The organism is Thermochromatium tepidum ATCC 43061 (genome assembly GCF_009664085.1).
Taxonomy (GTDB): Bacteria; Pseudomonadota; Gammaproteobacteria; order Chromatiales; family Chromatiaceae; genus Thermochromatium; species Thermochromatium tepidum.
In genome coordinates, this window is sequence record NZ_CP039268.1 from 1387087 (window position 1) to 1617772 (window position 230686).

Annotated in this window: 194 protein-coding genes, 10 tRNA genes and 2 pseudogenes (2 of these 206 running past the window's edge); 68 read left to right on the plus strand and 138 right to left on the minus strand. The window is 63.3% G+C overall.

The window, feature by feature from the left end; genetic code table 11:
- Both E6P07_RS06370 and icd read left to right on the plus strand, forming a co-directional pair.
- Positions 1–1179, plus strand: partial view of an AmpG family muropeptide MFS transporter gene (locus tag E6P07_RS06370; protein ID WP_153974838.1) — the 3' portion only. It extends 396 nt beyond the left edge of the window; only the last 1179 of its 1575 coding nucleotides appear in the window; the start codon falls outside the window, past its left edge; it ends in the stop codon at positions 1177–1179.
- A gap of 38 nt (positions 1180–1217) precedes the next feature.
- Positions 1218–2474: an NADP-dependent isocitrate dehydrogenase gene (gene icd / locus E6P07_RS06375; RefSeq protein ID WP_153974839.1), complete on the plus strand. Its 1257-nt coding sequence runs from the start codon at positions 1218–1220 to the stop codon at positions 2472–2474.
- 186 nt (positions 2475–2660) lie between these two features.
- On the opposite strand, the gene E6P07_RS06380 is transcribed toward icd, so the two are convergent.
- Positions 2661–2867: a cold-shock protein gene (locus tag E6P07_RS06380; RefSeq protein WP_153974840.1), complete on the minus strand. Its 207-nt coding sequence runs from the start codon at positions 2865–2867 to the stop codon at positions 2661–2663.
- A gap of 259 nt (positions 2868–3126) precedes the next feature.
- Here E6P07_RS06380 and clpS point away from each other — a divergent pair, with 259 nt between their 5' ends.
- Positions 3127–3450, plus strand: coding sequence for an ATP-dependent Clp protease adapter ClpS (clpS, locus tag E6P07_RS06385; RefSeq protein ID WP_153974841.1), 324 nt, complete (start codon positions 3127–3129; stop codon positions 3448–3450).
- A gap of 61 nt (positions 3451–3511) precedes the next feature.
- Positions 3512–5782: an ATP-dependent Clp protease ATP-binding subunit ClpA gene (gene clpA, locus E6P07_RS06390; protein WP_153974842.1), complete on the plus strand. Its 2271-nt coding sequence runs from the start codon at positions 3512–3514 to the stop codon at positions 5780–5782.
- Between the two features lie 40 nt (positions 5783–5822).
- Here the strand turns inward: clpA and E6P07_RS06395 are convergent, their stop codons facing one another.
- Entirely contained in the window at positions 5823–7487 is a 1665-nt protein-coding gene (locus E6P07_RS06395) for a hypothetical protein (protein ID WP_246172959.1), read from the minus strand.
- Positions 7488–7624: 137 nt separating this feature from the next.
- Positions 7625–9460, minus strand: a complete 1836-nt coding sequence (locus tag E6P07_RS06400) for a PhoX family protein (RefSeq protein WP_153974844.1) — start codon at positions 9458–9460, stop codon at positions 7625–7627.
- Between the two features lie 201 nt (positions 9461–9661).
- Between E6P07_RS06400 and E6P07_RS06405 the strand changes: the two genes are divergently transcribed.
- Both E6P07_RS06405 and E6P07_RS06410 read left to right on the plus strand, forming a co-directional pair.
- Complete coding sequence (locus E6P07_RS06405) at positions 9662–9841, plus strand: hypothetical protein (RefSeq protein ID WP_425505151.1); 180 nt, start codon at positions 9662–9664, stop codon at positions 9839–9841.
- A gap of 12 nt (positions 9842–9853) precedes the next feature.
- Entirely contained in the window at positions 9854–10486 is a 633-nt protein-coding gene (locus tag E6P07_RS06410; RefSeq protein ID WP_153974845.1) for an SCO family protein, read from the plus strand.
- A 146-nt stretch (positions 10487–10632) separates the two neighbouring features.
- Here E6P07_RS06410 and proB read toward each other — a convergent pair whose 3' ends face one another.
- From proB to rplU, 4 genes are all read right to left on the minus strand, one after another.
- Entirely contained in the window at positions 10633–11757 is a 1125-nt protein-coding gene (gene proB / locus E6P07_RS06415; protein WP_153974846.1) for a glutamate 5-kinase, read from the minus strand.
- Positions 11758–11797: 40 nt separating this feature from the next.
- The gene (gene cgtA / locus E6P07_RS06420) at positions 11798–12907 is read right to left on the minus strand and encodes an Obg family GTPase CgtA (protein ID WP_153974847.1); all 1110 of its coding nucleotides are present in this window, start codon (positions 12905–12907) and stop codon (positions 11798–11800) included.
- A gap of 395 nt (positions 12908–13302) precedes the next feature.
- Entirely contained in the window at positions 13303–13560 is a 258-nt protein-coding gene (gene rpmA, locus E6P07_RS06425) for a 50S ribosomal protein L27 (protein WP_153974848.1), read from the minus strand.
- A gap of 13 nt (positions 13561–13573) precedes the next feature.
- Positions 13574–13888, minus strand: coding sequence for a 50S ribosomal protein L21 (rplU, locus tag E6P07_RS06430; protein ID WP_153974849.1), 315 nt, complete (start codon positions 13886–13888; stop codon positions 13574–13576).
- Positions 13889–14148: 260 nt separating this feature from the next.
- On the opposite strand from rplU, the gene E6P07_RS06435 reads away from it, so the two are divergent.
- From E6P07_RS06435 to E6P07_RS06450, 4 genes are all read left to right on the plus strand, one after another.
- A complete protein-coding gene (locus E6P07_RS06435) occupies positions 14149–15117 on the plus strand; it encodes a polyprenyl synthetase family protein (RefSeq protein WP_153974850.1) in 969 nt (322 codons plus the stop codon).
- 16 nt (positions 15118–15133) lie between these two features.
- A tRNA-Pro gene (locus E6P07_RS06440) sits at positions 15134–15210 on the plus strand.
- 100 nt (positions 15211–15310) lie between these two features.
- Complete coding sequence (locus E6P07_RS06445) at positions 15311–16399, plus strand: FAD:protein FMN transferase (protein WP_153974851.1); 1089 nt, start codon at positions 15311–15313, stop codon at positions 16397–16399.
- A 180-nt stretch (positions 16400–16579) separates the two neighbouring features.
- Entirely contained in the window at positions 16580–18619 is a 2040-nt protein-coding gene (locus tag E6P07_RS06450; protein ID WP_153974852.1) for a sodium-translocating pyrophosphatase, read from the plus strand.
- A gap of 167 nt (positions 18620–18786) precedes the next feature.
- On the opposite strand, the gene E6P07_RS06455 is transcribed toward E6P07_RS06450, so the two are convergent.
- Together E6P07_RS06455 and E6P07_RS06460 are read right to left on the minus strand one after the other, a co-directional pair.
- A tRNA-Asn gene (locus tag E6P07_RS06455) sits at positions 18787–18862 on the minus strand.
- Between the two features lie 41 nt (positions 18863–18903).
- Entirely contained in the window at positions 18904–20094 is a 1191-nt protein-coding gene (locus E6P07_RS06460; protein WP_153976162.1) for a pyridoxal phosphate-dependent aminotransferase, read from the minus strand.
- A gap of 121 nt (positions 20095–20215) precedes the next feature.
- Here E6P07_RS06460 and uvrB point away from each other — a divergent pair, with 121 nt between their 5' ends.
- Positions 20216–22234 carry an excinuclease ABC subunit UvrB gene (gene uvrB, locus E6P07_RS06465; protein ID WP_153974853.1) on the plus strand — a complete coding sequence of 673 codons (2019 nt, stop codon included), beginning with the start codon at positions 20216–20218 and terminating at the stop codon, positions 22232–22234.
- Entirely contained in the window at positions 22231–22989 is a 759-nt protein-coding gene (locus E6P07_RS06470; RefSeq protein WP_153974854.1) for a glutaminyl-peptide cyclotransferase, read from the plus strand. The genes uvrB and E6P07_RS06470 overlap by 4 nt, the downstream gene beginning before the upstream one ends.
- A 95-nt stretch (positions 22990–23084) precedes the next feature.
- Here E6P07_RS06470 and E6P07_RS06475 read toward each other — a convergent pair whose 3' ends face one another.
- From E6P07_RS06475 to E6P07_RS06510, 8 genes are all read right to left on the minus strand, one after another.
- Complete coding sequence (locus E6P07_RS06475) at positions 23085–23444, minus strand: sulfur globule family protein (RefSeq protein ID WP_153974855.1); 360 nt, start codon at positions 23442–23444, stop codon at positions 23085–23087.
- Between the two features lie 215 nt (positions 23445–23659).
- Positions 23660–24376, minus strand: a complete 717-nt coding sequence (locus E6P07_RS06480; RefSeq protein ID WP_246172960.1) for a uracil-DNA glycosylase — start codon at positions 24374–24376, stop codon at positions 23660–23662.
- Positions 24369–25919: a 2-isopropylmalate synthase gene (locus E6P07_RS06485; RefSeq protein WP_153974857.1), complete on the minus strand. Its 1551-nt coding sequence runs from the start codon at positions 25917–25919 to the stop codon at positions 24369–24371. Before E6P07_RS06485 ends, E6P07_RS06480 begins: the two co-directional genes overlap by 8 nt.
- Positions 25920–26774: 855 nt before the next feature.
- On the minus strand, positions 26775–27569 hold the full coding sequence (gene kdsB, locus E6P07_RS06490; protein WP_153974858.1) for a 3-deoxy-manno-octulosonate cytidylyltransferase: 795 nt from the start codon (positions 27567–27569) through the stop codon (positions 26775–26777).
- Complete coding sequence (gene lpxK, locus E6P07_RS06495; protein WP_246172962.1) at positions 27570–28574, minus strand: tetraacyldisaccharide 4'-kinase; 1005 nt, start codon at positions 28572–28574, stop codon at positions 27570–27572.
- On the minus strand, positions 28571–30331 hold the full coding sequence (msbA, locus tag E6P07_RS06500) for a lipid A export permease/ATP-binding protein MsbA (RefSeq protein ID WP_153974859.1): 1761 nt from the start codon (positions 30329–30331) through the stop codon (positions 28571–28573). The genes lpxK and msbA overlap by 4 nt, the downstream gene beginning before the upstream one ends.
- Complete coding sequence (locus E6P07_RS06505) at positions 30328–30756, minus strand: ExbD/TolR family protein (RefSeq protein ID WP_153974860.1); 429 nt, start codon at positions 30754–30756, stop codon at positions 30328–30330. The genes msbA and E6P07_RS06505 overlap by 4 nt, the downstream gene beginning before the upstream one ends.
- The gene (locus E6P07_RS06510; RefSeq protein WP_211363172.1) at positions 30753–31370 is read right to left on the minus strand and encodes a MotA/TolQ/ExbB proton channel family protein; all 618 of its coding nucleotides are present in this window, start codon (positions 31368–31370) and stop codon (positions 30753–30755) included. Before E6P07_RS06510 ends, E6P07_RS06505 begins: the two co-directional genes overlap by 4 nt.
- 177 nt (positions 31371–31547) lie before the next feature.
- On the opposite strand from E6P07_RS06510, the gene E6P07_RS06515 reads away from it, so the two are divergent.
- On the plus strand, positions 31548–33020 hold the full coding sequence (locus E6P07_RS06515) for a 2Fe-2S iron-sulfur cluster-binding protein (RefSeq protein ID WP_153974861.1): 1473 nt from the start codon (positions 31548–31550) through the stop codon (positions 33018–33020).
- Positions 33021–33359: 339 nt separating this feature from the next.
- Here E6P07_RS06515 and E6P07_RS06520 read toward each other — a convergent pair whose 3' ends face one another.
- Together E6P07_RS06520 and folB are read right to left on the minus strand one after the other, a co-directional pair.
- Positions 33360–34505, minus strand: coding sequence for a class I SAM-dependent methyltransferase (locus tag E6P07_RS06520; protein WP_153974862.1), 1146 nt, complete (start codon positions 34503–34505; stop codon positions 33360–33362).
- Positions 34502–34867 (minus strand): dihydroneopterin aldolase, encoded by a 366-nt coding sequence (gene folB, locus E6P07_RS06525; RefSeq protein ID WP_153974863.1) that lies wholly within the window; start codon positions 34865–34867, stop codon positions 34502–34504. The genes E6P07_RS06520 and folB overlap by 4 nt, the downstream gene beginning before the upstream one ends.
- Positions 34868–34914: 47 nt before the next feature.
- Between folB and plsY the strand changes: the two genes are divergently transcribed.
- Positions 34915–35517, plus strand: coding sequence for a glycerol-3-phosphate 1-O-acyltransferase PlsY (gene plsY / locus E6P07_RS06530; protein ID WP_153974864.1), 603 nt, complete (start codon positions 34915–34917; stop codon positions 35515–35517).
- Between the two features lie 156 nt (positions 35518–35673).
- Positions 35674–36888, plus strand: coding sequence for a sensor histidine kinase (locus E6P07_RS06535; protein ID WP_153974865.1), 1215 nt, complete (start codon positions 35674–35676; stop codon positions 36886–36888).
- On the opposite strand, the gene tsaD is transcribed toward E6P07_RS06535, so the two are convergent.
- Positions 36885–37931, minus strand: a complete 1047-nt coding sequence (gene tsaD / locus E6P07_RS06540; protein WP_153974866.1) for a tRNA (adenosine(37)-N6)-threonylcarbamoyltransferase complex transferase subunit TsaD — start codon at positions 37929–37931, stop codon at positions 36885–36887. The genes E6P07_RS06535 and tsaD overlap by 4 nt on opposite strands.
- 157 nt (positions 37932–38088) lie before the next feature.
- On the opposite strand from tsaD, the gene rpsU reads away from it, so the two are divergent.
- The 5 genes from rpsU (at position 38089) to E6P07_RS06565 (ending at position 42781) form a co-directional block, all read left to right on the plus strand.
- The gene (gene rpsU / locus E6P07_RS06545; protein ID WP_153974867.1) at positions 38089–38304 is read left to right on the plus strand and encodes a 30S ribosomal protein S21; all 216 of its coding nucleotides are present in this window, start codon (positions 38089–38091) and stop codon (positions 38302–38304) included.
- A 97-nt stretch (positions 38305–38401) separates the two neighbouring features.
- A complete protein-coding gene (locus tag E6P07_RS06550) occupies positions 38402–38845 on the plus strand; it encodes a GatB/YqeY domain-containing protein (protein WP_153976165.1) in 444 nt (147 codons plus the stop codon).
- A 21-nt stretch (positions 38846–38866) separates the two neighbouring features.
- Positions 38867–40600 (plus strand): DNA primase, encoded by a 1734-nt coding sequence (gene dnaG / locus E6P07_RS06555; RefSeq protein ID WP_153974868.1) that lies wholly within the window; start codon positions 38867–38869, stop codon positions 40598–40600.
- A 187-nt stretch (positions 40601–40787) separates the two neighbouring features.
- Positions 40788–42659 (plus strand): RNA polymerase sigma factor RpoD, encoded by a 1872-nt coding sequence (gene rpoD / locus E6P07_RS06560; RefSeq protein WP_153974869.1) that lies wholly within the window; start codon positions 40788–40790, stop codon positions 42657–42659.
- A 46-nt stretch (positions 42660–42705) separates the two neighbouring features.
- Positions 42706–42781 (plus strand) — tRNA-Ile (locus tag E6P07_RS06565).
- A gap of 122 nt (positions 42782–42903) precedes the next feature.
- On the opposite strand, the gene E6P07_RS06570 is transcribed toward E6P07_RS06565, so the two are convergent.
- The 4 genes from E6P07_RS06570 to rnr form a co-directional block, all read right to left on the minus strand.
- A tRNA-Val gene (locus tag E6P07_RS06570) sits at positions 42904–42978 on the minus strand.
- 61 nt (positions 42979–43039) lie between these two features.
- Positions 43040–46933 (minus strand): phosphoribosylformylglycinamidine synthase, encoded by a 3894-nt coding sequence (gene purL, locus E6P07_RS06575; protein WP_153974870.1) that lies wholly within the window; start codon positions 46931–46933, stop codon positions 43040–43042.
- Between the two features lie 13 nt (positions 46934–46946).
- Positions 46947–47720, minus strand: a complete 774-nt coding sequence (rlmB, locus tag E6P07_RS06580) for a 23S rRNA (guanosine(2251)-2'-O)-methyltransferase RlmB (protein WP_153974871.1) — start codon at positions 47718–47720, stop codon at positions 46947–46949.
- On the minus strand, positions 47713–50070 hold the full coding sequence (gene rnr, locus E6P07_RS06585) for a ribonuclease R (protein WP_153974872.1): 2358 nt from the start codon (positions 50068–50070) through the stop codon (positions 47713–47715). The genes rlmB and rnr overlap by 8 nt, the downstream gene beginning before the upstream one ends.
- A gap of 117 nt (positions 50071–50187) precedes the next feature.
- On the opposite strand from rnr, the gene E6P07_RS06590 reads away from it, so the two are divergent.
- From E6P07_RS06590 to thiO, 4 genes are all read left to right on the plus strand, one after another.
- Positions 50188–50274: transfer RNA gene (locus E6P07_RS06590), tRNA-Leu, on the plus strand.
- 331 nt (positions 50275–50605) lie between these two features.
- A complete protein-coding gene (gene purB / locus E6P07_RS06595) occupies positions 50606–51973 on the plus strand; it encodes an adenylosuccinate lyase (protein WP_153974873.1) in 1368 nt (455 codons plus the stop codon).
- Between the two features lie 222 nt (positions 51974–52195).
- Positions 52196–53161: a 4-hydroxy-3-methylbut-2-enyl diphosphate reductase gene (gene ispH, locus E6P07_RS06600; RefSeq protein ID WP_153974874.1), complete on the plus strand. Its 966-nt coding sequence runs from the start codon at positions 52196–52198 to the stop codon at positions 53159–53161.
- A gap of 26 nt (positions 53162–53187) precedes the next feature.
- The gene (gene thiO / locus E6P07_RS06605) at positions 53188–54273 is read left to right on the plus strand and encodes a glycine oxidase ThiO (RefSeq protein WP_153974875.1); all 1086 of its coding nucleotides are present in this window, start codon (positions 53188–53190) and stop codon (positions 54271–54273) included.
- 37 nt (positions 54274–54310) lie between these two features.
- On the opposite strand, the gene folC is transcribed toward thiO, so the two are convergent.
- The 20 genes from folC to E6P07_RS06705 form a co-directional block, all read right to left on the minus strand.
- Complete coding sequence (folC, locus tag E6P07_RS06610; RefSeq protein WP_153974876.1) at positions 54311–55591, minus strand: bifunctional tetrahydrofolate synthase/dihydrofolate synthase; 1281 nt, start codon at positions 55589–55591, stop codon at positions 54311–54313.
- A gap of 20 nt (positions 55592–55611) precedes the next feature.
- Positions 55612–56505 (minus strand): acetyl-CoA carboxylase, carboxyltransferase subunit beta, encoded by an 894-nt coding sequence (gene accD, locus E6P07_RS06615; RefSeq protein ID WP_153976166.1) that lies wholly within the window; start codon positions 56503–56505, stop codon positions 55612–55614.
- Between the two features lie 105 nt (positions 56506–56610).
- Positions 56611–57420 carry a tryptophan synthase subunit alpha gene (trpA, locus tag E6P07_RS06620; protein WP_153974877.1) on the minus strand — a complete coding sequence of 270 codons (810 nt, stop codon included), beginning with the start codon at positions 57418–57420 and terminating at the stop codon, positions 56611–56613.
- Positions 57417–58646 (minus strand): tryptophan synthase subunit beta, encoded by a 1230-nt coding sequence (gene trpB / locus E6P07_RS06625; protein ID WP_246172992.1) that lies wholly within the window; start codon positions 58644–58646, stop codon positions 57417–57419. Before trpB ends, trpA begins: the two co-directional genes overlap by 4 nt.
- Positions 58621–59280, minus strand: coding sequence for a phosphoribosylanthranilate isomerase (locus tag E6P07_RS06630; RefSeq protein ID WP_153974879.1), 660 nt, complete (start codon positions 59278–59280; stop codon positions 58621–58623). Before E6P07_RS06630 ends, trpB begins: the two co-directional genes overlap by 26 nt.
- A gap of 11 nt (positions 59281–59291) precedes the next feature.
- Positions 59292–60095: a tRNA pseudouridine(38-40) synthase TruA gene (gene truA, locus E6P07_RS06635; RefSeq protein ID WP_153974880.1), complete on the minus strand. Its 804-nt coding sequence runs from the start codon at positions 60093–60095 to the stop codon at positions 59292–59294.
- Between the two features lie 61 nt (positions 60096–60156).
- Positions 60157–63033 (minus strand): FimV/HubP family polar landmark protein, encoded by a 2877-nt coding sequence (locus tag E6P07_RS06640; RefSeq protein WP_153974881.1) that lies wholly within the window; start codon positions 63031–63033, stop codon positions 60157–60159.
- A 63-nt stretch (positions 63034–63096) separates the two neighbouring features.
- Entirely contained in the window at positions 63097–64212 is a 1116-nt protein-coding gene (asd, locus tag E6P07_RS06645) for an aspartate-semialdehyde dehydrogenase (RefSeq protein WP_153974882.1), read from the minus strand.
- A 224-nt stretch (positions 64213–64436) separates the two neighbouring features.
- Entirely contained in the window at positions 64437–65516 is a 1080-nt protein-coding gene (gene leuB, locus E6P07_RS06650) for a 3-isopropylmalate dehydrogenase (protein WP_153974883.1), read from the minus strand.
- Positions 65513–66433 (minus strand): DNA adenine methylase, encoded by a 921-nt coding sequence (locus E6P07_RS06655; protein WP_211363174.1) that lies wholly within the window; start codon positions 66431–66433, stop codon positions 65513–65515. Before E6P07_RS06655 ends, leuB begins: the two co-directional genes overlap by 4 nt.
- Before the next feature lie 31 nt (positions 66434–66464).
- Positions 66465–67112, minus strand: coding sequence for a 3-isopropylmalate dehydratase small subunit (gene leuD / locus E6P07_RS06660; RefSeq protein ID WP_153974885.1), 648 nt, complete (start codon positions 67110–67112; stop codon positions 66465–66467).
- Positions 67112–68515 carry a 3-isopropylmalate dehydratase large subunit gene (gene leuC / locus E6P07_RS06665; RefSeq protein WP_153974886.1) on the minus strand — a complete coding sequence of 468 codons (1404 nt, stop codon included), beginning with the start codon at positions 68513–68515 and terminating at the stop codon, positions 67112–67114. Before leuC ends, leuD begins: the two co-directional genes overlap by 1 nt.
- A gap of 56 nt (positions 68516–68571) precedes the next feature.
- The gene (locus E6P07_RS06670) at positions 68572–69051 is read right to left on the minus strand and encodes a glycosyl-4,4'-diaponeurosporenoate acyltransferase CrtO family protein (protein WP_153974887.1); all 480 of its coding nucleotides are present in this window, start codon (positions 69049–69051) and stop codon (positions 68572–68574) included.
- A 492-nt stretch (positions 69052–69543) separates the two neighbouring features.
- Positions 69544–70206, minus strand: coding sequence for a hypothetical protein (locus E6P07_RS06675; RefSeq protein WP_153974888.1), 663 nt, complete (start codon positions 70204–70206; stop codon positions 69544–69546).
- Positions 70207–70323: 117 nt separating this feature from the next.
- Complete coding sequence (gene serS, locus E6P07_RS06680; RefSeq protein WP_153974889.1) at positions 70324–71598, minus strand: serine--tRNA ligase; 1275 nt, start codon at positions 71596–71598, stop codon at positions 70324–70326.
- A 44-nt stretch (positions 71599–71642) separates the two neighbouring features.
- Positions 71643–72254 (minus strand): class I SAM-dependent methyltransferase, encoded by a 612-nt coding sequence (locus E6P07_RS06685; RefSeq protein ID WP_153974890.1) that lies wholly within the window; start codon positions 72252–72254, stop codon positions 71643–71645.
- Positions 72255–72291: 37 nt separating this feature from the next.
- Complete coding sequence (locus E6P07_RS06690) at positions 72292–72960, minus strand: endonuclease III domain-containing protein (protein WP_153974891.1); 669 nt, start codon at positions 72958–72960, stop codon at positions 72292–72294.
- A gap of 26 nt (positions 72961–72986) precedes the next feature.
- Complete coding sequence (locus tag E6P07_RS06695) at positions 72987–74219, minus strand: glucose-1-phosphate adenylyltransferase family protein (protein WP_153974892.1); 1233 nt, start codon at positions 74217–74219, stop codon at positions 72987–72989.
- Between the two features lie 144 nt (positions 74220–74363).
- Positions 74364–75803, minus strand: coding sequence for a bifunctional D-glycero-beta-D-manno-heptose-7-phosphate kinase/D-glycero-beta-D-manno-heptose 1-phosphate adenylyltransferase HldE (hldE, locus tag E6P07_RS06700; RefSeq protein ID WP_153974893.1), 1440 nt, complete (start codon positions 75801–75803; stop codon positions 74364–74366).
- A gap of 38 nt (positions 75804–75841) precedes the next feature.
- Entirely contained in the window at positions 75842–76597 is a 756-nt protein-coding gene (locus E6P07_RS06705) for a polysaccharide deacetylase family protein (RefSeq protein WP_246172994.1), read from the minus strand.
- Positions 76598–76699: 102 nt separating this feature from the next.
- Here E6P07_RS06705 and mnmA point away from each other — a divergent pair, with 102 nt between their 5' ends.
- The 8 genes from mnmA to E6P07_RS06745 all read left to right on the plus strand — a co-directional run bounded on the left by mnmA (position 76700) and on the right by E6P07_RS06745 (position 85272).
- Positions 76700–77812, plus strand: coding sequence for a tRNA 2-thiouridine(34) synthase MnmA (gene mnmA / locus E6P07_RS06710; RefSeq protein WP_246172964.1), 1113 nt, complete (start codon positions 76700–76702; stop codon positions 77810–77812).
- A 63-nt stretch (positions 77813–77875) separates the two neighbouring features.
- A complete protein-coding gene (hflD, locus tag E6P07_RS06715) occupies positions 77876–78499 on the plus strand; it encodes a high frequency lysogenization protein HflD (RefSeq protein WP_153974896.1) in 624 nt (207 codons plus the stop codon).
- A 174-nt stretch (positions 78500–78673) separates the two neighbouring features.
- Entirely contained in the window at positions 78674–81337 is a 2664-nt protein-coding gene (gene acnA / locus E6P07_RS06720; protein ID WP_153974897.1) for an aconitate hydratase AcnA, read from the plus strand.
- A gap of 139 nt (positions 81338–81476) precedes the next feature.
- On the plus strand, positions 81477–81800 hold the full coding sequence (locus tag E6P07_RS06725; protein WP_153974898.1) for a thiamine-binding protein: 324 nt from the start codon (positions 81477–81479) through the stop codon (positions 81798–81800).
- Positions 81797–82633: a metallophosphoesterase family protein gene (locus tag E6P07_RS06730; protein ID WP_153974899.1), complete on the plus strand. Its 837-nt coding sequence runs from the start codon at positions 81797–81799 to the stop codon at positions 82631–82633. The genes E6P07_RS06725 and E6P07_RS06730 overlap by 4 nt, the downstream gene beginning before the upstream one ends.
- Before the next feature lie 38 nt (positions 82634–82671).
- A complete protein-coding gene (gene hslO / locus E6P07_RS06735) occupies positions 82672–83544 on the plus strand; it encodes an Hsp33 family molecular chaperone HslO (RefSeq protein ID WP_153974900.1) in 873 nt (290 codons plus the stop codon).
- 42 nt (positions 83545–83586) lie between these two features.
- Complete coding sequence (locus E6P07_RS06740) at positions 83587–84834, plus strand: NupC/NupG family nucleoside CNT transporter (RefSeq protein WP_211363175.1); 1248 nt, start codon at positions 83587–83589, stop codon at positions 84832–84834.
- A 99-nt stretch (positions 84835–84933) separates the two neighbouring features.
- Entirely contained in the window at positions 84934–85272 is a 339-nt protein-coding gene (locus tag E6P07_RS06745; RefSeq protein ID WP_153976167.1) for a TusE/DsrC/DsvC family sulfur relay protein, read from the plus strand.
- 81 nt (positions 85273–85353) lie between these two features.
- On the opposite strand, the gene E6P07_RS06750 is transcribed toward E6P07_RS06745, so the two are convergent.
- Positions 85354–87105, minus strand: a complete 1752-nt coding sequence (locus tag E6P07_RS06750; protein ID WP_153974902.1) for a SufS family cysteine desulfurase — start codon at positions 87103–87105, stop codon at positions 85354–85356.
- Positions 87106–87427: 322 nt separating this feature from the next.
- On the opposite strand from E6P07_RS06750, the gene E6P07_RS06755 reads away from it, so the two are divergent.
- From E6P07_RS06755 to E6P07_RS06770, 4 genes are read left to right on the plus strand one after another with little or no spacing between them, the layout of a single operon-like run.
- The gene (locus E6P07_RS06755) at positions 87428–88531 is read left to right on the plus strand and encodes a polyamine ABC transporter substrate-binding protein (protein ID WP_153974903.1); all 1104 of its coding nucleotides are present in this window, start codon (positions 87428–87430) and stop codon (positions 88529–88531) included.
- Positions 88532–88546: 15 nt separating this feature from the next.
- A complete protein-coding gene (locus E6P07_RS06760; RefSeq protein ID WP_153974904.1) occupies positions 88547–89683 on the plus strand; it encodes an ABC transporter ATP-binding protein in 1137 nt (378 codons plus the stop codon).
- A gap of 10 nt (positions 89684–89693) precedes the next feature.
- Positions 89694–90605, plus strand: a complete 912-nt coding sequence (locus tag E6P07_RS06765) for an ABC transporter permease subunit (RefSeq protein WP_153974905.1) — start codon at positions 89694–89696, stop codon at positions 90603–90605.
- A complete protein-coding gene (locus E6P07_RS06770) occupies positions 90602–91393 on the plus strand; it encodes an ABC transporter permease subunit (protein ID WP_153974906.1) in 792 nt (263 codons plus the stop codon). Before E6P07_RS06765 ends, E6P07_RS06770 begins: the two co-directional genes overlap by 4 nt.
- A 19-nt stretch (positions 91394–91412) precedes the next feature.
- On the opposite strand, the gene E6P07_RS06775 is transcribed toward E6P07_RS06770, so the two are convergent.
- The 3 genes from E6P07_RS06775 to lptF all read right to left on the minus strand — a co-directional run bounded on the left by E6P07_RS06775 (position 91413) and on the right by lptF (position 95362).
- On the minus strand, positions 91413–92660 hold the full coding sequence (locus tag E6P07_RS06775) for an O-succinylhomoserine sulfhydrylase (protein ID WP_246172966.1): 1248 nt from the start codon (positions 92658–92660) through the stop codon (positions 91413–91415).
- Positions 92638–94152 carry an amidophosphoribosyltransferase gene (gene purF, locus E6P07_RS06780; protein WP_153974908.1) on the minus strand — a complete coding sequence of 505 codons (1515 nt, stop codon included), beginning with the start codon at positions 94150–94152 and terminating at the stop codon, positions 92638–92640. Before purF ends, E6P07_RS06775 begins: the two co-directional genes overlap by 23 nt.
- Before the next feature lie 85 nt (positions 94153–94237).
- Positions 94238–95362, minus strand: coding sequence for an LPS export ABC transporter permease LptF (gene lptF / locus E6P07_RS06785; protein WP_153974909.1), 1125 nt, complete (start codon positions 95360–95362; stop codon positions 94238–94240).
- Positions 95363–95640: 278 nt separating this feature from the next.
- Between lptF and E6P07_RS06790 the strand changes: the two genes are divergently transcribed.
- Positions 95641–96015 carry an EF-hand domain-containing protein gene (locus E6P07_RS06790; protein ID WP_153974910.1) on the plus strand — a complete coding sequence of 125 codons (375 nt, stop codon included), beginning with the start codon at positions 95641–95643 and terminating at the stop codon, positions 96013–96015.
- A 31-nt stretch (positions 96016–96046) separates the two neighbouring features.
- Here the strand turns inward: E6P07_RS06790 and E6P07_RS06795 are convergent, their stop codons facing one another.
- On the minus strand, positions 96047–96709 hold the full coding sequence (locus E6P07_RS06795) for an alpha/beta hydrolase family protein (RefSeq protein WP_246172771.1): 663 nt from the start codon (positions 96707–96709) through the stop codon (positions 96047–96049).
- Positions 96710–97236: 527 nt separating this feature from the next.
- Between E6P07_RS06795 and E6P07_RS06800 the strand changes: the two genes are divergently transcribed.
- The 7 genes from E6P07_RS06800 (at position 97237) to E6P07_RS06830 (ending at position 109288) form a co-directional block, all read left to right on the plus strand.
- A complete protein-coding gene (locus E6P07_RS06800) occupies positions 97237–98148 on the plus strand; it encodes an alpha/beta fold hydrolase (protein WP_153974912.1) in 912 nt (303 codons plus the stop codon).
- A 152-nt stretch (positions 98149–98300) separates the two neighbouring features.
- On the plus strand, positions 98301–99683 hold the full coding sequence (locus E6P07_RS06805; RefSeq protein WP_153974913.1) for an isochorismate synthase: 1383 nt from the start codon (positions 98301–98303) through the stop codon (positions 99681–99683).
- On the plus strand, positions 99680–101425 hold the full coding sequence (gene menD / locus E6P07_RS06810; protein WP_153974914.1) for a 2-succinyl-5-enolpyruvyl-6-hydroxy-3-cyclohexene-1-carboxylic-acid synthase: 1746 nt from the start codon (positions 99680–99682) through the stop codon (positions 101423–101425). The genes E6P07_RS06805 and menD overlap by 4 nt, the downstream gene beginning before the upstream one ends.
- 105 nt (positions 101426–101530) lie before the next feature.
- Entirely contained in the window at positions 101531–102391 is an 861-nt protein-coding gene (menB, locus tag E6P07_RS06815; protein ID WP_153974915.1) for a 1,4-dihydroxy-2-naphthoyl-CoA synthase, read from the plus strand.
- A gap of 5 nt (positions 102392–102396) precedes the next feature.
- Positions 102397–103317: a 1,4-dihydroxy-2-naphthoate octaprenyltransferase gene (gene menA / locus E6P07_RS06820; RefSeq protein WP_153974916.1), complete on the plus strand. Its 921-nt coding sequence runs from the start codon at positions 102397–102399 to the stop codon at positions 103315–103317.
- On the plus strand, positions 103314–104378 hold the full coding sequence (gene menC, locus E6P07_RS06825) for an o-succinylbenzoate synthase (protein ID WP_153974917.1): 1065 nt from the start codon (positions 103314–103316) through the stop codon (positions 104376–104378). The genes menA and menC overlap by 4 nt, the downstream gene beginning before the upstream one ends.
- A gap of 281 nt (positions 104379–104659) precedes the next feature.
- On the plus strand, positions 104660–109288 hold the full coding sequence (locus E6P07_RS06830; RefSeq protein ID WP_246172774.1) for a PAS domain S-box protein: 4629 nt from the start codon (positions 104660–104662) through the stop codon (positions 109286–109288).
- A 67-nt stretch (positions 109289–109355) separates the two neighbouring features.
- Here the strand turns inward: E6P07_RS06830 and E6P07_RS06835 are convergent, their stop codons facing one another.
- The 5 genes from E6P07_RS06835 to yoaA all read right to left on the minus strand — a co-directional run bounded on the left by E6P07_RS06835 (position 109356) and on the right by yoaA (position 120036).
- On the minus strand, positions 109356–109898 hold the full coding sequence (locus E6P07_RS06835; protein ID WP_153974918.1) for a hypothetical protein: 543 nt from the start codon (positions 109896–109898) through the stop codon (positions 109356–109358).
- 21 nt (positions 109899–109919) lie between these two features.
- On the minus strand, positions 109920–113285 hold the full coding sequence (locus E6P07_RS06840; RefSeq protein WP_153974919.1) for a GH36-type glycosyl hydrolase domain-containing protein: 3366 nt from the start codon (positions 113283–113285) through the stop codon (positions 109920–109922).
- Between the two features lie 18 nt (positions 113286–113303).
- The gene (locus E6P07_RS06845; protein WP_153974920.1) at positions 113304–116393 is read right to left on the minus strand and encodes a discoidin domain-containing protein; all 3090 of its coding nucleotides are present in this window, start codon (positions 116391–116393) and stop codon (positions 113304–113306) included.
- A gap of 665 nt (positions 116394–117058) precedes the next feature.
- Complete coding sequence (locus tag E6P07_RS06850; protein WP_153974921.1) at positions 117059–118102, minus strand: HDOD domain-containing protein; 1044 nt, start codon at positions 118100–118102, stop codon at positions 117059–117061.
- On the minus strand, positions 118099–120036 hold the full coding sequence (yoaA, locus tag E6P07_RS06855) for a DNA repair helicase YoaA (RefSeq protein WP_153974922.1): 1938 nt from the start codon (positions 120034–120036) through the stop codon (positions 118099–118101). Before yoaA ends, E6P07_RS06850 begins: the two co-directional genes overlap by 4 nt.
- A 188-nt stretch (positions 120037–120224) precedes the next feature.
- Between yoaA and cysC the strand changes: the two genes are divergently transcribed.
- The 5 genes from cysC (at position 120225) to E6P07_RS06875 (ending at position 123391) form a co-directional block, all read left to right on the plus strand.
- Positions 120225–120905 carry an adenylyl-sulfate kinase gene (gene cysC / locus E6P07_RS06860; RefSeq protein WP_153974923.1) on the plus strand — a complete coding sequence of 227 codons (681 nt, stop codon included), beginning with the start codon at positions 120225–120227 and terminating at the stop codon, positions 120903–120905.
- Between the two features lie 6 nt (positions 120906–120911).
- Entirely contained in the window at positions 120912–121427 is a 516-nt protein-coding gene (locus tag E6P07_RS06865; protein ID WP_153974924.1) for a metallophosphoesterase family protein, read from the plus strand.
- 131 nt (positions 121428–121558) lie between these two features.
- Positions 121559–121717, plus strand: coding sequence for a hypothetical protein (locus E6P07_RS13640; protein WP_170286791.1), 159 nt, complete (start codon positions 121559–121561; stop codon positions 121715–121717).
- Between the two features lie 73 nt (positions 121718–121790).
- Entirely contained in the window at positions 121791–122108 is a 318-nt protein-coding gene (locus E6P07_RS06870; RefSeq protein ID WP_153974925.1) for a hypothetical protein, read from the plus strand.
- Between the two features lie 317 nt (positions 122109–122425).
- Positions 122426–123391, plus strand: a complete 966-nt coding sequence (locus tag E6P07_RS06875; protein WP_153974926.1) for an L-threonylcarbamoyladenylate synthase — start codon at positions 122426–122428, stop codon at positions 123389–123391.
- 204 nt (positions 123392–123595) lie between these two features.
- Here E6P07_RS06875 and E6P07_RS06880 read toward each other — a convergent pair whose 3' ends face one another.
- The 10 genes from E6P07_RS06880 to E6P07_RS06925 all read right to left on the minus strand — a co-directional run bounded on the left by E6P07_RS06880 (position 123596) and on the right by E6P07_RS06925 (position 134474).
- Positions 123596–124105 carry an FKBP-type peptidyl-prolyl cis-trans isomerase gene (locus tag E6P07_RS06880; protein WP_153974927.1) on the minus strand — a complete coding sequence of 170 codons (510 nt, stop codon included), beginning with the start codon at positions 124103–124105 and terminating at the stop codon, positions 123596–123598.
- 14 nt (positions 124106–124119) lie between these two features.
- A complete protein-coding gene (locus tag E6P07_RS06885) occupies positions 124120–124470 on the minus strand; it encodes a hypothetical protein (protein WP_153974928.1) in 351 nt (116 codons plus the stop codon).
- A gap of 304 nt (positions 124471–124774) precedes the next feature.
- The gene (gene aprA, locus E6P07_RS06890; protein WP_153974929.1) at positions 124775–126637 is read right to left on the minus strand and encodes an adenylyl-sulfate reductase subunit alpha; all 1863 of its coding nucleotides are present in this window, start codon (positions 126635–126637) and stop codon (positions 124775–124777) included.
- Positions 126637–127119: an adenylyl-sulfate reductase subunit beta gene (gene aprB / locus E6P07_RS06895; RefSeq protein WP_153974930.1), complete on the minus strand. Its 483-nt coding sequence runs from the start codon at positions 127117–127119 to the stop codon at positions 126637–126639. The genes aprA and aprB overlap by 1 nt, the downstream gene beginning before the upstream one ends.
- 44 nt (positions 127120–127163) lie before the next feature.
- Positions 127164–127991 carry an adenylyl-sulfate reductase gene (locus E6P07_RS06900; RefSeq protein ID WP_153974931.1) on the minus strand — a complete coding sequence of 276 codons (828 nt, stop codon included), beginning with the start codon at positions 127989–127991 and terminating at the stop codon, positions 127164–127166.
- 27 nt (positions 127992–128018) lie between these two features.
- Positions 128019–129206, minus strand: coding sequence for a sulfate adenylyltransferase (gene sat / locus E6P07_RS06905; protein WP_153974932.1), 1188 nt, complete (start codon positions 129204–129206; stop codon positions 128019–128021).
- A gap of 161 nt (positions 129207–129367) precedes the next feature.
- Positions 129368–130195 carry a tetratricopeptide repeat protein gene (locus E6P07_RS06910; protein WP_153974933.1) on the minus strand — a complete coding sequence of 276 codons (828 nt, stop codon included), beginning with the start codon at positions 130193–130195 and terminating at the stop codon, positions 129368–129370.
- Positions 130196–130229: 34 nt separating this feature from the next.
- A complete protein-coding gene (gene mrcB / locus E6P07_RS06915; protein WP_153974934.1) occupies positions 130230–132644 on the minus strand; it encodes a penicillin-binding protein 1B in 2415 nt (804 codons plus the stop codon).
- 115 nt (positions 132645–132759) lie between these two features.
- Positions 132760–133548, minus strand: coding sequence for an ABC transporter permease (locus tag E6P07_RS06920; RefSeq protein WP_211363081.1), 789 nt, complete (start codon positions 133546–133548; stop codon positions 132760–132762).
- A complete protein-coding gene (locus E6P07_RS06925) occupies positions 133545–134474 on the minus strand; it encodes an ABC transporter ATP-binding protein (RefSeq protein ID WP_153974935.1) in 930 nt (309 codons plus the stop codon). The genes E6P07_RS06920 and E6P07_RS06925 overlap by 4 nt, the downstream gene beginning before the upstream one ends.
- 439 nt (positions 134475–134913) lie before the next feature.
- On the opposite strand from E6P07_RS06925, the gene E6P07_RS06930 reads away from it, so the two are divergent.
- Positions 134914–135726 (plus strand): RMD1 family protein, encoded by an 813-nt coding sequence (locus E6P07_RS06930; protein ID WP_153974936.1) that lies wholly within the window; start codon positions 134914–134916, stop codon positions 135724–135726.
- 88 nt (positions 135727–135814) lie between these two features.
- On the opposite strand, the gene E6P07_RS06935 is transcribed toward E6P07_RS06930, so the two are convergent.
- Both E6P07_RS06935 and E6P07_RS06940 read right to left on the minus strand, forming a co-directional pair.
- Positions 135815–136384 carry a hypothetical protein gene (locus tag E6P07_RS06935; RefSeq protein ID WP_153974937.1) on the minus strand — a complete coding sequence of 190 codons (570 nt, stop codon included), beginning with the start codon at positions 136382–136384 and terminating at the stop codon, positions 135815–135817.
- Between the two features lie 76 nt (positions 136385–136460).
- Entirely contained in the window at positions 136461–137495 is a 1035-nt protein-coding gene (locus E6P07_RS06940) for an OmpA family protein (protein WP_246172776.1), read from the minus strand.
- A 283-nt stretch (positions 137496–137778) separates the two neighbouring features.
- Here E6P07_RS06940 and mutS point away from each other — a divergent pair, with 283 nt between their 5' ends.
- The 4 genes from mutS to E6P07_RS06960 all read left to right on the plus strand — a co-directional run bounded on the left by mutS (position 137779) and on the right by E6P07_RS06960 (position 143920).
- A complete protein-coding gene (mutS, locus tag E6P07_RS06945; RefSeq protein WP_153974938.1) occupies positions 137779–140388 on the plus strand; it encodes a DNA mismatch repair protein MutS in 2610 nt (869 codons plus the stop codon).
- A 393-nt stretch (positions 140389–140781) separates the two neighbouring features.
- Complete coding sequence (locus tag E6P07_RS06950; protein ID WP_153974939.1) at positions 140782–142833, plus strand: ribonucleoside triphosphate reductase; 2052 nt, start codon at positions 140782–140784, stop codon at positions 142831–142833.
- A 118-nt stretch (positions 142834–142951) separates the two neighbouring features.
- A complete protein-coding gene (gene nrdD, locus E6P07_RS06955) occupies positions 142952–143140 on the plus strand; it encodes an anaerobic ribonucleoside-triphosphate reductase (protein WP_153974940.1) in 189 nt (62 codons plus the stop codon).
- 42 nt (positions 143141–143182) lie between these two features.
- Positions 143183–143920 carry an anaerobic ribonucleoside-triphosphate reductase activating protein gene (locus E6P07_RS06960; RefSeq protein WP_153974941.1) on the plus strand — a complete coding sequence of 246 codons (738 nt, stop codon included), beginning with the start codon at positions 143183–143185 and terminating at the stop codon, positions 143918–143920.
- 10 nt (positions 143921–143930) lie between these two features.
- Here the strand turns inward: E6P07_RS06960 and E6P07_RS06965 are convergent, their stop codons facing one another.
- From E6P07_RS06965 to E6P07_RS06980, 4 genes and pseudogenes are all read right to left on the minus strand, one after another.
- On the minus strand, positions 143931–144497 hold the full coding sequence (locus tag E6P07_RS06965; protein ID WP_153976171.1) for a HyaD/HybD family hydrogenase maturation endopeptidase: 567 nt from the start codon (positions 144495–144497) through the stop codon (positions 143931–143933).
- Positions 144498–144601: 104 nt separating this feature from the next.
- Positions 144602–145294 (minus strand): Ni/Fe-hydrogenase, b-type cytochrome subunit, encoded by a 693-nt coding sequence (gene cybH / locus E6P07_RS06970; protein WP_153974942.1) that lies wholly within the window; start codon positions 145292–145294, stop codon positions 144602–144604.
- A gap of 16 nt (positions 145295–145310) precedes the next feature.
- A complete protein-coding gene (locus E6P07_RS06975; protein ID WP_153974943.1) occupies positions 145311–147101 on the minus strand; it encodes a nickel-dependent hydrogenase large subunit in 1791 nt (596 codons plus the stop codon).
- Positions 147098–148195, minus strand: a pseudogene (locus tag E6P07_RS06980) (hydrogenase small subunit). Before E6P07_RS06980 ends, E6P07_RS06975 begins: the two are co-directional and overlap by 4 nt.
- A gap of 303 nt (positions 148196–148498) precedes the next feature.
- On the opposite strand from E6P07_RS06980, the gene E6P07_RS06985 reads away from it, so the two are divergent.
- From E6P07_RS06985 to E6P07_RS07000, 4 genes are all read left to right on the plus strand, one after another.
- Positions 148499–149437 (plus strand): AEC family transporter, encoded by a 939-nt coding sequence (locus tag E6P07_RS06985; protein WP_153974944.1) that lies wholly within the window; start codon positions 148499–148501, stop codon positions 149435–149437.
- Between the two features lie 151 nt (positions 149438–149588).
- Positions 149589–150626 (plus strand): TerC/Alx family metal homeostasis membrane protein, encoded by a 1038-nt coding sequence (locus E6P07_RS06990; protein WP_153974945.1) that lies wholly within the window; start codon positions 149589–149591, stop codon positions 150624–150626.
- A 116-nt stretch (positions 150627–150742) separates the two neighbouring features.
- On the plus strand, positions 150743–151225 hold the full coding sequence (locus tag E6P07_RS06995) for a Crp/Fnr family transcriptional regulator (RefSeq protein WP_153974946.1): 483 nt from the start codon (positions 150743–150745) through the stop codon (positions 151223–151225).
- 384 nt (positions 151226–151609) lie between these two features.
- Positions 151610–152701, plus strand: a complete 1092-nt coding sequence (locus E6P07_RS07000; RefSeq protein WP_153974947.1) for a TRAP transporter substrate-binding protein — start codon at positions 151610–151612, stop codon at positions 152699–152701.
- Between the two features lie 63 nt (positions 152702–152764).
- Here E6P07_RS07000 and E6P07_RS07005 read toward each other — a convergent pair whose 3' ends face one another.
- Genes E6P07_RS07005 through E6P07_RS07015 form a run of 3 tightly spaced genes read right to left on the minus strand, consistent with a single transcriptional unit; the run spans position 152765 to position 158810 of the window.
- Complete coding sequence (locus E6P07_RS07005) at positions 152765–154213, minus strand: ATP-binding response regulator (RefSeq protein WP_153974948.1); 1449 nt, start codon at positions 154211–154213, stop codon at positions 152765–152767.
- Positions 154210–155865 carry a sensor histidine kinase gene (locus tag E6P07_RS07010; RefSeq protein ID WP_153974949.1) on the minus strand — a complete coding sequence of 552 codons (1656 nt, stop codon included), beginning with the start codon at positions 155863–155865 and terminating at the stop codon, positions 154210–154212. Before E6P07_RS07010 ends, E6P07_RS07005 begins: the two co-directional genes overlap by 4 nt.
- On the minus strand, positions 155862–158810 hold the full coding sequence (locus E6P07_RS07015) for a chemotaxis protein CheB (protein ID WP_153974950.1): 2949 nt from the start codon (positions 158808–158810) through the stop codon (positions 155862–155864). The genes E6P07_RS07010 and E6P07_RS07015 overlap by 4 nt, the downstream gene beginning before the upstream one ends.
- Before the next feature lie 197 nt (positions 158811–159007).
- On the opposite strand from E6P07_RS07015, the gene E6P07_RS07020 reads away from it, so the two are divergent.
- On the plus strand, positions 159008–161545 hold the full coding sequence (locus E6P07_RS07020) for a hybrid sensor histidine kinase/response regulator (protein WP_153974951.1): 2538 nt from the start codon (positions 159008–159010) through the stop codon (positions 161543–161545).
- A gap of 15 nt (positions 161546–161560) precedes the next feature.
- Here E6P07_RS07020 and E6P07_RS07025 read toward each other — a convergent pair whose 3' ends face one another.
- The 8 genes from E6P07_RS07025 to E6P07_RS07065 form a co-directional block, all read right to left on the minus strand.
- Positions 161561–162343 carry an alpha/beta fold hydrolase gene (locus tag E6P07_RS07025; protein ID WP_153974952.1) on the minus strand — a complete coding sequence of 261 codons (783 nt, stop codon included), beginning with the start codon at positions 162341–162343 and terminating at the stop codon, positions 161561–161563.
- A 66-nt stretch (positions 162344–162409) separates the two neighbouring features.
- Entirely contained in the window at positions 162410–163285 is an 876-nt protein-coding gene (locus tag E6P07_RS07030) for a TauD/TfdA family dioxygenase (protein WP_153974953.1), read from the minus strand.
- 130 nt (positions 163286–163415) lie between these two features.
- A complete protein-coding gene (locus tag E6P07_RS07035; RefSeq protein WP_153974954.1) occupies positions 163416–166727 on the minus strand; it encodes a Swt1 family HEPN domain-containing protein in 3312 nt (1103 codons plus the stop codon).
- Between the two features lies 1 nt (position 166728).
- Positions 166729–167127: a HEPN domain-containing protein gene (locus tag E6P07_RS07040; RefSeq protein ID WP_211363082.1), complete on the minus strand. Its 399-nt coding sequence runs from the start codon at positions 167125–167127 to the stop codon at positions 166729–166731.
- Positions 167111–167422, minus strand: a complete 312-nt coding sequence (locus tag E6P07_RS07045; RefSeq protein ID WP_153974955.1) for a nucleotidyltransferase domain-containing protein — start codon at positions 167420–167422, stop codon at positions 167111–167113. The genes E6P07_RS07040 and E6P07_RS07045 overlap by 17 nt, the downstream gene beginning before the upstream one ends.
- Positions 167423–167433: 11 nt before the next feature.
- Entirely contained in the window at positions 167434–170799 is a 3366-nt protein-coding gene (locus tag E6P07_RS13910; RefSeq protein WP_246172779.1) for a DUF1156 domain-containing protein, read from the minus strand.
- The gene (locus E6P07_RS14015; RefSeq protein ID WP_281346812.1) at positions 170796–170924 is read right to left on the minus strand and encodes a hypothetical protein; all 129 of its coding nucleotides are present in this window, start codon (positions 170922–170924) and stop codon (positions 170796–170798) included. Before E6P07_RS14015 ends, E6P07_RS13910 begins: the two co-directional genes overlap by 4 nt.
- Positions 170925–170984: 60 nt before the next feature.
- On the minus strand, positions 170985–174569 hold the full coding sequence (locus E6P07_RS07065) for a helicase-related protein (RefSeq protein WP_153974956.1): 3585 nt from the start codon (positions 174567–174569) through the stop codon (positions 170985–170987).
- A 165-nt stretch (positions 174570–174734) separates the two neighbouring features.
- On the opposite strand from E6P07_RS07065, the pseudogene E6P07_RS07070 reads away from it, so the two are divergent.
- Positions 174735–175328: pseudogene (locus E6P07_RS07070) on the plus strand (IS5 family transposase); the annotation flags it as partial.
- Positions 175329–175527: 199 nt separating this feature from the next.
- Here E6P07_RS07070 and E6P07_RS07075 read toward each other — a convergent pair.
- The 5 genes from E6P07_RS07075 to ubiK form a co-directional block, all read right to left on the minus strand.
- A complete protein-coding gene (locus tag E6P07_RS07075) occupies positions 175528–175869 on the minus strand; it encodes a VanZ family protein (RefSeq protein WP_153974957.1) in 342 nt (113 codons plus the stop codon).
- Positions 175870–175920: 51 nt separating this feature from the next.
- A complete protein-coding gene (locus tag E6P07_RS07080; RefSeq protein WP_153974958.1) occupies positions 175921–176976 on the minus strand; it encodes a PilT/PilU family type 4a pilus ATPase in 1056 nt (351 codons plus the stop codon).
- Between the two features lie 22 nt (positions 176977–176998).
- Positions 176999–178234 carry a PilT/PilU family type 4a pilus ATPase gene (locus tag E6P07_RS07085; protein WP_153974959.1) on the minus strand — a complete coding sequence of 412 codons (1236 nt, stop codon included), beginning with the start codon at positions 178232–178234 and terminating at the stop codon, positions 176999–177001.
- A gap of 122 nt (positions 178235–178356) precedes the next feature.
- Positions 178357–179874: a YifB family Mg chelatase-like AAA ATPase gene (locus tag E6P07_RS07090; protein WP_153974960.1), complete on the minus strand. Its 1518-nt coding sequence runs from the start codon at positions 179872–179874 to the stop codon at positions 178357–178359.
- 14 nt (positions 179875–179888) lie between these two features.
- Entirely contained in the window at positions 179889–180155 is a 267-nt protein-coding gene (gene ubiK / locus E6P07_RS07095; RefSeq protein ID WP_153974961.1) for a ubiquinone biosynthesis accessory factor UbiK, read from the minus strand.
- A 458-nt stretch (positions 180156–180613) separates the two neighbouring features.
- On the opposite strand from ubiK, the gene E6P07_RS07100 reads away from it, so the two are divergent.
- The 4 genes from E6P07_RS07100 (at position 180614) to E6P07_RS07115 (ending at position 184338) form a co-directional block, all read left to right on the plus strand.
- Positions 180614–181345: a TorF family putative porin gene (locus tag E6P07_RS07100; protein ID WP_153974962.1), complete on the plus strand. Its 732-nt coding sequence runs from the start codon at positions 180614–180616 to the stop codon at positions 181343–181345.
- Between the two features lie 65 nt (positions 181346–181410).
- Positions 181411–181749: a P-II family nitrogen regulator gene (gene glnK / locus E6P07_RS07105; RefSeq protein WP_153974963.1), complete on the plus strand. Its 339-nt coding sequence runs from the start codon at positions 181411–181413 to the stop codon at positions 181747–181749.
- 25 nt (positions 181750–181774) lie between these two features.
- Positions 181775–183127: an ammonium transporter gene (locus E6P07_RS07110; RefSeq protein WP_153974964.1), complete on the plus strand. Its 1353-nt coding sequence runs from the start codon at positions 181775–181777 to the stop codon at positions 183125–183127.
- Positions 183128–183384: 257 nt separating this feature from the next.
- Entirely contained in the window at positions 183385–184338 is a 954-nt protein-coding gene (locus tag E6P07_RS07115) for an HD-GYP domain-containing protein (protein ID WP_153974965.1), read from the plus strand.
- A 33-nt stretch (positions 184339–184371) separates the two neighbouring features.
- On the opposite strand, the gene E6P07_RS07120 is transcribed toward E6P07_RS07115, so the two are convergent.
- Positions 184372–185193 carry a UDP-2,3-diacylglucosamine diphosphatase gene (locus E6P07_RS07120; RefSeq protein ID WP_153974966.1) on the minus strand — a complete coding sequence of 274 codons (822 nt, stop codon included), beginning with the start codon at positions 185191–185193 and terminating at the stop codon, positions 184372–184374.
- Between the two features lie 168 nt (positions 185194–185361).
- On the opposite strand from E6P07_RS07120, the gene E6P07_RS07125 reads away from it, so the two are divergent.
- The gene (locus tag E6P07_RS07125) at positions 185362–186582 is read left to right on the plus strand and encodes an argininosuccinate synthase (protein ID WP_153974967.1); all 1221 of its coding nucleotides are present in this window, start codon (positions 185362–185364) and stop codon (positions 186580–186582) included.
- Positions 186583–186834: 252 nt separating this feature from the next.
- On the opposite strand, the gene E6P07_RS07130 is transcribed toward E6P07_RS07125, so the two are convergent.
- On the minus strand, positions 186835–187284 hold the full coding sequence (locus tag E6P07_RS07130; protein ID WP_153974968.1) for a gamma-butyrobetaine hydroxylase family protein: 450 nt from the start codon (positions 187282–187284) through the stop codon (positions 186835–186837).
- Between the two features lie 306 nt (positions 187285–187590).
- Positions 187591–187664: transfer RNA gene (locus E6P07_RS07135), tRNA-Cys, on the minus strand.
- Between the two features lie 100 nt (positions 187665–187764).
- Here E6P07_RS07135 and E6P07_RS07140 point away from each other — a divergent pair.
- Positions 187765–189129: a DEAD/DEAH box helicase gene (locus E6P07_RS07140; protein ID WP_153974969.1), complete on the plus strand. Its 1365-nt coding sequence runs from the start codon at positions 187765–187767 to the stop codon at positions 189127–189129.
- Between the two features lie 41 nt (positions 189130–189170).
- On the opposite strand, the gene E6P07_RS07145 is transcribed toward E6P07_RS07140, so the two are convergent.
- The 46 genes from E6P07_RS07145 to E6P07_RS07370 all read right to left on the minus strand — a co-directional run bounded on the left by E6P07_RS07145 (position 189171) and on the right by E6P07_RS07370 (position 222900).
- Entirely contained in the window at positions 189171–189917 is a 747-nt protein-coding gene (locus E6P07_RS07145; RefSeq protein ID WP_153974970.1) for an SAM hydrolase/SAM-dependent halogenase family protein, read from the minus strand.
- Positions 189918–190055: 138 nt separating this feature from the next.
- Positions 190056–190448 (minus strand): 50S ribosomal protein L17, encoded by a 393-nt coding sequence (gene rplQ / locus E6P07_RS07150; protein ID WP_153974971.1) that lies wholly within the window; start codon positions 190446–190448, stop codon positions 190056–190058.
- 81 nt (positions 190449–190529) lie between these two features.
- Positions 190530–191540: a DNA-directed RNA polymerase subunit alpha gene (locus E6P07_RS07155; protein WP_153974972.1), complete on the minus strand. Its 1011-nt coding sequence runs from the start codon at positions 191538–191540 to the stop codon at positions 190530–190532.
- A gap of 23 nt (positions 191541–191563) precedes the next feature.
- Entirely contained in the window at positions 191564–192184 is a 621-nt protein-coding gene (gene rpsD / locus E6P07_RS07160; RefSeq protein WP_153974973.1) for a 30S ribosomal protein S4, read from the minus strand.
- 27 nt (positions 192185–192211) lie between these two features.
- Positions 192212–192601, minus strand: coding sequence for a 30S ribosomal protein S11 (gene rpsK, locus E6P07_RS07165; protein ID WP_153974974.1), 390 nt, complete (start codon positions 192599–192601; stop codon positions 192212–192214).
- Positions 192602–192641: 40 nt separating this feature from the next.
- The gene (rpsM, locus tag E6P07_RS07170; RefSeq protein WP_153974975.1) at positions 192642–192998 is read right to left on the minus strand and encodes a 30S ribosomal protein S13; all 357 of its coding nucleotides are present in this window, start codon (positions 192996–192998) and stop codon (positions 192642–192644) included.
- Positions 192999–193083: 85 nt separating this feature from the next.
- The gene (gene rpmJ, locus E6P07_RS07175; protein WP_012971531.1) at positions 193084–193197 is read right to left on the minus strand and encodes a 50S ribosomal protein L36; all 114 of its coding nucleotides are present in this window, start codon (positions 193195–193197) and stop codon (positions 193084–193086) included.
- A 122-nt stretch (positions 193198–193319) separates the two neighbouring features.
- Positions 193320–194672, minus strand: coding sequence for a preprotein translocase subunit SecY (secY, locus tag E6P07_RS07180; protein WP_153974976.1), 1353 nt, complete (start codon positions 194670–194672; stop codon positions 193320–193322).
- Between the two features lie 18 nt (positions 194673–194690).
- Positions 194691–195125 carry a 50S ribosomal protein L15 gene (gene rplO / locus E6P07_RS07185; RefSeq protein ID WP_153974977.1) on the minus strand — a complete coding sequence of 145 codons (435 nt, stop codon included), beginning with the start codon at positions 195123–195125 and terminating at the stop codon, positions 194691–194693.
- A 1-nt stretch (position 195126) separates the two neighbouring features.
- Positions 195127–195318, minus strand: a complete 192-nt coding sequence (rpmD, locus tag E6P07_RS07190; RefSeq protein ID WP_153974978.1) for a 50S ribosomal protein L30 — start codon at positions 195316–195318, stop codon at positions 195127–195129.
- A 3-nt stretch (positions 195319–195321) separates the two neighbouring features.
- Positions 195322–195828, minus strand: a complete 507-nt coding sequence (rpsE, locus tag E6P07_RS07195) for a 30S ribosomal protein S5 (protein ID WP_153974979.1) — start codon at positions 195826–195828, stop codon at positions 195322–195324.
- Positions 195829–195840: 12 nt separating this feature from the next.
- The gene (gene rplR, locus E6P07_RS07200) at positions 195841–196203 is read right to left on the minus strand and encodes a 50S ribosomal protein L18 (protein WP_153974980.1); all 363 of its coding nucleotides are present in this window, start codon (positions 196201–196203) and stop codon (positions 195841–195843) included.
- Positions 196204–196215: 12 nt separating this feature from the next.
- A complete protein-coding gene (gene rplF / locus E6P07_RS07205) occupies positions 196216–196749 on the minus strand; it encodes a 50S ribosomal protein L6 (RefSeq protein WP_153974981.1) in 534 nt (177 codons plus the stop codon).
- A gap of 12 nt (positions 196750–196761) precedes the next feature.
- A complete protein-coding gene (rpsH, locus tag E6P07_RS07210) occupies positions 196762–197157 on the minus strand; it encodes a 30S ribosomal protein S8 (RefSeq protein ID WP_153974982.1) in 396 nt (131 codons plus the stop codon).
- Positions 197158–197297: 140 nt separating this feature from the next.
- Positions 197298–197603: a 30S ribosomal protein S14 gene (rpsN, locus tag E6P07_RS07215; protein WP_153974983.1), complete on the minus strand. Its 306-nt coding sequence runs from the start codon at positions 197601–197603 to the stop codon at positions 197298–197300.
- A gap of 9 nt (positions 197604–197612) precedes the next feature.
- Positions 197613–198152, minus strand: coding sequence for a 50S ribosomal protein L5 (gene rplE, locus E6P07_RS07220; RefSeq protein ID WP_153974984.1), 540 nt, complete (start codon positions 198150–198152; stop codon positions 197613–197615).
- A 14-nt stretch (positions 198153–198166) separates the two neighbouring features.
- Positions 198167–198484, minus strand: a complete 318-nt coding sequence (gene rplX, locus E6P07_RS07225; RefSeq protein ID WP_153974985.1) for a 50S ribosomal protein L24 — start codon at positions 198482–198484, stop codon at positions 198167–198169.
- Between the two features lie 13 nt (positions 198485–198497).
- A complete protein-coding gene (rplN, locus tag E6P07_RS07230; RefSeq protein ID WP_153974986.1) occupies positions 198498–198866 on the minus strand; it encodes a 50S ribosomal protein L14 in 369 nt (122 codons plus the stop codon).
- Positions 198867–198984: 118 nt separating this feature from the next.
- Entirely contained in the window at positions 198985–199251 is a 267-nt protein-coding gene (gene rpsQ / locus E6P07_RS07235; protein ID WP_153974987.1) for a 30S ribosomal protein S17, read from the minus strand.
- Complete coding sequence (gene rpmC / locus E6P07_RS07240; RefSeq protein ID WP_153974988.1) at positions 199248–199448, minus strand: 50S ribosomal protein L29; 201 nt, start codon at positions 199446–199448, stop codon at positions 199248–199250. The genes rpsQ and rpmC overlap by 4 nt, the downstream gene beginning before the upstream one ends.
- Complete coding sequence (rplP, locus tag E6P07_RS07245; RefSeq protein ID WP_153974989.1) at positions 199448–199861, minus strand: 50S ribosomal protein L16; 414 nt, start codon at positions 199859–199861, stop codon at positions 199448–199450. The genes rpmC and rplP overlap by 1 nt, the downstream gene beginning before the upstream one ends.
- A 3-nt stretch (positions 199862–199864) precedes the next feature.
- Complete coding sequence (gene rpsC / locus E6P07_RS07250) at positions 199865–200542, minus strand: 30S ribosomal protein S3 (RefSeq protein ID WP_153974990.1); 678 nt, start codon at positions 200540–200542, stop codon at positions 199865–199867.
- Positions 200543–200559: 17 nt separating this feature from the next.
- A complete protein-coding gene (gene rplV, locus E6P07_RS07255) occupies positions 200560–200892 on the minus strand; it encodes a 50S ribosomal protein L22 (protein WP_153974991.1) in 333 nt (110 codons plus the stop codon).
- A gap of 12 nt (positions 200893–200904) precedes the next feature.
- Positions 200905–201183: a 30S ribosomal protein S19 gene (gene rpsS / locus E6P07_RS07260; RefSeq protein WP_153974992.1), complete on the minus strand. Its 279-nt coding sequence runs from the start codon at positions 201181–201183 to the stop codon at positions 200905–200907.
- Positions 201184–201203: 20 nt separating this feature from the next.
- Positions 201204–202034 (minus strand): 50S ribosomal protein L2, encoded by an 831-nt coding sequence (gene rplB / locus E6P07_RS07265; protein WP_153974993.1) that lies wholly within the window; start codon positions 202032–202034, stop codon positions 201204–201206.
- 32 nt (positions 202035–202066) lie between these two features.
- Positions 202067–202363 (minus strand): 50S ribosomal protein L23, encoded by a 297-nt coding sequence (rplW, locus tag E6P07_RS07270; RefSeq protein WP_153974994.1) that lies wholly within the window; start codon positions 202361–202363, stop codon positions 202067–202069.
- On the minus strand, positions 202360–202971 hold the full coding sequence (gene rplD, locus E6P07_RS07275) for a 50S ribosomal protein L4 (RefSeq protein WP_153974995.1): 612 nt from the start codon (positions 202969–202971) through the stop codon (positions 202360–202362). The genes rplW and rplD overlap by 4 nt, the downstream gene beginning before the upstream one ends.
- Positions 202972–202977: 6 nt before the next feature.
- Positions 202978–203628: a 50S ribosomal protein L3 gene (rplC, locus tag E6P07_RS07280; protein WP_153974996.1), complete on the minus strand. Its 651-nt coding sequence runs from the start codon at positions 203626–203628 to the stop codon at positions 202978–202980.
- Positions 203629–203638: 10 nt separating this feature from the next.
- The gene (rpsJ, locus tag E6P07_RS07285; RefSeq protein WP_153974997.1) at positions 203639–203950 is read right to left on the minus strand and encodes a 30S ribosomal protein S10; all 312 of its coding nucleotides are present in this window, start codon (positions 203948–203950) and stop codon (positions 203639–203641) included.
- A gap of 4 nt (positions 203951–203954) precedes the next feature.
- Positions 203955–205145: an elongation factor Tu gene (tuf, locus tag E6P07_RS07290; RefSeq protein ID WP_153974998.1), complete on the minus strand. Its 1191-nt coding sequence runs from the start codon at positions 205143–205145 to the stop codon at positions 203955–203957.
- Between the two features lie 25 nt (positions 205146–205170).
- Positions 205171–207267, minus strand: a complete 2097-nt coding sequence (fusA, locus tag E6P07_RS07295; protein WP_153974999.1) for an elongation factor G — start codon at positions 207265–207267, stop codon at positions 205171–205173.
- A gap of 59 nt (positions 207268–207326) precedes the next feature.
- Positions 207327–207797, minus strand: coding sequence for a 30S ribosomal protein S7 (gene rpsG / locus E6P07_RS07300; protein WP_153975000.1), 471 nt, complete (start codon positions 207795–207797; stop codon positions 207327–207329).
- A gap of 54 nt (positions 207798–207851) precedes the next feature.
- Complete coding sequence (gene rpsL, locus E6P07_RS07305) at positions 207852–208226, minus strand: 30S ribosomal protein S12 (protein ID WP_153975001.1); 375 nt, start codon at positions 208224–208226, stop codon at positions 207852–207854.
- A 265-nt stretch (positions 208227–208491) separates the two neighbouring features.
- Positions 208492–213033 carry a DNA-directed RNA polymerase subunit beta' gene (rpoC, locus tag E6P07_RS07310; protein WP_153975002.1) on the minus strand — a complete coding sequence of 1514 codons (4542 nt, stop codon included), beginning with the start codon at positions 213031–213033 and terminating at the stop codon, positions 208492–208494.
- A gap of 109 nt (positions 213034–213142) precedes the next feature.
- On the minus strand, positions 213143–217327 hold the full coding sequence (gene rpoB, locus E6P07_RS07315) for a DNA-directed RNA polymerase subunit beta (RefSeq protein WP_153975003.1): 4185 nt from the start codon (positions 217325–217327) through the stop codon (positions 213143–213145).
- Between the two features lie 207 nt (positions 217328–217534).
- Complete coding sequence (rplL, locus tag E6P07_RS07320; protein ID WP_153975004.1) at positions 217535–217915, minus strand: 50S ribosomal protein L7/L12; 381 nt, start codon at positions 217913–217915, stop codon at positions 217535–217537.
- A gap of 55 nt (positions 217916–217970) precedes the next feature.
- Positions 217971–218498: a 50S ribosomal protein L10 gene (gene rplJ / locus E6P07_RS07325; RefSeq protein WP_153975005.1), complete on the minus strand. Its 528-nt coding sequence runs from the start codon at positions 218496–218498 to the stop codon at positions 217971–217973.
- A gap of 281 nt (positions 218499–218779) precedes the next feature.
- Complete coding sequence (rplA, locus tag E6P07_RS07330) at positions 218780–219475, minus strand: 50S ribosomal protein L1 (RefSeq protein WP_153975006.1); 696 nt, start codon at positions 219473–219475, stop codon at positions 218780–218782.
- Position 219476: 1 nt separating this feature from the next.
- The gene (rplK, locus tag E6P07_RS07335) at positions 219477–219911 is read right to left on the minus strand and encodes a 50S ribosomal protein L11 (RefSeq protein ID WP_153975007.1); all 435 of its coding nucleotides are present in this window, start codon (positions 219909–219911) and stop codon (positions 219477–219479) included.
- 139 nt (positions 219912–220050) lie between these two features.
- The gene (gene nusG, locus E6P07_RS07340) at positions 220051–220584 is read right to left on the minus strand and encodes a transcription termination/antitermination protein NusG (RefSeq protein WP_153975008.1); all 534 of its coding nucleotides are present in this window, start codon (positions 220582–220584) and stop codon (positions 220051–220053) included.
- A gap of 2 nt (positions 220585–220586) precedes the next feature.
- Complete coding sequence (secE, locus tag E6P07_RS07345; RefSeq protein WP_153975009.1) at positions 220587–220964, minus strand: preprotein translocase subunit SecE; 378 nt, start codon at positions 220962–220964, stop codon at positions 220587–220589.
- 206 nt (positions 220965–221170) lie between these two features.
- Positions 221171–221246: transfer RNA gene (locus E6P07_RS07350), tRNA-Trp, on the minus strand.
- 64 nt (positions 221247–221310) lie between these two features.
- Positions 221311–222501 (minus strand): elongation factor Tu, encoded by a 1191-nt coding sequence (tuf, locus tag E6P07_RS07355; protein ID WP_153974998.1) that lies wholly within the window; start codon positions 222499–222501, stop codon positions 221311–221313.
- 72 nt (positions 222502–222573) lie between these two features.
- Positions 222574–222649, minus strand: a tRNA-Thr gene (locus E6P07_RS07360).
- Between the two features lie 30 nt (positions 222650–222679).
- Positions 222680–222753, minus strand: a tRNA-Gly gene (locus E6P07_RS07365).
- A gap of 62 nt (positions 222754–222815) precedes the next feature.
- Positions 222816–222900: transfer RNA gene (locus E6P07_RS07370), tRNA-Tyr, on the minus strand.
- A gap of 215 nt (positions 222901–223115) precedes the next feature.
- Here E6P07_RS07370 and E6P07_RS07375 point away from each other — a divergent pair.
- Positions 223116–224453 (plus strand): UDP-glucose dehydrogenase family protein, encoded by a 1338-nt coding sequence (locus E6P07_RS07375; RefSeq protein WP_153975010.1) that lies wholly within the window; start codon positions 223116–223118, stop codon positions 224451–224453.
- Positions 224454–224498: 45 nt separating this feature from the next.
- Here the strand turns inward: E6P07_RS07375 and E6P07_RS07380 are convergent, their stop codons facing one another.
- Both E6P07_RS07380 and typA read right to left on the minus strand, forming a co-directional pair.
- Positions 224499–225980, minus strand: a complete 1482-nt coding sequence (locus E6P07_RS07380) for an OmpP1/FadL family transporter (protein WP_153975011.1) — start codon at positions 225978–225980, stop codon at positions 224499–224501.
- Positions 225981–226258: 278 nt separating this feature from the next.
- Positions 226259–228070 carry a translational GTPase TypA gene (typA, locus tag E6P07_RS07385; RefSeq protein ID WP_153975012.1) on the minus strand — a complete coding sequence of 604 codons (1812 nt, stop codon included), beginning with the start codon at positions 228068–228070 and terminating at the stop codon, positions 226259–226261.
- Between the two features lie 654 nt (positions 228071–228724).
- Here typA and E6P07_RS07390 point away from each other — a divergent pair.
- Positions 228725–229681, plus strand: coding sequence for an AAA family ATPase (locus E6P07_RS07390; RefSeq protein ID WP_153975013.1), 957 nt, complete (start codon positions 228725–228727; stop codon positions 229679–229681).
- Between the two features lie 116 nt (positions 229682–229797).
- Here the strand turns inward: E6P07_RS07390 and cysG are convergent, their stop codons facing one another.
- Positions 229798–230686, minus strand: partial view of a siroheme synthase CysG gene (gene cysG / locus E6P07_RS07395; RefSeq protein ID WP_153975014.1) — the 3' portion only. 533 nt of this gene lie beyond the right edge of the window; only the last 889 of its 1422 coding nucleotides appear in the window; the start codon falls outside the window, past its right edge; the stop codon is at positions 229798–229800.

A 230686-nucleotide genomic window follows, 5' to 3' on the forward strand; every position in this document is an offset into this window, starting at 1 on the left:
CTGCTTGGCTTCTCCTCGGCGACCCAGGACATCGTGATCGATGCCTATCGTATCGAGTCTGCCCCGCCCCGGCTCCAGGCGCTGTTGTCCTCGACCTATATCGCCGGTTACCGCATCGCCATGGTGGCCTCTGGGGCAGGCGCCTTGTTTTTGGCCTCGACCTTCGGGTCGGAGCCTGGACATTACAGCTACAGCGCCTGGAGCACGACCTATCTGATCATGGCCGGCGCGATGCTGATCGGGGTACTCACCACCCTCACCACCTCTGAGCCTGAGAGCGAGCGTCCCCAGAGGCTCGCCCATGCGGTACCGGACTCGCTGCGCCTAGTGTTGGTGTTTGCCGGTATGGCCTGCGCCTTCGGCGGCGGGTTTTTCGTGAGCGGTCCAGTGCTCGCTGATCTCAAACACTGGCTCGCCGCCGGTGTACTCGGGACCTTCCTGCTGGAGGCCCTGCACCTCGGCCTGGCCTTGGTGGGTGCGGCAGGCGTCGGCTGGCTGCTGGTCCGGTTGGGTGCGATCGACCCGGCTCTGGCGCGTCGCGTCTGGATCGAGCCGGTGCTCGATTTCTTCAGTCGCTATGGGCTCAGGACAGCGCTGCTGCTGCTGGCGCTCATCGGTCTATACCGAATCTCGGACATCGTGCTTGGGGTCATCGCCAATGTCTTCTATCAGGATCTGGGCTTCACCAAGCCGCAGATCGCTACCGCGGTCAAGACCTTCGGGGTCGTGGTCGGCATCGCTGGCGGAGTGCTCGGTGGATTACTGGCGAACCGCTATGGGGTGCCGAGGATCCTGATGCTGGGCGCCGTCTTGTCGGCTGGGACCAACCTGATCTTCGTGTCCCTGGCCCAGGTCGGGGCGGACCTGGTCCTGCTCTATCTCGCCGTGGGTTCGGACAACCTGGCGGCTGGATTGGCCAGCGCGGCCTTCGTCGCCTTCATGTCGAGCCTGACCAATGTCTCCTTCACCGCCGTGCAGTACGCCATCTTCAGCTCGCTCATGACGCTCTTGCCCAAGGTGCTCGGCGGCTATTCGGGTAGCATCGTCGATGGCATCGGCTATCCGGGCTTCTTTGTCTTCACTACCCTGATCGGGATCCCAGTGATTGCGCTGGTCTGGATCGCCGGACGGCGGCTTGAGCTCGCGAGGGGCGCGATGCGCGATGCCAGATCCGGGTGATACCATAGCGAGTTTGCTAGCCAGAGAGGATAGACCCGATGTCTTACGAGAAGATCCAGGTTCCAACGCGCGGCGACAAGATCCAAGTCGATACCGATCACGTACTCAGGGTGCCAGAGCGTCCGATCATCCCATTCATCGAAGGGGATGGCATCGGGATCGACATCACACCCGTGATGCGCACCGTGGTCGATGCCGCCGTCGCCAAGGCCTATGGTGGCTCCCGCCAGATCCAGTGGATGGAGGTCTATGCCGGCGAGAAAGCGACCCGTGTCTATGGAGAGGGGGTGTGGCTCCCTGAAGAGACACTGCGCGCGGTCGAGGAGTTCGTGGTCTCGATCAAGGGCCCCTTGACCACGCCAGTCGGCGGCGGCATTCGCTCGCTCAACGTCAGCCTGCGCCAAGAACTCGATCTCTATGTCTGTCTGCGTCCAGTCCGCTATTTCAAGGGGACGCCGAGCCCGCTGAAGGCGCCCGAGCACACGGATATGGTGATTTTCCGCGAGAACTCGGAAGACATCTATGCCGGCATCGAGTGGCCGGCGGGCTCGAGCGAGGCCCAGCGGGTCATCGCCTTCCTACAAAACGAGCTGGGCGTGACCAAGATCCGGTTTCCGGCGACCTCGGGGATCGGCATCAAGCCGGTCTCGCGCGAAGGCAGCGAACGCCTGGTGCGCAAGGCCATCCAGTATGCCATCGACCAGGATCGCAGCTCGGTAACCCTGGTCCACAAGGGCAACATCATGAAGTTCACCGAGGGGGCCTTCAAGCAATGGGGCTATGAACTGGCCCAGCGCGAATTCGGTGCGGTCGAGATCGACGGCGGTCCCTGGTGTGCGTTCAAAAACCCCAGGACCGGGCGCGAGATCGTCGTCAAGGACGTGATCGCCGATGCCTTCCTCCAGCAGATCCTGTTGCGTCCAAAGGACTACGACGTGATCGCCACCCCTAACCTAAACGGCGACTATATCTCGGATGCGCTGGCGGCGCAGGTCGGCGGGATCGGCATGGCACCGGGCGCGAATCTGTCGGACTCGGTCGCCCTGTTCGAGGCCACCCATGGCACCGCGCCCAAGTATGCGGGCAAGGATCAGGTCAACCCAAGCTCGCTCATCCTCTCGGCCGAGATGATGCTGCGCCATCTCGGCTGGACTGAGGCGGCGGATCTCATCATCAAGGGGGTGGAAGGGGCGATCGCCGCCAAGACCGTGACCTATGACCTGTATCGTCTGATGGAGGGCGCGACCAAGCTCAGCTGCTCTGAGTTTGGCCACGCGGTTATCGGCAAGATGTGAGGCGGCGGTTTCTTAGAGGGATTTTGCCGAGATTTCAAACATTCAAAGGGACAGGATGAACAGGATTTCGCAGGAAGAACATGATTTAAGTCATTGTTTTTTAACATGTTAATCTTAAAAATGCTGTAAATCCTGTCCATTTGGGGATTTTTTGCGGGGCAGATCGTTATTTTAGAGAATGGCTTCTTACATGATGCGATGCACGTTGGCCGCGTGCAGTCCCTTCGGCCCCTCGCTCAGCTCGAACTCGACCTTCTGGCCCTCACGCAGGGTTTTGTAGCCCTCCATGTCGATCGCCGAGAAATGGACGAAGACATCCTCCTTAAGTCCATCCGGTTGGACGAATCCATAGCCCTTTGCGTTGTTGAACCATTTGACGACGCCGGTAATCATCTTATTCTCCTCTCTGGACTCCACACTTTAGGGTAATGGTTGGATCTCTGGCCGCCTCGGAGCGGCTTTTCGTTAGTGGATGGGCACGAGGCTGAAGCTGTACCCGCTCGGGTGGCCCTCTCGCACCCTGGGCAGACCGACCCGTCGGCGCTTGAATCCGACGAACGGCGCCCTGATTCGGTAGTATAGTGACTTGATTTCCATGGTCAAATGTGCATTGTTTTCTCCATCCATCAGCAGATCGATCCACCAAAGACCCATGACTCACCATCATCCAGGCGAGGAGCGTGAAGCGGACCTGAGCGTGCAAGAGGCCCGTCCCAAATTGCGCCGACCGCCTTTATATAAAGTTCTGTTGCTGAACGATGACTACACCCCGATGGATTTCGTGGTGTTGGTTCTGGAGACCTTTTTTGGTATGAACCGGGAAAAGGCGACCCAGGTCATGCTGCATGTGCACACACGGGGCGTTGGAGTCTGCGGAATCTTTACCAAAGACATCGCCGAAACCAAGGTGGCGCAGGTCAACGACTATGCGCGCGGTAATCAGCATCCGCTGCTATGCACCATGGAAGAGGCCTGAACCGCCGCCTCCACGACTGAACAGATCGCTTTATCGTTGAACCAACCCTTGGTAGAGGCCGATGCTAAGCAAAGAACTTGAATTCGCGCTAAACCGGGCCTTCAAGGAGGCACGGGCCAAGCACCACGAATACATGACCGTAGAGCACATGCTGCTGTTACTGCTCGACAACCCGAGCGCCGCCAAGGTGTTGCGGGCCTGCGGCGCGGATTCGGAGCGGTTGCGCCGCGAAATCTCGGCCTTCATCGACGAGACCACGCCCCGCATCCCGCCCAACGAGGACCGCGATACCCAGCCGACGCTTGGCTTCCAACGCGTGCTCCAGCGCGCCGTCTTCCATGTCCAGTCCGCGGGCAAGAAGGAAGTGACAGGTGCCAATGTGCTGGTGGCACTGTTCAGCGAGCAAGACTCCCAGGCCGTTTATCTACTCAATCAGCAGGATGTGACCCGACTCGACGTGGTCAACTACATCTCCCATGGCATCTCCAAGGTACCGGGCGAAAACCGGAATGAGGATGCCCATAGCGGCGGCGCCGAGCACGAAGATGCGCGTAGCGAGGAGAAGGACGGCACCAGCCCACTCGAAAGCTTTACCACCAACCTCAACGAGCTGGCGCGCCAGGGCCGGATCGATCCGCTGATCGGGCGTGGACCAGAGCTCGAGCGCACCATCCAGATCCTGTGCCGGCGCCGCAAGAACAACCCGTTGTTCGTCGGCGAGGCCGGCGTGGGCAAGACGGCGATCGCCGAGGGCTTGGCCAAAAAGATCGTCGATGGCGAGGTCCCCGAGGTCCTGAAGGGTGCCGTGATCTATGCCCTGGATCTCGGCGGTCTGGTGGCCGGAACCAAGTATCGCGGCGACTTCGAGAAACGGCTCAAGTCGGTGCTTGCCCAGCTCAAGCGTCAGCCGCACGCCATCCTCTTTATCGACGAGATCCATACCATCATCGGTGCCGGCTCGGCCTCGGGTGGGGTGATGGATGCCTCCAACCTGATCAAGCCGATGCTGGCCTCGGGCGATCTACGCTGTATCGGCTCGACCACTTATCAGGAATATCGCGGCATCTTCGAGAAGGATCGCGCCCTAGCGCGGCGTTTCCAGAAGATCGATATCGATGAACCCTCGGTCGAGGAGACCATCGAGATCCTCAAGGGTCTGAAATCGCGCTTTGAGGAACATCATCAGGTCAGCTACACCCAGCCGGCGTTGCGCGCGGCGGCCGAACTCTCGGCGCGTCACATCAACGACCGCCATCTGCCCGACAAGGCGATCGACGTCATCGACGAGGCCGGCGCCCATGTGCAGCTCATGCACCCAGCCAAACGTAAGAAGCGTATCGATGTCGCTGACGTTGAGGCGATCGTGGCCAAGATCGCGCGGATCCCCCCCAAGCGGGTGTCGGCCTCGGATGCCGAGTCGCTCAAGAATCTCGACCGCGATCTCAAGATGGTGGTCTATGGCCAGGATGCGGCCATCGACGCCTTGACCTCGGCGATCCGTATGAACCGCTCAGGGCTCGGTCACCAAGAGAAACCGATCGGCTCCTTCTTGTTCGCCGGGCCTACCGGTGTCGGCAAGACCGAGGTCACGCGCCAGCTCGCGCGCATCCTGGGCATGGAGCTGCTGCGCTTCGACATGTCGGAGTATATGGAGCGGCACACGGTCTCGCGCCTGATCGGCGCCCCACCCGGCTATGTCGGCTTCGATCAGGGCGGGCTCTTGACCGAGCAGATCAACAAGCATCCGCATGCGGTGCTCCTGCTCGACGAGATCGAGAAGGCGCATCCCGATGTTTTCAACCTGCTCCTACAGGTGATGGATCACGGCACCCTGACCGACAACAACGGACGCAAGGCCGATTTCCGCAACGTGGTGCTGGTGATGACGACCAATGCCGGCGCCGAGGAGACCTCGCGCCGTTCGATCGGATTCACCGAACAGGATCACTCGACCGACGGCCTGGAGGCGCTCAAGCGCTATTTCACGCCCGAGTTCCGTAACCGACTAGATGCCATCGTGCAATTCGCGCCATTGAGTGAGGAGACCATCCTCCATGTGGTCGACAAGTTCATCTTCGAGCTGGAGCAGCAACTCGAAGAGAAGAAGGTCAGTCTGACCGTCGATCAAGAGGCGCGCCGCTGGCTGGCCGACACCGGCTATGACCCCAAGATGGGGGCGCGACCCATGGCGCGGGTCATCCAGCAGCATATCAAGAAGCCTCTAGCCAATGAGCTGCTGTTCGGCGAGCTGGTGAGCGGCGGCTCGGTGCGGGTCTTCATCCGGGACGGGCAGGTCGCCTTCGAGATCAATGGCGAGGTGCGCGCACTTTGAGCCGCCTTGCATGCGCAAGGATCCAGGAGGCGCCCTGGGGTCAGTAGCCTAGCAGCGGCTCCTCGACCCCAGTCGGGGTATTCTGATCGACCCAGGGATGGACGTTGAAGCCGGCCGTCTCGATCATGGCATCCCGGCCCTCGATGAAGCTCTGTTCCTGGACGATCACCCGATAGGCCTTGTTGAGCTGCATGGCGCGCCCGGGCGAGGCATAGAGCAGGACGCTGATGTCTTCACGCAACCGTTCGAGCATCTCGGGCCTGAGCTCGCCGTTGGCGTTGAAGAAACGCTCGCGCACCTCGCGGTTCTGGCGGAACTCGTCGCCCGCGCCATTGGCCGCGAGATAGAAGGCATATTCCGGCTCACCATCGCGCCGCTGCGGCTCGGGCAGACCCTTAAGTCCCCTCTGGCTCCAGTGATGCCAGCCGCGCTGGAAGCCGTCGGCCCCAAGGCGGCGCGGAAAGGCGAAGCTCGAATCCGTGGTCGCACCCAGCCCGCCGTGGCAGCCGACACAGAAGGCCAGTTCCTCATAGCTCTGCGGGCGCAACTGCCCCTCGGCATCCTCGATCAGTCCCGAATAGACCCAGCCCTGGTCATTGCTGACCCCAGACTCGATGTTGCCCCGAAAGACCCGTACCCGATCGGGGAAGTCGTGCCTCTCCTTGAACTCGGCGGCCTGGCGGCTGTCGAGTTCGGCATAGCTCATCCAATAACGTTTCTTGGCATGGCGCACCTCTTTCATGCGCGCGGCAAGCTGGTTGTCGCCTGAGTCATCGACATCGATATAGCGCACCGTATGCAGGAACTCGGTGCCCTCCGGATAGAGCCCGGCGGCCAGATGAACCCGCCCGGCGCGTTGTTCCGCAAGCGCCTGGCCGACGTACCACATCTGGCGTCCCTCGCGTGGCGCCCAGTCGTAGCGCACCCACTCGGCAGTGCCGAGGCGGCCATTGCGATCGAGATCGACCCCACCGAGCCTGATCTCGTCCACCGGCTCGATCGGGATGTCGCGCCGGCGGATCAGGGACTCGATGATGGCCAGATTGGTCTTGTAGACAGTGCGGTCGAATTCACCGGCCAGATTGCGTCGGAAAGGCTCGTCCAATCGGATCAGCACATCATCGGTCGAACCATTGGTCGGCCAGAAGGTGCCGACAAAGGGGTAATAGCCGAAGGCACGCCAGCCGGTCGGCCGACCCTCCGGATCGAGATCGAAGCCCTCGTCGTCGAAGCGGAAATAGGCATCTGGGATATAACCGTCCCAGCGGCCGTTGTCATCGTAGTCCCAGTCTTTCGGTAGTTCGGCCAGGCGCTGGGCGGGGATGATGCGGCCCTCGGCATCCAGATAGTTGCTCTGACGGATGTAGGCGCGCATCTCATCATCGCTGATCGCGGCCATCGCCGCACGCCGATCCTTGTAGAGATTCTTCCAGGGATTCTCTTCGGCCGGCGCCGGAAAGCTGAAGGTCAGTTGCAGGTCCTGGTCGTTGAGATAGTTGGGTGGCTGCGATTGGGTGTGACAGGCATAACAGGGATTGTGGACCCGACCCTGGCCGTCGATCGTCTTGGTGTAGCACTGGGAGACGATGTGGGGCGTTTCGTTCTTGAGGATCCGCTCATCGAGCCCGGCGCTCGGGGCGGAATCGGCCCAGGACAGACCGAGCAGGATGGACAGCATGGCGGGAAAGCAGGAGGGACATGACATGGCAGAGGTACCGATTGACGCGAACGGCCTTCATCCATCGAGGCAGAGGGCGAAAGCCCCCCTCCTCGCCTCGGACCGGCACGCGACCGATCCGAGGCGACCTGGGGAAGCCCCCCGACTTCAAATGCGAGCGGAGCTCACTTGTTCATGGCCGGGAAGACGAAGTAACCGGTGTAGCCCATGAGCTGCCCGGGTTCTTCGAGCTTGTCGGAATCCGACTCGCCATAGGGATGCTGGACGACCGACATCAGGTAGGCAAAGCCATTGATGTTGGGATAGAAGTAGGGTGAGGTGGTCTCAGAACCATAGGGTGTGGTCTGGATCCGGGTGAGCTGGCCTGAGGTCAGGTTGTACGCCCAGATCATGTCATTCTGATGGCCGGCCCCCGTGTCCTCGCCAATGAGGAGGGTATCATAGCCCGGCATATAGGTGATGTTGTCCGGGTTGGCAATGCCATTGAGATCGCACTTGTTGACCCCGTCATAGTCGGGCGACTCGGCACTGGCGCCATAATCCATGGTCAGCGGTTTGCCAGCGACGACCTGGAACATGTCCACGGCGGTGAAGTTCCCATCCAAGTGCAGCCCATAGACCGCGCCGCAGACATTGGCCTGACTCAGCCGGATGTGGTTTGGGCCACCGAGGTCATACTTGTCATAGGTTCCTTGGGCTCGACCGGCGCGGCTGTAGTCGAGCATGCCGCGATCGACCTCGGACATCGCCAGATAGAGTCGATTGCGATCCGGGTCATAGGTGATGCCCTCCATCTTGCGGAACTCGGTTGTGCCGCCCTGCATCGCCGCCCAACGGCGTGTCTCCAGGCGCGAGGCGATGTTTTCATCCATCCAGTTGATGTTGCCGTCCTGGTTGATGTCACGCAGCCTGAGACACTGATGACTACCGTCGTCATGCCCGGCGTTGATCGAGGTAAAGCCCTCAGGACAGCTCGGCTTGGCACCCTTGACCGCCGCGACCGGTTTGGCCTCGTCGAAGATGTCGGCGAAGCGATAGCGCTCGATCCAATCGCGGACCTCGTCGTTCGTGGTCCAACCGAGATAGACCCAGTTGAGCTTGGCCAGACCGGAACCTCGCGCATCCTTTTGATTCCACTGGGCGACCCAGAGCGCGCCCGCGCTCAGATCGCCTGGCCGGCTGGCGACGAAGCGGTAGAGACCGACGTTGGTCCCATCATCGGACAGATAGACGGTCTTGCCATCGGGCATCACATAACCGAGCTCGAGCGCGATGCGGCCCATGGCATAGTGCTTCTCGACCCGGACCGAGTCGAAGTTGTCGACTCGGACCTCGATCGGCCAGCCATAGTTATAGGGGTTCATCACCGCCCCAGCCTCCGCCGGCGTGGCATCAAAATAGGCCGCCATGGCGGCGTTGTAGTCGCTGATGGTGCCATCGCGCCACTGCTTGGCGTCCGGCTCATATTCTTCTGAACCCAGATGAGTGCCCCAGGGGGTGACGCTGCCGGCACAATGGACCCAGCCGCCCTTCAGAGACGAGAAATCGAGCGGGCGGGTGCGCAGCGCGGTCAGGTGTCCGTTGTTCGGATCCTGGGCAAGCTCGGTCAGATACATAGCACCCGGGCGCGACTCGAAGTGCGAGACCATGTAGAGCTTTCCATCGCTACCGTGCAGCAGCGAGGAGAAATCGTTGTCGTTGGAGATATAGGGCGAGCCGTCTTCGGCGAACAGCGGCTGGCCGTGGATGTCATAGAGCTGACCGAAACGGAATCCGTTCGGATCCAAGGCGCCGGTCTGGCCGGAACGCAGGATGAGGTTGTAGCCGAGATTGACCGTCACCCCATCGACGACCGCCTGGGGCGAGGTCAGGATCGCGCGCTTCTCGGCGTCCGTATGTGGGATCGGTGCCTCGCTAAAACTGATGGTGCCGGCAAAAGCCGATGCACCGCATCCAAACGCTAGAATCGTCGCTACCGTCTGTTTAACTAAAGACTCCATGTTGTGCTCCACGGGTTCGGAGTTGGGAAGGCTTGGACCTTATGAGCGCCAAAAGCATAGAGAGGTTTGATGACGCTTGGATGTCCATTGCGTGACGAATCCATGAGTCACCGGTCTAGACCCTTGGATCGAGCCTCCCATAAAGACCCACCAATCACTGTATGCCCCTTGATCAGTCGAAAATTCTTTGGGAGACCCTCCATGCCCATTGGCCACTTTAATCCTCCCGCTCGCACGCTCAAGGGGTCGGGGCCTGCCGATGTCCATCGGCGTGTGCGTTCTGCCCTGGCCTGCCCGACCATCGGTCATCTCGATCCGGCCTTTGTCGGAGGGATGGACGAGGTGGCGGCGGCGCGCGACTTGCCCGATCGTTCGGCTTGAGGGCTGCGCGGCGTGTTCGTGCGCAATCGCCATCATTTCGGCGTACGTCTGGTCTTGGCGATCGGGGCGATGGCGCTCTTCGTCCTTGGCTATCAGTGGGGCAATCAGTACAGATTCGGCTCCACCGCGCCCCCCGAGATCCGGGGCGTCCTGATCCAGCCGCCGGGCGAGATCCCGGAGTTCGGCCTGCGCGACCCATTCGGGCGGTCGGTCGGACGCGCGGATCTGGTCGGCAGCTGGACCCTGCTGGCGTTTGGGGATCTCGCCGAGGCCACGGGGCAGCGTGCCGCGCAACGCCTGATCGAGACCCGCAACCGGCTCTCTGATCGACCCGAGCTGATCGAGAGGCTCCAGTTGATACTGGTCCAGACCAGCGAGCGGTTGGAGCTGGCACGCGACTTCGCCCGTCTCTCGCCAGTGTTACGACCGCTTGCCGGGCCGCCCGAGTCGATCGCGCCACTGCATGAAGGACTGGGGTTGGTAAGCGGGGTTGGACCCATGCTGTTCGTGATCGGTCCCGACGCGCGGCTACGCGCCATCCTGCCCGAGACCGAGAGCGGCGCCGCCATGGCCGAAGATGTCAAGGCGTTGATGGCGAGTGATCGGATCAGCGTTTCAGCATCTCCATCACTACCGCGGCCATGAGCTTGGACTTTGCGAGGCTGAGTTTGACCGGCGCTGGGGTCGAGCGCGGTTTGGCGGCTGGCGGGTGTTGACTTCAGGTGCTGAGTGGTGGGATGAGCAGCTGGGTTGGTCTTCGGCAGAGCACGTCCAGGATTTATGTCCGTCGGTCAGGTCAAGACCAGATTGTCGCGATGGATCAGTTCCTCGTCGTCGAGATAGCCGAGGATCTGTTCAAAATGGGCCGAGGGATGACCAAGGATGCGCTTGGCCTCGTCGGCGTCATAGTTGACCAGTCCGCGCGCGATTTCGCGCCCGGCCTCGTCGATACAGATCACGACCTCGCCACGGTTGAAGCGCCCCTGTACCGCCTTCACGCCCACCGCCAACAGACTGGTGCCCTTCTCGCGCAGCGCCCGTACAGCGCCCTCGTCCAGTACCAGCCGACCACGTGCCTGGAGATGACCGGCCAGCCACTGCTTGCGTGCTGCCTGTGCCTCTTGGTCGGGGATCAGCAGCGTGCCGACAGATTCACCTGCACCGATACGGTTCAAGACCTGCTCGCTTCGCCCAGGCGCGATGATGGTCGGCGTCCCCGAGCGCGCCGCTAGACGGGCGGCGCGTACCTTGGTGACCATGCCGCCGGTGCCGAGCCCGGTGACGCTGCCGCCGGCGACCTGATCGAGCAGCGGATCACTGACCCAGGTCTCTGAGATCAGCTTGGCGTTGGGATTGTGGCGCGGATCCTGGTCGAAAAGCCCGTCCTGATCGGTGAGCAGGATCAGTAGATCGGCCTCGATCAGATTGGCGACCAGTGCGGCCAGGGTGTCGTTGTCGCCGAAGCGCAGTTCGTCGGTCGCGACTGTGTCGTTTTCGTTGATGACCGGGATCACACCGAGCTTGAGCAGCGTGCGCAATGTGCTCCGGGCATTGAGATAGCGCGAGCGATTGGATAGATCATCGCGCGTCAGCAGGACCTGGGCGGTGTGGAGCCCGCGTGCCTGAAAGCAATCCTCATAGGCCCGCACCAGACCCATCTGACCGATGGCCGCGGCCGCTTGCAGCTCGTGCAGGGCCTTGGGCCGCTGGCGCCAACCCAAGCGGGCCATCCCCTCGGCCACGGCGCCGGAGGAGACCAGCACGATCTCGTGGCCGGCCTGGCGGCGTGTGCTCATCTGCTCGACCCAGGGGGCCAGCCTGGCGCGTTCCAGGCCCTGGCCGTCGCGCGTCAGAAGCGCGCTGCCGATCTTGACCACCCAACGCCGCGTCTCTGGAATCCTGTCTCGCGAGATCATGCTGCACCGCGTTCAGCCTTTGAAGTTGTCATATTGGGTTTCAGTCCAGCGGATGCCAGTCGCCGATTGCCGCGGTGTCGAATCCGTCCCATTCGGACAGCTCCAGCGCTGACTGGAGTGAGGTGGGCTCAGACCCCGTCTTGAGTGCCTCCAGGCGATGCATCAGATCTTTGACGAGCGTCTCGGTCCCGGCACCGGTGAGCGCCGAGACGCTATAAACCGGACCACGCCAATCGAGCCGTGCGACGATCTCAGCGCGTCGCGCTTCATGGTCTTCCGGTTCGAGAAGATCCATCTTGTTGAGCACCAGCCAGCGTTCTTTGTCTAGCAACCCGGCACCGAAGGCCGCCAGCTCGGCCTCAATCTTGCGCACCTGATCGACTGGATCCTGGCGCGCATCGAGCGGGGCGACATCGACCAGGTGCAGCAGCAGGCGCGTGCGTGACAGATGCTTCAGGAAGTGAAGCCCCAGCCCTGCCCCTTCGGCCGCCCCCTCGATCACACCTGGGATATCGGCGATCACGAAACTGCGCCGCGCCCCGACCCGCACCACACCCAGATTCGGATAGAGCGTGGTGAAGGGATAGTCGGCGACCTTGGGTCGAGCACTGGAGACCTGGCGGATCAACGACGACTTACCCGCATTCGGGAAACCGAGCAACCCTACATCGGCCAGCAGGATCAGCTCGAGAAACAGATCACGCCGCTCGCCCGGTGTACCTGGCTTAGACTGACGCGGCGCCCGGTTGGTACTCGATTTGTAACGTGCATTACCGATGCCGTGAAAACCGCCCTGCGCCACCAGCAGCCGCTGCCCAGGCTCGAGCAGTTCGCCGATCAGCTCCCTGGTCGCCCGATCGAAGACGCGGGTACCGACCGGAACCGGAACCAGCAGATCTCGCCCACTGCGTCCGGTCATGTGTCTGCCCTTGCCGTTTTCACCGCGCTCGGCGCGATGCCTGCGCAGATAGCGAAAATCGACCAGGGTGTTGATGTTGTTGTCGGCGATCAGATAGACGCTGCCGCCGTCGCCGCCATCACCGCCGTCCGGCCCCCCCTTGGGGAGGTACTTCTCACGGCGAAAGCTCACACAGCCGTCCCCACCATCGCCGGCCTCGACCCAAATCACGGCCTCGTCGACGAATTTCATAGACCCTCCGCAAGGAAACCCGCGACTTGAGCCGCGGGAGGAATTGCGGGCGCGCGAAGTGCGCCATGTGGTGTATAATGCACCGCAAGTGTGGTCTCCGGGCGCACGCAGACTGCAACGCCAGTCGAAACCTGGCCCGGATTGGCAGTGGAGCCCCGCTGCCAAGGGCGGCTGTAAACACGCCCAATGTTGGGGATGCGGTCAACCATGTTTGCTGCGTCTTACAATAAAGCCTTCGACTTCAGTCGAGGGTTGTTTACCGTGTTGATCTCGAAAAAGAAAAAGCCTCGCCCATGGGACGAGGCTTCGCAAGCGGCGCGCACAGCCCGATCGAGACAGGCCGCAAGGGCCCTTAAAGGGCTGTTGCGGCAGGCCGCGCACCGATGCGAGTGCGCTCAGGCGTTCTCAACGATGACGAACTTGCGGTTCTTCGGACCCTTGGTCACGAATTTCACCACACCGTCGGTTAGCGCAAACAGGGTATGATCCCTACCGCAACCGACATTGACGCCGTTGTGGAAGCGGGTGCCGCGCTGACGCACGATGATGCCGCCTGCACGGATCCGTTGGCCGCCGAAGACCTTGACGCCCAGTCGCTTGGATTCGGAATCGCGGCCGTTGCGCGAACTGCCGCCTGCCTTTTTGTGTGCCATGGATGCTGACTCCTCAGCCGGCGTTGATACCGGTGATCTTGACCGCCGTAAACCACTGACGATGGCCTTGGCGCTTCATATAATGCTTGCGACGACGGAACTTGATAATCCTGACCTTTTTGGCGCGACCGTGCGACTCGACGGTCGCCGTCACCTTGACGCCGGCCAGATAGGGCTTGCCGACCTTGACATCCTCGCCATCGGCCACCATCAAGACCTGTTCGAAATCGATACTGTCGCCGGCCTCGGCGGTCAGTTTTTCGATCTTGACCGTGTCACCTTCGGAAACCCGGTATTGTTTGCCACCGGTTTGAATGACCGCGTACATCTTTTGAAGATCCCCAGCTGTTCGGATAGGGCCGACCCTAGACGTCGGAACCAAAGTGCCCAATCTAATCAAAAAATTCCCCTTTGGTCAACGCCGGAATCGGATCATGGTCTGCAACTGTCTAAATGTCGGCCGGCCATCGACCGGAGTCGCCAAATTGCGTACCCTTCACCAAGCTGACGGGTGGGATGCCTGGCTTGACAGTCCTTCATCCGCGCCCCTAGCATCCGCCGCCATTCCACGATAGATCCTAGACACGCATGGACCTTTCCAGGATTCGACAACCCGTCGCCGAGGACGCCAAGGCCGTCGACGCCTTGATCCTGCGTCGACTCCAATCCGACGTGGTGCTGATCAATCAGATCGGGCATTACATCGTCAACAGCGGCGGCAAGCGGCTGCGTCCGCTCTCGGTGCTACTCGCCGCACGCGCCTGCGGCTATACCGGTGAGCGCCATATCGATCTCGCAGCCATCGTGGAGTTCATCCACACCTCGACCCTGCTGCACGACGACGTGGTCGACGGCTCACAACTGCGGCGTAATCGCGAGACCGCCAACGTGGTCTGGGGCAACGACGCCAGCGTCCTGGTCGGCGATTTCCTCTACTCGCGCTCGTTCGAGATGATGGTCGAGGTTGGCAGCATGCGGGTGATGGAAGTGCTGGCGCACGCGACCAACCGCATCGCCGAGGGTGAGGTCTTGCAATTGCTCAACGAACGCGATCCGGACACGGACGAGGCGCGCTACATGGAGGTCATCCGCCGCAAGACCGCAACCCTGTTCGAGGCCGGCACCCGGCTCGGTGCCGTGCTTGCCGAGTCGCCGCCCGAGATCGAGGACGCCATCGGCGAATACGGACTCTGTCTCGGCATCGCCTTCCAGCTTGTAGACGACGCGCTCGACTACAGCCTTGACAATGCCGAGCTGGGCAAGAACGTCGGCGACGACCTCGATGAGGGCAAGCCGACCCTGCCGATCATCCGCGCCATGCAGGTTGGGGCTCCCGAGCAGCGCGCCCTGCTGCGCGAGGCCATCGTGCATGGTGGACGCGATCGCATCGAGTCCGTCACGGCGGCGATTGCGTCCACCGACGCAATCGACTACACTATTCAGCTTGCACAGTCATACGCGGCACGGGCCAAGCAGGCACTCAAACCCCTAACGGCCTCGCCCGCGTGCGACGCACTCATCATGCTGGCGGATTTTGCCGTCGCACGCACGTATTGATGGCGTCAATCATCCACGGGGTGTAGCTCAGCTTGGTAGAGCGCTGTCTTCGGGAGGCAGAAGTCGCAGGTTCAAATCCTGTCACCCCGACCAAATTTCCTAAAGATACAATCAACCGGCCTTGGCCGGTTTTTTTATTTGTGTCTTCGTCAATAACGCCTTCCATCGTATCTCGGTCGTCGAGGAGAGCCTGATGCGCTTTCATCATCCACCCCGTCGGAACCCCGACCCAGGGCTTGGGCTTGCCGCCCAGGCGGCATTGGGCATCATCTGGCTGGTCGCCCTGAGCGGTTGTGCCGAACGCGCTGATCCCATGATCGATCTATCCGGCCCGACCATGGGTACCTATTACTCGGTCAAGATTGCCCGCCCACCAGTCGGGTTGAGTGCCGAGACCCTGGAGCCTGAGTTGACCCGAATACTCGCTGAAGTCAGCGCCGAGATCTCAACCTATGATCCGAACTCAGAACTGTCACGCCTCAACGCCAATCCCAGCACCGACTGGATCCCGGTCTCCGAGCATCTGCTTACCGTCATGGCCGAGGGTCAACGCCTCGCGGATCTGACCAATGGGGTCTATGACGTGACCATCGGTCCGCTAGTCAATCTCTGGGGCTTCGGTCCCGAGCCTCGCTCCGACCACCTGCCTACCGAGGCTGAGATCCAGGCCGCGCGCGAACGGATCGGCTATCAAAAGCTCGAGCTGCGCGATGCGCCGCCTGCCGTGCGCAAGGCACGCGGCGATCTCTACATCGACCTCTCCTCACTCGGCGAGGGCTATGGCGTTGACCGAATCGCCGAGTGGCTGGAGTCGCGCGGCGTCACGGATTACATGGTCGCCATCGCCGGCACAATCCGCGCCAAGGGATTTAACGCCAAGGGCCAACCCTGGGCCATCGCCATTGAACAACCCCTGCCCGAACGCCGTGCCGTGCATCGTGTCATCGCGGTTTCGGACCGCGCGATCTCGACCTCGGGCGACTATCGCAACTTCTTCGAGAAGGACGGTAAGCGCTACTCGCACGAAATCGACCCCATGACCGGCACCCCGGTCGATCGCCAACTCGGCTCGGTCACCGTGATCGGCGATGTCGGAATGATCGTGGATGGCCTGGCCACAGCGCTCATGGTTCTGGGTGAGAAACGCGGCCCGGCGCTGGCCGAGATCCAGGGAATCGCGGCCTATTTCATCCTGCGCGAGGGCGAGACGTTCCGGGGGATCGCGTCGAGCGCGTTCCAGACCTATCTGGACGCCGCCGCTGCAACGCCTACCGAGCATTGACAAAATAAAGACGAGCCTAGACACCGCCCGAGCGGAACAGGGCAAATTCTTTGTGTTAAAGTTCCGTGCCGTTTTTTGGCGGCATATCGGTTCGTCCGCTGCCTTATTTCAGACGTTGCGATTGCCGCCACCCTTGATCGGCCCACTCCAACGCTATAACCCATAAACGGGGGGATACGTATGTCGACAGACTTTGTTCTTTGGCTCGCCATCGGCTCTGGGGGCCTGGCCATCGCCTTCGGCCTTGCGGTCGTGGCCTGGATCACATCCCAGTCCGCCGGTTCCGAACGGATGCAGGAAATCGCCGCTGCCGTCCAGACCGGCGCGCGCGCCTATCTCAATCGTCAGTACACCACCATCGGTCTAGTAGGAGCAGGACTCTTCATCGTGCTCTGGCTGCTCCTTGGTCTGGCTACGGCGGGTGGGTTCGCCATCGGTGCCATCCTCTCGGGCCTGGCCGGCTATATCGGCATGAACGTATCGGTGCGCGCCAATGTCCGGACCGCCCAAGCCGCCACCAATGGCCTCGAATCGGCCTTGGCCATCGCCTTCCGTGGCGGTGCCGTGACAGGGATGCTGGTAGTTGGTCTAGGGCTACTGGGTGTCGCCGGCTACTTCCTATATCTGGGCGCCGATGAGTCTGCGCTGCATGCCCTGGTGGGACTGGCATTCGGCGGTTCCTTGATCTCTATCTTCGCCCGCCTCGGCGGCGGTATCTTTACCAAGGGTGCGGACGTCGGCGCCGACCTAGTCGGCAAGGTCGAGGCCGGCATCCCGGAGGACGATCCACGCAACCCGGCAGTGATCGCCGATAACGTCGGCGACAACGTCGGCGACTGCGCCGGCATGGCCGCCGACCTATTCGAGACCTATGCGGTCACCATCATCGCGACCATGGTCTTGGGGGGACTGATGTTCAAGGGGGCCGATGGCAGCCTGGCCATGAACTATGTCACCTATCCCCTGGCACTGGGTGCCGCCTCCATCATCGCCTCACTGATCGGGGCCTTCTTCGTCAAGGCCAACGAGGGCGGCAAGATCATGCATGCACTCTATCGCGGTATGGCGGTCGCCGGGGGGCTGGCCTTCATCTTCTTCGCCATCATCACCGCCCTGGTCATGGGCTGGTCGCAGTTCCTGCCGCTGTTATTCTGCGCCCTGATCGGCCTGGGTCTGACGGCCGCGCTCATGTTCATCACCGAGTACTACACGGCGACCGAATACCCGCCGGTCCAGTCGGTGGCCGCCGCCTCGCAGACAGGACATGCCACCAACATCATCGCTGGCCTTGCGGTCTCGATGAAGTCCACCGCCCTGCCGGTGCTTGCGGTCTGTACCGCCATCTGGGCCGCGTATCTGGCCGCCGGACTCTATGGCATCGCCATCGCTGCCACCGCCATGCTGTCGATGGCCGGGATGGTGGTCGCACTCGACGCCTATGGTCCGATCACTGACAACGCCGGCGGCATCGCCGAGATGTCGGGCCTGCCCAGCGAGGTGCGCAAGATCACCGATGCACTGGATGCGGTCGGCAACACCACCAAGGCCGTGACCAAGGGCTATGCTATCGGTTCAGCGGGTCTGGCGGCCCTGGTACTCTTCGCCGACTACACCCATAACCTGGAGGTCGCCGGCAAGATCCAGCAGTTCGCGCTCGCGGATCCGGCGGTCATCATCGGACTCTTCATCGGCGGTCTGGTACCCTATCTGTTCGGCGCCATGGCGATGGAGGCGGTCGGGCGCGCCGCAGGTTCAGTGGTCATCGAGGTGCGTCGCCAGTTCAGCGAGATCAAGGGCCTCATGGAGGGTACGGCCAAGCCGGACTATTCGCGCGCCGTGGATCTGCTGACCCGGGCGGCGATCAAGGAGATGGTCGTGCCCTCGCTCTTGCCGATCCTGGTACCGATCGCCGTCGCTATCGGTATCAACATCCTGATGGGCGATGGCGCCGGGATCCGCGCGCTCGGTGGGATGCTGATCGGGACCATCGTCACCGGTCTGTTCGTCGCCATCTCGATGTGCACCGGCGGCGGGGCCTGGGACAACGCCAAGAAGTACATCGAAGAGGGCAACTTTGGCGGCAAGGGCTCTGAGCCCCACAAGGCCGCAGTCACGGGCGACACCGTCGGCGACCCTTACAAGGACACCGCCGGCCCGGCCATCAACCCGCTGATCAAGATCATCAACATCGTGGCGCTGCTCCTGGTGCCCCTGCTCTGATCGCAACCCAGCCCCTGTAAAACGAGGCGCGGCCTGGGCCGCGCCCCGACCTTGGGCCTCTAGTGTGGCTTTGGAGGCAAGTATCCGGAAATGCACCGGATCGAGTGATTTTGAGGCATAAAAAATCCCCGCATCTTTTGGATACGGGGATTTTCAATGCTTATGTTTGGCTCCCTGGGACGGGCTCGAACCGCCGACCTAGTGATTAACAGTCACCCGCTCTACCGACTGAGCTACCAGGGAATGGTATGAGCTCTTTATAGTGCGGTACATACCGACCGGCGTCAAGCGTTTTTTACCGCCTGCTCGATTCGATCCAGCGCCCGCTCCAGGACCTCGCGGCTGGTGGCGATCGACAGCCGCAGATATCCACCCAACCCGAACGCCGAACCGGGCACCACAGCAACGCCCGCCTTCTCGATCAGAAACTCGGCGAGTTCCAGATCGTTGTGAACCCCCTCCAGACGCTCGATCAACGCTTGCACCTTCGGGAACACATAGAAAGTTCCATCGGTCGGCAGACACTCGATGCCCGGGATCCTGTTGAGCCGATCGACCACCAAGTCATGCCGTTCCATGAACGCCTTGACCATCATCCCGATACAGTCCTGCGGGCCTTCCAGCGCAGCCTGGGCCGCCACCTGGGAGATCGAGGTCGGGTTGGAGGTGCTCTGCGACTGGACCTTGGACATCGCCTTGATGATGGGCGCCGGTCCGCCTGCATAGCCGATCCGCCAGCCCGTCATCGCATAGGCCTTGGATACGCCGTTGAGTACCAGGGTCCGCGGCACCAGATCCGGGCAGGCATTGAGGATGTTGACGAAGGGCGCCGAACTCCAACGGATATGCTCATACATGTCGTCGGTCGCGATGATCACCTTTGGGAAATCACGCAACACCTCACCCAGCGCCTCCAGCTCTTCACGGCTATACATCATCCCGGTCGGATTGGATGGGCTATTGATGACCACCAGCCGGGTCTTGTCGTTCATCGACCCCTTGAGCTGGGCCGGTGTGATCTTGAACGACTGCGCCGCACCCGCCTGGATGAACACAGGCGCGCCACCAGCCAGCAACACCATGTCTGGATAAGACACCCAATAGGGTGCCGGGATCACGACCTCGTCACCCGGATCGAGCAGTGCCTGGGCTAGATTGAAGAAACTCTGCTTGCCGCCACAGGAGACCAGGATCTGCTCCGGTGTGTAGTCCAAACCATTCTCGCGCTTGAATTTGGCGACGATGGCACGCTTGAGCTCTGGCGTACCATCGACGGCGGTGTATTTGGTAAAACCGGACTCGATGGCGTGGACGGCTGCGGCCTTGATGTGCTCGGGGGTATCAAAGTCCGGCTCCCCGACCCCGAGCCCGATCACATCGCGACCCTCGGCACGCAGTGCGGCGGCGCGGGCAGTGATGGCAAGGGTCGGAGAGGGTTTGACGGATTGGACACGGGCAGCGAGCTTGATGGTCATGGAGCAGAATACCTGGATGGCGCTGATGGCTGGATTCGTGATTGAGGACTCACAATAATAACGAATCCCAGGCTGTCCGACACGCGAATCGAGCGCCGCACCCGCCCCGAGGTTTCCCGGCATGTCCAATCCGTCCAGTCTCGCCTTCGAACTCGTCAGTCCCTTTGCCCCGGCCGGCGATCAGCCCGAAGCCATCCGCCGTCTGATCGAGGGCCTAAACGACGGCGAGGCTGGTCTAACACTGCTCGGCGTGACCGGTTCGGGCAAGACCTTCACCATCGCCAATGTCATCGCCCAGGTGCAGCGCCCGGCGCTCATCCTCGCGCCCAACAAGACGCTCGCCGCCCAGCTCTATGGCGAGATGCGCGAGTTCTTCCCGCGCAACGCGGTGGAGTATTTCGTCTCCTATTACGACTACTACCAGCCCGAGGCCTATGTCCCGGCGACCGACACCTATATCGAGAAGGACGCGTCGATCAACGAGCATATCGAGCAGATGCGCCTGTCGGCGACCAAGGCGCTGCTCGAGCGGCGCGACGTCATCATTGTCGCCACCGTTTCCTCTATCTATGGTCTGGGCGATCCCGAGGCCTATCTGAAGATGGTGTTGATCCTCAAGCGCGGCGAGCGCATCGACCAGCGCGCCATCCTGCGCCGACTCGCCGAGCTGCAATACACCCGCAACGAGATCGAACTGGCGCGCGGCACCTATCGCGTGCGCGGCGATGTGATCGACATCCACCCGGCCGAGTCCGACAATGAGGCGCTGCGGATCACCCTGTTCGATGACGAGATCGAGACTTTGTCGCTGTTCGATCCCCTGACCGGCGAGGCACGGCGTCAGGTCTCGCGCTACACCGTGTTTCCCAAGACACACTATGCCACGCCACGCGAGACCATCCTCAAGGCCGTCGATCTCATCAAGTCGGAACTCAAGGAACGGCTTGAGTGGTTGCGCGCCAACGGCAAGCTGGTCGAGGCCCAGCGGCTCGAGCAACGCACCCTGTTCGATCTGGAGATGATGCTGGAGGTCGGCTACTGCCAGGGGATCGAGAACTACAGCCGCTATCTCTCTGGGCGCCAGCCGGGCGAGCCGCCACCGACCCTCTATGACTATCTGCCGCCCGATGCGATCCTGATCATCGATGAGAGCCATGTCACCGTACCCCAGCTCGGCGGCATGTATCGGGGCGATCGCTCGCGCAAGGAGACCCTGGTCGAATATGGCTTTCGTCTGCCCTCGGCGCTCGACAACCGTCCGCTCCGCTTCGAGGAGTTCCGGGCACGTCAACCGCAGACCATCTATGTCTCGGCGACCCCGCGCGCCTTTGAGATCGAGCACTCGGGTGCGGTGATTGAACAGCTGGTGCGCCCGACTGGTCTGGTCGATCCTGAACTCGAGGTGCGCCCGGCGTCGACTCAGGTCGAGGATCTGCTGTCCGAGATCGGTCCGCGCCTGGCCGTCGGTGAACGGGTGCTGGTGACGACGCTCACCAAGCGCATGGCCGAAGATCTCACTCAGTATCTCGACGCGCACGGCGTCCGGGTCCGCTATCTGCACTCAGACATCGACACCGTCGAGCGGGTCGAGATCATCCGCGATCTACGACTCGGGGTCTTCGATGTGCTGGTCGGGATCAATCTGCTGCGCGAAGGTCTGGACATGCCCGAGGTGTCTTTGGTCGCGATCCTGGATGCCGACAAGGAGGGCTTTCTGCGTTCGACCGATTCGCTGATCCAGACCATCGGGCGGGCGGCGCGCAATGCCAACGGCAAGGCGATCCTCTATGCCGACCGCGTCACCGAGTCGATGCGACGCGCCATCGTGGAGAGCGAGCGCCGCCGCGCCAAGCAGATCGGGGCGAATAGGGCCCGGGGCATCACGCCCCAGACCATCCGCAAGGCGGTCGCCGATATCCTGGAGGCCCATACCCCTGGCGCGCCGCTGCCGGCGCGTGAATATGCCAAGGTCGCCGAGCAGATGGCCGAATATGGTCGCCTCACGCCCCAACAGTTGGCCAAGCGCATCAAGGCGCTGGAGAAACAGATGTACCAGCACGCCAAGGATCTGGAGTTCGAGCAGGCCGCCGCCATCCGCGACCAGATCCGCGCCTTGCAGAGACAGGGGTTGGCGGCATGAAGCCTAGACCCAGTCTGGCCGTAGCGATGATGCTGGGATGGGGTCTCTGTCTGGCAGAACCACCCGTCGTACTCGGTTATCGGGTGGTGGCGAGCTATCCGCATGACCCGACGGCCTTCACTCAGGGCTTGGTCTTCAGCGATGGCTGGCTCTATGAGAGCACCGGCCAGTATGGTCGCTCGGCCCTACGGCGAATCGATCTCGACACCGGGCGCATAGAGCAGGAGTTCCGGCTCGCCGACGATCTCTTTGGCGAGGGGCTTAGTGTCTGGCAAGGGCGCCTGGTTCAGCTCACCTGGCGCGAGCGGTTGGGGATCGTCTATGACGCCCGGACCTTCGAGCGACTGGAGACCTTCAGCTACCAGGGTGAGGGCTGGGGTCTGACCCAAGATGGTCGCCACTGGATCATGAGCGACGGCACGGACGAGCTGCGCTTTCTCGATCCCGAGACCCGGCAGGTCATACGCCGGCTGAAGGTCAGGCTCGGTGCGCGTCCAGTGTATCGGCTCAACGAGCTCGAATACATCGAGGCCAGACTCTGGTCCAACGTCTGGGGCAGCGATCATCTGGTGCAGATCGCACCCGAGACCGGACAGGTGACCGCCACACTCGACCTGAGCAGGCTCTATCCACCCGATGAGCGATCAAGCCCAGAAGCGGTCCTAAACGGCATCGCCTATGACCCAAGCACCGGGCACCTGTTCGTCACTGGCAAATACTGGCCCCGACTCTACGAGATCCTCATCAAGGAATGAGCTCCTGAAATCGGGATAAGAGTGCGCCCGTGCCGGGCGTACAGAAAAAGGCCAGGCATTATGCCTGGCCTTTTTCATCGAGCTTGGTGTCGGGCTTACTTGGACTCGGACTGAGCCGGAGCCGCCGGAGCAACGGGTGCACCGTAGGGAGCGGCATAAGGGAAGGCGTAAGGATAGCCGGCGCCATAGTAGGGATAGCCGCCCCAACCATAGGGATAGCCCCACCAGGGACCATAGTAGTCATAGTAACGGTTCCAACCGCGACCGTAACCACGACCGCCGCCGCTCATGCTCAGGTTGAAGTCGCCGTAACCATCACCGAAGAAGTCATCCATCCAATCACCCCAGCTATTACCCCAGCCCGGTCCGCCCCAGCGCGGACCCCACCAGGCAGAGGCAGTAGCGGAAACGCCCAACAGGGCGGCGACGGCAGCAGCAGTAGCAAGCTTTTTCATCTGTTATCTCCGATCATTTTGTCGTTGGCAGCAAGCGTGGCCAGAACTGCATCGACCACGGGTAAAGTCTATATTAGAAAATGATTAAATAAGAAATTTTATTTAACGATCGAATTGATAAAAATCATAGATGATGATGATCGAAATGTCTAGCCTGGTTCTGGCTGGTCTTGTTTGAAGACTGGCCAAGCCAGTCAAGACACGCCCGTCGCCGCTCAGCAAGGCCACAGCCACCGCCGGACCTCTGTTAGATCGTCCCAGACCCTGGCCTTTTGCTCGGGTGAGCGCAGCAGATAGGCCGGGTGATAGGTCACGCGCACCGGGATGTGCGTCGGACCATGCTCGAACCAGCGACCACGCAGTCGACCGACCGGGGTGTCGGTCTTGAGCAGATACTGGGCTGAGACCCGCCCTACGGAGAGGATGACCCTGGGTTCGATCAATGCCACCTGACGCTGCAAATAGGCTTGACAGGCCAGCACCTCGTCCGGCCTGGGATCGCGATTGCCGGGCGGACGGCACTTGAGCACATTGGCGATATAGACCTGCTCGCGGCTGAAGCCGATCGCCGCCAGCATCCTGTTTAGTAGTTGCCCCGCCCGCCCAACGAAGGGTTCGCCCTGGCTGTCCTCATCTGCCCCTGGCGCCTCACCGATGACCATCAGATCCGCGTGCCGATCGCCGACACCAAAGACGGTCTTGGTGCGTGTCTCCCAGAGTCGGCAGGCATGACAGTCACGCACGGCGGCCTCGAGGGCGTCCCAGTCCATACGCTCGATCGGGTCCACCGTCTCGGTGTGCGCGATCAAAACCGGTTTGGCTTCGATCGCCTTAGGGCTGGCGAACGAGGGCGCACGACGTTCCCAGAGGCTCACGCCCATGGCCTCCAAATAGGCGCGGCGACGCCATTCCTCCAGTGGTCGCTTAGACATCGGACGCCTGCGGATGGGCGCGCTTCGCCGGATGGAGGATCTTGTTGCAGGCGTTGATATAGGCCTTGGCCGAGGCGACCAGGATGTCGGTATCCGCGCCCTGGCCATTGACGATGCGACCGCCCTTTTCTAGCCGCACCGTGACCTCGCCCTGGGCATCGGTCCCGCTGGTGATGGCGTTGACCGAGTAGAGCTTGAGCGTCGAACCGCTCTGGACGATCCCCTCGATCGCCTTGAAGGTCGCATCGACCGGGCCACTGCCGGCGGACGTACCCGAACGTTCCTCGCCATCGAGCGCGAGCACCAGGGATGCGCTCGGGGTCTCGCCCGTTTCGGAACAGACGCGCATCGAGATCAGCTTGACGCGCTCGTTGGCCGTCTCTAGCGTGGCCTCGGTCACCAGGGCCTGGAGATCCTCGTCAAAGATCTCGTGCTTCTTGTCGGCCAGCTCCTTGAAGCGGGCGAAGGCGGCGTTCAGCTCTTCCTCGGAACTCAGCACCACGCCCAGCTCCTGCAGACGCGCGCGGAAGGCATTGCGGCCCGAGTGTTTGCCGAGCACCATACGGTTCTCGCTCCAACCCACGTCCTGGGCGCGCATGATTTCATAGGTTTCGCGATGCTTGAGGACACCATCCTGATGGATGCCGGACTCATGTGCGAAGGCATTGGCGCCGACCACGGCCTTGTTTGGCTGGACCGCGAATCCGGTGATGCCAGAGACCAGGCGCGAGCAGTTCATGATTTGGGTGGTGTCGAGCCGGGTGTCGCAGTCGAACAGATCCCGACGGGTACGGACTGCCATCACGATCTCTTCCAGCGCCGCGTTGCCGGCACGCTCACCCAGCCCGTTGATGGTGCACTCGACCTGGCGCGCCCCGTTGCGCACGGCAGCGAGCGAATTGGCCGTCGCCAGCCCCAGATCGTTGTGACAGTGGACCGAGAAGATCGCCTTGTCGGCATTCGGGATCCGCGCACGCAGGGTGGCGATCAACGCGCCGAATTGATCCGGGATGTTGTAGCCAACGGTGTCGGGGATATTGACCGTGCGCGCGCCGGCGTCGATCACCGCCTCCAGCACCCGGCACAGGAAGTCGATCTCGGAGCGTCCCGCATCCTCGGGCGAGAACTCGACGTCGTCGATCAGGTTGCGCGCGCGCTTGACGGCGTAGACGGCCCGTTCCAGTACCTGATCCGGGGTCATCCGCAGTTTCTTCTCCATGTGGATGGGCGAGGTGGCGATGAAGGTATGGATGCGTCCGGCATTGGCGTGTCTGAGCGCCTCGCCAGCACGATCGATGTCGGCGTCGAGCGCCCGCGCCAGGCCGCAGACCCGGCTATCCTTGATCGTCTCGGCTACGGCCTTGACCGCCTCGAAGTCGCCCGGACTGGCGATCGGGAAGCCAGCCTCGATGACATCGACCCTGAGCTTTTCGAGCGCCTTGGCGATGCGTACCTTCTCGTCGCGCGTCATCGAGGCGCCTGGGCTCTGTTCGCCGTCGCGCAGCGTGGTATCGAAGATGATTAGATGGTCTTTGGCGCTCATGATGGGGTCTCTGTGATCCGTGATCAGCGTTGGTGTGAATCTGTGGGTTATTCTGGCGATCGGCAAGTGCCGGTGCTTGAGTTCGGCCCGGTTTGCTGCTAATCCTGCCGCATTCGCCGCCGGGGGCCAACTCCAATGACGCCCGATTGGCATGATCGCGCACGGCTCCGCTTCGACACGCCCATCGTCCTGATCGGATCGTATCGAGGAACCGCGGGTGGTCTCGGTGCGTTTCGCCGACAGCATAAGCGAAGGCCGGCGCGCCTGGGCGCAGGGACGGACGGTACCTGCGCATGAACCGGTAAGATCCATCGCGGGCTTGATCAACCGCACTGCCAAACTGTTGACCTGGTGCGCGACACGCCTCGGCCTTCAGGCCGTTGAAGGATCGCACGGGCACCGTAGGCGTCCCTTGGACGATCGATGTGGTGTCTGCTGCTGTTCGATATACTGGCGCACGATGGAGATCGGCGCACCACCACAGGATGAGGCGAAGGAAGACGGCGACCCGCATATTTACCTATGCAACGTATCCAAGCCTTACAAATACGAGTGATGCCGAACGGCGACCAGCCACCTGCCCGCGCGCAGCGCGCGGGCAGGTGGGCAGGCGCAGTCCTGCCGCCAGCAGTAGGAACCCACCGAAGCGACCCATCCGGGCTCGATGCCGGGATGAGCGCCGCAGGAATCCCCCGGCTTTAGGCGGGGGAGGATGTCAACCAGACCCTTTGATCTTTGGAGTGCTGAGCGAGAGGGCCTCCGGGCCGCCTGGAGGCACTCCAGCCAGCTGGGATCGGTTGAGGCGGCGATGTCTCTGGAGGTTCAGACCCGGCTCTCGGTCTCGCGTCCGCTGTTCTATCCGAGCGACGGCACGGGCGATGCCCGTCCGGACGACAGAAACTCTGTCACACGCCCCAGGTCGTCGGCTGTATCCACACCAGGTCCGGGCGTCTCGACGGCCAGCCCGACATGGATGGGTGCGCCATGCCAGAGTGCACGCAATTGTTCGAGCGACTCGGCGATCTCCAGCGGTGAGGGCGCAAGCCTGACAAACTGGTCGAGAAAGGCGGCCCGATAGGCATAGAGTCCGATGTGACGCAGAAAATCGACCGAGCTGGGTAGGCGAGCCTTGTTGCCAAGGAACTTGTCGCGATGCCAGGGGATGGGGGCGCGCGAAAAATAGAGCGCGAATCCAGCCATGTCGGTGATGACCTTGACCACATGGGGATCGAAGAGCATGGCGATGTCCTCGATCGGATGGGCGAGCGTGGCCATGCCGATCTCGGCGCGCGCGACCAGATTGGACGCGACCTGATCGATGAGCGCCGCCGGCATACAGGGTTCGTCGCCCTGGAGGTTGACGACAATGGTGTCGTCGCTCCAGCCGCGCCGTTCGATCACCTCGGCGATCCGGTCCGAGCCGCTGCGATGGCTCGATGCCGTCATCTCGACGGCGATGCCGAGCCTGGCGCAGACCTCGCGGATGCGTTGATCGTCGGTGGCAACCACCACCTCACCGGCGCCGCTGGCCTGGGCGCACTCGACGACACGCTGGATCATGGGTTTGCCGCCGATGTCGAGCAGCGGCTTGCCCGGCAAGCGGGTCGAGCCGTAGCGGGCGGGGATGACGACCTTGAATGCGCTGTCCATTTAGCGACTCGCTCTGAGTTGATGGATTTTGCAGAGAAGGTGCGACTCGAAATCCGGGTCCAGGATTGCCGTGACCGGCAGATACCAGTGATCGGACCCAGCAAAGTCCGCACACTTGACGGCGTCCTTCTCGGTCATGACGACGGGCAGTCCGCGCCAGCGGTCGGCGTCGGCCGCACAGTAGCGATGATGATCCGGGTAGGGGTAGCGCTCGACCACCAAACCTGCCGCCTCCAGGTGTCTGAAGAAGGGCTCGGGATGACCGATCCCGGCGATGGCGCGCACCCGGTGTCCGCTCAGATCCGACAGCCGAAGGTGTCGGCTCGGATCACGCAGATTCACCAATTCACCCGGGCACAGGCGCATCCGATGACCTGGTCCTGCGCCGCCCTTGTAGAGTACCAGATCCACGCTGTTTAATCGCTCGGGCGGCTCGCGTAACGGACCGGCCGGAAGACAGTGGCCGTTGCCGAGGCCGCGCGTGCCATCGATCAGGACGATCTCGAGGTCGCGCGCCAGGCGGTAGTGCTGGAGACCGTCATCGCTGACTAGGATGTCGCAGTCGCTGAGGTCGATGGCGAGAAGGCCGGCCGCGACTCGATCCGGTCCCGCGACCACGACACAACCCGAGCGGCGCGAGAGCAGGACCGGCTCGTCGCCGACGCGGTCTGGATCGGAGTCGGGCGTGACGTGTTGCGGCCAGTGTTTGGCGCGCCCGCCATAACCGCGCGTAATGATCGCCGGCGTCCAGCCCTGATCGCGTAACAGTTCGACCAGACGCAACACCAAGGGTGTCTTTCCAGTCCCGCCGACCGTGAGATTGCCGACCACGACTACAGGCACGGGGAGCCGCTCACTAGCCAGCCAGCCCTTGAGGTAGGCATGGCGCCGGACACGGATGATGGCGTTATAAACCCAGGACAACGGCAACAGGAGCCGGGCGAGCGGATGGCGGCGGCCATACCAGATCGCTGTAGTGTTCAGCGTGATCCCTGTCTTCCTCAAGAATGCCGTCCTACAGTCCCCTGCAGCCGCGCATAATAGCCACCAAGCGCGAGCAGCTCCGAGTGACGCCCCTGTTCGACGATCCGACCATCCTGTACCACGAGGATGCGATCGGCACGCTCGATGGTTGAGAGTCGGTGGGCGATGATGAGGGTTGTGCGGCGCGCCATCAGTGTCTCCAAGGCGGCCTGAATATGGCGCTCGGACTCGGTATCCAGCGCCGAGGTCGCCTCGTCCAGGAGCAGGATCGGCGCATCCTTGAGTAGGGCGCGCGCGATGGCCAGACGTTGGCGCTGACCGCCCGAGAGCAGCACGCCCCTATCACCGATCAGGGTATCGAACCCCTGGGGCAGCGCCTGGATGAATTCGAGCGCATGGGCACCGGCCGCGACCCGCTCCAGTTCCTCGCGGCTCGGCGGCTCGGCACACCCATAGGCGATGTTGTTGGCGATCGAGTCGTTGAAGAGCACCACATCCTGACTCACCACCGCGATCTGTGCCCGCAGACTGGCTAGGGTCAGGTCGCGGATCGGGATACCGTCGAGCCGGATCTCACCTGCCGTCGGGTCGTAGAACCGCGGCAAGAGGTTGACGAGCGTGCTCTTGCCGCTCCCCGAGCGCCCGACCAGGGCCACCTTCTCGCCGGGCTCGATGACCAGATCCACCCCCTGCAGCGCCAGCGCCTTGTCCGCGGCATAACGATGACTGACACCGCGATATTCGATCCGACCGCGGGCGCGGTCCAGACTCCGGGTGCCGGTATCGGATTCCGGCTCGACGTCGATCAATTCAAACAGGCTCGCGGCGGCGATGATGCCGCGCTGCAACTGACCATTGACCGCCGTCAGGCGTTTGACCGGCGGCAGTAACAGCCCCATGGCGACCACAAACGACATGAAGGTACCGACCGAGATGTTCTCCTTCAGCCCCTGCATGGTCGAGAGATAGACCACCACCGCGATCGCCGCCGCTGAGATCAACTGGACCAGCGGCACGCTCGCCGCCTCGGTGGCGATCAGCTTCATTTGCAAGGAGCGCGTCTTCTCGTTGATGGCGTGGAAGCGCCGCGATTCGCGCGCCTGACCGCCGAACGCCTTGATCAGCCGCTGACCGTCGATCACTTCTTGAACGACATGGGTCAGATCGGCAACCCGATCCTGGATACGCCGGCTGTGACGCCGGAGGCGCTTGGTGGCGTATTTGACCGCGCCGGCCATCGCCGGGCCGATAACCAGGAAGATCAGCGACAACCCGGCATTCAGATAGAGCATGTAGGCCATGAGCCCAAGTACGGTGAAGCCGTCGCGCACCAGGGTCGTGACCGCCGAGGTGGCGGCATTGGCCACGTTCTCGACGTTGTAGGTGAGCTTGGCCAGGATGTGTCCCGAACCCTGGGTGTCATAGAACCGCGTCGGGGCGCGCAGCAGATGTTCGAACATCTCCTGACGCAGATCGGCCACCACTCGCCGCCCGACCCAGCTCAGGAAATAGGTGTTGACGAATCCCGCGATGCCGCGCACCACAAACAGCCCCACCAACAGCCAGGGCATGAGACGCACGACCTCGATGTCGCGCTGGACGAAGCTGCCGTCGATCAGCGGCTTCATCATAGCGGCGAACAGCGGCTCAGTGGCGGCGAAGACCAACATGCCGGCGATCGACAGCGCGAAGATACGCCAATAGGGACGGACATAGCCGAGCAGTCGCCGGTAGACGACGCGCGCCTCGTCCGCGGAAAGCACGGCGTCCTGACTCATGGCGCGGCGCCATCCGAGCGGGTCGCGGCAAAGGCGATGCGGCTCAAACCGGCCTGACTCGCGGCATCCATGGCGGTCACCACCGCCTGATACGGCGTGGCGGCATCGGCCTGGATCAAGACCGGGATGCGGCTATCCTGACCACGGCGCTCGGTGAGGAGAGACACCAGGGTCGCGACTCGGGTGTCGGCGACCTCGCGATCATCGACAAAGAAGCGCCCGGCCCGATCGATGACGATCCGGATCATGGCCGGTTCCTGGGCCGGGATGTCCTCCCCCTGGGCCCGCGGCAACTGCACGCGCAGACGCGCCTCGTCTTTGAAGGAGGTCGAGACCATGAAGAAGATCAGCAGCAGGAAGACGACATCGATCAGCGGGGCCAGATTGATGTCGACCGGTGGACGGCGACGCGGGCGCAGATTCATCGCAATGCCTCGCGCTCGCCCTTGAGCACCTCGACCAGGCGCAGGGCCTGCTCCTCCATGTCGAGTGCGAGCCGATCGACCTTGCTCTCGAAGAAGCGATGGAACATGAGCGACGGGATGGCCACCGAGAGTCCGGCCGCCGTGGTGATGAGTGCCTTGGAGATGCCGCCGGCCAAAACGGCGGCATTGCCCACACCCGCCTCTGTGATGACCTTGAAGATGTCGATCATGCCTAACACGGTACCGAGCAGGCCCAGCAAGGGCGTAATGGCGGCGATGGTGCCGAGCGTGTTCAGGAAGCGTTCGAGCTGGGCCACCACCTGGCGACCGACATCGTTGATCGCCTCCTTCATCACCTCGTGCGAGTGATGACGATTGGCCAGACCGGCCGCCAGCAGACGCCCGAGCGGCGAGCCGTCGCGGATCTGGGCGATGGTGATCTCATCGAGCCGCTGCTCCTGGTGCAGGCGCCAGATCCGTTCCACCAGTCGGTCCGGCATGATGCGCGAGCGGCGCAGGGTCCAGGCACGCTCGATCACGATCGCGGTAGCTAGCACTGAACAGGCCAGGATCGGCAACATCAACCAGCCTCCGGCATACATGAGTTCAACCAAGGGCAGATCCTCCAGAGGTCTCGACTAGGGCCGACGATCGAACATCAGCGGTGTATCGCGGCCAAGCCTGAGGGATGATACCCGAAGCCGTTTGTCATGGATGACTCCGAGCCTTTGAAAATCGGCGCCCGATGACCAATCTAGGCGTCACATGCTTACACGCGAATCAAACCGAACATGGACTATCTGAGCCTTTCACGCGCCGCGCGACTCGCGGGCGTCACCCGTGCCGAACTCCAGGCCCGCATCCGGCGCGGCGAGATCCCAACCTTCGAGGGCGCGGTCGCCGTCAACGATCTCTTGCGCGCCTATCCGAGCGTCAGCCTCGCCAACGACGAGGCCCTGGAGCGCACCACCCGCATTAAGGCGCTCGCCCATCCCAGGCTCTATGGCGGTGACGACACCACATTGCCCGATCCCGAGGTACTGGTCTCCAGACTCCAGGGGCTGAGCGCCAGTCTCGCCGAGCGCGTTGCACGGCTGGAGTCGGCCATGGCGCTGCTGGATCAGATCGGCGAGCAGGTCGAAGAACTCTGCCGCCTGCCGCGCGATCAGCTCGAGGAATCCCTGCTCGCGCTGCGCGACTGGCTACGCGGGGAGCGCGCGCGGCTGGCCGCCGAGTCCAACCCGGACCAGCGTGCCCAGCTCATCGTCAAAGATGCCTTTTTGCGACTCATGGCCGCCAACGTCAAACTCATCCCCAGCGGGCACGATTTCTTTGTCGAGGGCAACGAGTCCATTCTCGAGGCCTCGGTGCGGGCGGGTCTGACGCTCAACTACGGTTGCTCCAGCGGTAACTGCGGTAGCTGCAAGGCGCGCGTGGTCAGCGGCGAGACCTGGCGTCTGCGCGAGCACGACTATGTGATTAGCGAACGCGAGAAGGCCATGGGCTATATCCTGACCTGCTCGCATACGGCCGTGACCGACCTCGTGCTGGAGGCCGCCGAGGCCAATCGGGTCGAGGATCTGCCCTATCAGGAGATCCGCGCCAGCCTGCGCAAACTGGAACGGCTCGGGTCGGACCTGGTCGCGCTCGGGATCCAGACCCCGCGAACCCAGACGCTGCGTTTCATGGCAGGGCAGCGGGCGATCCTGACCCTAGAGAGCGGTGAGTCGCGCGAGCTGTCGATCGCCAGTTGCCCCTGCAATGGGCGCTCTCTGTGGTTCTATGTGCGGCGTCAGGAAGATGCCTTTTCGCAGGCGGTGTTCGGCGGTCTGCGCCCGGGGCAGATGGTTACAGTCAGCGGACCGCGCGGAGACTTCGTGCTGCGCGACGAGGCGTCGGAACCGGCGATCTTCATCGCACATGGCGACGGCATCGCACCGATCAAGAGCCTGATCGAGCATGCGGTCTCGATCGATCACATCGAGTGGTTCCAGCTCTATTGGGATACCTCCTATCCGGAGGCCCATCATCAGGCCCAGTGGGGACGGGCGCTGCGGGATGCGTTGGACAACTTTAGTTTCACACCACTGGTGAGTGGGCATGTGGAGGATCTGATCGCCTTGATTCAGGCCGATGTGTCTGAGCCGACCGTGGCACGTTTCTATGTCGCTGGCCCAGCCGAGCCGGTGCGGTCGACGCGCGCGGCACTCCTGGCCCTGGGTATTGAGGCCGATCGGATCGCGACCGAGGAGACGGCCACCTGATGGCACGGCCTTTGGACCGCACTTGGCCTGAACTGCTCTGGAGGCAGGGGCAGCCTGCCCCATAAGCCACCCAAGCATCCAATTCTTTAATCAAGGTGGCCCATCAAGACCATCGGGCCAGAAGGCTGCAACACGCTGCGAGCGGTCCGTGAACGATAGAACGCTTTCAAGCCCTGGCCCTGTCAAGGTGGAGCTCGTCGAAAGCGGGTCGGCGGGTCTGTAGGAGCGCCTTCAGGCGCGATCCACATCTGCCAAGATCGCGGCTAAAGCCGCTCCTACAGACGGTGTTCCATAGACGATTCTCGACGACAGCCGGTTGGTCGGTCTTGGGCAGCGCCCCTACAAACGCGCGCTTAGGTCGCGCACGATAAAACCGCTCCAGGGTCCATCGACGCCCTTGGCGAGTCCGAGCACCTTGAAGCGCTCGCCCATGGCTGTCGGCAGGAGCAGTTGCTTGGCGCCGAGCGCGAGGTCGAGTGCGGCCTCCGGCGCGGATGTCTGCATCAAGCGATCGATGCCGCAGCCGATCAGGAAATGCGCCTGGGTGGTGAAACCGGCCGGATCGAATCCGGCCGCGATGCCCGCCTCAGCCGCCGCCGTGAAATCGACATGGGCGGTGATGTCCTGGAGTCCAAGGTGAACATAGGGGTTGGAGTGGGCCCGATGACGATGGTGACAGCGCAGTGTGCCCATACAACGCTCCGGTTGATAATACTCGGCGCGCGGATAGCCGTAGTCGATCAACAGGGCCAGTCCGCGTTCCAAGGCGATCGACAGGGTCGCAAGCCAAGGGGCCAGGCGCAGATTGATCTCGGACGTGTAGCCGGGCGCATCGGCCAGTCCCGCCGCGTGCAGGGAGGAAACTGCCTCGACCAGCCCCGGCGAGATGGGCGGGACGGCGACCTCGACGAGCCGGCCATCGCCTTCCGACACGCCGATCTCCAGGATCTCGCCGTCCATGCCGAGGCGAAAGCGATGCACCGGCATGGCATCGAGTACCTCGTTGGCGATCACGACCCCAGTGAAACGCTCGGGCAGGGCCGTCAGCCAGTCGCAGCGGGCAAGCAGGTGCGGGGCAGCCGCCTGGATGCTGGACACTTGGCGGTCTTGAAGATCCGGGCTGGGTTCGAGGATCCGATAGCACTCGGGCAGTCGCCCCAGCGACTCCAGTTCCATCAGGATCTGCACGGCCAGCGCCCCGCTTCCGGCGCCAAACTCCAGGATCTCGCCGCCGCCGAGCCGTTCCAGGACCTCAGCGCACTGGACGGCCAGACAACACCCGAACAGGGGCGAGCACTCGGGTGCGGTGACGAAATCACCGCCCGGTCCGAACTTGGCTGCCCCGGCGACGTAGTAGCCGAGTCCGGGCGCATACAGGGCCAGTTCCATGAAGCGGTCGAAGGGAAGCACACCGTTGCGCGCCCGGATCTCAGCGCGGATCTGGTCTTCGAGCCGACGGCTGATCTCAGTTGCAGGGTCTTTCATGTGGACGAACGCACCCCGCGCTCGATGACCACCCCGACATCGACCCCCTCCCCCACCGCGCCCGGCTTGTTGAGACTGAGGCGCAGCCAGGGGATACCGAACTCACGCATCAAGAGCGCCGCACATTGCTCGGCCAGGGTCTCGACCAGTTCATGCCGATTGTGTCTGACCACCTCGGTCAGACGCCGGGCGACGGCTTCGTAGTCAAGCGCATCGGCGATACGGTCGCTGGCCGCCGCGCGCGCCACGTCGCTCGCCATCTCTAGATCCAGGATCAGCGGGCGCGTGGTCTGTTTTTCCCAATCGTGGATACCGATTCGGGTGTCGAGGCGCAGACCGCGAATGAAGACGATGTCAGTCATGGTACAGTTTTTGGCCTCGTGTCCGATTCCAAACTCAGATTCTATCCATGATCATAGCCACACTCCTCATCTTCGCCGCCTATCTACTCGGCTCGATCTCCAGCGCCATCATCGTCTGCCGTCTGATGGGACTGCCGGACCCGCGCACCCAGGGCTCGAACAATCCGGGCGCCACCAACGTCCTGCGCATCGGCGGCAAGAAGGCCGCCGCCATCACGCTCCTTGGCGACAGTCTCAAGGGATTGCTCCCCATGCTCGTCGGTCATGCCCTGGGCGCCGACCCCAGCGTGCTTGCCGGGATCGGACTGGCCGCCTTCATCGGCCATCTCTACCCGGTGTTCTTCGGCTTCAAGGGCGGCAAGGGTGTGGCCACGGCGCTCGGCGTGCAGTTCGGGCTCTACTGGCCGATCGGGCTCTGTGTCGCGGCTGTGTGGCTATTCGTGGCCAGGGTGCTCAAGATCTCATCGCTCTCGGGGCTGATCTCGATGGCGTTGGCGCCGCTCTTCGTCTGGCTGTTCTGGGACGAGAAGACACTGATCGGGATGCAGCTCATCATCACCGGTCTGCTGATCTGGCGTCATCGCAGCAATATCCGTAATCTGCTCGACGGCACCGAGGGTCGGATCAGCGCCAAGGCCCCCTCGGACTGAGGCGGCCAACGCATCCCGTAGGATCGGCTTTAGCCGCGATCTTGGCAGATGTGGATTGCGCCTGAAGGCGCCCTACCCCACCAAAGCGACCTTTGACTTTGAGGGGAGGTGCGGTTCGGACATTGGCCAGATTTTCTCGGACATTGATGAGCGGCCATGAACGATTCGGTCCCGAAGTCGGCCCCAGACGCGATCCACCCACACGATGGACTGGATCAACTGGTGGTCAGCAGTCATCTCCATCGCTCGGTGCTCGACGCCTTGCCGGCACAGATCGCCGTGCTCGATCAGGAGGCCCGGTTGCTCGCGGTCAACCGCGCCTGGCGTGCCTTTTCGGCTGAACAGGGCCGCGACGATCACGTCTGGAAAGACAGCGATCCCCGAACGCTCGCTGCCTGCCGCTGGTCGGGCGAGCAACCGGATGCGATCGCGCTCACGGCGGCCCGCGGCATTGAGGATGTCATCCAAGGCCGCCGCCTCTGTTTTAGTATCGAGTATCCCTGTCACACGGCGCAGCGCCAGTGCTGGCTGCTGATGCGCGCCTTCCCCTTGCAGGGCGAGCAAGAAGGCGCCGTCGTTACCTATCTGGACATCACCGAGCGCCGGCTGGCCGAGGAGGAGGCGCGGCGCGCGCGCGACGCCCTGGCCCGGGTGGCACGGCTCGATGCCGTCGGCGTACTGGCCTCCTCGCTCGTCCATGAACTGCTCCAGCCGCTGAGCGCGGCCGGTTTCTATTGTAGCGCCGCCGGTCAGCTCGCCAAGGGACCGTCCGCCGACCCAAGGCGTCTGCTGGAGGTCATTCGGTGCATCGACGATCAGGTCCATCGCGCGGGTGACATCATGGAACGTCTGCGCGCCTTTCTGCGTGGACTCAAGGTCCATCGGGTGCGGGTGCCGGTCGACCAGGTGCTCAAGCGCGCCCTGGATCTGGTGCGCTGGTTTGCCAACGACCGTCAGGTAAGACTGGAGCTGATCGCACCTGGAGAACTGCCCGAGATCGAGGGCGATCCGGTGCAGATCGAGCAGGTGTTGGTCAATCTGATCTGCAACGCGGTGCAGGCGATCGACATGAGCGGATGCGTCCAGCGCGAGGTGCGTATCGAAGTCGTGCCCGGTCTGGGTGAAATCGAATTCATCGTGCGCGACACCGGACCTGGCCTGCCGCCTGGGCGACAGGCCGCCATCTTTGACATCTTCGAATCGAACACTGAGGCAGGGCTAGGGTTGGGTCTGGCGATCAGTCGCGCGATTGCCGAGGACCACGGCGGACGGCTCTGGGCCGAACCAGCACCGACTGAGGGCGCAGTCTTCCATTTCACCCTCCCCACGGCCTGGGACGAGGACTCCAATGACTCAAACCCACCGGTCTAGGGCGCAGCACCCCTGCCCACGATCGGCGCTAATTCCTCCATCGGCCAGCGCGCACGCGGCTTGAAAGCGAGCGGCTCGGTCTGGCCAGCCAGCAATCGCTGACAGCCCGCAAAGGCGATCATGGCCCCGTTGTCGGTGCAGAACGCCGGGCGCGGATAGTAGGTCTGGCCACCCTCAGCGGCGATGGCCTGATTCATGCGTTCACGCAGACGGCGGTTGGCGCTTACACCGCCGACGAGGACGAGCCGCTCTCGCCCGGTCTCGCGCAGGGCACGCCGGCACTTGATCACCAGGGTGTCGACTACCGCCTCCTCGAAGGCGCGTGCGATGTCGGCGCGGGTCTGCTCGGGGTCAGCAGCCTGGGGCAGCTCCGTCTGCAGGGCGTTTAACGTAAAGGTCTTGAGCCCACTGAAGCTAAACTCCAACCCCGGACGGTCGGTCATGGGTCGGGGGAAACGGAAGCGCTCAGGATCGCCATGCTCAGCCAGCCGCGCCAGCTCGGGTCCGCCCGGATAGGGGAGGCCGAGGATCTTGGCCGTCTTGTCGAACGCCTCGCCCGCCGCGTCGTCAACCGACTCGCCCAGGATGCGATAATGCCCGATACCAAGCACATCGACCAACTGGGTGTGTCCGCCCGAGACTAAGAGCGCCACGAAGGGGAACGCGGGCGCTGGTTCTTCCAGGAGCGGCGCCAGCAGATGCCCCTCCAGGTGATGCACCCCGATCGCAGGGACCTTCCAGGCCCAGGCCAGCGCACGCCCGAGCGCCGAACCGACCAGCAGCGCCCCGATCAGACCCGGACCGGCGGTGTAGGCCACGCCGTCGATGTGCGTGCGTCTGAGTCCGGACTCGTCGAGCACCTGACGGATCAGCGGCAGGGTCTTGCGGATATGGTCGCGCGAGGCCAGCTCCGGCACCACGCCGCCGTATTCGGCATGGATCTCGACCTGGCTGTAGACGGCCTGCGCTAGCAGTCCGCGCCCGTGTTCGTACACGGCAATCCCAGTCTCGTCGCACGAGGTCTCGATTCCCAACACTCGCATCGTCATTTAAGCCCCGCAAGGCGCCTGAAGTCCAAAAAATCCGAAGAATCTTTGCATCATAGCCTTTGCGCGGACGATCGACCATGCGCTAGAATCTGGGATCTTTTTACCTCGACCTTATCCATCAACCGGAAACAGACTTTAAGGAATTTCTGCTATGCCCAGCGTTCGCGTCAAAGAAAACGAGCCATTTGAGGTTGCCATGCGGCGTTTCAAGCGTTCCTGCGAGAAGGCAGGGGTGCTTGCCGAGGTCCGTCGGCGTGAGTTCTACGAGAAGCCGACCTCCGAGCGCAAGCGCAAGAAGGCCGCCGCCATCAAACGTCATCAGAAGAAACTCCAGCGCGAAGCCCGTCGTTGGGAACGACCGTACTGAGTCCGGCGTGCCCAGTGAGTGGTCGATATGTTTCGTGGCCTAGTCATTCCCTTTAGACCTTTCAAGATCGAACCCCGCGAAGTACTGACCCATGGGTATGCTCAAGTCGCGCATTCAGGATGACATGAAGACCGCCATGAAGGCGGGAGACAAGCCCAGGCTCGGCGTGATCCGGCTGATACTGGCCGCCATCAAGCAACGCGAGGTCGACGAGCGCATCGAACTCGACGACACCCAGACGCTGGCCGTGCTCGACAAGATGGTCAAGCAGCGGCGCGACTCGATTGGCCAGTACGAGCGTGCCGGGCGCGAGGATCTGGCTGAGGTCGAGCGCTTCGAGATCGGGGTCATCCAGGGCTACCTACCCGCCGCGCTGACTGAGGCCGAGATCGCCGCCCTGGTCGAGGAGGCCGTCGCCGCCTCCGGTGCTGCCACCCTGAGCGACATGGGCAAGGTGATGAACCTGCTGCGTCCCCGGGTTCAGGGCCGCGCCGACATGGGCGCCGTCAGCGCCCTCGTCAAGCAGCGCCTCGGAGGCTAGACCGCGCCGCGCGTGCCTTGCATGGCCGGACGTATCCCGCCCGAATTCATCGATCAGCTGCTCGCGCGAACCGATATCGTCGAACTCATCGGCTCGCGCCTCCAGTTACGCAAGGCCGGGCGCGAATTTCAGGCCCGCTGTCCCTTCCACGACGAAAAGACCCCATCCTTCAGCGTCAGTCCCGACAAGCAGTTCTACCACTGCTTCGGCTGCGGCGCGCACGGCACCGCCATCGGCTTTCTGATGGCGTACGACCATCTCTCCTTCCGCGAGGCAGTGGAGGAACTGGCCGAACGTGCCGGATTGGAGATCCCAAGCGACGGCACTCCGATGCAGAGTGCGCCGGATCATGGGCCGCTCTATCGGCTGATGGAGGACGTGGCACTCTATTACCGCCGCCAACTGCGCGAACATCCTCAAGCCCAGGATGCCCTTGAGTATCTCAAGGGACGCGGTCTGACCGGCGAGATCGCGGCACGCTTTGGTCTCGGTTATGCACCGGCGCATGGCAATCCTGTGCTCACCCAGTTCGGGCAAGACGCCGCAGCGCGTGTCAGACTCCAGACCGTCGGCCTGATCTCCGAGCAAGACGGACGACCCTACGACAAGTTCCGCAACCGCGTGATGTTCCCGATCCGCGACCGGCGCGGGCGTGTCATCGGCTTTGGTGGGCGTGTGCTCGGCAACGGCAAGCCCAAATATCTCAACTCACCCGAGACGCCGATCTTCCACAAGGGTCACGAGCTCTACGGACTGTATGAGGCCCAGCGCGCCAATCGCACATTTGACACCCTGATCGTGGTCGAGGGCTATCTCGACGTCGTCGCCCTGGCGCAGTTCGGGATCACCAATGCCGTAGCTACGCTCGGCACCGCGACTACGCCCGAGCATCTCAAGCAGTTGTTCAAGTGCGCGCCGGACATCGTCTTTTGCTTTGACGGCGACCAAGCCGGACGCGCGGGGGCGTGGAAGGCGCTGGAGACCGCCCTCCCCCAAGCGACCGGACATCAGGCGATCCGCTTTCTGTTCCTGCCCGAGGGCGATGATCCGGATACCCTGGTGCGTCGTGAAGGGGCCGAAGGCTTTCGATCACGCCTAAAGCAGGCCCAACCCTTGTCCGATTTTCTCTTCGAGCATCTGCGCGAATCCATGGACACCACCACACTGGACGGACGCGCGCGCTTCGCCAGCCGGATCCAACCCCACATCGAACGTCTGCCCAATGGGCTCTATCGTGACCTACTGATCAAACGACTCGCCGATTTTACCGGCGTGCCAACGCTCAAGTCGGCTGCTGAGCACCGCCCTCGGCCCAGGGCGCGGCCTGCCAAGCCCGCGCGCCCAAGTCTGGTCGCCCAGGCCATTGCACTGCTCCTCGACCGCCCCGACCTGGCACCCCAGGCGTTGACGATCAGTGACGACTGGCGCCGCTCGACCCAGCGCGGCGTCGACATCCTGATCCGACTGCTCGATCGGCTCAGTCAGGCACCTGAGCTCACCAAAGCCCAACTCCTGGAAGGCTGGCGCGAGCATCCCTATTTTGGCGCTCTACAACGCTTGAGCGTGCATCCCTTTTTGCAAGACATCGGTGCCGAGGGTGCCGCTGCCGAGCTGACAGGCGCCATCGAACGGCTGAGCAATGAGGTGCGCGAGCACGAATGGCGCCAATTGCTCAACAAACGCAGTCCGAGCGAATGGACACCAGAGGAGCGCGCCCGACTCGCCCGGAGCCTCAAAAAACGGGCGCCTGACTAGCTTTTTTAGCGAGATCGTCTATCTATTCTTTGGTCAGCCTCCAAGAAGCGGATGGGGTCCACCCGACCATCTTGCACAAGACCCACCGAGGCCGGCTATCCTCCTCTCTACATAAGAGAGAATATCGTGCTAGAATGCATGGTTTTCCTTTGAGCCGACTTTGGCAGTATCCAGATCAAGGTACCTCATGGATCAAGAACAGCAGCAGTCTCAACTGAAACAACTGATCGCCAAGGGCAAGGAACAAGGTTATCTGACCTACACCGAGGTCAATGACCATCTCCCCCCCGGCATCGTTGAGACTGAACAAATCGAAGACATCATCAGGATGATTAACGACATGGGCATCCTGGTCCAGGAAACCGCCCCGGATGTCGTCGATCACACCCTGAGCGACAGTGCCGTTTCCGACGATGAGGCCGCCGAGGCCGCCGCCGCCGCGCTGGCCAGCGTTGACAGCGAGTTCGGACGCACCACAGATCCGGTGCGCATGTACATGCGCGAGATGGGCACGGTGGAGCTTCTGACCCGCGAAGGCGAGCTCCAGATCGCCAAGCGCATCGAGGATGGACTCAATCAAGTGCTCGATGCCCTCTCTGTCTATCCGCGCTCGATCGAGAAGCTCATCGAGATCTTCGACCGCGTCGATCGCGAAGAGACTCGTCTGACCGATGTCATCTCCGGCTTCAACGACGAGCCCATCGAACCGGCAGACCCAGCCGCAACCAACATTCAGTCCAGCGTCTTGGCCGAGACCGAGACCGACAAGACCGATCTAGAGATCGAGGCCGCCGATATCGACGGCGACGATGACGACGATGGCGCCACCGTCGAGGTCGACACCGGTCCCGACCCAGAGGACGCCGCGCGCCGTGCCAACCTGCTCCGCGAGCGCTATCAGACCCTGAAAGCCGCGCTTGAGGCCTATGGTCGTGACGATGAGCGTTCGCGGGCTGCGATGCAGGCCGTCTCCGAGGTTTTCCTCCAGTTTAAACTGGTCACGCCCGTCTTCCAGGAGCTGGCCGAGATCCTGCGCGCCACCATCGAGCGCATCCGGACCCAAGAACGCGCCATCATGAACCTGTGCGTCGAGCAGGCGGGCATGGATCGCACCGAGTTCATCGAGACCTTCCCCAGCAACGAGACCAATCCAGAGTGGATCGACCGCCTGATCGCCAGCGGGCGGCCGTTCAGCGCGCGTCTCAAGGAACTGGCGCCCGATATCCAGCGGGCCCAGCGCCGACTTCAGGAGATCGAACGCGAGAACATCCTCACCATCAGCGAGATCAAGGACGTCAACCGCAAGATGTCGATCGGTGAGGCCAAGGCCAGACGCGCCAAGAAGGAGATGGTCGAGGCCAATCTGCGGCTTGTCATCTCCATTGCCAAGAAATACACCAATCGCGGGCTGCAATTCCTGGACCTGATCCAGGAAGGCAACATCGGTCTGATGAAGGCGGTCGACAAGTTCGAATACCGGCGCGGCTACAAGTTCTCGACCTATGCCACCTGGTGGATCCGCCAGGCCATCACCCGCTCGATCGCCGATCAGGCGCGCACCATCCGCATCCCGGTGCACATGATCGAGACGATCAACAAGCTCAACCGCATCTCGCGCCAGATGATCCAGGAGATGGGCCGCGAGGCCACGCCGGAAGAGCTGGCTGCCCGGATGGACATGCCCGAGGACAAGGTGCGCAAGGTGCTGAAGATCGCCAAAGAGCCGATCTCGATGGAGACCCCGATCGGCGACGACGAGGATTCGCATCTGGGCGACTTCATCGAGGACTCGGGCGTGATCTCGCCGCTCGACTCGGCGACCGCCGAGGGCTTGCGCGAGGCGACGCAGAATATGCTCGCGAGCCTTACCGCGCGCGAGGCCAAGGTGCTGCGGATGCGCTTCGGCATCGACATGAACACCGATCACACACTGGAGGAGGTCGGCAAGCAGTTCGATGTCACCCGCGAACGCATCCGTCAGATCGAGGCCAAGGCGCTGCGCAAGCTGCGTCATCCGACGCGATCAGAGAAGCTGCGCAGCTTCCTCGACAACGATTGATCGGACTTGGCGCCAGGGAAGGCGCAACAATCTGTTACTGGTCTTGGGGCCGTTAGCACAGCGGTGAGTGCGGGGGACTCATAATCCCTTGGTCGTAGGTTCGAATCCTACACGGCCCACCAAAAAACAACGGCTTAGATGGTCTCCCGTCTAAGCCGTGTTCTTTGGTGCGCCCGGTGGGGGCGCAGTCTTGGAAGGTGTCGGCCTGGCGACCAGGCTAGGGCGCTAACCGCTTGACCTGAAATGGTGGGCGCAGGTGGGATCGAACCACCGACCCCTGCCGTGTGAAAGCAGTGCTCTCCCGCTGAGCTATGCGCCCAAATGAGGGTCGGATGATAGCCGGATCAGCAGGGCCTGGCAAGCCCCGCCGTGCCCCCCAATCAGCCAACCCAGACCCGGGCATTCCGGAACAGCCGCATCCAGGGACCGTCCTGTCCCCAATCGTCCGGGTGCCAGGAGTGTTGGACCGTCCGAAAGACGCGTTCGGGATGCGGCATCAGGATGGTGACCCGCCCATCGGTGGTGGTCAGTCCAGCGATGCCGTTGGGCGAGCCGTTGGGATTGGCCGGATAGCGTTCGGCGACCCGTCCGTCGTTCTCGACATAGCGCACCACTACCCAGGGTTCGGCCGTTGCCAGATGGTCTGGGTCGCGGAACTCTGCCCGACCCTCGCCATGGGCCACAGCGATCGGCATCCGCGACCCGGCCATACCGGTCAGCAGGACCGATGGGGTCGGTTCAACCCGGACCATCAGGGTGCGCGCCTCGAACTGTTCTGAGCGGTTACGCACGAAACGCGGCCAGTGATCCGCCCCCGGGATCAGCTCGCGCAGATTGGAGAGCATCTGACAGCCGTTGCAGACCCCGAACGCAAAGGTGTCAGTCCGCGCGAAGAAGGCCTGGAACTGATCACGGGCGCGGCTGTTGAACAGGATGGTCTTGGCCCAGCCCTCGCCCGCACCCAGGACGTCGCCATAGGAAAAGCCACCACAGGCCACTAGCCCGCAGAAGTTAGCCAGGTCCACCCGTCCGGCGATGATATCGGACAGATGGACATCGACACAGGCGAAGCCGGCGGCATGGAAGGCGGCGGCCATCTCGATCTGACCATTGACCCCCTGCTCGCGCAGGATAGCGAGCGGCGGACGCACCCCCCGCTCGATATAGGGCATGGCGATGTCATCCTCGGGATCGAAGGTCAGGACCGCATTCAGACCTGGATCGGGCTCTGAGATCCGGGCGAAGGCCTCGGCCGCGCACTCGGGATCGTCGCGCTGCGACTGGATGCGATAGCTGGTTTCCGACCACAGCCGTTGGAGCTCGGCGCGCCCGGCCTGAAACAGGGTGTGACAACGATGACAGATACGGATCTGATCGCTGTCGTCGAGCAGCCCGATCACCGGGCTGAACTCGGCCAGACCCTGATACTCGAGGATCTGGAGCACGTCGTCGGTATCGGTATGGCGGACCTGGATGACCGCGCCAAGCTCCTCGTTGAACAGGGCAGCGAATGGATCCGGACCGAGCGCGGCTAGATCGATATCCACTCCACAGCGCCCGGCGAAGGCCATCTCGCACAGGGTCGCGAGCAGTCCACCATCCGAGCGATCATGATAGGCGAGGATCAGGCCCTCGGCACGCAATTCCTGAAGCGCGGAGAAGAAGCGCTTGAGCAGCTCAGGGTCATCGAGGTCCGGCGGTTCGCTGCCGAGTTGGTTGTAGACCTGGGCCAGGGCCGACCCGCCCAGCCGATTCCGACCGCAACCAAGATCGATCAGGATCAGATCCGTGTCACCCTGGTCGGCGCGCAGCTGAGGGGTCAGGGTGTTGCGCACGTCGGCGACCGGGGCGAAGGCCGAAACGATCAAGGACAAGGGCGCCGCCATCTCGCGTCGCTCGCCCTCGGGCGTGGTCCAGACCGTCTTCATGCTTAGCGAATCTTTACCGACCGGGATGGCGATCCCAAGCGCGGGGCAGAGCTCGAGTGCAACGGCACGCACGGTGTCGTACAGCCGCGCGTCCTCGCCCGGGTGCCCGGCGGCGGCCATCCAGTTGGCCGAGAGCTTGATGTCGCCCAGTTGCTCGATGTCGGCGGCGAGGATGTTGGTGATCGCCTCGGCGACCGCCATCCGTCCCGAGGCCGGGGCATCGAGCAGCGCCAGCGGGGTGCGCTCGCCGATGGCCATGGCCTCGCCGGTATAGCCGCGAAAATCGCTCAGGGTTAGGGCGCAGTCGGCGACTGGGACCTGCCAGGGGCCGACCATCTGATCGCGTGCAACCAAGCCGGTGATGCTGCGATCACCGATGGTGATGAGGAAGCCCTTGTCGGCGACCGTCGGCAGACGCAGTACGCGCCTGATGGCCTCGCCCAGTTCGAGGCCGCGGGTATCGAAGGGTGCCCGGGGTGACGACAGACGCTCGACCATGCGACGCAGCCGCGGCGGCTTACCCAAGAGCAGCGCGAGCGGCAGGTCGATCGGACGCTCAGCGCGCGCGGCATCTTCGAGCACTAGATGTTCGGCCTCAGTCGCCGTGCCGACCACGGCATAGGGGCAGCGCTCGCGCGCACAGATCGCCTTGAATTCGTCCAACCGCTCGGCGGCGACCGCCAGCACATAGCGTTCCTGCGACTCGTTGCACCAGAGTTCCATCGGCGACAGCGAGGGATCGGCGCTCGGGATCGCGGCCAGATCGAAGCGTCCGCCACGTCCGCCGTCGTGCACCAGCTCGGGCAGGGCATTGGACAGTCCGCCCGCGCCGACATCGTGGATGAACAGGATCGGGTTGTCCTCGCCGCGCGCCCAGCAGCGGTCGATGACCTCCTGACAGCGTCGCTGCATCTCGGGGTTGGCGCGCTGCACCGAGGCGAAATCCAGATCTTCGTCCGAGGCACCCGAGGCCAGGCTGGAGGCCGCACCGCCGCCGAGACCGATCAGCATCGCCGGTCCACCGAGCACGACCAGGGGTGTGCCTGCCGGGAAGGGAGGCTTCTCGACATGCTCATCGCGGATGTTGCCCAGACCGCCGGCGAGCATGATCGGTTTGTGATAGCCACGCAGTTCTTGACTCCCGTCCGGGCCTGGGATCGCCTGCTCGTAGGTGCGGAAGTAGCCGCACAGATTGGGCCTTCCAAATTCGTTGTTGAAGGACGCTGCACCGATCGGGCCCTCGAGCATGATCTCGAGCGCCGAGGCGATGCGCCCCGGCCTCCCGTAATCGACCTCCCAGGGTTGCTCGAAGCCGGGGAGGCGCAGGTTAGACACCGAGAATCCGCACAGACCGGCCTTGGGCTTGGCCCCGCGACCGGTCGCCGCCTCGTCGCGGATCTCACCGCCGGCACCCGTGGCCGCACCCGGATCCGGGGCGATGGCGGTCGGGTGATTGTGGGTCTCGACCTTCATCAGGAGATGGATGGGCTCCTCAGATTCGCCATAGACGCCGGTCTCGGGACAGGGGATGAGGCGCCGCCCCTCCCAACCCTGGATCACCGCGGCATTGTCCTGGTAGGCCGAGAGCACACCTGCGGGCGAGCGCTCGGTGGTATGGCGGATCATGGCAAACAGCGAATGGGTCTGCGGCTCGCCGTCGATCACCCAGTCGGCATTGAAGATCTTGTGCCGACAGTGCTCGGAATTGGCCTGGGCAAACATCATCAGCTCGACATCGGTCGGATTGCGTCCGAGTGCGCTGAAGTTCGCGACCAGATAGTCGATCTCGTCGCCGGAGAGGGCCAGACCCAGTTCGCGATCGGCTGACTCGAGCGCGGCACGTCCGCCGCCGAGGATATCGATCCGGTTGAGCGGACGCGGCTCGGCGGCGGCAAAGAGTTGGCTGGCTGCATCCAGGTCGAAGCAGACCACCTGGGTCATGCGGTCGTAGAGCAGGGGCAGCGCAGCCTCAAGCACCTGGTCTGCAAGCTCGGTCGATGCGCCGGTCAGGTAATAGACGATGCCGCGCTCCAGGCGGAGGATCGCCTGCAGACCGCAGTTATGGGCGATATCGGTCGCCTTGGACGACCAGGGCGAGATGGTCCCTGGTCGCGGCATCACCAGCACCAAGCGCCCCCTAGGCGCCTGGACCGGCAGGCTCGGACCATAGCGCAATAGCGACTCCAGGATCGCGCGCGCCTTGGCATCGAGTTCAGCCCTCAGCTGAGCGAAATGCACATGCTCGGCATAGGGTTGGATGGAGACGCCGGTCAGACGGCTCAGCCGGTCGGCGAGTCGCTTGAGACGGAGTTCAGAGAAGGCGGGCGCGCCACGGAGGACAAGCATCGGCGGTTGCTCTTTAGCTGAAGTGATGTGGATCGGAAAACGGCAAGCTCCGTCGCTGACGTAGGGCCTCATAGAGACAAACTCCGGCGGCGACCGAGACGTTCAGGCTCTCGACCTGGCCGCACATCGGCAGACGCACCAGACGATCACAGCGTTCGCGGGTCAGACGGCGCAGTCCACGGCCCTCGGCCCCCATCACCAGGCCCAGGGGGCCAGTCAGATCAGCGCGGTAGAGCTCGTCGCTCGCCTCACCCGCCGTGCCGATCAACCAGATCCCGCGCTCCTTGAGCCTCTCCATGACCCGCGCCAGATTTGTGACCTGGACATAGGGCAGGGTCGCGGCAGCACCGCTTGCGACCTTGCACACCACGGGGGTCAGCCCGACGGCGTTGTCCTTGGGGGCGATGACGGCCTGGACGCCAGCCGCCTCGGCGGTGCGCAGACAGGCGCCGAGATTGTGCGGATCCTGGATCTCGTCCAAGAGTAGCAGGAATGGTGGCACCTCGAGTCGATCGAGCAATGCCATTAGGTCGGACTCGCTGCGCGCGGTCGGCACCCGGACCCAGGCCAGCACGCCCTGATGCTTGATCCCGGCGGCAGCGCGTTCCAACTCCGCGCGCTCGACCTGACGCACCCGGATACCGGTCGCGCGCACCAACTCGGCCAGTTCATTCAGACGCCTGTCGCGTCGCGTCCGCTCCAGCCAGACCTCCTCGACCCCCTCGATACCGAACTTCAGGGCGGCACGGACGCTATGAATCCCCCCGACAGGCGCGCGCTCAGTCATCGTGCTTCAAGGCGTTGGACGAACGCTTGCGCTTGGAGCGCGAACGCGACCGCTTGGATCTAGGCGGGGCGGACTGGCCTGTCTTGCCGGACTGAGCGGAGGCTTCCGCCGCCGGACGCGCGCCTGCTGATCCAGCCTTGCGACTGCGTCTGGTCTTGGCCATCGGCTCGGCGAGCACGAAATCGATCTTGCGTTCATCCAGATCGACGGCGGCCACCCGCACCCACAGCCGATCGCCAAGACGATAGACCATGCCAGTGCGCTCACCATGCAGATAGTGACCAATGGGGTTAAAGTGATAGAAGTCGTTGTCGAGCGCCGTGATGTGCACCAACCCATCGACATGGACCTCGTCGAGTTCGACGAAGAGGCCGAAGGAATTGACGCTGGTGATGGTGCCCTCGAAGGTCTCGCCGAGTTTGTCCTGCATGAACTCGCACTTGAGCCAGTCTTCAGCGTCGCGTGTGGCCTCGTCGGCGCGGCGCTCGGTGCCCGAGCACCACTCGGCGATTTGTTGCAGCTCGGTCTTGGTGTAGTCGAGATCCGCGGCTGTGCCGCCGGCGCTCAGGTGCTTGATGAGTCGATGCACGACCAGATCCGGATAGCGCCGGATCGGTGAGGTGAAGTGCGTATAGGCGTCGAAGGCCAGACCGAAGTGACCGACATTATCGGTGCTGTACATGGCCTGCTGCAGCGAGCGCAGCAGCACGGTCTGGATCAGATGCCGATCGGGACGCCCCTTGACCTGCTCCAGCAGTGCGGCATAGTCCGCCGCTGTCGGCCTCTCGCCACCCGGGAGCTTCAGCGCCAGCTGCGCCAGGAATTCGCGCAGGTCATTGAGTTTCTCTTGGCTTGGCAGGTCATGGATGCGATAGATGGCCGGCAGCCGCTTGCGCTGGAACAGGCGCGCGGCGGCGACATTGGCCGCCAGCATGCACTCCTCGATCAGCCGATGGGCATCGTTGCGCACCAGCGGCACCACGGATTCGATCCGACCCTGGGCATTGAACAGGAACTTGGTTTCAGTGGTGTCGAAGTCGATCGCCCCACGCGCGGCGCGCGCCGCACGGAGTGCCTGATAGAGCTGATAGAGCTCATGCAGATGCGGCAGGAGATCGGCGTAGCGCGCGCATAGCTCGCCATCGCCGTCGATCAGCATGGCCGCGACCTCATCATAGGTCAGTCGCGCCCGCGAACGCATGACCGCCTCGAAGAAACGGGTTCGTGTGACCTGGCCCTCAAGGTTCACATAGAGCTCGGCCGTCATGCACAGTCGATCGACATGCGGGTTGAGCGAACAGAGCCCATTCGAGAGCACCTCGGGCAACATCGGGATGACGCGGTCGGGGAAATAGACCGAGTTGCCGCGTGAAAACGCCTCGCGGTCGAGCGCGGTGCCGGGGCGCACATAGCTGGAGACATCGGCGATACAGACCAGGAGCTTCCAGCCCTTGGGTTTGCGCTCGCAATAGACGGCATCGTCGAAGTCGCGCGCATCGGCACCATCGATCGTCACCAGGGGCAAGCGACGCAGATCCACCCGCCCGGCCTTGGCCGCCTCAGGCACCTCTTCGGTCAGACCCGCGATCTCAGCCAGGACCGCCTCTGGCCACTCGACCGGCAGGTTATGGGTGCGGATGGCGATGTCGGTCTCCATGCCTGGAGCCAGATGATCACCCAGTACCTCGCGGATGCGTCCGATCGGCGGGGTCCGTGAGGTCGGCTGATCCGTGATCTCGGCCACCACGATCTGCCCCTGCTCGGCACCGGCGAGCCGATCGCTGGGGATGACGATGTCGTGGATGAGCCGCTTGTGATCCGGGACCACGAAGCCGACACCGCTTTCTTTATAGAGTCGTCCCACCACACTGTGGGTATTGCGCTCCAGGATCTCGACCACCGCCCCCTCGAGTCGTCCGCGCCGGTCGCGTCCGGTCACCCGCACCACTACGCGATCGCCGTGGAAGAGCGCGCGCATCTCCTTGGGATAGAGATAGAGATCGTCCCCGCCCTCGTCGGGTCGTACAAAGCCGAAGCCATCGGGATGACCGATGACGCGCCCGGCGATCAGGTCGCGGCTGTTGACCTGACAGAAGGCGTGATTGCGATTGCGGACTAGCTGGCCGTCACGGACCATGGCCGCGAGACGACGTTCGAGTGCGATCAGGTCCTGTTCATCGGAGAGGGCAAGCGCAGAGGCGATCTCATCGAACGCAAGCGGCGCGCCGTGGTTGGCCAGGGTCTCGAGGATGAACTCCCGGCTCGGGATGGGGTTGGCATACTTGCGCGCCTCGCGTTGGCGATGGGGGTCGGCGCCCTTGGCGGGTGTGGCTGGTCGGCGTCTGGTCACTATGAAAGCGTCGTGGCGGATAAAGTCACTAGTGTACCCTTGACAGGGTCATTCTGTCTCAACTATTATCCACGTCTCCACTGGGGGCACGGGCGAAGGCCGACGCAAACAGTGACTGCCGAGGTGGCGGAATTGGTAGACGCGCATGGTTCAGGTCCATGTGGGCGAAAGTTCGTGGAGGTTCGAGTCCTCTCCTCGGCACCAATCCTTCTGCCTTCACCCATCACGGGTGATTCCAAAAAGGCGCCGCATCTTAAGGATGCGGCGCCTTTTTTATGGTGCACCAGTCCCGGCGCGCTAGGGCTCGCCTAGGCGCCTGTCGATGAAGGCAGAAGATTCATGGAAGGTGGATGCCCGCGCCAAACAGGGCAAAGCCCCGGTGGTGCTGAGGTGGACGCAACGACCCCCGTGTGTTCAATGAACTGCCGGATGCGAAACCGCATGCCCGGTGGTGTGAGAGGGCGGCGGTGACCCCGTCACCTACTCCATTGCCCGTCTTCATTCAGGGTCCTCGATTGGAACATAGACTATGTCGATGCCGCTTTCCACGCTCACCGCGATCTCACCTGTAGATGGCCGCTACGCGGCCCGCACCGCAGAGCTACGCGCGATCTTCAGCGAGTACGGACTCATCCAGCATCGGGTCCTGGTCGAGCTGCGCTGGCTCCAGGCGCTCGCCGCCCATCCGGGGATCCCTGAGGTGCCGCCCTTCTCCGACTCGGCCAACAGGTGGCTCGATCAGATCCTTGCCGAATTCGGTCTCACCGACGCCGAGCGGATCAAGGAGATCGAACGCACCACCAATCACGACGTCAAGGCGGTCGAGTATTTCATCAAGGAGCGCATCGCTGGAAACGCTGAACTGAGCGCCGTCGCCGAGTTCGTCCATTTTGCCTGTACCTCGGAGGACATCAACAACCTCGCCTACGGCCTGATGGTGCGGGCCGCGCGCGAGCGGGTGTTGCTGCCCCAGATGGACGCCCTGATCGAGGCGATCCGCGCCCTCGCGCATCGCTATGCCGATCAGCCGATGCTGTCGCGCACCCATGGTCAGTCGGCGACCCCGACCACACTCGGCAAGGAACTGGCCAATGTGGTCCATCGTCTGCGCGCGCAGCGCGCCCAGGTGGCCGAGGTCGCCTTGCTCGGCAAGATCAATGGCGCGGTCGGCAACTACAACGCGCATCGAGTCGCCTATCCCGAGGTCGATTGGCCCGCTTTGGCCCAGTCATTCGTCGAATCCCTGGGGCTGAACTGGAACCCCTACACCACCCAGATCGAGCCGCACGACTATCTGGCCGAACTCTGTGATGGACTTGCCCGCTTCAACACCATCTTGATCGATCTCTGTCGCGATCTTTGGGGCTATATCTCGCTCGGTTATTTCAGACAACGCACCATTGCCGGCGAGGTCGGCTCCTCGACCATGCCGCACAAGGTCAATCCGATCGACTTTGAAAACGCCGAGGGTAACCTGGGTCTGGCGAATGCCCTCTTCGGATATTTCTCGTCCAAACTGCCGATCTCGCGTTGGCAGCGCGATCTCACCGACTCGACAGTGCTGCGCAATCTGGGTGTGGGCCTGGCGCATCTTAGCATCGCGTTCCAGTCGATCCAGAAGGGCTTGGGCAAGCTGGAGGCCGACCCCGAGCGTCTGACCGCCGATCTCGACGCCAACTGGGAAGTGCTGGCCGAGCCGATCCAGACCGTCATGCGTCGCCACGGCGTCGAGCAGCCCTACGAACGGCTCAAGGAACTGACGCGCGGGCGTCGCATCAGCGCCGAAGCCCTGACCGCCTTCGTCGACACCCTGGAAATCCCGGACTCAGCCAAGGCCGAACTCAAGGCCCTGACGCCTGCAAGCTACATCGGCGAAGCCGCCGCACTCGCACGCGCCATCTAAGCCCGACATCTCAGCGCGCGCGGACGTCACGGCTTAGTGGACCGGCGTCAGGGGCATCGACCGCATTGCGGTCCTCGAGCCTCTAGGGATGTATCCACGGCGTCCCCCCGATGCCGGTCACTATTCAAGCCGCCTACCCCCGGCAGGAACCCAGCCAAGGCTCACAAAACCCTACTTTGGCTCTCTGTTTCAATCCGACAGCACCGCCTATCCTTGACGACCATGACCTCGAACCAACACGCACTCTCCATCGAACTGGCCAACCCACGCGGCTTCTGCGCCGGTGTCGACCGTGCCATCGCCATCGTCGAGCGCGTCCTCGAACGCTATGGCGCGCCCATCTATGTCCGCCACGAAGTCGTCCACAACCGTTTTGTCGTCGACGGACTGCGCGAACGCGGCGCCATCTTCATCGAGGAACTCGACGAGGTGCCGGACAACGCGACCCTGATCTTCAGCGCCCACGGCGTGCCCCAGGGCGTGCGTCAGGCGGCTGAGGCCCGCGGTCTGCGGGTGTTCGACGCCACCTGCCCGCTCGTCACCAAGGTCCATCTGGAGGTCGCGCGCCACTGTAAGAACGGGGTGAGTGTCATCCTCATCGGTCATCGCGGTCATCCCGAGGTCGAGGGCACGCTCGGCCAGTTCGTCGAGTCCATCGACGGCGCCGCCATGCATCTGGTCGAGAAGGCCGCCGATGTCGAATCACTGGTCGTCGCCGATCCAGAACGGCTGGCCTATGTCACCCAGACCACACTGTCGATAGACGACAGCCGCGAGATCATCGCCGCCCTCCAGGCCCGCTTCCCGGCGATCCAGGGTCCGAAGAAGAGCGATATCTGCTACGCCACCCAGAATCGCCAGGACGCCGTCCGTGACCTGGCCCAGCGCTGCGACCTGATGTTGGTGGTCGGCTCACCGAACAGTTCCAACTCCAACCGGCTACGCGAGCTGGCCGAGAGACAGGGCTGTAGCGCCTATCTGATCGATGGACCCGAAGACATCCAGCGTGACTGGCTGGACGGTCGCGCGCGCATCGGCGTCACGGCCGGCGCCTCCGCCCCTGAGATCCTGGTCGAGCGCGTGATCGCCCAACTCAAGGAGTGGGGGGCCGGCGAGGTCATTGAGCAGGATGGCATCCGCGAGCAGGTCGTCTTTGCCCTGCCGCGCGAACTGGCGCAAGACTCCTAACGAACCCGAGCGATGGAGGAAACCTGATGCGGGATGTTTTGGTCATCGGTGGCGGTATCATCGGTCTGCTGACTGCGCGCGAGCTACAACTGTCGGGTGCCAAGGTCACGCTGATCGAGATGGGCGAGACCGGGCGCGAGTCATCCTGGGCGAGCGGCGGCATCCTCTCACCACTCTATCCCTGGCGCGCCCCCGAGCCGATCACGTCGCTCGCACGTTGGAGTCAGGACCTCTATCCCGTGTTGACCGCGCAGCTCCTGGAGTCGACCGGGATCGACCCCGAGTTTACGGTCAGCGGACTGCTGGTCCTGGATGATGAGGATCTCGACCAGGCGCTCGACTGGGGCGTGCGCCATGGTCAGCCGATTGAAGTCATCCAGGATCCGCCCCCACACGTGATCGAACCCGAGTTGGGTCCGCATTTGGCGCGCGCCCTGCACCTGCCCGGCATCGCTCAGCTACGCCCACCCCGATTGTCGAAAGCGATCCGGCGCGCACTCGAAAGGCGCATCGATCTGCGCGAGCGCGAGGAGGTGATTGAACTACTGATCGACGGCGATCGCGTGCGGGGCGTGCGCACACCCAAGGGTCGGGTCGAGGCCGGGGATGTCGTCATCTGCGCTGGCGCCTGGACCGCCAAGCTGCTCGAACAACTCGGCGCGCCGCCCACCATCCAGCCAGTCCGGGGTCAGATGCTGTTGTTCCACGCCAAGCCAGGTCAGATCCATCACATCACCCTCTACGCCGGTCGCTATGCCATCCCGCGTCGCGATGGGCGCGTGCTGTTCGGTAGCACGCTCGAACACACTGGATTCGTCAAGCGCACCACGGCCGAGGACAAGGAGGCACTCTACCACGAGGCCATCGAACTCTTCCCCGTGCTCCGGCGCACGCCGATCGAGGATCACTGGGCGGGGCTGCGCCCCGGTTCGCCACGCGGGATCCCCTATATCGGTGCCTATCCAGGGATCGAGGGGTTGTATTTCAATGCCGGTCACTTCCGCAACGGCCTGGTCATGGGGCCGGCCTCGGCACGGCTGATGGTCGATCTGATACTCGACCGCGAGCCGATCCTCGACCCGGCGCCCTATGCCCTGAACGCCCCTCGCTGAATAGCGACTGAAGCCGGCAGTCCCATCGAATATCCAACTATGCTGGGCAGGCGGGATGGCGAAGCGCCTGCCCGACTGTCGTGAACGACCCGAGGATGAGCAGCGCATCACCGGGCATGGATTCGGCCAGCGCGGCTCCGATCGCGTCGGCGACAGACCCGAAGGCGCCGCGCCTGTGAGCACCGATCAGCCCATCCAGGCGTTCGCTCAACGTTCTGACCGGCAGGGCGCGCGCATCCTCGCTCTGAGCCAGATACCAGTCGTTCACGAGGTCGCGCAGCGGCGCGACGAGTCGCTCGGGGCTCTTGTCGGCCAACACCGCAAGCACCGCGCGCAGGCGTCCAGGACAGGCGAAGGCGCGCAGATTGGCGGCCAGGGCGGTGGCTGCCTCGCCATTGTGGGCCACGTCCAGGATCCAGGTGATGTCGCCCGACATGACCTGGAAGCGTCCGGGCAGACGCACCCGTTGCAGACCGGCGCGGATGGCATTGACCGGAACCGGGAGCTGTTCGCGCAGTGCCTGCAAAGCCGCAATGGCGGCTGTGGCATTGTCGAGCTGGAACGGACCGCGCAGCGCCGGGACGGGGAGCGCCAGCCGCTGTCCATCGGGACCGGTCCAGACCCAGCCCTCGGCGGTCGGTGCATGATCGAGCTCACGCCCGAGCTGGAGCGGGAGTGCCCCGATACGGGTCGCCTCGGCACGCAGTGTCTCGGGGGCGTCGCGCTGACCGATGATCGCCGGACGTCCGGCACGGAAGATCCCGGCCTTCTCGCGCGCGATCGACTCCAGGTCCTCGCCCAGCCAGTCGGTATGGTCCAGCCCGATGCTGGTCACGACGGAGACCTCGGCGTCGATCAGATTGACCGCATCCAGCCGCCCGCCGAGCCCGACCTCCAGCACGACGAGATCGGGACGGGCGCGGGCGAAGCGGTCGAGCGCCGCCAGCGTACCGAACTCGAAATAGGTCAGCGAAATCTCTCCACGCGCCCGGTCGATGCGCGCGAAGGACTCGCACAGTGCCTCATCCGCAACCGGCACGCCGTCAAGCCGTACCCGCTCGTTGTAGCGGCACAGATGCGGCGAGGTATAGACCCCACAGTGATAGCCGGCGGCGAGCGCCATCGCCTCGATCATGGCCACCGTCGAGCCCTTGCCATTGGTGCCGCCGACCGTGATCACCGGACAGGGCAGCCGCCCGCCCTCTGGGGCCAGCCGCGCCCACACCGCGCCGACCCGCTCCAGCCCAAGATCCATCCGGCGCGGATGCAGGTTCGACTGCCAGACCAGCCAGTCGTCGAGCGTCGTGAAACGCACCATACCCGTTGTCGCGTCTGCGCTCAGACCGGCACCACGGTCCGGCAGTAACGCGGACGGTGCATGAGCAAGGCCAGTAGATCGGCCAGCCGCTCCCGCAGGTCGCGTCGGTCGATGATCATGTCGAGCGCCCCCTTCTCCAGCAGGAACTCGCTGCGCTGAAAGCCTTCGGGCAACTGCTCGCGCACCGTCTGCTCGATGACGCGCGGTCCGGCGAAGCCGATCAGGGCATTGGGTTCGGCGATATTGAGATCGCCCAGCATCGCCAGACTGGCCGAGACCCCACCCATGGTCGGATCCGTCATCACCGAGATGAAGGGCAGACCGCGCTCGCGCATCCGCGCCAGGGCCGCGCTGGTCTTGGCCATCTGCATCAGCGAGAACAGACTCTCCTGCATCCGCGCCCCGCCGCTCGCCGAGAAGCAGACATAGGGCGAGCCCTGCTGGAGCGCCGCCGCCACACCGCGCACGAAGCGCTCACCGACCACCGACCCCATGGACCCGCCCATGAACCTGAACTCGAAGGCCGCCGCCACGATGGGCATCTCCTTGAGCCGGCCGCGCATCACGATCAGCGCCTCCTTCTCGGAGGATTCCTTCTGGGCTGCCGCGAGACGGTCCTTGTATTTTTTGAGATCCTTGAACTTGAGAGGATCGAGCGACTCGAGATTCGCGCCGATCTCCTCGCGACCCTCGGGATCGAGAAAGGCCTCCAGGCGTCGGCGTGCGCCGATCCGATTGTGATGGCCACACTTGGGACAGACCTCGAGATTGCGCTCGAGCTCGGCACGATAGAGGATGGCACCACAGCCCGGGCACTTGACCCAGACACCCTCGGGTACGGCGCGCTTGGTGCTGGAATCGATGCGGATGCGGTCTGGGATGAGCTTCTCGAACCAGCTCTTGCCCTTGTCCATCGCCTGTTTCATGGTGGCGGTGGCCTGGGCCTGAACCTTCAGTTTGGTGGATTCTTGCATCGTCGTTGGTGTGCTCTGGACCTAGGTTACAGTGTGGGTTGACGATCAGCGCACCCCGTCGATCGCCGTGCGCAACTCGGTGAGGAAGGTCGCTACCGTCTCGGCGATGCGCTCGGGCGTCGCGGCGAGCGCCTCGATCCGCGCGACGATGGCACTGCCAACGATCACGGCGTCGGCGACCTTGGCCAGGCGCGCCGCCGTCTGCGCGTCCTTGACCCCAAAACCGACGCCGACAGGAATCTCGATCGCCGATCGGATGCGCGAAAGATGCTCGGCGACATCCGCCGTGTCGAGATTGGCCGCGCCGGTCACGCCCTTGAGCGAGACGTAATAGACGAAGCCCGAGGCCAGGGCGCCAATCCGCCGGATCCGCTCCTCGGTCGAGGTCGGCGCCAGCAGATAGACCAGATCCAGCCCCTGCGCCCTCAGCGTCTTGACCAGATCAGACCCTTCTTCCGGCGGCACGTCGACGATCAGAACGCCATCGACACCAGCGGCTTGCGCCCGCTCGGCAAAGGCGGCATAGCCCAGGCGCTCGATCGGATTGAGATAGCCCATGAGCACCACGGGCGTTTCGCTGTCGCGCTCGCGGAAGGTGCGCACCATCTCCAGCACCTCGGCCAGCCGCACGCCCTGGGCCAGCGCGCGTTCGGTCGCGCGTTGGATCACCGGGCCATCGGCCATCGGGTCCGAGAAGGGCACGCCCAGTTCGAGGATGTCGGCCCCGGCCGCGACCATGGACTGCATCAGCGGTACCGTGAGCGCCGGCTCCGGATCGCCGGCGGTGACAAAGGGGATGAGCGCGGTGCGACCCTGCGCCTTCAGTTGGGCAAAACGCTGTGCGATGCGACTCATAGGACCAAGCCCTCGTGACGCGCGACCGTGTGCATGTCCTTGTCTCCGCGACCGGAGAGATTGACCAGGATGCTCTGATCGGGACGCAGGCTGGACGCGAGCCTGTGGGCATAGGCGAGCGCATGGCTCGATTCGAGCGCCGGGATGATGCCCTCGGTGCGCGTGAGATGATGGAAGGCCGAAAGCGCCTCCTCGTCGGTGACGGCGACATACTGGGCGCGCCCGCTGTCCTTGAGCCACGCATGTTCGGGGCCGACGCCCGGATAGTCGAGCCCGGCCGAGATCGAGTGAGTCTCGAGGATCTGGCCGTCGTCGTCTTCCATCAGATAGGTGCGATTGCCATGCAACACACCCGGACGCCCGGCGGTGAGGGGCGCGGCGTGATGGCCGGTCTCGATGCCCTCCCCGCCCGCTTCGACCCCGTAGATCGCCACATCCGTGTCCGCGATGAAGGGATAGAATAGACCGATGGCGTTCGAGCCACCGCCGACACAGGCCACCAGTGCATCCGGCAGGCGCCCGGTGCGTTCCAGCATCTGGGCGCGCGCCTCGCGCCCGATCACGGTCTGGAAGTCGCGCACCATCATCGGATAGGGATGTGGCCCGGCGACCGTGCCGATGATGTAGAAGGTATCATCGACATTGGTCACCCAGTCGCGCATGGCCTCGTTCAGCGCATCCTTGAGGGTGCGTGAGCCTGAGGTTACGGGCACGACCTTCGCGCCCAGGAGGCGCATCCGATAGACATTGGCCTCCTGGCGTGCGACATCGACCTCGCCCATATAGACCACGCACTCCAGCCCCAGACGCGCAGCGACCGTGGCGGTCGCCACACCATGCTGACCAGCGCCGGTCTCGGCGATGAGACGGGTCTTGCCCATGCGCCGGGCGAGCAGCGCCTGACCGATGGTGTTGTTGACCTTGTGCGCGCCCGTATGATTGAGATCTTCGCGCTTGAGATAGATCTGGGCCCCACCCAACTCGCGGCTCCAGCGCGCGGCATGATAGAGCGGCGATGGCCGACCGACATAGTCGCGCAGATCCGCATCCAGCTCGGCCTGGAAGGCGGGATCGGTCTTGCAGCGTTCATAGGCCAGTCGCAGCTCTTCGAGCGGATGCATCAGTGTCTCGGGGACGAACCGCCCGCCATAGGGGCCGAAGTGTCCGGTTGCATCCGGCAGGTCATATACATCCAGGCGTTCAGCCTGGCTGATTGCGACGTCGATCACCATCTCTTACCCCTTGCATGAAAGCGAAAATAAGGTCTGGATCCTTGATGCCCTTGGCGGTTTCGACCCCACCGCTGACATCGACTCCATAGGGTCGCACCTGTTCGATGGCCTCGGCGACATTGGCCGGGGTCAATCCACCGGCCAGCAGGATCTCGGAAGCGAGGTCGGGCGGGATACGCGCCCAGTCGAAACACTGGCCGGTGCCACCGGCGCGTCCGGGCTCATAGGCGTCGAGCAACAGACCATCGGCACCGCTGAAGCGTTCGCGCTCGGCGGCCAGGTTGATTTCTGGGCGCATCCGGATCGCCTTGATCCAACGCCGTCCGAAGGCCGAACAAAACCCAGGTGACTCGTCGCCGTGGAATTGGAGCAGATCCAAAGGCACCTGCTCCAGGGTCGCCGCGATGGCCTCGGGTCTGGCATCGACGAACAGCCCGACGGCGGTGACAAACGGCGGTAGCGCCCGGCACAACTGAGCGGCCTGCTCGGGTGTGACCGCGCGCGGACTGGCGGGATGAAAGACGAAGCCGACCGCATCGGCCCCGGCCGCCACGACAGCGGCGATATCCGAGACCCGCGTCAGGCCGCAGATCTTGACCCGTGTTCGCTGAATGTCACCTCGTCTCATACGATCCCGACTCAAACGTCCCGCAAACGCTGGAGCGGATCGGTGCAGTCGCACTGGGGCAGACCGAACTCGGCTGGATAGTCGGCCCGAACGAAATAGAGCCCCTGCGGCGGCGCGGTGACGCCACCGAGTCGCCGGTCGCGGAGCTCCAACAGTTCGCGCGTCCAGTCCACCGGGGCCTCGCCGCGTCCGATGGCCATCAGCACCCCAGCGATGTTACGCACCATGTGATGCAGAAAGCCGTTGGCACCGATCGCCAGGGTGATCAGTCCATCGCGCTCGCTGAGATCCAGATAGAACACACGCCGGATCGGACTCTTGGCCTGACAGGACAGGGCACGGAAGCTCGAAAAGTCATGCTCGCCGACCAGAGCGATGGCAGCGGCGCGCATCCGTTCCAGATCCAGCGCTTCATGCACCCAGACGGCACGATCGCGCTGGAGCGGCGAACGGGTGCGCCGTGCCAAGATCTGATAACGGTAGTGCCTAGCCTGGGCGCTGAAGCGCGCATGAAAACGACCATCGACCGGATGCGCCCAACGCACGCCGATATCGGGTGGCAGATTGGCATTGGTCCCAAGTACCCAGGACCGCTCACTGCGCCTAGCCGTGGTCTCGAAATGCACCACCTGTTCGAGCGCATGGACACCGGCGTCGGTGCGCCCGGCACAGTGAAGCCTCACTGGGTGATCGGCAACCCGCGAAATGGCGGCCTCCAGTTCGGACTGTATGGTCCGCGCCCCAGGTTGCGTCTGCCAGCCGTGGAAGTGGGTGCCGTCATACTCGACACCCAGGGCGATGCGACCAGGTCTCAAGAGGCTGTTACTCGCGCGCGCCGCGAATCGAGCGATCGAACCAAAGCCGCAGACGGGCGATTCATGACCCCAGACGCTCCAGCAAGGCGCGGGCCTCCTTGCGCTGTTCTTCGCGTCCCTCGGCCAGGACCTCCTCCAGGATCTCGCGCGCTGCGTCCTTGTCGTCCATCTCCACATAGGCGCGGGCCAGGTCGAGCTTGGTGGCGGTCTCGTCCCAGATGCCAGAGTCGATCTGCCATTGCGAGGACAACAGATCCGAGGGAACACTATCTTGTTCAGGGGACAGCCCCGAATCCAACTCGGAAGACAGCGCCGCCACATCCAAGGGCTCCAGGGTTTCACCAGCCTTGTCAGACGGTTTGGCGACGAGAATGGGCGGCTCAGATGACCTCTGAGGTTCGCTGCCACGGTCCTGACCCTTGAGATCCAGCCTCAAGTCATCTTGACGGTCGTCGAGTGAAGGCAGGTCCCGACCCAGGGTATCGGCGGCTGGCGCAGGTGTCTCGCCAAGGGCCCCCAGATCGAGATCCAGCCCATCGGGCAAGGGTAGGATCGAATCTATCTCCAACTGGATGGCTTGCTCGATCTCTTCAGCGGACGGAGGTGTAGGCCCGGAATCGAGTTCTAGCCTCAGCGAATCATCCGATGACCGCGACCCGGCATCCCCTAACACGAGCGGTTCGGAACTGCCCAGATCAAGCCGAAGGTCGTCATCTGAGTCGGATTTGGTCTTGCTTCGGGATTCCGGCTCAGGCATGGATTGGGATGCCGCGGCGGCGGCACCAGCGGCCGCCAGCGACGCCGGCGTGGTGGAGGGGCTGGCGGGGGCCAACGGTACGTTCGGCGCGATTTCACTCAGTCTGCGCTGGATCCGTTCCCACTGAGCTGGATCCGCGGTGTCTCCACCCGACGCCCGGATCTCATCGAGCAGATTGCGTAATGCCCCGACATTGCCCGAGGCAGCAAAGGCCTCAGCCAGCTTGTATTTGATGTCGAGCCGTTGCGGATAGCGCTTGAGCTCCTTGTCGAGCAGTGCCTGCGCCTCAGTGTAGCGACCATAGGCGATATAGATGTCGGCCTCGGAGAGTACATCGGCCTCGTCGGTCTCGGCGTCGAAACCCGTAAGATCCGATATCGGCTGTTCCTTGGTCTCCTCGCGATCCTTGGCGGCGGGCGTCGAGATGGGCTGGTCGGACGGATGGGAGGCAGGCGCGGTCTTGCTGAGCGAGACGGTCTCGGGCGATGCGTGAGTTCCCTCCGACGCAGACGCGGTGTCGTAGAGATCGAGCACGAGCCCCGAATCGAGCGCGTCCTCGGACGCGCTGCTCGCCTGCTGCTGTCGGCGACGGGCCATCAATAGCGAGAAGAGCAAGATGCCGAGCGCCGTTACACCGGCAAGTCCGGCCAGCGGCAGGAGCAACGAATGCCAGGTCGAGCTGGGCGCTGGCTTGGGCTCAATGAACGGCTCAGGTTCATTCGGTCGAGCGACTGGCGCTGGATTGGACGTCGATGCGCTTGACTCTGGCGCGACCTGGGACTCGGAGTCGGTCGGTATTGGCACCGGAACCAGACCGATCGTCGTTTCCGACTCCGCCGATTCGGGTGCGGGTTCGAGATCGAGTGTAGGCTCCGGGATGTGTTCAGATGCTAGACCGGGTTCAGGTTCGCGCGTCGCCGATGCGTCCTCGGTCGGAGGCGATCCCAGATCGGATGACCCAGTCTCAGCTGAGACTGGTTCGAGCGTCTCAGACGTCTCTTGCACCGGAAGTTCCGTCTCTTGCACCAGGGGTTCCGGCAGTCCCACGGGTGGCTTGGGCGTCTCGATCGGTTCCAGACCAAGCCCGGATTCGGGCTTGGCATCGGACAAGGTCGACTCAACCGACTGTGCTCGAGCGAGTTCGGCATTGCGCACCTGTAGCAGAGACTGGAGTGCGGCCAGTTGGGACTCCAGTTCTTGGATGCGATTGCGCAGTTCGAGCGTCTCCTGGCGCGCACTCTCGCTGGTTTCGATGGCGAGCAGGACATCCTGGGACTGTGTCCCGGCTCCAACCGCGGCAGTCGGTGCCCTCGGGGCCATCGTGCCTGAGGTTCCAGGTGTTGCGCCCACAAGACGCAAGCGTGCAAGCGTCTCGGGGGTGACGTCGGTGATCGGCGCACGCCGAGCGGAATGCCCGCGCAGGGCGGCCTGGAATTCGCGTCTGGCCTCTTCGGCGCTCAGCGCGAAGAGCTCGGCGCGGGAAGGGATGACCAGGGTCTTGCCGGCGATCAGACGATTGATGTTGCCCCGAATGAAGGCATCCTGGTTGGAGCGATAGAGCGCCATCGCGGTCTGGGCGTCGGTCGCGCCGGCTGGGGCATACCGGCGAGCCAAGGACCAAAGCCCCTCGCCGTTACCCACCGGACCTATGTAGAGCGGAAAACCCTCACCCGGGGCCGGGATATAGCCACCAGGGCCGCTCGCCACCGGCGGCAGGCCAGGCTCAGACCCGCTGGCCGCCGTTGCGGCGCGGGCTGGCCGGACATTGGGCGCGCGGCGCTCGGTCAGGAGCGGTGGATCGAGCAGGACGGTGTATTGCTTGACCAGGCGTCCCTGCGGCCACACGGCCTGGACCAGGAAATCTAGGTAGGGTTCGCGTACCGGCTCCTGACTAAAGACGCGCACCCGCACACGGCCATCGGGCGTGGCCTCGGGCGTGAAGCGCAGCTGAGTCAGAAAGTGATAGCGCTCGATCCCAGCCTTCTCGAAGGCCTCAGGTGAGGCGATGGAGACGCGCAGTGCGTCGATTTCATCTGGTTTGACATCACCGACATCAATCTCGCCTAGGAATGGCTGATTGAGCGCAGAGTCGGTGCGCAGGGCGCCCAACTCCAACGCAAGGGCCGGATGGCCGGTCAGGGCCGCGGCGATGGCGGACGCCAACATCAGCTTGCGAGTCATCCCCCCCCCTCGTGCTCCAGGCAGCGAAAGACATCCACACGAACCGCGCCCGCCCTTTCAAGATCAGCGATCCAGTAGGATCGTCAGCATGCGTCGCAAGGGTTCGGCTGCACCCCAGAGCAACTGATCGCCGACGGTGAAGGCGGACAGGTAGCGGCTCCCCAGATTCATCGTTCTCAAGCGCCCGACCGGAACCAGGAGCGAACCGGCCACGGTGGCAGGCGACAGATTATGGATCGTGGCCGTCCGCTCGTTTGGCACCACGCGCACCCAGTCGTTGGCGCTCACGATCAGGGACTCGATCTCGTCCAGGGCGACATCGCGGTTGAGCTTGATAGTCAGCCCCTGGCTGTGACAGCGCATGGCGCAGATACGTACACAGATTCCATCGATTGGGATCTGTTGGTCGGTCCGGCCAAGGATTTTATTCGTCTCGGCCTGTCCTTTCCACTCCTCCCGACTCTGGCCATTCTCAAGTTGGGTATCGATCCAGGGGATGAGACTGGCTGCAAGCGGGGCGCCAAGGCTCGCGGTGGGGAATGAACGATCACGGAGCGTCTCAGTCACGCGCCGGTCGACGTCGAGGATCGCTGCAGCCGGATCGGACAGGAGTGAGGCGACCGAGCCGTGCAGCGCGCCCATCTGCACGAGCAGCTCGCGCATGGCCTGGGCGCCGGCGCCCGAGGCGGCCTGGTAGGTCATGGCGCTGACCCACTCGACCAGACCCGCGCGAAACAGCCCGCCGATGGCCATCAGCATCAGGCTCACGGTGCAGTTGCCGCCGATGAAGTCGCGCTTGCCGGCGTCCAGGGCGGCATCGATCACTGGACGGTTGACCGGGTCGAGGATGATGGTCGCGTCTGGCTCCATGCGCAGTGCCGAGGCGGCATCGATCCAGTAGCCGTCCCAGCCGCTGGCGCGCAGACGCGGATGGATCGCCTTGGTGTAGTCACCGCCCTGGCAGGTGATGATGACATCCATCGCGCGCAGGGCCTCCAGCGAGTTGGCATCGAGCAGAGGCGAAGCGCCATAGCCGACGTCCGGTCCGGGCTGACCGACCTGCGAGGTACTGAAAAAGACCGGCTCTGGGATGCGCGCAAAGTCGTTCTCGGCGCGCATCCGCTCCATCAGGACCGAGCCCACCATACCGCGCCAGCCGACGAAACCAACCCGCTTCATCTTGATGCCTCACCAAACTTCAAAGCGTTATTCGAACTGTATTCGTTGTGCACGACGCATGACCCTGGGACGCGGACCGGGTGAGGCTGGCAGGGGACGCCATGAATCCATCCCTGGAGGCTTGACGACGGACTCTATGCCGTCGATACCCCCGCCCGCCGCCACCCGGTCCGCTCTTGGCCATCATCGAGCGATGACGTGCGCTGGGCCTCTTGGCCGACCGTTCAGGCCGACAGCGCTGCCACCACCGCGTCACCCATCTCGGCGGTGCCGACCCGACGCATGCCTTCGGACAGGATATCCGCGGTGCGCAGGCCCTGGTCGAGCACCTTGGAGACGGCGGTCTCGATGCGCTCGGCGACCTCGGGTGCGCCGAGCGAGTGGCGCAGCATCAGGGCCACCGAGAGGATGGTGGCGAGCGGATTGGCGATACCGCGCCCGGCGATGTCAGGGGCTGAACCGTGGATCGGTTCGTACATGCCCTGACCCTGTGCGTTGAGCGAGGCCGAGGGCAGCATGCCGATCGAACCGGTGAGCATGGCGGCGCAGTCGGAGAGGATGTCGCCAAAGAGATTACCGGTCACGATGACATCGAATTGCTTGGGCGCACGCACCAGCTGCATGGCGGCGTTGTCGACGTACATGTGGCTGAGTTGGAGCCCGGGATAGTCAGCGGCGGTCTTGGTCGCGACCTCGCGCCAGAGTTCGGTGCATTCGAGTACATTGGCCTTGTCGACCGAACACACCTTCTTGCCGCGCTGCATGGCGATGTCGAAGGCGACGCGACAGATACGCTCGATCTCGGACTCGGTATAGACCATGGTGTTGAGACCGCGACGCTCACCGGAGGGCAGGGTCTCGACGCCGCGCGGCTGGCCGAAATAGATGTCGCCCGTGAGCTCACGCACGATCAGGAGGTCAAGCCCCGAGACGATCTCGGGCTTGAGGGTAGAGGCGGCGATCAGCTGCGGATAGAGCACGGCCGGGCGCAGGTTGGCAAACAGCCCCAGACCGGAACGCAGGCCCAGCAGACCCTTCTCGGGGCGCTTGGAGATGGGGAGCGGCTCCCACTTTGGGCCGCCGACTGCGCCGAGCAGCACGGCATCCGACGCCTTGGCGGCGGTGAGCGTCTCCTCGGGCAGCGGATCGCCATAGGCGTCATAGGCCGCGCCGCCGACCAGCGCCTCTTCGAGCGTCACGTCGATGGCACCCTCGGCTTGCAGTGCCTTCAGCACCTTCACCGCCTCGGCGACGATCTCGGGACCGATGCCGTCACCGGCGAGAACCAGAATCTTCTTGCTCAATGGTTGTTCTCCAATGCGTGCGAGAGCGCGCGTGGCGCCAGGCCATAACGCGCAGGCTGATCAGCAATGGATCGGATGTCGACCATCCAATCCAGGTTGCGCCCAATGACGAGTTCTGTCATGGGCGCGTGATGGGTATTTTTCATCGGAATCGGCTTGGCGACGAAACCGTATTGCCGCGCCAGTGCCTTGACCTCTTCCGCATGATCATAGGTCATGATGAACTCGCCCTTGAGTTGGGCGCATCGCTCGAATAGGGCCTGATGATCCAATTCGAAATGCCGATACAAACGCTGGCCGGCTCTTTTGCCGCCTGCCGTATAGGGCGGATCGATGAAAAAGACGACGTTCGGATCATCGCGATAGCGTTCGAGTACAGCCAATCCGTCACCCTGCTCGAAACGCAAGCGCGACCGGATCTGATCGATGTCGCGCAGACGTTTGGCCAGTGTGGTCGGATACCAGCGCGATCCGATGCCTTTTCCCGATTCACCGCGTTTGATGAATCTGGAGCCGGGCGCCAGGATGCCGCCATGCAATGTTCGATTGCGGAGAATCGTCCTGAAGGCACGTTCACGGGTGCTCGTCGGATCCTGAGCCAGAGTGTCGGTGACGTTTTTCAGCGACATCTCGAACGCCAGAATCCGCTCCGCCAGCCAGTCAGCTTCGCCGTCCTGGATCGACTGCCAGACCGCCGCGACATCCTCGTCCAGTTCGACCATCAGCACCCTGTCGGCAAGCTGCTCGAAGGCCACCGTCAGCGACACGATCCAGCCGCCCGTGAAGGGCTCGACCAGCAGCGCCGGACGGCGTGGCTGATGACGCAACCAGTCGCGCAAAGGTGGCACGAACCACGTCTTGCCGCCCAGATACCGGAACGGACTGCGCTGCGGAACGGAGGCGACGTTGACGATCACTGGTGGCGGCTGATCGATCTGCGCTCTAGTGCTAGTGACCGATCACAAACAGCCAGGGCGCCTCAAGACGGCGGCGTTCTTCGTAGGCGCGGATGGTGTCGGCCTCCTTGAGGGTCAGACCGATGTCGTCCAGCCCCTCGATCAGGCGCTGCTTGCTGCCGGCGTCGATCTCGAAGGCAATGACCTGGCCGTCGCTTAAGGTCAGAGTCTGGGCCGGGAGATCCACGGCGATGCGCAGCGGTTCGACCCCGGTCGCCTTGACGAATAGATCGTCGATCACGGTGGCAGGCAGCCGGATCGGCAGCAGCCCGTTCTTGAAGCAATTATTGAAAAAGATGTCAGCGAAGCTCGGCGCCAGGATGACGCGGATGCCGAAGTCGGTCAGCGCCCAGGGGGCGTGCTCGCGCGAAGACCCGCAGCCGAAGTTTTCGCGCGTAAGCAGGATCTCAGCTTGGGCGAAACGCGGGTCGTTGAGCACGAACTCGGGGTTGCGCGGACGTCGAGTACAGTCCATGCCCGGCTCGCCGTGATCGAGATAGCGCCACGCGTCGAACAGATAGGGGCCGAATCCGGTCCGCTTGATGCTCTTGAGGAACTGCTTGGGGATGATGGCGTCGGTGTCGACATTGGCCCGATCGAGCGGGGCGACGACGCCGGTAAAGTTGACGAATGGCTGCATCAAAGCGTCCTCACATCGACGAAGTGACCGGTCACGGCAGCGGCGGCGGCCATCGCCGGACTGACCAAATGGGTCCGCCCGCCCGGGCCCTGGCGACCCTCAAAGTTGCGGTTGGAGGTCGAGGCGCAGCGCTCACCCGGCTCTAGCCGATCGGCGTTCATCGCCAGACACATGGAACAGCCCGGCTCGCGCCACTCGAAACCAGCGGAGACGAAGATCCGATCCAGCCCCTCGGCCTCGGCCTGTTCCTTGACCAGACCCGAGCCGGGGACGACCAGCGCCTGTTTGATCGAGGCGGCGACCTTGCGCCCCTTGACGACCTCGGCCGCGGCGCGCAGGTCCTCGATGCGCGAGTTGGTGCAGGAGCCGATGAAGACCTTATCCAGACGGATCGCGCTGATCGGTGTGCCAGCGGTTAGGCCCATGTACTCGAGGGCACGCCGCATCCCAGCGGCCCGGACCGGATCGGGTTCAGCGTCTGGATCCGGCACCTGCTCGTCGATCGCGACCACCATCTCAGGTGAGGTGCCCCAGGTGACTTGGGGTTTGATGCTGGCGGCGTCGAGATGGAGCACGCGATCGAACGCGGCGCCCGGATCACTGACCAGGGTGCGCCAGTGGGCCGCAGCGCGCTCGAAGAGCTCACCCTGGGGGGCGAACGGACGCCCGCGCAGATAGTCGATGGTCTTCTCGTCGACACCGATCAGACCCGCGCGCGCACCGGCCTCGATCGCCATGTTGCAGACCGTCATGCGGCCTTCCATCGACAGGTCGCGGATGGCCTCGCCGCCAAACTCGATCACATAGCCGGTCCCACCGGCGGTACCGATCTGGCCGATGATGGCGAGGATGAGGTCCTTGGCAGTGACGCCTGCACCGAGTCGGCCTTCGACCTGGATCAGCATCGACTTGGACTTGCGCTGGATCAGGGTCTGGGTAGCCAGGACGTGCTCGACCTCGGAGGTACCGATCCCAAAGGCCAGGGCCCCGAAGGCGCCGTGGGTGGCGGTGTGCGAATCACCGCAGACGATGGTGGTTCCCGGCAGGGTGAAGCCCTGTTCGGGACCCATGACATGGACGATCCCTTGGCGACTGTCATCCATCCCCAGTTCGGTGATCCCGAATTCCCGACAGTTGGCATCGAGCGTTTCGACCTGGAGCCGCGAGATCGGATCGGCGATGCCAGAGGCGCGATCCGTGGTGGGGACATTGTGATCCGGGACGGCCAGGTTGGCACTCGGGCGCCAAGGACGCCGCCCGGCCAGACGCAGCCCTTCGAACGCCTGGGGTGAGGTGACCTCGTGGATCAGCTGGCGATCGATGTAGAGCAATGCCGTACCCGTCTCATCGACACGGACGACATGGGAATCCCAGAGTTTGTCGTAGAGGATCTTGGCGACCATGACCTGATCTTGAGCTCAAAGTAAATAGGCTAGGTTAGCGATAGTGTTTGGCAAACTCAAGCCAATGGTGTAGACCGGGTGATGAGGCGGCGCAGACGGGCGCGGTTGTAGCGCTGCACCAGGATGAAGGGCAGGTTGACCAGACCGCCATAGACGACCATGAACAGGCCCATCCACGCGGGCGTCCAGAGAAAAAAGGTCAACGCCAGCGCCCAGGTCAGCCAGTGTCCGAACTCGGCGCGGCTGGTCTCGCGTGCGAAGCGGTCGAGATACTCGGGATCCACTGAGGCAAGCCGACGCTTGGGGAAACCATCGCGCAGCAGTCCCCCGGCCTCGGGCAGACGATCCTTCCAGGCCCGGATTCCCAATCGCTCATAACAGCGTCCAGACTCTTCCCAGCCATAGCTGGCGCCGATGATCGGCCAGCGGGTCAGCCAGTCCAAGGGGAGGCGCTGCGCGATATAGCCCGCGATCAGGTGAAAACTGGCCCAGAGCGCGGCGCACAGTGCAATGACGCCCAGGATATCTAGATTCATGCGCTCAGGCCCGCGCCACCTCAGCGCGTAGTCGCGACAGTAGAGGCGCTGGACAGCCCTCAAACTCGGTAACGAGTCGTTGGGAAACCTCGCGGGCAAGGAACAACAGATAGCTCCGGCGCGGCGCGGGATTAAACGAAACGCAACAACTCGTTCTATTTAAGCAAGTCATCGAACACCGCTGGCGTCCCAGAAACCCTATCCTCCTGGCTGATGACTTTAGAAAACCATTCAGGAGAAGGCACTAATACATTAGTGAGGTCACGTGGCTCGAACTTATTCAAGTTGTTTCCATATTTCCGCACTTCTCTTGACAGGATCCGCTGACCAGCAGGCAAACAGAAGTACAGAAAAAGATGATCGATGAATCATGCCCCTAAAGGATTGGGATAAAAACAGTGAAAATGGGAGACCAGTCGGCTCAACGGTCGCAATCCGTTCAAAGTCATTGGCACGGCGTTTATAGTCTGAACGGTTATAGAGGATTTTGGTTTATAACCCTGCGCGCAAGGCTTCTGTCAGCCGTAACAATTCTTTCGCCTCCCGTTCCCAGGTTTCCGTTCTATTGAGCGAAAGCCTTTCGATCAAAATGACCGAATCCATCACTCTTAGGATCAGGTTCCCACACGACTGGAGTAGATCGAGAAACCCTTCCTTAAAGGAAGGCAGCGGGTCGCCGCGCTTGACATAGAGCTCGCAGCCTCTGCCAGCTTGACCTGCCCCCGACTCGATCCTTTGTAGCGCAGAGGAGGAAAGGGATAGAGCGAAACTCTTTCGGATGAGATTACCACCTGCCCCCTGGAGCCCTGGGAGGCAAAGCATGACCCAGATTCCGGTGTCATCCGTTTTGTTTTGGATGAGCGCCGCGACGAGATGGTTGTTAGCGCCATCCGAATCGGCCAGCCAACAGATGATGCAACCGTCCTTTGGTCTTTTGTAGGTCTGCTCGATGAAGGCCGTAGTGCCTGTCAGACGGTAGGCGTCTTTGATCGCTTTGAGGATGGGATCTGCCGAATCAAGGAGTGTGAATCCCTGGGATGTCATGACTGTATTGAGCGGAAGCGCAATCGCTGGATTCGGCGTTCTCTTCGAAAACAGCGCGATCAAGACGAAAACGAGAAGAGCGACCAGCATACCGATGATCCCTTCAATCATGGATATCCCCCTGATCTACTGTGAGTCAAACCCACTGCGCTCGGTTTAGGCCGTATTGCTGAATTTACCCAAGATCGCTCGTCTCGATTCCGGCTGGCCTCGAGCCGGCATCGCCACTCAAGCCAACAGCTCGCTTCCGCCCATATAGGGCCGCAGGACCTCAGGGATGATCACACTCCCATCGGCCTGCTGATAATTCTCCAGCACCGCGACCAGGGTGCGCCCGACCGCCAGCCCCGAGCCGTTGAGCGTATGTACCAGCTCCGGTTTGCCGGTCTCTGGATTACGCCAGCGGGCCTGGAGCCTGCGCGCCTGGAAATCCCCAAAATGACTGCACGAGGAGATCTCGCGATAGGCGCCCTGCCCCGGCAGCCAGACCTCCAGGTCATAGGTCTTGCAGGCCGAGAACCCGAGGTCGCCCGTACAGAGGGTCACGACCCGATAGGCCAACCCCAGCCGCTGCAGGATCGACTCGGCATGGCCGGTCAGCTCCTCTAGCGCCCGCGCGCCGTCCGCGGGCGGCACGATCTGCACCAGCTCGACCTTCTCGAACTGATGCTGACGGATCATGCCGCGCGTGTCCTTGCCGTAAGAACCGGCCTCGCTGCGGAAGCACGGGGTATGCGCGACCCATTTGCACGGCAGGCTGTCGGCCGGGAGGATCAGATCGCGCACCAGATTGGTCACGGGCACCTCGGCGGTCGGGATCAGATAGAGGTCGCGCTCGCCCGCCACCCTAAACAGATCGGTCTCGAACTTGGGCAATTGACCGGTGCCGCGCAGGCTCTCGGCATTGACCAGATAGGGCACATAGACCTCGGTATAGCCGTGTTCTCGGGTGTGGACATCCAGCATGAACTGGATCAGCGCCCGCTGCAGCCGCGCCAAGGGGCCGGAGAGGGTGACGAAGCGCGCGCCCGCCACCTTGGCCGCGCGATCGAAGTCCATCCAGCCGTGGCGCGCCCCGAGATCGACGTGATCTCGCGGCTCGAAATCGAACTGCGGCGGCGCCCCCCAACGCCGTTCCTCGCGGTTATCGGAGGCGTCGCGCCCCTCGGGGACATCGGCGGCAGGCAGATTGGGCAGGCCCAGACTGAGGTCGGTCAGCTCGTCTTGGATTGCGCTCAGGCGCGACTCGGCGGCCTTGAGCCGCTCACCCAGATCGGCGACCTCGGCCAGGAGCGGCGCGAGGTCTTGGCCCTCGGCCTTGGCGCGCCCGATCGACTTGGAGCAGGTGTTGCGCGTGTTCTGGAGCTCCTGGACTTGGATCTGGAGCGTCTTGCGCTCGGACTCCAGGGATTGAATCCGCGCGGTGTCGAGCACCAGACCGCGCCGGGCCAGTTGCTCGGCGACCTGGTCGAGTCCGGTGCGCAACAAACGTGGGTCTAGCATCGATGGTTCCTTTGGCGTGGATGTGAAAGATACGGAGGTGGCGGCTATCCGGGTGCAGGCACGCCGAACGGAATCTTCCAGAACGCGGCGCTGAAGTCGCCGGCCAGATAGCCTTCCTGGATCTGATGTTCGACCCCCAGCTCCTGGGCCAGGCGCCGGATCTCACGTGGCTGATAGAGGTTATAGATCGGCGAGGTGTCCCAGCCCTTGAGCAGGTTGAAGACGAAGCCGTGACGGCTCGCCTCCAGACAGCGCTCGATGAAGCGCCGGGTCTCGGCGCGGGTGAAGGTGTTCATGGCCCCGCTACAGAGATAGACATCGGCCTCAGGCAGCGCGCTCTCCTCATCGAGGATGTCGAGGACATGGATCTCGCCGCCGGTGCGCCGGCGCGCGGCCTCGACCATGGGGACCATGACATCGATTCCGATATAGTGACGCGGCCGGTCGCCAGTGCGTTCCAGATACACGAGCAGATCGCCGAAGCCGCAGCCGGCGTCGACCAGGGTCAACCGTGACAGATCCGGCGGCAGAAAGGAGCGCAGCACCCGAAAACGGACCTCCTGGGTCTCGGTCGAATTCCACTGCACGCCCTGGGCCGTCTCGCCGTGGCTCATGAGCGCGCTACCGTAGAAGGTCTGGGTGTCGACTCTGGGCATGTCAGCCACCTTACTGGGACGCGATCTTCGGAAAGGTTCAAGCGTCGGATGCCAGGGCCTGACGACAGGGCAAGGTGCGGCTCAGGACGCAGTCCGAACAGCGCGGCCGACTCCGACAGACCTGCTTGGCATGTTCGACGAGGAGCGCATGGTACTCCTTGTAGCGCGGCACGTCAGGTCCGAGCGCGCGCTCGAAGGCGGCGCGGATCGTTTCGTAGCCTTCATCGCCGCGCAGCAGCCCCAGCCGGGAGAAGATCCGGCGCGTATAGGCATCGACCACGAACACCGGGCGTTCGAAGGCATAGAGCAGGATATCGTCGGCCGTCTCGGGGCCGATGCCCTTGACCGCGAGCAACCGCGCGCGCAGCGTCTCGGTGTCGAGCGCGTTCAGCCCATCCCAGCCGCCCGCGGCGCGATAGAAGGTACAGAAGGCGATCAGACGGCGCGCCTTGACATTAAAGTAGCCGGACGGTCGTATCGTCTCGGCCAGTTCGATCGGATCCAGCGCGAGGATGGCCTCGGCCTCCAGGCGGCAGTGCGCCCTGAGACGCGTGATGGCGCGCTCGACGTTCGACCAGGCGGTGTTTTGGGTCAGCACCGCCCCGATCATGACCTCGAATGGGGTCTCGGCGGGCCACCAGTGTCGAGGGCCGTGACAGACCAACAAGTGGTCATGGATGGCGCGTACCCGTTTTGGCTCAAACATGCACTTCTTCGCGGGTGTCGAAGGCCTCACCAAGACGCCAATCCACTCGATGATCCGTCCTCACCGGTGACCACGACAATGCCCTCGGGCGAGACCTCGAAGCGTTCGCGATCACGCCGGGGATCGAAGCCGATCCGATCGCCGGGTGCAATCTTGACGTCTTTCTCGACGATACAGTGGCGCAGATGGGCGCCGGCGCCGACACTTACCCCCTGAAACAGAATGGACGCCTCGATGATGGCCCCGTCCTCGACCCGCACCTGGGGAAACAGGATCGAGTGATTGACCCCGCCGCCGCTGATGACGGTGCCAGCCGCCAGCATCGAGTTGACGAAAACGCCCTCGGTACCGCTCTGCGGACCTGGAACTGTACGCGCCGGCGGATACTGGCCCTGATAGGTATGGATGATCCAATCGGGTTGATAGAGATCGAGCGGCGGGTCGGCGCGCAGGAGCGCCATGTTGGCCTGATAGTAGGCGTCGACCGAAGCCAGATCGCACCAGTAGCGGTCCGGCGTCACCCGACCGCGCGTCTGACCGAAGCGATAGGCGCGCACCGGATGCTTAGCAAGCCGAGGTGCGATGAGGTCGAGCGCCAGGTCAGTGTCGGGCGAGATGCCGCGTTCGTACTCGGCCAGGGCCTCGAGCAAGAGGGACTTGTCGAACAGATAGACCCCCATGGTCTCTAGCCGTTCGCCCTCGGCGTTCCCTACACCGTCCGAAGGCGGCAGGAATGCACGGATCCGCTCGTCGGCCTCAAGCACGACCCCAGCCTGACGTCCGGTGCCCGGAGCCGACACGGTGCGCGTAGCGACCGTGATCGCCGCGCCTGTCTCGCGATGGGCGCGCACCAGTTCGGCATAGTCCATGCGGTAGATAGCGTCACCATGTAGGATCAGCACCTGACGGGCGCGATTGCGCTCGATGAGATAGCGGTTCTGGCGAATGGCGTCGCAGGGTCCGCCGTACCAGTCCTGCCCTTCGCGCATCTGGGGCGGAACCGGGGTGATGAATTCGCCGAGCTCGGGATTGAAGATCGACCAGCCGTCGCGCAGATGTTTGTGGAGCGAGTGGCTCTTGTACTGCGTCAGCACCAGGACCTGACGCAGACCCGAATGCAGACAGTTGGCAAGCACGAAGTCGATGATACGGTATTTGCCGCCGAATGGGACGGCAGCCTTGGTGCGCTGGCGGGTCAGGGCCTCGAGCCCAAGCCCGCGTTCCTGGGCCAGGATGAGAGTCAGGGTGTCGGAGGGCATGATGACAGAGCGAATTGGTCACGGTGAATGAGAAGGCGGTCGACACAGGGTCGGATACCTGGTCGATGCCCGCAATAGTGCATCGTCCCCGGTGGACTCAAAACCGCGCGCGGTCGATCTGGATAGGCCGGCGTAGGTGGGCAGTCAGGCCCCATCGCTTCTGCGCCCTCCGATGGCGTCGATGATGCGGCTCGTCGAGCGTCCAGGCACCAAGTCGAGCACCCGCACCTCGCCGCCGCGCGCCAGCACCGCCTCGGCGCCCGCGATCTGCCCGGGCCGATAGTCGCCACCCTTGACCAGCACGTCTGGCCCAACGGCACGGATCAGTGCCTCGGGCGTGTCTTCACTGAACGGACAGACCCAGTCGACCGAGGCCAGTCCAGCCAAGACCGCCATGCGCTGCTCGACGCCATTGATCGGACGACCCTCACCTTTGAGCCGACGTACCGAGTCGTCATCGTTGACAGCGACGATGAGTCGGTCTCCCAAGCGCTTGGCCTGCTGGAGATAGGCGACGTGCCCATCGTGCAGGATATCGAAGCAGCCGTTGGTCATGACCAGGCGCTCGCCGGCAGCGCGCGCTGCCCTGGCCGCCGCGATCAGGGCCGCGCGATCCAGAATCGCGCCCCGCTCGCCCCCGCGATACGCGCGCATAAGCTCGGACGCGCTGACCCCAGCGGTCCCCAGCTTGCCAACCACCAGACCGGCGGCACAATTGGCCAGGGCACAGGCCGTGGTCAGGTCGGTCCCGGCCGCCAGCGCGCCGGCCAGGGTCGCGATCACGGTATCGCCCGCCCCCGTGACATCGAAGACCTCGCGCGCCCGGGTCGGCAGGTGCAGGGCCGGGGCACCTGCGCGCACTAGCCGCATCCCCTGCTCGCCAAGTGTCACCAGCAGTGCCTCCAGTCCCAGCTCGGCGCGCAGACGCTCGGCGCGTTCGATGAGCACGGCGTCATCTGGGCACTGGTCGACGACCTCTTCCAGCTCGGCACGGTTCGGGGTTAGCAGGGTCGCGCCCCGGTAGCGGCTGAAATCGCGGCCCTTGGGATCGATCAGGACCGGCTTGCCCTTGGCGCGGGCCATCCGGATGAGCCGTTGTGGATCGGCGAGCGTGCCCTTGGCATAGTCCGAGAGCACCAGGAGATCGACCTCGGCCAGCGCAGGCGCAACCAGTCCCGGCAGCGGATCCGGACCCTGCGGTGCCAGCGAGCGTTCGAAATCCAGCCGGATGAGCTGCTGATGGTGACTGAGCACGCGCAGCTTGGTGATGGTTGGCACCCCGGCGCGGCGCTCGAAACGGGTGACGATCCCCTGTTCGCTCAGACGCCTGTGGAGGATCTCCGCGGCCTCGTCGTCGCCGGTCACGCCGGCCAGGGTCACACGCGCACCGAGCATGGCCAGATTGAGCGCGACATTGGCGGCGCCGCCGGGTCGATCCTCGATGCCCTCGACCTGGACCACGGGCACCGGCGCCTCGGGTGAGATCCGGCGTGTAACCCCTGTCCAGTAGCGGTCGAGCATCAGGTCGCCGGCCACCAGCACGCGGGCGCGCGCGAAATCGGGGAAGGTCGATGGAGTGATCACGATCAAGGCCGGGCGGCGGAAAGGGTCAGATGGGCAGTCTAGCTAGAAGCGGGCGCTTTGGCCAGACGTCGGCGCCACTCGACCAGCTCGGGTTTGGGCGCGTGCTTGATGGCGAGCTTCCACCAATAGCCGAGCAGGTTGTCGCCAAAGGAGATCGCCTTGCGCGGCAGCACCAATGGGTGATCCTCCGGACCAGCCGCACCACGCAGACAGGTCGTTGCGCTCACATAGCCGGCCTCCTCGGCCAGCTGCACCGTCGTGCGGTCGAAGCTGCCGAAGGGATAGCAGAGATGCCGGACGGGTGCGCCCAGGATGTCTTCGAGTGCGCTGCGGCTGTCGACGAGCTGACGACGCTGGGCCTCGGGATCGAGCGTGGCGAGCCTGAGATGATCGACGCTGTGCGAGCCGATCGCGATGAGTCCGGTCGCGTGCAGGGCGCGCAGACGTGCGGCAGTCATCAGGGTCGGGATCGGACGCCCCGGATCCTTGGCAAACCAGTCGGCGCGCTGTCCGAGCCAGGCACTGATGGCATAGACGGTCGCCGGAAAGCCATGCCGCTCCAGCACAGGCCAGGCATACTCGGCGAAGTTGTCATAGGCATCATCGAAGGTCAGGATCACAGCACGCACCGGCAGCGGACGTTCGCCGCGCAGACCGGCCAGGCCCTCATCGAGGCTCAACACCCGATAGCCGAGATGGGCGAGCAAGGCCATCTGAGCAGCGAAGCGCCGATGATCGCAATAGTTGGCACGATGGGTGCGCATCGGCGCAAACACACCGACCTGGTGATACATCAAAATCGAAAGCCGTGCAGACTGCGTATTCAAGCGCATCTCCGTTATAACCGATCGACCGAAGCCGTCTTCAATCTCAATCATCGCCTCAGCATGGTGCCGATGTCTCCCAACACCCAGCTCGCCTCTACCAAGCGCGTCATCGTCGGTCTCTCCGGCGGTGTCGATTCGGCCATCGCGGCGCATCGACTGCTCGAGCAGGGCTATGAGGTCGAGGCGCTGTTCATGAAAAACTGGGAGGAGGACGACGCCGAGGGCCGCTGCGCCGCCGCCGCGGACCTGGCCGATGCGCGCGCTGTGGCCGAGCAGCTCGGGATCCGGCTGCATACGGTCAACTTCTCGTCCGAGTACTGGGATCGGGTCTTTGAGTATTTTTTGCGCGAGTACCGGGCCCTGCGCACGCCCAACCCGGATGTGCTCTGCAACGCTGAGATCAAGTTCAGCGTCTTTCTCGACTATGCGCTCGGTCTGGGCGCCGCGGCGATCGCGACCGGGCACTATGCTCGGATCAGCGCCGAGGCGACCGGCTATCACCTGCATCGCGCGGTCGATGAGGACAAGGATCAGACCTATTTCCTGCATCGGCTGGATCAGGGACAACTCGCACGCGCACTGTTTCCGCTCGCCGATCTCACCAAGGACGAGGTCCGCGCCCTGGCCCACCGACTTGGGCTGGCCAATGCCGCCAAGAAGGACAGCACCGGCATCTGCTTCATCGGTGAGCGAAGGTTCAGCGACTTTCTTGCGCGCTATCTGCCGCGCGAACCTGGTCCGATCGAAACGCCCGAGGGCCTGCGACTCGGTGAGCATCGCGGGCTGGCCTATTACACGATCGGCCAGCGTCAGGGGTTGGGGATCGGCGGGGTCAGTCAGGGGCGCGCGGCGCCCTGGTATGTGGCCGTCAAGGACAGCGCCAACAACCGGCTGATCGTGGTCCAGGACAGCCGACATCCGCTCTTGATGTCGAGTGGACTGGAGGCGCTCCAGCCCCATTGGATCAGCGGTCGGGCGCCCGAGGCGCCCTTTCGCTGTCTGGCGCGCCTGCGTCATCGTCAGCCGTTGCAGGCCTGTGAGCTGGTCGCGATCGGGCCAAAGGGGTGTCAAGTGCGCTTCGACGAACCACAGCGCGCGGTGACGCCTGGGCAATCCATTGTCTTCTATCAGGGAAGCGAGTGTCTGGGCGGGGCCATCATCGAGCGTGGTTTGGCGTCTTGAGCCTCGAATGCGTTATAAGATGGCCTCATCAGCCAAAACGCACCGCGATCGAGAGCCCTGTCCATGCCTCACACCGACCTTGAGCGCACCCTCGCCCTCGCCGGCCTCTATCAGGCCGTCTACTGTGTCATCCACATCGCCCGCCAGGGGGCGGTCGATGCCGAGTTTATGGAACCCTGCGTCTATAGCCTGTTCCAGGTCGATGCCGAGAGCGTCGAGTCGGTCTTCGGCGAACCGGGCGCCCTGGCCAAGGGCGCGCGTCAGCTCGTTGCCCAGTTGACCGGGCAACCCGAGCGCGACCTCGAGATGACGCGCTATGCGATCCAGGTCATCAAGCTCGAACGCGAGCTGGCCAAGCGGCTCGATCTGCTCGATATCATCGCCAAGGGTATCCGCCAGGCCGAGGCCAAACGCGCCCATTTCGACCTGCTCCATCCTAGTCTGCTGGCCCATTTCGCCAACCTCTACAGCCGGACGCTCAGCCAGCTGCAACCGCGTATCCTGATCCACGGCGACCCGCACTATCTACGCGATCCCGACAATCAAAACCGTCTGCGCGCCCTGTTGCTGGCGGCGGTACGCGCGGCTCGGTTGTGGCGTCAGGTCGGCGGATCGCGTTGGCAGCTGCTGTTTCGCAACCGACCGATCCTGCAGGAGACACAGCTGTATCTCGCTCGGTATGACTGAGCGGCGGTCGGCCCGATCCGAGCGGTCAAGCCACTCTCGGACACCGCACTCTGGAGACGACCGGCATTCGCGGTGCGCGTCTTCGTTGCAGTGCAGCATGTGGAATATCCGACTGCCGAACGCTAGAATCGGCCCTTCAGAATAACGCCCCGATCCATGCCACCGGAGCCCTCGATGCCCAATCGCTTCAACGCCAAGTCCAGCCTGAACGTCGCCGGCCAGGAATACGAGATCTTCCGACTCGACGCCGTGCCCAACAGCGCGCGCCTGCCGTTCTCGATCAAGATCCTGCTCGAAAACCTGCTGCGCCACGAGGACGGCGTGACCGTCACACGCGAGGACATCGAGTACTTCAGCCATTGGAACCCCCAGGCCGAACCGGACAAGGAGATCCAGTACCGCCCGGCGCGGGTGCTGATGCAGGACTTCACCGGCGTGCCGGCGGTGGTAGATCTGGCGGCGATGCGCGATGCGATGCGCGCGCTCGGCGGCGATCCGAACCGGATCAATCCCCTCCAACCCGCCGAGCTGGTCATCGACCACTCGATACAGGTCGATCATTTCGGCTCCGATAGCGCCTTTGCGCTCAACGCGGAGCTTGAGTTCCAGCGCAACCGAGAGCGCTATACCTTCCTCAAATGGGGCCAGCAGGCATTCGACGGCCTCAGGGTCGTGCCGCCTGATACCGGGATCGTGCACCAGGTCAATATCGAGTATCTGGCCCGGGTGGTCTTCTCCCGGACGGTCGGTGGCCGGACCCAGGCCTATTTCGATACCTGTGTCGGCACCGACTCGCATACGACCATGGTCAACGGCATCGGCGTGCTCGGCTGGGGCGTGGGCGGTATCGAGGCCGAGGCCTCGATGCTGGGTCAGCCGGTGTCGATGCTGGTGCCCAGGGTCCTGGGCTTCAGGCTCACCGGGACACTGAAGGAAGGCGTGACCGCGACCGATCTGGTGCTGACCATCGTCGAGCGGTTGCGCCGACATGGCGTGGTCGGCAAGTTCGTCGAGTTCTATGGCCCGGCCATCCGCCGCCTGCCGATGGGCGAGCGCACCACCATCGCCAACATGGCCCCTGAATACGGCGCAACCTGCGGCCTATTCCCCATCGATCAGGTCACGCTCGACTATCTGCGTCTGACCGGGCGCGATGACCACCAGATCGCCTTGATCGAGGCCTATTGCAAAGCTCAGGGTGTGTGGCATACAGAAGATGCACCCGAGGCCGAGTATTCCGAGACGCTCGAACTGGACCTGGGCGAGGTGGTGCCCTCGCTTGCCGGTCCCAAGCGTCCACAGGATCGGGTCGCACTCACCGCGATGGCGAGCCACTTTCCCGAGGCGCTCGCGGCGCTCAAGGCCGAGCGCAACCTGCCGACCAAGGGCGCGGCCAAGGCCGTGATCGACGGCCAGGAGGTCGAGATCGCGGACGGCTCGATCGTGATTGCGGCCATCACCTCCTGCACCAATACCTCGAACCCCAGCGTGCTGATCGCCGCCGGCCTGCTCGCCAAGAAGGCCGTGGCACGGGGGCTTAGACGCGCACCCTGGGTCAAGACTGCCTTCGGCCCCGGCTCGATGGCCGTCACCCGCTATCTCGACCGCGCTGGACTGACCGAACCGCTCAAGGCGCTCGGCTTCCACAACGTCGGCTATGGCTGCACGGTCTGTATCGGCAATACCGGTCCGCTGCCCGAGCCGATCTCCAAGGCGATTGCCGAAAACGCGCTGTGCGCGGTCGCGATCCTGTCGGGCAACCGCAACTTCGAGGGCCGGGTCCATGCCGAGGTACGCATGAACTATCTGGCCAGCCCGCCGCTGGTCGTGGCCTATGCCATCGCCGGTCGTATCGACCTCGATCCCTACCAGGACCCCCTGACCACGGATGCCCAGGGCCAACCGGTCTATCTCAAGGACCTCTGGCCGACCCAGGACGAGATTGAAGCCGCGATCGCCGAGTTCGTCACGCCCGAGGCGTTTCGGGCCGCCTATGCCGATGTGTTCACAGGCGATGCGCGCTGGCAGTCGCTGACCGCCCCCAGCACCCAGACCTACGACTGGCCGGCAGATTCGACCTATATCCAGAAACCGCCCTATTTCCAGGGCATGCGCCTGGAGGTCGCCCCGGTCGAGGATATCCAGGGGGCGCGCTGTCTGGCCGTGCTCGGCGACTCCATCACCACCGACCACATCTCGCCTGCCGGTTCGATCAAGCCCAACTCGCCAGCCGGCCAGTATCTGATCGCCAAGGGCGTCGATCCCAAGGACTTCAACAGCCTGGGCTCAAGGCGCGGCAACCATGAGGTCATGATGCGTGGCACCTTCGCCAATATCCGGCTCAGGAACCTAATGGCACCGGGCACCGAGGGCGGGGTGACTCGGCATCAGCCGAGCGGCGAGACGATGTCGATCTATGATGCGGCCATGCGTTACCAGGCCGAGGGAACGCCCGTCATCGTCATCGCCGGCAAGGAATATGGCTCAGGGTCCTCGCGCGACTGGGCGGCCAAGGGCCCACGTCTGCTCGGGGTGCGCGCGGTCATCGCCGAGAGCTATGAGCGCATCCACCGCTCCAACCTGGTGGGCATGGGCATCCTGCCGCTTCAGTTCCTGGCAGGCGAGAATGCCACAACGCTGGGTCTGACTGGTACCGAGACCTTCGACATCCTCGGGTTGAACGACGGCGCGGCCAAGCAGGTCGAGGTCCGTGCGACCGGCGCCGACGGGTCGGTGAAGCGCTTCCAGGCGCGGGTGCGCATCGACACGCCGAATGAGGTGGATTACTACCGTCACGGCGGTATCCTCCAGTACGTGCTGCGCAAGCTCGCCGCCTGATCGGCGACCTGCCCGGCGAGCGGGATATTCAGGTCATGTCTGGAATCCCGGTCGTGTTGCCCCGATCTCTGTTACGACTGGATCAGACCCGCTTGAACGCCGCAACAACCAGCGTCCGTCCACTGGAGGTGGCGCACCCATGTCCGTGATCCTCGACCTCGCTATCTTTCCGACCGATCAGGGGAGCAGCCTCAGCCGGTTTGTCGCACCCGTGATCGCCATGATCCGCGACAGCGGATTCGAGCATCAGCTCTCGCCCATGGGTACCCAGATCGAAACAGATACGCTCCCGGAGGCGCTCGCCATCATCGAGCGCGCCAACGCCATCCTGGAGGGATTCGGCGTCGAGCGCGTCTATGCGGTCGCCAAGTTCGACATCCGCCCCGGGACGCGCGGACGCCTGATCGGCAAGCTCGACTCGGTACGCCGCCGGCTCGACGCACCGACGGACGACCGGCCATGAAGGTCGCCGTCTTCTCCGATGTCCAGGGCAACCGGCCCGCCATGGAGGAGGCCGTCGCCCGCATCCTCGACTGGGGTCCGGAGCTGGTGGTCATGGCCGGGGATCTCATCAATCGCGGACCCAGCAGCCTGGCCTGTCTGGAGCGCTTCGACGCCCTGAGGCGCGCGCACGGCTGGCTGCCGGTCAACGGCAATCACGAGACCTGGGTCCAGCGTTGCGGACGCGAACCGCCGCGCGATGCGCTCGAGGCCGAGCTGCGCCGCTTCGCCGACTGGACCTACCGCCAGATCGAGCCCCGGCTCGACGCGCTCCGCGACTGGCCGGATCATCTCTGTTTCAACGCTGGAACCGACGACTCCTGGGTGCATGTCACCCACGGCACCCTGGCCGGAAACCGTCACGGCATCGGCACCCGCGCCACGGACGAAGAGCTGCGTAGTGTCGTACCGACCGATCTGGCGCTCTTCGTCACCGCCCACACCCATCGCCCGCTGGAACGGATGCTCGATGGGATGCCCATCCTCAACGTCGGCTCGGTCGGTTCGCCCTTCGATGGCGATCCGCGCGGGAGCTTCGCGTTGTTGACATTCGAGCACAACGCCTGGCGCTGGGAGATCGTGCGCTTTGTCTATGATCGTCGGCAGGCCGAGCGCGACTTCGACGATCTCGGCTTCATCGAGCACGGCGGACCGCTGGCACGCATCCTGTTTGAGGAATGGAAACGCGCCCGACCGCTGATGGCGCTGTGGCGCAGCGATTTCGAACCGGCGGTGCTAGCCGGTGAGCGCGCGCTGCAACCGGCCGTCGATGCGTTTTTGGCAAGACTCGACTAAGGGGCAAGGACCATCATGAACACCGATAAAACCATTCGATGAAGGACTCGGACACACTCTCACGCTTTCTCTTTGAACAATCTGGCATTCGCGGCAACCGGGTCCATCTGGACGCGAGCTGGCGCGCCGTGCTGGAGACGCATCCCTACCCCGAACCGGTGGCCGTGCGGTTGGGCGAGGCGCTGGCGGCGACCGCACTATTGGCGGCGACCATCAAGTTCGAAGGCTCCTTGATCCTCCAGATCCAGTCATCCGGCCCCATCCGTACCCTGGTCGCCCAGGCCACGCACGCGCGCACGGTGCGCGGTCTGGCGCGCTGGGAGGCGGAGGTTCCAGCGGTCGAGTCGCTGAGCGAACAGTTCGGCACCGGACAGCTGGTGCTGACCATCGACCAGGGGTGCGGCCAACCTTATCAGGGCGTGGTCCCGCTGACCGGCGCGCGTCTAACCGAGGCCATCGAGCACTACTTCGCCGATTCCGAACAGATCCCGACCCGGCTGTGGCTGGCGGCCACTCCGTCATACGCCTCGGGCCTGTTGCTGCAACGTCTGCCCGAGGCCGGCACGACCGAGGAGGACTGGGGCCGTGTGACCCAGCTCGCCGACACCCTCACGCCAGGTGAGCTGCTGGGTCTGGCGACCGAACCTCTGCTGTATCGCCTCTTCCACGAGGAAAGGGTACGACTCTTCGAGCCGGAGCCAGTGTCCTTCCGCTGCGGCTGCTCGCGCACGCGTATCGCCGACCTGCTCAAGCTGCTCGGCGATTCCGACATCGATCGGTTGATCGACGAGCAGGGGGCCGTCGAGGTCACCTGCGAGTTCTGTAATCGGCGTTATCGCTTCGACCCGGTCGATGCGCGTCAGCTCTTTGCCAGCCTCACCCACCACGAGCCACCAGCGACTCCGCAATGATCCGCTAGCGCCCATCGCCACCCCATGGACCATCCAGATCTCTTGACACGCCTCCAACCGCTGCTCGGGCTGTCGGCGTTTCTGGCGCTTGCCTGGTGGCTGAGCGAGGATCGGCGCGCCGTGCGCCCGCGGCTGGTACTGGCCGGTCTGGGGCTGCAATGCGTCATGGCACTGGCGCTCCTGAAGCTGCCGGGGGCCAAGGACGGTTTTCTGGTGCTCAATCAGTTGGTGCTGTCCATCCAGAGCGCCACCCAGGCCGGCACCGAGTTGGTGTTCGGCTATCTCGGCGGTGGGGCCGCCCCCTTCGAGACGGTCTATCCGCACAACAGCTTTGTGCTGGCCCTCCGCGCCCTGCCGCTGATCCTGGTCATCAGTGCGCTCTCGTCCCTGCTGTTCCACTGGCGCATCCTGCCGCTGGTCGTGCGTGGCTTCGCCTGGTTGCTAAGACGCACCCTAGGCACCGACGGGCCGCTCGGTCTGGCGGCGGCGGCCAATGTCTTCGTCGGCATGACCGAGGCGCCGCTGCTGATCCGGCCCTATGTGTCGAGCCTGTCGCGCTCGGCGCTGTTCGGCGTCATGACCTGCGGCATGGCCACCATCGCCGGCACCGTGATGCTGCTCTATGCCAGTCTCATCGGGTCTGTGGTGCCGGACGCCATGGGCCATATCCTGACCGCCTCCCTGATCAACGCCCCGTCTGCGCTGGTGATCGCCGGCATCCTAATCCCCGAGCCGACCGGCACCATGCCGATCCTCGATACCCGGATCGAGCGCACCACCCACAGCGCGATGGACGCGATCACGCGCGGCACGCTGGAGGCCATCCCGCTGTGGCTCAACATCATCGCCATGTTGATCGTCATGGTTGCCCTGGTCAGTCTGGTCAATCAGGCGTTGGGTCTACTGCCGGAGGTCGCAGGTGAACCGCTCACGGCCCAACGGCTGCTCGGGTGGCTGATGGCGCCTGTAGTCTGGCTGATCGGCATCCCCTGGTCTGAGTCCCAGACCGCAGGTGCGCTCATGGGGGTCAAGACCGTACTCAATGAGCTGGTCGCCTATCTCCAGCTCGCCGCACTGTCGCCCGAGGCACTCAGCGAGCGCAGCCGGATCATCCTGACCTATTCATTGTGCGGATTTGCCAATCTCGGCAGCCTCGGCATCCTCATCGGCGGGCTCGGCGCCCTGGCCCCGGACCGCCGCCCCGAGATCGTAGCGCTCGGCTTCAAGTCGATCCTCGCCGGTACGCTCGCAACCCTGATGACAGGGGCTGTGGTCGCAATCCTGCTTTGAGCAGCATAGAATCTGAATGTTCTAAATTTGAGAACGGCATCCAATGCCGCCCTCTAGTCCGACCAAACGACAATTCTGATGACAGGAGAGGAGCAAGACATGGCCATCGAGGTCAAGGGTCGCATCATCCCCACGACTGAAGCTGGTTATCTAGAGAACTATACCGACTGGGACGAGGACGTCGCCCGCAAGCTCGCCGAGATCGAGGGCATCGAGCTGACCGACAAGCACTGGGACGTGATCAACTATCTGCGCGATGAGTACATCAACAACAATCAGAACCAACCGATGGAGCGCGCGGTGCTTAAGGACATGAGCAAGATGTGGGGCACCAAGCTGACCAGTAAGGATCTCTACCAGCTCTTCCCGCTGGCACCCACCAAGCAGGGTACCAAGATTGCCGGACTGCCAGCGGTCAAGCGCAAGGGCGGCTACTAAAAGCGCATACCCGTCGAGGCGCCTCGACCAGACTCGCGATCCTGATGGTATCTCACGCGCCTTGACGGCCCCCTGCTCGCCCTATCCACCTACAAGCGTCTCTGCCTGCCGCCGCACCCGGCGTACCATGGCTTCTAGCCCATTGCGCCGCGTCAGGCTCAGGTGCTGATCGAGTCCAATCCGACTAAAGAACGCTGCGACATCGAACGCGAGGATGTCGCGCGCCCGCTGACCCGAGTAGAGCTGCTGGAGCACTGCAATCAGACCGCGCACGATGTTGGCGTCGCTGTCGGCCAGGAACTCGATGACATCCGCTGTTCCGGGGCGCACTCGCATGGCGATATAGACCTGGCTCTGACAGCCGTGCACGGCATTGGCCTCGGTCTTGAGCGACTCGGGCATGGGCGGCAGCCGGTCGCCTAGGTCGATGAGGTGTTGATGGCGCATCGGCCAGTCGGGCAAGAGTTCAAAGACTTCGGCAATCGCATCGGCGGCAGCCTGAGGTGAGTCAGCCACCGCCGCCGGATACCTCAAGTCCGAGTCGATCTCCTCGCTCTGAGCGCGCACCATACGGCGGAGCGCTTCGTCACGGATCTCGCTTAGGGCCTCGGCCAATGCCTCGACCTCGTCTGGGCGGTTATAGACGCCGAACGAGGCGCGCGCCGTCGCGGTCACGCCCAACCGGTCCATGAGCGGCTGACAACAATGATGTCCGGTCCGGATACAGATGCCGCGCAGATCGAGTGCGGTGCCGATGTCGAGGGTGGCGATCGGTGGATCCTCCATCACCCAGGAGATAATGCTGCTCTTGTGTCGCGCCGTCCCCTTGATCCGCAGACCCGGGATCGCAGCCAGGCGCTCGGTGGCCTGCCGCAGCAGCGCGCGTTCGTGCGCAGCGATCGCGGTAAGTCCAATCGACTCGACCCAGTCGATGGCGGCCGCCAGTCCGACCGCGCCTGAGATGTGCGGCGTCCCAGCCTCGAAGCGGTTCGGCAGGCCGGCATAGGTGGTACGCTCGAAGGTGACGCGCTCAATCATGTCACCCCCGCCCTGATAGGGCGGCATGGACTCCAGCAACCGACGTTTGCCATAGAGCACCCCGATCCCGGTCGGGCCATAGAGCTTGTGCCCGGAGAAGGCATAGAAATCGGCGTCAAGCGCCTGGACATCGGTCGGGCCGTGGGCGACCCACTGGGCACCATCGATCAGCACCAGGACCCCGGCGGCATGGGCCTCGGCGATGATCTCGGCGACCGGGTTGATGGTCCCGAGGGCGTTGGAGACCTGATTGACCGCCACCAGGCGCGTGCGCGGCGAGAGCAGACGCCGATAGGCGTCCAGATCCAGCTCACCCGCGTCGTCGATCGGGATGGCGCGAAGACGGACACCCCGGGACTCGGCGACCATCTGCCAGGGTACGAGGTTGGAGTGATGCTCTAGGGTCGAGACCAGAATCTCGTCGCCGGGCTGGAGTGTGGCGCGGCCCCAGCTGGCGGCGACCAGATTGATCGATTCTGTTGTCCCGCGCGTGAACAGACACTCGACCGGCTCGGCGGCGTTGAGAAAGCGCGCCACCCGTTCGCGCGCCTCCTCATACAACCGGGTCGCGGTGCGTGAAAGCCGGTAGGCGCCGCGATGGATGTTGGCGTGATGACCGCGATGATAATCGGCGACCGCCTCGATCACGCACTCGGGCTGCTGGGTGCTGGCGGCGCTGTCGAGATAGATCAGGGGTCGCTCATCGAGCTTGGCAGTCAGGATCGGGAACTGGGCACGGATCGCCTCCAGGTCGAGCACGGGGCGATCCGCGCGTTCGGGAGAAGTCTTGAGCATGATATGGGCCGTCTATCCAAGTGTGGCTCGTCGATGCGAGCCGGTCCTGCACTGAACCCAGTATGACAGTTGGATAATTCGAGTGGAAGAGCGGTGCATCAGGTGAGAACAGGGGCCGAACCCGGTCGCGCGCTCGGAGAGTGAAGGCACGACTCAGACGTCAACGAGCGAGTGTCCGCCCGCATGGAGCAACGGTTCGGTGTCACGAATTCGCCATACCGTTCGCTCGCGCCATGCGTTAGCATTGCGGCCTGTTCGGGCATCCACGCCAAGGTATGCCTAAACCCGTGATCGAACGCTGATCGCCCAGAGGAGTACTCCAGTGCCTGGTCAAACCCAGATCCCGCGTCTGCTGCTGTCTTTGTCTTTGCTCGTCTTCGGTGCTGCCGCCCTGGCCGAGGAGCGCGTCCATGTCTATAACTGGAACGACTATTTCGCCGCGGATACCCTCTCTGGCTTCCAGGCGCACACCGGCATCCGCCCGGTGCTCGATCTCTACGACTCCAATGAGGTCTTGGAGGCCAAGCTGCTGGCTGGCGCGAGCGGCTATGATCTGGTGTTCCCGACCGCACACCCCTTCGCGGCGCGTCACGTCAAGGCCGGCATCTACCGCCCGCTCGACAAATCCAAGCTCCCCGGACTCGACCAGATCGACCCGGCCATCATGGCCGAGTTGGCCAAGATCGATCCGGGCAACGCCCACCTGGTGCCCTATCTGTGGGGGACGACCGCGCTCGGGCTCAACCCCGACCAGGTCCGCGCCGCCCTCGGCGCCGAGGCGCCGCTCGACACCTGGGCGCTGATCTTCGATCCGGAGAAGGCGTCCAGGCTCGCTGGCTGCGGCATCAGCCTGCTCGACGATCCAACCGAGGTGTTCGCCGCGGCGCTGGTCTATCTCGGCAAGGACCCCAACAGCCAGGCGTCCGCGGATCTCGAGGCCGCCGCCGAGCTGATCAAGGCCGTGCGTCCATACATCCGCTACTTCCATTCGTCGCAGTACATCAGTGACCTGGCCAATGGCGCCCTGTGTCTGGCCCATGGCTACTCGGGTGACGTGCTCCAGGCACGCGAGCGCGCTGCGGAGGCCGGCAAGGGGGTGACGGTCGTCTATCGCATCCCGCGCGAGGGCGCCGTGCTCTGGACCGATGTCATGGCCATCCCCAAGGATGCCCCCAACCCCGAGGGGGCCCAGGCCCTGATCGCCTATCTGCTTCGACCCGAGGTGATTGCCCAGGTCTCGGATCACGTGTATTACGCCAACCCCAATCTAGCGGCCACCCCCCTCATCGAGGCCGAACTGCGCGACGATCCGGGCATCTATCCGCCACCTGAGGTGCGTGCCCGGCTGTTTACGCCCAATGAACGCACTGAGCGCGAGGTCCGCACCCTCAATCGGCTGTGGACGCGCCTGAAGTCCGGCCAATGAGCGAGTGAAGCCCTCGTGCCCACCCCGACCGATCGCCACTCCTTGGAACCCTGGCAGGATCCCAAGGCCGCGCCCTATGTGCGCATCGAGCGCGTCACCAAGAAGTTCGGCGACATCTATGCCGTCGACGACGTCAGCCTGAACATCTTCCAGGGCGAGTTCTTCTCGCTCCTGGGCAGCTCGGGCTGTGGCAAATCGACCCTGCTGCGGCTGTTGGCCGGGCTGGAATATCCCACTTCCGGGCGGATCCATATCGACGGCGTCGATGTCACCGACGTGCCGCCCTACTCGCGCCCGGTGAACATGATGTTCCAGTCTTATGCCCTCTTTCCACACATGACGGTGGAACAGAACATCGAGTTCGGGCTCAAACAGGATCGGCTGCCGCGGCGCGAGCGCGCCGAGCGTGTCGATGAGATGCTCGAGCTGCTGCGGATCCGGGAGCTGCGCAAACGACGCCCCGATCAGCTCTCGGGTGGCCAGCGCCAGCGCGTGGCCTTGGCGCGCAGTCTGGCCAAGCACCCCAAGCTCTTGCTGCTCGACGAGCCGCTCGGCGCGCTCGACAAACGGCTGCGCGAGAACACCCAGTTCGAGCTGGTCAACCTCCAGGAACGACTCGGGATTACCTTTATCACCGTCACCCACGACCAAGAGGAGGCCATGACCATGTCGAGCCGCATCGCGGTCATGGAGGCCGGGCGGATCATGCAGATCGATACCCCGACTGCGATCTATGAATTCCCCAACAGCCGCTTCGTGGCCGAGTTCATCGGTTCGGTCAATCTGTTCGAGGGCAAGATCATCGAGATCCAGGGCGACGAGGTCCTGATCGAGGCCCAGTTCGGGGGGCTGATGCGGATGCGTAGCCTCCAACCCCATCCGATCGGCACCCCGGTCATGGTGGCGATCCGGCCCGAGAAGCTGCGTCTGTGTCAGATCCAGGGCGATGAGGGCGTCAACCGGCTCAAGGGTGTGGTCGAGGACATCGCCTATCTCGGCGATGTATCGGTCTATCGCCTCCGCACCGCCAGCGGCACCCTGGTCGAGATGACCCTGACCAACATCCAGCCGCGCACCGAGCAGGCCCTGACCTGGGAACAGGAGGTCTGGGTCGAGTGGTCGCCGACCAGCGGCGTGGTCCTGACCGACTGAGCGCGCAGACATGTCATCTCCACGACTGAGCGACGACCACCGTCTAGGGCGACTGATCAACATCGGCCTACCCTATTTGTGGCTGGGTCTGTTTTTCCTCCTGCCCTTCGCCATCGTGCTGCGCATCAGCCTGGCCGAATCCCAGCTCGCCCAGCCGCCCTATACCGCGCTCTGGGAGTGGGTCGAGTCGGGTGTGCTCCAGATCCGGCTCAACCTGGCCAACTTCCAGTTGATCGGTCAGGATCCGATGTATCTGGCGGCCCTGCTCAACTCGCTCTGGGTCGCCCTGGTCGGCACGCTCGGCTGTCTGCTGCTCGGCTACCCCATGGCCTATGCCATCGCCACGGCACCCGAGTCACGGCGCATCCCGCTTTTGATGCTCATCATCCTGCCGTTTTGGACCTCATTTCTGATCCGGGTCTATGCCTGGATCGAGCTTTTGAACGCCAACGGGCTGCTTAACGGCCTTTTGCTCTGGCTCGGGGTCATCGATGAACCGCTCCGGATCCTGCATACCCAAACGGCGGTCTATATCGGCGTGATCTATTCCTATCTGCCATTCATGATCCTGCCGCTCTATGCCAACCTGACCCGGCTCGACCCGACCCTCCTGGAGGCGGCGGCGGATCTTGGCTGCCGGCCGTGGTGCGCCTTTATCCGCATCACCCTGCCGCTGTCATTTCCAGGTATCGTCGCCGGGAGCATGCTGGTGTTCATCCCGGTGGTCGGGGAGTTCGTGATCCCGGACCTGCTCGGCAGCCCGGGCAGCCTGATGGTCGGCAAGCTGATGTGGACCGAGTTCTTTGCCAATAAGGACTGGCCGCTGGCCTCGGCCCTGGCGATCGTGTTGCTCGGGGTGCTGGTGGTGCCCTTCGTGCTCATGCAGCGTCTGCAACGAGACGATGAGGCCGAACAGGTATGAGAAGACGTCACTGGCCATTGCTGAGCGTGCTCGCCTTCGGCTATGCCTTCCTCTATGTGCCGATCCTGCTGCTCATCCTCTATTCGTTCAATGAATCGCGATTGGTGACGGTCTGGTCGGGCTTCTCGCTCAAGTGGTATGGCGAGCTCATCCACAACCGCCAGCTGCTCGAGGCGGCCTGGCTGAGCGTGCGCATCGCTGCCGTCAACGCCAGCATCGCCCTGGTGCTGGGCACGCTCGCGGCCAACGCCCTGGTCCGTTACGGGCGCTTTCGCGGACGCACCGGGCTGGAGCTGTTACTGACCGCGCCGCTGGTGATGCCAGACGTCATCATCGGTCTGTCGCTGCTGCTTCTGTTCGTTGCGCTGCAACAGACCATCGGCTGGCCGGACGGACGGGGCTTTAGCACCATCACCATCGCCCATGTCACCTTCAGCCTGGCCTATGTCGCGGTGGTGGTGCGCTCGCGTCTGTCCCGGATGGATCGCTCGCTGGAGGAGGCGGCGATGGACCTGGGCGCACGCCCATTGACGGTCTATCTGCGCATCACCTTGCCCTTGATCGCCCCGGCGCTGCTCTCGGGGTGGCTTCTGGCCTTTACGCTCTCGCTCGACGACCTGGTCATCGCCAGCTTCGTCGCGGGGCCAGGCGCGACCACACTGCCGATGCTGATCTATTCGAGCGTACGCATGGGCGTCTCGCCCCAGATCAACGCGCTTGCGACCCTGGTGGTCGCCCTGGTCACGCTGGCCGTGCTGATCGCCGGGGTCTCGCTAAGGCGACGCTAGTGCATGGTCCATAGACCGACTAGGCGCCGACATCCTGATTCAAGCCGTTCAGCCCGCGCGCCAGATCGGCCCGGATGTCAGACGGATCTTCCAGCCCCACGGCTACCCGGATCAGACCCTCGCCGATCCCGGCCTCGGCACGCTGCTCGGGCGTGAGGCGACCGTGCGTGGTGGTCGCCGGATGGGTGATGGTGGTCTTGACGTCGCCCAGATTGGCCGTGATCGACAGCATCCGGGTGGCATCGATCACCCGCCAGGCCGCCGCACGCCCACCCTGCACCTCGAAGGCGAGGATCGCCCCGCCGGCGCGCTGTTGCGTCCCGACCAAGGCGTGCTGTGGATGATCCACCAGCCCCGGATAATGGACACGCGCGACCGCCGGCTGCTGCTGCAACCACTCGGCCAGCCCCGCCGCGGCACGCGACTGGGCGAGCATCCTTAGCTCCAGCGTCTCCAATCCCTTGAGAAAGACCCAGGCATTGAAGGGGCTCAGGGTCGGTCCCGTGGTCCGCAGCACGCCGTAGACCTCCTCGCCGACCCGCTTGCGATCGCCCACCACGGCCCCGCCGACACAGCGCCCCTGACCATCGAGATACTTGGTCGCCGAATGCACCACCAGGTCGGCCCCAAGCTCGAGCGGGCGTTGCAGGGCGGGAGTACAGAAACAGTTGTCGACCACCAACAGCGCCCCATGCCGGTGCGCGATCTCGGCCAGGGCGCGCAGATCGACCATCTCGGTGAGCGGATTGGATGGGGTCTCGCAGAAAAGAAGCCGAATGCGCCGCGCCTGATCGCGCCCGAGCCCCGCCTCCCAGGCCGCAAGATCGCTCAAGGGTACATAATCGGTCTGGATGCCGAAGCGCGTCAGATACTTGTCGAACAGCATGGTGGTGCTACCGAACAAACTGCGCGCGGCCAGGATCCGATCCCCGGTCTTCAGCAATCCCAGACAGATGGCCAGGATCGCCGCCATGCCCGAAGCTGTGGCGACACAGGACTCACCCCCCTCCAGGGCCGCCAAACGCTCCTCGAAGGCGCGCACCGTGGGATTGGTGAAGCGCGAATAGATATTTCCGACCTGCTCGCCTGAGAAGCGCGCCGCCGCCTCGGCGGCGCTGGCGAAGACGAAGCTGGAGGTGGCAAAGATCGGCTCGCTGTGCTCGCCCTCGTCCGTGCGTCTGTGCCCGACACGGATGGCGCGCGTGGCGAATCCGGACGCGCCATCCCAGTCATCCGGCGGCGGATCAGTTGGAGTTGTAGAGGTCAAGGATGCCCTCGCTTTCGGCCAGGCACTGTTCCTTGGCGACATCGTTGCGGCGATCCTCGAGCGCCTGGAGATACTCGGGTGTCACATCGCCCGTCACATACTGGCCATCGAAGACCGAGGTATCGAAACGATCGACGTGTGATTTACCCTTTTTGCGCACGGCGTCGATCAGATCATCCAGATCTTGAAAGATGAGCTTGTCGGTCCCGAGTTCGTGTCCGATCTCTTCTTCGGTGCGACCATGGGCGATCAGCTCGCTGGCCGAAGGCATGTCGATGCCATAGACGTTGGGGAAGCGCACCGGCGGCGCGGCCGAGGCGAAATAGACGCGATTGGCGCCGGCATCGCGTGCCATCTGGATGATCTGGCGCGAGGTGGTGCCGCGCACGATCGAGTCGTCGACGAGGAGCACGTTCTTCTTGCGGAACTCCAGATCGATGGCGTTGAGCTTCTGGCGCACCGAGCGTTTGCGTACCTTCTGGCCCGGCATGATGAAGGTCCGTCCGATATAGCGGTTCTTGATGAAGCCCTCGGCATAGTGCACGCCGAGCTGATTGGCCAGCTGCAGCGCGGCGGTGCGGCTCGTGTCCGGGATCGGGATCACCACGTCGATGTCATGAGCGGACCACTCGCGCTTGATCTTGGCCGCGAGCTTCTTGCCCATGCGTGAGCGCGCCTTGTGCACCGAGATATTGTCGATGATGGAATCGGGGCGGGCGAAATAGACGAACTCGAAGATACAGGGTGAGAGCACCGGATTCGGGGCACATTGGTGGGTATAGAGATGGCCATCGCAGGTGATCAGCACGGTTTCACCCGGTGCGACATCGGCGATCAGCTCGAAGCCGCCCGTGTCGAGCGCCACGCTCTCAGAGGCGATCATGTACTCGCGGCCCTCGGACGTCTCGCGCCAGCCATAGACCAGCGGGCGGATGCCGTAGGGATCTCGGAAGCCAAAGACGCCGAAACCTGGGATCATGGCCACGGCCGCGTAGCCACCGCGACAGCGCCGGTGCACCCCGGCGACGGCGCGGAAGATGTCCTGCTCATCGATGCGCAGTCGGCCCTGGATCTGTAACTCGTGGGCAAGGATGTTGAGCAGGACCTCGGAGTCTGACTCTGTGTTCAGATGACGCAGATCCTCGACGATCAGATCGTGCTTGAGCTCATCGGTATTGGTCAGATTGCCGTTGTGGGCGAGCACGATGCCGTAGGGTGAGTTGACATAGAAGGGCTGCGCCTCGGCCGAGCTAGAGGCGCCGGCCGTCGGATAACGCACATGCCCAACGCCCATGTTGCCGCGCAGTCGGATCATATGTTTGTTCTGGAACACATCGCGCGCCAGCCCATTGTCCTTGCGCAGATGGAGCCGATTACCCTCGCAGGTGACGATCCCGGCGGCGTCCTGGCCGCGATGTTGCAGGACGAGTAGGGCATCATAGAGTGATTGGTTGACCGGAGCCTGGCCAACGATCCCGACGATTCCACACATGAATGGCAGCCTCGACCGCACCCTTGGGGTGATCTGGTGCGGGTGATTGGAGACCGCGGAGATTAAACGAAGCCTGCCGAGGCTATCAAGACGGCTCGACGCGCCCGAAGCGATCGCCGCGCAGACGCCAACTCAACCGTCTGAACCAAAAGTGTTCGGGCAATAGCATCAGATGTACGAACACTAAAAGCGCGGGTTGGTACCAGAGACTGCCAAGCCAAGCGGGCGTGACACCGGATGCCATCCAGCCCTCAGCGAGGCGCTGCAGATTAAAGAAACTAAAATAGGCCAACAGCGCCAGCAGCAGGCGCCCGAGGGCGCGTTGACGTGGTGAGGGATCGACCAGTGGAATGGCTAGCAACGTCAGGGTCAGGATGGAGCAGGGCGCGGCGAGCCTGTGTTCGAGTTCCACGCGATCGGCTGGATCGCCGGAACGCATCAGGTCCGGCGTTGGAATGGTGGCACGCTTGCCAGAGGCGCGTTGAGCCGGTCCATCGCCGGCGAGGTGCAGTTCGTACCTATCGAAGTTGCCGATCAAATAGTCACCAAAGCCGGCCTGACCATCGAAACGATGGCCCTTGTCCAGGATCACGACATGATCTCCTGTCCCCTCCTCGACGCGATGCTGACCTGACTCACTCACCACCAGGCGCGTCCTTTCGCCGCTTCGATCGAGCACAAAGACATCGCCGAGCGACCTGTTCCGGTCGATCTCGCCGATATAGACCACCACCTTGCCGCGTTGCTCGACGTAAAAGCGTCCCGCCTGGAGTCCGGCGATCTGGGCCGCCTGCCCCCTCTGCTGAATCCGGATCTCTTGGATGTTGGCGGCGGCGCGCGGCTTGAGCTCGAGTGCGCTCCAGGCGGTGACGAGCATCACCGGCACGGCCAGGAACAGAAAGGTGCGATAGAGCCGTGGTGACCCAACGCCGCAGGCCTGCATGGCGATCAGCTCGCTGTCGCGCGCGAAACGCGTCAGTGTCAAGAGGATCGATAGAAACAAGGCCGGTGGCAGCAAGCTGGAGAGATCGCGCTGGAGCTGGAGCCCTAGATACCGAAAGACGATGTCCACCCCCAGGCCACCGAGGTTCACCTCCTCCAGGGTGCGCAGGAACATCAGGCTGGTGAAGATCAGAATCAACACCAGCACGATGGCCAAAAAGACCTTGACAGTCTCGCGCAGCAGATAGCGGTCGAGTCGTCCGAGCATATCACCTCGTGTCGCAAATTGATGGCTGACCCTAAGCGCACAAGTCTAAGCCAAGGTTTGAGCGCGCCTGTTGGCACAGACAGATGTAGGCCCATCGCATGCGTTTTTCGGTGATCCGCCAACGATGAGGATCGGGCAACGGCGATCGAGGGCCGCCATGAATCTTCCCTCTCCCTCACTGGATTCCATGATTGGTGCACACTGGCCCAGTGCGTTTGATCGATAATGGCATCGGGTTCAATGGACGCTGGGCGTCGGCCCAAACCCTGGAGGTTTCTATGAACAATCGATCTAATCTCGTTCGTTGGCTGGGTGCCTTCACGCTTGGACTCTGTCTCGTCCCGCTCGCCGAGGCGCAACCACCGAGCAGTGGTGGGGGACCAGGTGGCGGCATGGGACGCGGTATGGGCTGGCAGGCCCCCCCATTCAGCGCGTTCGATCTGGACGGCAATGGCGTCCTGACCGAAGCGGAGTTCTACCAGGCCCGCGCGCAACGCATCGCCGAACGTTCGCAACAGGGCTATGCCATGCGTGGTCTGGCCAATGCGCCTGAGTTCAGCGCGATCGACCGCAACGGCGACGGTCAGGTCGATGCGTCCGAGTTTGCCTCGGTTCAGGCCCGGCATCCGCAGCAGCGGTTTCAGACGCCTTGAGCGCTGACCGCACCGCTCGGCCGGTGCAGGCTCACTCGGCCATCAAGGCGCGGATCGCCGTCACCGAGCGCGCGAGGATCGCGGCACGCCGCTGTCTCTCGCCCGCTCGATCCGACTCGCAGAGCGCCCGACAGAGCCAGTCGGTCGGGGACTCGAAGTCGCAATGACTGGCCCCAACGATGCGTTCGACGCGCGCCCGGCGCGCCGCCGCCAGTGTAGCCAGGCCATTGTTGTCGGCGTTGCAGGGCGCCGGCTCACCGAACAGCCCGATCACCGGACGGTCAAACTCCCGCACCATGAGACGCCCCAGGTCCTGCGCATCGACCAGATCCAGCGTCAGCACGCCGAGCGTGCGCGGATCGTTGCGCGCGGCCACCAGTGCCGCCAGCCCGCCGGCCGAGAAACCAGCATAGACCAGACGCCGCGCCTCCAGCCGATTGGCAACCGCAATCAGATCAAAGCCATTGCGGGCATGGTTGCCGCGCCAGGGCCTGGTATTGCAGAAATCGACCGTCACCACCGAGATCCCGGTCTCGGCCAGGGCGCGCGCCAAGCCACTGAGTCGTGTCTTGTCGCGCAGAAAGCCGTGCGCCAGGACCACCAGATCGCCTGGCTTGGCTGAATCTGGGCGATACCAGGCATAGTCCAGGGCGCAACCGGTCGCCGACTGGACGCGGCCCCATTCGATTCGCACGTCCGACGCCTGTCGCTGACTCGGTCGCGACGCGACAGCAGGCCTGGGGGCCTCGGGCATGACGCCACCGAAACATCCGACTAGGGCCAGACAAGCGAACCAGACCGCTGTAAACTTCGATTGACAAGGCATTGTCCAAATTATTTGACAGTGCGCACAACTGTTTCGCCTCTTCCAGCCAGACGCGGCGGTGAATCCGGATGGTTTGACCTCGGATGTCACTCAACGCGCACGATCTTGCGATTCATAGACCCTCCGCAAGGAAACCCGCGACTTGAGTCGCGGGAGGAATGGCGGGCGCGCGAAGTGCGCCATGTGGTGTATAATGCACCGCAAGCGTGGTCTCCGGGCGCACGCCGACTGCAACGCCAGTCGAAACCTGGCCCGGATTGGCAGCGGAGCCCCGCTGCCAAGGGCGGCTGTAAACACGCCCAATGTTGGGGATGCGGTCAACCATGTTTGCTGCGTCTTACAATAAAGCCTTCGACTTCAGTCGAGGGTTGTTTACGATCAAAGGTATTGAGCCGATGGACTCCGCGATCAACCCTCCAGACCAGCACGCCAAACGCGGACGGCCCCTGCCGGCCGCCATCGCCGCCCAGCGTCACGACCTCCAGACAGATGCCGGCGGACGTGTCCATTACTATGCCGACACCAGCGCCGCTGGGCGTCCACTGGTGCTGATCCACAGCATCAACGCCGCACCCAGCGCGATGGAGATGAAGCCGCTCTTTGAACATTTCCGCGCCAACCGTCCGGTCTATGCGCTCGATCTGCCCGGTTTCGGACACTCAGAGCGCGCCAAGCGCCGCTATTCACCCGAACTTTTCGCCAAAACCATCGGCGAGTTCCTGGCCGAGGTGGTCCGGGATCCGTCCGACCTGATCGCCTACTCGCTCGGCTGTGAGTTCGCCGCCATGACAGCCATAGAGACACCGGAACGCATCCGCTCGCTGGTGTTTTTGTCGCCGACCGGTTTCAACACCCGCGGACTGCCGACTGGTGCGGCCGCCGAGCGTGCCCATCGCATCCTGAGTCTTCCCGGACTCAGCGATGGCCTCTATGCCCTGCTGACCACCCGACCCAGCATCCAGTATTTCTACAATCAGGTCTTCGCCGGCTCGACCCCGCCCGAACTGATCGACTATGCCTATGCCACCACGCATCAGCCAGGGGCCAAGATCGCACCGCTCTATTTCCTCTCGGGGCAGCTCTTTACGCCGCGCGCTTGTGATCGTCTCTACCCCCGCGTGACCCAGCCGACGCTGGTCATCTATGATGAGGATCCCAATATCGATTTTCGGGAGCTACCGGATTTCCTCGCCCGCCAGCCGCACTGGCGTGCTGAGCGTCTCACGCCTACCCATGGGATGCCGCAGTGGGAAAAGCCCGCCGAGACCATTGCCGCCATCGAGCGGTTCTGGGATTCGCTTGGCTAGGAGCCAAAACGGTTCGTCGATTTATCATCAGCTGAGCTTTGATTTAGAACGGCGCACCAGGCATTCAGTTTTGACCCTGGATGTGCGGGAACCCCTTGGATATCCGCGCGTCCTAGGGGTGGTCATTCCATTCCCTCGTCACGACTCGATTCATGCTGCAATCGCTCCAAGTCCTCGATCAGCTCAAGGCTCGACTGCGCGAAACCCTTGCCCTGCTGCCGCTCGCCGAGGGTCGCGGCCCGGTCTCGCTGATCCTTGGACTGCCGCATCCGCCGTCCGGCGCACCCGATCTCGACGGACCGCGCTTTTATTTTGCGCACAGCCATCGCGGCGACCTACGCGCGGGTTATGGCATCGCCGGCGAGTGGCAGGCGCAGGGGCCCGAGCGCCTGAGCAAGCTGCGGCACGTCGCCCTGGGACTAAGCGACGCCTGGGTACACTGCGATCCGGACGAGACCGGTTTCAGCGGATTTGCGATGCTTGGCTTCGCGGCCACGCCCGAGACACAGACCAGAAACGCTGATCTGCCCAATGCGCTCCTGTGGCTGCCGGAGTTGGCGCTGATCGTCCGGGGTGGTCAATCGGCGCTGGTACTGACGACGCTCTGTCCAGCCCCGGGCGATGACCTGCGAGCGCGCTGGGAGTCCTGGCTCGACCGTCTGGTGCCCCTGCTCGGGCGTCCAGCGCTCGATCCGCTCACACCGGCGCATCTCGACGCTTTGGGCAGCACGCCGGATCGCGACGACTGGCGCACCCTGGTCCTGAACGCCCTCGACGAGATCCAAAGGAAACGGCTGGAAAAGGTCGTCGTCTGCCGTCGGCAGCGGCTCCAGGGTCATCGACGTTTCGATCTGGATCGGCTCAATGCGGCGCTGAGCTATCTGTTCCCGTCTTGTCAGGTGATCAACATCCGGCGCCATGCCGCCAGCTTAGTCGCTGCCACGCCCGAGCGGCTCTTTACCCAGCGCCGCGATCAGGTCGAGGCCGACGCCATCGCCGGGACCGCCCGGCGCGCCGAGGACACTGAACGCGACGCCGAGATCGCGCTCGCCTTCCAGAGCTGCGAGAAGAATCGCCGCGAGCACCGGGTGGTGGTCGAGGCGGTTCGCGAGGCGCTCGACCAGTGTTGCCGGCATCTGGATGCACCCGAGGGGCCGAGCATCCTGCGTCTCAACAACGCCCAACACCTCTGGACCCGTCTGCACGGCGAGCTCAAGCCAGGGGTCGATGCCTTTGAGCTGGCCGAGCGTCTGCACCCGACGCCCGCGACCAATGGCCAACCGCGCCGCGCCGCACACGACTGGCTCGATGTCAACGAACCGCTCGAGCGCGGCTGGTATACAGGTGCCGCAGGGCTCATCGAGCCAGACCTGACCGGCGAGCTCTGGGTGCTGCTGCGCTGCGCCCTGATCCTCGACCGGCGCGCCGATCTCTACGCCGGTGCCGGGATCGTCGCCGGATCGGATCCGGACGACGAATGGCAGGAGACCGAACAGAAGATGGCCGCCATGTCGATGGCACTCCAATTCGCATGAGAGAGGACCCAGGCTGTGTCAATCTGCGCTGGGCGCTGGCGCTGTTCGATGGATTGGTCGCAGGCGGGATGCGTCATCTGGTGCTCTCCCCCGGATCGCGGTCCACACCCCTCGTGCTCGCGGCCCAGCGTCAAACGCTGCTGACCCTAACCCCGATCCTCGATGAACGCAGTGCGGCCTTTTTCGCCCTGGGGGTGGCACGTGCGTCCGGGCGTCCGGTCGGTCTGGTCTGCACCTCGGGGAGCGCACTCGCCCATTGGTTCCCAGCGGTCATCGAGGCCTCAGCGTCGGCCATCCCACTGATCTTGCTCTCGGCCGACCGTCCGCCTGAGCTGCGCGGCTGGGGCGCGAACCAGACCATCGACCAGATGCGCCTGTTCGGGGTCCATGTGCGTGCCTTCTACGATCCGGGTCTGCCCGAGACAACACCGGATGCCATCAAGTGGCTGCGGGCACTGGGGCGACGTGCTGCAGCCGAGAGCCTAGGAGACTGGCCGGGGCCCGTCCATCTGAACCTGCCGTTTCGCGAACCGCTGGTGCCGGGGCCGGATTGCCGGGCTGAAGCCGCACAGGTTCAAACAGCCGTTCAGTCTCAAGCCTCCAGCCACCGGCTTGGTCTTGCTGGGGGCTGGACGCCGGAGGCTGGTCGCTGGCCGCTGACAGCCAGCTTGACATCCCGATGTTCCGGACGCGGCCTGATCTGCTGTGGACCGGGTGACTGGACCCCAGCGGGCGCAGCCGCGCTGTGGCGGCTCGCCGCTCGGCTCGGCGTGCCTGTACTCTGCGACCCACTCTCGGGTCTGCGGTTTGGCCCGGCGTCGGACCCGCGCGTGACCCATTACGATAGCCTGCTGCGCCGACCAACGACGGCCACCGCGCTCAGGCCGGATTGGGTGCTGCGCTTCGGACGTGCGCCGGTCTCCAAAACGCTGCTCAACTGGCTGGCGGATGTCCCGACCATCCTGGTCGATCCCGGACACGGCTGGAGCGATCCGAACCACGACGTCTGGCTCAAGATCGATGCCGACCCCCAGGTCTTCTGCGCTTGGCTCGCCGATCTGGAATTCGGCGCGCCGGATCAGGATTGGCTTGCACACTGGATCCGGGCCGAGCGCCGTCTGGAAGGCTTGATCGCCGAGTATCTCGACCAGGCGCCCTGGTGCGAGGCCCATCTGATCCGCACACTCATCGCCCGGCTACCCGAGGGTGAAGGTTTGCTGTGCGCCAATTCGCTGCCGATCCGTCAGCTCGACACCTGGTCGGGCCAGCGCCGCCGGACGCTGCGGGTGTTCGGCAATCGCGGTGCCAGCGGGATCGACGGTCAGACCTCGACGCTCGCCGGGCTCAACGCCGGCGGCATCCCGACCACGGCCCTGCTCGGCGATCTCTCCTTCCTGCACGACCTGAGCGGTCTGCTGCAACTGCGCGGGCTCAGCCGACCCTGTCTCGTCATCAACAACGGCGGCGGACGCATCTTCGACGCCCTGCCCCAGCACGGACTGCCCGGATTCGAGGCCCTCTGGCGCACCCCGATCGCACTCGATCTGGGTGCGCTCGCCCGGACCTTCGGTCTGGTCCACCGGTTGGTCTCCGATGGGCCTGGGTTTGAGCAGGCACTCAGCGAGGCGCTCCAGGGGTCTGGCCCGGCTGGGGTGATCGAGGTCATGATCGACGCCGATCTGAGCCGGCGGATCCAAAGCGAGCTTTGGTCGGCGCTCGCCGCGCTGGACGAACTGGATTGAGGGTCAGCGAAGTTCACCCGGGCCCTCGTCACGGACCATTTGCGGCTACAATGATGCCCCCAGTTTCCATCGACAGCGAGGCACCCCAAGGTGGCGTCAGAGACCATGCAACCAACTGTCAATCGACCCGAGACCGACTCGCCTCCCATCCGCTGGGAGGCCCCCTCAGACGCCCGCTATCAGGACATCCTCTACCACCAGGCCGAGCACATCGCCAAGATCACCATCAACCGGCCTGAGGTCCGCAATGCCTTTCGCCCCCAGACGGTCCGCGAGCTGAGCGATGCCTTCCGCCGGGCACACCTGGACCCTGAGATCGGTGTCATCATCCTCACCGGCGCCGGCGAGCTCGCCTTCTGCTCGGGTGGCGATCAGCGTGTCCGCGGCCACGCGGGTTACAAAGACGAGCTCGGGATCGAACATCTGAATGTGCTCGACCTCCAGCGCCAGATCCGTAGCCTGCCCAAGCCGGTGGTGGCCATGGTGGCCGGCTATGCGATCGGCGGCGGTCATGTCCTGCATCTGGTGTGCGATCTGACCATCGCTGCCGACAATGCCCGCTTCGGCCAGACCGGCCCGCGTGTCGGCAGCTTCGATGCTGGATTCGGTGCCGGACTCATGGCGCGCACCCTGGGTCTGAAGAAGGCCAAGGAGATCTGGTTTCTGTGCCGTCAGTACGACGCTCAGGAGGCGCTCGCCATGGGTCTGGTCAATGCCGTCGTCCCGCTCGCCGAGCTGGAGGCAGTGACGGTCGACTGGTGCCGTCAGATGAATCGCCTGTCGCCGACGGCGCTGCGCGTCCTCAAATCGGCCTTCAATGCCGACACCGACGGTCTGGCCGGGATTCAGGAGCTGGCCGGCAATGCCACGGCGCTCTTTTACACCACCGAGGAGGCTCAGGAAGGACGCAACGCCTTTCTCGAAAGGCGCGCGCCCGATTTCAGCCGGTTCCGGCGGCGACCCTGAGCGAGATGACCGATCGCCCTCTCGCCCCGTCCGAGCCGGCGCCCCTGCCCCAGTGGAGACGCTGGCTCCTGGCCGCGCGCCCCAAGACCCTGCCGCTGACCCTGTCGCCCGTGATCGCGGGTCTGGCGCTGGCCGTCGCCGCGACCGGTACGCTCGCCGTCTGGACCGCGCTCGCCACACTGCTGGCGGCGGTATCGATCCAGATCGGCACCAACCTGTATAACGACGCCGCCGATTTCGAGCGCGGCGCCGACACCGTCGAACGGCTCGGTCCGCCACGCGCCACGGCGCAAGGCTGGCTGACCGCGCGTCAGGTCAAGAACGCCGCGCATGGCATGTTCGCGCTCGCCTTCGTGCTCGGGCTGGCGCTGCTGGCGCGCGGCGGCTGGCCGATCCTGGTGGTCGGGCTGGCATCCTTGGCGTCCGGCTACGCCTATACCGGCGGCCCGCGCCCGATCGCCTATGGCCCCTTCGGTGAGCTCTATGCCCTGCTCTTTTTCGGCGTAGCGGCCGTCGGCGGCACCTACTATCTGCAGACGCTGACGCTCGACGGCTCGACGCTGGTCGTGGGGGCGGCGCTCGGTTGTCTGGCCGCGGCCGTATTGCTGATCAACAACTATCGTGACCTCGAGACGGATATCACTGCCGGGCGGCGCTCGCTCTGCCGTCTGATCGGACGCAGGCGAGCCAGGGTGCTCTATGCACTGCTGCTGCTCGTGCCCATCCCGTTGCTCATGCTGTTCGATCCGTCGCACGTCTTCTGGCCCGTGCTGGCCGCCTTGCCGTCTGCCATCCACCTGATCCGGCGGCTGTGGCGCGGAACCCTGGGCTCGGCCCTCAACGAACTCTTGGCACAGACCGCCCAGTATCAGGCCCTGCTGGTCGGGTTGCTGATCCTGAGTCTGGTGCTGACCCGGATGGGGTGATCGAACGCGCTGGGTTTCGACCCTATGACCTGCCGCTTCGCCAGGGTTGGGCTAGCGCGCGCGGCGGGTTCACGCGGCGGCTGGGCTGGTTGGTCTGGGCCGAGTCAGAGGGTCTGACGGGCTACGGCGACTGTGCCCCGCTGCCGGCGGCGGGGACCGAGTCTCACGAAATCGCCGCATCGGCGCTCAAACGACTCATCTCGGCCCTGCCTGGACAGGAGATCGCCACCGCTTTGGCGGCACTGGATGTCGAATGCGCGGCGACCACCACCCCGGCTGCGCGCTTTGCCCTGGACTGTGCCCTCGCCGATCTCGCTAGCCGGCGTCAGGGCCTGAGTCTGCGCCGTTGGCTTGCGCCCGAGGCCGTCGATCGTCTTGCCGTCAATACCCTGCTCGGCGCGCTCGGCCAGCTCGACCGCGAGACCCTCGTCGCCGCCCAGGCGCAGGGATTCCGGGTGCTCAAGCTCAAGGTGGGGCTTAGGTCGCCGCCCGAGGACCTGGAGGCGCTGATGACACTGATGCCAGCCTTGAAGGCGCCCACCACGCTGCGTCTGGATGCCAATGGCGCCTGGAGCCTCGATCAGGCCCGCTGGTTCATCGAGTCTCTGGTCCACACCCAGGTGCCGATCGAGTCGATCGAGGAGCCCCTGGCCGAACCGACACCCAAACGGCTGGCCGAGCTGCAGGCCCTCGCCCCCTTCCCCCTGGCGCTGGACGAATCCCTACCGACACGCCTGGCGACGCTCGATCCCACGCAGCTCGGGGCACGACGTCTGGTGCTCAAGCCAGCGGCGCTCGGCGGTCTGAACCGCACCCTGGCGCTCGCACGTCGCGCCCAGGACGCGCAAATCGAAGTCGTGGTCACCAGCCTGGTCGAGAGCGCCGCCGGACTCTGGCCGACGGCGCAACTCGCTGGGGCCATCGCCACTCCGGTGGCCCATGGACTGGCCACCGCCGACTGGCTTGCCGCCGATCTAGGGGCGACACCCCGCCCCCGCGCCGGCTGGATCGAGCTGCCGGACCGACCTGGGTCGGGATTCGTCCCTACCGCCCCTTCATGACCCATGTCCCTGCTAAGGAAACGCTGAATAAATCGCGTGTCTCTCAATCGCGGCTGAAGCCGCTCCTACAAAATCAATTGGTTACGGAAGAAGGTTTTGCCACGAATGGAATAAATCGGCCTTTCCCTAAGGTGCCTAAGCGGCGGACACAGCGTCCGCAGGCCCAGGGATGGGGCGGTTCTGCCAATTAAGCTAGTGTTACAATCTAGAAATCCAAAGGCGCCGCTCGTCTGACCAGGCCACCTACCCTTGCCCTATTTTTAGAACTCAACGATCACATCATGCCCCTCCCCAGACTGCGTACCAGTGCGACGACCGAGGTGACGATGCTGCCAGTGACAGCCACGCTGGGGCTGGCTGCCAAGGCCATGCAGCGTTCTCAGAGTCGCAGCCTTGTGGTCGCCCTGCGAGAAGGTGGCTATCGCTTGCTACTCGCAAGCCAGCTCCTCGGCCTCTGGGTGCGCGGCCTCCCACTCGCGACGCCCTTGGATCGGATCGAACTCTCGGCAGCCAGGGTCTTGGATCCGGACGACTCGCTCCCGCAAGCGCTCGCTGCCCTACGCGAGTCGTCCGGCCCCTTGTGTCTGGTCGAGCGCGACGGTCGGCTCTTCGGTACCCTGGACCATCAAGATCTGCTACCCGGTCTTGTACTCGAGGGCTTGGACCGGGGTCAGATCCTCAGTGGCCTGGTCCAGGAGGATCAGGCCGTCGTCCTCGAGCAGGATCGAGACCTCCAGGGCTTGATCCAATCCTGTCTCGCCAAGGGATCCAAGGTCGCGATCCAACTCGAGCAGGGGCATCCGGTCGGACTCTTGGACCTCGATGACCTGATCGACCTGGTCGAAGAGGAGACTGGATTGGACGCACTGGACTGGAGTGGGCATCTGCAAGTCCCCCGGATCCTGCCCGCCGAGACCCGGATCACCGCCGCCGTCGCGCTTTGTCAACGCGAGCGGATTCGTCATCTGGTGGTGGTCGATGACCAGGGCCGTTTTCTCGGCGTGATTCACACCGACAGGCTCGTCGATATCTGCTACCGCACCTGGATCAGCCTGCTCGAACCCGAACAGGGCAGACCCCCACCCCCTGAGCCGATCCCCGAGGCCAAAGAGGATTCCAAGTTCCGCAGGCTATTCGAGATCTATCCGGATGCGACCCTGGTGATCGATGCCAGCGACGGCTCGACCCTGGAATTCAATCAACAGGCCTATAAACAACTGGGCTATACCCGGGAGGAGTTCGCCCGGCTCAAGATCCGTGACTATGAGGCCAAGGAGTCGCCCGAGGACGTGGCGGTCCATGTCCATCATATCCTGACCCGGGGTTGGGACGACTTTGAGACCCAGCATCGCTGCAAGGATGGGCGCATCATCGATGTCAATGTCAAGGTCGCGCGGTTCGATCTCGATGACCGGACGCTGATGGTGGCCGTGTTTCGCGACATCACCGAGCGCAATCAGCGCGACCGCCAAAGGCGTCAGATCGAGGAGCGGCTCAGGCTGGCGACCGAGGCGGCCAAACTCGGCGTGTGGGATTATGACCTGGAGCAGGATCAGCTGATCTGGGACGAACGGATGTTCGAGATCTATGGCGGCGACCCCGCTGAGTTCGGTGGGCGTTTTGCGGATTGGGAGGCGTTCGTCGTCCCCGAGGCCCTGCCTGAGCTCAAACGCGCCTTCACTGTCCTGATCGAGTCCGATCGCCCCTTCGAGGTCGAGTTTCCGATCCGGCGCCCCTGCGACGGGGCGGTGCGCATCCTGCGCGGCCTGGCGCGGGTGATGCGCGATGGTCAGGGGCGTGCACTGCGGGTGGTGGGGGTCAATGAGGACATCACCAGCGCCTATGAGCTCCAGCATGCCCTCCTCGACCGCGAGCAGCGTCTGCAACAGCTCGCCGAACAGAGCCGGACCGTGATCTGGGAGGTCGATGCCCAGGGCCTCTATACCGAGGTAAGCCCGGTGGCCGAGCGCGTCTGGGGCTATGCGCCCCAGGAGCTCGTCGGTCGCTATCACTTCTATGACCTCCACCCCGAGTCAGGGCGGGAGGCCTTCAAGGACGAGGTCTTCCAGGGCTTTGCCCAGCGACTGAGTTTTCAGGGGCACGTCAACCCTATCCAGTGCAAGGACGGACGGGTGATCTGGGTCTCGACCAATGCCATCCCGATCATCGATGACCAGGGGCTCCTGCTCGGTTATCGCGGCAGCGATGTCGATATCACCGAGGCCAAGCAGGCCAAGGACGCGCTCGAGGCCGAAACGGAGCGCTTCCGGGGGATCTTCGAGAAGACCGCCAGTGGTGTGGCGGTCTTCCGTCCGGTCGATGGGGGCGAGGACTTCGTCTTTCTCGACTACAACGCGGCCGGCGAACGCATGGATCACACCCCCCGCGAGACGGTGATCGGACGCCGGGTGACCGAGTGCTTCCCGGCCATCGTCGAGATGGGGCTCTTGGACGTCTTCAAGCGGGTCAACCGCAGCGGTCAGACCGAGATCCTGCCCTGTGCCCTCTATCAGGACGAACGCCTGCGGGTTTGGCGCGAGAATACGGTCTTCAAGCTCTCCTCCGGCGAGATCGTGGCCGTGTACAATGACCTGACCGCGATCAAACAGGCCCAGGAGGCGGCCGAGCGCGCCAATCAGGCCAAAAGCGAGTTTTTGGCCAACATGAGCCACGAGATCCGCACCCCCCTGAATGCGGTGATTGGGCTCAGCGAGCTCTTGCTCGATACCCCGCTCACGGCCAAGCAGCGCGATTATCTGTTCAAGATCCACGACTCGTCGCGTCTGCTGCTTGGGGTCATCAACGACATCCTGGACTACTCCAAGATCGAGGCCGGAAAACTCGAACTCTCCATCCAGCCCTTTTGTCTTGAGGACCTGCTCGATCAGTTGCGTACCCTCTTTGGCGACCTGGCGGACGCCAAGGGCCTCGAGCTCCTCTTCGATCTCGAGATCTCAGACCATGCCTGGGTCGAGGGCGATAGTCTCCGTCTCGGTCAGGTCTTGATCAATCTGCTCAGCAATGCCCTCAAGTTTACCGAGCGTGGGCAGGTGGTGCTTGCGATCCGCCAGCTCGGGTCCCCGCTCGACGATAGGGTACACCTGAGGTTCGAGGTGCGTGATACCGGGATCGGGATTTCACCCGAGCAGCGCGAGCGTCTGTTTCACCCCTTTTCGCAGGCCGACAGCTCGACCACGCGCCGCTATGGCGGCACCGGTCTGGGATTGACCATCAGCCAGCGGCTGCTGGAAAAGATGGGCGCGACCCTGGAGCTCGAATCCACCCCGGGCGTTGGCAGTCGGTTCTATTTCGATCTGACCCTGCCGCTGGCCGCCACTCAGGGCGATCACCGTCGTGCCCTACCCGACCCCGCTGAGTTTCAACTGGGTGGCCGGGTGTTGGTGGTGGATGACCAGACGAGCGCGCGCGCCATCCTGCGCCGGCTGTTGGAGGGACACGGCTTCGAGGTCGAGGAGGCCGACAGCGGTCGGGCCGCCATCCAGTCGGTCCAGGAGGCCGAGCAGTCCGGGCGCCCCTTTCGTTTCATCCTCATAGACTGGAAGATGCCAGGCGATCTCGACGGGCTCCAGACGCTCAGGGAGCTGCATGCTCTCCGCCGGCTCGGGGTCCTCAAGGGCGATCCGATCCCGGCCCTGATCGTCAGCGCCTACAGTCAGCCCCAGGTCACCGAGGAGTCCGGGCTCTATGCCGCCTTCCTGAGCAAACCTGTGACCGCCAGCCTGTTGTTTGAGGCGATGTACCGGGCCCTCTCCAGCAGGGGGGCTCAGGGTCGGGATCCAGACAGGCGGCGCATCCCCTGTTTGAGTCAGAAGACCCTGCTCCTGGTCGAGGACAATGCGCTCAATCGCGAGGTCGCGACGGCCATCCTGGCCAAGACCCAGATCAAGCTCGTATTCGCGCACAATGGCCAGGAGGCCGTCGAACGGGTCGAGCAGGTCCCAGTCGATCTGGTGCTCATGGACCTCCAGATGCCGGTCATGGATGGGTTCGAGGCGACCCGACGCATCCGCGCGCGCCACCCTCAATTGCCGATCATCGCCCTCTCGGCGGCGGTCCTGGAGGCGGATCGCGCGCGGGCGCTCCAGTCCGGCGCCAATGAGCATCTCGCCAAGCCGATCGAGGCCCAGGCCCTGTTTGCGCTGTTGGAGCGCTGGTTGCCCGCTGAGGGCGAGCAGGAGGGCCAGGGTCCCGTGCCCCCATCGGACCCTGATCCAGTACCCGCCTTGGACCCGGATGCCACGACCATCCTCGACTCGGCACGGGCGCTGCGGGCCTTTGATGGCGACCAAAGGCTCTACCGGCGTGCACTCGCGTCGTTTAAGGAGCAGCTCAACCGCGAGTTCGAGCCCCTGTTTGGTCCATTGGATCAGATCGAGCCGGCCCTGAAACAGCGTCTGCTGCATACACTCAAGGGCCTGGCCGCCACTGTGGGCGCCCAGGACCTGGCCGCGGCGGCGACCCGTCTCGAGACCAGCGTCCGGCGCGGCGAGCCGATCCCGGCGCTGGAACAGCACCGCTTCGCGCATGCCTTGCGCGCGGTTCGCGACCGGCTCGCCGTACCGGATCCGCCGGACGCGGTCCCGAACCGGGGCGATCTTCGTAGCGATCGGCCCGACACGCCCCAGTCGATCGCGCCGATCCTGAACGGGCTTTTAGACACCCTGGCGGCGAGCGAACTGGTCGAGGAATCGCTGTTGACCCGGGTCACGGACTTCATCCGGGCTCAGGCTGAGCCTGACACTGCCGAGGAGCTGCGACGACTCATCGATGCCTTTGAGTATGATCAGGCCGCGCTCGTGTTACGGGCGTTGATCGAACGAATTGGGATCGAACGCACTGAGGCGCCCCGTGTTGGACAAGCCGTAAGCCAAGGCGTTGATCGTCGATGATCGTCCGAGTGGCGCTAGAACGCGCCTGCCTACGCCCTTGCCGCCTGGACAAGCACGCCGGTCTGTGTCAGTCGGCCTCGACATAGTAGATCCAGGCGTCCTGATCGACCTTGAGGTCGATCAGGCTGCCGTTGCGCACATCGAGATGGAGATAGATCGGTTGGCCGGCCTGGACCATCAGTCCATAACCGGACGGAAAGCTGATAGAGGTGTTGGTGATGTTGGAGCCGAGATAGGTGCTGCCCGAGGTCGCACCATAGTCGAAGAGCCCGGGTCCGGCATACTTGGCGCGGAAGATACAACCCCTGGAGTCGTCTCCGGCGCACTGATACATCTCGGGTCGGGTGCTCAACTCGATGTCGGCATAGAGATCGATATCGGCCTGTTCGGCGACCGAGACGGCCAGGATGGCGATCGCCTTCCTCGGGGTCCAGGAGCCGGCGCGATCGGTGTGACAGGTCTCACCGCGCCGGCACAGACCGGTCGTGGCCTTGATGACGGCGACCTGTAGCGGCTTGATGTCGCCGGCGCGCGACAGACCGAAGGGTGGCAGTGAGCCGATGAGTGCCGCGGCGATCAGGGGACGCGCGCGTTTGACAGTCAGGGACATGGTCGATCCTTATCGATTGGCTTAGGAAACAGGCGAGGCGCTAAGCCTCACCCAAATGGAATGGCGACCCGAACCAGCGGTCAGCCGGGCACGCGCGGCGCCGTCCAGGATATTCAGGGGTTTGCCGTCGAGCGTCGCTGCGACCACTGACCCGCCGCGTCCGTTATCCACCGTGATCTCGCACTCGGTCACCCCGTCGGGCAGACGGTAGCGCACACGAAAGCCTGGCCAGCTCGCCGGGATACAGGGACGGATCACCAACTCGCGTCCGTTCTCGAGCCGCACACCCAGGATGGATTCGAGCGCCACCCGATACCACCAGCCTGCCGAACCCGTATACCAGCTCCAGCCGCCGCGACCCACATGGGGCGGCTCGGCATAGATGTCGGCAGCGATCACATAGGGTTCGAGCCGGTAGCGCGCGACGTCCTCGGCGGTTTGGCTGTGGTTGATCGGACTGAGTCGTACCAGCCAGGGTGCCGCCTGGTCGCACCAGCCGAGCTTGGCCAGGGCCGCGACCGCCCAGCAGGCGGCATGGGTGTACTGGCCACCGTTCTCACGCACCCCGGCGACATAGCCCTTGATATAGCCGGGGTCGCGCGGGGTGGTGACGAAAGGCGGGGTCAGCAAGCGGATCAGCCGATCCGATTCGCTGGCGAGCTCCCGCAACAGCGAATCGAGCGTCTGCTCGGCGCGCTCGCGCGGCACTGCGCCAGAGAGCACCGCCCAGGATTGTACCAGGGCATCGATCCGGCACTCGGTATCCGACGCTGAGCCAAGCGGTGTGCCGTCGTCGTAATAGGCGCGACGGTACCAGGCACCGTCCCAGCCCGCGCGCTCCAGGGCGCGTTCCAGATCCGCCTGATAGGCACGATAACGGGCCTGGCGCGCCTGATCGCCGCGTCGTTCGCACAGCGGCAGGAAATCGGCGAGCACCAAGTACAGGAAGAACCCCATCCAGACGCTCTCGCCGCGCCCCTCGCGCCCGACACGGTTCATGCCGTCGTTCCAGTCGCCGCTGCCCATCAGCGGCAGACCGTGCGCGCCGCGCGTCAAGGAACGATCGATGGCACGGCAACAGTGGTCATAGAGGTCACCGATCTCGCCGCTCGGCATCGGGGTCAGATAGTCTTCGTCCTGTCCGGGCGCCAAGGCGGGTGCAGTGAGATAGGGCTGGATCTCGTCCAGGAGGGCGAGGTCACCCGTTACCCGCACATACTGGGCGGTGACATAGGGTAGCCACAGCAGGTCGTCGGCGAAACGGGTGCGCAGCCCACGCTCGAGCGGCGCCGGGTGCCACCAATGGAGCACATCGCCCTCGACGAATTGGTGTGCGGCTGCAAGCAGGATCTGGGCGCGCGTGATGTCCGGGCGGATGACGGCAAGCGCGGCGGCGTCCTGGAGCTGGTCGCGATAACCATAGGCACCGCCGGACTGATAGAAGGCCGAGCGGGCCCAGATCCGGCAACCAAGTGTCTGGTAGAGCAGCCAGCCGTTGATCAGCAGATCGATGGCCGGCTCGGGGGTCTCGACCTGGAGGCGCGAGACCAGGGCGTCCCAGAAGGCCACGGCCTCATCGAAGGCCGTGCGGATGGTCGCCGGATCGGTGTAGCGTCGTAACAGATCGTTCAGTTGCGTCTCGCTCATCGCCTCGCCGAACAACCAGTCGCAGGTCAGACTGGCGCCCGGCTCGAGCGCCACCGTGAGACGTTGGGCGAAACAGGGATCGCGCATCCTGCCCTGGCGTCCGTCGAGCCGTCGTCCGGGTTCGAGCGCCACCGGATCGCTTGGATCACGATGGCGCCCGATGAAGGCGAGCCGGTCGGTGGTGAACTCGCGCGCCCTGACCGAGACGCCCGAGAGGTGCGCCGCCGCGAAGACGATGCCGCCGGCAAATTCACCCGCCTCTGGATTGATCGCGCGCAACAGCCCCGACTCAGGCTCGATCGCCGTGACGATGGCGCGGCCCGAGGATGGCTGCTGGCCCATGACCAGACGCTGATAGCCGACCAGTGACAGATGCCGCGTACTGGTTCCGGGATTGGTCAGACGCAGTCTGAGGAGGCGCAACGGGTCATGGCGCGGCACGAACAGGGTCGTTTCCTGCGAAAGCCCGGCATACTGGAGCAAACAGCGCGTAAAGCCCAGTCCATGCGTCACCCGGTAGTCGGCTGGGGCCGGGCGCGGCCCGGGGAACGGTGACCAGGACTCGCCGGTCGCCTCGTCGCGCACATAGAGCGCCTCACCGTGCGGGTCTAGGACTGGATCGTTCGACCAGGGTGTGAGCCGGTTGACCTGACTGTTGCGCGACCAGGTGTAGCCCGCGCCCGACTCGCTCACCAGACAACCGAAATCGGGATTGGCGAGGACATTGATCCAGGGCTGCGGCGGACGGCGATGACCGGCGGCCCCCTGATATGGAAGCCGGATTTCGTAGCAGCGCCCGTCGGCGGAGAAACCGCCATAGCCGTTGAAGAACCTCAGGTCCGGGGCGGACTCGGCCTCAGACGGGGCGCAGGGATCGGGCTCGGGACTCACCGGATCCAGAGCGGCGCTCGGATGCCGCCAATCACCGTCCAGCAGGTCCAGCGCCGCTGCCCGCTCCCAGGCGACCCCGGTGAGCCAGGTCAGTTCGACCTCGGATCCAGGTTGGAGCACGACCCAGGTCCGCAACGCCAGGATGGGGTCGAGTACCGCACCCAGGGTACCAGACAGGGTATCGGTGCCGGGTGAGAGCGCCGCCGGATGCGCCAGGCGGCGCCCGCGACCGATGAAACGGGCGCGATCGGTCTCCCATTGCCTCCCCTCGCCCCCGATCAGGGTCTGGATCAGCCACGGCCAGGACTCGTCCTGACGGCGGGCGCGGCGCCGGGCAAGCAATGCCCCGCTGGCCGGGTCGCGTTCGGTCTGGACAAAGAGCTTGGCGAATGCCGGATGCGCGGCATCGGCCTCGGCTGGAAAGAGCACCACCTCAAGATAACTGGTCAGCTCCAGGCGCCGCACCCGGTCCGAGCGATTACCGAGGCGCACCTGGCGCCGTTCCAGGTCTTTGCTCGGATCCAGGCTCAGATCGAGCCTCAGTGCGATCCCCGCATCCTCGCGTGCGAGCCAGAACCGCCCGTCCTGCTCGCCGGTCTGGTAGCGGTCGGGCCTCGCCCGGGTCGGCTGGTAACCGAGCGACCAGACCGCACCCGAGTCCAGGTCGCGTACATAGAGCAGGCTCCCGAGGTCGTCTTCGACCGGATCCTGGGTCCAGCGGTTTAGGGCCAGTCCGTTCCAGCGCAGCTGGCCGGCGCCCGAATCCGTGATCACGACCTCGAGCGCCCCTCGGGTCAGTCGATGCAGGGTCGGTTCAGGCCCGTCGGGGGCAAAGGGCTGTCGATCCATGTCGATCGCCTCTTTGAGTCAGCCGAGCAGCGCGACCTCGGCCGGCAGGGTCATCAGATGGGCCGCCGTCGCATTGAAATCACGGCTCGGCTCACCATCGATCGTGACGGATGTCAGCGGTCCGGGCAGCGGCGGGGCCAGCCACAGACCGCCAGGTGGCAATCGCAGTTCCCCGCCGACCTGGATCCGCACCGCACCACCCTCGAAGCGCGCGATCTCCAGATCGAGCCGACCATAAGCCGTCGGCAGACGGCGCACGCGGATCTCGCCTGACTCCAACCACTTGGCCGGCAAACCGCCAGCGATCACAAGTGAGCGATCCGAGGCACGCTCATAGACGAAGAGATCGCGGAACACCAGACAGTATTCGGCCCCGATCCAGGCATGGGGCAGATCGCCCTGATGGCCAGGTGACCTGGGGTCGCGCCAGGTGATCTCGGGCCACTGGTTCCAGACCGGGGGCCGGCGCTCGGCGAGATAGACCTCCAACAGCTCCTGGGCCTCCGCGCGCCACCCGAGCCGGATCAGGGCGCCGATGATCCGGATCTCATAGGCGGTGTAGTTGACCCAGTGCACGGGGTCTGGTCCATGGATGGCGCGAAAGCGCTCTATGAATCGCTCGAAGGTGTGTCGCACGGCCGCCGCCGGCAGGCGGTGGGACTCGTCGATCAGGGTCAGTGCCATGGCGGTCGAGGTCGGGTCGTGATCGGCCCACTCGACCGATCCAGGCAGGAAATCGATGCCGCGCTCCTCCATGACCCGATCCAGTGACAGATAGAGGGCGGCGCTGAAATCATCCCGCAGACGGGCGAAGTGCGCGGCGCGCTCGGTGTCGCCCAGCACCTCGGCCAGCTCGACGGCATCCTTGAACCCACGCAGCGCCCAAAAGTCGTCCCAATACGAATGGACCGGATGGGCCAGATAGCCCTCGTGGCTCACCGACTCGGGCAACAGACCCAGACAGGCGCGGCGCTCGGGTTCCCGATCGCGCGGGGTGAGATGCTCGGCACGCAACGGCTCCAGATAGGCGACGGCCTTGCAGACCGCCGGCCAGCGTGACTCCAGACGCCCCCGATCCGCACCAAACCGCCAACACTCGGCGATGGCAAAGATGAACTGGCCCGGGCTGTCATGTTCGACCAAGGGGTCCACCCCCTGCCGATCGACACAACAGGGCACCCGACCGTCCTCGCCCTGGAACTGGGCATACCAGTCGACGAATGATTCTGCCTCCTCGGTCAGGCCGAAACGCAGGAGCGCCGCCACCATGACGGCGCCGTCCCGGATCCAGGAGCGTGCATACCGGCGCGGTCCGGGCTGGAGTGCAGGACCGTCGCGATTGATCAGGATATGCGCCAGTGCGCCCAAGCAGCCGTGCCAAGGGTCGTGCACAACCTCCGGTAGGTGCAGCTCGACGGCACCGAGTCGCTGCGACCATTGATCGATCGCGGCCTTCAGACGCATTTCGATGCCGCCCGCCGCGCCCCTCAATTCGATCGGATGCGCATCGCCGCGTTCGCCCAGAGGCGCGGCGATCCAGACCTCGCCATGAGCGCCGGGCGCGACGTTCAGATCGAAGCGCAAGGCCGCAGAGGCAAGGCCGAACCCATCCTCGATCGCCTCGACCTCAGGCAGATTTCCGGTCGCGATCGCCTCGACGATCGGACCCTCGTCGAAAGTCATGGCCCCAAAACCGGACGGCGTCGAGAGCGGAACCAAGGCCAGCCTGTCATCGACCCACACTTCGCCCTGTCCCAGGGCGATCCGGTGGATGCGTGACACCCCGCCGATGTCTCTATGTCCCTGCCAGGGCGGCGAGACCTGAAAGGGGCGGATCAGGGTATAGAGATCCGCACTCAAGGGCCCAGTCCCCCGGTTCTCCAGCCGGTAGCGGATGAACAGCCACGCCCTCCCCGGCGCGCCCTGAGCAAAGGCCGTGGTCTCGAATACCAGGTCCTCGGTATTCCAGAGCGAACGCGGGATCGGCAGCGGCGGCTGGAGCAGCGAGGGCTCGACAGTGCAGTCGGCCCAGGTCAGCCGTTTGCCCCGAACGCACAGCAGTGGCTCGATCGCATGGCCGGCACGCGCGACCTCGATCAGCCCGTCCTCGTTGAACAGTGCCGGGACCGTGCCGTCCGGGATGTCGATCGCGGTCCAGTAGGTCTGTTCGCGATACAGCCAGCGAGGATAGAGGCCACAGGGTGACTGTTCGGCCAGATGGTGAAAGAAGTCGGCGATGGAGCGGGCGAAGGTCTCGGGCTTGAGTTCGAGACCGACCAGACCCGGGGCCGGCTCACCCTCCCCGGCCTCCAGTCCGAGCCGCAGGAACCGTGAACAGCCATCTGGCAGATACACAGGACTGCAGAGACCACGCGAGCGGGGCGCTGCATGCAGGGGCCTCCAGGTCTCACCATCGTCGCTGGCCAGGATCTCGAAGGCGTGCGGCCCGGCCCCCTCCCAGTGCAGGATCAGGGCGCTATAGTCGCGCGGTTCATGGAAATCCAGTTCGATCCAGGCCGGCAGGTGCGCGGCACACCAGGCCGTATCGGATCGCCCATCCAGGACGCAGCCCGCCTCCTGCCCGGGCTGTTCGCTGGAGGCGCGGACGCTGGGCGGCTGCGAGGGCGTGCGATCCTCAAGCCGCAGATCGGCGATCCACAGCCGCCCACACCCGCCCGGACCTGCGGTGATGGCGAGCTCGATGGCCCCGACCTCGGTCGGGGCACCGCCGCCGGCTGGCCCCCAGCCGAAGGCGATCGCGCGACTGCCGATACGCAGCTCGCGCCAGTCCGAATCGAAGTCGAATGACTCGTCGCGAAAACGCCAGACGTTCTCGCCGCTGGGATCGATCAGCTTGAACTCGAAGACATTGGCCGGGGCCTCGGCACGCACGTGCATGAGCAGGGCAAAGCTGTCGGGCAGGCTCAGAGACAGCGCCCGACGCGCGACCACGAACCCCCCGCCCTCGCCGAAGTCGAAGTCCAACCGCAGCGCGCGACCCCCGCCTTGCGGTCCAACATCGGCGGCCAGGTCGAGACGCGCCTGCCCCGAAACGACGCTGGACCAGCTAGAGAGGTCACTGAAATCGTCCAGATCCAGGATATGCATGCAGTCACTCCTCGGCGATGGGGTACGCACCCGAAACCCGCCGACATGGCGCTCCGGCGGGCGGTGGAATGCCTCTCGGCAACACGGGCGCTAGGCTATACTGGGCGCGGCCCAAAGTCATCCGATGGTCGCATCGTTCCGACCGATGCCCGAACCGTTCCATCAGACCGACTCATTTTTCTCAGACAGCAACAAAGCTGACGTCCCGCTTCAGGACGGACCATCCGGAAGGATGGTCCCTGGCCGCATTCAGATCCCGATCTTGGCTTGTGCCGCAGACCGGGCCAATCTGCGATTGGCTAAGCCCTTCTTCCAGCGCGACAGCCCCCCGGGACAAGCGCCGCCGGCAAGACAGCAGCGCCCGCTGTGGCTTGGGGCCGGCGCCCTTTTCTCCCGTCGAACGCCGTGCCCACCTCAAGACGCCGATCAACCCGGCCCTCAAAAAGACGTGGATCGCGCCTTACGGCGCTCCTACAGACCCAACTAACCCAAGGATCGCCCGTTGCGGGGCACGCTCTTGGAATAGATCGCCTGCCGGTTGTTGGGGTTGAGCGCGATCTTGTGGGCGATGATCATTGGTTTTCGGTTTGAATGCAGGCAAAAACGCAAGAGTACGAAAGAACGAGCAAGTCTTAAAGGTTGCTCTAACCCCAGGGTCGGGGCGATCAGCTCGATCCATCGAGCAAGAGTCGACGATAACAGGGTTCCGACATCAGGGGCTGGGTATCCAGTTCATCTTCGGGAAGACATCTCTTTTCGACCAGGAGACTCAGTTTGGCATATTGATCGGCGATGGCCAGGATCGCACCCAGCCAAGAACGCGCCGCATTCGGCTCCGGATTGGCCTGCTCGTCGATGGCGCGGATGATGCCTTCGGGAAAATCCCATTCCTTGATGATGCGGTGCGAGGTCTGTCTGGATCGCTCGATGAAGACGGCATAGAAGGCGCGCGAATTCGGGATCAGATCGCGCGGACTTGCAAGCACCTGATCCATGAGCCGAAAGCCGACCATGAGACCCACATTCGCGACCAGCCCGGCTAGATAGGCCGAGAACACATCCTGATCGCGATGCTCGGCCAGACAGTGGCAGACTAAGGCACAGCGTTCGGACTGGGTCCAGACGCGCCCGGCAGCCAGATTGGTGAAATGTCCAGATTTGAGATTAAAGATCGGATAGAAGGCCACGCGCGCGATGATCTGATGGAGTCCGTCGCGCCCCAAGATCAAGACCGCCTGTTCGATGCTCGAGATCTTGTGCGCGCGCCGATAGTAGGGACTGTTGGCCACGCGAATGACTTCCCCCACCAGCACCGGATCCTTGGCGATCTGGCGCGCCAACTGCGCGCCGGTCATGGTGTCGTCCTTCAGACTGCGCATCAGTTGCGGAATCACCATCGGCAGGCGCGGAACCAGGGTGGAACTTGACTTCTGGCCCGTGACCAGTTGCTCGAAGGCGTCGAGCACGCGACTCTCGGATGGACTCAGCGGCCAATCGGTTAAGGCGTCCAGATCGAGCAGCCAGGGATAGAACCAGGGATCGATGCTGATCGTCGGTATACCCAGATCGAGTGCCTCCGCGTTCGACTCAGGATCGCCTTTGGGTTCGACGTCCTCGATCGCATCGGAGACATCGCTCGTCTCTTCGAGCGATACCTGCGCCGGCTTGCCGTGCAACAGACGAGCGAACAGATTGCTTAAAAAACTCATAGAGTTGATCCATCTCGGTCAGGCCGGTCATCGCAGGCGAAGAAACACAGGACCTGCTCGATGTCGCGCGTCCGGGCCATGGGCGGCAGGCTGTCAAGAAAGGTCCGACCATAGGACTTCGACAGCAGCCGCGGATCACAGACCACCAGCACGCCGCGATCCTCGGCCCCGCGAATCAGACGCCCCGCCCCCTGTTTGAGCGCAATCACAGCGCGCGGCAGCTGATAGTCCCAAAACGGATTGCCGCCGGCTCGGCGCAGTGCCTCGATGCGCGCGGCCAATACCGGGTCCCCAGGCGAGGCGAAGGGCAGCCGGTCGATGAGCACACAGGACAGGGCCTCGCCGCGCACATCGACCCCCTCCCAGAAGCTCGAAGTCCCGAGCAACACGGCATTGCCGAGCCGACGGAAGCGCTCGACCAGCTCGGCGCGCGGCGCCGTGCCCTGCACCAGCAATGGATAGCGGATCCGCCCCTCCAGGCCGGCGGCGACCTCGCGCAGCGCGCGATGACTGGTGAAGAGCAGAAAGGCGCGACCGCGACTGGCCTGGATCAGTTCACACGCCAGCTCCAGGACGTGCCGATTGTAGTCCGGCGCGGCGGGCTGAGGCATCCCGCCTGGCACAAACCAGAGCGCCTGACGGGCATAATCGAATGGACTGTCCCAACGCGCCGTTTCGGCACCCTCGATGCCAAGCTGACGGGCGAAGTGCTCGAAGCTGTCGCCGACGGCCAGGGTGGCCGAGGTCAGAACCCAGGCCGTGCCCGGGCGCCCGATGCGCCCGCGGAAGAGATCGGCGATCTCCAGTGGGGTCTGGTGCAGTCTGAAACCGCGTCCGAGCGTCTCGAACCAGCGCACACGATCGGACGAAGCGCCGGTGGTGATCTGCATGAGGCGCTGGAGCTGATCCAGGGCGCGTTCCAGACAGGCATCCAGGCCCTTGCCGCGCCCGGCGACGGTTGTGAGCGCCTGGATCAGGTCCCGAAGTCGATCCCCAAGCGTCAGGATTGCCGCCGACACCGAGGTGTCGGCCTCCAGCGCGTGCCAAGGACCGCGCCGGTCATGCTCGCCCAGCGTCAGACGTAACTCTTGAGTCGCCTGGCGCAAATGCGTCACCCGATCGCGCAGTACAGGCATGTCTAGGGCGTCGCGGAGTGCCTCAAGCTCGGTGTCGTGCGCCAGATCCAGGAGCTGGCGGCTGGTCAGGCTGATGCCGAAGAAACCGGTCGCGATCTCGGGGAGCTGATGGGCCTCGTCGAGGATGAAGCCGTCGGCACCGGGCAGGATCTCGCCAAAGCCCTCGTCCTTGAGGGCCAGATCGGCGCAGAAGAGATGGTGGTTGACCACCACCAAATCGGCGGTCTGGGCCGCGCGCCGCGCGGCGACCAGATGGCAGCCATCCAACTCGGGACAGTCTTGACCCAGACAGTTATCGGTGGTCGAGGTCACCTCGGGCCAGATGGCCGCGTCCTCAGGGATCGGCAGCTCGGCGATGTCGCCGCTTTGGGTGACGCTCGACCAGTCGCGGATCCGTTTGAGTTGGCGGCATGTCGGACCCTCGAGACGGGCGCTGTCGGCCAGGATCAGGTTCAGGCGATGGCAGCACAGATAGTTGGCGCGGCCCTTGAGCAGTGCTGCGGTCACGGGCACACCGAGCGCGTCGCGGATCAGCGGCAGGTCGCGATGGAAGAGCTGATCCTGAAGATGGCGCGTCCCGGTTGAGATCACGACCTTGCGCCCTGAGAGCAGCACCGGGACCAGATAGGCGAAGGTCTTGCCGGTGCCAGTGCCGGCCTCGCAGATGAGTACGCCGCCGGAACCGAGGACATCGGCGACCCGCTCGGCCATCGCCAGTTGCTGAGCACGATAGGTAAAACCTGGGATCTGGTCGGCGAGTCGTCCGGCGGGGCCGAGGATGTGGGCGAGGTCTGTCATGATCTCAGGCGTCAGCGCGGGTTTGGAGCACACTCCCCCTGTGGTATTTCCGCCGGCCTGGATCAGGGCATCATGATTTCATGGTCCTGTCAATAGGGACGATGATTGACAATGTGTTGGCGCGGGTTTGAGAATGCCGCACGGCCGTCCGCCTGGCCGGGTTCATTCACCACACACAAGGATTCCGCATGACGTCCGATCTCCATCTGACCTGGCACGAACACCGTGTTTCGCGCGAGGATCGAGAACGCCTCAACGGCCATCGCGGTTGTGTCATCTGGTTGACAGGTCTAAGCGGCTCGGGCAAGAGCACGCTGGCCAATGCGCTTGATCATCTATTGTTGGAACGCGGCGTCAGGACAGTCGTGCTCGATGGGGACAATGTGCGTCATGGCCTCAATGCCAGCCCAGAGCGGCTGCGCGAGACGCACGGCGAGGAGTTCGCCCGGCGTTTCGGACTGGGCTTCAGTGCGATTGATCGCGAGGAAAACATCCGACGCATCGGCGCGGTCGCTCAGCTCTTCTGCGAGGCGGGTATCATCGCCTTGACGGCCTTCATCAGCCCCTATCGGATTGACCGTCGGCGCGTCAGAAACAGCATGCGCGAGGGTGACTTCATCGAGGTCTTCGTCGACACGCCGCTCGAGGTGTGCGAACGACGTGACCCCAAGGGGCTGTACAAGAAGGCCCGCGCCGGTGAGATCAAGCACTTCACCGGTATCGACGACCCCTATGAGACACCGGAATCCCCGGAACTCGTCGTCAAGGCCGACGGCGAACGCACGCCACAAGCACTGGCCGAGGACATCATCGCCTATCTCGTCGGACGCCAGATCCTGCCACCCCTGGACTCGAACCCGACAGACTGAGGTTTTATGAAAATCTGCATTGTTTCCGACAGCCATGATCGCGGTCCCATGTTGGCGACCGCCATCGCCGAGGCCAAGACGCGCGGGGCCGAATGTGTGCTGCATTGCGGCGATCTGATCGGCACCAATACGCTGCTGGCCTCCCTCAAGCTGGGACTGCCGATCCATGTGATCCACGGCAACAATCTCGGCGATCCGGTCTCCATCTCGCGTCTGGCCTGCGGATCTGGAGGACAGCTCCAGTATCACGGCCATGATGCGGATCTGATGTTGGCAGAACGCCGGATCTTCATGACCCATTATCCGCACATCGGCGAGGCATTCGCCTGTGTGGGCAATCACGATCTGGTCTGCTGTGGGCACAGCCATGAGCCGGAGATCCGTTGTCTGGACAACGTGAAGGGCGGCAAGACCTGGCTCGTCAATCCTGGCACCGTGGCTGGTCTCGGCGCCCCGGCGGCAACCTGGATCTTTGCGGATCTGGCGGCGATGCGCTTCGATCTCCAGGAGCTCGAACGTTAACGACTCGGTGGCCTGCACAGGTTTCCGTGGGACTTGACAGGCCAGGGATCTGCCGTGATAGTGCATGCACCCATGTCTTTTAAGATCCGTATGGACACATTGGCCCATCACTCGTCACAAGGTCAGCACTCATGAGCGAACAAAAGACCCGCCCTCAGGTTCCGGATGGCCGCAGCCGATTCGTCCTGACCCGTCAAAAACAACCGAATGAAAAGGGCTTCGTCGGTTATGAGGTCATTTGGGACTCGTTCCAAAAAGAAGTCAAGTATCAGACCCCGAAGCGTCCCTGAGACTTAAAAACGGGCCCTTTGAGCGGAATGCGGCGAGAAACGTCGCATTCCGCGATTAGGGTTCGCTCGAATCATGAAACTGATACTGGACAGTTCAACCTTCAACGATCTGCAGGCCAGGTTCACGGCTGAGATCGTTACCCGAATCAAGATCAAGCTTCAGGAAGCTGCTATCGAGTCAGATAGGCTCGAAGACCTTACGGCAGAGATCGCCTTGAGCATTGCTGGTGTCATTGACGATCTCGCCGGGATTGACTCCGATGGCGTCGAGGTACACCCCTATCTGACCTTTCGCACCGACGATGAAACACTCCTCCACTGGGGCGAGAACGCCTATACCCATGAGCAGGTCTATGGCGCCATGAGGAAGCTGTTTCAGCGTTCGCCTTGAACATCCTGTTCAAGAAGCCCCCGCCCCCAGCGGCAAATGCCGTTCAGGGGCCAAACGAACTTCTCTGCCCGCAACACCACGACCTCGGACACAAACAGAAATCATGCCGTAGTGCCCTTGGCAACAGGCCTGCGGGTGATCGGCGATGGCCCTGGAGGTTACGTCAGCGCCGATGACCTCGAGGCGGAGGGTGCCGTGTGCTGTTCATGAGCCGAGTCCCCGGGTCAATGCAAAGGCATGCCGCGCCAGGGCATGATCGAGCGGTCTTCAACATCCCGGTCGGCGGCGAAACGGCACGATGACAAGGTATCCCGATCATGTTGTATCTCACTTCCAGCCCGGAAGACCTGACCACGGCAGCGAACCTGCTGCAAGCGGGCGAATTGGTGGCCCTCCCCACCGAGACCGTCTATGGTCTGGCAGCCGATGCGAGCAATCCCGAGGCCGTGCGCGCGATCTTTCTGGCCAAAGGCCGCCCCGCCGATCATCCGCTGATCGTGCACATTGCCGCGGCCGAACAACTGTCTGCCTGGGTCGCTGCCGTGCCAGAAGCCGCCTGGCGACTGGCAGCGGCCTTCTGGCCTGGACCCCTGACCCTGGTCCTGCCGGCAGCACGGACCGTCTCGCCGCTGGTGACGGGCGGCCAGACCAGGGTCGCGCTGCGCGTGCCCGCCCATCCGGTGTTTCAGGCCGTATTGAAACGACTCGGTCCAGAACGCGGGCTGGCCGCGCCATCCGCCAATCCATTCGGCCGGATCAGCCCCACCACCGCCCAGCACGTGCAGCGCCATTTGGCGGGCAGGATCGCGGCCGTCGTCGATGGCGGCCCCTGCCCGGTCGGGATCGAATCCACCATTGTGGACCTCAGCGGCGACCATCCCCGCCTCCTGCGGCCCGGTCGGATTACGGCGGAGGCCCTCGCGCCGCATCTGCCCCGACTCCTGACCACAGACGCGACCGCGCCTCGTGTGCCCGGTATGCTGGACTCGCATTATGCGCCAAGCAAGCCTTGCTACCGGATCCCGATCGATCTGCTCGATCTGCACCCAAGCCCGTTCCCGGACCAGCGTCTGGGACTCATCGCGACTCGTCCCCCCGACTGGCCGGTCGCGAGGTTCTGGCCGATGCCTGCCGTCCCAGAGGACTATGCCTCGATGCTCTATTCGGTCTTGCACCAGGCCGATGGCAGCGACTGTGACGTCCTGTTGATCGCCCTGCCACCCGAGGACCCGGCCTGGATCGCCGTACATGACCGGATCCGCCGCGCGGCGCGTTCACTGTAGCGAGGCCGGTCTTGCCACGATGCCAGCGCCGTCCTCTCCACAGGCTTGACATTTTCTAGGGAAACGCTGATTTATGCCATTCTTGGCAAAACCTTATCCGTAACCTATTGATTTTGTAGGAGCGGCTTCAGCCGCGATTGAGAGACTTCAAGCCCTCGGCTGCTAGGATCGATCGGCAACATCCGGCCAGTTGAAGCCCTGGGATCAGATCGGTCGCGTCGGCGATCCGCCGATGTCTGGAGCCTGCTCCAGCGGCCCACCGGCGGCGATCTCCTCTGGCGTCGCCGCGCGCACGCTCTGCACTTGCAGCTCGAAGACGACCTGTCGACCGCACAGCGGATGATTGCCGTCGAGCGTCAGGGTCTTGTCGTCCATGCGGGTCACGAAGAAGGTCTTGGTCTCGCCCTTCTCGTTTTCCATCAGGATCTGCAGGCCGACTTGGCGATATTCCTCGGGAACGTTTTCGATCAGATCGGTGATGACGAGCGATTCGTCCCGTACCCCATAGAGTTCGCTGCAATCGATCGGAACCGAGATCGTCTCGCCCACCGACTTACCTTCCAACTCGGCCATGATGCGCGGATCCAGCACCGAGTTGCGGCCCTGGACATAGCCCAGCGGAAACTCGACCGCCGTCAAGACGACCCCTGTCTTCTGATCGAGGATGCGATAGCTCAGTTCGACGAAGCTGTCGTCGCGAATGGTCTGTTTCATCGTCGGCTCAGGGCTCAGAAGATCGAGGCGGCAAAGATCCGCACCTCGCCATTCTCATAGCCGAGCACCATCCGGCCCAGCCACTCACCGTCCTTGACCTTGCAGCGAACGCGATAAAGCGCCGTCACATGCTCGCCGCGCCGGATGAGCCCGAGAAAGTCGCGCTCCTCGACCAGATTCCGCGCCAGCTCACTATGCGCGAACTGTTTGCCCATCTCGACCTCATTGAGACCAAGCAGCAGATTGTAGGAGAACTTCTTGATGAACTTGCCGTAGTCGCCCTTGTTGGAATACTTGACGAGATCGTCCCACAGGGGGTGCGCGATCGCGATGATCTCTTCGTCGGTCAGATCATTGATATTCATAGCATCATCAAATCGTCTTCAAGCCACGGCATTTTAGCCCTCGGAAGGGGATCAGCGCAGGCGCGCTGACCATCCTACGAATCTGTCATAGCGTGGCGGGTCATCTCTGGTAATCCGCCGTGATCCAGGGCCTGGCTGACCCGGCGCGGCAATCAGCCGCTTAAGGCCCAGGCCGGGCCTTGGACCGGTCTTGGCGTTGCCCCAAAAGACCAGGGTCGGGTATTTGAGGGCCGGATGAATAAAAGAACTGGGCCCCCGGTAGCACCGAGGGCCCAGATCCTATCTCAAGGCGAACTCAAGCCACTCAGTCCTCGACCAGATGGTAGCAGGGTGCCTTTTCCATGGTGTACTCGCCGGTCTCGGGATCACGACGCGACACCGTCAGCACATGCCAGTTCGCGTCATCGACCTTCATGGCATCGCCACGATAGTAGTAACCCGGCCAGCGGGTCTCCTTGCGGAACAGGGTGTGCTGCAAGACCGCCTCGGCGGTGAGCTGGCGATGCTTGAGCTCCCAGGCGCGCAGCAGCTCGTGGATATTTTCGGCCGCCAGCTTTTCGAGGTCCTCTTCCAAGAGCTTCATTTTCTTGAGACCAATGTTGAGCAGATTCTCATTGGTCATGTAGTTGACGGTCACGCCGCCGCAGTACTCGTCCATCAGCTTTTGCAGGCGATCCAGGCCCTGACGCGGGTTGATGTAGTTCGGGTTGACCGAACCGGCGGTGATCTCGTTGCGATAGATCCGGTAGTGCTCGAGCGGTTTGTAGATCTCCTTGCGCCGACGCTCGATCTGCTCGTCGGAGACGCGAATCCCCTCGGCCTTGCCGTCGTCGATGTATTTGCAGGCCGCCTTGGCCGCCAGACGCCCCTCGGTGAAGGAACCGGACGAGAAGGCGTGCGGTGTGCCACCGACCGCGTCACCGGCACCAAACAGACCCTCGACCGTGGTCATGCGGTTATAACCCCAGAAATACTCGGGCGGCGAGACATCCTCTGGGCCCGAACACCAGGCCCCGCAACCGGTCGCGTGCGAACCCATGACATAGGGCTCAGACGTGGTGAGCTCCGGATTCTCGTTCTTGGGATCCACATCGGTCGCGGCCCAGAGCACGGCCTGGCCGACGGTCATGCCGAGGAAGTTGTGCCAGCCGATCTCTTCCAGATGCGGATCCTGGAAGGCCTCCATGGTGACCATGTGGATCGGCCCGCGACCGGCGTTGACCTCGCTGATCAGCGCATGGTTGCGCAGACAGGTGGGGATGGGTCGATGGGTGAGATGGAAGGAGTCCGGATCCAGATATTCCTTGCCGACCATCTCCTGCAACTGTGGCCACCACTTGGACTCGTATTCCTCGCCCAGACCGTTTTGGGTATAGGTCTTGAGATGGAGGAAATAGGCACCGACCGGGCCATAGCCGTCCTTGAAGCGCGCCAGCACGATGCGGTTCTCCATCTGGGTCATCTTGGCGCCGGCACCGATCAAGAGGCCATAGGCCGAGCCCGAGGACCAGGGGGCATACCAGACGCGACCCGCACCCTCGCCCACCGAGCGCGGCTTGTAGATGTTGGAGGCCCCGCCGGCGGCGACGATCACGGTCTTGGACTTGAAGACGTGATAGTTGCCGGTGCGCACATTGAAGCCGACCGCGCCCGCGACCCGGTTGGGCTTGCTCTCGTCCATCAGCAGATGGGTGACGCAGATGCGGTTGAAGACCTTGTCGGCCGACTTCTTTGCCGCCTCGGCGACGATCGGCTTATAGGACTCACCGTGGATCATGATCTGCCAGCGACCCTCGCGCTGATAGGCGCCGGTCTTGGGGTTGCGCATCAAGGGTAGACCCCATTCCTCGAACTGGTGCACGGTCGAGTCGACGTGGCGGGCCATATCGAACAGCAGGTCCTCGCGCACCATGCCCATGAGGTCGATGCGGGCATAACGGACGTGATCCTCGGGTTTGTTTTCGCCGAAGCGGGTGCCCATGTAGCAGTTGATGGCATACAGACCCTGGGCCACGGCGCCGGAGCGATCGATGTTGGCCTTCTCGGCGATGACGATCTTCTTGTCTTGGCCCCAGTAGCGGGCCTCGAAGGCCGCGCCCGTGCCGCCCAGACCCGCGCCGACGACCAGAATGTCGATGTCGTCCTCGATGATTGTCTTGTAGGCCATCAGTAATACACCCCCGCCTTCATCTTCAACCCTGCCGCCTCGAGCGTATGCAGACCGCCGTCATCGAAGCGAATGTATTTGGGCTCGTTGAACAGCAACTGGCTGTCGCGCATCTCTTGCGAGGGCGCCGGCACCTCTTTGAGGTTGGGCGTGGCCTGACCCCAGGGTTTGGTGGTGATGGGGGCGAGCAGGTTCATGTCCTTCTCGCCGTTGCGGAAGATGATGCGCCAGGCGATGACGCCCTTCTCCTCGTCGCGGCGCACCCGCACCGAATGACCCAGTGGGGCGAAGTCGGCATAGCCGCGCACGTCGATAGCGTTTTGTGGACAAGCCTTGACGCAGGAGTAGCACTCCCAGCACATGTTGGGCTCGATGTTGTAGGCACGCCGGATGGTCGTGTCGATGTGCATGATGTCCGATGGGCAGATATCGACGCATTGGCCGCAGCCGTCGCAGCGCGTCATATAAACGAACGTTGGCATTCGTGTGATCCTCTTCTCTCTCGACTGTGTTCAGCGTGGCGGGATCAATAATGGGTCGGCGCCTCGCGCTTGATCCCCAGGCCCATGTAGGGCGGGTTGTCGCCCATGTAGGTTGGGATGTCCGGATAACGCTGCTTGACCTCGGGATTGCTCAGGTCCTCAGGCAGCTCGGGCAGTTTATCCAGTGAGCCGTCGGCCTTGGCGATCTTCTTCTGGAAGGCGGCGGCAGGCTTGTAGAACATGTGCGCCAGCTTCGACCAATAGACGGTGCCAAACAGGGTGGTGGCAGCAGCGATGAAGAGCGCAAAGACAAGCATCGAGCCCAGCAGTGACCACACCAGGGCCAGGGTCGTGGTCAAGAGCAGCGAGACGATGAACAGGTCCGCCAGATGGACGTCCCACCAGGGATGACCTTCGGAACGCACGTCGACGCGGATCTTGAACCAGAACCAGTAGCCGCCGACACAGACCGACAGTGCGCCGAGGTGCCAGAGCAAGGGCAGGATGAAACCCGAGCTCTTGTCCTCCACCCCGAAGATCAGGAGCGCGGTCGTCACCACGAAGATGACGAAGCCGTACATCATGAGCAGGTGCGATTTGCGCCGGTCCGGATTCTCGAACTCGCCCGAGGCCAGGACCTCGTTGGCCAGGGTGCTGACGGCGATACCCAGCTTCTCGGCAGTGCCGACCTCACGCTTGGCCAGTTTCTTGAGCGACTTGCCTTTCTCGAAGAAATACTCGGCGCTCCGTTTGTGTTTGATGTCGAGCAGGGTACCGCCAATGACCAAAAGGATCATCAACACGACATAGCCCTGCATGACGGACGGTGGGATGACCGCCGAAAGCTCGGCGAAGGGGTTGCTGGTAATCATTTCATTGGGCCTCCGGTAGGCTAAGACTTAAGGGAGCGATTGGTAGTAGTCCATGAGGATTCGCGCAACCTCGGGACGGGAGAACTCGGGCGGTGGGGCCTCGCCCCGTCCGAGCATCTCGCGCACCCGGGTCCCGGATAACTGGATAAAGTCATCCGGTGTATGGTCGGGGGCGTCGCGCATCATCACGACCCGTCCAAGCTTCTTGGAGTAGGCCGTGTTGTCGGCGCGGAAGATCTCGATATCGAGCGCCCCGGGCGGCACCTCGCGATCGAAGATGGTCTGGGCATCAAAGGGCCCGTAGTAATCGCCGACACCGGCATGATCGCGCCCGACGATGAAGTGGGTCGCACCCATGTTCTGGCGGAAATAGGCGTGCAGCACCGCCTCGCGCGGTCCAGCATAGAGCATGTCGAAGCCATAGCCGGTCACCATCACGGTGTTGGGTGGGAAATAGAGCTCGGCCATGGCGCGGATGGCGGCATCGCGCACCGGGGCCGGGATGTCGCCCGGCTTGAGCCGACCGAGCAGCATGTGGATGACGACCCCGTCGGCCTTGACCGCCGCCATCGCCATCTTGCACAGCTCCTCATGGGCGCGATGCATGGGGTTACGGGTCTGAAAGGCGACGACCCTCTTCCAGCCGCGTTCCTGGAGTTCGTGGCGGATCTCGACCGCGGTGCGGAAGGTGTCGGGGAAGTCGGTCTGGAAATAGGAGAAATTGAGGACCTGGATCGGTCCGGAGAGGGCGATGCGTCCCTGGCTGTTGAAGGTCTGGACGCCCGGATGCTTTGGATCCGTGGTGCCATAGACCCGCTCGGTCATCAGCGTCATCTGCTCATCTGAGACCGGCTCGATGGCGTTGACATCCATGACCGCGAGCACCGGATGGCCCTCGACGTTCGGGTCGCGCAGCGCGATCCGTGTGGCACCGGCGAGGGTGTCGGCCGACTCGACCAGACAGAGCAGCGGCACCGGGAAGAAGCGGCCATCGGTCAGGGTCATCGACTGCGCGACGCTGAGCGCATCGGCTAGATTCATGAAGCCCTCGAGTGGGCTGAAATACCCGGCGCCCAACATGACGGCATTGCCGGCGGCCTGGGAGCTGACGATCACCGAGGGCAGGGACTCGGCTTCGTGGGCGAGCCGATGATGCTCCTCCGGATCATAGACGAAACGCGGCCTGAGTTGGTCAGACCCGACTGGCTTGATCATGCACGAACCTCCTTCGACAGAGGGTGAAGACGCCACCGGATGCTTCAGTCACCCGCCAGGGTCGCGGAGGGCATGAAACAACCGTCGTTCGGGCGGGAAAAATACCAGAAAAGCTACGACTTTGTGAAACGTCTTTTAGCCGATCCTTATCGATGTCAGTCTCAATTACCTCCTGCGCGTTGCTCGGCCTCACTCGCGGCCGCCAGGTCTCCCGAACGGCGCCTGGACTCGGCGATGATGCGCCAGTTGTCGCGTTTGAGATCCTCCCTGTCGCCCGCAAGATCATTGGCACGCGAGGCCAGATTGCCGGCCTGGGCCGCCTGTCCCTGCTCCAGCCGAACGCGCGCAAGCCGGTTCCAGAGATAGGCCTCACGTGGAGCGATGCGCAGCGAGCGCTCCAGTGAGGCCGCCGCGCCGGCATAGTCGCCTGACTGGCGCTGCTGCTCGGCTTGAGCGGCCAGCTTGGCGGCGGCTGGCGGCAGATTGGGTGGTGCGGCAATGTTCGAGGGCGGCAGGGCCCGCACGGGCGGCGGGGGGGGCGGTGTTTCGCTTGCAGGCAGGACCGAGCGCGGATCGACCTTGGCAACCCGCTGCTCATCCGGACGCGGCGGTGGTACGGCAGGCGACGTTGGCGGCACACTAGGCGTCTGAGTCGGCGGAGGTTGAGTCTGGCTGACAGGCGCAACTGGCTGGATATCAGGTGCAGGCGCTGGGACCCTCTCCTGAGGTGCCGGCGGCGTGACCGGTTCAGGCGCCGTGCTCGGATCCTGGTAGGCATAGACCTGAGTGGTACGCTTGACCGGGGGAGTCGTATCCTCGGGTACTCGCGGCGGTTTGGGGGGCGACTGGAGCGGACGGACGGTCTGATCCGCACGCGGCGTCACCTGAACAATAGTGGCCGGTGGCCCCTCGCGCGGCCCCATGGAGCACGCGCCCAGGCCGATTGAGACCAGCAAGGAGACGAGCAGAAATCGATGCAAGGGTTTCATGAATCAGTCGCCTCGAACTCTCTTTATGTGGAGATTAGCGGTCGAAAAAGTCGCTCATGAAATGGTTTTCTGTGCGTTTGGGTTTGGGCGGCGGTTCCGGTGGTCGGACCGGCGCTTCAGTCGCCACGGATTCGTCGCGCGCCGTCGTCCGCTCGTCGCCCGCGGACGAGGCGCCGCGCGCCTCCGAACCCTGACCGCCGCCGCATCTGGCCGCCCCCTTGGCGCTGTTGCCGATATAGGGCACATTCTTGTGCCCGCAGGCATCGACCAGCACCACACCCTCGGGCGGGGTCTCGGGCAAGGGCTCGTTGTCGAGCGCCAGCATGAAGTCGCCCCATACCCGGAGCGCCCCGGCCCCGCCCGTCAGCCCCATCGGCTTGTAGTCGTCGCGACCGACCCAGACCACAGCCACCTTGTCGCCTGAAAAACCGGCAAACCAACTGTCGCGCTTCTCGTCGGTGGTGCCTGTCTTGCCGGCCATGGTCATCCCCTTGGGCAACTGATCGCCAAGCCACTTGGCCGTCCCATGCGTGACCACCCGCTGCATGGCCCAGGTCGTGAGATAGGCGGCCCTGGGATCGACCACGGCCTCGATGGCGAGCGGATAGCGGTTGAGTGGACGGCCCTGGGCGTCGACCACCTCGCGGATCGCGCGCAAGGGGGCGCGATAGCCGCCGGCGGCGATGGTCTGATAGATCTGAGCCACCTCCAGGGGCGACATGGACACTGCGCCCAGCAGCACCGCAGGCACGACCCGGATACGACGCTGTGCGCCCATCTTGTAGAGTGTATCTACGACATTTTTGACACCGATGCTCAGACCCAGGTTGACCGTGGCTAGGTTCAGCGAGCGGGCCAGCGCGCTGTGCAGCTGTACCGAGCCGTTGACCCTGCGATCATAGTTCTTAGGCTCCCAGCGCTTGTTGCCGTCGAACAGGCTGACGGGGGTGTCTGAAAGACTGGTGGTGAGGGTGTAGCGCTCCGGTTGCGACAGGGCCGTCAGATAGATCGGCGGCTTGACCAGCGAACCGATCGAACGCACCGAGTCGAGCGCGCGGTTGAAACCGGCATAGCCCGGCTCGCGCCCGCCAGCGATGGCCAACACCTCCCCCTGCGCGACCGAGGTCACGACGGCGGCCGCCTCCAGGCTTCCGGCCTTCATCCGATGCTGCCTCTCCAGCTCGTCCAGTTTCTTAGACAGCGAACGCTCGACGGCGGCCTGTACCACAGGATCGAGTGTGGTGAAGATATTCAGCCCCTCGGAACGCAGATCCTCGTCGCGATAGTCGCGCTGGAGCTGGCGACGCACCAGCGAGATGAAGTCGGGATAGTGCCCGGCTGGACGCCCGCCGCCGTCCTGGATCCCGAGCGGCGCACGTTTGGCCCGTTCTGCCTCGTCTGGACTGATGACGGCGTCACGCACCATGAGATCGAGGACCAGATCGCGGCGCGCCTTGGCGGCCTCCGGGTTGCGGCGTGGATCCAGACTGGAGGGCGCCTGGATCAGCCCCACCAGGAGGGCGACCTTGGGCGCATCGAGTTCATCGAGCGGCAGATTGAAGAAGAATTGACTGGCCAATCCGAAGCCGTGGATGGCACGGCTGCCATCCTGGCCCAGATAGATCTCGTTGGCATAGGCCTCGAGGATCTCGTCCTTGCTGTAGTGCAGCTCCAGCAAGACGGCCATGTAGGCTTCCTTGATCTTGCGCTCGAGTGTGCGATCGGCGGTGAGATAGAAATTCTTGACCAGCTGTTGGGTCAGGGTACTGGCACCCTCGACCACGGCACCGGCTTGAAGGTTGCTCACCACAGCGCGCAGGATGCCCTTGGGATCGACGCCAGGGTGACGTTGGAAGTTGCGATCCTCGACCGCCATCAGTGTCTTGACCAAAAGCTCGGGCAGGTCCTGACGGCGCACCAGGACCCTGTCCTCATTGTGGGTCGGATAGATGCTGGCGATCAGCATGGCGTCCAACCGCACCAAGGCCGGATCAGCACCGCCATCGGCGTCGGTTAGGGTCTCGACCTGACCATCGGCGAAGGTGATGTTCAGGTGATGCTCTGGCTCGACACCGTCCCAGAAGCGGAAGGGGCGCGTCCAGACCTCGAAGCGATCGCCCAGACGCTGATACTGGCCCGGATTGCGCGGCGACTCGACGGCGCGATAGTTCAGGCGCTCGAGTTCGGACTCAAACTGATCAGGACTCAGACGCCGCCCGGCGTAGAGCTCGAGCGGACGAGCCCAGACGCGCGCGGGCAAGGCCCAGCGCTGCCCCTCGAACTTGCTGCGTACCACACGATCGAGATGGATGCCATAGAGGACCACGGCCAGGGTCGCCCCGAGCATCAGGACCAGCGACCAGCCGGCGAGTACATGCCCAAGCCACAGGCCACGGCGTTTGGGTGAGCGTCTCCGGCCGCGCGCGCCGGAGCGACGATTGGATGTCACGGATGATTGACCTGCACGAGCGGGTTCGGATCACGAAAACGAGCGTTCGCGTATCCGTCAATGGAGGTTTGGTCTCGAATTATGACACATCGGAGGCCGGGATCGACGGAATCCCTCAGGTCTTGATACCCACGCCCCGGCGCAGCAGGCTCAAACTATAGGCCGTTAGCATCACGATGAACACCAGGATCATGCCGAACGCCAACCCGAGCGGGATATCGCTGACCCCAAGCAGGCCGTGGCGGAAGGCATTGACCATGTAGAGCACCGGATTGGCCAGAGAGACGCGTTGCCAGAACTCGGGCAACAGATCGATCGAATAAAACACCCCGCCTAGATAGGTCAGGGGCGTCAGCACAAAGGTCGGTACGATCGAGATGTCGTCGAAGCTATTGGCATAGATAGCGTTGATGAAGCCACCGAGCGAGAACAGCGTCGCGGTCAGGAGACAGATCAGAACGGTCAGGAGCGGATCATGAAGGTGGATCTCGGTGAAGAAGAGCGCCACCAGCATCACAGACGCGCCAACCGTTAGACCACGCGCCACACCCCCGGCGATATAACCGGCCAGGATCACCCAGTTGGGCGCGGGCGAGACCAGGAGCTCCTCGATGTAGCGCGAGAACTTGCTGCTATAAAACGACGACACCACGTTGGAATAGGAATTGGTGATCACGGCCATGAGCACCAGTCCGGGGACGATGAAGTCCAGATAGGCGAACCCGTCCACGGTGCCGATACGCTCGCCGATCAGACGCCCGAAGATGACGAAATAGAGCGTGGTGGTGATGACCGAGGGCAAGATCGTCTGCACCCAGATGCGCGAGAAGCGCAGTACCTCCTTGCCCAGGATCGTCTGAAAGGTCACCCGATAACGGCGCCAATCGTCCAACCGACTCCTCATCCCTCGACCTCCAAGCCGCGCCGGTCGACCAGCTCCAGGAATAGCCGTTCGAGCCGGTTTTGCTTGTTGCGCAGGCTGATGACCTCGATGCCGTTGCGTGACAGCGCCTCGAAGAGTCTGTTGATGGTATGCTCGCGACTCATCTCTACTTCCAGGGTACAGTCGTCCAACGCCTGGAGCACAAAGCCACCCAGCTCCGGCAACTCTGACACCCGCCCCTTGAGGTTGAGCACGAAGGTCTCGGTGTGGAGCCGGTTGAGCAGCACCGCCAGGCTGGTGCGTTCGGCGATCCGACCACCGTCGATGATGGCGATATTGCGACAGAGGCTCTCGGCCTCTTCCAGATAATGAGTGGTGAGGATGATGGTCGTCCCCTGGGCATTGAGGTCGCGCAGGAAGGACCACATCGAGCGACGGATCTCGAGGTCAACCCCGGCGGTCGGCTCGTCGAGGATCAGGAGACGGGGCTCATGGACCAGGGCACGTGCGATCATCAGCCGGCGCTTCAGTCCGCCTGAAAGCCGGCGCATCTCGGTATCGCGCCTGTCCCAGAGGTCGAGCTGGCGCAGATAACGCTCGGCCCGGGCCTTGGCCAGGGGGCGCGGGATCCCATAATAACCGGCCTGATTGAGCACGACCTCGATCACTGGCAGGAACAGATTGAAGTTGAACTCCTGTGGCACCAGGCCGATGCAGGCCTTGACACCCTCCGGATCGCGATCCAGATCGTGCCCGAACACCGAGACCCGGCCCGAAGTCTTATTCACGAGTGATGAGACGATGCCGATGAAGGTCGATTTTCCGGCCCCATTGGGTCCGAGCAGGGCGAAGAAATCCCCCTCCTCGACCTGGAGATCGACGCCCTTGAGTGCCTGGAAACCGCCGCGATAGACCTTGGTGAGTTGCTGAACGTCGAGTGCGAACATGGAGTGGTCAGTGGTCAGTGATTGGATCCACGGCCATCGAGCGCCTCAACCCGAGGCGAGCAGTCGAACCGAAAGACGCGCAAAGAACGCAATAGGGTTGCAATGGAATTCGTGGAGCCTGGGGTGCTGCTGTCGGCGGTCGCGCACGGCTCGGCTACAACCTCAGACGCGCCACCGCCCATAGCCAGGCGCCCAACTTTACCAGCAATCGCGCCGCCCTGCTGTGTTTCGTCCAGGGCGACCCGATCCTGGGGCCGATCGCACTGGCGATGGCGCTGGCGCAGATGCTCGGGTGATCCATGACAGATCCAATCCATTGGACCTGGATCTGTCATATTGGATTCCCATAATCGGCCATCCGCTCAAACCGAACCGACCAGGCGCCGCTTGGACCAATTATCCACCCAGTTAGATGATCCATCGCTTCAGGGGAAGGCCCATGTCTGTCATGATCGACGGTGGCAACACCATCCTGACCGCTCGTGCTCGATTGCTCGGTCGTCATCTCGACATCAAGCGTCTCGGGCATATGGAGGCCCTGGCGACCAATCCGCTGGTGACGGCGATCGGCGACACGGGCCACGCCGTGCTCTTTCGCTCAGGCGCCGTGGTGCTATTCGGGGTTGACGAGGCGCAAGAGGCCGCCTTCATCGAGGAGATCCGCCCCTTCGTGCGCGACCCGCTGATCCAGCCCGAGCGCGAAGACCTGCCGATCTTGATCGATCCCAATCGCGCCGAGTCACTCGAGCGCGATCGCCTGGTACTGGCCGATGGTGATTTGGCCCGACTCCAGGTCGTGGCTGACATCCTGGGCAAGAGCGTGCTGCTGGCTGATCAGGAGGCGCGTGTAGCACTGGCCTTCGACCGCATCGAGCCGCTGGCCGAGCGGCTCAGGCGTCAAGGGCGCGGCGTGAGCGATGCCGACACACTTCTCCGCCACATCGGCGAGGCATTGGCGATCCAGCAGGACATGGTCGGACGCGGCGAGATTGGGGACAAACCCGAGATCCTTTGGGAACACCCGGAGCTTGAACGGCTGTTTTTGAACCTAGAGGCCGAGTACGAGATCCGTGAGCGTCAGCTGGTGTTGGAGCGCAAGCTGACGCTGATCAACGACACCGCCGGCACCCTGCTGAATCTGTTGCAGAACAAGCGCAGTTTGCGGGTTGAGTGGTACATCGTCATCCTGATCGTGGTTGAGATCGTGCTGACGCTCTATGAGCTGTTCCTACGCGCTCCTGGACACGGATGATCATGGCGGCAAATCGTTCCAACGATTCCTCATGCGACAGGCCATACCGACCGCGTGTGCCACAGCTCCACGGTGATCGCATGTGGCTTCACCCGTCCGCGATCGCCGCCTGGGAGAGCCAGATCAACGCTGCATCAGCGTCATGAGTCAGCTCGCCATCCTGCATCAGGAGCAATCCATGAGCGACCGGACGCGCGATGACGCCCTCTTCCTGGGCGGGGACAGGTGTTGGGTTGACCTTGTGTGTCCCAACCCGCTGATCGACCCAGCGCCGAACCATCGCGTGATAAGGGGGCTGATAAACCACCTTGGCCGCACGTAGCTGATCATCTTGGAAGAAGAGCAAGACGGACCTGGCTGGAATCTGGTTAAAGGCACCGATCTCAGCACCACACAACCGATTGCCAAACGGATTGGTACCAACCGCACACTGGAATTCGAGCTTTGGGAAGGTCTCGCGCAGTTTCGCCTCGGTTAGCCGACTGTCGAAGGCCTCGAGCGCGGCATTGAAGTCGGGCTTGCCGAGAAACCCCATCAGGGCCAGATCGGTGCGCCGTTGGCCCTCTTCGGTGAAGCTGAGCCAGAAGAACGGCCCGATCACCAGGACCAGCATCAGAAACGTCTTGTAGGCCTTCGGCAGCTTCAGATCGGCGCTCATTCGTTTATCGTCTATTCGTGTCATGTCTTTTGCATTACCGCTCTGACCAGCCCAGTTCCCATGAGTGGAAAGGGGCTTACTGAGCCACGATCTCGACCCTGCGGTTGAGCGCGCGCCCCTCTTCGGTGGCATTGCTAGTCAGGGGCGCGAGGTTGGCCACGCCCATGGGTTTGAGGCGTTCGCCCAGAATGCCGTAATTTTGGATGAGCGTGCGCACCACTTCCTCGGCGCGGCGGCGCGAGAGATCCAGGTTGTATTCCAGCGTACCGCGATTGTCGGTGTGGCCAACAATATAGAGTTTAAGGTCGGGGTTCTCGACCAGCATCAGGGCGATCTGTTCGAGTTGAGGCTTGGATTCGTCCTTGATGGTGGCCTGGTCGAAGTCGAATTGGATACCGTGGACGGCGATGCGCCCGGCGTCTGAGAGTCCCTGGGCCAGTTCGCGGGCCTCGAGCGAGGCCGGGCGCTCGCGCATCGGCTGTGACAGCACCTCCTCGACAAAGATGGCCACGCGGTTACCGGCGGACGAGTCGGCAAAGTTGTCCTGGAAGGCGGCAAAGACAAAGACATAGGAATCACCGTCCGGGGTCCGGCGATGCCCAGTATAAAGCTGCGGTTCACGGACCGAGGTCTCCGAATAGACATGCTTGAGCAGATGACTGGTGGTGAGCTGCTTGCCGTTGGCGGCCTCACCGTAGAAGCGATCGACGCCCTCCCCACATTCCTTGAAGCCCGAACACTGATAGAGCGGCTCATAGCCGAGGTTCTCCAGTGCCTTTCGGTAGTGGCGGATGACCTCCGGCGCACCGGCATGACGCGGGGCCAGATAGAGGATCCGCGTGCGCCGACCGGATACCCTGATCGTCTTCTTCCAGTCGCCGGCCCCCGTGTCCCAAGGGCCGTTTGGGATCAGCGTCTCATCGAAAGGATTGACCTGATGACCGATGATGACCGAGCCCTCGAAGCGCGGAAGACCGGGGATGTCGGTTGCGCCTGGGAGATCAGACTCGAAGTCGGGCGCCGCGACCGCTTTGGCCATCCCCATGAATCCCATGAGCGCCAAGACCGTCATCAGTCGTCCGACTCGCCCGAGCAGCTGCCGTCCATGCATACCCGACATCCGACCAGACAGCCGTTTCCAAGGGTTTGAGGGCGCGATGGGGTCCATGGCTGGAAATGTCGAACAGAGCTGGGTTGCAATGGACAGGGCTAGCAACAGACCGAATCGGCAGGATTTTACCAGGATTGGCTGATCTTTCCGGATCTGTGGTAAAACGCAGTCCCTTTCAGCCGCGACATTCGGCTCAGTCCGGCCCGTTCAGTCCAGCCTGCTGTCCAAGCGACCTCTCGTGACTCAAGATAGCTCGACCCCCGATCTCTCCCGACACACGCCTATGATGCGACAGTACCTGCGCCTCAAGGCCGAGTATCCGCATCTGCTGCTGTTTTATCGCATGGGCGACTTCTATGAGCTGTTCTATGAGGATGCCGAGCGTGCCGCGCGTCTGCTCGACATCACCCTAACCCGGCGCGGTCAATCGGACGGACGTCCGATCCCGATGGCCGGCGTGCCCTATCATGCCGTCGAGAGCTATCTGGCCAAGCTGGTGCGTCAAGGTGTCTCTGTCGCCATCTGCGAGCAGCTCGGCGATCCGGCCCAGTCCAAAGGGCCGGTCGAGCGCCGGGTGACGCGCATCGTCACCCCCGGCACCCTGACCGACGAGGCCTTGCTGGAGGAGCGGCGCGAGAACCTGCTGGTCGCCATCGCCGAGGACGCCTCTGGATTGGGTCTGGCGGTACTGGAACTCTCGAGCGGACGCTTCTCGGTGCTCGAGGTCGGATCGCGCGAGGCGCTTATGAGCGAACTCGAGCGCCTCAAGCCCGCCGAGATCCTGATCGCCGAGGACAGTCGGCTCGACAACGAGCTGCGGCCTGAACGCAGTATCACCCGGCGCCCGGTCTGGCACTTTGACCCTGACAGCGGCAAGCGTGCACTGTGCGAGCAGTTTGGTACCCGCGACCTGAGCGGCTTCGGCTGTGCCGGGATGCGGTTGGCGATCGGGGCGGCGGGTTGTCTGCTCCAATACGTCCGCGACACCCAGTTCTCTGCCCTACCCCATATCCGCGGCCTGTCCACCGAGTCACGCGACGAGGCGCTGATCCTGGACGCCGCAACCCGGCGCAATCTCGAGATCACCGAGAGCCTCGGCGGGCGCCCGGAACACACCCTGGTCGGGGTGCTCGACCAGACCGTCACTGCGATGGGCAGCCGGCTGCTGCGCCGCTGGCTGAACCGTCCACTGCGCGACCGCAAGGCCATCTGTGCCCGGCAGGGCGCCATCCGCGCCTTGATCGACCAGGGTCAGGTCGTCGCCATCCAGTCGCTCCTGGCCGGGATCGGCGACCTGGAACGCATCCTGGCGCGCGTGGCGCTCGGCACCGCCCGACCACGTGATCTCGCCGCGTTGCGCGACTCGCTCGCCGTCTTGCCCGAGCTGCGCGCCGGGCTAGCCGATTTCAACGATCCTTTGCTTGTCGAGCTGCGCGACGAGCTCGGCGAGCATCCCAAGGTGTTGGAGCTGCTCCGGCGCGCCATCCTCGAACAGCCGCCGCTGCTCATCCGCGACGGCGGCGTGATCGCGCGCGGCTATGACGCCGAACTCGATGCGCTGCGCGACCTCTCCGAACATGCCGATCAGTTCCTGCTCGACCTGGAGGCGCGCGAGCGGGCGCGCACCGGCATTGCCAACCTCAGGGTCGGTTACAACCGGGTGCATGGCTATTACCTCGAGCTGAGCCGCACCCAGGCCGATCGGGTCCCGGCCGATTTCGTGCGCCGCCAGACGCTCAAGGGCGTCGAGCGCTATATCACGCCCGAACTCAAGCGCTTCGAGGATCAGGTCTTGAGCAGCCGCGAGCGTGCGCTCGCCCGCGAGAAATGGCTCTACGAGGAACTCTTGGGTCAGTTGGGCCTGTCGCTCGGACCGCTCCAGCTGACCGCCGCTGCCGTCGCCACGCTCGATGTGCTGACCAATCTGGCCGAGCGCGCCCAAACCCTAAACTGGAGCTGTCCAGAGCTCACGGACCGCCCCCAGATCGAGATCCAGGAGGGGCGCCATCCGGTGGTCGAGCGGGTGCTCGATCGCCCCTTCGTCGCCAATGACCTACGCCTGGACGGCAAGCGACGGATGCTGATCATCACCGGCCCCAACATGGGCGGCAAATCGACTTACATGCGCCAGAATGCGCTGATCGTGCTCCTGGCCCATATCGGGAGCTTCGTGCCGGCGCGCCGTGCCGTCATCGGTCCCATCGATCGCATCTTCTCGCGCATCGGGGCCGCGGACGATCTGGCTGGCGGTCGCTCGACCTTTATGGTCGAGATGGAGGAGACAGCGAATATTCTGAACAACGCAACGGCCCAGAGCCTGATCCTGATGGACGAGATCGGGCGCGGGACCAGCACCTTCGACGGGCTGTCGCTGGCCTGGTCGTGCGCGGTCGAGCTGGCCACGCGCATCGGCGCCTATAGCCTGTTTGCGACCCATTATTTCGAGCTGACTACCTTGCCTGAGGAGTATCCGGGCATCGTCAACGTCCATCTCGACGCCGTCGAACATGGCCAGTCGATCGTCTTCATGCACGCCCTGCGCGAGGGCCCGGCCAATCAGAGCTATGGTCTGGCGGTGGCGGCGCTCGCCGGGGTGCCGCCGGCGGTCATCGCCCGGGCGCGCGAGCGATTGCGCGAACTGGAAGATGGCGCGCATCGTCACGCCAACCGCGAGACCCGGCAACTGTCGCTGTTTCCAACGGAGCCGACGTCGCACACCAGGTCAAGCCCTGTCCCTGTTGTCGAGCCGCTGATCTGCGCGGCCTTGCGCGACATCGATCCGGATAGACTCACACCGCGCGAGGCGCTGGAGGCGCTCTATCGCCTGCGCGGAATGATCGAGCCCCAGGGCGTCCTTGCCGGGAAGCGCACACGGGCACACAAGCGTCGATAGCACTCGTGCCCCTGTTGTGGTCCTTTGAGACCTGTTGGCCCTCACCAAGCGTTGAGCGGCACCACACTCTTTGAGTCCCAGGACTTGCCCCCGTCATGGCGTCGCCCGGTGATGGCGGGACCCACCCACTCAGGTGGATCTAAAAACTGGTGTCTATACAGCAGTTTCCCCACACCCTGGCCAATCGCCGGCCTTGTCAACCCAATTTGGGTCTAGCCACACTATCTGGTTAGAGCTATACTCGCTAACTACTACATATTGTGCCCAAGCCGGCGGGTGCTTTCAGTTCCAACCAGCGCCAAGGGTACTGATTTGGAACGAAAAGCGCGATTTCACCCAAGGCAGGGCAGCGACATCTCCGCCTCAAAACCGCACCAGAAACCGAGGATCAAGATGGCCAACCAGACGCACTCTCCCAGTCCCCCAACCCGCGTGATCAAGCGCGATGGGCAGGAGGTACGTTTCGATGCCAGCAAGATCGAATCGGCGATCTATCGTGCTGGGCAGGCCAGCGGCGAGTTTGGTGCCGCCGAAGCCAGTCTGCTGACCGCCCAGGTGGTCAAGGTGCTCGCGCACCGTTTCAGCGATGGCCGTCTGCCCGACATCGAGGCCATCCAAGACGTCGTCGAACAGACGCTGATCGCCGCCAACCACTTCGGGACTGCGCGCGCCTATATCGTCTATCGCGAGCAGCACAAGAAACTGCGCACCGACCGCCGAACCCTGGTCGATGTCAGCGCCTCGATCAACGAATATCTGGACCGCTCCGATTGGCGCGTGGCGGCCAATGCCAATCAGGGCTACTCACTCGGTGGGCTGATCCTCAATACCGCGGGCAAGATGATCGCCAACTACTGGCTCAATCATGTCTATCCGCCCGAGATCGGCGCCGCGCATCGCGAGGGCGATCTGCACATCCACGACCTGGACATGCTCTCGGGCTATTGTGCCGGCTGGTCGCTGCGCACCCTGCTCAACGAAGGGCTCAATGGCGTGCCCGGCAAGGTTGAGGCGGCGCCACCCAAGCACATGTCGAGTGCCATCGGGCAGATCGTCAACTTTCTCGGCACGCTTCAGAACGAGTGGGCTGGCGCCCAGGCGTTCTCCAGTTTCGATACCTATATGGCGCCCTTCGTGCGCGTCGATCGCTTGTCCTACACCCAGGTCAAGCAATACATCCAGGAGCTGATCTATAACCTCAACGTGCCATCCAGATGGGGGACACAGACACCCTTTACCAATCTCACCTTCGATTGGGTGTGTCCCGAAGATCTACGCGAGCAGGTGCCGGTGATCAGCGGTAAGGAGCAACCCTTCACCTATGGCGAGCTCCAGACCGAGATGGACATGATCAATCGCGCCTATATCGAGGTCATGACCGAGGGCGATGCCAAGGGGCGGATCTTCACCTTTCCGATCCCGACCTACAACATCACACCGGATTTCCCCTGGGAGAGCGAGAACGCCCAGCGATTGTTCGAGATGACCGCCAAATATGGTCTGCCCTACTTCCAGAACTTCATCAACTCGGAACTCTCGCCCAACATGGTGCGCTCCATGTGCTGCCGGCTCCAGCTCGATCTGCGCGAGCTGCTCAAGCGCGGCAACGGGCTCTTTGGTTCCGCCGAGCAGACCGGATCGCTCGGTGTCGTCACGATCAACTGTGCACGGCTTGGTTACCTGTACCGGGGTGATGAGGCCGGTCTGATGGTGCGGCTCGACGCGCTGCTCGACCTGGCGCGCAACAGCCTAGAGATCAAGCGCAAGGTCATCCAACGCCACCTGGATGCTGGGCTCTTCCCCTATACCAAGCGCTATCTCGGCACCTTGCGTAACCACTTCTCGACCATCGGCGTCAACGGCATCAACGAGATGATCCGCAACTTTACCCAGGATGCCGAGGACATCACCACCGCTTGGGGACATGATCTCGCCTGCCGGCTGCTCGATCGGATCCGGGCGCGCCTGGTCGAGTTTCAGGAGCAGACCGGCAATCTGTACAACCTGGAGGCGACCCCTGCCGAGGGCACGACCTATCGTTTTGCGCGTGAGGACCAGAAGCGCTTTCCGGACATCATCCAGGCCGGCACCAAGGAGGCCCCCTATTACACCAATAGCTCACAGTTGCCGGTCGGCTATACCGACGACCCCTTTGAGGCCCTGGCGATGCAGGAGACGCTCCAGAGCAAATACACAGGTGGCACCGTGCTGCATCTGTATATGAGCGAGCGGATCTCTTCAGCCGAAGCCTGCAAACGTCTGGTGCGCCGCGCCCTGGAGAACTTCCGTCTGCCCTATATCACGGTCACACCGGTGTTCTCTATCTGCCCCAAGCACGGCTATATCGCGGGCGAGCATCAGTTCTGCCCGATCTGCGACGAGGAGCTGATCGCACGCAAGCGCAAGGCCCAGTGCGCGAGCATGGACTGCCAGTCGATCCACTAAAACCAACCCGAACGGCCCGGTGCTGACCGCCCAAGGGCTGGTGCCGGTTAAGACCCGGACCCGTCGCACCAGCGACGAGTAGCAATCACGACGCATCGAAGTCAAGGAGAATGTGCCAATGCAAGACACTATCGAACTCAAGACCGAAGAACGGACCCCCTGCGAAGTCTGGACCCGTGTCATGGGCTATCATCGCCCAGTCTCAGCCTTCAATGCCGGCAAGCAGTCCGAGCACGCCGAGCGTTGTTACTTCAACGAGCAGCCGCGCGGTTCTCTGAAGCGGCAAGAACAGCGGGTTGCGGCTTAAAGAAAGGCCCTGACTGCCCACACGGCGGCTGAATACCTGTCCATGCCCGACGGCGCACCCTGTGTCACGTCCGACCAGCCTCAGACCGCTGAGCGGCTGAGGGTCGGCGGCTTTACGCGCCTGACGACCATCGACTATCCCGGCGAGCTGTCGGCGGTGGTCTTCTGTCAAGGCTGTCCCTGGCGCTGTCGCTATTGTCAAAACGGCGATCTACTGGACTCGACCGCCGTTGAATCGCTGATCGATTGGGCGGACATCCGTGCCTTTCTGCGCGGGCGGGTCGGACTGCTCGATGCCGTGGTTTTCAGTGGTGGTGAGCCGACCGTACAGACGGCGCTCGGTGCAGCCATGCGCGAAACCCGCGCGCTCGGTTACAAGATCGGCCTGCACACCAGCGGCGCCTATCCCGAACGCTTGCGCACACTTCTGCCGCTGATCGATTGGGTCGGACTCGATATCAAGACGCTGCCCGAGGACTATGCGGCCCTCACTGGCCTGCCCGATTCGGGTGAGCGTGCCTGGGCGAGTTTGGCCTTGCTGCTGGAAGCGGGAGTGAACCTGGAAGTCCGCACCACCCTAATGCCCGGCTGGACATCTGACTATCTGCACGTCCTGAGCTGCACGCTGGCCGCGACCGGCGTTCGGCGCTATGTGCTGCAAATCTGTGCGACCCAGCGGGCGCTCGATCCCAACCTGCCCGGCTACTCGATCATGCCGCGCGAACTCGTCGAAGCGGTCGACCCACTACTTTTCGAGCACCTCGACATTCGCGGGATGTGAAGGGAACGCGCTACCCCATTTCGATGCACGGACGCCCGGATTCGTAGACCTCCAGCCCCAGGGACGGATGCGGCAGATCGCGATAGTCCGTCGTTTCAGACGCCTCACAGTCCTCCCACTCAACGCCGAATGCCTCCAGATACTCGCGTGCCAGATGGATCGCCGGTTCGATCTGCGCCTTGACCTCGGAGCGCAGACTACCGCCGAAGTCGTCCAGCTCGACCGGCTGCACCCCGATCAACAGCAAATGGCGCGGATAGTCGCCGAGCAGATCGGCCAGCGCCAGCACCTCCTGAAAGCCGGTCTGATGCAGGCTCATCTTCTTGGCGCCCATGAACTTGGGCACCTCGTCGCCCTCGACCCGTTTGAGCGTGCCGGGCGGCAGGCCATAGTCGATGGCGTCGAACACCACCAGCACCTCGGCCCAGCGAATGTCGTCGACCAGATAGATGCCCTGGGTGCCGCCGTCGAGCAGACGCACACTGGGACCGAAGCGATAGCGGCGGGCGATCTCCTCGATCACCCGCACGCCAAAGCCCTCGTCGGCCCAGAGCACGTTGCCGATGCCGAGCAGCAGGACATTGGGGGCGTTGGCCTGCCGCGTTTCCCCCGCTCCCCGGCCCTCTCCCCCAGCAGGAGAGGGAGAAACGGAGTGCGACAAACCTAGTTGCGAAGCCCGGCTCATGGCCGGTCGTCCTTGAACATGCGCCACCCGCTGATCATCGTACTGATGAGACTCTGACGCGACATGATGTCCTCGCGGATGGCGGTATAGACGTGCAGCATCACGAACACGACGATGACCCACATCCCCCAGTGGTGCCACATGCGCACGTCCTGGCTCTGGCCGACGGCCGGGATGACCCAGCCGAAGAGTTCGTCCTGCCAGCTCCCCAGCCCGGTCTGCTCGGAATAGAGCGCAAACCCCGTGCCCATCATCACCAGACCGCCGACCGTGATGATCGCGACCATGAACAGATGCGCGAGCGGATTGTGCCCAACGTATTTGCGCGGCTCCGGTTCCTGGAAGGCATACCAGAGCAGCTCGTGTAACAGCTCACTCCAGAACGCACGCCGCCAGAAGGGCAAGGTGAACAACTGACGCGAATAGCGGTTGCCCACGACCGCCCAATAGAGCCGGAATAGGAAGCCAACCAGAAACACATAGCCCGCCGCGAAATGCAGGAAGCGAATGTTGCCCATCAAATAGTAATCGCCAGCCTCGCCCGGCAGACTCGGCAGCGGGTTAGCGATCAGATAGCCGGTGATAGCCAGGACCGTGATCGCGAGCGCATTGACCCAGTGCCAGATCCGCACCGGGGTCTGGTAGACATAGACGGCGGTCTGCTTGACCGTTGGGACGCCGGTGTACATACGCATAGCCTCCAAATCAGCGGACCTTGACCCGTGTCAGCTCCTCGCCGTCCGGGCTCATGATGTGCGTCGAGCAGGCCAGACAGGGATCGAAGCTGTGCAGAGTGCGCAGGACCTCCAGCGGCTGATCGGGCACCGCCACCGGCGTGTTCAGGAGCGCGGCCTCGAAGGCGCCGATATTGCCCGCTGGATCGCGCGGTGAGCCGTTCCAGGTGGTTGGCACCACGGCCTGATAGTTGGCGATCTTACCCTCCTCGATGACCACCCAGTGACCGAGCGCACCGCGTGGGGCCTCGGTGGTGCCGACACCCTTGGTCAGTTTCGGCCAAGTCTTGGGTTCCCATTTCTCGGGATTGGCGGTTGCGCTGTCGCCGGCCTTGAGATTGGCCACCAGCTTGTTCTGGAAGTGGCGCAGCTTGTGCGCCGCCCAGGACGCCTCCAGCCCGCGCGCCGCCGTGCGTCCGAGTGTCGAGAACAGCGCCGAGACCGGAAGCTGCAAGTCGGTCAGCACCTTCTCGACCGGCTCCTTGAACTCCGGGATGCCCTTGGCATAGCCGATGATGTAGCGCGCCAGCGGCCCGACCTCCATCGCATGCCCACGCCAGCGCGGAGCCTTGATCCAACTGTATTTGGCGTTCTCGTCGATGGCCTCGATCCGGGTCTGGCTGCCCTTGGTGTTCGGACCCAGGACGAAGTTCGGCTCGGTCACGCCGTCCCAGGGGTGCAGTCCCTTGGACTCGTCTTTGTACTTGAACCAGGAATGGGCGACGAACTCCTGGATCTGCTCGGGATCGCGCAGATCGACCTCGTGGACCTCGTCGAGCTTGCCGTTGATGATGGCGCCGCGCGGCAGGCACTGGTTGTCGGACGAATCGTCGTTGGCGCGCTCCGGGATGTCGCCATAGGAGAGCACGGCCTGACAGCTCAAGCCCCCGCCATAGGTCCAGTCTTTGTAGTAAGAAGCGATGGCCATGAGGTCGGGCAGATAGACCTTGTCGATGAACTCAATGGTGCGGTCGATGATCGAGGAGACCAGATTCAGCCGCTCCATATTGACCGCGCCCACAGCGCCGGTGTCATGGATGTTGATGGCGCAGGGCACGCCGCCGACCAGCCAGTTCGGATGCGGGTTCTTACCGCCGTAGATGGTGTGGATCTTGACGATCTCTTTCTGGAAATCGAGCGCCTCCAGATAGTGGGTGACGGCCAGCAGATTGGCCTCGGGCGGCAGCCGGTAGGCCGGATTGCCCCAGTAGCCGTTGGTGAAGGGACCGAGCTGACCGGACTCGACGAAGCGCTTGATCCGGGTCTGCACGTCGCGGAAATAGCCGGGCGAGGACAGCGGCCAGTCCGAGATCGACTGCGCCAGCGCCGAGGTCGCCTTGGGATCGGCCTTGAGCGCCGCGACCACGTCTACCCAATCGAGCGCATGCAGATGGTAGAAATGCACCAGATGATCGTGCGCGTAGAGTGTCAACTGCATGATGTTGCGGATGGAGTTGGCGTTCTCCGGGATCTGGATGTCGAGCGCATCCTCGATGGCGCGCACCGAGGTCAGGGCATGGGTTCCTGTGCAGACACCGCAGATGCGCTGGGTGAAGGCCCAGGCATCGCGCGGATCGCGACCGCGCAGGATCACCTCCAGACCGCGCCACATGGTGCCGGTCGAGACGGCGTTGCGGATGACGTTGTCCGCGTCGAGATTGACCTCGCACCGCATGTGACCCTCGATGCGGGTCACGGGATCGACGACGACGCGCCGCCCGGCGGTGTCGAGTTGGAAGCCGTTGGGGGTCTGAACGCTCATGCCTGTTCATCCTCGGTGCGCTGGGCACCCGCGCGCTGTTTGATCCGATGGACGGCGCTCGCCGCCGCATGCGCGGTGATGGCCGCGCCGACCGCGCCGGCGGCCGCGATCCCGACGGCGTCGGCGTTGGCCTCAATGCCGAAAACGCGGGTGTCGGTGACATGGTCGTAGAAGCTGCCCTTGTCCCAGAAATCCTTCTCCGAGCAGCCGATGCAGCCATGCCCCGACTGGATCGGGAACGAAACTCCATCGTTCCAGCGCGTGGTCGAGCAGGCGTTGTAGGTGGTCGGCCCCTTGCAGCCCATTTTGTAGAGACAGTAGCCCTTGCGCGCACCCTCGTCGTCCCAGGACTCGACGAACTGACCGGCGTCGAAGTGTGGGCGGCGATAGCATTTGTCGTGGATGCGCTGACCGTAGAACATCTTCGGCCGCCCCTGGCGATCGAGCTCCGGCAGACGCTCGAAGGTCAGCATGTAGGCGATGACGCCGGTCATGACCTCGGCGATCGGCGGACAGCCGGGCACCTTGATGATCGGCTTGTCGTGAATGACCTTGTCGATCGAGACGGCCTGGGTCGGATTCGGATGGGCCGCTTGTACGCAGCCCCAGGAGGCGCAGGTGCCCCAGGCGATGACGGCCTGACAGTCGGCGGCGACCTCGCGCAACTGATCCAGGAAGGGACGCCCGCCGATGATGCAGCTCATGCCGTCCTGACCCAGCGGCGGATTGCCCTCGACGGCCAGGATGTAGCGGCCTTTGTACTGATGGCGGATCTAATCGAGGATCGCCTCGGCCTGATGACCGGCGGCGGCCATGAGCGTGTCGTTGTAGTCGAGCGAGATCATCGACAGCACGACATCCGAGGCTAGCGGATGGGCCGAGCGGATGAAGGACTCCGAGCAGCAGGTGCACTCCAGACCGTGCAGCCAGAGCACCGGGATGCGCGGTTTGGTCTCCATGGCCTCGGCGATGCGACCCGCGAAGCCGGGCGCCAGACCCAGGGTCGCGGCCGTGATGGTGCAGAACTGGAGGAACCCGCGCCGGCTGATCCCCTGCCGGCGCATCGCCTCGTAGAAGGTATCGGTGGTTGCCATCTCGTTGTATCTCTTTTCGTTATTGCGAGGCGCCACGGACGTGACGGCCTTTATCCTCCAAAGGGTGTGGAAATTAGAGCACCCCTTCCGCGACCTCATCAAGATGGCTGACAAAATAAAATTTGCGTTATCAATGACAATTATCAGTCGATACGATCCAATGACGGTGGTCGCTGTTCGTGCAACCTGTCCACACCAAACGACGGTTTCCGAACTCGCCCGAACCCATTAGTCTTGTCGCAACGCGGCGGCCAAGAGACAGGCAACGCCCGCCTTCGATCACCCCGACTCAGGAAGTCCCCCTTGCTCGCTATCCTTGCCGTCACCGCTCCCATCTTCCTTCTGATCGCGCTCGGCTTCGTTGCCGTGCGTCGGGCCTGGATGCCGCGCGAGGGGGCGGTGGCCATGAGCCGCTATGCCCTGCTGTTCGCCCTGCCCGCGCTGCTGTTCGACACCCTCTCCAAGCGCTCGCTCGACAGCATCCTGGTGCCCGACTTCCTGCTGGTCTATGTCAGCGCCTCGCTGATCACCTACGGCATCGGCGTGCTGGTCGCCTCCATCGCGCGTCGCACCTCACCGCTCGACAATGCCTTTTTCGGCATGGGGCTGTCGATGTCTAACAGCAGCTATATCGGCTATCCATTGGTGGTGCAATTGCTTGGCGACCCGGCCCTGATCGCGGTGGTCATGGCCATTCTGACCGAGGTGCTGATCATCCTGCCGCTGACCCTGATCCTGACCGAGCTCCATCGCGAGCGCGGACGCGGTAAGGTGCTGTGGATGCTGGGACGCGTGCTGCGCACGGTCGGTACCAATCCGATCCTGTTGGCGATCGGTGCCGGACTGGTATTCGCCGCGCTCGGCTGGCACCTGCCGGTGCCGATCGGACGCACCCTCGAACTGCTGGCCGGCTCGGCGGCGGTGGTCGCGTTGTTCGCCATCGGTGGCAGTCTGGCTGGGCAGCGGGTGCGGGGTGCGCTCGGTCCAGCGACGGCGATCGCCGCGGGCAAGCTGGCGCTCCATCCGCTTGTGGCCATGGGGATGCTGAGGCTGGTGCCGACCCTGGACCCGACGCTCGGTCAGGCGGCACTGATCCTGGCCGGACTGCCGATGGTGACCATCTTCCCGCTGATCGCAGAGCGCTATGACCAGGGCGAGATCCCGGCCAAGGCGCTGGTGATCACGACGCTCCTGGCCTTCGTAAGTCTCAATCTGTGGCTCTGGGTGTGGGAGATCGGGTAACCGGGTTAACCCAGCGATACTCTAAGCGTCTGGACTGGAGTAGACCTCGAATCTGGCCTATGCTCGCGGCCTTCATCAACGGATCCGGCGGTCCGACTAGGCTGCCGCTGTCTCAAACCACCCATCCACATCAACCCCGGAGTCTATACCCATGCAGCATTTCGGCTTTCCGATGGAGGCCATCCTCATCTTCATCACTGTGGTCGCCGTATCCATCTATCTGGACCTGTTCGCGCACCGCAAGGTCGATGAGATCAGCGTCGCCGATGCGGCCAAGTGGTCGGTGTTTTGGATCGTGCTGGCGCTTGGCTTCTACGGCTATCTGTGGGGGCGTTTCGGCAAGGAGTGGGCCGACCTCTATCTGGCCGGCTATGTACTCGAAAAGAGCCTCTCGGTCGATAACCTGATGGTCTTTATGGCCATCTTTGCCTCCTTTGGTATCCGCTCGGGCTTACAACACCGCATCCTTTACTGGGGCATCATCGGGGCGCTGGTGTTTCGTGCCATCTTCGTCCTGATCGGCACCAGTCTGTTTATGGCCAGCCCCTGGGTCGGGTTCGTCTTTGCCGCCCTGGTCGGCTGGAGCGGGGTGCAGATGCTCAAGAGCCGCGGTGAGGACGAAGAGATCGAGGACTATTCCGACCACTGGAGCGTGCGCCTGACCGGCAAGATGATGCCGATCTATACCCGATTGCATCTCGACCGCTTCTTCGTCAGACACGAGGAGCTGTTCGTCGGGCGCGAGGAGACCGAGCGCCAGAAGTCGGTCACGCGCCTGGGGACGCTCTATGCCACCCCGGCCTTCCTGTGCCTGGCGACCATCGAGACCTCGGACCTGGCGTTCTCGTTCGATTCGGTGCCGGCGGTGATCGCCGTGACCCAGGAGCCGCTCCTGGTCTATGCCGCCATGATCTTCGCCATCCTGGGTCTGCGCAGCCTGTATTTCGTGCTCGCGGCCCTGACGCGCTATCTGGTGCATCTGGAGAAGGCGGTCATCGTGCTGTTGTTCTATATCGCCGGCAAGATGGCATTGCAGTCCTGGAACCATGCCATCGGCGATACGGGCCTGCACATCTCGCCCGGGACCAGCCTGATGGTGGTGCTCGGCGTGCTGGCGCTGGGGGTCCTGGCCTCCTTCCTCTTCCCGGAGAAGAAGGATGAGGGCACAATAGGGGCGGCCAAGGACTGAGAGTGCTCTTTACAAGTGATGGGCCGGTCCGCAAGACCGGCCCAGGTTTCAGCCGTGTCCTCTGGATCCGGGTTCGGTATGATAGTGTCCCTTTCGCGGATTCTGGAGCCAAAACCATGACCGACATCGACAAAGCCCAGGCCCTCGCCGGCTCATCGCTGGGGGGGGAATTGGACGCCGACGAATGCCGGGTGCTCGCCGAGCGCATGGGCGTGATCTCACTTCAGGCCGGCGAGACCCTGGTCGACGAGGATGAGGACCGCCGCACGCTGTTTGTGCTGACGCGCGGACGACTCTGCGTCTGCAAAAGGGTCGGCGAGATCGAGGAGACCGTCTATCAGATGCGACCCGGCGAATGCGCCGGCACCCGGGCCTTCATCGATGGCACCCGCCGCCGCGCCGCGCTGCGCGCCGAGGAACCAGTCACCGTCCTGACCCTAGAGCCAGAGGATTTCGACACCCTGGTCGAGACCCATCCGCGCCTGGTGTTCAAGGTCATGCGCGCCATCTTCCGCATCACCCACAGCAACCTGATGCGCATGAACCTCGAGAGCGCCGAGATGCGCAACTATCTGCTCAAGACCGGTGGGCGTTACTGAGTCGGTGAGCCCGATCGGGTCTGCGGTCGTAAGACCGAGGCGGCGCCTGTACGTCGGCGCGTCGCACCCGAGGCCCGATCCCTGACGAACCTATTAATTCGGCCCCCAAAGACCTTCCTTGGTCTTTTGGGGCAACGCCAAGGCCGGTCGAGGCCCGGCCTCAGCTTAAGGAAACGCTGATTTATTCCATTCGTGGCAAAACCTTATCGCGTAACCAATTGATTTGGTAGGAGCGGCTTCAGCCGCGATTGAGAGACACGCGATTTATTCAGCGTTTCCTTAAGCGGCTGATGACCGCGCCTGGGCATCCAGGCCCTGGATTGATCTGGCCTGTTTAAGGGCCGGGTCAATAACCAATGACCACGACCGCGTGAGGATCCTACCATGCAACGACGTGATTTCCTGAAGACCACAGGGATTGGCGCGCTCGCGGCCGGGGCCAGTGTCGCACTCCCGGTCCGCGCCGAGGGGCGGACCATCAAATGGCGCCTGGCCTCGAGCTTTCCAAAGAGTCTGGACACCATCTACGGCGGCGCCGAGACCCTGTCGAGGCGGGTCGCTGAGCTGACCGAAGGGCGCTTCGAGATCCGCGTCTTTGCCGGCGGCGAGCTGGTGCCCGCGTTCGGCGTGCTCGATGCCGTGCAACAGAACACGGTCGAGTGCGGACACACCGCATCCTATTACTATTATGGCAAGAACAAGGCGCTGGCTATCGATACCACCCTGCCCTTCGGGCTCAATACCCGCCAACTCACCGCCTGGGTGATGGCCGATGAGGGCATGGGGCTGCTGCGTGAGATGTTCGCCGAGTACAACATCCTCAACTTCCCCGGCGGCAGCACGGGCGCCCAGATGGGCGGCTGGTATCGTAAGGAGATCAAGTCGTTGGAGGATCTCCAAGGACTCAAGATCCGCATCCCCGGCTTCGGCGCCGAGATCTTCTCGCGTCTGGGTGCCGTGCCCCAGTCGCTGCCCGGCGGGGAGATCTATCCCTCGCTGGAGCGTGGCGCCATCGACGCGGCCGAATGGACCGTGCCCTATGACGACGAGAAGCTCGGCTTCCACAAGGTCGCCAAGTATTACTACTACCCCGGCTGGTGGGAGACCGGCACCCATCTGGTGTTCTATGTGAACAAGGATCAGTGGGCTGCCTTGCCGCCGAGCTATCAGGCCGCCTTCGAGGTCGCCGCCAATGAGGCGCACCTGGAGATGCTCGCCCGCTATGACGCCAAGAATCCACCCGCGCTGCAACGCCTGATCGCCGCGGGGGCCGAACTGCGCCGTTTCCCCGACGACGTGTTGCTCAAGGCCTATGAGACCGCCCATCAGGTCTATGCCGAGGAATCGACCAGGAACCCAACCTTCAAGCGGCTCTATGACTCCATGATGGCCTTCCAGAAGCGCGCAGATGCCTGGTGGGGCGTGGGCGAGTCGCCGATGTCCAACTTCCAGCAGGCGGTGCGGCGGATGAAGTAGCGCCCGGGTCAACGCCCACCGCCGGGGATGGGCCGCACGGTGCGCGGCCCGTCCCCGCCCACCTCAGCCCTCAGGGCGCGCCCCCCGCAACACCGCCAACGCCGCCTCGAAGTCATAGCCGGCCAGCGCCTTGCAAAAGGCCTCCTCGCGCCCCTTCAGTGCGGGTTCATAGAGACTCGGGGCGTCGAAATAGACCCTATGCGCGGTCACATCGTACTGCTCCAGCCGCCTCGCCAGATCCTCGACGGCCTGGTTCAGCCTCTCCTCGTCAACGGTGGTTGGATGCTGATCTGGCGCGACCGCTGCCGTTTCGGCGATGGGCAGACGCACACTGAACCAGAACACACTCCCCTCACCGAGGGTACTCTCGACCCCAAGCTCGCCGCCCATGAGCGCGACCAGACGCTTGACCAGGGCCAGCCCCAGACCCATGCCCCCATGGCGACGGGTCGTGGAGCCATCGCCCTGGCGGAACGGCTCAAACAGGGTGGCGCGTGCCTCAGGCGACAGACCGATCCCCTGATCCTCGACGGCGAAACGCAGGGTCACGGCCTTTTCGCGCAACTCGATCGGCGCGACCATGAGCCGAATCCGCCCCTGTTCGGAGAACTTGACGGCATTGCTGAGCAGGGCGCCAAGCATCTGTTCCAGGTGGAGTGCGTCACCGCGCAGATAACGCGGCACATCCGACTCGATGTGCCGAACCAGCTCAAGCCCCTTGGTGCGGGCCTCCGACTCGAAGCGTCTGATGGCGCGCGCGCACAATGCCTCCAGGTCGAAATCAGCGACCTCCAGCACCAACCGCTCGGATTCGGCCCGGCTGAGCGTCAGCAGATCATGGATGATGTGGTGCAGTCGCTGTGCAGCGTGTTCGAGCTGCTCCATCCGTATCCGTGTATGCTCGTCCTGATTGTCGTGCTTAACCAGATAAGCCAGACCCAGGATCTGATGCAGGGGCGTGAGGAGCTCATGCCCAATATTGGTCAGAAAGACACTCTTGGCACGGTTGGCGCTCTCGGCCTCGTCGCGCGCCTGCGCCAGTTCGCATACCCGCTCATGCACCAGGTCTTCCAGATGATCGCGATGGCGCGTCAGCTCGGCATTGGCCGCCTGGAGGGCGCGGGCGCGTCGTTCCAGCTCCAGATGCAGCGCCACCCGGGCGCGCAGCACGGGTTTGTTGACGGGTTTATGCACAAAGTCGACGCCCCCGGCCGCCAGGGCGCGGGCCTCGCTCTCGGTATCGGTACGCGCGGTGACAAAGATCACCGGGATCTCGCGGGTGCTCGGATCGGACTTGAGCGCGGCGCAGACCTCATAGCCGTCCATCTCGGGCATCATGACATCGAGCAGGATCAGGTCCGGCTTGGCGGTCTTAGAGATCAAATCCAGTGCCTGACGCCCGGAGGTGGCGAAGCGGGTGTCATAGCTGTCTTCCAGCATCCCGAGCAGGATCTCGATGTTGGTCGGGGTATCATCGACGATGAGGATGCGCGGAAGCTCGGATTCTTTCATGCCAGGTCCCAATTATGTGTTCGCAGCAGACCCCGTACCCCGATGAGTGCCTCCTCGAAGTCGAGTCGGGCGATCGCCGCGGCGATCGGGGCATAGTCCGCCTCTAAGTCAGACCCCTGCACTAGGAACTCGATCTCATGGCTGAGCCGGCGTGCCCGACCCTGGCGGTTGTCGAGCATCCAGACCAGGGTCTGGAGCTTCAGGTGCAGGGTATCCAAATCCAGTGGCTGGGTCGCCGTGACTGGAGGCGCACTGGGTGCGGGCGTGTCGGTGGGGACGGGTTCCAAAGCGTCCTGCTCGGTCCCCTCGACCAGACGCAAGGGGACCGTAAACCAAAAACGGCTGCCGGCGCCCAACTGGCTCTCGACCCCGATCTCTCCACCCATCCGCTCGACCAGCCCGCGGCTCAGGCTCAGACCCAGACCGGCGCCGCCGTGGCCGCGACTGGCCGACATATTGCCCTGCTGAAAGGGGACAAAGAGCCCCTGGCACTGTTCGGGCGTCAGACCGCAGCCGGTGTCTTCGATCGCAAAGCGCACTCGGATGCACCCTGGGTCTGTCGTCGGCGCGCCGGACGACTCGGGGGGGGTGGCCCGCTCGACCCGAATCTGGACGCTGCCGCGCTCGGTGAATGCGATGGCATTGTCAACCAGGTGATCGAGCACCTGCTGGAGACGCAGCGGATCGCCCGCGAGCACCTGGGGTACGTCTAAGTCCCTGAGAGAGGAAAAGGCAAGCCCCTTTTTCTCGGCGCTGGGTCCATAGAGCTGGCACGTGCGCTCCAGGAGGGCATCGAGATCCAGCGGCCTGGGCGTCAGGTGCAGATCGCCGGAGGCGACCTGGGAATAGTCCAGGATGTCGTTGATCAAGCTGGAGAGGGCCGATGCCGCGTCATGGATCTTTTGCAGATAGTCGCGCTGGTGCGGGGTCATGGCCTCGCGCCCCTCGAGCAGCAGGGTCGAGAACCCGATCAGGGCGTTCATGGGTGTGCGCAGCTCGTGCCCCATGTTGGCCAGAAAGGCGCCCTTGGCGGCATTGGCCTGTTCGGCCGCCTGCTTGGCCTGCATGAGCTCCTGCGAGAGTAGATGCAGCGCCTGCTCGGCACTCCGATCGACCAAGACCACCAGGAGCTGTCGCTCATCCGCCGGGCCCAGGCTCAAGGGCAGGAGGTGCAGGTCATAGCAGGTCTTGCCCTCACCGCCGGACTTCAGGGCCATGCACTCCAAGCGATGGAGACCGACATCGAGTCGGGTGCGCATGAGACTATGCAGCCGGGTGCGGCTCGGGAAGTCAAAGAGTTGGAACAGCGAACCGCGCTGCAACGCCACATGACTGATACCCAGCTCCGCGTGCGCTTGTTGGTTGGTCTCGACGATGAAACCGTTGGCATCGACCACCAGGGCCGGGATCGGCAGGGACTCAAACAACCGCCGATAGCGCTCCATGACACCGGCGAGGCGTTCCTGGGCTTGGATCAGCTCCTCGTTCTGGAGCTCAAGCTCGGCCTGATAGATCCGCAGTTCCTCGATCAGGTGCGAGAGTTCTAGTGCCTTCTCGCCCCCCGGATCCAGCGCCAAACCCGCCTTGCCCTCGGCGATCGCCCGCTCGGCGCGCTCACGCAACTGGGTGAAATTGGGTCGATGTCGGTTCAAGCGTTACGACTCCGCCGCCAGGGGGTGATATTGACGTGACTGACCACCACACCGATGTCCTGACTCATCACTGGGATCACATTCATGACGAACCAACGCTCTTCGTCGGCGGAGTGACTGGGATATTCCAGCGAGAAGGTCGGAAGGCGGCCCTCCAGCACCCCCTGCAGTCCGCGACAGGCCTGTTCGGCATAGTCCCCCTCGGCCTCCATCTCCATCCGACAGGCCTCCAGATAGTTCACCCCAGGGCCAGTCGGGGTGAGCCCCTTGTCGCCACTGGCACGCGCAAAACGGCGCCAGGCGGCATTGACCATGAGGATACAGCCGCTGTGGTCGAGGACGGCGATGTGCTCAGGGAGGGCATCCAGGATCGACTGGAGCCGGCGTGCATCGTGGAAGGCGGTCACATCGACGAAGGTGGCGACCACGCCATTCACGGTCGTCGAGGGGATCAGATAGGGGAGGATGCGTACCAGATAGGTCTTCTTGTCGTCGAGTGTGACCACCTCGGTCTCGATCGGGCGCTGGGTCAGGAGCGTCTGACGCAGATCCTCGAGCAGACGCGGATAGCGCAGCACATGGGAGATGTCGCTCAGTGGACGGCCAGCGTCGGACTCGCGGAGCTTGAAGATCTGGGTCGCATCTGGGCTGAAGCGGGTGATGTGCAGCTCGGCATCGAGAAAGATGGTCGCCACGCCCGCGGCCCGGGCCATGCTGTCGAGATCGGCATTGAGACGATTGAGCACCAGCATCTTTTCTTGGAACTCGGCATTGACGGTGCTCATCTCCTCATTGACCGACTGGAGCTCCTCGTTGGAGCTCTGGAGCTCCTCGTTAGAGGCCATGAGCTCCTCGTTGGTCGCCTGGAGCTCCTCGTTGGAGGTCTCGAGCTCCTCGATGGTCGCCTGGAGGCTTTCGCGGGTGGCGGCCAGCTCGCGCTCGAGGACCTCGATGCGCGCCATGGTCTCGGCATCGACATCGATGGGCTCGGACTCGGTGCTGAGCGCCTGATTGGGTGCGACCTCGAAGCAGAGCAGGGTCAGGCGCTCATCGCCATCGGTCGGGAGCGGGTGGGCCGCCAGCCGCAGCTGACGCCGTTCATTATTCTTGAGCCTGACCTCGATCAGGTCGGAGACGATGGAGCCGCGGTCGCGCGTCGCCTTGTAAAGCAGGGCAGCGGCCACGGGCCTGAGCTGGTCGAGCAACAGGCGGCTGACCTCCAGACTGGCTGCGCCCTCACGGGCCTGGAGATAGGGGTTGACGTCGCCGAAGAGATGGATGGCCTCGTGTTGCTGATTGACCACGATCGCCGGCGGGGTATAGAGCGACAGCAGGGCATTGACACCCAGGGTGGCGATCGAGGACTCGCCGTGGCCATACCGGGAGCGACTCAAGGGCGAGGTCGCCTTGCTGAGCGTCGGGGGCGTCAACAGGGCCGCCCCCTTGCGTTCCAGCGGCGGCAGGGACATGGGACCGACCCGGCGAAACAGCTTGTGCTTGGCGCTGATGGTCTGGAGGCCCTCGGTGGAGGCCGAGAGCGACTCGCTGGATCCGAGCCACAGCACCCCGCCCTCGCGCAGGGCATATTGCAGTGAGCGCAGGGCGTGTTCTTGCGCCGCGGTATTGAAATAGATCAGGGTATTGCGACAGACCACCAGGTCCATCTTGGTGAAGGGCGGGTCGGCGAGCAGGTTGTGCCGGGCGAAGATGATACACTGCCGCAGCTCGTTCTTGATGACGAAGCGATCCCCTTTGCGGGTGAAGAACCGCTCCAGACGCTCGGGCGAGAGCTCGGCGGCGGCCGATTCGGGATACTGACCGATGCTGGCGGTCTCGATGCAGGATTGATCGACGTCGGTGGCAAAGATCTTGAGGCTCGGCCAGCGATGCTCGCGTTCACAGGCCTCGATGAAGAGCATCCCGATGGAGTAGGCCTCTTCGCCGGTGGCCACCCCCGCCACCCAGACCCGGATCGGTTCATGGGGCGGGCGCTCGGTGACCATGGGGGCGATCACAGTCTCGGCGACCGCATTGAAGGTCTCGGGATCGCGAAAGAAGCTGGTCACCGAGATCAGCATCTCGCGCCTGAGGGTCAGGATCTCGTTGCGGTCGTGTTCGAGCAGCTCGTAATACTGATACAGGTCCGGGGTATGGCGCACCTGCATCCGCCGATCGATTCGGCGCTTGATCGTGGTCGGTTTGTAGTCCGAAAAGTCGATCCCGCCGACCTGATGCAAGAGATGGAGCAGGGCCGCGAGGATCTCCTCCGTGGTCATATTGGGGTGGGCGACCAGATGCGGCGACTCGGGCTTGGGCTCCTGATAGGGGATGTTGCGGATGTGGGCCAGCAGCCGGGCCGGCAGCTCCTCAGCCGGTAGGATGGCATCGACCAGGCCGGTCGCGATCACGCTGCGCGGCATGCCATCGAACTTGGCCGACTCTGGGTCCTGCGCCATCAAGAAACCGCCGGCGGCATTGATGGCGACCGCGCCGCGCGTACCATCGGTGCCCGTCCCCGAGAGGATGACCCCCACCGCCCGCCGTTCATAGACCTCGGCCAGCGAGGAGAAAAAGATGTCGATCGGGAGGGTCAGACCGCGTGGGCTCTTCGGGGTCAGATGCAGGTGCCCCTTGGAGACATGCATGATGGCGCCGGGCGGGATCAGATAGACATGGTTGGCCTCCATCGGCATGTCATCCTCGACCATGGTCACCGGCATCGCGGTGTGGCGCGCGAGCAGATTGCTCATCATGCTCTTGTGGTCGGGCGACAGGTGCTGCACCACCACGAAGGCGACGCCAAGATCGGTCGGGCAGGCCTTGAAGAACTTCTCCAGGGCGTCGAGACCGCCGGCCGAGGCCCCGATGCAGACCACATAACCGTCGAAGGGTAGAGGCTTGGCAGAGCCGCTTCCATCGCTCTGGGATGGGGTATTTTCATTCATCGGTGATGGCGGTCCATGAATGTTCGACGGCTCAAACCGGATGGCACCCAGAAGGATTGACCCCAGGGTGCGGACGTGATGTGAATCGACACCAGTCGACGGAATCAATGTTTAGAATATGACATTCTATCCAAAAGACACATCATGGAAGCCCCGAGATTCAAGAGCCGCTCGACAGCATAGCCAAAGAGTGCGACATGAAGGACCCCTTGGCGAGCCAGGTCACATCCGTTTTCGCCCAGTTGGCGCGCGCAGGTGCAGCAAACCGAGTCCGCGCTGACCCTGGCCTCTGGCTGCTGCTATTCAATCTGGCGCTCGTCTCCTGTACCCTGCTCTGGCTCTCCCTGGGCTCGGGTGAGGAACACCAGGTGGCCCTGATCACCAATCTGGTTTTTATCCTCAACCAAGGCTCGCTGCTGACCCTAAGCCTACAGACGGCCTTTAGCCCCTGGCTCGACCCTGTCACGAGACGCGCTTGGCGATTGCTGAGCCTGGGTTTTTTCCTCTCTTGGCTTGGCGATCTCGCCTGGGCGATCCAGGAGCTCGTGCTCGGGATCGATCCCTTTCCCGCGTCGGTCTCCGATCTGGGCTATCTGGCCTCCTACCCGCCGCTGCTTGCCGGGATCCTGACCTTGACCCGCCCGCTCAAGACCCGCAGCGAGCGACTGGTGTTCTGGCTGGATCTGGTCACGATCACGCTGGGTGTCGCTGCACTGGTGTGGTATTTCCTATTGCGCACCCTGGTTGGAAACGAGGATGTCGGGCTCCTGGCCCTGTTCTATCCGGTCGGCGACGTCGTGCTCCTCGTCGGCGTGGGGGTCTGGCTGGTGCGCCCCAGATACAGGGGCGCGAGCGCGTCCATGCGATGGTTGATGTCCGGACTGATCGCCTTTCTGCTGGCCGATCTGCGCTATGCCTACGCCATCGCTCAGGGCGACTACCAGGTCGGCGGGGTCACGGATGCACTCTATTATCTCGCTGGATTGATGCTGATGGTTGCGGCCCGGGTGCAGGCCATCGCAGGCAAGGCCCGCCCCGATCCGGCGCCGACCGCTTCGGATCCTCCGGAGTGGATGCTGTGGCTCCTGCCCTATCTCTCGATCGCGTCCATCCATGGCGTGCTGATCGCGATCGCCCTGGGCTGGCTTCCTGCAGGCGACCCTGGTCAGGGCGAAAGACCCCTGCACGTCCTGATCCTGACGGCCGCACTCATGGTCTTCCTGGTCATGCTGCGTCAGACCCTCGCTGGGCGTGAACTGGCGCGTCTGAAGACCCAACGCGCCCTGGAGGCCAGCGAGATCCGCTTCGCCGCGCTCGCGCGTCACTCATCGGACCTCATCCTGCTGACCGACCCGGATCTGCGGGTGCGCTTCGCGAACGATTCCATCCAGCGCGTGCTGGGCCAGGCGCCGGGCGCCCTGATGCAGCGCCCGCTCCTCGACCTCCTCCGCCCGGAGGATCAGGTGTCGGCCGGTCGCTTCCTCGCTCGCCTCTTAGACACCCAGGACCTGACCCTGGTCACGGAGTGGTCCATGCGGCATGCCGATGGGACCTGGCGTGAGATCGAGATCCTGGCCACCAACCTCAGCCAGACCCCGGCCGTCGGCGGTCTGGTGCTCAACGGGCGCGACGTCACCGAGCGCAAGCGCCAGCAACGCGAACTTGAACAGGCGCGCGCCGCTGCCGAGGCGGCCAATCGGGCCAAAAGCGAATTCCTGGCCAACATGAGCCACGAGATCCGCACCCCCATGAACGCCGTGATCGGGATCTCGAACCTGCTGCTCGACACATCGCTTAGCCCCAAGCAACGCGATTACATCCAACGCCTCCGGCTCGCTGCCACCACCCTGCTTAAGCTGTTGGACACGATCCTGGACTATTCCAAGCTCGAGGCCGGACGGATGACCCTGGAGTCGATCCCGTTCCAACCCCAGGAGGTGCTAGACAGCGCGCGCACCCTGTTCGAGCTCCAGGCCGAGCAGCAGGGACTGACCCTGGATTTCACCCTGGCGCCCGAGGTGCCGCCCTGGGTGCAGGGTGATCCGCTGCGTCTGCTGCAGGTGATCACCAATCTGGTCGGCAATGCGCTCAAGTTCACCCACGCAGGTGGCGTCTGGGTACGTGTCGAGTGCCAACAACGCACCGAGACCGATGTGGTCCTAAGGGTCGCGGTCCGGGATACCGGCGTCGGTCTAACGCCGGAACAGTTGGGGCGGCTGTTCGACGCCTTCCACCAGGCCGACCCCTCCACCAGCCGCCGCTATGGCGGCACTGGCTTAGGGCTGAGCATCTCTAAGCATCTAGTTGGCCTGATGGGCGGCGAGATCGGTGTGGAGAGCGTCGCCGGACGGGGCAGCACCTTTTGGTTTACGGTGCGTCTGGAGATCGCAGCCCCCGACCCCGGGCGGTCACAGGATCGGGCCGGCAAGGTGCTGGACACCAGCCCACTGGATCCGGGGTCTCCTACCTGCCCCACAGCACCCAAGTCGGCCCCCGTCATCCCGGCCATCAGGCCCCCCCTGGACCTTGAGCGTCTGAATGCGCTCGACGCACTCCTGGCGACCAACAACAGCCGTGCCCGGCATCTTAACCGCGAGCTCCAAGAAGGATTCGCCGGCACGCCCTGGGAATCGGTTTATGCCCCCATCGCCGAGTCGATCCGAGCGCTCGATTTCGCGACGGCCCGGGCACGTCTGCAACAGATCCTCGCGGCGTGCGAAACGGACTTGGTCTGACGCCCGCCTGGCGGCTCAAGGACACCGACGAGCCTGACAGACATCGACCGAGCCGGCGGAGTCCAGCAAGGCCGGCCAGCGTTCCACCCAACCGCGCCCATGGTCGACGCCCGCCACCACCTCGAACCGAGCCTGTGGATTGCGCATCCGATAGCGCGCCAGGGTCCACGGCGGCACCTCGGCGTCCTGCTCGCCCAGCAGATGGATCTGGCGGATAGACGGATCAAGCGGTGGCAGCTCGCACGGATCGAGCGATCCGCTCAGCGGGCTGTAGCTGTGCTGTTTGGCCCAGGCGCTTACATCGAGATTGGCTGCGAGCGTGACCACGGTCGTCACACCCTTCAGGCGTGGCGCGAGCAACACCGCCAGCGTCCCACCGCCGCTGTGCCCGATCAGGACCAGCTCGCGATCGTCCCGCGGCGGCAGCACGCGTTCGATGGCACGCGCCAGGCTGAAGACGACCGGCTCGCCATAGCGTCCATGGGTCCAGTGCCAGGGCAAGCAACCGGGAGAATGTGCCAGACCGTGATAACAGGGACGACCGACCAGGAGCGATGGGGTTGGATCGCGCGCCATGAGTCGCGGCATGAGCGGGCGACGCGGGCTCGGGTCGGCGGCCACGCGACGACGATCGAGCCAGGGCGTGCCGTCGCCCTCCAGATAGACGTGGACCCGCCGGGCCAAGACCGGATTGCCTCGCATCCACACCCGATGCTGAAATCCAGCGCCCTCGACGAGACGTTGCTCAAACCCCAGCACGCGCGCGATCCGCTCGGTCGGATCCTCCGGTGGGTTCATCGGACTCGCGCACCCAACCAGCGCGACGAGCACGACCAGGGGCGCGCCTCTCATGTGTCCGGCGGATCAGGTGTCCTGGAGACGATCGTAATAGCGCGCCCGATAGACCAAGCGCGGCACCGGACCGTCCGTAAAGCCAGTGCGGGTGTGCAGGACGTTGTTGCAGACCAGCCCCCAGCCGGATTCAAGCCGCGCGCTTAGGGTCCAGGGTGTCCCCTGATCCAAGAGCGACCTGAGCGCCGCGACCGCCGCGCGGGTGATTGGATCGTCGCGCCAACGGATGTTGCGGGTGCGATGGGTGTAGCGCATGTGCAGCCGCCCGTCGGGATGCACCGAAAACACCGGACCAGCCCGCTCGGGTCGGATCTCTTCGCCCTGGCTCCGATTGGCCGGGATGATCATGCATCCTGGATGCATCAGGGCGCGGATGAACTCGGGGTTCTGATCGCGCAACAGGAGATAGATGATCTCGTGGTCGAGCAGGGCATTGGCCCCACCCTCTGCGGCCGGATGGACACAGTGCAACACCAGGCCGCGGATCTGGTGCGCGGCGTCGTTGTAATAGCCGTCGGTGTGCCAGGAGATGGGGAGGTTCGAATAGGGGATATAGTCGCGATGCCGGACGTCGGTCTGCACGGTCAAGGCGGTGATGGCGTCCTCGTCGGCCCCCGGGTTGTGATCGAGCCGGTGCAGGCCCAGGCTGGCGCCGAGCGCACGCGGGATCTCCTTGTCCGGGTCGTCGCCCGTGGCCCCGATATAGATGGCCAGATTGGCGCGGCGGCAGCGCTCCAGGATGGCCGCCCGTTCGGCGTCGCTGAGTCGGCGCGGGTCGCGCACCTCGACGATCAGTGCCCCGAGGTCGGTCGGTGTCTGTTCGAGCTTGCGCTCGCGCCAGCGAAGGTAGGCCGAGTCGTCGTCGAGCGCGAAGGCTGAATCTGGCATGTTTGAGGTGTCTCTATAGAGGGTGTTTACAAAATCAAGCCGTCAGTCGCCGCAACGTTGCAGTTTGAATTGCAGCTCGCCCAGCGTCGCTGTCGGCATCTCCTGGCCCTGAAGTTCTGGGGGCTGATGTTCACACTAAATCCTTCTCAAACCCTTGGCTCGTAAACTTCAGCGTCCGGGCATTTTCCGTGACGATGCGCACCACGTTTTCCGGCGCGCCATCGGGGATGCGCGCCTCGATGTCGAGCGTCACCGTCACGCTGGCTCCCACCAGGCCGGACAGATGCGCGATCACCTCTTCAGCGACCTTGCCCGCATCGCGGCCGACGCGTGTCGGGTCGAGCGACACCGTGCCGTGGAAGCGGCGCGGCACCGGCGTTGGCTCTGAGTCGCCTGCCTTGCCTCCGCTTGGGTCGGGAGACGGCTTGGGGCCAAGGCCCGGCGCAGGCGGCACCTCGGCTTCGAGCTGGCGGCGCGCGACCTCCGGCTTGACGATCAGTCCCGTGTCCTCGGCGCCCAGCGCGACGACCTGCCCGCCGCGCAGGCCGCGATACCGTCCGCCGGCCTCGTCGAAGCTCTCGGCATAGGCGAACGTGTCGGACTGCCAGGTCAGCAGCGCCACGCCGTCGCGCATCGCCTGCGCCAGCACCTCCGGCCCGGTCAGCCTGGGCAGATAGAGGTAGCGCGCGAAGTCCTCGACGAGTTGTCGAATGGCCACGTGGTCACCGCCCCACAGCGGCACCTCGTCCAGATGCTTGCGCAGGATCGTGGAACCCAGGCTGGTGATGAGCAGGTCTTCGCTGCGCAGCTTCTTGCTGGCGCGGACGGCAAGCGCATCGGCGGCGGTGAGCCGCAGCGCATGCCACTCGACCGCGGCCTGCGGCGTCTTCTGCTCCGGCACCAGCACCCACTGGTAGGTCTCCGGCAGACGCGCGGTGACGGCCGCATCGGCGGCCTGCTTCTGCGTTTCGGCCTGCCTGACCTGGTGCGGGTCGAGGTTCAGCGCTTCCTTTTCTTCGAGGATCGACTGCCATGCCAGATACCGGCGCACCGCCTCGTCCAGGTCCTGCAGCCGCACCTTATCAGCTGCGAGGAACACCAGCGTGTTGCGATAAAGGCGCGGCGTGTTGCCGCGCGATTCGAGGATCGCCTGCGCAGCAAGCTGTGCCGCGTTGCCCTCTTCCTTGCCGTACGGATGCTCGGGCGGCAGCACGACCAGCCGCGCATCGAGCTCGTCCGGCACGTCCGCGCCCGTGCGCGGCAGCGGATGCACGCGCGGGAAGTCGCCCGGCTTCTTCAGGTCTGCGCGCACGCGGGCATCGAGTTCCGCATGCACCTTGTCGGGGTCGCGCTTCAACTGCTCGGCGCGGTCCTCGGCGAGCTTGGTCACGGTGGGCTGCGTCGAGTACCAGTAATGCGGCCCGTCGCTGTACAGGTAAGTCGCTGTGCTGGCCAGACGCCGCAACGCATCGCCAAACACCGCCGGTGCTTCGCCGGGTAACACGCACCCCAGCTTGATGCGGCGATCGTCGATGCCCTTGTGTGCCGCGGCCGTCGTCGGTGCCGAGCCCAGATAGATCGCCCGCGCCACACGCCGGCAGGCCGAGTATTTGCCCAGGTTGGGCAATTCGCTGTCGAGTTTCATGGGCAGCGAATTCGGCCCATCGACATCCTTTTCGATCACCGGCGTCCAGTGGTCCGGCAGATAGCGCGTCAACTCCGACTGCACGCGTGCATCGTCGATGGGAATGAACGCCGGCAGGATCAGCGGATGGCGGTCGCCGCGCTCCCACAGGCTGTGGATGACCGCCGCCATCAAGCGCAACACGCCGCGCGTGCGCTGGAATTTCACCAGCGTGCTCCAGTCGGTGTAGAGCCGGTCGAAGATTTCCGGATGGATCGGATAGGCCGCCTTGATGCGCTGCTCGTAGTCGGCATCGCGCGTGTCAGACGGAAACTCGGCCTGGTTGGCGCGATAGAAATCGGCGAAGGCGCGCGCCACCACGTCACGCTGCTTGAACTGGTCCGGATCGGTCATCGGCTGGAACAGCCGGCGGCGCACGATCTCGAACCCCTCTTCGGCGCTCGCCGGGCGCCAGGACGACTCCACCCGGCCCACCACATTGCGCAGGCGATCGAGCGCCTCGCGGCCGCGCGTGCCGCCGACTTCCACGTCGTCTGCCTGCGTGTGCGGAGAACCCGAAGTGTCGGAAGCGGGCAAGCTGATGACGAGCAGGCAATTTTTCGCCAGCTTGGCCGATTCGGTGAGCGCCTGGGCAAAGCTGAATTGCGTCTCGAAGCTGCCCGCCGGCAGGTCGCTCGAATCGTGCAGTTGCCGTGCGTAGGCCACCCATTCGTCGATCAGGATCAGGCACGGCCCATAGTCGTTGAAGAGCGCGCGCAACACGTCGCCCGGGCTGGTGGCGCGCTCGTCGTCCGCCGCCACGCGGGCATATGCCTGCCGGCCGCCGAGCTGATACGCGAGTTCCCCCCACAGTGTGCGTACCACCGTGCCATCGGCCTTGACCGACGGGTTGCCGGGCGAGATCTTGTTGCCGACCAGCACCACGCGCCGCACCGTCGGTACGGTCGCCGTCCCTGCCGCCGACAGGATGGCATCCACGCCCGCCAGTTCAGTCGGCTTGATGCCGGAAAAGAGGTGATAAAGCGCCAGCATCGAGTGCGTCTTGCCGCCGCCGAAGTTGGTCTGCAACTGCACCACGGGGTCGCCGCCACCCGTGGTCAGGCGCTGCACCGCCTTGGTCAACAGGTTCTTCAGGCTTTCGGTCAGGTAGGTGCGGCGGAAGAACTCCACCGGGTCGCGGTATTCCGGTGTTCCTTCACCCAGATGCACCTGCCACAGATCGGCGGCAAATTCGGCCTGCTGGTAACGGCCGCTGGCCACATCGTCGTGCGGCATCACCACTTCGCGCCAGGGCTTCAGGCTGCCCGTCACGCCGCTTTCGAGCGCGATGCTCGACGACTTGCGCTTTTCACCGCGTGCCTGTTCGTCGAACCGGACGCGCAGCAACTCCATCTTGACCTTCTCGACCTCGTCGGCCTGCGGGGCGGACACCGCCGTCAGCAGGCGCTCGACGGAGTCCAACATCCGATAGACATCGTCACTGGAGAACGGCTGCTGGTGTGCCCACTTGTTGCGCCAGTCGCGGATTTCCGACACCAGGCTACGTTCGGAAAAGCCCAGCGTCTTCCTGAACACGTCGTTCCAGGTTTCCCACATCAGCTTGAGCAGGCCGGCGGCATCCCATTCCTCAATGGGTTTCTTGCCCAGGATCGGGTCTTCCGCAAAGCTGCGCACCTTTTCCATCGATATGCTGTTGGCGGCAATGGCCACCTTGATCTCGCGCCCGACAAACGGCCCGAGGCCGGTTTTCAGAAGATCAAGCGCCTTGCCGACGCGTTCGTGATTGGTGATCGCCATCTCAGCCCTCGTTCTCCGTCAGGAATCGTTGTGCCCACTCGATCGTCCGCGACACGATGGCATCCAGCCACGTCGCATCCAGCGGCGGCGTATCGACGGCCACGTCCTCGTAACGCATCACCACGCCGAAGGGCGTCAACCGTCCAAACTCGTCGGCATCAGGCGGCAGCGCGCACGTTGCGCGCAACAGCTCCACCAACATTACCAGGTTATGGGTGCGCGGATAGGCAACACCGGTCGCCGACAACACCGCCTTGAGCGCCTTTTCCACCGCCTGCTGGGCGTGAAAGCCGAGCACCCAGGCGGGCACGGCCGCATCCGCCATCAGGCGACGCACCACGAATGCATCGTCGCGGGCGCGCGACAGCAAACCCTGTGCAAGTTCAAGCGGGGAGTTCAAAGGTCACCCCCTCCTGCGCGGCGCGCCAAGCCAGCGAATTGACCACGGGTTCCTGTTGCTCGAAGGCGGCGCGACTCATCACCAACACATCGGCGGGAATCAGGCGTTGGCCGAGCAGTGTGGTGAGCCGAACCATTTCCGCGAAGCGGTCGGCCACCACCGGCTCCACCACCAGCAAGTCGAGGTCGCTGTCCTCGCGCGCATCGCCGCGGGCCTGCGAACCGAACACGATCATCCGCGTGCCGGCCGGCACTGCCGGAGCAAGACAGCTCAAGGCTTCTTGAATCAGGTTCATGGTGGCGTTCCTCATGCAAACAAATCATCCGTGCCAGCCGCCGCACGCGGCGCTTCCCGCGCCAGCCGCACGATCTCCGGCCAACTCTGCACCAGCGCATTGTATGACAGCGCCTCGGCGGCGCGCTTCTTGCGCTCGCTGAGGGTGTAGAGGCGGTAGGCGAGTTCGCGCGCGACTTCGGCCTTGGCGCCGAGCTTCGCGACGAGGGAGGCAGCGGCGGCCTCGCCCCCCGCTTCGAGCACGCGGATCAGGTGATGCACCATCTCCCAGACCGTGAGGCGCGTGTCGGTGTTTGGGTTCCAGGCGGCGGGGAGTTCGGCGGGCCTGAGCAGCCGCACCTTGCCGCTGGCCGAGGCCACGATGCCGGCCTCGACCATGCCGGCCACGCTGGTGTTCTTGGCCTTGGAGAGCGTCTCGGCCACGCCGAACTCGCCCTCGGCAAAGCCGTGCTGCTCGAACCACGCCAGCGCCCAGCGGCTGTCGGCGTCGAAGTCGCCCTCTTGGCTTGCCAGCGCCTCGTCGAGCGTGGCGTTGATGAGCGCGAGCGCCTCGCGCACCGACAGTGGCCGCCCTTCGGCGTCGAGCACCTTCGCGTAGCGGGTGTAGACCGCCATGCCGGGGCCGATCGCCGCCTGGGCGAGATCCACGGGTGCGATGTTGGCCTTCTGCAGCTCGGCCAGCGCCGGCGGCAGCTCGGCTTTGAGGGCCTGCACGAACTCGCGGCGCGTGGCGGTGGGGGCGTTCACAGGCCGCGGGCGGCAGACCAGGACGATGCTGGAGGCGAGGGCGTTGGTGCCGGAGCCGATCATGCGGTTGCCGAGCTCCGTGCGCATCGGCCAGGTGCCGCTGATGGCGAAGCCGGAGCGGATCACCGCGTCGAGAAAGGTCTCCCAGCCGGTCGAGGCGTGAGGGGAGAGGAGTGAGGAGTGAGATTCGGGATCGAGCGCATTACTCTTTTCTCGCTTCTCTTCCCTCACTTCTTGCTGTTTGAAGGCGTAGTAGATGGTGACCGGAAAGGCCGGGTGCGTCTGCTCGGCCAGGCGGTGCATCGCCTGCGTCATGCCGTCGAGGAAGAAGGCCTCGGCCTTCTCCTTGCTGCCGTGCCGATAGGGCGTGGCGACCAACTCCTCGGCCTTGGGCACGGCCAGCGTGGCGAAGAGGTCAGGGAAGACCGGCCGCAGCGAGCGGCGCAACCAGACGTAGAAGAAGTCCGAGAGGTCGGCGTAGCCGATGTTGTCGTAGTAGGGCGGGTCGGTGGAGACGACCTTGCCGACGCTGACTGTCTGCGTCTGAGCATTGCCTTGACGTGCGGAACCGTGATCATGGGCAGGCACTTGTTCGAGTGCCTTCACCATGTTGCCGAGGCTCACCATGTAGTCGCCAGCAGCCTCGCCGAAGACGTTGTTTTCGGCGAAGTCCCAAAGCATCGGAATGGCCTGACGTCCGAACAGGTTGCGGACCTGAGTCTTGGTCACTTCCCATCGGCAGAGTGCGTTGCAGATGTCAGTCAGCCTGCTCAAAGCGATGCCCAAATACACCCCCACCGCCTCCGCATACGCCGTGGCGCCGGTGCCGCCGTCGCGAAGCGGCTGGCCGTCGTCGGGGAGCCCCGCGGCGATGGCGTCGCGCTGGACCCGCGCCATCGCCTCGCCCACCAGGTCCGAGAACGTAGTCAGCGCCACGAGCTGGCGGGGGGTGAAGAGGTCGCTCCAGGTCCTCAGGCCGTAGGGCACGCAGGTCCCACCCGTGAGTCTCGCAGGCACGTCGCCCTCCGGCCTCCACTCCGGCTTCGCCTGCCGCGCCGCCGCCTCGTGCTCCGGCGTCGGCGCGAGATACACCCGCCCGCGCTCACCCTCGGCGACGATCGCCATCAGCCGCGCGCCCATGCGTCCGGCCCGGCCCTCGGCCTTGATGTAATCGCCCGCGATCGGCGTGCCCGACATCAGGCAGCGGAAGTTCGCGCCGCGAGCGAGCTTGGTGCCGTTCTTCGCCGCCTCGGCATCCTTGGGCTTGCCCACCTTCACGGTGAAGCGATAGCCGCCGCCTTCGATCACCGGCTCGACGTAGGCCTCCTTGCCGGCCTTGGTGGAGAGCATGAAGGTCGAGGCGAGAGGCACCTCCACGTGGGCGAAGGCGGGGTTGGGGCTTCTCACCGTGCGCGCCCACAGCCAGGCGATCACGGTGAGCTGCTGGCCGACCAGCGGTTTGAGATCCGGGCGGTCGGCGGCCATCTCTGGCGTCACCTCGATTTTGGGGTAGAGGTGGCCGATGCGGCGCTCGGCCTCGTCGCGCATCCACTGGCCGTAGTGGCGCACGTCCTCGGCCAGCCCCTGCGCGCCTTTCCACTCGCGAGCGAATAGCGTGTAGGACTTAGGACTTAGCGAGGACTTAGGACTTAGCGGGGGTCGCGCATCTTCTTGCGAAGAGTGCTCAGAATCTTCCCCGTCTCGTTCATCAACCCTCTGAGGGTCTGCGTCTTGTCCACTGGAAACCAGCCAAGTTCCTCGCAGAGCGTCAGAAGCGTCTCGGTCTCCGCCAGGGAGCCTTGGGCGATCGCCAAGAAGTGCGCCCGATCCTTCTCTGTCTCCCGAGTCCATCCTTCCGCGATGTTCGCCGGGACCGACGTGGCCGCCCGCGTGATCTGCGAGCGCATTCCGTAGGTCTCTTCCTTCGGCAAATTCGGGGCCAGGCGATAAACTTCTTTCGCAAGGTCCATCGCCTTTTGCCAAACCATCAGTTCTCGATAGTGCAGCCCCATCTCGTCCCCTGCTATATCCTAAATCCTCAGTCCTAGGTCCTAAATCCTGAGTCCTACTTTCTGGATTGACCGGCGGTCGGCCCGCGAACTTCGGCGGGATCTCGATCATCGCCTTGTTGATCAGCACCGCCACCGGGTTCAGGTCGCTGGCGTAGGCTTCGAGCCCGAGCCGCTGCGCCTCCAGCGGCAGCGCCCCGCCACCGGCGAAGGGGTCGTGGAAGGCGGGCAGCTTGTGGCGGTCGAACAGTTCTTTCGCCCGCGGATGGTCCGCATGCTCGGCGCAGGCGCGGCGCCAGCTCTGCCAGATCTCGGCCCGCGCGCGCTCGATCACCTGCTCGTTCGTGGTGTTCTCCCACTGCACCAGGTCCTCGATGATGCGGAACAGCCGCTGGCGCTCCTTTTGCTGCTCGCGCTCGGTCGGAAAGAGGTCGGGGAGGCTCGACGGGTCATCGACCATCTGCGCGAAGATCACCGCCCGCGCCGCGGCCAGCGGGCGGCGCGCCCACCACAAGTGCAAGGTGCTCGGGTGGCCGTGGCGGATCGACTTCTCGCGCGCGGCGGCCTGGTTGATGGCTTCGAGCGGCAGGGCGACTTCGATGAGTTTTTTCTTGGGGGTCATGGGGTCTTGGCCAGGTAGTAACGGCGTCGCGGATCGCGCGGGCCGGTGCCGATTTCACGCACCAGGCCGCGCTCGCATTCGGGGGGCTTGCCCTGCGGGCGGCGGAGCAGATCGTTGGGGGTCATGACCGTGAAATCTACTCTGAAGCCGCGACGGCGATCAAACTTCCGAGCTGCGCGGCCGGGCTAGCGCGGCGCCTCCGCACGGGCCAGCAACTCGGCAAAGTCGTAGTTCACACTCGTAACCCCGAAATCCGGCTCGCGGTTGAACGGCTGGCGCACGTAGTGCACCTTGTGATTCTTGTCGTCGAGAAATTCGACGATGGCGAGGATGAAGTCCTCGGGTTTGTTCAGTGAGTAGAGGATTTCGTTGCGGGTCACCGTGATGGTGGGTGCGCCGGATACCCGGCCTTTCACTTCGATGAAGCGCAGGCGGCCCGTGCCGGGCACGCGGCTTTCGATGTCGTAGCCAAGCTTGTCGAACTCCCGGTCCACGGGTTCAAATCCCAGCCGCCGTTCGACGTCCATGACGATCGCGCGCGCCCGGGCGGCGGCGGCCTGCGTATCGGTGGGCACGGCGCGAGCCGGCGCGGCACGCCCGGCCGCTTTGGCGAGCAGACCCATCGGCACGACGACGACCCCGCCCACCACCACCGGCGGCAGCGCCGAGACCTGGGCCTCGCGGTCCAGTTCGGCGAGTCGCCGCTCGAGACGCGACTGCAGTTCATCGGCCCGGCGGCGTGCCTCCTGCGAGTTGAGCCGCGCGCCGGCCTTGCCCGCCTGTTCCTGGAGCCTGAGCGCTTCGGCGCGGTGGTCCCAGTAGGCGATCTCCTTGGTGAGGCGGTCCTTGACCGCCGTGCGCGTCTTTTCGATCCATGCCAGGCGCCGTTCGCGCACTTCGCGCACGTGCTCGGGAACGACGCTGGCGATGGCATGGCTCTGTGCACGGGCTTCCAGCTCGCGCGTGATCCACGCCATCTCGGGTCGGGCCAGCAGGGTCGCGGCGTCGGGTTCGCTGGCCGCCAGCGGGCGGTAGTCGAGGTAGGGTGCGTAGTTGAGGCGCCGCATGCGACCGTCGGCGTCCATCTCGACGTAGAGCATGCGGCGCGAGATGGTGCGCCGCTCGCCGGCCGCGGTGAGGCTCGCATCCTGAATGGCGTGCTCGAGGAAGAAGAGCACGCGCGGGCTCGTGCCGGAATCGCGCTCGTCCACCAGCACCGTGCCCCGCTTCATCAGGTCGCGCTGGCGCTCGAGCGTCAAGTCCAGCACCGCGTCGAGCAGCGGGTGGCCGGGGCAGACGAACGCGGCGAGCGGCTGGCCCGGGGGCGCGATCAGATCCTTTTCGAAGACGATGCGCTCATAACGCGCGAGCACCGGATCGCCCGCGCCGATGAGGCGGTCGCGGTTGCGTACCAATGCCGGCACGTGGGTGATTTCGTAACGGCGTGGCTCGCGTTGCTTGGAACTGCCGCCGAGTTGCTTGAAGGCTTCGAGAAAGAAGGATTCGATGTAGTGCGGCTGCAGGCGCCGCGCCTCGGCGCGCTCCATGTCTTCGCGGATGCGCTGCACGCGGCTGGCGTCCATGCTGTCATGCACCAGTTGGCGCTCGTCGAGCAGGGATTGCAGGTGGGTCTTGTCCAGCGCCGTATCGAGCACGGTGGTGAGATACGCTTTGACCTCGGGCCGCTCGCCATGACGGATGGCTTCGATCATCAGCTCGCGCAGCGGCCGGCCCTCGAACTGCAGCTTGCCCAGCACATCGAACACCCGGCCGCCCAGCGCACGGCGCGCTTCGTCGAGCTTCTCCAGCAGGCGCCGATAGACGTCGCCCTCGCGCGTGTCCTCGGCCACCAGGTTCCACAGGTAGCAGATTTCGGTCTGGCCGATGCGGTGGATACGCCCGAAGCGTTGTTCGAGCCGGTTGGGGTTCCACGGCAGGTCGTAGTTGACCATGAGGTGCGCGCGCTGCAGGTTGATGCCCTCGCCGGCGGCATCGGTGGCCAGCAGTACCTTGACCTGTGGGTCGTGCTGGAACGATTCCTGCGCCTTGAGGCGCTCTTCGCGGCCGGTGCCGCCGTGGATGACGACCACGGCTTCCTCCCGGCCCAGGAAGCGGCTGATGCGGTCTTGCAAATAGTGGAGCGTGTCGCGGTGTTCGGTGAAGATGACGAGCTTTTGGTGCGGCGAAGGCTTGGGCGGCGGGATTGGGTCCGATCCGTAGGGCGCGGCGGGTTCCTCGGCGCGCAGCCCTGAGGCCAAGGCCGCCGGTGTGAAGATTTCCCCCAGCAGGCTGGCCAGTTCCGTCCACTTGGTATCGCTGCCGCTGCGACGCACGGCGAGCGCCTGGGCTTCGAGTGTTCGGAGCATATCAATCTCGATGCGCAGTTCCGGGATAGTGCGCGCGGCGGTGGCCTGGTCGAGGATTTCTTTTTCGAAGGCCTCGACTTCGTTGTCCGGGGCGTCTTCAAGGTCGTCGATGTCTTCGGCGCTGAGCTCGGCAACTGCCGGCAGTGTCGGTGACGCTTGCCCCGCGCGTTGCAGGATTTCGAGTTCGCCAAGACGCGACTCCAGCCTCTCGCGGCGTCGGCGCAAGGACTGGTAGATCGCTTCCGAAGACGAGGCTAGACGCCGTTGCAGGATGGTCAGCGCAAACCCCACGGTGCCGGCGCGCTTGTCGTTCTCCAGCGCTTCGGCGCGGTTGAACTCGTTGCGCACGTATTCGGTGACGGCCGTGTAGAGCGCCGCCTCTTGCGGCGAGAGGCGGTAGGGCACGGTATAGGCGAGGCGCGGGGGAAACAGCGGCGTGCCGTCGGACTTGCGCAGGTCTTCCTTAACCATGCGCCGCATGAGATCCGACACATCGGCGGAGTGCACGCCGTCGCGGTATTTGCCCTCGAAGCGGTCGCCATCGAGCAGAGCCATGAAGAGCTGGAAGTCGGCCTCTTTGCCGTTGTGCGGGGTGGCCGTCATCAGCAAGAGGTGGCGCGTGAGGCCGCCAAGCAGTTGGCCCAGCCGATAGCGCTTGGTGTATTTGATCTCGCCGCCGAAATACGCAGCCGACATTTTGTGCGCTTCGTCGCAAACCACGAGGTCCCAGCGGCACTCGGGCGCTTGCAGTTTCCGCTGCACGTCTTCATCGCGCGCGAGCTTGTCGAGCCGGGCGATGACCAGGTTGGTCTCCATGAACCAGTTGCCGGTGCGCGCTGCTTCGAGCTTGTCGTTGGTGAGGATCTCGAAGGGCAGGTGAAAGCGCCGGTAGAGCTCGTCCTGCCATTGCTCGGCCAGACTACCTGGGCAGACGATCAGGCAACGCTGCAAGTCGCCGCGCGCGACCAGTTCCTTGATGAGCAGACCGGCCATGATGGTCTTGCCGGCGCCGGGGTCATCGGCGAGCAGAAAGCGCAAGGGCTGACGCGGCAGCATCGCCTCATAGACGGCCGTAATCTGGTGCGGCAGCGGCTCGACGATGGAGGTATGAACGGCGAGCACCGGGTCGAAGAGATGCGCCAGCCGGATGCGCTGGGCTTCGGAGACCAAACGGAAGAGCGCGCCATCGCCATCGAAACTCCACGGGCGGCCTTGTTCGACGAGTTCCAACGAGGGTTCGCTGTCGCGATAGACGAGCTGGTTGGCCACCCGCCCGTCGGCGGTTTTATAGGTCAGCTCCAGCGCTTCGGAACCGAACCACTGCACGCTGACCACGGTGACCAGCGCGTCGGGGACGATGCCGCGCACGATCGTATGGGGCTGGAGTCGTTCGAGTTTCATCATCGCGCTGTGTTTCTGCTCTCGCCTAACCCGCCACCATCAGCACCAGCGCCCGCCAACGGGCCGCGTCGCGCAGAACCCGCCACAGCGTCGTCAGGTGATGTTCGTGACCGGCTTCCGGATGCACAGCGAGCGCCATCAACGCGCACCTGGCCGAGCGCGGCCTGTTTGTTGATGCGCCAGGGCACCATCGTGGACGCCATGCTCATTGCCGCGCCCAGCTCCACCAAGAACCACACGGGTGAGCGCGACCCCGAGATGCACCAAACCAAGAAGGGCAACCAGTGTCACTTCGGGATGAAGGCCCACGTCGGGGCGGATGCGAAGTCGGGCCTGGTGCACACGGTAATGGGTACGGCGGCCAACATCAATGATGTGACCCAGGCGCATGCCCTGCTGCATGGCTAGGAGTCGGATGTCTTTGCCGATGCGGGCGATCGGGGCGTGGACAAGCGTGAAGAGGTCCAGCGCCAACACCCGAATGTGTGCTGGCATGTGGCCATGATGCCGGGCAAGAGACGCAGACTGACCAAAGACAGCCCTCTGGGGGTCGTCCTTGACCGGCTCGAACAGACCAAGGCCCGCATCCGGCCAAGGGTGAGCATGCGTTTCACGTGATCGAGGATCTGTTTGGACATCCGCAAGACCCGCTATCGCGGCCTGCTCAAGAACACGCACCACCTGCACACGCCCTTTGCACTGGCCAATGTGGTGCTGGCTGGCAGGCTTGGCCTGCGCCCACGGGGGCAAAGTGCGCCCTGATGGGTGCAGAGAGGCCCGCTGCAGCCCCCATTGGGGGGCAAATGAGGGCCCCGTCCGGGGCGATTGAGCCAAAAGAGCGCTCATTGCACACGGGTTGATCAGTTTCGGGTGCCAAGCATCAAGGGCGGCGGTGTGAGGCAGTTGTTCAGCGTTTCCCTAAGCGGTTTAATGGGGTGAGCGAAGCCAGGGTTGATCGCTTCTACTGAGTGAGGAGCCACCTAAATCCCGAGTAGAGCCCAAGCCCCAAGCCATCGGCCAGCAGATCGAGCCAAGAGGCGTCGCGATACGTCAATCCAGATTGCAACGCCTCGATGAGCAGGGCGTAACCGAGCAACCAGCCCCAGCGCATCCAGGCCCGGGCGCGCCCCGGCCAGCCGCCGTCGGCGAGCCAGGCCAGCACCAGGAAGGCCAGCAGATGATTGGCCTTGTCATCGCCGAGCCCAGTCACCGGTCTGACGGGGGCCAGGGCCAGATAGAGCACGGCCAGCAGACAGACCACCAGGGCGAGGCGATAGAGCGGCTTGGGGCTCTCGCAAGACATGCCTACCTCAAGCAGCCAGTAACGGCGAGATTCAGATTCAGCCATAACGGATCAGCCAAAATGGATCTTCGCCTCCAGATTGGGCGCCGAATCGGCATTGGCCAGCGCCTCTTCCAGGGTGATGGTACCAGCGTTGTAGAGCGCCAACAGCGCATCGTCAAAGGTGCACATGCCGCCGGCGGTGCTCTCCTGCATCGCCTCGTTAATGGATTCGACCCGTCCGTCGCGGATCAGGTCGGCGATGTGCGGCGTGTTGACGAGGATCTCGATCGCCGCGCAACGCGAGCCGTCCTTGGTGCGCACCAGACGCTGCGACAGGATGGCGCGCATATAGACCGAAAGATCCATGAACAGCGTCTTGTGCATCTCCTGCGGAAACAGGTTGATGATGCGTTCCAGCGCCTGATAGGCATTGTTGGCATGCAGGGTCGAGATCGCCAGATGGCCGGTGCCGGCCAGCTCGATGGCTGCCTCCATGGTTTCGCGAGTGCGGATCTCACCGATCAGCACCACGTCCGGGGCCTCGCGCAGCACGCTCTTGAGGGCATTGGCATAGCCCTTGGTGTCGATGCCGATCTCACGCTGGCTGACGATGCACTGCCGGTGTCTGTGGGTGAATTCGATCGGATCCTCGATGGTGACGATGTGTCCAGTCGAATGGCGGTTGCGGTGGTCGATCATGGCCGCAAGCGTGGTCGACTTGCCCGAGCCTGTCGCCCCAACCATGAGGATAATCCCACGTTTGTGCATGATGAGCTCAGAGAGGATCGGCGGTGCCTTCAGTTCTTCGAGCGTCGGCACCTCGGACCGGATATAGCGCAACACCATCGCCGGGTGGCCACGCTGGAAATAGGCGTTGACACGAAAGCGCGCCCTGCCTTCGAGCGCAATGGCAAAGTCGAGTTCGCGCTCGCGTCTTAGTTCCTCGATCTGCTCGGGGGTCATGATGCCCTCGATGGCCTGGTGACAGGCGTCGGCAGTCAATACCGTCTCGCCGACCGAGCGGATGACGCCCTCGATCTTGATCTTGACCTGGGTGCCTGGGGCGAAGAACAGGTCCGATGCCTTGTGCTTGATCATGAGCTCGAGATACGGCTTGATATCCATGGCGGCTTACCGTCGCAGCGCGTTATCGATTCGGCGTGAAGGGTGTCGGCGGGTCTTCGATGGTCGAGACTGGCGAGGGCCCACCGAATCTATTCGAATCCGGATCGTCCTCCTCGTCCTCGTCGTTGAGGATCGACAGGGCTTCAGTCCCGCTGAAATGATCCTTCTCGCGTGCGCTACGGCCTTCGAGCTTGATCGCTAGACGCAGACCATTCATGGAGTCGGCGTTGCGCAGGGCGTCTTCGTAAGAGATCTTCCCGGCCTCATACAGATCGAACAGCGCCATGTCGAAGGTCTGCATCCCGAGTTCGCGCGATTTCTTCATAACCGCCTTGATGCCGCCGACGTCGCCCTTGAAGATCAGATCCTGGATCAGAGGTGAGTTGAGCATGATCTCGACGGCGGCGATACGCCCACCATCGGTGCAGGGCAGCAGACGCTGCGAGATGATCGCCTTCAGGTTGAGCGAGAGATCCATCAGCAGCTGAGCGCGGCGCTCCTCGGGGAAAAGGTTGATGATGCGGTCGAGTGCCTGGTTGGCGCTGTTGGCGTGCAGCGTCGAGAGACAGAGGTGTCCGGTCTCGGCGAAGTTGATCGCATGTTCCATGGTTTCGCGGGTGCGGATCTCGCCGATCAGGATCACGTCCGGGGCCTGACGTAGGGTGTTGACGAGGGCGGCGTCCCAGCTCTCGGTGTCGACCCCGACCTCGCGCTGGGTCACCAGACAGTTGATATGCGGGTGCACATACTCGACCGGATCCTCGATAGTGATGATGTGACCATAGCTGTTGGCGTTACGATGACCGATCATGGCCGCCAGGGAGGTGGACTTACCCGAACCCGTACCGCCGACCATGAGTACCAGGCCGCGCTTGTTCATCACGATCTCCTTGAGCACCGGCGGCAGTTTGAGCTCCTCGATGGTCGGGATGTTGGAGTTGATGGTACGCAACACCGCGCCCGAGAGCCCCTGTTGCACGAAGGCATTGACGCGGAAGCGTCCAATACCCTTGGGGCTGATGGCGAAGTTGCACTCCTTGTGGGCATCGAAGTCGCGCACCTGGCGATCGTTCATGATCGAACGCACCAGGATGTTGGTCTGCTCGCCAGACAGCGTCTGCGTGCTCATCGGCGTCATGCGTCCGTGGATCTTGCAGGCAGGGGGAAATCCGGCGGAGATGAAGAGATCGGACCCATTCTTCTGCATCATCTTGCGCAAACAGTCGAGCATGAAATTTGCGGCTTGCTGACGGTCCATAACGCCCCCCTGATGTTAGGTTACGACGATCGGCGATGATGGTCGCGCATCCGATACCGAGGTGCACCGGCGCGCGTTGCCCTGCTAGATCCTAAATCTAGCAGAGCGGAAATGGCGCCGACTCAAACTTTGACGCCCCGATCGAGCCGGCGGTAACCAATGGCCTCGCTCAGATGTGTCGTGTCGATGCGCTCGGCGCCGCCCAGGTCGGCGATGGTGCGCGCCACCTTGAGAATCCGGTGATAGGCGCGCGCCGAGAGCGCCAGTCGTGTCAGGGCCTGCTCGATCAGCTTCCGTCCCGCGGCATCGAGCGCACAGTCGCGCTCGATCTCGGCGGGCATCAGCTCGGCATTGGACTTGCCAGCGCGCGCCAGCTGTCGTTCGTGCGCCGCCATGACACGGGCGCGCACCTGGGCCGTGGTCTCGGTCGCGCGCGCCGCCGGTCTGGTGAGCTGCTCCACGTCCAGGCGCAAGACCTCGACATGCAGATCGATGCGATCGAGCAGCGGACCGGACAGACGCCGGCGGTAACGCGCCACCTGGTCTGGACTGCAACGGCAGCGCCCGGTACTGTCGCCCAGATAACCACAAGGACAGGGATTCATGGCCGCGACCATCTGGAACCGCGCAGGGAAACGCACCTGACGTGCCGCACGCGCGATGTCGATCCAGCCCGCCTCCAGCGGCTCGCGCAGCACTTCCAGCACCCGACGATCAAACTCAGGCAGCTCGTCGAGAAAGAGCACGCCATGATGCGCCAGGGAGATCTCGCCCGGTCGTGGCTGGGTGCCACCGCCGACCAGGGCCGCCGCCGAGGCCGTGTGATGCGGTGAGCGGAAGGGGCGCTCCAGCCAGCGCGACGGATCGAAGGGGTCACGCCCACCGACCGAGCGGATCGTCGCTGCCTCCAGCGCCTCGGATTCGCTCAAGGGCGGCAGCAACCCGGGCAGGCGCATCGCCAGCATGGACTTGCCGGCACCGGGCGGCCCGATCATCAGGATCGAGTGCCTTCCGGCGGCAGCGATCTCCAACCCGCGCTTGCCGTGCTCCTGACCGCGCACATCGGCCAGATCCGGATAGACAGGCTGGGCCTGGATGCGTTCTGAGCCAGATTGGAGCGGCAGTGGCTCAATCCCGTCGAGATGGGCGCAGACCGCGCGCAGATGCGTGGCCGGGCGCACCTCGAGCCCCTCGACCAGGGCCGCCTCGGCAGCATTGGCGCGGGGCAGGATCAGCGCCCGCCCAGACGCGCGGGTCGCCAAGGCAATGGGCAGCACACCCTGGACCGGACGCAACTCGCCGGAAAGCGCCAACTCGCCGATGAACTCATAGCGTTCGAGCGTCTCGGTCTGGAGCTGGCCTGAGGCCCCCAGGATACCGAGCGCGATCGGCAGATCGAAACGCCCGCCCTCTTTGGGCAGATCCGCAGGTGCGAGATTGATCGTGACCCGCCCATTGGGGGTCTGGAATTTGTTGTTGACGAGCGCGCCATGCACCCGGTCCTTGCTCTCGCGCACCGCCATCTCGGGCAGACCGACGATCGATATCGCCGGCAGTCCGCCCGAGAGCTGAACCTCGACCGTGACCGGCGGCGCCTCGATCCCAAACCGCCCACGGCTGTAAAGGATACAGAGGGCCAAGACCCGCCCCGCAATCAGCCGGTTCGATCCCCGGACGCCGCCAAGGCTTGCTCCAGGGCCGCCACCCGCGACTCCAGCATCGAAAGCTTCGCGCGCGTGCGCGCCAGCACCGCCGACTGCACGTCGAACTCCTCACGCGTGACCAGATCGAGACGCGACAGCCCCGCTTCCAGCGATGCGCGTAGATTGCGGTTGATATCCTCCTGCAAGACCTGGAGCCCCTTCGGCATGGCCGAAGACAGGCGCTGGAACAGATCATCGAAGTGTTTTGGGTCCAACATCGTCTGAAGACCTTAAATGGGCTTGGAATAGAGAGCTAGGATCGAAAGCGACCTCGATCGGGCATTATAGGGGCGTGTTCGCGAACCGTCTTGCATTTAGCCCCGCTCCACGAACGAGCATCCACCCGACTCGACCGGGCCAGCACGCCTCATGTTGGTGCAACCATCTGGTGTGGCCTTCGCACATGAGGCTAAAAAGCATCCAAGCAGACGCGCTAAAGCCGCCTGAAACCAAGACGCCACGGCCTTCAGGAATCCTTCCCAGACCTTGGTGACATCCCGGCCAGGCCGCACCGCCCGGCGGTCAAATCCAGGTTTTGATGATCGATGGCATGTTCTCTGCTTTGTTTGGCGATAGGCAGCCGGGACCACCTGGATCGAACCGTCCTTTGCTCGAGCCGAAGACGTCCCTGATCGACCAACCCCATCCAACGACAACCCAGCACGAGGGAACCTCCATGAAGACACAGAGAATAAGCGCGCTCGTTGCATCCGGCCTCCTAGTCGTGGGCGCGAGCGCCTCGCAGGTCGCACTCGCTGCAAAAACGCACTCGGTCAGCGCCAACCTCGGCGCCGTCAGCAACTACATCTGGCGCGGCCAGAGCCAGACCCAAGATGGTCCGGCCATCCAGGGCGGTCTGGATTATGCCCACGAGAGCGGTTTTTCGGCCGGCACCTGGGTCTCGAACGTGGACTTCGGCGACGACATCAATGACATCAACTATGAGCTCGATTTCTACACGGGATTCGGCGGCTCGATCAGCGACGACTTAAGCTACGCACTCAAGCTCATCTACTACGCCTATCCAGACGGGCGCGATTCCGACTTTTCCGAGATCGGGGCAAGCGCCACCTACAAGTGGCTGACCGCCGGCGTCGATTACACCCTCTATGGTCAGGCCGACGATGCCGATGGCGTCGCCGACGGCGAGTCGACTTACATCGAGGGCGATCTCTACTACCACGCCAGCCTCGATTTCGAGCTGCCCTTTGAACTGGGTCTGAGCCTACGCGGCGGCTATTACGACTTCCGCTACAACGAGGGCGGCAACGACTATGCACACTGGGGTGTGACGCTCAGCCGCAAGGCTGGTGACTTCGGTACCTTCAGCCTCAACTACGACCAGATCGGACGCGACACCTATGACGACGACCCCAGGGTCTGGGTCGGCTGGCTGAAAGAGTTCTGAGCGCGTTCGCCTTAGTCGTCTGGGTGTCCAAGCCTTGGGTTCCCACTGCAAGGAGTCAAACCACCATGAAACTGGTTTCAGCCATCATCAAACCCTTCAAGCTCGATGACGTGCGTGAGGCGCTCGGCGACCTCGGCGTCTCCGGGATCACGGTCACCGAGGTCAAGGGCTTCGGTCGCCAGAAGGGCCACACCGAACTCTATCGCGGCGCCGAATATGTCGTGGACTTCCTGCCCAAGATCAAGGTCGAGATCGCCGTCGAAGATGCCAGGGTCGATCAGGTGATCGAGGCCGTCAGCAAGGCCGCGCGCACCGGCAAGATCGGCGACGGCAAGATCTTTGTCTTCGCGCTCGATCAGGTCATCCGGATCCGCACCGGCGAGACCGGCGCGGACGCACTCTGATCAAGACTTTATTGAGAGTTCTAATATGAGATCGACGCCCTTTTCCAAACGCCTCCGACTGCTGCTTGCGGTCGGCTTGGGACTCGTGCCCTTCCTGGTTCTGGGTCAGGAAGAAACGCCAAGGCTCGACTCCGGCGATACGGCCTGGATGCTGACCGCCACTGCGCTGGTGTTGTTCATGACCATCCCCGGGCTGTCGCTGTTTTATGCCGGTCTGGTGCGTGCCAAGAACGTCCTATCGGTACTCATGCAGTGCTTTGTCATCACCGCCATGATGAGCCTGCTGTGGGCCATCTATGGCTATAGCCTGGCCTATACCGACGGTGGCTCCTTGCAGTGGCTCATCGGCGGCTTCGAGAGGCTCTTCCTCTCGGGCCTGACGATCGACTCGATCAACGGCACCATCCCAGAGTCGCTCTACATGACCTTCCAGATGACCTTTGCCATCATCACCCCAGCGCTCATCGTCGGCGCCTTTGCCGAGCGCATGAAGTTCTCGGCCATGCTGGTGTTCATGGCGCTGTGGTTGACCCTGGTCTATGTCCCGATCTGGCACTGGGTGTGGGGCGGTGGCTGGATCGCCAATCTGGGCGCCATCCTTGGATTCACCGCGGAAGGCGGCGGCGCGATCGATTTTGCCGGCGGCACCGTGGTCCACATCAATGCCGGTATCGCTGGTCTGATGGCTGCGCTCGTACTCGGTCCACGCAAGGGCTATCCGGGAACCGCCATGCCGCCGCACAACCTGGGTCTGACCGTGATGGGGGCCTCGATGCTCTGGATCGGCTGGTTTGGCTTCAATGCGGGTTCGGAACTCGCTGCCGACGGCACCGCCGGCATGGCGCTGACGGTCACCCAACTGGCCACGGCCACGGCAGCCCTGACCTGGATGTTCGCCGAGTGGATCAATCACGGTAAACCCTCGGTGTTGGGTATCGCCACCGGGGCGGTCGCCGGGCTGGTCGCCATCACCCCGGCCTCGGGTACCGCCGGCCCCATGGGGGCGATCGCCATCGGCTGTGCCGGTGCTTTCTTAGCCTTCATCGCCTCAACCAAGCTCAAGCGCAAACTTGGCTACGACGACTCGCTCGACGTCTGGGGCGTGCATGGCGTGGCCGGTATCGTCGGCGCCATCCTGACCGGTGTCTTCGCCTCCCCGCTCCTGGGCGGCTCGGGTTTGGCCGAAGGCATCGAGACCATGGGGGCCCAGGTGCTGATCCAGATCGTCTCGGTCCTGGCGACCCTGGTTTATGGCGGCGTGCTCAGTTTGCTGATCCTGCTGACAGTGAAGTCCACCCTGGGTCTGCGCGTCACCGAGGAAGAGGAGACCATGGGCCTGGATCTGTCACAGCACGACGAGCGCGGCTACATCCTCTAATCGGCGCCCAAGGGCGGTCGGCGCTATCCGTCCACACTCCCGAGATCGGGGTGCCTTCATCATGCCTCGACTGTTGTTGTGATTTTGGGGCCATTCGGCCCCATTCTTTTGTCCATCAGAGCCATGTAAGCCAGTGCCTGCTTCATCGCCCTTGTTCGCGCGCAACCAATCGATCAAGATCGGGACTTACCACAAGGAGCACAGTTTGACCATGCCGGTTTAGAATACGGACGTCGCTATCCATCAGCGCCCCGACCATGTCAACACTCGACGGTGACGCCATCCAACCGATATCCGAACTGAAGCCTGTGGATCTATGGCCGGCGCTGCATCGACGGCTCCAGAAACTCAGTCCCGACTCCGTCAATGGTCCGGATCTCCAAACTCAACTTGCTCGGCTCGAAAGCACGCTGACCCAAGCCCTGGCGGAACATCCCGATGACAGTCTGTTCGTACTCGTACAGATGCTTCATGATCCACGCCATGGTTATAGTGTCTCTCATGCACTGCTAGCGGCTGTGACCTGTCAGCTGGTGGGTCCGCCCGCCGGCATCCAGGGCGAACGACTCCAGGCGCTGACTCGGGCCGCGCTGACGATGAATATCGCGATGCGTGCCTTGCAGGATCAGCTCACGGCTCAGGTCCGGCCCCCGGATGTCGAGCAACGCCGCGCGATCGAGCAACACCCGATCGAGGGTGCCAAGAGCCTGCGTCGGCTGGGGGTGAGCGACGAGACCTGGCTGTCTCTGGTCGAAGAGCATCATGAGACCCCGGATGGCCGTGGCTATCCGCGGGGCAAGCCAGTGCGCGATTCGCTGCAGCATCTGCTGCGCATGAGCGACCTGTTCGTGGCCCGCATCAGCCCGCGCCGGAGCCGACGAGCCCTGGCGCCCAATGCGGCGGTGCGCAATCTCTATCTGGAGACGCGCGACTACGCCGGCGAACTCGGCGCCATCTTTGCTAAGCAAGTCGGCATGTATCCACCCGGAACCTATGTACGGCTCCAGAGCGGCGAGACAGCGGTCGTTATCCGGCGTGGAGAGCGCGTCAACTTTCCATTGACTGTCGCCATCGCCGATCCGATCGGCGTCCCGCTGAGCCCGCCTCAGGTCCGAGATACCCAGCTACCCGGGCTGGGCATCAAGCGCTACGTGGATCCGGAAGAGGTGCGCGTGCGCATCGACCTGAGGCGATTGTTGGAGCGACTCTAGCCCTTGGCCTTTCTTAATCTTAAAGAGTCGCGACTAGCCGGCGCGCGCCAGGGCGATTGCCGGTTCTGGAGCGGGCGCAGCGGCCAGCGACTCGGGATAGGCGTCGGTCCAACGCAGCACTTCCAGCCGCCCGTCGTGATGCTCGACCAACGCAGTACAGCTCTCGACCCAGTCGCCACAGTTGCAGTAGGTCACACCGGCGATCTGGCGCATCTCGGCATGATGGATATGGCCGCAGATCATACCGTCCAGGCCGCGCTGTTTGGCCTCGGTGGCCACGGCGTGCTCATAGTTGCCGATATAGCTGACGGCGTCCTTGACCCGATGCTTGAGATAGCCGGCCAGCGACCAGTATTTGAGTCCGAAGAGGGCGCGCACCCGGCTGATGAAGCCGTTGAGCGCCAGTAGCCGGTCATAGGCGTGCGAACCGAGCCGCGCGAGCCACAGGCTGTGCTGAACGACGCGATCAAACTTGTCGCCATGCAGCACCAGGAACCTACGCCCGTCGGCGGTCGTATGCACCACTTCATCACACACCCGCACGTCGCCGAATCGGACATCGAGATGTTCGCGGAAAAGCGCATCGTGGTTACCCGGGATATAGATGACCTCGGTTCCGGTACGCACCTTCTCCAGCACCGTGCGCACCACCTGATTATGCGCGTCTGGCCAGTAGAGACCGCCCTTCATCGCCCAGAGATCGACGATGTCGCCGACCAGATAGAGCTGCTTGCAGTGAGTTGACCGCAGGAAATCAAGCAGAAACCGCGCCTGACAGCCGCGAAAGCCCAGATGCAGGTCCGAGATGAAGATGCTGCGATATTTGAGTGGCTGCATACGCTTGACGTCCGACATCGCCTAATCCGACTCCGGTGAAACGATAGGCACGATATGTTCGTCAAGATTGATGACCAAAGCGTTGAGGCTTGGTGAAGATGCGGTTAAATCGTCCAACCCAAGCGGTTCCCGTATACTGTGGGCTTTGCCCGCGAGGGTGTTTTTCCTGAGATCTGGAGTGAGACGATGGCGCACGGCGCAATCAAAAAGGTGGTCCTGGCCTATTCCGGCGGACTAGATACCTCGGTCATCCTGAGATGGCTGCAAGAAGAGTACGGTTGTGAGGTGGTGACCTTCACCGCCGACATCGGTCAGGGCGAGGAGCTGGAACCGGCGCGCGCCAAGGCCCAGGCCGCCGGGGTCAAGGAGATCTATATCGACGATCTCTGCGAAGAGTTCGTCAGCGACTTCGTCTTCCCGATGTTTCGCGCCAATGCCCTCTATGAGGGCGAGTATCTGCTCGGCACCTCGATCGCCCGGCCACTGATTGCCAAGCGTCTGATCGAGATCGCCGCCGAGACCGGCGCCGATGCCATCGCCCATGGCGCGACCGGCAAGGGCAACGATCAGGTCCGCTTCGAGCTGACCGCCTATGCCTTAAACCCCGACATCAAGATCATCGCCCCCTGGCGCGAATGGGATCTGCTCTCGCGCGACAAGCTCATGGCCTATGCCGAGCGCCACGGCATCGCGGTCGAGATGAAGCGCGATGGCACCAAGTCACCCTACTCGATGGACGCCAACCTGCTGCATATCTCCTATGAGGGCTATGAGCTGGAGGATCCCTGGGTCGAGCCCAGCCCAGAGATGTGGCGGTGGACGGTGGCACCCGAGCAGGCACCTGACCATCCGACCACGATCGAGATCGGTTTTGAACACGGCGACCCAGTGGCCATCGATGGCCGGCGTCTGAGCCCGGCGAAACTCCTGGCCGAGCTCAACCGGATCGGTGGGGCCAATGGCATCGGGCGCACCGACATCGTCGAGAACCGCTATGTCGGCATGAAGTCGCGCGGCTGCTATGAGACCCCCGGCGGCACCATCCTGCTCAAGGCCCATCGCGCCATCGAGTCGCTCACGCTCGACCGCGAGGCGGCCCACCTCAAAGACGAGCTGATGCCGCGCTATGCCAGCCTGGTCTACAACGGCTATTGGTTCTCGCCTGAGCGCCAGATGCTCCAGGCCGCCATCGACGAGACCCAAAAGGTCGTCAACGGCGAGGTGCGGCTCAAGCTCTACAAGGGCAATGTCATAGTCGTGGGTCGCAAATCGGAGAGCAACAGTCTGTTCGATGCCGCGATCGCAACCTTCGAGGAGGATGCTGGCGCCTACAATCAGGGCGACGCCACTGGCTTCATCCGTCTGAACGCACTGCGGCTGCGTGTGGCCGCGCGCAAGCGAGGTTGACGCAGAAATAATCCATCCGGGACTCCTATCCCGGATGGATGTTCAGCTTAAATCGCTCGCAACCCAGATACCGATGCCTGTGCCGGAAGGCTGACCACCGGATGGGCGTCGGCGTTTCAGAAGATGACCTCTCGATTTTCAAGCCGCACGGCTCGGACACATCGCCGGCCGGCTCGATCGGGCCTGGAACAGATTCGCTGTGGACCAAAGGGACTCAGCACAGGAGTCATCGCTGTTTCCCCGTTGTTCGGATCAGCGTGTTTCGTGCGTCGTCGTAGTGGTGGCCGCTGGCAGCTCGGACGGCGCCTCGCCGCGCGCCCTGAGCTCGTCGAATGGATCCGGGCCGCGGCGCTCGTATCCCGCCTCCTTGAGCCGGCGCAGATAATCGTACCAAAGCGGTTGCCAGGCGCGACCCAGCTTGTAGAGATAGGCCCAATCGTATAGACCCGAATTGTGCCCATCATCGAAATGGATCTTGACCGCATAGCGTCCGATCGGCTCTAGATCACGGATATTGACCCCCTCCTTGCCGACCTGGAGCCTGGCCGTCGCTGGCGAATGGCCACGCACCTCGGCCGAGGGTGAATAGACGCGCAGATACTCGCACGGCAGTCGGAAACGCGCACCGTCCTCGAAGAGGATCTCCAGCACGCGCGATTGTTGACGCAGATTGAGTTCGATCGGGAGGATGTGTTGTTCCATGGACTTGGAACCTCGGTGGCTGTTTGGCTGTGGATCGCTCACATGGGGGCAAGCGAACGAGGTCCCTAGGCGGACGTGTTGGATTCAATCAAGACGGCTTGCAACCTCGGCACCAGCGTCAAAGCCCCATCGAACGCCGCAAACGTGGGACAGCGCCTTTGGCGGTCGGGCGGTTGCCCCGGATCTTGCCCCTACTCTTTTTGCGATGTCAATGGACGTTGTGAGACGTTACGGAACCAATAGACAAGAAAAAACCCGCACTTAGGCGGGCTTCGGGATGTCTTGAAACGGCTTGAGACGGGTATTTGGAGGCTGAGCCCGGAATCGAACCGAGGTCCACGGCTTTGCAGGCCGCTGCATAACCACTCTGCCACTCAGCCTTGAGAGCTGGGCATTGTAATCACAAAGCGCCCAGCTGTCACCTCTATCGCGCGGGATTTCACACCTCATCCGCCGCTTTGGTGATATGTTTTCATCCCCATGAACACACACTTCTCTGAGTTTCTCCTTCCCGACGCGCTCATGCGCGGTCTGGCCGACGCAGGCTATACGACACCGACCCCAGTCCAGGCCCAGGTGATCCCGCTGGCGATGGAGGGCTTAGATTTGCTGGTCTCAGCGGCCACGGGCTCCGGCAAGACGGCGGCCTTTCTGCTGCCGATCATGCAACGCTTCATCGAAGGGCCGCGCCATGATGGCGGCACCCGCGCCCTGATCCTAGTGCCAACCCGCGAGCTGGCACGTCAGATCCATGACCATTTCATGCGTTTGGGCCGCTATACGCGCCTGACCTGCGGCGTCATCACCGGTGGCGCGTCCAAGGCCCATCAGATCGCGACCCTGCGCAAGGATCCCGAGATCCTGGTGGCCACCCCGGGGCGTCTGCTTGAATTTCTGGAGACGGGACAGGCGGATCTGAGCGACCTGGAGTTCCTGGTGCTCGACGAGGCCGACCGGATGCTCGACATGGGCCTCGCCGGCGACGTGCTGGCGATCATCCGCTACAGCCGTCCCGAGCGCCAGTCACTCCTGTTCTCGGCGACGCTCAAGCAGCGCGGTCTGAATCGGATCATCGCGCATCTGCTTCGTGATCCGCGGCGGGTCGATATCGATCCGATCCGCCAACAGCACCCGGACATCGCGCATTGGCTGTTTCTGAGCGACGGACTAGAACACAAGCAACAGCAGCTTCTGTGGTTGCTGCGTCACGAAACCTATGACAAGGCCCTGATCTTCACCAACACCCGCGAGGGGGCCGTGGCGCTAGGCAACTTCCTTCAAGGCCAACAGCAGCGGGTCGCCGTGCTGCACGGCGAACTCGATCAACGCGAGCGCAATCGCGTCATGGGGCTGTGGCATAGCGGGCGTGTGAATACGCTCATCGCAACCGATCTGGCCGCACGCGGACTCGATGTGCCGGGTGTGCAGCGGGTATTCAATTTTGACTTGCCGCGCCGGGGCGATGACTATCTGCATCGTACCGGACGTACCGGACGCGCAGGCGAGACCGGCGTGGCTATCTCGCTGGTCGGTCCACCTGAATGGAACCGGATGGAGAGCATCACGCGCTATCTCAACCTAACCTTCGAGCTGCGCGAGATCCCGGGACTCAAGGCCAACTTCAAAGGGCCGGTGAAGCGCAAAAAACCGACTAAACCGGCGAAGACACGCAATAAGTGCACATCTAGGGCCTTGGTCGGGGCGAAACAGCGCAAGAAGGAACGTCTACGCGACCGCAAGAACATCGGCAAGCGGCGTGTGCCGTCGAGTGTCAAGGCGCAGGAGGCGGGTCATGCGCCTCTGACGAGGCACTTACGCGAGGATGCCAAGTCGGGCAAGGATTGATCCGCGTCAAGAGGGTGCGACCCTCCGCGGGCCATGCCCTTTCAGCCAAACTCGACCGTCTCACCCACACCTAGCACAAGCTGTCGATCGGCACGTCCCTGATTGACCGCGATCTCGATCAGACCCAGGGCGTTCTCGTACCAAAACGCCTGTCCCGGCTCGACCTCGTAGAAGGTACGGGCGCGGGGCAACGGCTGTCCGTGGATCCGCAACACGGCCTGGTCAGCAAGACTGGACGCACGCACGCCCGTCATCAGATTGCCGAAATGGTCGATATAGACAATGGCCGGGCACTCGTCTGGCCAGTCGGCGCCGACCATGTCGGCCGGTGCCAGTGGAGCCAATTGCAGGTCCTTGCCCAGCACCAGCCGCGCGGCAGACGGTGCAAACCAGTCGCGCCCATGGAAGCTTGCCGACATCCGCTCCGGCTGCCAGCCGATGCGCCACACCGCCCCATCGCCGGCACGTCGCACCACAAGCGCCAGTAGACCATTGTCCGGCCCGATTAGCCAGTGACCCTCGACCCGAACCAGCAATCCAGCGCGCGCACTTCCGACCCCAGGATCGACGACACAGAGTAAAAGCGAGTTAGGCGGCAGATCGCGTAGCAGTGCTGGGAGCAGGTAGGCCGCGAGATCCGGTCTGAAGGGTGGCAGATCCTGCATGAGCCCCATACAGGGAATACCGGGCAATAGCGAATGCAGACGCGCCTGTATCTGACCGACATAGAGATCCGTGCCAAAATCTGTGGCGAGCAGAATACGTTCGATAGCAGGCTGAGCAGACATGAATCGGGTCTTGCTGGATCCAAGCCAGAGGCGTTTCGAGCAGACACAAAAACGCCGAGCATGGGCCCGGCGTTTTTAGGCCATCTGGAGCCAGGTCGTCGCATCTCGCCGATGCCTCGGCTCCAGACAAGGCGCGCCTCAATCCTCGTCGTCCTCGATCACCGTGGCCTTAGCCGGACGATCGACCAACTCGACGTAGGCCATCGGAGCGGCATCACTGTGACGGTAGCCACACTTGAGGATACGCAGATAACCGCCCGGACGGCTCCGATAACGAGGGCCTAGCTCAACGAACAGCTTACCGACCGCCTCCTTGTCACGCAGACGCGCGAACGCCAGGCGGCGCGTGTGGACCGAGTCAGTCTTAGCCAGGGTAATCAAGGGTTCGGCGACGCGCCGCAGCTCCTTGGCCTTGGGCAGTGTGGTCTTGATCAGCTCATGACGAAAGAGCGATGACGCCATGTTGCGGAACATGGCCTCGCGGTGCGAGCTGGTGCGATTCAGTTGCCTTCCGGCTTTGCGGTGACGCATGGTCCTGATCCCGAAATAATCGTTAAATCGTTAGATGGCATGGATCGGTCGGTGCGGATCCTTGAGATCCGCACACGCGCCTTAGCGAATGAGCTCAGCGATGTTCTCAGGCGGCCAGTTCTCAAGACGCATGCCCAGTGATAGCCCGCGCGTGGCCAGCACGTCCTTGATCTCGGTGAGCGACTTCTTGCCTAGATTGGGTGTCTTGAGTAGCTCAACCTCGGTGCGCTGGATCAGGTCACCGATCAGATAGATGTTCTCGGCCTTGAGACAGTTGGCCGAACGCACCGTCAGCTCCAGGTCGTCGACCGGGCGCAGCAAGATCGGATCATAGGGCAACTCATCGCGCGTCTCCTGGACCTGGGTCTCGGCGGGTACCGTGCCTTCCAGTGCCACAAAGCTCGACAGCTGATCGCGCAGGATGGTCGCTGCGCGTTGGATGGCTTCCTTCGGATCGATGGTGCCGTTGGTCTCTAGATCAATCACCAGCCGGTCGAGGTCGGTACGCTGTTCAACACGCGCCGACTGTACCTCGATGGCCACGCGCCGCACCGGGCTGAAGGAGGCGTCAATTGGCAGCTTGCCGATTGGACGATCCTCGACACCCCCGTGCTCGCGCTGGCTTGCTGGCTCATAGCCGCGACCGCGACGCACGGTCAGGGTCATGCTCAGATCGGTATCAGCCGTCAGGTTGGCGATCACCAGCTCGGGGTTGGCGATCTGGGCCGTGTGATCGATGATGATGTCGCCTGCCGTCACCGGTCCTGGACCGCGCTTGCTCAGGGCAAAGGTCGCCTCGTCTTTCCCATGGAGCACGATGGCGAGCTGCTTGAGGTTGAGCAGGATCTCAAGCACATCCTCCTGCACGCCTGCAAGCGTCGTGTACTCGTGCAGCACCCCCTGGATCTCGACTTCCGTTACGGCGTACCCGTCCATCGACGACAGCAAGATTCGCCGCAGCGCGTTGCCAAGCGTGTGGCCGAAACCGCGTTCGAGCGGCTCCAGCGAGACCCGTGAATGACACGGGTTGCCATCGACCTCCTCGACCTTGACGATGCGCGGCTTGAGAAATTCCCCAATAGCGTCAGTCATTCAGTGCCTCTTAAGGGAGCTCCTTACTTGGAGTACAGCTCGACGATCAGGGATTCGTTGATGTCAGCCGGAAGATCCGAGCGATCTGGAATGCGCTTGAACACACCCTTTAGGCCCTTGGTATCGACCTCGATCCAATCCGGAAAGCCGTACTGCTCGGCCAGGGCCATGGCATTCTGCACGCGCACCTGTTTTTTGGCCGCTTCGCGGACCTCGATGTGATCCTCAGCAGCAACCTGATATGACGGTATGTTGACGACACGTCCGTTAACCAAGATGCCCTTGTGGCTGACGAGCTGACGCGCCTCGGCGCGCGTGGATCCGAACCCCATCCGATAGACGACGTTGTCGAGCCGGCGCTCGAGGAGTTGCAACAGGTTTTCACCGGTCGCACCCTTGGAGCGCGCGGCCTTCTTGTAGTAGTTACGGAACTGACGCTCGAGCACGCCGTAGATACGACGCACCTTCTGCTTCTCGCGTAGCTGCACACCATAGTCGGAGAGGCGGCGGCGACGGTCGGCCATCTGGCCGGGCTGCTTCTCTAGCTTGCACTTGGTATCGAGCGAACGCGCGCGGCTCTTGAGCGAGAGGTCTACACCCTCGCGCCGCGCCAGCTTGCAGGTTGGGCCTATGTAACGTGCCATATGTCTTCCTGTTGAACCGTCGAACCCTCAGACGCGCCGCTTTTTTGGGGGGCGGCAGCCGTTGTGCGGGATGGGCGTCACGTCGGTGATACTGGTGATCTTGAACCCAGCATTGTTGAGTGCGCGCACCGCAGACTCGCGCCCCGGCCCTGGCCCCTTGACGTTGACATCTAGGTTGCGCAGACCATATTCCTTCGCGGCCTGACCGGCCTTGTCGGCGGCGACCTGAGCAGCGAAGGGCGTGCTCTTGCGCGAGCCGCGGAAACCCGAGCCGCCGGAGGTCGCCCAGGTCAGGGTGTTGCCCTGCCGATCTGTAATGGTGATGATGGTGTTGTTGAAGGAGGCGTGGACATGGGCGATTCCGTCTGCGACCTGCTTCTTGACCTTTTTTTTCGTGTTGCGAATCGGTTTAGCCATTCGACTTCAATCCAAGTTCATCTGGCCGAGCGCAAGGCGCTTAGCGTTTGATCGGGCGACGCGGACCCTTGCGGGTCCGGGCGTTGGTGCGGGTGCGCTGACCACGCAGCGGCAGCCCACGACGATGACGGATGCCCCGGTAGCAGCCGAGATCCATCAGCCGCTTGATGTTCATCGACACCTCGCGCCGCAGATCGCCCTCGACCGTGAACTTCGCGACCTCATTACGCAGCCTGTCGATTTCTTCTTCTGTAAGGTTCTGGACCTTAGCGGTACGCGCGATACCTGCCGCATCGCAAATCAGGCCCGCGCGGGTGCGACCGATGCCGTAGATCGCGGTCAGCGCGATCACAGCGTGTTTTTTGTCTGGGATATTGACGCCGGCGATACGGGCCATGTCTACAAACCCCTTAATCCTATAAGGCTCAGCGGGTAAATTGCACAGTTTATCAAACGGTTTATTTAGGTCAACCAAGAATCGATCAACCCTGGCGCTGCTTGTGACGTGGATCGGAACAGATCACACGCACCGAGCCATTGCGCCGAATGATTCGGCAATTTCTGCACAGCTTTTTGACGGATGCACGCACTTTCATGTTTTTCTCTCCCAAAACCGCGTCCACGTACGACAGGCGGTGTTTGCAATGAACCGACCGTCCGAGAGCGACTCCGGACGGTCGCCGCGCTGGACGCGGTCTACCAAGATTTGTTGACGGCCTCAGCGCAGCAGTCCGCCGCCCGGTGCCTTCAGGTTGGCCTTCTTCATCAGCCCTTCGTACTGGTGCGACATCAGATGTGCCTGCACCTGCGCCATGAAGTCCATGACCACGACGACCACGATCAGCAGCGAGGTACCGCCGAAATAGAAGGGTACGTTGTAGCCAACGATCAAGAACTCTGGTAGCAGACAGACGGCGGTGATGTAGATGGCACCAGCGGCGGTCAGCCGAGTCATGACGCCATCGATATAACGCGCCGTCTGCTCACCCGGACGGATGCCTGGGATGAAGGCACCCGAGCGCTTGAGGTTGTCTGCCGTCTCCTTTGCGTTGAAGACCAAGGCGGTATAGAAGAAACAAAAGAAAATAATCGCCGAGGCATAGAGCAGCACATAGATCGGCTCACCGGGTGCCAGCTTGGAGGTGAGCGTGGCGATCCAGCGCAGATCCTCGTTGCTACCGAACCACTGCCCAAGCGTGCCCGGAAACAGGATGATACTAGAGGCAAAGATCGGCGGAATCACACCGGCCATGTTCAACTTCAACGGCAAGTGCGTGCTCTGCGCCTGGATCATCTTGCGCCCCTGCTGGCGGCGCGCATAGTTCACCGTGATGCGCCGCTGACCGCGCTCGACGAAGACCACGAACGCCGTCACGGCGAGCGCCATGGCGAACAGCGCCAGGACACCCAGTACGTTCATCTCGCCGGTGCGCGCCAACTCCAATGTGCCGCCGAGCGCCGCCGGCAACCCAGCGACGATACCGGCAAAGATGATCATCGAGATCCCGTTGCCGATGCCGCGCTCGGTGATCTGCTCGCCGAGCCACATCAGGAACATGGTCCCTGTCACCAGCGACACGGTCGCGGTGAACACGAAACCCACCCCCGAGTGCACTACCAGGGCAGCACCTCCAGCCGTCTGACCCTGTAGCGCCACCGAGATACCGATCGCCTGGAAGGTCGCCAGAAATACCGTGCCGTAACGGGTGTACTGGGTGATCTTGCGCCGTCCGGACTCGCCTTCTTTCTTGAGCTGATCGAGCTGTGGCACCACCGAGGTCATCAATTGCACGATGATCGAGGCCGAGATATAGGGCATGACACCAAGTGCGAACAGACTCGCGCGCTGCAGGGCCCCACCCGAGAACATGTTGAACATGTCCAAGATCGAACCCTGATTCTGCTCGAAGAGGATGGCCAGCGCCTCTGGATTCACCCCCGGCACCGGGATGAAGGTACCGATGCGATAGACGAGCAGGGCCCCCAATAGAAACATCAGGCGCTGACGCAACTCGGTCAACTGCCCCATCCCACCGAGTGCCCCTACCATGGATCCAGCGTTTTTAGCCATCCGTCTCAAGCCCTTGGGTTAGTCTTCGATCGTGCCGCCGGCGGCCTCGATCGCGGCGCGCGCGCCCTTGGTCACACCCAGACCACGGATGGTCAGGGCACGCGTGACCTCGCCGGAGGCGATGATCTTGGCGCTCTTGACTGTGCGGTTGATGATCCCGGCGGCCCTGAGCGTGTCGAGGTCGACGACCTCACCCTCGACCAGATTCAGCTCGTTGAGGCGTACCTCGTCCTTCTCCAGCGCCTTGCGCGACCGGAAACCGACCTTGGGCAGACGCCGCTGCAAGGGCATCTGACCGCCCTCGAAACCGACCTTATGAAACCCGCCGGCACGGGCCTTTTGCCCCTTGTGGCCACGGCCGCAGGTCTTGCCCAGCCCGCTTCCGATCCCGCGTCCGACACGCTTGGCGGAGGGACGGCTACCCGGATCGGGCCGCAGATCATTGAGTCTCATCTCAGGCTTCCTCCACGATCTTGACCATGTAGTGCACGGCATTGACCATGCCGCGCGTACAGGGCGTATCCTCGACCTCGACAACCTGGTGCAGGCGACGCAGACCCAATCCACGCACGCAGGCCTTGTGCTTCTCCAGGCGCCCGTGCACGCTGCGCACCAGCTTGACCTTCATCATCTTTTTGTCGGACATCGCTTACCCCAGGATCTCTTCGATACGCTTGCCGCGCTTGGCGGCCACGGTCGCTGGATCGCTCATGGTGCGCAGACCATTGACAGTGGCGCGCACGACGTTGGTCGGGTTGTTGGTGCCAATGCACTTGGCAAGCACGTTCTGCACACCAAGCACCTCGAACACGGCACGCATGGCACCACCGGCGATGATACCAGTACCCTCGGAGGCCGGCTGCATGAAAACCTTGGCTGCGCCGTGTTTGCCCTGCAAGGGATATTGCAGGGTCGAGCCATTGAGCTTGACCTCGATCATATTCTTGCGGGCGCTTTCCATCGCCTTCTGAATCGCGATCGGCACCTCACGCGCCTTGCCGCGACCGAAGCCGACCCGGCCCTTGCCATCTCCGACCACAGTCAGGGCCGCAAAGCCGAACTGACGACCACCCTTGACCACCTTGGCCACACGATTGACCGCCACCAGCTTTTCGAGGAGCTCATCATCTTCTGCTTTTGGATTGGAGTTTGCCATGGATTCGCGCCCTTAAAATTTCAGTCCGCCTTCACGCGCCGCATCCGCGAGCGCCTTGAGACGACCGTGATAACGGAAGCCAGATCGGTCGAAAGCGACCGTCTCGACACCAACGGCCAGGGCGCGCTCGGCGATCGCCTTGCCAATAACCACAGCGGCGGCGATGTTGGCCTTGTTGCCTGTGATTTGCGCGGCCAGGGCCTTCTCGACGGTCGAGGCACTGGCGAGCACGCGGTCGCCGCCTTTGCCGGGCGCGATGATCTGGGCATAGGTATGGCGCGGTGTGCGATGTACGCACAGCCGATAGACGCCAAGCTCACGCATCTTGGCACGGGCCCGCGTCGCACGACGCAGGCGAGCCTGTTTCTTGTCCATCGTTGCGACCCCTTATTTCTTCTTAGCTTCCTTACGCAGGACATTCTCGTCCGCGTAACGAACTCCTTTGCCTTTGTACGGCTCCGGTGGGCGGAAGGCCCGGATCTCGGAGGCGACCTGACCGACCTGCTGCTTGTCAGCACCCGACACCAGGATCTCGGTCTGGCTTGGAGTCTCGATCGTGATGCCCTTCGGCACCGGATAGATGACCGGATGCGAGAAACCCAGACTGAGGTCGAGTACGTCGCCCTTGGCCTGGGCGCGATAACCGACGCCGACCAGGGTCAGCTTGCGCGTAAAACCGCTGCCACAGCCGGTGACCATATTGTTGAGCAACGCACGGGTGGTACCAGCCAGGGCCCAGGCCTCGGTCTGGCCCTCAGCGGGTGCGACCCGGATCTCGCCGTTCTCCTCGCAGACACGCACGGCTGGATGGACACGCCAGCCCAGGGTACCCTTCGGACCCTTAACAGTGACATCCTGGCCCTTGATCTCGACCGTGACGCCCTTGGGGAGCTTGATCGGTGCCTTTGCAACACGTGACATCTTGGCCTCCCCTTAAGCGACGTAGGCGATGATCTCGCCGCCATGTCCGGCCTGACGGGCCGCGCGGTCGGTCATCAGACCCTTGGAGGTGGAGACGATGGCGATACCGAGCCCAGCCCAGACCTTGGGCAGATTGTCCTTGCCGCGATAGATGCGCAGTCCGGGGCGCGAAACGCGCTGGATAAGCTCGATCACGGGTTTGCCGCGATAGTACTTGAGCTTGATGACCAGCTCGGGCTTGCCGTTCTTGGTCTCGACCATGGCGTCGGCGATGTAACCTTCTTCTTTGAGCAGGTTCGCAATCGCAACCTTTTGCTTGGAAGACGGCATCACGATCGTGATCTTACCGCGCTGCTGGCCGTTGCGGATGCGTGTCAGCATGTCCGCGATCGGATCCGATAGACTCATTGACTTCTCCGTGGGTCAGGCCGTCATTGCGACGCGATACCCGGTAGGTTCGAAATTAGCTTTGAGCGCCCAAGCCTCCAGCCATCGGCTTTCAGCACGCTTAAAAGCTGGCGGCTGATGGCTAGCGGCCGTCGGCTCTCTTACCAGCTCGCCTTAACGACGCCGGGGACATCCCCGCGCATCACGGCCTCGCGCAACTTGTTGCGCGAGAGCCCAAACTTGCGATAGACCGCATGCGGACGACCCGTGACGCGACAACGACGCTGCTGGCGCACCGGGCTGGCGTCGCGCGGCAGCTTTTGCAGCTTCAGTACCGCCTCGTCGATCTGCTCAGGGCTCGCGTTGCGATCATTGATCACAGCCTTGAGGGCCGCGCGCTTGACACTGAAGCGAGCAGCCATCTTGGCACGCTTACGATCACGCGCAATCATACTCTTCTTCGCCATGCGATTACCTTAGGTCCGGAAGGGGAAGTTGAAGGCTTCGAGCAGGGCACGACCCTCCTCGTCCGTCCGCGCCGTGGTCGTGATGGTGATGTCGAGTCCGCGTAGCGCGTCGATCTTGTCGTAGTCAATTTCAGGAAAAATAATCTGCTCACGCACGCCCATCGAGTAGTTGCCGCGACCGTCGAAGGACTTGGGGCTCAGGCCACGAAAGTCGCGGATACGCGGGATCGCGATGCTGATCAGGCGATCGAGAAACTCATACATGCGTGCGCGACGCAGGGTGACCTTGCAGCCGATCGGCCAACCCTCGCGGATCTTGAACCCGGCCACCGACTTGCGGGCGTAGGTCACGATCGGCTGTTGACCAGCGATGGCGCGCAGGTCAGCGACGGCATAGTCCATGATCTTCTTGTCGGCCACGGCCTCGCCCACACCCATGTTGAGCGTGATCTTCTCGATCTTGGGCACCTGCATCACACTCTTGTAGCCGAAGCGCGCCTTGAGCTGAGGCACGATGCGCTCTTTATATTCAATCTGCAATCTGGACATCTCGCCTCACTCGCTCAGACATCGACGACTTCGCCATTGGACTTGAACACCCGCACCTTACGCCCGTCTGCCAGAATCTTGAAACCGACGCGATCGGCGCGACCCTTGATCGGGTTGTAGAGCCCGACATTGGAGACATGGATCGGCATCGCCTTGTCGATGATTCCGCCCGGCACGCCGGCCTGCGGATTGCCTTTCTGGTGCTTGCGGGCAATGTTGATGTTCTCGACCACGATGTAGTGTTCGTCCAACACCTTGAGCACAGTACCGCGCTTGCCCTTGTCCTTGCCGGCGATGACCATGACGTCATCGCCCTTTTTGATCTTTCGCATGAATCTCGTCTCCTCAAAGCACTTCCGGCGCCAGCGAGATGATCTTCATGAAACGCTCGCCGCGCAGCTCGCGCGTAACAGGCCCAAAGATACGGGTACCGATGGGTTGAAGCTGGTTGTTCAAGAGCACAGCAGCGTTGTCGTCGAAACGGATCAGCGAGCCGTCAGGGCGACGCACGCCGTGACGGGTACGGACCACGACCGCATTGTAAACATCGCCCTTCTTGACCTTACCGCGTGGGATGGCGTCCTTGACGGTAACCTTGATGACATCGCCGATGCCCGCGTAGCGACGCTGCGATCCGCCGAGCACCTTGATGCACATCACGCTCTTGGCGCCGCTGTTGTCGGCGACGCTGAGATTGGTCTGCATCTGAATCATTGTCTTTTACCTAAAAAGCTCGTTGCTGATCCGGAATGGATCGATGGCTCCGCGAAATGACCACGTCGGCCGCGCCGTAAGCGCCGGGCCGGAAGCACGCGAGACCGGCAAAGACCGCTCAGCGCGCCTTTTCGAGGATCTCGATCAGGCGCCAGGTCTTGGTCTTGGAGAGCGGACGGCACTGCTCGACCCGCACCAGATCACCGACGTTGCAACTGTTGGTCTCATCATGCGCGTGGATCTTGGTCGAGCGGCGCATAAACTTGCCATAGAGTGGGTGCTTGACACGGCGCTCGATCACGACCGTGATGGTCTTGTCCATGGCGTTGCTCGTGACGCGCCCTTCGAGTGTCCGGTTGGTCTTGGTCTTGTTCTCGCCGTTCATGATGTTCTGCCCGCCTTCCGTTCGGCCATGATGGTCTTGATCCGGGCGATGTCCCGGCGCACGGCCTTCATGCGCGAGGGCTTGGACAGCTGGCCTGTGCCCCGCTGCATGCGCAGATTGAATTGCTCGCGCAGCAGCTCCATCAACTGTGCCTGAAGCTCTTGGGTGCTGTTGGTTCGAAGCTCGTTGGCCTTCATCACAGAATCGTCCGCTTTTCAAAGGTGGTCTTCACCGGTAGCTTGGCCGAGGCCAGCTTGAAGGCCTCGCGCGCGACTTCTTCGCTGACACCCTCGATCTCGTAGAGCATGCTACCCGGCTGAATCAGGGCGACCCAGTACTCGACGTTACCCTTACCCTTACCCATACGAACCTCGAGCGGCTTCTTGGAGATCGGCTTGTCCGGGAACACCCGGATCCAGATCTTGCCGCCGCGCTTGACGCTACGGGAGATAGCACGGCGGGCGGCCTCGATCTGGCGCGCGGTGAGACGACCACGCTCAATCGCCTTGAGACCGAACTCGCCGAAGCTCACCCGGTTGCCGCTCTGGGCCAGACCGCGGTTGCGGCCCTTGTGTTGCTTTCTGAATTTGGTGCGTTTCGGTTGCAGCATGACTTAACCCTTCTTTCCGGCCGCCTTCGGCGCCGGTTCCTCGGGCAGCTGGTCGCCGAACACCTCGCCCTTGAAGATCCAGACCTTGACCCCGAGCACACCATAGGTCGTCTTGGCCTCGGCAAAACCGTAGTCGATGTCGGCGCGCAGGGTATGCAGCGGCACACGGCCTTCACGCGCCCACTCGGTGCGCGCGATCTCGGCCCCGTTCAGACGACCGGAGACGCTGACCTTGATCCCCTCTGCCCCCAGACGCATGGTGTTCTGAATCGCGCGCTTCATCGCGCGGCGGAACATGATACGCCGCTCGAGCTGCTGGGCAATGCCCTCGGCCACCAGTTGCGCGTCGAGTTCTGGCTTGCGGATCTCCTCGATGGCGATGTGCACCGGGATGCCCATCATCGCCGAGACCTTGGCGCGCAGCTTATCGATATCCTCGCCCTTCTTGCCGATCACCACGCCTGGCCGGGCCGTGTGGATGGTGATGTGGGCGTTCTTGGCCGGACGATCGATCTGGATGCGGCTCACCGAGGCCTTGGCAAGTTCCTTGCGCAGGAAGTCGCGGACCTGGAGATCTGTGTTGAGCAGATCGGCATAATCTCTGGAATTGGCATACCATTTAGCTGTCCAATCCTTGACGATGCCGAGCCTGATCCCATTTGGATGAACTTTCTGTCCCATATGGTCCCCCGGATCCTCTAGGCTTCGGCCACAGTCAGCGTGATGTGGCTGGTGCGTTTCATGATGCGGTTGGCGCGCCCCTTGGCGCGCGGCATGATCCGCTTCATAGTCGGCCCCTCATTGACCTGGATGGCGGCGACCTTGAGTTCGTCGATGTCGGCGCCCTCGTTGTGCTCGGCGTTGGCAATCGCGGATTCTAGGACCTTCTTGATGATCAAGGCCCCCTTCTTAGGGCTGAAGGACAGCGTATTGAGGGCCTCCTCGACACGCTTGCCGCGAATCAGGTCTGCGACGAGTCGGGCCTTCTGCGCCGAGATCCGGGCATATCTGTGTGTAGCTACGGCTTGCATCGCGATCTCCGACTAGCGTTTCTTCGCCTTCTTGTCGGCGGCGTGACCACGATAGGTACGGGTCAACGCGAACTCACCGAGTTTGTGACCGATCATGTTTTCGTTGACGAGGACCGGCACATGCTGACGTCCGTTGTGGACGGCAATGGTTAGTCCCACCATCTCCGGCAGGATCATGGAGCGGCGCGACCAGGTCTTGATCGGACGCTTGCTATTTTGGGCGACCGCCTCTTCCACCTTCTTGATCAGGTGGTGATCGACGAACGGACCCTTTCGAATCGAACGTGGCACTGGATCAACCTCGACTGATGCTATTTCTGACCGCGACGACGCACGATCATACTGTCGGTCCGCTTGTTATGGCGCGTCTTGTGGCCCTTGGTCGGCACACCCCAGGGCGTGACCGGATGACGGCCACCTGAGGTGCGACCCTCACCGCCACCGTGCGGGTGATCAACCGGATTCATCGCGACCCCACGCACCGTCGGGCGAATTCCGCGCCAGCGGCTCGCACCGGCCTTGCCGAGTTTGCGAAGACTGTGTTCGCTGTTGCCAACCTCGCCGATCACGGCGCGGCAATCGGCATGCACCTTGCGCATCTCACCCGAGCGCAGACGCAGGGTCGCACTGCCAGACTCACGTGCCACTAGCTGGGCCGAGGCGCCAGCCGAGCGGGCGAGCTGGGCACCCTTTCCGGGACGCATCTCAACGCAGTGCACCAGGGTACCGACCGGAATGTTGCGTAGCGGCATACAGTTGCCGACCGCAATCGGTGCACCATCGCCCGAGACAACAGAGTCGCCGGCCTTCAGGCCCTTGGGGGCGATGATGTAGGCACGCTCGCCGTCGGAATATTTCAACAAGGCGATGTGCGCCGAACGGTTCGGATCGTATTCCAGACGCTCCACGGTCGCGGGGATCCCGTCCTTGCGGTTGCGCTTGAAGTCGATGATCCGGTAACGCTGCTTGTGACCGCCGCCCTGATGACGCACGGACACCCGGCCCTGATTGTTGCGTCCGCCGTGCTTGGTCTGCTTGTCGATCAGGGGGGCGTAAGGCGCACCCTTGTGCAGCTCGGGTGTCGTCACCTTGACGACGAAGCGTCGTCCGGCGGACGTCGGTTTGGTCTTTACGATTGGCATCTTGATCTATCCGTTGCTGTCCGCCGCCACGCTCAAGCGGCATTGCCGAAATCGATGTCTTGGCCAGCCTTGATGCGCACATAGGCCTTACGCCAGTCCTGACGCTGACCCGAACGCTGGCCGAAACGCTTCTTCTTGCCCTTGACGTTGAGGATCTGGACGCGATCGACCTGGACCTCAAATAGCATCTCGACCGCCTTGGCGACTTCCTGCTTGGTGGCATCGGCCAGGACGCGAAAGGTCACCTGGTTGTAGTTCTCAGCCAGACGCGAGGCCTTCTCGGAGATCACAGGCGCAACCAACACCTTCATCAGACGCTCTTTGTTCATGCCAGTCGCTCCTCCAGCTTTTTGATCGCTGCCTCGGTGGCGAGAATGGTCTCGAAGGCAATCAGGCTGACCGGATCGACCTCTTGCGCCGACAGCACGTCGACCTTGGGCAGGTTGCGCGCAGCCAGAGACAGCTTGTCGTCGAACCCATCGGTGAGGATGAGCACATCGGTCAGATCATGACTCTTGAGCAACGCAACCAGGGCCTTGGTCTTGGCCTGTTCCAGCTTCAACTCGGGGACGACCACAAGACGCTCGGTGCGCACCAGTTCGGAGAGGATCGAACGCACGGCGCCGCGATACATCTTGCGGTTGACCTTCTGAGCATAATTGCGTGGTTGGGCCGCGAAGGTTACACCGCCCGAGCGCCATAGCGGGCTACGCGAGGTTCCCGCCCGAGCACGTCCGGTTCCCTTCTGGCGCCACGGCTTGGAACCACCACCAGAAACCGCCGCACGGTTCTTTTGGGCCTTGGTGCCGGCGCGTGCGCCCGCCAGATAGGCGGTCACGACCTGGTGGACCAGGCCTGGTTTGTATTCCACGCCAAAGACGGCGTCGGACACCTGCACACTGGACGCACCAGTGTGGTTTCGAATGGCGATCTCCATGAGTGCTCAGCCCTTGTTCTTGTGCTTCACGGACGGCAGCACGACCAGACGCCCCCCCCTTGGTCCGGGCACGCCACCACGGACAAGGAGCAGGTTGCGCTCGGTGTCGACGCGCACGACCTCGAGATTTTGCTGACAACGATTGACGGCACCGAGATGACCCGCCATCCGCTTACCCTTCCAGACGCGACCCGGGCTTTGGTTCTGACCAATGGATCCCGGCGCGCGATGTGACAATGAGTTGCCGTGACTGCGGTCCTGACCGGCGAAGTGATGACGACGAATGACGCCGGCGAAGCCTCGACCCTTGGTCACGCCACGCACATCGACCTTCTGACCCGGCTGGAAGATGGCGACCGTGATCTCCTGTCCGACCTGAATGTCGGTGCCTTCGTTGTCTTCCAGCCTGAACTCACGCAGCACCTCACCTGCCTCGATACCGGCTTTGGCATAGTGACCAGCCATCGGCTTGTTGACGCGCGAGGCGCGGCGGTGACCAAAGGCGACCTGGATGGCGCGATAGCCATCGGTCTCCTCGGATTTGATCTGACTGACACGGTTTGGCGTGACCTCGATCACGGTGACCGGGATGCTCTCCCCATCCTCAGTGAACAGACGGGTCATGCCGGCTTTGCGTCCAATGACTCCGATCGACATGATGGCGTCCTCAGCTCAGCTTGATCTGGACGTCAACACCGGCGGCCAGATCGAGTTTCATCAGGGCATCGACGGTCTTATCGGTCGGATCGACGATGTCCATCAAACGCTTGTGCGTGCGCAGCTCGTACTGATCGCGCGCGTCCTTGTTGACGTGCGGCGAGATCAGGACGGTAAAGCGCTCCTTCTTGGACGGCAGCGGGACCGGACCACGCACCTGAGCGCCGGTGCGCTTGGCGGTATCGACGATCTCACGCGCGGACTGATCGATCAGACGATGATCGAACGCCTTAAGCCGGATTCGGATTCTCTGACTGGTCATGCCCTTACTCGATGATCTTGGAAACCACACCTGCGCCGACGGTGCGACCGCCTTCGCGCACAGCAAAGCGCAGACCCTCTTCCATAGCGATCGGCGCAATCAGCTTGATCGTCATCTTAATGTTGTCACCCGGCATCACCATCTCAACGCCTTCAGGCAACTCGCACGCCCCAGTAACATCCGTGGTGCGAAAATAAAACTGCGGACGATAGCCATTGAAAAAGGGCGTGTGACGCCCTCCCTCCTCCTTGGAGAGCACATAGACCTCCGCCTCAAAATGGGTGTGCGGCGTGATCGACCCCGGCTTGGCCAGCACCTGACCTCGCTCCACCTCTTCGCGCTTGGTCCCGCGTAGCAACACCCCAATGTTGTCACCCGCCTGACCCTGATCCAGCAGCTTGCGGAACATCTCCACCCCAGTGCAGGTGGTCTTGGCCGTGTCGCGCAGACCAACAATCGCCACCTCATCTCCAACCTTGATGACCCCACGCTCCACGCGCCCCGTCACCACCGTCCCTCGCCCCGAGATCGAAAACACATCCTCAATCGGCATCAGGAACGGACCATCAATGGCACGCTCCGGCTCCGGAATATAACTGTCAAGCGCCTCCATCAGCCGGTCAATCGACTGACCTCCAATCTCACTGTCCACACCTTCCAACGCCAGCTTCGCCGACCCCACAATGATCGGCGTCTCGTCCCCCGGAAAGTCATAACTGGACAGCAGCTCGCGCACCTCCATCTCCACCAGCTCCAACAGCTCCGGATCGTCCACCATGTCAGCCTTGTTCAGATACACCACGATGTACGGCACCCCCACCTGACGCGCCAGCAAAATATGCTCCCGCGTCTGCGGCATCGGACCATCCGCCGCCGACACCACCAAAATCGCCCCATCCATCTGCGCCGCACCCGTGATCATGTTCTTCACATAGTCCGCATGACCCGGACAGTCCACATGCGCATAGTGGCGCTTGGCACTCTCATACTCCACATGCGCCGTCGCAATGGTGATGCCGCGCTCACGCTCCTCCGGCGCATTGTCAATCTGATCATAGGCCTTCGCCTCGCCTCCGTACTTCTTCGCCTGATGCGTGGTGATCGCCGCCGTCAGCGTGGTCTTGCCGTGGTCAACATGGCCAATCGTGCCTACATTGACGTGCGGCTTACTACGTTGAAATTTTTCTTTGGACATCCCGCTCTACCCTTCGGATGAATCGTTACTTCTTCTTGGAGACCGCCTCGGCAATGCTGGCGGGAACCTCACTGTATCTACAGAATTCCATGCTGTAGGTCGCGCGACCCTGGGTCGCCGAGCGCAGGTCGGTGGCGTAACCGAACATCTCCGACAGCGGAACCTCGGCCCGGATGATCTTGCCCGCTGGAGAATCATCCATGCCCTGGATCATGCCGCGCCTGCTGTTGATGTCGCCCATGACGTCGCCCATGTTCTCCTCGGGCGTGACCACCTCGACCCTCATGATCGGCTCCAGCAGCACCGGCTTGGCCTTGGCCGCAGCCTCCTTGAGGGCCATGGAGCCGGCGATCTTGAACGCCATTTCGCTCGAGTCGACCTCATGATAGGAGCCGTCATAGAGGGTGACCCGGATATCGACCATGGGGAAGCCGGCCAGGACACCGTTCTTCATGGCCTCCTGGATCCCCTTGTCGACCGCCGGGATGTATTCCTTCGGCACGGCACCGCCGACGATGGCATTGACGAACTCATAGCCTTTGCCGGACTCCAGCGGCTCGACCCGGATCATGACGTGACCGTACTGACCACGACCACCAGACTGACGGGCGAACTTGGTGTCCTGCTCGACGGTGGCGCGGATCGTCTCGCGATAGCTGACCTGGGGCGCGCCGACATTGGCCTCGACCTTGAACTCGCGACGCATGCGGTCGACGATGATCTCCAGATGCAGCTCGCCCATGCCGGAGATGATGGTCTGACCGGATTCTTCATCGGTATGGACGCGGAACGACGGGTCTTCTTGCGCCAGTTTCTGCAGCGCGATCCCCATCTTTTCCTGGTCGCCCTTGGTCTTGGGCTCGACCGCGACCGAGATGACCGGCTCGGGGAACTCCATGCGTTCCAGGATGATGATATTGTTGGGATCACACAGGGTATCACCCGTAGTAACATCCTTCAGACCAACCGCCGCCGCGATGTCGCCGGCACGAACCTCCCTGATCTCCTCGCGCTGGTTGGCGTGCATCTGCAGAATGCGGCCAACGCGCTCCTTTTTGCCCTTGACCGGGTTGTAGACGGTATCACCCGAATTGAGCACACCCGAATAGACCCGAAAGAAGGTTAGGGTGCCGACGAAGGGATCGGTCGCGATCTTGAACGCCAGCGCCGAGAAGGATTCGTCATCGGACGGCTTGCGCTCAGCCTCGGTCCCATCCTTGTCATCGAGGATACCCTTGATCGCAGGGATATCGACCGGGGACGGCAGATAGTCGATCACGGCGTCCAGCATGGCCTGCACGCCCTTATTCTTGAAGGCCGAGCCACACAACATGGGCACGATCTCGTTCTTCAGCGTCCGCGCGCGCAGACCGACCCGAATCTCGTCCTCGGTCAAAGACTCGCCTTCGAGATATTTCTCCATCAGCTCTTCGCTGGACTCGGCGGCGGCCTCGACCAGCTTCTCGCGCCACTCCTCGCAGGCCGCGACCATGTCGGGCGGGACCTCGGCATATTCGAACTTGGTACCCTTGGACTCCTCGTCCCACAGGATGGCCTTCATCTTGATGAGATCGACGACGCCTTTGAAGCCCTCTTCGGCGCCGATCGGCAATTGGATCGGGACAGGGTTGGCGCTTAGACGCTCCTTGACCTGGGAGACGACGCGCAGGAAGTTGGCACCCATGCGGTCCATCTTATTGACGAACGCGAGGCGCGGCACACCGTACTTGTTGGCCTGACGCCAGACGGTCTCGGATTGAGGCTCAACACCGCCGACCGCACAGAAGACCGCGCAGGCACCGTCAAGGACGCGCAACGAGCGCTCGACCTCGATGGTGAAGTCGACGTGTCCGGGGGTGTCGATGATATTGATGCGATACTCGGGACGGGACCTATCCATCCCTTTCCAGAAGCAGGTGGTCGCGGCGGAGGTGATGGTGATGCCACGCTCCTGCTCTTGTTCCATCCAGTCCATGGTGGCGGCACCGTCGTGCACCTCGCCGATCTTGTGCGAGACACCCGTGTAAAACAGGATGCGCTCCGTGGTAGTGGTCTTTCCGGCATCGATGTGCGCCATGATGCCAAGATTGCGATACCGCTCGATGGGTGTACTACGTGCCACGACTGAATCCGCCCTGATGATCCTAAAGAACTCAAAAAAACGAACGCAAGACCGCAGGATTACCAGCGGTAATGTGAGAAGGCCTTGTTGGCCTCAGCCATGCGGTGAGTGTCTTCCTTCTTCTTCACAGCCGCGCCACGCGACTCAGCCGCATCCATCAGCTCAGCCGCCAGGCGCTGAGCCATGGATTTTTCGGACCGCTTGCGCGCTGAGTCGATCAGCCAGCGCATGGCCAGCGAGTTGCGACGGGTCGGACGCACCTCGACCGGAACCTGATAGGTGGCACCACCAACACGACGCGACTTGACCTCGACTACCGGACGCACGTTTTCCATCGCCTGCTCGAGCAGATCGACCGGATTTCCACCCTTTTTTTCGGCGATCTGATCCAGGGCGGCGTAGATGATGCGTTCAGCGACGGACTTTTTACCGTCCTCCATCATCATGTTGATGAACTTGGTCAACAACTCGCTTCCATGTTTGGGATCTGGAAGGACTTGACGACGAGCGACAACACGTCTTCTTGGCATGGTCTCTAAAGGCTCCGACGTATTCGTTGTAGTCTGGGTCGCATCAGCGCGCGATCACTTCTTCGGACGCTTGGCACCGTACTTGGAGCGACCCTGACGACGCTTCTCGACACCCGAGGTATCCAAGGTTCCGCGCACGGTATGGTAGCGCACGCCCGGCAAATCCTTGACACGACCGCCGCGGATCAGAACCACCGAGTGCTCCTGAAGATTGTGACCCTCGCCACCGATATAGGATGCGACCTCATAACCGTTGGTCAGACGCACGCGAGCCACCTTGCGCAGCGCCGAGTTCGGCTTTTTAGGGGTGGTGGTATAGACGCGCGTGCAGACCCCGCGACGCTGCGGACAGGCCTCGAGGGCGGGCACATTGGTTTTTGCCACCTTCCGCTTGCGAGGCTTGCGGACGAGTTGGTTGATCGTTGCCATGCGATTGAGTCTCCAGGGCGCCCTCGCGCCATGATTCTTCATTTTGGAGCCAAACGAGACCCGCGCGGATTTGACTTGATGCCATCGCGCATCAGAGGCAATCGTCTGCTCAGCGCTCGGACACACAAAGGGCCCGAGCCGGGGAATTCGGATAAAAAATGAAGCTAGCCGATAGAACATCGGCTAGCCGAGACGTGGAAGTATAGGGATACCGCCTGGGTCGTGTCAATCGTCTGATCGATCCAGGCGCCTTTATCCCAATGAGTCAGTGACCTTCGGAGGCGCCCGTTGCCTCCGGGGTATTGAGCGCCTTCTTGAGCGCCCGTTCTAGATCCTCGGGCGCCATCTCGACCTTGCCAGAGTCTTGCATACGCTTTCTGCGCCGCTCCTGATGGTACGACAATCCCGTACCGGCCGGGATGAGCCGACCAACGATGACGTTCTCCTTAAGCCCCGTCAGTCGATCGACCGAACCACGCACCGCCGCTTCAGTGAGCACGCGCGTGGTCTCCTGGAAGGAGGCCGCCGAGATAAAGGATTCGGTGGCCAGCGAGGCCTTGGTGATGCCAAGCAGCAGTGGCTCATAGAGGGCCGGCTGCTTGCCCTCGGCCATGACGCGCCTGTTCTCCTCGATCAGCACCGTACGATCGACCTGCTCGCCACGCAACAAGCGGGTGTCCCCCGGGGCCGTGACCTCGACCTTGCGCAGCATCTGGCGGACGATAACCTCGATGTGCTTGTCGTTGATCTTCACGCCCTGCAGGCGATAGACGTCCTGAATCTCCTTGACCAGATACTCAGCCAGTGCCGTGACACCCTTCAGACGCAGGATATCGTGCGGAGACAGCTCACCGTCGGCGATCATCTCGCCGCGCTCCACGCGCTCGCCCTCGAAGACGTTGACGTGACGCCACTTCGGGATCAGCTCCTCGATCGTCTCGCCGTCGTCGGTGGTGATGATCAGACGTTGCTTGCCCTTGGTGTCCTTGCCAAAGCTGATGGTGCCGCTGGCCTCGGCGAGCAACGCTGGCTCCTTGGGCTTGCGCGCCTCGAACAGGTCCGCGACGCGCGGCAGACCGCCGGTGATGTCGCGGGTCTTGGAGGACTCTTGCGGGATACGCGCCAGGATGTCGCCCACCTCCACCTGAGCGCCATCGGCCACGCTGACGATGGCGCCCGCGGTCAGGTAATAGCGCGCTGGGATGTCGGTGCCGGCCAAGTTCAGTTCGTTGCCGTCTTCATCGAGCAGCTTGACCATCGGTCGCAGATCCTTGCCCGCTGCCGCGCGCTGCTTGGGATCGATGACCACCCGCGAGGTCAGGCCGGTCACGTCATCGGTCTGGGTCTGCACGGTCACGCCTTCTTCGAAGTCCTCGAATTTCAGTCGACCAGCCACCTCGGTGATGACAGGATGGGTGTGCGGATCCCAGGTCGCGACGATGTCGCCCGGCTTGACCGTGTCGCCGTCATTGACCCGAAGGGTGGCGCCATAGGGGACCTTGTAGCGCTCCTTGTCGCGACCCAACTCGTCGCTGACGATCAGTTCTCCCGAGCGGGAGACGGCCACGAGGTTACCCGAATGATGTTGCACCGTCTTGATGTTGTGTAGGCGCACCGAGCCACTGCTCTTGATCTCGATGCTGCTGACGGCGGCCGCCCGCGAGGCCGCGCCACCGATGTGGAAGGTGCGCATGGTAAGCTGGGTACCCGGCTCGCCAATCGACTGAGCGGCGATGACGCCGACTGCCTCCCCAATGTTGACGCGATGACCGCGCGCCAGATCGCGCCCGTAACACTGGGCGCAGACGCCGAGTCGCGACTCGCAGGTGATGGGCGAACGCACCCGCACCTGGTCGATACCCGCCTCCTCGAGACGTTCGACCCAGGCCTCATCGAGTAGGGTCCCGGCCTTGCACAGCAGTTCGTCACTACCAGGTCGATAGATATCGACCGCCGCCACGCGCCCGAGGATACGCTCGCGCAGCGGCTCGACCACGTCGCCGCCCTCGATGATCGGGGCCATGAGCAGACCTTGCTCGGTACCGCAGTCCTCTTCGAGCACGACCATGTCCTGCGCCACATCGACCAGACGCCGGGTTAGATACCCCGAGTTGGCGGTCTTGAGCGCGGTGTCGGCCAGACCCTTACGCGCGCCATGGGTGGAGATGAAGTATTGGATGACGTTCAGACCCTCGCGGAAGTTCGCCGTGATCGGCGTCTCGATGATAGAGCCGTCCGGCTTGGCCATCAGGCCGCGCATCCCGGCGAGCTGGCGGATCTGGGCCGCCGAGCCACGGGCGCCGGAGTTGGCCATCATGTAGATGGAGTTGAACGAATCCTGCTTGCGCTCCCTGACCAGGCGCATCGGCGCGTCCTTGAGCCCGCTCGCCAGGCGCTCGCGACCCTCGGAGGTCTTGATGCGCTCGGGATCGAGCCTGGCCATGACCTCGGGTCGATAGCGCGCGGTCAGCTCGTCGAAACGGGCATTGAACGCCTCCAGGCTCAGTTCCTCGCGTGCTAGGGCCCGGACCGCCGCCCGCAGCTCAGTGCGCCATTCGGCGAAGATGGCCCGCAGCGCCGCCTCGCCCTCGGGACTAACCGCCGATAGCGCCGCTTGTCGATACTCGTTGACCAGACGCTCGGCCTCATAGCCGGGATTGGTCTTGGCCAGGTCCGTGCCCAACTTGGCCATCATCGCCTTGCCGACCTGATCATTGGTGCGCGACCAGATATCCACGACCTTGTTGTAGCGCTCGCCGTTTGTCACCAGACCCGCCACGTATTGCTCCTGGATCTCTTTGACCTCCGCCTCGGCAGCGGCCAGCAGCGCCCCCTTGTCCATCTTGGGGTCCTGCGCATCGTGCGGCACCTCCATGTCATCGAGCCCGATGGAGATACCAGCACGGGTGGCCATGCGGAAACCCAGGTACATGATCTGGTCGGCAAAGACCACGGTGTCCTTGAGTCCTAGACGGCGATAACAGGTGTTGATCAGCAGCGAGATCTGCTTCTTGCCCAGCGGACGATCCACCAGATCAAAGGGCAGACCCTTGGGCACGATGGCGAACACCAGGGCACGCCCGACGGTCGTCTCTTTGAGGCTGGTGTGCTCGGTCAGGCTGCCGTCCTTGTTCTTGATGACCTCACGGATACGCACGGTGCAGCGTGCATGCAGATCGGCGTGTCCTGTCTCGTAGGCACGGCGGGCCTCGTCGATGTCGGCAAACAGCGCACCCTCGCCCTTGGCGCCGATGCGTTCGCGGGTCATGTAATAAAGACCCAGCACCACGTCCTGCGAGGGGACGATGATCGGCTCGCCGTTGGCGGGCGAGAGGATGTTGTTCGTGGCCATCATCAGGGCGCGTGCCTCCAGCTGCGCCTCCAGCGACAGCGGCACGTGCACGGCCATCTGGTCGCCGTCGAAGTCAGCGTTGAAGGCGGTACAGACCAGCGGATGGAGCTGGATCGCCTTGCCCTCGATCAGCACCGGTTCAAAGGCCTGGATGCCGAGACGATGCAGGGTTGGGGCGCGGTTGAGCAGCACCGGATGCTCACGGATCACCTCCTCCAGGATGTCCCAGACCTCGGGCGTGCCGCGCTCGACCATCTTTTTGGCCGCCTTGATGGTGGCCGCCAGCCCGCGGAACTGAAGCTTGCTGAAGATGAAGGGTTTGAACAGCTCCAGGGCCATGCGCTTGGGCAGACCGCACTGATGCAGCTTGAGCGTCGGGCCCACGACGATGACCGAGCGACCCGAGTAGTCGACCCGCTTGCCGAGCAGGTTCTGACGGAAGCGCCCCTGCTTGCCCTTGATCATGTCGGCGAGCGACTTCAATGGGCGTTTGTTGGTGCCTGTGAGCGCACGCCCGCGCCGCCCGTTGTCGAGTAGGGCATCGACCGCCTCCTGCAGCATGCGCTTCTCGTTGCGCACGATGATATCGGGCGCGATCAGATCGAGCAGACGCTTCAAACGATTGTTGCGGTTGATGACGCGTCGATAGAGGTCATTGAGGTCCGAGGTCGCAAAACGCCCGCCGTCGAGCGGCACCAAGGGACGCAGCTCGGGAGGTAGCACCGGCAGCACGGTGAGGATCATCCACTCAGGACGATTGCCGGAGGCCTGCAGCGACTCCATGAGCTTGAGTCGCTTGGCGAGCTTTTTGAGCTTGGTCTCGGAGTTGGTCGACTCGATCTCCTCGCGCATGCGCCGGATCTCGGTGGGCATATCGATGCTGCGCAGCAGTTCGTAGATGGCCTCGGCGCCCATCCGAGCGTCGAACTCGTCGCCATTGGCCTCGAGCACCTCGAGATACTGCTCGTCGGTGAGCAGCTGACCACGTTCGAGATCCGGGACCATACCCGGGTCTATGACGACGAAGCACTCGAAATAGAGGATGCGCTCGATGTCGCGCAGGGTCATGTCGAGCAGGAGACCGATACGCGAGGGCAGCGACTTGAGGAACCAGATGTGGGCCACAGGACTGGCCAGCTCGATGTGACCCATCCGTTCGCGGCGCACCTTGGCCAGGGTCACCTCGACCCCGCACTTCTCGCACACCACGCCGCGATGCTTCAGACGCTTGTACTTGCCACAGAGACACTCGTAGTCGGTAGTAGGCCCGAAGATCTTGGCGCAAAACAGCCCGTCGCGCTCCGGCTTGAAGGTGCGATAGTTGATGGTCTCGGGCTTCTTGACCTCGCCATAGGACCAGGAGCGGATCATCTCGGGCGAAGCTAGCCCGATCTTGATTGCATCGAATTCGCGTACCTGATCCTGTTGCTTGATGATTTTGATTAGATCTTTCAAGACCTTGATCTCCGTTTTAAGCCCCCAGTGACCAGCTTCTGAAAGCCGATCGCTGCTGAACGCTGGAGGCTGGAAACTGACTGCTGGACGCCAACCGCTCCTCCCGACATCAATCCTGCTGGAGCTCGACGTTAATGGCGAGCGAGCGGATCTCCTTGACCAGCACGTTGAAGGATTCGGGCATGCCGGCCTCCATGCGGTGATCTCCATCCACGATGTTCTTGTACATCTTGGTGCGCCCGTTGACGTCATCGGACTTGACCGTCAGCATCTCTTGGAGTGTGTAGGCCGCACCATAGGCCTCGAGCGCCCAGACCTCCATCTCGCCGAAGCGCTGACCGCCAAACTGGGCCTTACCGCCCAGGGGCTGCTGCGTGACCAGGCTATAGGGACCAGTCGAGCGGGCATGCATCTTGTCGTCGACCAGGTGGTTGAGCTTGATCATGTACATGTAACCCACGGTGACCGGACGCTCGAAGGGATCGCCGGTGCGACCGTCAAACAGAATGGTCTGACCGCTCGGGATGCCCTGTGCGGAGTTGTCGCGGTCGGCGAGCTTGAGCATGGCCTTGATCTCCTCCTCGGTCGCGCCATCGAACACCGGGGTCGCCAGGGGCACACCCTGGGTCAGGTTGCGCGCCAACTCCAGGATCTCCGCGTCCGACAGGCTCGCCAGGTCCTCGTGCTTACCGCTGCTGGCGTTGTAGATCTGCTCCAGGAAGTCGCGTAGCTCGCCGACCGTGGCCTGGCGTTGCAGCATCCGCCCGATCTTCTCGCCCAACCCCTGGGCCGCCCACCCGAGATGGGTCTCTAGCACCTGACCGACGTTCATGCGTGAAGGCACGCCAAGGGGGTTGAGCACGATATCGACCGGCACGCCGTCGGCCGAGAACGGCATGTCCTCGACCGGGACCACCTTGGAGATGACGCCCTTGTTCCCGTGACGTCCGGCCATCTTGTCGCCGGGCTGGATGCGACGCTTCACGGCGACATAGACCTTGACCATCTTGAGCACACCCGGTGGCAGTTCGTCGCCGCTGGCGATCTTGCGCTTTTTGGCCTCATAGCGCTCGCGGAAGTCTTCGCGCTGTTGCTTGACCTGGGCGGCGATGGCCTCGAGCTGGGTGGCAACATCCTCGTCGCGTACCCGGATCTCGAACCAGGCATCGCGCGACCCTTTGGACTGGAGCGCGTCCAGATAGTCTTTGGTGATCTCGGAACCCGGGCGGAGTCCGTCCGGACCACCGTCGGCGACCTTGCCCACCAGGAGCCGCTCGACACGCTGGAAGGTGTCGTTCTCCATGATGCGCTGCTGATCGGCAAAGTCCTTGCGCACCCGTTCCAGTTCCATCTCCTCGATCTCGAGGGCGCGCTTATCCTTCTCGACGCCGTCGCGGGTAAAGACCTGAACATCGACCACGGTGCCATTCATGCCCGAGGGCAGACGCAGCGAGGTGTCCTTCACGTCGGAGGCCTTCTCGCCAAAGATGGCGCGCAAGAGCTTCTCCTCCGGGGTAAGCTGGGTCTCGCCCTTCGGCGTGACCTTGCCGACCAGGATGTCGCCGTCGCGTACCTCGGCGCCGACATAGACGATGCCGGATTCGTCGAGCTTGGAGAGCGCCGACTCGCCGACATTCGGGATGTCGCTCGTGATCTCCTCCGGCCCGAGCTTGGTGTCGCGCGCCAGGCAGGAGAGCTCCTCGATATGGATGGTGGTAAAGCGATCCTCCTGCACCACGCGCTCCGAGATCAGGATCGAGTCCTCGAAGTTGTAGCCGTTCCAGGGCATGAAGGCCACGCGCAGGTTCTGACCCAGGGCCAGCTCGCCCATGTCGGTCGAGGGACCATCAGCCAGGATATCGCCGCGCGCGATCACATCGCCCAGTTTGACCAGCGGACGCTGATTGATACAGGTGTTCTGGTTGGATCGGGTGTACTTGGTCAGGTTGTAGATGTCGACCCCCGGCACATCCGGTGTCTTGGCCGCCTCCTCGTCGTTGACGCGCACCACGATCCGTGCGGCATCGACCGACTCGACGACACCGCCGCGCCGCGCGACCACGCACACGCCTGAGTCACGTGCCACCACGCGCTCCATGCCGGTACCGACCAGGGGCTTCTCGGCACGCAGGGTCGGCACGGCCTGACGCTGCATGTTCGAGCCCATGAGGGCGCGGTTGGCGTCGTCGTGCTCCAGGAAGGGGATCAGCGAGGCCGCCACCGAGACGATCTGACGCGGCGAGACGTCCATGTACTGGACCTCCTCGGGCGTGCGCAGGGTGAACTCGTTGGCATGACGGCAGGAGACCAAGGCATCGGTGAGCCGACCGTCTGCATCCAGGGTGGCATTGGCCTGGGCGATGACGAAGTTGCCCTCCTCGATCGCCGACAGATAGTCGATCTGTTCGGTGACACGACCGTTTTCGACCTTGCGATAAGGGGTCTCCAAAAAGCCGTAGGAGTTGGTGCGGGCATAGACCGCCAACGAGTTGATCAGACCGATGTTGGGCCCCTCAGGGGTCTCGATCGGACAGACCCGGCCATAGTGGGTCGGATGCACGTCGCGCACCTCGAAGCCGGCCCGCTCACGCGCCAGACCACCGGGACCGAGCGCCGAGACCCGCCGCTTGTGCGTCACCTCGGACAGCGGGTTGTTCTGATCCATGAACTGCGAGAGCTGACTGGAGCCGAAGAACTCCTTGATCGCAGCCGACACCGGTTTGGCATTGATGAGCTCCTGCGGCATCAGTCCCTCGGACTCGGCCAGCGACAGACGCTCCTTGACCGCGCGCTCGACCCGCACCAGACCGACGCGGAACTGGTTCTCGGCCATCTCGCCAACACAACGGATGCGGCGATTGCCCAGATGATCGATGTCATCGACCATGCCGCGGCCATTGCGCAGCTCGACCAAGACCTTCATGGCATCGATGATATCCGACTGGTCCTCGCCATACCGTTCGAAGAGCGATTTAGAGAAATCATCGGTCCGGGTCGAGAAATAGCGCCCGTCATAGAGGACGCCTGGACCCTTCTCGTCGGTGCGACCGAGTCGAAGATTGAACTTCATGCGACCAACCGCCGAGAGGTCATAGCGGTCGGGGGTGAAGAACAAATTATGGAAGAGGTTCTGGGCGGCCTCCTTGGTCGGCGGCTCACCGGGACGCATCATGCGATAGATCTCGATCTGGGCATCCAGATCATTGGTTGTGGGATCGAGACGCAGGGTCTCGGAGATATAAGGCCCCTGGTCGAGATCATTGACGAATAGTGTCTCCAAGGTCTCGATGCCCTTCTGAAACAGGGTCTCCAGCAGCTCAGGCGTGATCGGATCATTGGCCGCGGCGAGGACCTCCCCAGTCTCCGGATCGACCTGGGCCCGGGCCAGGATGCGTCCGAGCAGAAAATCCGCCGGGACTTCCAGCCGATCGATATCGGCCTTCTGGAGCGCGCGGATATGCTTGGCAGTCACGCGCCGACCGGCTTCAACCAGAACCTCGTCGCCGATCTTCACATCGAAGCCGATGGTCTCGCCGCGCAGACGTTCGGGCACGAGGTCAAGCGTGACGGTCCGACCATGGAGACGGAAGGTGTCGGTCTCGAAGAAACGCGCCAGGATGTCTTCAACGCCATAGCCGAGCGCGCGCAGCAGCACCGTGGCCGGCAACTTGCGCCGACGATCGATACGCACAAAGACGTTGTCCTTGGGATCGAACTCGAAGTCGAGCCAGGAGCCGCGATAGGGAATGACGCGTGCCGAGAACAATAGCTTGCCCGAGGAATGGGTCTTGCCCTTGTCGTGGTCAAAGAAGACGCCGGGCGAACGGTGGAGTTGAGAGACGATGACGCGCTCGGTACCATTGATGATAAAGGTGCCAGTCTCGGTCATGAGCGGCAGCTCGCCCATATAGACCTCCTGCTCGCGCACATCCTTGACGACCTTAGAGCCGGTCGGTGCATCCTTATCATAGATCACCAGTCGCAGCAGCACCCGCAACGGGGCGGCGAAGGTTGCGCCGCGTAGATGACACTCGCGTTCGTCGAACACGGGCTCGCCCAAACGATATTTGACATACTCCAGGACGGCGTTGCCCGAGTAGCTCTCGATGGGGAATACGGACTTGAAGGCTGCATGCAACCCAACCTCCCGGCGCTCCTCGGCCGGTACATCGGCTTGCAGGAACTCGCGATAGGAGTCGATCTGCGTTGCCAGCAGGAAGGGGACGTCCAGGATGCTGGGACGCTTGCCGAAGTCTTTGCGGATGCGCTTCTTTTCGGTGAACGAATAGGCCATGATGCCTTCCCTCGAGATGCTTGCGTGAGTCCCTGACGGGGCGTGAACACGAATGCGGATGACTCGAAACTTGCAATCGGAATCAAGATACGCCCGGATTCAGGCGCGCCATCCCATTGGATTTGCCGAATCCAATGGGAAAAGGCCGGCGGCTTACCGCCGCCAGCCTCGCTGACTTGATCGAACGAATAACGACGCAATGCGCCGTTACTTGATCTCGACCGTGGCGCCAGCCTCCTCGAGCGCCTTCTTCGCCGCCTCGGCCTCGGCCTTAGACACCCCTTCCTTCAAGACGGTCGGAACACCTTCGACGGCATCCTTGGCCTCCTTCAGACCCAGGCCGGTGAGGGAGCGTACGGCCTTGATGACGCCGACCTTGTTGGCGCCGAACGAGGTCAGGACGACATTGAACTCGGTCTGCTCTTCGACTGGAGCAGCCTCGGCGGCAGCGGTAGCCGGAGCTGCGGCTACCACGGCAGCCGCCGCGGTCACGCCGAACTTCTGTTCCATCGCGCTGATGAGGTCGACGACCTCGAGTACGGTCATGTTGCCAATCGCCTCGAGAATCTCGTCTTTCGAAACGGCCATGGGTTTCTCCTGAAAAATACGGTTGATCGGATAGCTGATAGATGGAAGACGCGCCTTAAGCGGCTTCCTTGGCATCGCGAATCGCGGCGATAGTGCGGACGAGCTTGCCGGGCACCTCGTTGAGCGTTGCAGCGAGCTTCTGAACCGGAGCCTTCATGGTCGCCATGAGCAGACTGATCGCCTGATCGTAGGTCGGCATCTTGGCCAGAGTGCCGATCTCGGATGGGGCGAGCAGCTTGCCGCCCAGGGCGATGAGGCGCACCTGGAACTTGTCGTGCTCCTTGGCGAAGGGCTCCAGGACGCGCGCAACCGAACCCGGATCGTTCTGCGAGAAGGCGAGGATCATCGGGCCGACGAGCCCATCTCGCATGCAGGCGAAATCCGTGTCTTCCAGCGCGCGTCTGGCCAGGGTATTCTTGACCACGCGCACATAGACCCCGGCCTTGCGTGCCTCCACGCGCAGCTTGGTCAGTTGCTCGACGGTCAGGCCCCGGTATTCGGCTGCGATGGCCGAATAGGCGCTCTTTGCAACTTCCGCGACTTCGGCGACGATTGCTTCTTTTTGCGCAAAATTCAGCGCCACTGTCGTCACCTCTCCTGACATTGGAACCCGGTCATAACCGGGCGGCGAGCGGGTCCTTCACCTCCAGTGAGGGGCCCGCTCGCCAGGTTTGTGCGCCGTCATCAGCTAAGGATCTGACTCGGGAGCACCGTCTGCGCGGGCATGGTGGGCATTAAGTCCTTATGCCATCATCCTTGATGGCACCTCGGACACCCGCGGTCTTTGACGGTCTCCAGCGATGCCCGAGACCTCAAAGAAAACTCAGTCTCCAAGCGTGCCGACCCGAGGGCCGACACCCTAGATCAGAAGGTCAACGCCGAATGGTCGACCGTCAGGCCCGGCCCCATGGTGCTGGAGACCGTGACCTTCTTCATATAAATACCCTTGGCCGCCGTCGGCTTGGCCTTCATCAGGCTGCCAAGCAGGGCCTCGAGGTTCTCGCGCAGCTTGTTGGGCTCGAAATCGACCTTGCCGAGCGGGCAGTGGACAATGCCTGCCTTGTCGGTGCGATAGCGCACCTGACCGGCCTTGGCATTGCGCACGGCCTCAGCCACATCCGGGGATACGGTGCCGACCTTGGGGTTGGGCATCAGGCCACGCGGACCCAGCACCTTACCGAGCTGACCGACGATGCGCATGGCATCGGGCGAGGCGATGACCACGTCGTAGTCGAGCTGACCGGCCTTCATCTCTTCGGCCAGATCCTCGAAGCCAACCTTGTCGGCCCCGGCTTCGCGCGCTGCATCCGCCGCGGCACCCTGAGCGAAGACCGCCACGCGCACGGTCTTGCCGATGCCGTGCGGCAACACGGTCGAACCACGAACGACCTGATCGGATTTGCGCGGATCAACGCCGAGGTTGACCGCGACATCGATGCTCTCGTTGAATTTGACCTGGGACAACTCCTTGAGCAGGGCAAAGGCCTCGTCAGCCGGATAGAGCTTGCCGGGCTCGACACGCTCCCGGATCGCACGCACACGCTTGCTGAGACGCGCCATATCAATTCACCCCCTCGACATTCAGACCCATGGACCGCGCACTGCCGGCGATGGTACGCACGGCGGCGTCCATGTCGGCGGCGGTCAGATCGGGCATCTTGATGGCAGCGATCTGTTCGAGCTGCTCGCGCGTGACGGTTCCGACCTTGTTGGTGTTCGGCTTGGCACTGCCGCTGCTGATGCCAACGGCCTTTTTAAGCAGGATCGAGGCTGGCGGGGTCTTGGTGATGAAGGTGAAGCTGCGATCCGAGTAGACCGTGATGATCACGGGCGTTGGTGTGCCCTTTTCCATGTCCTGCGTACGCGCATTGAACGTCTTGCAGAACTCCATGATGTTGAGGCCGTGCTGACCAAGTGCAGGACCGACCGGCGGGCTGGGAGTCGCTTCGCCGGCCTTCACCTGCAACTTGATGTAGGCAGTGATCTTCTTTGCCATGATGAGTCTCCAGTGGGTGCAAGCGCCGGAGGATTACCCGGCTCCCCATGTGTAAGCCCCCAACAGGGGATTGGGAGGCCGCGTCCCAAGAGGACAGGCGGCCAGACTTCAGTTCACGCGGGCGCACATGCCGCGATCTTCACCCCTTTTCAACCTGGGAGAATTCCAGCTCGACCGGCGTCGAACGACCAAAGATGAGCACCGAGACCTTGACGCGACTCTTGTCATAGTCGACATCTTCGACCACGCCATTGAAATCGGTGAAGGGACCGTCGATAACGTGCACCACCTCGCCCGGCTCGTAGATTACCTTTGGACGGGGTTTCTCGCCGCTTTCCTGCAAACGTCGTAGGATGGCCTCGGCCTGGGCGTCCGGGATGGGGGCCGGGCGATCGCCCGTACCGCCGATAAAGCCCATGACCTTAGGTACGTTTTTGACCAGATGCCAGGTCTCGTCGGTCAATTCCATGTGAACGAGGACATAGCCTGGGAAGAACTTGCGTTCGCTCTTGCGCTGTTGCCCGCCTCGCATCTCGACTACTTCCTCGGTGGGCACCAGGATTTGACCAAATAGATCCTCGAGCCCTGCGCGCTTGATGCGCTCCTCCAGAGAACGCTTGACCTGCCCCTCGAAGCCCGAGTAGGCATGAATGACATACCAACGCCTGGACATTCTTAACCCCCCTGGCCAGTCAGGAATCGCAGGATCGACATCAGGATCATGTCGAATAGCCAGAGGACGATACCGAGGAGCAGCACCATGACCACGACCACCAGGGTCGTCTGCAGGGTTTCTTGTCGCGAGGGCCAGACGACTTTGCGCACCTCCATGCGCGAATCGGAGATGAACTGCCAGAGCGCACGACCGCGTTCGGTCTGGAAGGCGATGGCTGCCGCCCCGCCGCTGATCACCAGCAGCACGATCACGCGCAGCAGCGTCGAGACTTCGGAGAAATAATAAAAGGCCAGGATACCGCCAACCAAAAGGAATGCAGCACCACCCAGCTTGAGAAAATCCAAGCCGGCACCGCCGGTCTCTGTGCGTGAACTCATGAATTCGCCTATTTTCAAACCGCGTCTAGCGCGACAAATTTAGCTTTCTGGCTCGAATACAGCACATCAAAACCAACGGACTTCAGCGAAACGCGGCCTGAGATAGACCATCAAAACGCGCCCAACAGGAAGCCTCGCTGACTCACGCAGAGCTAGGGGATTTTCGCCAAAACCGCCCCGAACAGAAGCGACGTCGGCGACTTGAATGGCAGGCCAGGAGGGACTCGAACCCCCAACCTGCGGTTTTGGAGACCGCTGCTCTGCCAATTGAGCTACTGGCCTAAACTCGAAGCGATGGGGACAGACGCAAAACCCAAGGACGGCCTCGCGCCACCCTCATCGCAGATTACTCGATGATCTTGGAAACCACACCTGCGCCGACGGTGCGACCGCCTTCGCGCACAGCAAAGCGCAGACCCTCTTCCATAGCGATCGGCGCAATCAGCTTGATCGTCATCTTAATGTTGTCACCCGGCATCACCATCTCAACGCCTTCAGGCAACTCGCACGCCCCAGTAACATCCGTGGTGCGAAAATAAAACTGCGGACGATAGCCATTGAAAAAGGGCGTGTGACGCCCTCCCTCCTCCTTGGAGAGCACATAGACCTCCGCCTCAAAATGGGTGTGCGGCGTGATCGACCCCGGCTTGGCCAGCACCTGACCTCGCTCCACCTCTTCGCGCTTGGTCCCGCGTAGCAACACCCCAATGTTGTCACCCGCCTGACCCTGATCCAGCAGCTTGCGGAACATCTCCACCCCAGTGCAGGTGGTCTTGGCCGTGTCGCGCAGACCAACAATCGCCACCTCATCTCCAACCTTGATGACCCCACGCTCCACGCGCCCCGTCACCACCGTCCCTCGCCCCGAGATCGAAAACACATCCTCAATCGGCATCAGGAACGGACCATCAATGGCACGCTCCGGCTCCGGAATATAACTGTCAAGCGCCTCCATCAGCCGGTCAATCGACTGACCTCCAATCTCACTGTCCACACCTTCCAACGCCAGCTTCGCCGACCCCACAATGATCGGCGTCTCGTCCCCCGGAAAGTCATAACTGGACAGCAGCTCGCGCACCTCCATCTCCACCAGCTCCAACAGCTCCGGATCGTCCACCATGTCAGCCTTGTTCAGATACACCACGATGTACGGCACCCCCACCTGACGCGCCAGCAAAATATGCTCCCGCGTCTGCGGCATCGGACCATCCGCCGCCGACACCACCAAAATCGCCCCATCCATCTGCGCCGCACCCGTGATCATGTTCTTCACATAGTCCGCATGACCCGGACAGTCCACATGCGCATAGTGGCGCTTGGCACTCTCATACTCCACATGCGCCGTCGCAATGGTGATGCCGCGCTCACGCTCCTCCGGCGCATTGTCAATCTGATCATAGGCCTTCGCCTCGCCTCCGTACTTCTTCGCCTGATGCGTGGTGATCGCCGCCGTCAGCGTGGTCTTGCCGTGGTCAACATGGCCAATCGTGCCTACATTGACGTGCGGCTTACTACGTTGAAATTTTTCTTTGGACATGAACGGCTCCCCGCATGTAGCAAATCGACTGAGCGCGCCTTAAGAGCGCACAAGACTCTCAATAAACAGATATGGAGCCCATGACCGGAATTGAACCGGTGACCTCACCCTTACCAAGGGTGTGCTCTACCGACTGAGCTACATGGGCAAAAACTCAAATGACCCCTCGCACAAAACCTGGAGCGGGTGATGGGAATCGAACCCACACCATCAGCTTGGAAGGCTGAGGTTCTACCATTGAACTACACCCGCGAAGGCGTCGAACGGCATCGGACGTCGGCGAGAACGTCAATCGCAACGAACACCACCTGCTTTGGTGGAGGGGGGAGGATTCGAACCTCCGAAGGCTGAGCCGTCAGATTTACAGTCTGATCCCTTTGACCGCTCGGGAACCCCTCCAAATGAGCGGCGGATTGTATGGGCGAACTCAGAGCCCCGTCAATATGTATTTTGAACAGGTAACCATCAGCCAGGGTTGCATCGAGGCGGCACCGGTGCCTCGCCGGCACGCGCGGACGGGCTACAATGCGTTCGTCATGCAGTCACGCAACCCAAGCTGCTAGCATAAAGAGCTTAATTCCTAAATCCTCGACGATTATCCGAGAATTCCAACGATGGATGTAACGATCTTTGGTACGGGCTATGTGGGACTCGTGACGGGCGTCTGTCTGGCCGAGGTAGGCAACAACGTGCTCTGCATCGACATCGATCCGCACAAAATCGATCTACTCAACAGCGGGGGGGTGCCGATCTACGAGCCTGGACTCGACGAGATGATCCAGTCCAACCGCACGGCCGGTCGGCTGCGCTTCTCGACGGACGCCAAGGCTGGCGTCGAGCACGGACTGTTCCAGTTCATCGCCGTCGGCACACCGCCTGACGAGGACGGCTCGGCCGATCTGCAATACGTTCTGGCGGTGGCGCGTGCCATCGCCGAACACATGACCGAGTACCGCATCCTGGTCAACAAATCGACAGTGCCTGTAGGTACGGCCGACAGGGTGGCCGATACAGTGCGCGAGGTGCAGGCACGCTTGGGTCGAACGGTCGAGTTCGATGTCGTTTCTAACCCCGAGTTCCTCAAGGAAGGCGCAGCGATCGAGGACTTCATGCGTCCGGACCGTATCATCGTCGGTACCGACAATCCGCGCACGGCGGAGCTGCTGCGCGCGCTCTATGCCCCCTTCAATCGCAGTCACGACCGGCTGATGCTGATGGATGTGCGCTCCGCCGAGCTGACCAAGTACGCCGCCAACGCCATGCTGGCGACCAAGATCAGCTTCATGAACGAGTTGTCGAACATCGCCGAGGCGGTCGGCGCTGACATCGAGAAGGTGCGTGTCGGAATCGGCTCCGATCCACGTATTGGCTATCAGTTCATCTATCCAGGCTGCGGCTATGGCGGCTCCTGCTTCCCCAAGGACGTGCGTGCCCTGGAGCGCACGGCGCGCGGGCTGGGCTATGAGGCCGAGCTCTTACGGGCGGTCGAGGCCGTGAATTTCCGCCAGAAGACAGTGCTATTCAGAAAGCTCAACGACTATTTTGGCGGTGAGCTGGGGGGTAAAACCATCGCCATCTGGGGTCTATCCTTCAAGCCCAATACCGACGATATGCGCGAGGCATCCAGCCGGGTGCTGATGGAGGCGCTTTGGGAGGCTGGGGCAAGGGTCCGGGCCTATGATCCGGTAGCCATGGATGAGGCCCGGCGGATCTACGGTGAGCGCCCAGACCTGATCCTGGTCAATGACGCCCTCTCCGCCTTGGATGGCGCCGACGCACTGGTAGTCGTGACCGAATGGTCGCAATTCCGCAGTCCCAATTTCAATGCGATCCGATCCCGACTGCGCATCCCGGTCATCTTTGACGGACGCAACATCCTCGATGGATCGCTCGCCCGTGCCGCCGGCCTGACCTATGTCTCCATCGGACGCGCACCCTTGAAACCCGCCTGACCCATCTCCGGCCGACGCAGACCCACCACGCCGGCCGGAACCCCATCAAAAGCGGTGACTCCAGCCGACACTGATCTCGAACTGCTCCATATAGAGACTACCAGACTGGGTCTGGGTCAGGGTCGGACTGGTGCCGTCGAAGGTGGCCTCGGGCATGTAGGCGAGCGCGATCGAGAACTCGTCCGACTTGGTCGCCTTGTAGGCCGCGCCGAGCGTCCAGTGCCAGCGGATGGTCGCCGGAGACAGGACATTGAACAGCCCCTGGCGATCAGATTTCAGGAAGTCGGTGTTGTAGCTCACACCGCCCATCAGGGTCAGGCGGTCATTGGCCTCGTAGCTCAGCCCCAGCTTGAGCACATCCATGCTGTCCCAGCCGAAACCGACGCCGCTGTTGCCCCCGAGACAATAGGACGGCTTCGGCCCGACCTGCTGACAGGCGGTGAGATCCGCGTCGTTGGAGTTGGCGATCGAGTCGGTCTCGTCATAGAAGATGTGCTGATAGTCGAAGGCGAGGGTGAGGTTCGGACGAGCCTTGTAGGCAAGACCCAGATTGAACATCGCCGGGATGTCGAAGGAACCTCCATCGGCGAAGAGACCGGCATATTCATCGAACTTGCTCATCCAGATCGTCGTGCGATAGGAAGCGCCGAGCGCAAGCTGGTCTGTGACCTGTCCGTACCAACCGAAGTGCAGGCCCCAGCCATAGCTCCAGTCATCGCCGTTGTTGGTGACCTTGTCCGGATTCACTGACATCTGCTTGAAGGGTTCGAGTCCGGTGGCCTCGAATCGCTGGATCGCGAACACGGGCGCGATACCCACGGACTGATTGCCGTCGCCGAGCTTCAGGGTATAGGGGATCTCGATGAAGAGCTGTTCCAGATTGATGCCGGTCGGGGTCGTAGCGGTGTAGATCCCGTTTGGATTGCCGTTGATCGTGCCGGGCACCGGGTCCGTGATCGGCATGGGTCGCCCCGACGAGAAGTCGAAATAGGGGCCGACACTGCCGTCCGGATAGGCGCCGACACGCTGGTTGGGATAGACCGAGAAGTTCTCGAAGGGGGCGCGGCTCTTGTAGCGCGTATTCATCCCGCCATTACCAAAGACCGTGATGCCGATGGTGCTGCGCTCGTCGAGCGGGTGGTTGTAACCGAAGCTCGGAACCAGAAACCAGTCGTCGCTGCTGTCATACTCCCCGGGCGTGACGAAGCCGCCCGCCGGCAGGGTGAAGGTTCCCTGACCGGTCTGGATCTCCTGGGTCGCATAATCATTGTTGGCCTTGTAGCCGCGCGGCGAGGGGCTGAAGAAGGACGCCCCGACATCGAAGCCGTAGCCGATGACGGCCATCCCGGCTGGGTTGGTTGCTGCAACCAGCGTGTCCTGCGGCAGGGCCGTAGCCACGCCGGCCATGGCCTTGGAACGCACGCCCCAGCCGTGTGAAAGATAGCCGTTGGTGGCTGAGGCCGTGACCGGAATCGCACCGGCGGTCACCAAGGCCAGGGCTAGCGAATGCCTGATTCTCGTCTTCATAATTTGGGATGCCCCCTGCAAGTTTTTATAAGGCCATCGATCTTTGATCGATATCGATCCACTCTCACCGAATCCGCATGGATCCCATGCGGAGTGAAGGCTCAAAGGCCAAGGCAGACGCCATCCGGTCAGGACAGGATGGGGCACCGAGACACCCTGAACTCCTCACCGCGATATTGGGTCGGGAGACAACGGATTGTCAAAAATCAATCGATCGATGCGAGCCGCGCAGAGGATGCATCATAGGGTAAAAATCTGAGGAACCAAGCCGCCTCCAATCAGCCCCGGTTCGCCCGCTTGCGCTCGCTCTCCTTGAGATGACGTTTGCGCACGCGGATCGCGCTCGGGGTGATCTCGACCAGTTCGTCGTCCTCGATGAACTCCAGCGCCTGCTCCAGGGTAAACCTGATCGGCGGTGTGAGCAGGATGTTCTCGTCCGAGCCGGCGGCGCGGATGTTGGTCAGCTGCTTGGCCTTGAGCGGATTGACGGTCAGGTCATTGTCGCGCGCGTGGATGCCGACCACTTGACCCTCATAAACCTCTTCACCGGGCGAGACCAGCATCCGCCCGCGCTCCTGGAGATTGAACAACGCATAGCCGAGCGCCTTGCCGGTGGCGTTCGAGATCATGGCCCCGTTACGACGCCGCGCGATCGCGCCCGGCTGGACCGGACGATAGCGTTCGAAGACGTGGTATTTGAGTCCGGTGCCCGAGGTCAAGGACATGAACTCGGTCTGGAAACCGATCAGACCTCGGGTCGGGATCTCATAATCGAGGCGTACCCGGCCCTTGCCGTCGGGCACCATGTCCTTCAATTCTCCGCGCCGCTCGCCGAGTGCCTGCATCACGGCGCCCTGACAGCCCTCCTCGATATCGACCGTGAGCTGTTCATAGGGCTCGCAGATCTGGCCGTCGATCTCGCGGAAGATGACCTCGGGACGCGACACGGCCAGCTCGAAACCTTCGCGGCGCATGTTTTCGAGCAGGATCGCCAGGTGCAGCTCACCGCGCCCGGAGACCCGGAACTTCTCGGGGTCATTGCCCTCCTCGACGCGCAGCGCGACGTTATGGATCAGCTCGCGTTCGAGACGCTCCTTGAGTTGACGCGAGGTCAGGTACTTGCCCTCACGTCCGGCAAAGGGCGAGGTGTTGACCTGAAAGGTCATGGTCACGGTCGGCTCATCGACAGTGAGCGCTGGAAGCGCCTGGACGTGCTCGGGATCGCACAGGGTATCCGAGACATTGGGCGCCTCGATGCCGGTCAGGGCCACGATGTCGCCGGCGCTGGCCTCGGCCACCTCATAGCGCTCGAGTCCCAGATAGCCATAGACCAGACCAACCTTGGCCTTGTGGCGCGTGCCGTCGGGTTTGACCACGACCACCGACTGGTTGGGCCTGACGCGCCCGCGGCGGATGCGCCCGACGGCGATGGCCCCAACATAGGGGTTGTAGTCGAGGGTCGAGACCTGCATCTGGAACGGCGCCTCGGGATCGACCTGGGGCGCCGGGCAGTGCTGGACGATGGCCTCAAACAGCGGGGTCATATCGCCCGAGCGCACGTCCTCGGTCAGGCCCGCATAGCCGTTCAGGGCCGAGGCGTAGACGATGGGAAAATCGAGCTGCTCGTCGCTGGCACCGAGCCGGTCGAACAGGTCGAACACCTGATCGATGACCCAGGCGGGACGTGCGCCTGGGCGATCGATCTTGTTGATGACCACGATCGGGCGCAGACCATGGGCAAACGCCTTGCTGGTGACGAAACGGGTCTGGGGCATGGGGCCTTCCTGGGCATCGACCAGGAGCAGTACCGAGTCGACCATCGACAACACGCGCTCGACCTCGCCGCCGAAGTCGGCGTGTCCGGGGGTGTCGACGATGTTGATGCGGTAGTCGTTCCAGCGGATCGCGGTGTTCTTCGCTAGGATGGTGATGCCGCGCTCCCGCTCGAGCGCGTTGGAATCCAGCACCCGTTCGATCGGGCCAAAGCGGTCGCCCAGCGTACCGGACTGCTGCAACAGCTTGTCTACGAGCGTGGTCTTACCATGATCGACATGGGCGATGATGGCGATGTTACGAAGATGTTCGATCACAGGACTGGACTCCGAGTGCGGAGGCTTAAATTGACGGATGGATTCGGGCTTCGGAATCGGGGTGTCTGGCGGGAAACGAGATTGTAGCCGGGGATGGATGTGACTGGATTCGGCCTCGGTGGGATTATATCCGTTCGACGGACGAATCGCGTGCTGTGTCTTGCGCCGCGGCGACTGAACGCTGTCGGCCTGGTGGATGGCAAGACCTATCCCGGGGACAATCTAGCGAGGATTGTTCGGGGAGGATCTTGTCATGATTCCGCAACACTTGGTCCGGCTTGGATTTTTTCGAGATACCAACAGAACCTGTGGATAAGTCTGTGGACAACTTTCGTTCATTGGCCTCCAGGGCGCGTGGTTGCTGGACGAAAAACAGATCGGTCGCATTTTGACCGCCTAAAAAAATCTTTATTATCAACACCTTAGTTAAGACATTGACAAAGGGCTCGCGCTGACCAGAGCCGGGGTCTTGGGGCGAGGTGGATGGGTGCGACCTGTGAACAAATCGTCGGTACGACGGGCTTGCACCGACGCTGGAAAAGACTCAGCATAGGATTCCGGCGTACAAAACAGCCCCTCGACCCTGACACACGCGGTCTGCCCCGATTCAGAGGGACGCCACCCAGCCACCATCGGACCCGAGAAAAAACGCGCATGACGTCCAGCGATCTCCAAGCCGTTCGCGATCATATCGCCTCACGCATCATTGGCCAGCAGGCATTCATCGACAGCATGTTGGTCTGTCTGTTAAGCGATGGTCATCTCTTGGTCGAGGGCATGCCGGGGCTGGCCAAGACCACAGCGGTCAAGGCGCTGGCCGAGTCGATCGAGGGCGATTTCCATCGCATTCAGTTCACGCCGGATCTGTTGCCCTCGGATCTGATCGGCACCGACATCTATCGCCATGAGAAGGGCGAGTTTGAGTTTCGTCAGGGGCCGCTGTTCCACAATCTGCTGCTGGCCGACGAGGTCAACCGGGCACCGGCCAAGGTGCAATCGGCCTTGCTGGAGGCGATGGCCGAACGTCAGATCACGGTCGGTCAAAAGACCTATCCCCTGCCCCAGCTTTTCATGGTGCTCGCGACCCAGAATCCAGTCGAGCAGGAGGGCACCTATCACCTGCCCGAGGCGCAGCTCGACCGCTTTTTGATGCAGGCGGTCGTGACCTATCCGAATCGTGATGAGGAGCTTCGGATCCTGGAGCTCGACAGCGAGCAGCAGCGGCATCATCCGACGCCGCCGTCCAGGCGACTGAGTCAGGCGGAGCTGTTTGCGATGCGGCGCGCTGTGGCTGAGATCTATCTCGATCCCAGGCTAAATCACTATATCGTCGATCTGGTGCAGGCGACGCGCCATCCGAAGCTCTATGACCGGGATCTGGGGCGTTGGTGTCGTTTCGGGGCCTCGCCGCGCGCCAGTATTGCGCTAGCGCGTTGTGCGCGGGCGCGCGCCTGGCTGGATGGCGAGACCTTCGTCACACCCCATCATATCCAGTCGGTCGCGCCTGAGATCCTGCGTCATCGCATCCTGCTGACCTTCGAGGCCGAGGCCGAGGGGGTGACGACGGATGCCTTTATCAAGCGGTTGCTCAGTTTGGTCGCGATTCCGTGAGGGCTTGGATTTTATGAGCGGTCACATCCGCCCGTGGCTTAAATCATTCACGCCCCTACGCAAGCCTGTGCAAGCCAGCTTTAGCAGAGCACGACTGAATGATTCAGCCCCGTCGATCATACGATCGAGGTCGTCGCCCCCTGCACAGGCTCATCCGGCGGACTGTACCAGTTCAGCTTATCGCGTAACTTGACCACCTCGCCAACGATCAAGAGCGTCGGCGGCGAAGGCGGATCGGCCTCGACGATCGCGCGGATGGTCGCTAGGGTGCCGGTATAGACCCGCTGCAGATGGGTCGTGCCCTGCTGGACCAGGGCGATGGGCATCTCGGGAGGCACACCGTGCGCCATGAGCCGCTCGACGATGACCGGCAGACCCACGAGGCCCATATAAAAGACGACGGTCTGGTTCGGTTGAGCGAGCGCCGGCCAGTTCAGGTCGATGGTGCCGTCCTTCAGGTGCCCGGTGACGAAGGTCACGGACTGGGCATAGTCGCGATGGGTCAGCGGGATACCTGCATAGGCCGCGCAGCCCGAGGCGGCCGTGATCCCTGGAATGACCTGAAAGGGCACGCCCTCGGCCGCCAGGGTGTCGATCTCCTCACCGCCGCGCCCGAAGATGAAGGGATCCCCCCCCTTGAGCCGAAGCACCCGATGGCCGTCCTTGGCCAAGTCGGCGAGCAGCCGGTTGATCTCTTCTTGGCGCATGGCGTGATGGTTGCGCTCCTTGCCGACATAGATCCGCTGCGCGTCGCGGCGCGTCATATTGAGAATGGGTGCGGCCACGAGCCGATCATACACGACGACATCGGCCTGCTGCATCAGCCTCAGGGCGCGGAAACTGATGAGATCCGGGTCGCCCGGACCGGCACCGACGAGATAGACCTCACCCATATCGCGCTCGAGTGCATCCGGCGCCAACTCTTGCTCGATGATGGCCTCGGCCTCCTGAAACTGCCCGGCGAAAATCCGCTCGGCGACCGCCCCTTGCAGCACCCGATCCCAG

What these genes read in the sequence shown, in the direction of transcription:
- icd (WP_153974839.1), top strand. Translation starts at nt 1,218, where the DNA reads ATGTCTTACGAGAAGATCCAGGTTCCAACGCGCGGCGACAAGATCCAA.
- E6P07_RS06380 (WP_153974840.1), bottom strand. Translation starts at nt 2,867, where the DNA reads ATGATTACCGGCGTCGTCAAATGGTTCAACAACGCAAAGGGCTATGGA.
- clpS (WP_153974841.1), top strand. Translation starts at nt 3,127, where the DNA reads ATGACTCACCATCATCCAGGCGAGGAGCGTGAAGCGGACCTGAGCGTG.
- clpA (WP_153974842.1), top strand. Translation starts at nt 3,512, where the DNA reads ATGCTAAGCAAAGAACTTGAATTCGCGCTAAACCGGGCCTTCAAGGAG.
- E6P07_RS06395 (WP_246172959.1), bottom strand. Translation starts at nt 7,487, where the DNA reads ATGTCATGTCCCTCCTGCTTTCCCGCCATGCTGTCCATCCTGCTCGGT.
- E6P07_RS06400 (WP_153974844.1), bottom strand. Translation starts at nt 9,460, where the DNA reads ATGGAGTCTTTAGTTAAACAGACGGTAGCGACGATTCTAGCGTTTGGA.
- E6P07_RS06405 (WP_425505151.1), top strand. Translation starts at nt 9,662, where the DNA reads ATGCCCATTGGCCACTTTAATCCTCCCGCTCGCACGCTCAAGGGGTCG.
- proB (WP_153974846.1), bottom strand. Translation starts at nt 11,757, where the DNA reads ATGATCTCGCGAGACAGGATTCCAGAGACGCGGCGTTGGGTGGTCAAG.
- cgtA (WP_153974847.1), bottom strand. Translation starts at nt 12,907, where the DNA reads ATGAAATTCGTCGACGAGGCCGTGATTTGGGTCGAGGCCGGCGATGGT.
- rpmA (WP_153974848.1), bottom strand. Translation starts at nt 13,560, where the DNA reads ATGGCACACAAAAAGGCAGGCGGCAGTTCGCGCAACGGCCGCGATTCC.
- rplU (WP_153974849.1), bottom strand. Translation starts at nt 13,888, where the DNA reads ATGTACGCGGTCATTCAAACCGGTGGCAAACAATACCGGGTTTCCGAA.
- E6P07_RS06435 (WP_153974850.1), top strand. Translation starts at nt 14,149, where the DNA reads ATGGACCTTTCCAGGATTCGACAACCCGTCGCCGAGGACGCCAAGGCC.
- E6P07_RS06445 (WP_153974851.1), top strand. Translation starts at nt 15,311, where the DNA reads ATGCGCTTTCATCATCCACCCCGTCGGAACCCCGACCCAGGGCTTGGG.
- E6P07_RS06450 (WP_153974852.1), top strand. Translation starts at nt 16,580, where the DNA reads ATGTCGACAGACTTTGTTCTTTGGCTCGCCATCGGCTCTGGGGGCCTG.
- E6P07_RS06460 (WP_153976162.1), bottom strand. Translation starts at nt 20,094, where the DNA reads ATGACCATCAAGCTCGCTGCCCGTGTCCAATCCGTCAAACCCTCTCCG.
- uvrB (WP_153974853.1), top strand. Translation starts at nt 20,216, where the DNA reads ATGTCCAATCCGTCCAGTCTCGCCTTCGAACTCGTCAGTCCCTTTGCC.
- E6P07_RS06470 (WP_153974854.1), top strand. Translation starts at nt 22,231, where the DNA reads ATGAAGCCTAGACCCAGTCTGGCCGTAGCGATGATGCTGGGATGGGGT.
- E6P07_RS06475 (WP_153974855.1), bottom strand. Translation starts at nt 23,444, where the DNA reads ATGAAAAAGCTTGCTACTGCTGCTGCCGTCGCCGCCCTGTTGGGCGTT.
- E6P07_RS06480 (WP_246172960.1), bottom strand. Translation starts at nt 24,376, where the DNA reads ATGTCTAAGCGACCACTGGAGGAATGGCGTCGCCGCGCCTATTTGGAG.
- E6P07_RS06485 (WP_153974857.1), bottom strand. Translation starts at nt 25,919, where the DNA reads ATGAGCGCCAAAGACCATCTAATCATCTTCGATACCACGCTGCGCGAC.
- kdsB (WP_153974858.1), bottom strand. Translation starts at nt 27,569, where the DNA reads ATGGACAGCGCATTCAAGGTCGTCATCCCCGCCCGCTACGGCTCGACC.
- msbA (WP_153974859.1), bottom strand. Translation starts at nt 30,331, where the DNA reads ATGAGTCAGGACGCCGTGCTTTCCGCGGACGAGGCGCGCGTCGTCTAC.
- E6P07_RS06505 (WP_153974860.1), bottom strand. Translation starts at nt 30,756, where the DNA reads ATGAATCTGCGCCCGCGTCGCCGTCCACCGGTCGACATCAATCTGGCC.
- E6P07_RS06515 (WP_153974861.1), top strand. Translation starts at nt 31,548, where the DNA reads ATGGACTATCTGAGCCTTTCACGCGCCGCGCGACTCGCGGGCGTCACC.
- E6P07_RS06520 (WP_153974862.1), bottom strand. Translation starts at nt 34,505, where the DNA reads ATGAAAGACCCTGCAACTGAGATCAGCCGTCGGCTCGAAGACCAGATC.
- folB (WP_153974863.1), bottom strand. Translation starts at nt 34,867, where the DNA reads ATGACTGACATCGTCTTCATTCGCGGTCTGCGCCTCGACACCCGAATC.
- plsY (WP_153974864.1), top strand. Translation starts at nt 34,915, where the DNA reads ATGATCATAGCCACACTCCTCATCTTCGCCGCCTATCTACTCGGCTCG.
- E6P07_RS06535 (WP_153974865.1), top strand. Translation starts at nt 35,674, where the DNA reads ATGAACGATTCGGTCCCGAAGTCGGCCCCAGACGCGATCCACCCACAC.
- tsaD (WP_153974866.1), bottom strand. Translation starts at nt 37,931, where the DNA reads ATGCGAGTGTTGGGAATCGAGACCTCGTGCGACGAGACTGGGATTGCC.
- rpsU (WP_153974867.1), top strand. Translation starts at nt 38,089, where the DNA reads ATGCCCAGCGTTCGCGTCAAAGAAAACGAGCCATTTGAGGTTGCCATG.
- E6P07_RS06550 (WP_153976165.1), top strand. Translation starts at nt 38,402, where the DNA reads ATGCTCAAGTCGCGCATTCAGGATGACATGAAGACCGCCATGAAGGCG.
- dnaG (WP_153974868.1), top strand. Translation starts at nt 38,867, where the DNA reads ATGGCCGGACGTATCCCGCCCGAATTCATCGATCAGCTGCTCGCGCGA.
- rpoD (WP_153974869.1), top strand. Translation starts at nt 40,788, where the DNA reads ATGGATCAAGAACAGCAGCAGTCTCAACTGAAACAACTGATCGCCAAG.
- purL (WP_153974870.1), bottom strand. Translation starts at nt 46,933, where the DNA reads ATGCTTGTCCTCCGTGGCGCGCCCGCCTTCTCTGAACTCCGTCTCAAG.
- rlmB (WP_153974871.1), bottom strand. Translation starts at nt 47,720, where the DNA reads ATGACTGAGCGCGCGCCTGTCGGGGGGATTCATAGCGTCCGTGCCGCC.
- purB (WP_153974873.1), top strand. Translation starts at nt 50,606, where the DNA reads ATGCCGCTTTCCACGCTCACCGCGATCTCACCTGTAGATGGCCGCTAC.
- ispH (WP_153974874.1), top strand. Translation starts at nt 52,196, where the DNA reads ATGACCTCGAACCAACACGCACTCTCCATCGAACTGGCCAACCCACGC.
- thiO (WP_153974875.1), top strand. Translation starts at nt 53,188, where the DNA reads ATGCGGGATGTTTTGGTCATCGGTGGCGGTATCATCGGTCTGCTGACT.
- folC (WP_153974876.1), bottom strand. Translation starts at nt 55,591, where the DNA reads ATGGTGCGTTTCACGACGCTCGACGACTGGCTGGTCTGGCAGTCGAAC.
- accD (WP_153976166.1), bottom strand. Translation starts at nt 56,505, where the DNA reads ATGGACAAGGGCAAGAGCTGGTTCGAGAAGCTCATCCCAGACCGCATC.
- trpA (WP_153974877.1), bottom strand. Translation starts at nt 57,420, where the DNA reads ATGAGTCGCATCGCACAGCGTTTTGCCCAACTGAAGGCGCAGGGTCGC.
- E6P07_RS06630 (WP_153974879.1), bottom strand. Translation starts at nt 59,280, where the DNA reads ATGAGACGAGGTGACATTCAGCGAACACGGGTCAAGATCTGCGGCCTG.
- E6P07_RS06640 (WP_153974881.1), bottom strand. Translation starts at nt 63,033, where the DNA reads ATGACTCGCAAGCTGATGTTGGCGTCCGCCATCGCCGCGGCCCTGACC.
- asd (WP_153974882.1), bottom strand. Translation starts at nt 64,212, where the DNA reads ATGAAGCGGGTTGGTTTCGTCGGCTGGCGCGGTATGGTGGGCTCGGTC.
- leuD (WP_153974885.1), bottom strand. Translation starts at nt 67,112, where the DNA reads ATGCAGCCATTCGTCAACTTTACCGGCGTCGTCGCCCCGCTCGATCGG.
- leuC (WP_153974886.1), bottom strand. Translation starts at nt 68,515, where the DNA reads ATGGTCGCCAAGATCCTCTACGACAAACTCTGGGATTCCCATGTCGTC.
- E6P07_RS06670 (WP_153974887.1), bottom strand. Translation starts at nt 69,051, where the DNA reads ATGAATCTAGATATCCTGGGCGTCATTGCACTGTGCGCCGCGCTCTGG.
- E6P07_RS06675 (WP_153974888.1), bottom strand. Translation starts at nt 70,206, where the DNA reads ATGATTGAAGGGATCATCGGTATGCTGGTCGCTCTTCTCGTTTTCGTC.
- serS (WP_153974889.1), bottom strand. Translation starts at nt 71,598, where the DNA reads ATGCTAGACCCACGTTTGTTGCGCACCGGACTCGACCAGGTCGCCGAG.
- E6P07_RS06685 (WP_153974890.1), bottom strand. Translation starts at nt 72,254, where the DNA reads ATGCCCAGAGTCGACACCCAGACCTTCTACGGTAGCGCGCTCATGAGC.
- E6P07_RS06690 (WP_153974891.1), bottom strand. Translation starts at nt 72,960, where the DNA reads ATGTTTGAGCCAAAACGGGTACGCGCCATCCATGACCACTTGTTGGTC.
- E6P07_RS06695 (WP_153974892.1), bottom strand. Translation starts at nt 74,219, where the DNA reads ATGCCCTCCGACACCCTGACTCTCATCCTGGCCCAGGAACGCGGGCTT.
- E6P07_RS06705 (WP_246172994.1), bottom strand. Translation starts at nt 76,597, where the DNA reads ATGTATCACCAGGTCGGTGTGTTTGCGCCGATGCGCACCCATCGTGCC.
- mnmA (WP_246172964.1), top strand. Translation starts at nt 76,700, where the DNA reads ATGTCTCCCAACACCCAGCTCGCCTCTACCAAGCGCGTCATCGTCGGT.
- hflD (WP_153974896.1), top strand. Translation starts at nt 77,876, where the DNA reads ATGCCTCACACCGACCTTGAGCGCACCCTCGCCCTCGCCGGCCTCTAT.
- acnA (WP_153974897.1), top strand. Translation starts at nt 78,674, where the DNA reads ATGCCCAATCGCTTCAACGCCAAGTCCAGCCTGAACGTCGCCGGCCAG.
- E6P07_RS06725 (WP_153974898.1), top strand. Translation starts at nt 81,477, where the DNA reads ATGTCCGTGATCCTCGACCTCGCTATCTTTCCGACCGATCAGGGGAGC.
- E6P07_RS06730 (WP_153974899.1), top strand. Translation starts at nt 81,797, where the DNA reads ATGAAGGTCGCCGTCTTCTCCGATGTCCAGGGCAACCGGCCCGCCATG.
- hslO (WP_153974900.1), top strand. Translation starts at nt 82,672, where the DNA reads ATGAAGGACTCGGACACACTCTCACGCTTTCTCTTTGAACAATCTGGC.
- E6P07_RS06745 (WP_153976167.1), top strand. Translation starts at nt 84,934, where the DNA reads ATGGCCATCGAGGTCAAGGGTCGCATCATCCCCACGACTGAAGCTGGT.
- E6P07_RS06750 (WP_153974902.1), bottom strand. Translation starts at nt 87,105, where the DNA reads ATGCTCAAGACTTCTCCCGAACGCGCGGATCGCCCCGTGCTCGACCTG.
- E6P07_RS06765 (WP_153974905.1), top strand. Translation starts at nt 89,694, where the DNA reads ATGTCATCTCCACGACTGAGCGACGACCACCGTCTAGGGCGACTGATC.
- E6P07_RS06770 (WP_153974906.1), top strand. Translation starts at nt 90,602, where the DNA reads ATGAGAAGACGTCACTGGCCATTGCTGAGCGTGCTCGCCTTCGGCTAT.
- purF (WP_153974908.1), bottom strand. Translation starts at nt 94,152, where the DNA reads ATGTGTGGAATCGTCGGGATCGTTGGCCAGGCTCCGGTCAACCAATCA.
- lptF (WP_153974909.1), bottom strand. Translation starts at nt 95,362, where the DNA reads ATGCTCGGACGACTCGACCGCTATCTGCTGCGCGAGACTGTCAAGGTC.
- E6P07_RS06790 (WP_153974910.1), top strand. Translation starts at nt 95,641, where the DNA reads ATGAACAATCGATCTAATCTCGTTCGTTGGCTGGGTGCCTTCACGCTT.
- E6P07_RS06800 (WP_153974912.1), top strand. Translation starts at nt 97,237, where the DNA reads ATGGACTCCGCGATCAACCCTCCAGACCAGCACGCCAAACGCGGACGG.
- E6P07_RS06805 (WP_153974913.1), top strand. Translation starts at nt 98,301, where the DNA reads ATGCTGCAATCGCTCCAAGTCCTCGATCAGCTCAAGGCTCGACTGCGC.
- menD (WP_153974914.1), top strand. Translation starts at nt 99,680, where the DNA reads ATGAGAGAGGACCCAGGCTGTGTCAATCTGCGCTGGGCGCTGGCGCTG.
- menB (WP_153974915.1), top strand. Translation starts at nt 101,531, where the DNA reads ATGCAACCAACTGTCAATCGACCCGAGACCGACTCGCCTCCCATCCGC.
- menA (WP_153974916.1), top strand. Translation starts at nt 102,397, where the DNA reads ATGACCGATCGCCCTCTCGCCCCGTCCGAGCCGGCGCCCCTGCCCCAG.
- E6P07_RS06830 (WP_246172774.1), top strand. Translation starts at nt 104,660, where the DNA reads ATGCCCCTCCCCAGACTGCGTACCAGTGCGACGACCGAGGTGACGATG.
- E6P07_RS06835 (WP_153974918.1), bottom strand. Translation starts at nt 109,898, where the DNA reads ATGTCCCTGACTGTCAAACGCGCGCGTCCCCTGATCGCCGCGGCACTC.
- E6P07_RS06840 (WP_153974919.1), bottom strand. Translation starts at nt 113,285, where the DNA reads ATGGATCGACAGCCCTTTGCCCCCGACGGGCCTGAACCGACCCTGCAT.
- E6P07_RS06845 (WP_153974920.1), bottom strand. Translation starts at nt 116,393, where the DNA reads ATGCATATCCTGGATCTGGACGATTTCAGTGACCTCTCTAGCTGGTCC.
- E6P07_RS06850 (WP_153974921.1), bottom strand. Translation starts at nt 118,102, where the DNA reads ATGAGTTTTTTAAGCAATCTGTTCGCTCGTCTGTTGCACGGCAAGCCG.
- yoaA (WP_153974922.1), bottom strand. Translation starts at nt 120,036, where the DNA reads ATGACAGACCTCGCCCACATCCTCGGCCCCGCCGGACGACTCGCCGAC.
- cysC (WP_153974923.1), top strand. Translation starts at nt 120,225, where the DNA reads ATGACGTCCGATCTCCATCTGACCTGGCACGAACACCGTGTTTCGCGC.
- E6P07_RS06865 (WP_153974924.1), top strand. Translation starts at nt 120,912, where the DNA reads ATGAAAATCTGCATTGTTTCCGACAGCCATGATCGCGGTCCCATGTTG.
- E6P07_RS13640 (WP_170286791.1), top strand. Translation starts at nt 121,559, where the DNA reads ATGAGCGAACAAAAGACCCGCCCTCAGGTTCCGGATGGCCGCAGCCGA.
- E6P07_RS06870 (WP_153974925.1), top strand. Translation starts at nt 121,791, where the DNA reads ATGAAACTGATACTGGACAGTTCAACCTTCAACGATCTGCAGGCCAGG.
- E6P07_RS06875 (WP_153974926.1), top strand. Translation starts at nt 122,426, where the DNA reads ATGTTGTATCTCACTTCCAGCCCGGAAGACCTGACCACGGCAGCGAAC.
- E6P07_RS06880 (WP_153974927.1), bottom strand. Translation starts at nt 124,105, where the DNA reads ATGAAACAGACCATTCGCGACGACAGCTTCGTCGAACTGAGCTATCGC.
- E6P07_RS06885 (WP_153974928.1), bottom strand. Translation starts at nt 124,470, where the DNA reads ATGAATATCAATGATCTGACCGACGAAGAGATCATCGCGATCGCGCAC.
- aprA (WP_153974929.1), bottom strand. Translation starts at nt 126,637, where the DNA reads ATGGCCTACAAGACAATCATCGAGGACGACATCGACATTCTGGTCGTC.
- aprB (WP_153974930.1), bottom strand. Translation starts at nt 127,119, where the DNA reads ATGCCAACGTTCGTTTATATGACGCGCTGCGACGGCTGCGGCCAATGC.
- E6P07_RS06900 (WP_153974931.1), bottom strand. Translation starts at nt 127,991, where the DNA reads ATGATTACCAGCAACCCCTTCGCCGAGCTTTCGGCGGTCATCCCACCG.
- sat (WP_153974932.1), bottom strand. Translation starts at nt 129,206, where the DNA reads ATGATCAAGCCAGTCGGGTCTGACCAACTCAGGCCGCGTTTCGTCTAT.
- E6P07_RS06910 (WP_153974933.1), bottom strand. Translation starts at nt 130,195, where the DNA reads ATGAAACCCTTGCATCGATTTCTGCTCGTCTCCTTGCTGGTCTCAATC.
- E6P07_RS06920 (WP_211363081.1), bottom strand. Translation starts at nt 133,548, where the DNA reads ATGAGGAGTCGGTTGGACGATTGGCGCCGTTATCGGGTGACCTTTCAG.
- E6P07_RS06925 (WP_153974935.1), bottom strand. Translation starts at nt 134,474, where the DNA reads ATGTTCGCACTCGACGTTCAGCAACTCACCAAGGTCTATCGCGGCGGT.
- E6P07_RS06930 (WP_153974936.1), top strand. Translation starts at nt 134,914, where the DNA reads ATGTCTGTCATGATCGACGGTGGCAACACCATCCTGACCGCTCGTGCT.
- E6P07_RS06935 (WP_153974937.1), bottom strand. Translation starts at nt 136,384, where the DNA reads ATGAGCGCCGATCTGAAGCTGCCGAAGGCCTACAAGACGTTTCTGATG.
- E6P07_RS06940 (WP_246172776.1), bottom strand. Translation starts at nt 137,495, where the DNA reads ATGCATGGACGGCAGCTGCTCGGGCGAGTCGGACGACTGATGACGGTC.
- mutS (WP_153974938.1), top strand. Translation starts at nt 137,779, where the DNA reads ATGATGCGACAGTACCTGCGCCTCAAGGCCGAGTATCCGCATCTGCTG.
- E6P07_RS06950 (WP_153974939.1), top strand. Translation starts at nt 140,782, where the DNA reads ATGGCCAACCAGACGCACTCTCCCAGTCCCCCAACCCGCGTGATCAAG.
- nrdD (WP_153974940.1), top strand. Translation starts at nt 142,952, where the DNA reads ATGCAAGACACTATCGAACTCAAGACCGAAGAACGGACCCCCTGCGAA.
- E6P07_RS06960 (WP_153974941.1), top strand. Translation starts at nt 143,183, where the DNA reads ATGCCCGACGGCGCACCCTGTGTCACGTCCGACCAGCCTCAGACCGCT.
- cybH (WP_153974942.1), bottom strand. Translation starts at nt 145,294, where the DNA reads ATGTACACCGGCGTCCCAACGGTCAAGCAGACCGCCGTCTATGTCTAC.
- E6P07_RS06975 (WP_153974943.1), bottom strand. Translation starts at nt 147,101, where the DNA reads ATGAGCGTTCAGACCCCCAACGGCTTCCAACTCGACACCGCCGGGCGG.
- E6P07_RS06990 (WP_153974945.1), top strand. Translation starts at nt 149,589, where the DNA reads ATGCAGCATTTCGGCTTTCCGATGGAGGCCATCCTCATCTTCATCACT.
- E6P07_RS06995 (WP_153974946.1), top strand. Translation starts at nt 150,743, where the DNA reads ATGACCGACATCGACAAAGCCCAGGCCCTCGCCGGCTCATCGCTGGGG.
- E6P07_RS07000 (WP_153974947.1), top strand. Translation starts at nt 151,610, where the DNA reads ATGCAACGACGTGATTTCCTGAAGACCACAGGGATTGGCGCGCTCGCG.
- E6P07_RS07005 (WP_153974948.1), bottom strand. Translation starts at nt 154,213, where the DNA reads ATGAAAGAATCCGAGCTTCCGCGCATCCTCATCGTCGATGATACCCCG.
- E6P07_RS07015 (WP_153974950.1), bottom strand. Translation starts at nt 158,810, where the DNA reads ATGAATGAAAATACCCCATCCCAGAGCGATGGAAGCGGCTCTGCCAAG.
- E6P07_RS07020 (WP_153974951.1), top strand. Translation starts at nt 159,008, where the DNA reads ATGAAGGACCCCTTGGCGAGCCAGGTCACATCCGTTTTCGCCCAGTTG.
- E6P07_RS07025 (WP_153974952.1), bottom strand. Translation starts at nt 162,343, where the DNA reads ATGAACCCACCGGAGGATCCGACCGAGCGGATCGCGCGCGTGCTGGGG.
- E6P07_RS07030 (WP_153974953.1), bottom strand. Translation starts at nt 163,285, where the DNA reads ATGCCAGATTCAGCCTTCGCGCTCGACGACGACTCGGCCTACCTTCGC.
- E6P07_RS07035 (WP_153974954.1), bottom strand. Translation starts at nt 166,727, where the DNA reads ATGGCGATCACCAATCACGAACGCGTCGGCAAGGCGCTTGATCTTCTG.
- E6P07_RS07045 (WP_153974955.1), bottom strand. Translation starts at nt 167,422, where the DNA reads ATGAACCTGATTCAAGAAGCCTTGAGCTGTCTTGCTCCGGCAGTGCCG.
- E6P07_RS13910 (WP_246172779.1), bottom strand. Translation starts at nt 170,799, where the DNA reads ATGACCCCCAAGAAAAAACTCATCGAAGTCGCCCTGCCGCTCGAAGCC.
- E6P07_RS14015 (WP_281346812.1), bottom strand. Translation starts at nt 170,924, where the DNA reads ATGACCCCCAACGATCTGCTCCGCCGCCCGCAGGGCAAGCCCCCCGAA.
- E6P07_RS07065 (WP_153974956.1), bottom strand. Translation starts at nt 174,569, where the DNA reads ATGATGAAACTCGAACGACTCCAGCCCCATACGATCGTGCGCGGCATC.
- E6P07_RS07075 (WP_153974957.1), bottom strand. Translation starts at nt 175,869, where the DNA reads ATGTCTTGCGAGAGCCCCAAGCCGCTCTATCGCCTCGCCCTGGTGGTC.
- E6P07_RS07080 (WP_153974958.1), bottom strand. Translation starts at nt 176,976, where the DNA reads ATGGATATCAAGCCGTATCTCGAGCTCATGATCAAGCACAAGGCATCG.
- E6P07_RS07085 (WP_153974959.1), bottom strand. Translation starts at nt 178,234, where the DNA reads ATGGACCGTCAGCAAGCCGCAAATTTCATGCTCGACTGTTTGCGCAAG.
- ubiK (WP_153974961.1), bottom strand. Translation starts at nt 180,155, where the DNA reads ATGTTGGACCCAAAACACTTCGATGATCTGTTCCAGCGCCTGTCTTCG.
- E6P07_RS07100 (WP_153974962.1), top strand. Translation starts at nt 180,614, where the DNA reads ATGAAGACACAGAGAATAAGCGCGCTCGTTGCATCCGGCCTCCTAGTC.
- glnK (WP_153974963.1), top strand. Translation starts at nt 181,411, where the DNA reads ATGAAACTGGTTTCAGCCATCATCAAACCCTTCAAGCTCGATGACGTG.
- E6P07_RS07110 (WP_153974964.1), top strand. Translation starts at nt 181,775, where the DNA reads ATGAGATCGACGCCCTTTTCCAAACGCCTCCGACTGCTGCTTGCGGTC.
- E6P07_RS07115 (WP_153974965.1), top strand. Translation starts at nt 183,385, where the DNA reads ATGTCAACACTCGACGGTGACGCCATCCAACCGATATCCGAACTGAAG.
- E6P07_RS07120 (WP_153974966.1), bottom strand. Translation starts at nt 185,193, where the DNA reads ATGTCGGACGTCAAGCGTATGCAGCCACTCAAATATCGCAGCATCTTC.
- E6P07_RS07125 (WP_153974967.1), top strand. Translation starts at nt 185,362, where the DNA reads ATGGCGCACGGCGCAATCAAAAAGGTGGTCCTGGCCTATTCCGGCGGA.
- E6P07_RS07130 (WP_153974968.1), bottom strand. Translation starts at nt 187,284, where the DNA reads ATGGAACAACACATCCTCCCGATCGAACTCAATCTGCGTCAACAATCG.
- E6P07_RS07140 (WP_153974969.1), top strand. Translation starts at nt 187,765, where the DNA reads ATGAACACACACTTCTCTGAGTTTCTCCTTCCCGACGCGCTCATGCGC.
- E6P07_RS07145 (WP_153974970.1), bottom strand. Translation starts at nt 189,917, where the DNA reads ATGTCTGCTCAGCCTGCTATCGAACGTATTCTGCTCGCCACAGATTTT.
- rplQ (WP_153974971.1), bottom strand. Translation starts at nt 190,448, where the DNA reads ATGCGTCACCGCAAAGCCGGAAGGCAACTGAATCGCACCAGCTCGCAC.
- E6P07_RS07155 (WP_153974972.1), bottom strand. Translation starts at nt 191,540, where the DNA reads ATGACTGACGCTATTGGGGAATTTCTCAAGCCGCGCATCGTCAAGGTC.
- rpsD (WP_153974973.1), bottom strand. Translation starts at nt 192,184, where the DNA reads ATGGCACGTTACATAGGCCCAACCTGCAAGCTGGCGCGGCGCGAGGGT.
- rpsK (WP_153974974.1), bottom strand. Translation starts at nt 192,601, where the DNA reads ATGGCTAAACCGATTCGCAACACGAAAAAAAAGGTCAAGAAGCAGGTC.
- rpsM (WP_153974975.1), bottom strand. Translation starts at nt 192,998, where the DNA reads ATGGCCCGTATCGCCGGCGTCAATATCCCAGACAAAAAACACGCTGTG.
- rpmJ (WP_012971531.1), bottom strand. Translation starts at nt 193,197, where the DNA reads ATGAAAGTGCGTGCATCCGTCAAAAAGCTGTGCAGAAATTGCCGAATC.
- secY (WP_153974976.1), bottom strand. Translation starts at nt 194,672, where the DNA reads ATGGCTAAAAACGCTGGATCCATGGTAGGGGCACTCGGTGGGATGGGG.
- rplO (WP_153974977.1), bottom strand. Translation starts at nt 195,125, where the DNA reads ATGAGACTCAATGATCTGCGGCCCGATCCGGGTAGCCGTCCCTCCGCC.
- rpmD (WP_153974978.1), bottom strand. Translation starts at nt 195,318, where the DNA reads ATGTCCGACAAAAAGATGATGAAGGTCAAGCTGGTGCGCAGCGTGCAC.
- rpsE (WP_153974979.1), bottom strand. Translation starts at nt 195,828, where the DNA reads ATGGCAAACTCCAATCCAAAAGCAGAAGATGATGAGCTCCTCGAAAAG.
- rplR (WP_153974980.1), bottom strand. Translation starts at nt 196,203, where the DNA reads ATGGACAAGAAACAGGCTCGCCTGCGTCGTGCGACGCGGGCCCGTGCC.
- rplF (WP_153974981.1), bottom strand. Translation starts at nt 196,749, where the DNA reads ATGTCACGTGTTGCAAAGGCACCGATCAAGCTCCCCAAGGGCGTCACG.
- rpsH (WP_153974982.1), bottom strand. Translation starts at nt 197,157, where the DNA reads ATGAGTCTATCGGATCCGATCGCGGACATGCTGACACGCATCCGCAAC.
- rpsN (WP_153974983.1), bottom strand. Translation starts at nt 197,603, where the DNA reads ATGGCGAAGAAGAGTATGATTGCGCGTGATCGTAAGCGTGCCAAGATG.
- rplE (WP_153974984.1), bottom strand. Translation starts at nt 198,152, where the DNA reads ATGTCCAGATTGCAGATTGAATATAAAGAGCGCATCGTGCCTCAGCTC.
- rplX (WP_153974985.1), bottom strand. Translation starts at nt 198,484, where the DNA reads ATGCGAAAGATCAAAAAGGGCGATGACGTCATGGTCATCGCCGGCAAG.
- rplN (WP_153974986.1), bottom strand. Translation starts at nt 198,866, where the DNA reads ATGATTCAGATGCAGACCAATCTCAGCGTCGCCGACAACAGCGGCGCC.
- rpsQ (WP_153974987.1), bottom strand. Translation starts at nt 199,251, where the DNA reads ATGAACGGCGAGAACAAGACCAAGACCAACCGGACACTCGAAGGGCGC.
- rpmC (WP_153974988.1), bottom strand. Translation starts at nt 199,448, where the DNA reads ATGAAGGCCAACGAGCTTCGAACCAACAGCACCCAAGAGCTTCAGGCA.
- rplP (WP_153974989.1), bottom strand. Translation starts at nt 199,861, where the DNA reads ATGCTGCAACCGAAACGCACCAAATTCAGAAAGCAACACAAGGGCCGC.
- rpsC (WP_153974990.1), bottom strand. Translation starts at nt 200,542, where the DNA reads ATGGGACAGAAAGTTCATCCAAATGGGATCAGGCTCGGCATCGTCAAG.
- rplV (WP_153974991.1), bottom strand. Translation starts at nt 200,892, where the DNA reads ATGCAAGCCGTAGCTACACACAGATATGCCCGGATCTCGGCGCAGAAG.
- rplB (WP_153974993.1), bottom strand. Translation starts at nt 202,034, where the DNA reads ATGCCAATCGTAAAGACCAAACCGACGTCCGCCGGACGACGCTTCGTC.
- rplW (WP_153974994.1), bottom strand. Translation starts at nt 202,363, where the DNA reads ATGAACAAAGAGCGTCTGATGAAGGTGTTGGTTGCGCCTGTGATCTCC.
- rplD (WP_153974995.1), bottom strand. Translation starts at nt 202,971, where the DNA reads ATGGAGATCGCCATTCGAAACCACACTGGTGCGTCCAGTGTGCAGGTG.
- rplC (WP_153974996.1), bottom strand. Translation starts at nt 203,628, where the DNA reads ATGTCGATCGGAGTCATTGGACGCAAAGCCGGCATGACCCGTCTGTTC.
- rpsJ (WP_153974997.1), bottom strand. Translation starts at nt 203,950, where the DNA reads ATGACCAGTCAGAGAATCCGAATCCGGCTTAAGGCGTTCGATCATCGT.
- tuf (WP_153974998.1), bottom strand. Translation starts at nt 205,145, where the DNA reads ATGTCCAAAGAAAAATTTCAACGTAGTAAGCCGCACGTCAATGTAGGC.
- rpsG (WP_153975000.1), bottom strand. Translation starts at nt 207,797, where the DNA reads ATGCCAAGAAGACGTGTTGTCGCTCGTCGTCAAGTCCTTCCAGATCCC.
- rpsL (WP_153975001.1), bottom strand. Translation starts at nt 208,226, where the DNA reads ATGGCAACGATCAACCAACTCGTCCGCAAGCCTCGCAAGCGGAAGGTG.
- rpoB (WP_153975003.1), bottom strand. Translation starts at nt 217,327, where the DNA reads ATGGCCTATTCGTTCACCGAAAAGAAGCGCATCCGCAAAGACTTCGGC.
- rplL (WP_153975004.1), bottom strand. Translation starts at nt 217,915, where the DNA reads ATGGCCGTTTCGAAAGACGAGATTCTCGAGGCGATTGGCAACATGACC.
- rplA (WP_153975006.1), bottom strand. Translation starts at nt 219,475, where the DNA reads ATGGCGCGTCTCAGCAAGCGTGTGCGTGCGATCCGGGAGCGTGTCGAG.
- rplK (WP_153975007.1), bottom strand. Translation starts at nt 219,911, where the DNA reads ATGGCAAAGAAGATCACTGCCTACATCAAGTTGCAGGTGAAGGCCGGC.
- nusG (WP_153975008.1), bottom strand. Translation starts at nt 220,584, where the DNA reads ATGTCCAGGCGTTGGTATGTCATTCATGCCTACTCGGGCTTCGAGGGG.
- secE (WP_153975009.1), bottom strand. Translation starts at nt 220,964, where the DNA reads ATGAGTTCACGCACAGAGACCGGCGGTGCCGGCTTGGATTTTCTCAAG.
- tuf (WP_153974998.1), bottom strand. Translation starts at nt 222,501, where the DNA reads ATGTCCAAAGAAAAATTTCAACGTAGTAAGCCGCACGTCAATGTAGGC.
- E6P07_RS07375 (WP_153975010.1), top strand. Translation starts at nt 223,116, where the DNA reads ATGGATGTAACGATCTTTGGTACGGGCTATGTGGGACTCGTGACGGGC.
- E6P07_RS07380 (WP_153975011.1), bottom strand. Translation starts at nt 225,980, where the DNA reads ATGAAGACGAGAATCAGGCATTCGCTAGCCCTGGCCTTGGTGACCGCC.
- E6P07_RS07390 (WP_153975013.1), top strand. Translation starts at nt 228,725, where the DNA reads ATGACGTCCAGCGATCTCCAAGCCGTTCGCGATCATATCGCCTCACGC.